This is a genomic window from Bradyrhizobium sp. USDA 372 (assembly GCF_053629095.1).
The window spans coordinates 1,739,442-1,964,262 of sequence record NZ_JBRJHR010000001.1 but is presented as its reverse complement, the minus strand read 5'-3'; the positions used below and the strand labels follow the sequence as shown (position 1 = coordinate 1,964,262).

Annotated in this window: 217 protein-coding genes and 4 pseudogenes (1 of these 221 running past the window's edge); 109 read left to right on the top strand and 112 right to left on the bottom strand. The window is 63.8% G+C overall.

The annotated features are described in order from the left end of the window. Positions 1–95, bottom strand: the 5' end (the start) of a protein-coding gene (hutC, locus tag AB7M16_RS09585) for a histidine utilization repressor (RefSeq protein WP_212255242.1). Its footprint begins 631 nt before the window's first position; the window shows 95 of its 726 coding nt (coding positions 1–95); its start codon is at positions 93–95; its stop codon lies beyond the left edge, outside the window. Further along, positions 92–1,450 carry a formimidoylglutamate deiminase gene (locus tag AB7M16_RS09580; RefSeq protein WP_453943747.1) on the bottom strand — a complete coding sequence of 453 codons (1,359 nt, stop codon included), beginning with the start codon at positions 1,448–1,450 and terminating at the stop codon, positions 92–94. The genes hutC and AB7M16_RS09580 overlap by 4 nt, the downstream gene beginning before the upstream one ends. 87 nt (positions 1,451–1,537) lie before the next feature. Here AB7M16_RS09580 and hutI point away from each other — a divergent pair, with 87 nt between their 5' ends. From hutI to hutU, 3 genes are read left to right on the top strand one after another with little or no spacing between them, the layout of a single operon-like run. Then, the gene (gene hutI, locus AB7M16_RS09575) at positions 1,538–2,752 is read left to right on the top strand and encodes an imidazolonepropionase (protein ID WP_453943746.1); all 1,215 of its coding nucleotides are present in this window, start codon (positions 1,538–1,540) and stop codon (positions 2,750–2,752) included. Further along, the gene (gene hutH, locus AB7M16_RS09570) at positions 2,749–4,308 is read left to right on the top strand and encodes a histidine ammonia-lyase (RefSeq protein WP_453943745.1); all 1,560 of its coding nucleotides are present in this window, start codon (positions 2,749–2,751) and stop codon (positions 4,306–4,308) included. The genes hutI and hutH overlap by 4 nt, the downstream gene beginning before the upstream one ends. Before the next feature lie 10 nt (positions 4,309–4,318). Next, a complete protein-coding gene (gene hutU, locus AB7M16_RS09565; RefSeq protein WP_453943744.1) occupies positions 4,319–5,989 on the top strand; it encodes a urocanate hydratase in 1,671 nt (556 codons plus the stop codon). An 8-nt stretch (positions 5,990–5,997) separates the two neighbouring features. Here the strand turns inward: hutU and AB7M16_RS09560 are convergent, their stop codons facing one another. The 4 genes from AB7M16_RS09560 to AB7M16_RS09545 all read right to left on the bottom strand — a co-directional run bounded on the left by AB7M16_RS09560 (position 5,998) and on the right by AB7M16_RS09545 (position 10,275). Next, positions 5,998–8,007, bottom strand: coding sequence for a putative bifunctional diguanylate cyclase/phosphodiesterase (locus AB7M16_RS09560; protein WP_453943743.1), 2,010 nt, complete (start codon positions 8,005–8,007; stop codon positions 5,998–6,000). Between the two features lie 276 nt (positions 8,008–8,283). Beyond that, positions 8,284–8,556, bottom strand: a complete 273-nt coding sequence (locus AB7M16_RS09555) for a TonB-dependent receptor plug domain-containing protein (protein WP_439402941.1) — start codon at positions 8,554–8,556, stop codon at positions 8,284–8,286. A 63-nt stretch (positions 8,557–8,619) separates the two neighbouring features. After that, the gene (locus tag AB7M16_RS09550; protein ID WP_453943742.1) at positions 8,620–9,750 is read right to left on the bottom strand and encodes a hypothetical protein; all 1,131 of its coding nucleotides are present in this window, start codon (positions 9,748–9,750) and stop codon (positions 8,620–8,622) included. Positions 9,751–9,987: 237 nt separating this feature from the next. Beyond that, positions 9,988–10,275, bottom strand: a complete 288-nt coding sequence (locus tag AB7M16_RS09545; RefSeq protein WP_453943741.1) for a hypothetical protein — start codon at positions 10,273–10,275, stop codon at positions 9,988–9,990. Positions 10,276–10,433: 158 nt separating this feature from the next. Between AB7M16_RS09545 and AB7M16_RS09540 the strand changes: the two genes are divergently transcribed. Beyond that, on the top strand, positions 10,434–11,243 hold the full coding sequence (locus AB7M16_RS09540) for a substrate-binding domain-containing protein (RefSeq protein WP_453943740.1): 810 nt from the start codon (positions 10,434–10,436) through the stop codon (positions 11,241–11,243). Here the strand turns inward: AB7M16_RS09540 and AB7M16_RS09535 are convergent. Then, positions 11,217–11,915 (bottom strand): ABC transporter permease, encoded by a 699-nt coding sequence (locus AB7M16_RS09535; RefSeq protein ID WP_453943739.1) that lies wholly within the window; start codon positions 11,913–11,915, stop codon positions 11,217–11,219. The genes AB7M16_RS09540 and AB7M16_RS09535 overlap by 27 nt on opposite strands. A gap of 315 nt (positions 11,916–12,230) precedes the next feature. Between AB7M16_RS09535 and AB7M16_RS09530 the strand changes: the two genes are divergently transcribed. The 4 genes from AB7M16_RS09530 (at position 12,231) to AB7M16_RS09515 (ending at position 16,443) form a co-directional block, all read left to right on the top strand. Continuing rightward, positions 12,231–13,082, top strand: coding sequence for a 3-hydroxybutyryl-CoA dehydrogenase (locus AB7M16_RS09530; protein WP_212255255.1), 852 nt, complete (start codon positions 12,231–12,233; stop codon positions 13,080–13,082). A 138-nt stretch (positions 13,083–13,220) separates the two neighbouring features. After that, entirely contained in the window at positions 13,221–13,685 is a 465-nt protein-coding gene (locus AB7M16_RS09525; protein ID WP_172785590.1) for a group III truncated hemoglobin, read from the top strand. Positions 13,686–13,930: 245 nt separating this feature from the next. Beyond that, entirely contained in the window at positions 13,931–14,584 is a 654-nt protein-coding gene (locus tag AB7M16_RS09520) for a QcrA and Rieske domain-containing protein (RefSeq protein WP_172785589.1), read from the top strand. Positions 14,585–14,703: 119 nt separating this feature from the next. After that, positions 14,704–16,443 carry a methanol/ethanol family PQQ-dependent dehydrogenase gene (locus AB7M16_RS09515; protein ID WP_453943738.1) on the top strand — a complete coding sequence of 580 codons (1,740 nt, stop codon included), beginning with the start codon at positions 14,704–14,706 and terminating at the stop codon, positions 16,441–16,443. A 297-nt stretch (positions 16,444–16,740) separates the two neighbouring features. On the opposite strand, the gene AB7M16_RS09510 is transcribed toward AB7M16_RS09515, so the two are convergent. The 7 genes from AB7M16_RS09510 to xoxF5 form a co-directional block, all read right to left on the bottom strand. Beyond that, complete coding sequence (locus AB7M16_RS09510) at positions 16,741–16,998, bottom strand: hypothetical protein (RefSeq protein ID WP_172785588.1); 258 nt, start codon at positions 16,996–16,998, stop codon at positions 16,741–16,743. A 56-nt stretch (positions 16,999–17,054) separates the two neighbouring features. Next, positions 17,055–19,367, bottom strand: coding sequence for a molybdopterin cofactor-binding domain-containing protein (locus AB7M16_RS09505; RefSeq protein ID WP_453943737.1), 2,313 nt, complete (start codon positions 19,365–19,367; stop codon positions 17,055–17,057). Position 19,368: 1 nt separating this feature from the next. Continuing rightward, on the bottom strand, positions 19,369–19,821 hold the full coding sequence (locus AB7M16_RS09500; RefSeq protein WP_025037743.1) for a (2Fe-2S)-binding protein: 453 nt from the start codon (positions 19,819–19,821) through the stop codon (positions 19,369–19,371). Positions 19,822–20,438: 617 nt separating this feature from the next. Continuing rightward, positions 20,439–21,002 (bottom strand): S-(hydroxymethyl)glutathione synthase, encoded by a 564-nt coding sequence (gfa, locus tag AB7M16_RS09495; protein WP_212255259.1) that lies wholly within the window; start codon positions 21,000–21,002, stop codon positions 20,439–20,441. A 31-nt stretch (positions 21,003–21,033) separates the two neighbouring features. Continuing rightward, positions 21,034–22,143, bottom strand: coding sequence for an S-(hydroxymethyl)glutathione dehydrogenase/class III alcohol dehydrogenase (locus tag AB7M16_RS09490; RefSeq protein WP_027574628.1), 1,110 nt, complete (start codon positions 22,141–22,143; stop codon positions 21,034–21,036). Positions 22,144–22,203: 60 nt separating this feature from the next. Beyond that, on the bottom strand, positions 22,204–22,725 hold the full coding sequence (locus AB7M16_RS09485; RefSeq protein WP_172785585.1) for a c-type cytochrome, methanol metabolism-related: 522 nt from the start codon (positions 22,723–22,725) through the stop codon (positions 22,204–22,206). An 80-nt stretch (positions 22,726–22,805) separates the two neighbouring features. After that, on the bottom strand, positions 22,806–24,611 hold the full coding sequence (gene xoxF5 / locus AB7M16_RS09480) for a lanthanide-dependent methanol dehydrogenase XoxF5 (protein ID WP_212255260.1): 1,806 nt from the start codon (positions 24,609–24,611) through the stop codon (positions 22,806–22,808). Positions 24,612–25,124: 513 nt separating this feature from the next. Here xoxF5 and AB7M16_RS09475 point away from each other — a divergent pair. Further along, complete coding sequence (locus tag AB7M16_RS09475; protein ID WP_453943736.1) at positions 25,125–26,093, top strand: helix-turn-helix domain-containing protein; 969 nt, start codon at positions 25,125–25,127, stop codon at positions 26,091–26,093. 50 nt (positions 26,094–26,143) lie between these two features. Here the strand turns inward: AB7M16_RS09475 and AB7M16_RS09470 are convergent, their stop codons facing one another. From AB7M16_RS09470 to AB7M16_RS09445, 6 genes are all read right to left on the bottom strand, one after another. Continuing rightward, on the bottom strand, positions 26,144–26,569 hold the full coding sequence (locus tag AB7M16_RS09470; protein WP_212255262.1) for a hypothetical protein: 426 nt from the start codon (positions 26,567–26,569) through the stop codon (positions 26,144–26,146). Between the two features lie 124 nt (positions 26,570–26,693). After that, on the bottom strand, positions 26,694–27,683 hold the full coding sequence (locus AB7M16_RS09465; protein ID WP_453943735.1) for a Bug family tripartite tricarboxylate transporter substrate binding protein: 990 nt from the start codon (positions 27,681–27,683) through the stop codon (positions 26,694–26,696). A gap of 111 nt (positions 27,684–27,794) precedes the next feature. After that, the gene (locus AB7M16_RS09460) at positions 27,795–28,814 is read right to left on the bottom strand and encodes an FUSC family protein (RefSeq protein WP_453943734.1); all 1,020 of its coding nucleotides are present in this window, start codon (positions 28,812–28,814) and stop codon (positions 27,795–27,797) included. 252 nt (positions 28,815–29,066) lie between these two features. Beyond that, on the bottom strand, positions 29,067–29,996 hold the full coding sequence (locus AB7M16_RS09455; RefSeq protein ID WP_212255268.1) for a substrate-binding periplasmic protein: 930 nt from the start codon (positions 29,994–29,996) through the stop codon (positions 29,067–29,069). Next, the gene (locus AB7M16_RS09450) at positions 29,993–30,349 is read right to left on the bottom strand and encodes a c-type cytochrome (protein WP_453943733.1); all 357 of its coding nucleotides are present in this window, start codon (positions 30,347–30,349) and stop codon (positions 29,993–29,995) included. The genes AB7M16_RS09455 and AB7M16_RS09450 overlap by 4 nt, the downstream gene beginning before the upstream one ends. 10 nt (positions 30,350–30,359) lie before the next feature. Further along, on the bottom strand, positions 30,360–32,024 hold the full coding sequence (locus AB7M16_RS09445; protein ID WP_453943732.1) for a methanol/ethanol family PQQ-dependent dehydrogenase: 1,665 nt from the start codon (positions 32,022–32,024) through the stop codon (positions 30,360–30,362). Between the two features lie 288 nt (positions 32,025–32,312). On the opposite strand from AB7M16_RS09445, the gene AB7M16_RS09440 reads away from it, so the two are divergent. The 5 genes from AB7M16_RS09440 (at position 32,313) to AB7M16_RS09420 (ending at position 35,004) form a co-directional block, all read left to right on the top strand. Beyond that, positions 32,313–32,705, top strand: coding sequence for an EF-hand domain-containing protein (locus AB7M16_RS09440; protein WP_172785576.1), 393 nt, complete (start codon positions 32,313–32,315; stop codon positions 32,703–32,705). Positions 32,706–32,846: 141 nt separating this feature from the next. Continuing rightward, the gene (locus AB7M16_RS09435; protein ID WP_246570752.1) at positions 32,847–33,176 is read left to right on the top strand and encodes a hypothetical protein; all 330 of its coding nucleotides are present in this window, start codon (positions 32,847–32,849) and stop codon (positions 33,174–33,176) included. A gap of 218 nt (positions 33,177–33,394) precedes the next feature. Further along, positions 33,395–33,475, top strand: coding sequence for a pyrroloquinoline quinone precursor peptide PqqA (pqqA, locus tag AB7M16_RS09430; protein ID WP_008562446.1), 81 nt, complete (start codon positions 33,395–33,397; stop codon positions 33,473–33,475). A gap of 228 nt (positions 33,476–33,703) precedes the next feature. After that, positions 33,704–34,573 (top strand): hypothetical protein, encoded by an 870-nt coding sequence (locus tag AB7M16_RS09425; RefSeq protein WP_439402949.1) that lies wholly within the window; start codon positions 33,704–33,706, stop codon positions 34,571–34,573. A gap of 221 nt (positions 34,574–34,794) precedes the next feature. Continuing rightward, positions 34,795–35,004, top strand: coding sequence for a hypothetical protein (locus tag AB7M16_RS09420; protein WP_172785573.1), 210 nt, complete (start codon positions 34,795–34,797; stop codon positions 35,002–35,004). A 22-nt stretch (positions 35,005–35,026) separates the two neighbouring features. Here the strand turns inward: AB7M16_RS09420 and AB7M16_RS09415 are convergent, their stop codons facing one another. The 5 genes from AB7M16_RS09415 to AB7M16_RS09395 are packed head-to-tail and all read right to left on the bottom strand — an operon-like array spanning position 35,027 to position 38,689. After that, positions 35,027–35,374, bottom strand: a complete 348-nt coding sequence (locus tag AB7M16_RS09415; RefSeq protein WP_172785572.1) for a hypothetical protein — start codon at positions 35,372–35,374, stop codon at positions 35,027–35,029. A gap of 25 nt (positions 35,375–35,399) precedes the next feature. Then, entirely contained in the window at positions 35,400–36,209 is an 810-nt protein-coding gene (locus AB7M16_RS09410) for a pentapeptide repeat-containing protein (protein ID WP_453943731.1), read from the bottom strand. 48 nt (positions 36,210–36,257) lie between these two features. Next, positions 36,258–36,986 carry an ABC transporter ATP-binding protein gene (locus tag AB7M16_RS09405; RefSeq protein WP_172785570.1) on the bottom strand — a complete coding sequence of 243 codons (729 nt, stop codon included), beginning with the start codon at positions 36,984–36,986 and terminating at the stop codon, positions 36,258–36,260. Beyond that, positions 36,976–37,713, bottom strand: a complete 738-nt coding sequence (locus AB7M16_RS09400) for an ABC transporter permease (protein WP_172785569.1) — start codon at positions 37,711–37,713, stop codon at positions 36,976–36,978. Before AB7M16_RS09400 ends, AB7M16_RS09405 begins: the two co-directional genes overlap by 11 nt. Position 37,714: 1 nt before the next feature. Further along, complete coding sequence (locus AB7M16_RS09395; protein ID WP_453947146.1) at positions 37,715–38,689, bottom strand: ABC transporter substrate-binding protein; 975 nt, start codon at positions 38,687–38,689, stop codon at positions 37,715–37,717. 87 nt (positions 38,690–38,776) lie between these two features. Between AB7M16_RS09395 and AB7M16_RS09390 the strand changes: the two genes are divergently transcribed. Continuing rightward, the gene (locus AB7M16_RS09390; protein ID WP_453943730.1) at positions 38,777–39,136 is read left to right on the top strand and encodes a hypothetical protein; all 360 of its coding nucleotides are present in this window, start codon (positions 38,777–38,779) and stop codon (positions 39,134–39,136) included. Positions 39,137–39,261: 125 nt separating this feature from the next. On the opposite strand, the gene AB7M16_RS09385 is transcribed toward AB7M16_RS09390, so the two are convergent. Both AB7M16_RS09385 and AB7M16_RS09380 read right to left on the bottom strand, forming a co-directional pair. After that, positions 39,262–40,080 (bottom strand): quinoprotein dehydrogenase-associated SoxYZ-like carrier, encoded by an 819-nt coding sequence (locus AB7M16_RS09385; protein WP_453943729.1) that lies wholly within the window; start codon positions 40,078–40,080, stop codon positions 39,262–39,264. 53 nt (positions 40,081–40,133) lie between these two features. Next, positions 40,134–41,057, bottom strand: a complete 924-nt coding sequence (locus tag AB7M16_RS09380; protein ID WP_212255277.1) for a quinoprotein relay system zinc metallohydrolase 2 — start codon at positions 41,055–41,057, stop codon at positions 40,134–40,136. A 126-nt stretch (positions 41,058–41,183) separates the two neighbouring features. Here AB7M16_RS09380 and AB7M16_RS09375 point away from each other — a divergent pair, with 126 nt between their 5' ends. Continuing rightward, entirely contained in the window at positions 41,184–42,068 is an 885-nt protein-coding gene (locus tag AB7M16_RS09375) for a substrate-binding domain-containing protein (RefSeq protein WP_453943728.1), read from the top strand. Continuing rightward, positions 42,065–42,622, top strand: a complete 558-nt coding sequence (locus AB7M16_RS09370) for a PQQ-dependent catabolism-associated CXXCW motif protein (protein ID WP_172785564.1) — start codon at positions 42,065–42,067, stop codon at positions 42,620–42,622. The genes AB7M16_RS09375 and AB7M16_RS09370 overlap by 4 nt, the downstream gene beginning before the upstream one ends. A 53-nt stretch (positions 42,623–42,675) precedes the next feature. Here the strand turns inward: AB7M16_RS09370 and AB7M16_RS09365 are convergent, their stop codons facing one another. The 6 genes from AB7M16_RS09365 to AB7M16_RS09340 all read right to left on the bottom strand — a co-directional run bounded on the left by AB7M16_RS09365 (position 42,676) and on the right by AB7M16_RS09340 (position 47,535). Next, a complete protein-coding gene (locus AB7M16_RS09365; RefSeq protein ID WP_172785563.1) occupies positions 42,676–42,981 on the bottom strand; it encodes a copper-binding protein in 306 nt (101 codons plus the stop codon). A 136-nt stretch (positions 42,982–43,117) separates the two neighbouring features. Beyond that, a complete protein-coding gene (locus AB7M16_RS09360) occupies positions 43,118–43,732 on the bottom strand; it encodes a hypothetical protein (protein WP_172785562.1) in 615 nt (204 codons plus the stop codon). After that, complete coding sequence (locus AB7M16_RS09355; RefSeq protein WP_172785561.1) at positions 43,729–44,577, bottom strand: ABC transporter permease; 849 nt, start codon at positions 44,575–44,577, stop codon at positions 43,729–43,731. Before AB7M16_RS09355 ends, AB7M16_RS09360 begins: the two co-directional genes overlap by 4 nt. Continuing rightward, entirely contained in the window at positions 44,574–45,380 is an 807-nt protein-coding gene (locus tag AB7M16_RS09350; protein WP_439402956.1) for an ATP-binding cassette domain-containing protein, read from the bottom strand. The genes AB7M16_RS09355 and AB7M16_RS09350 overlap by 4 nt, the downstream gene beginning before the upstream one ends. Further along, on the bottom strand, positions 45,377–46,345 hold the full coding sequence (locus AB7M16_RS09345) for a YVTN family beta-propeller repeat protein (protein WP_453947145.1): 969 nt from the start codon (positions 46,343–46,345) through the stop codon (positions 45,377–45,379). Before AB7M16_RS09345 ends, AB7M16_RS09350 begins: the two co-directional genes overlap by 4 nt. 8 nt (positions 46,346–46,353) lie before the next feature. After that, entirely contained in the window at positions 46,354–47,535 is a 1,182-nt protein-coding gene (locus tag AB7M16_RS09340; protein WP_453943727.1) for an ABC transporter substrate-binding protein, read from the bottom strand. Between the two features lie 60 nt (positions 47,536–47,595). Here AB7M16_RS09340 and AB7M16_RS09335 point away from each other — a divergent pair, with 60 nt between their 5' ends. Beyond that, positions 47,596–48,165, top strand: coding sequence for a DUF3280 domain-containing protein (locus tag AB7M16_RS09335; RefSeq protein WP_453943726.1), 570 nt, complete (start codon positions 47,596–47,598; stop codon positions 48,163–48,165). Between the two features lie 51 nt (positions 48,166–48,216). Here AB7M16_RS09335 and fghA read toward each other — a convergent pair whose 3' ends face one another. Together fghA and AB7M16_RS09325 are read right to left on the bottom strand one after the other, a co-directional pair. Next, positions 48,217–49,062 carry an S-formylglutathione hydrolase gene (gene fghA, locus AB7M16_RS09330; protein WP_172785557.1) on the bottom strand — a complete coding sequence of 282 codons (846 nt, stop codon included), beginning with the start codon at positions 49,060–49,062 and terminating at the stop codon, positions 48,217–48,219. 69 nt (positions 49,063–49,131) lie between these two features. Then, positions 49,132–49,752 carry a response regulator gene (locus AB7M16_RS09325; protein ID WP_036007891.1) on the bottom strand — a complete coding sequence of 207 codons (621 nt, stop codon included), beginning with the start codon at positions 49,750–49,752 and terminating at the stop codon, positions 49,132–49,134. Positions 49,753–49,955: 203 nt separating this feature from the next. Between AB7M16_RS09325 and AB7M16_RS09320 the strand changes: the two genes are divergently transcribed. After that, entirely contained in the window at positions 49,956–51,308 is a 1,353-nt protein-coding gene (locus AB7M16_RS09320; protein ID WP_453943725.1) for a histidine kinase, read from the top strand. A gap of 164 nt (positions 51,309–51,472) precedes the next feature. Continuing rightward, positions 51,473–53,944, top strand: a complete 2,472-nt coding sequence (locus AB7M16_RS09315) for a TonB-dependent receptor (protein ID WP_453943724.1) — start codon at positions 51,473–51,475, stop codon at positions 53,942–53,944. A 66-nt stretch (positions 53,945–54,010) separates the two neighbouring features. On the opposite strand, the gene AB7M16_RS09310 is transcribed toward AB7M16_RS09315, so the two are convergent. The 7 genes from AB7M16_RS09310 to AB7M16_RS09280 all read right to left on the bottom strand — a co-directional run bounded on the left by AB7M16_RS09310 (position 54,011) and on the right by AB7M16_RS09280 (position 61,640). Then, positions 54,011–55,036 carry an ABC transporter permease gene (locus AB7M16_RS09310; RefSeq protein ID WP_453943723.1) on the bottom strand — a complete coding sequence of 342 codons (1,026 nt, stop codon included), beginning with the start codon at positions 55,034–55,036 and terminating at the stop codon, positions 54,011–54,013. Next, the gene (locus AB7M16_RS09305; RefSeq protein ID WP_453943722.1) at positions 55,033–56,550 is read right to left on the bottom strand and encodes a sugar ABC transporter ATP-binding protein; all 1,518 of its coding nucleotides are present in this window, start codon (positions 56,548–56,550) and stop codon (positions 55,033–55,035) included. Before AB7M16_RS09305 ends, AB7M16_RS09310 begins: the two co-directional genes overlap by 4 nt. A gap of 33 nt (positions 56,551–56,583) precedes the next feature. After that, complete coding sequence (locus tag AB7M16_RS09300) at positions 56,584–57,537, bottom strand: sugar-binding protein (protein ID WP_172785552.1); 954 nt, start codon at positions 57,535–57,537, stop codon at positions 56,584–56,586. 449 nt (positions 57,538–57,986) lie between these two features. After that, positions 57,987–58,898: an MBL fold metallo-hydrolase gene (locus tag AB7M16_RS09295; RefSeq protein WP_453943721.1), complete on the bottom strand. Its 912-nt coding sequence runs from the start codon at positions 58,896–58,898 to the stop codon at positions 57,987–57,989. A gap of 83 nt (positions 58,899–58,981) precedes the next feature. Then, positions 58,982–60,187 (bottom strand): NAD(P)/FAD-dependent oxidoreductase, encoded by a 1,206-nt coding sequence (locus AB7M16_RS09290; RefSeq protein WP_453943720.1) that lies wholly within the window; start codon positions 60,185–60,187, stop codon positions 58,982–58,984. Positions 60,188–60,310: 123 nt separating this feature from the next. Continuing rightward, on the bottom strand, positions 60,311–60,583 hold the full coding sequence (locus tag AB7M16_RS09285; protein WP_260380152.1) for a hypothetical protein: 273 nt from the start codon (positions 60,581–60,583) through the stop codon (positions 60,311–60,313). A 97-nt stretch (positions 60,584–60,680) separates the two neighbouring features. Next, the gene (locus AB7M16_RS09280; RefSeq protein WP_453943719.1) at positions 60,681–61,640 is read right to left on the bottom strand and encodes a helix-turn-helix domain-containing protein; all 960 of its coding nucleotides are present in this window, start codon (positions 61,638–61,640) and stop codon (positions 60,681–60,683) included. Between the two features lie 305 nt (positions 61,641–61,945). Between AB7M16_RS09280 and AB7M16_RS09275 the strand changes: the two genes are divergently transcribed. The 3 genes from AB7M16_RS09275 to AB7M16_RS09265 all read left to right on the top strand — a co-directional run bounded on the left by AB7M16_RS09275 (position 61,946) and on the right by AB7M16_RS09265 (position 66,451). Further along, positions 61,946–62,113 carry a hypothetical protein gene (locus AB7M16_RS09275; RefSeq protein WP_172785547.1) on the top strand — a complete coding sequence of 56 codons (168 nt, stop codon included), beginning with the start codon at positions 61,946–61,948 and terminating at the stop codon, positions 62,111–62,113. Between the two features lie 61 nt (positions 62,114–62,174). After that, on the top strand, positions 62,175–62,582 hold the full coding sequence (locus AB7M16_RS09270) for a hypothetical protein (protein ID WP_453943718.1): 408 nt from the start codon (positions 62,175–62,177) through the stop codon (positions 62,580–62,582). Positions 62,583–63,019: 437 nt separating this feature from the next. Then, complete coding sequence (locus tag AB7M16_RS09265; RefSeq protein WP_453943717.1) at positions 63,020–66,451, top strand: patatin-like protein; 3,432 nt, start codon at positions 63,020–63,022, stop codon at positions 66,449–66,451. Between the two features lie 73 nt (positions 66,452–66,524). On the opposite strand, the gene AB7M16_RS09260 is transcribed toward AB7M16_RS09265, so the two are convergent. Further along, a complete protein-coding gene (locus AB7M16_RS09260) occupies positions 66,525–67,205 on the bottom strand; it encodes a GntR family transcriptional regulator (RefSeq protein ID WP_246570757.1) in 681 nt (226 codons plus the stop codon). 135 nt (positions 67,206–67,340) lie between these two features. Between AB7M16_RS09260 and AB7M16_RS09255 the strand changes: the two genes are divergently transcribed. The 4 genes from AB7M16_RS09255 to AB7M16_RS09240 all read left to right on the top strand — a co-directional run bounded on the left by AB7M16_RS09255 (position 67,341) and on the right by AB7M16_RS09240 (position 71,758). Beyond that, positions 67,341–68,240 (top strand): VOC family protein, encoded by a 900-nt coding sequence (locus tag AB7M16_RS09255; RefSeq protein WP_453943716.1) that lies wholly within the window; start codon positions 67,341–67,343, stop codon positions 68,238–68,240. Continuing rightward, positions 68,237–69,853, top strand: coding sequence for a bifunctional 3-(3-hydroxy-phenyl)propionate/3-hydroxycinnamic acid hydroxylase (locus AB7M16_RS09250; RefSeq protein ID WP_453943715.1), 1,617 nt, complete (start codon positions 68,237–68,239; stop codon positions 69,851–69,853). Before AB7M16_RS09255 ends, AB7M16_RS09250 begins: the two co-directional genes overlap by 4 nt. Then, entirely contained in the window at positions 69,850–70,695 is an 846-nt protein-coding gene (locus AB7M16_RS09245) for a fumarylacetoacetate hydrolase family protein (RefSeq protein ID WP_453943714.1), read from the top strand. Before AB7M16_RS09250 ends, AB7M16_RS09245 begins: the two co-directional genes overlap by 4 nt. Before the next feature lie 85 nt (positions 70,696–70,780). Then, positions 70,781–71,758 (top strand): Bug family tripartite tricarboxylate transporter substrate binding protein, encoded by a 978-nt coding sequence (locus tag AB7M16_RS09240; protein WP_453943713.1) that lies wholly within the window; start codon positions 70,781–70,783, stop codon positions 71,756–71,758. Positions 71,759–71,927: 169 nt separating this feature from the next. On the opposite strand, the gene AB7M16_RS09235 is transcribed toward AB7M16_RS09240, so the two are convergent. After that, positions 71,928–72,500: a YybH family protein gene (locus AB7M16_RS09235; protein ID WP_453943712.1), complete on the bottom strand. Its 573-nt coding sequence runs from the start codon at positions 72,498–72,500 to the stop codon at positions 71,928–71,930. 82 nt (positions 72,501–72,582) lie between these two features. On the opposite strand from AB7M16_RS09235, the gene AB7M16_RS09230 reads away from it, so the two are divergent. The 4 genes from AB7M16_RS09230 (at position 72,583) to AB7M16_RS09215 (ending at position 77,187) form a co-directional block, all read left to right on the top strand. Then, on the top strand, positions 72,583–73,536 hold the full coding sequence (locus AB7M16_RS09230; protein ID WP_453943711.1) for a LysR family transcriptional regulator: 954 nt from the start codon (positions 72,583–72,585) through the stop codon (positions 73,534–73,536). 75 nt (positions 73,537–73,611) lie between these two features. After that, positions 73,612–75,075: a GH1 family beta-glucosidase gene (locus AB7M16_RS09225; RefSeq protein ID WP_453943710.1), complete on the top strand. Its 1,464-nt coding sequence runs from the start codon at positions 73,612–73,614 to the stop codon at positions 75,073–75,075. A 232-nt stretch (positions 75,076–75,307) separates the two neighbouring features. Further along, on the top strand, positions 75,308–76,540 hold the full coding sequence (locus AB7M16_RS09220; RefSeq protein WP_260380141.1) for an acetyl-CoA C-acetyltransferase: 1,233 nt from the start codon (positions 75,308–75,310) through the stop codon (positions 76,538–76,540). A gap of 344 nt (positions 76,541–76,884) precedes the next feature. Then, positions 76,885–77,187, top strand: a complete 303-nt coding sequence (locus AB7M16_RS09215; RefSeq protein ID WP_018320691.1) for an HU family DNA-binding protein — start codon at positions 76,885–76,887, stop codon at positions 77,185–77,187. Positions 77,188–77,257: 70 nt separating this feature from the next. Here the strand turns inward: AB7M16_RS09215 and AB7M16_RS09210 are convergent, their stop codons facing one another. The 5 genes from AB7M16_RS09210 to AB7M16_RS09190 form a co-directional block, all read right to left on the bottom strand. Next, the gene (locus AB7M16_RS09210; protein ID WP_274162039.1) at positions 77,258–77,422 is read right to left on the bottom strand and encodes a hypothetical protein; all 165 of its coding nucleotides are present in this window, start codon (positions 77,420–77,422) and stop codon (positions 77,258–77,260) included. Next, the gene (lon, locus tag AB7M16_RS09205) at positions 77,419–79,797 is read right to left on the bottom strand and encodes an endopeptidase La (protein WP_172785534.1); all 2,379 of its coding nucleotides are present in this window, start codon (positions 79,795–79,797) and stop codon (positions 77,419–77,421) included. Before lon ends, AB7M16_RS09210 begins: the two co-directional genes overlap by 4 nt. An 8-nt stretch (positions 79,798–79,805) precedes the next feature. Then, positions 79,806–80,189 carry an Hsp20/alpha crystallin family protein gene (locus tag AB7M16_RS09200; protein WP_024342525.1) on the bottom strand — a complete coding sequence of 128 codons (384 nt, stop codon included), beginning with the start codon at positions 80,187–80,189 and terminating at the stop codon, positions 79,806–79,808. 155 nt (positions 80,190–80,344) lie between these two features. Continuing rightward, a complete protein-coding gene (locus AB7M16_RS09195; RefSeq protein WP_453943709.1) occupies positions 80,345–80,911 on the bottom strand; it encodes a YciE/YciF ferroxidase family protein in 567 nt (188 codons plus the stop codon). A 98-nt stretch (positions 80,912–81,009) separates the two neighbouring features. Further along, the gene (locus AB7M16_RS09190; protein ID WP_246570760.1) at positions 81,010–81,195 is read right to left on the bottom strand and encodes a hypothetical protein; all 186 of its coding nucleotides are present in this window, start codon (positions 81,193–81,195) and stop codon (positions 81,010–81,012) included. Positions 81,196–81,324: 129 nt separating this feature from the next. Between AB7M16_RS09190 and AB7M16_RS09185 the strand changes: the two are divergent. The 3 genes and pseudogenes from AB7M16_RS09185 to AB7M16_RS09175 form a co-directional block, all read left to right on the top strand. After that, positions 81,325–81,414: pseudogene (locus AB7M16_RS09185) on the top strand (MarC family protein); the annotation flags it as partial. 107 nt (positions 81,415–81,521) lie between these two features. After that, positions 81,522–82,175: an L-fuculose-phosphate aldolase gene (locus tag AB7M16_RS09180; protein WP_453943708.1), complete on the top strand. Its 654-nt coding sequence runs from the start codon at positions 81,522–81,524 to the stop codon at positions 82,173–82,175. Between the two features lie 15 nt (positions 82,176–82,190). Further along, positions 82,191–83,978: a chloride channel protein gene (locus AB7M16_RS09175; protein WP_453943707.1), complete on the top strand. Its 1,788-nt coding sequence runs from the start codon at positions 82,191–82,193 to the stop codon at positions 83,976–83,978. Positions 83,979–83,984: 6 nt separating this feature from the next. On the opposite strand, the gene AB7M16_RS09170 is transcribed toward AB7M16_RS09175, so the two are convergent. Further along, complete coding sequence (locus AB7M16_RS09170; protein WP_172785529.1) at positions 83,985–84,236, bottom strand: DUF2798 domain-containing protein; 252 nt, start codon at positions 84,234–84,236, stop codon at positions 83,985–83,987. A 289-nt stretch (positions 84,237–84,525) separates the two neighbouring features. On the opposite strand from AB7M16_RS09170, the gene AB7M16_RS09165 reads away from it, so the two are divergent. The 5 genes from AB7M16_RS09165 to uraD all read left to right on the top strand — a co-directional run bounded on the left by AB7M16_RS09165 (position 84,526) and on the right by uraD (position 88,759). After that, entirely contained in the window at positions 84,526–84,927 is a 402-nt protein-coding gene (locus AB7M16_RS09165; RefSeq protein WP_172785528.1) for a hypothetical protein, read from the top strand. A 1,225-nt stretch (positions 84,928–86,152) separates the two neighbouring features. Continuing rightward, entirely contained in the window at positions 86,153–86,428 is a 276-nt protein-coding gene (locus AB7M16_RS09160; RefSeq protein WP_439366482.1) for a hypothetical protein, read from the top strand. Between the two features lie 89 nt (positions 86,429–86,517). Next, a complete protein-coding gene (locus tag AB7M16_RS09155) occupies positions 86,518–86,931 on the top strand; it encodes a DUF3830 family protein (RefSeq protein ID WP_036045261.1) in 414 nt (137 codons plus the stop codon). Next, positions 86,932–87,867, top strand: coding sequence for an allantoinase PuuE (gene puuE, locus AB7M16_RS09150; RefSeq protein ID WP_260380135.1), 936 nt, complete (start codon positions 86,932–86,934; stop codon positions 87,865–87,867). Positions 87,868–87,871: 4 nt separating this feature from the next. After that, entirely contained in the window at positions 87,872–88,759 is an 888-nt protein-coding gene (uraD, locus tag AB7M16_RS09145) for a 2-oxo-4-hydroxy-4-carboxy-5-ureidoimidazoline decarboxylase (protein WP_439366483.1), read from the top strand. Positions 88,760–88,941: 182 nt separating this feature from the next. On the opposite strand, the gene AB7M16_RS09140 is transcribed toward uraD, so the two are convergent. Next, a complete protein-coding gene (locus tag AB7M16_RS09140) occupies positions 88,942–91,683 on the bottom strand; it encodes a molybdopterin-dependent oxidoreductase (protein WP_453943706.1) in 2,742 nt (913 codons plus the stop codon). Beyond that, on the bottom strand, positions 91,680–92,507 hold the full coding sequence (locus AB7M16_RS09135; protein WP_453943705.1) for an FAD binding domain-containing protein: 828 nt from the start codon (positions 92,505–92,507) through the stop codon (positions 91,680–91,682). The genes AB7M16_RS09140 and AB7M16_RS09135 overlap by 4 nt, the downstream gene beginning before the upstream one ends. Before the next feature lie 147 nt (positions 92,508–92,654). Here AB7M16_RS09135 and AB7M16_RS09130 point away from each other — a divergent pair, with 147 nt between their 5' ends. Further along, the gene (locus AB7M16_RS09130) at positions 92,655–94,004 is read left to right on the top strand and encodes an 8-oxoguanine deaminase (protein WP_453943704.1); all 1,350 of its coding nucleotides are present in this window, start codon (positions 92,655–92,657) and stop codon (positions 94,002–94,004) included. A gap of 109 nt (positions 94,005–94,113) precedes the next feature. Here AB7M16_RS09130 and AB7M16_RS09125 read toward each other — a convergent pair whose 3' ends face one another. From AB7M16_RS09125 to AB7M16_RS09110, 4 genes are all read right to left on the bottom strand, one after another. Next, positions 94,114–95,190, bottom strand: a complete 1,077-nt coding sequence (locus AB7M16_RS09125) for a BMP family ABC transporter substrate-binding protein (protein WP_172785522.1) — start codon at positions 95,188–95,190, stop codon at positions 94,114–94,116. 76 nt (positions 95,191–95,266) lie between these two features. Continuing rightward, positions 95,267–96,184 carry an ABC transporter permease gene (locus AB7M16_RS09120; protein WP_212255317.1) on the bottom strand — a complete coding sequence of 306 codons (918 nt, stop codon included), beginning with the start codon at positions 96,182–96,184 and terminating at the stop codon, positions 95,267–95,269. Then, complete coding sequence (locus tag AB7M16_RS09115; protein ID WP_453943703.1) at positions 96,171–97,262, bottom strand: ABC transporter permease; 1,092 nt, start codon at positions 97,260–97,262, stop codon at positions 96,171–96,173. Before AB7M16_RS09115 ends, AB7M16_RS09120 begins: the two co-directional genes overlap by 14 nt. After that, positions 97,246–98,817 (bottom strand): ABC transporter ATP-binding protein, encoded by a 1,572-nt coding sequence (locus AB7M16_RS09110; RefSeq protein ID WP_453943702.1) that lies wholly within the window; start codon positions 98,815–98,817, stop codon positions 97,246–97,248. Before AB7M16_RS09110 ends, AB7M16_RS09115 begins: the two co-directional genes overlap by 17 nt. Before the next feature lie 569 nt (positions 98,818–99,386). On the opposite strand from AB7M16_RS09110, the pseudogene AB7M16_RS09105 reads away from it, so the two are divergent. Beyond that, positions 99,387–100,491 (top strand): annotated as a pseudogene (locus AB7M16_RS09105) (hypothetical protein). A 38-nt stretch (positions 100,492–100,529) separates the two neighbouring features. On the opposite strand, the gene AB7M16_RS09100 reads toward AB7M16_RS09105, so the two are convergent. Genes AB7M16_RS09100 through AB7M16_RS09075 form a run of 6 tightly spaced genes read right to left on the bottom strand, consistent with a single transcriptional unit; the run spans position 100,530 to position 106,445 of the window. After that, a complete protein-coding gene (locus tag AB7M16_RS09100; RefSeq protein ID WP_453943701.1) occupies positions 100,530–101,054 on the bottom strand; it encodes a nucleoside deaminase in 525 nt (174 codons plus the stop codon). A gap of 11 nt (positions 101,055–101,065) precedes the next feature. Further along, positions 101,066–102,598: an ABC transporter ATP-binding protein gene (locus AB7M16_RS09095; RefSeq protein ID WP_453943700.1), complete on the bottom strand. Its 1,533-nt coding sequence runs from the start codon at positions 102,596–102,598 to the stop codon at positions 101,066–101,068. Beyond that, positions 102,595–103,278: a biuret amidohydrolase gene (biuH, locus tag AB7M16_RS09090; protein WP_063688390.1), complete on the bottom strand. Its 684-nt coding sequence runs from the start codon at positions 103,276–103,278 to the stop codon at positions 102,595–102,597. The genes AB7M16_RS09095 and biuH overlap by 4 nt, the downstream gene beginning before the upstream one ends. A gap of 17 nt (positions 103,279–103,295) precedes the next feature. Then, positions 103,296–104,222 (bottom strand): ABC transporter permease, encoded by a 927-nt coding sequence (locus tag AB7M16_RS09085; protein ID WP_025037674.1) that lies wholly within the window; start codon positions 104,220–104,222, stop codon positions 103,296–103,298. 1 nt (position 104,223) lies between these two features. Next, complete coding sequence (locus AB7M16_RS09080; protein ID WP_439366488.1) at positions 104,224–105,336, bottom strand: ABC transporter permease subunit; 1,113 nt, start codon at positions 105,334–105,336, stop codon at positions 104,224–104,226. Continuing rightward, positions 105,333–106,445 (bottom strand): BMP family ABC transporter substrate-binding protein, encoded by a 1,113-nt coding sequence (locus tag AB7M16_RS09075; protein ID WP_453943699.1) that lies wholly within the window; start codon positions 106,443–106,445, stop codon positions 105,333–105,335. The genes AB7M16_RS09080 and AB7M16_RS09075 overlap by 4 nt, the downstream gene beginning before the upstream one ends. A 398-nt stretch (positions 106,446–106,843) precedes the next feature. Here AB7M16_RS09075 and AB7M16_RS09070 point away from each other — a divergent pair, with 398 nt between their 5' ends. Both AB7M16_RS09070 and AB7M16_RS09065 read left to right on the top strand, forming a co-directional pair. Further along, positions 106,844–108,100, top strand: a complete 1,257-nt coding sequence (locus tag AB7M16_RS09070; protein ID WP_453947144.1) for an allantoate amidohydrolase — start codon at positions 106,844–106,846, stop codon at positions 108,098–108,100. A 107-nt stretch (positions 108,101–108,207) separates the two neighbouring features. Further along, complete coding sequence (locus tag AB7M16_RS09065; protein ID WP_453943698.1) at positions 108,208–109,581, top strand: hypothetical protein; 1,374 nt, start codon at positions 108,208–108,210, stop codon at positions 109,579–109,581. 12 nt (positions 109,582–109,593) lie between these two features. Here AB7M16_RS09065 and AB7M16_RS09060 read toward each other — a convergent pair whose 3' ends face one another. Next, positions 109,594–110,913: a dicarboxylate/amino acid:cation symporter gene (locus tag AB7M16_RS09060; RefSeq protein ID WP_453943697.1), complete on the bottom strand. Its 1,320-nt coding sequence runs from the start codon at positions 110,911–110,913 to the stop codon at positions 109,594–109,596. Between the two features lie 84 nt (positions 110,914–110,997). Next, positions 110,998–112,011 carry a formamidase gene (locus AB7M16_RS09055; protein WP_453943696.1) on the bottom strand — a complete coding sequence of 338 codons (1,014 nt, stop codon included), beginning with the start codon at positions 112,009–112,011 and terminating at the stop codon, positions 110,998–111,000. A 220-nt stretch (positions 112,012–112,231) separates the two neighbouring features. Here AB7M16_RS09055 and AB7M16_RS09050 point away from each other — a divergent pair, with 220 nt between their 5' ends. From AB7M16_RS09050 to AB7M16_RS09040, 3 genes are read left to right on the top strand one after another with little or no spacing between them, the layout of a single operon-like run. After that, complete coding sequence (locus AB7M16_RS09050; protein WP_453943695.1) at positions 112,232–112,894, top strand: TetR/AcrR family transcriptional regulator; 663 nt, start codon at positions 112,232–112,234, stop codon at positions 112,892–112,894. Positions 112,895–112,906: 12 nt separating this feature from the next. Beyond that, complete coding sequence (locus AB7M16_RS09045) at positions 112,907–114,772, top strand: adenine deaminase (protein ID WP_453943694.1); 1,866 nt, start codon at positions 112,907–112,909, stop codon at positions 114,770–114,772. A gap of 13 nt (positions 114,773–114,785) precedes the next feature. Continuing rightward, positions 114,786–116,168: an NCS2 family permease gene (locus AB7M16_RS09040; protein ID WP_453943693.1), complete on the top strand. Its 1,383-nt coding sequence runs from the start codon at positions 114,786–114,788 to the stop codon at positions 116,166–116,168. Between the two features lie 8 nt (positions 116,169–116,176). Here AB7M16_RS09040 and AB7M16_RS09035 read toward each other — a convergent pair whose 3' ends face one another. Continuing rightward, entirely contained in the window at positions 116,177–116,398 is a 222-nt protein-coding gene (locus tag AB7M16_RS09035; protein ID WP_172785506.1) for a hypothetical protein, read from the bottom strand. 350 nt (positions 116,399–116,748) lie between these two features. Between AB7M16_RS09035 and AB7M16_RS09030 the strand changes: the two genes are divergently transcribed. Then, positions 116,749–116,925 carry a hypothetical protein gene (locus tag AB7M16_RS09030; RefSeq protein WP_172785505.1) on the top strand — a complete coding sequence of 59 codons (177 nt, stop codon included), beginning with the start codon at positions 116,749–116,751 and terminating at the stop codon, positions 116,923–116,925. 19 nt (positions 116,926–116,944) lie between these two features. Here the strand turns inward: AB7M16_RS09030 and AB7M16_RS09025 are convergent, their stop codons facing one another. From AB7M16_RS09025 to AB7M16_RS09015, 3 genes are all read right to left on the bottom strand, one after another. Next, positions 116,945–118,321, bottom strand: coding sequence for a vWA domain-containing protein (locus tag AB7M16_RS09025; protein WP_212255337.1), 1,377 nt, complete (start codon positions 118,319–118,321; stop codon positions 116,945–116,947). A gap of 5 nt (positions 118,322–118,326) precedes the next feature. Further along, positions 118,327–119,274 (bottom strand): AAA family ATPase, encoded by a 948-nt coding sequence (locus AB7M16_RS09020; RefSeq protein WP_036007771.1) that lies wholly within the window; start codon positions 119,272–119,274, stop codon positions 118,327–118,329. Between the two features lie 147 nt (positions 119,275–119,421). Further along, positions 119,422–119,622 carry a hypothetical protein gene (locus tag AB7M16_RS09015; protein WP_027545881.1) on the bottom strand — a complete coding sequence of 67 codons (201 nt, stop codon included), beginning with the start codon at positions 119,620–119,622 and terminating at the stop codon, positions 119,422–119,424. A 224-nt stretch (positions 119,623–119,846) separates the two neighbouring features. Between AB7M16_RS09015 and AB7M16_RS09010 the strand changes: the two genes are divergently transcribed. Next, positions 119,847–120,821 carry a quinone oxidoreductase family protein gene (locus AB7M16_RS09010; RefSeq protein ID WP_453943692.1) on the top strand — a complete coding sequence of 325 codons (975 nt, stop codon included), beginning with the start codon at positions 119,847–119,849 and terminating at the stop codon, positions 120,819–120,821. A 35-nt stretch (positions 120,822–120,856) separates the two neighbouring features. On the opposite strand, the gene AB7M16_RS09005 is transcribed toward AB7M16_RS09010, so the two are convergent. Together AB7M16_RS09005 and AB7M16_RS09000 are read right to left on the bottom strand one after the other, a co-directional pair. Next, positions 120,857–121,132, bottom strand: coding sequence for a hypothetical protein (locus tag AB7M16_RS09005; RefSeq protein ID WP_172785501.1), 276 nt, complete (start codon positions 121,130–121,132; stop codon positions 120,857–120,859). A 104-nt stretch (positions 121,133–121,236) separates the two neighbouring features. Then, positions 121,237–121,845, bottom strand: a complete 609-nt coding sequence (locus AB7M16_RS09000; RefSeq protein WP_036045323.1) for a S24 family peptidase — start codon at positions 121,843–121,845, stop codon at positions 121,237–121,239. A gap of 153 nt (positions 121,846–121,998) precedes the next feature. On the opposite strand from AB7M16_RS09000, the gene AB7M16_RS08995 reads away from it, so the two are divergent. Both AB7M16_RS08995 and AB7M16_RS08990 read left to right on the top strand, forming a co-directional pair. Continuing rightward, positions 121,999–122,535 carry a GcrA family cell cycle regulator gene (locus AB7M16_RS08995; protein ID WP_439366494.1) on the top strand — a complete coding sequence of 179 codons (537 nt, stop codon included), beginning with the start codon at positions 121,999–122,001 and terminating at the stop codon, positions 122,533–122,535. Between the two features lie 47 nt (positions 122,536–122,582). Continuing rightward, positions 122,583–123,158, top strand: coding sequence for a hypothetical protein (locus tag AB7M16_RS08990; RefSeq protein WP_036007689.1), 576 nt, complete (start codon positions 122,583–122,585; stop codon positions 123,156–123,158). 44 nt (positions 123,159–123,202) lie between these two features. Here AB7M16_RS08990 and AB7M16_RS08985 read toward each other — a convergent pair whose 3' ends face one another. Continuing rightward, complete coding sequence (locus tag AB7M16_RS08985) at positions 123,203–123,559, bottom strand: hypothetical protein (protein ID WP_172785498.1); 357 nt, start codon at positions 123,557–123,559, stop codon at positions 123,203–123,205. Between the two features lie 570 nt (positions 123,560–124,129). Between AB7M16_RS08985 and AB7M16_RS08980 the strand changes: the two genes are divergently transcribed. Both AB7M16_RS08980 and AB7M16_RS08975 read left to right on the top strand, forming a co-directional pair. Further along, on the top strand, positions 124,130–124,315 hold the full coding sequence (locus tag AB7M16_RS08980; RefSeq protein ID WP_025037658.1) for a hypothetical protein: 186 nt from the start codon (positions 124,130–124,132) through the stop codon (positions 124,313–124,315). A gap of 145 nt (positions 124,316–124,460) precedes the next feature. Then, a complete protein-coding gene (locus tag AB7M16_RS08975; protein ID WP_036007681.1) occupies positions 124,461–124,802 on the top strand; it encodes a phasin in 342 nt (113 codons plus the stop codon). A 258-nt stretch (positions 124,803–125,060) separates the two neighbouring features. Here the strand turns inward: AB7M16_RS08975 and AB7M16_RS08970 are convergent, their stop codons facing one another. From AB7M16_RS08970 to AB7M16_RS08955, 4 genes are all read right to left on the bottom strand, one after another. Continuing rightward, complete coding sequence (locus AB7M16_RS08970; protein WP_260380118.1) at positions 125,061–125,378, bottom strand: c-type cytochrome; 318 nt, start codon at positions 125,376–125,378, stop codon at positions 125,061–125,063. Positions 125,379–125,415: 37 nt separating this feature from the next. Continuing rightward, on the bottom strand, positions 125,416–125,607 hold the full coding sequence (locus AB7M16_RS08965; protein ID WP_260380117.1) for a hypothetical protein: 192 nt from the start codon (positions 125,605–125,607) through the stop codon (positions 125,416–125,418). A gap of 74 nt (positions 125,608–125,681) precedes the next feature. Further along, entirely contained in the window at positions 125,682–126,512 is an 831-nt protein-coding gene (locus tag AB7M16_RS08960; protein ID WP_212255348.1) for an alpha/beta fold hydrolase, read from the bottom strand. Between the two features lie 153 nt (positions 126,513–126,665). Next, the gene (locus AB7M16_RS08955) at positions 126,666–128,462 is read right to left on the bottom strand and encodes a ShlB/FhaC/HecB family hemolysin secretion/activation protein (protein ID WP_453943691.1); all 1,797 of its coding nucleotides are present in this window, start codon (positions 128,460–128,462) and stop codon (positions 126,666–126,668) included. Positions 128,463–128,594: 132 nt separating this feature from the next. On the opposite strand from AB7M16_RS08955, the gene AB7M16_RS08950 reads away from it, so the two are divergent. Then, positions 128,595–129,806, top strand: a complete 1,212-nt coding sequence (locus tag AB7M16_RS08950; protein WP_453943690.1) for a FecR family protein — start codon at positions 128,595–128,597, stop codon at positions 129,804–129,806. Positions 129,807–129,866: 60 nt separating this feature from the next. Further along, on the top strand, positions 129,867–132,608 hold the full coding sequence (locus AB7M16_RS08945) for an EAL domain-containing protein (protein ID WP_453943689.1): 2,742 nt from the start codon (positions 129,867–129,869) through the stop codon (positions 132,606–132,608). A gap of 117 nt (positions 132,609–132,725) precedes the next feature. Here AB7M16_RS08945 and AB7M16_RS08940 read toward each other — a convergent pair whose 3' ends face one another. The 3 genes from AB7M16_RS08940 to AB7M16_RS08930 form a co-directional block, all read right to left on the bottom strand. Further along, positions 132,726–134,036 (bottom strand): HlyD family type I secretion periplasmic adaptor subunit, encoded by a 1,311-nt coding sequence (locus AB7M16_RS08940; protein ID WP_172785491.1) that lies wholly within the window; start codon positions 134,034–134,036, stop codon positions 132,726–132,728. After that, a complete protein-coding gene (locus tag AB7M16_RS08935; protein WP_453943688.1) occupies positions 134,033–135,949 on the bottom strand; it encodes a type I secretion system permease/ATPase in 1,917 nt (638 codons plus the stop codon). Before AB7M16_RS08935 ends, AB7M16_RS08940 begins: the two co-directional genes overlap by 4 nt. Before the next feature lie 72 nt (positions 135,950–136,021). Continuing rightward, positions 136,022–139,555, bottom strand: a complete 3,534-nt coding sequence (locus tag AB7M16_RS08930) for a DUF5801 repeats-in-toxin domain-containing protein (protein WP_453943687.1) — start codon at positions 139,553–139,555, stop codon at positions 136,022–136,024. Positions 139,556–140,157: 602 nt separating this feature from the next. Between AB7M16_RS08930 and AB7M16_RS08925 the strand changes: the two are divergent. After that, positions 140,158–140,704 (top strand): annotated as a pseudogene (locus tag AB7M16_RS08925) (EAL domain-containing protein); the annotation flags it as partial. Between the two features lie 330 nt (positions 140,705–141,034). Here the strand turns inward: AB7M16_RS08925 and AB7M16_RS08920 are convergent. Continuing rightward, positions 141,035–141,274 carry a DUF1127 domain-containing protein gene (locus AB7M16_RS08920; protein ID WP_212255362.1) on the bottom strand — a complete coding sequence of 80 codons (240 nt, stop codon included), beginning with the start codon at positions 141,272–141,274 and terminating at the stop codon, positions 141,035–141,037. Positions 141,275–141,419: 145 nt separating this feature from the next. Between AB7M16_RS08920 and AB7M16_RS08915 the strand changes: the two genes are divergently transcribed. After that, positions 141,420–142,985 (top strand): winged helix-turn-helix domain-containing tetratricopeptide repeat protein, encoded by a 1,566-nt coding sequence (locus AB7M16_RS08915; RefSeq protein WP_453943686.1) that lies wholly within the window; start codon positions 141,420–141,422, stop codon positions 142,983–142,985. Between the two features lie 226 nt (positions 142,986–143,211). On the opposite strand, the gene AB7M16_RS08910 is transcribed toward AB7M16_RS08915, so the two are convergent. Then, entirely contained in the window at positions 143,212–143,388 is a 177-nt protein-coding gene (locus AB7M16_RS08910; protein WP_453943685.1) for a hypothetical protein, read from the bottom strand. Positions 143,389–144,502: 1,114 nt separating this feature from the next. Here AB7M16_RS08910 and AB7M16_RS08905 point away from each other — a divergent pair. Continuing rightward, positions 144,503–144,682: a hypothetical protein gene (locus tag AB7M16_RS08905; RefSeq protein WP_453943684.1), complete on the top strand. Its 180-nt coding sequence runs from the start codon at positions 144,503–144,505 to the stop codon at positions 144,680–144,682. Positions 144,683–146,735: 2,053 nt separating this feature from the next. On the opposite strand, the gene AB7M16_RS08900 is transcribed toward AB7M16_RS08905, so the two are convergent. Beyond that, positions 146,736–147,332, bottom strand: coding sequence for a phasin family protein (locus AB7M16_RS08900; protein ID WP_212255365.1), 597 nt, complete (start codon positions 147,330–147,332; stop codon positions 146,736–146,738). Positions 147,333–147,408: 76 nt separating this feature from the next. Here AB7M16_RS08900 and AB7M16_RS08895 point away from each other — a divergent pair, with 76 nt between their 5' ends. After that, complete coding sequence (locus tag AB7M16_RS08895; RefSeq protein ID WP_453943683.1) at positions 147,409–148,506, top strand: alpha/beta fold hydrolase; 1,098 nt, start codon at positions 147,409–147,411, stop codon at positions 148,504–148,506. 673 nt (positions 148,507–149,179) lie between these two features. Here AB7M16_RS08895 and AB7M16_RS08890 read toward each other — a convergent pair. Beyond that, positions 149,180–150,067, bottom strand: a complete 888-nt coding sequence (locus AB7M16_RS08890) for a helix-turn-helix domain-containing protein (protein ID WP_172785482.1) — start codon at positions 150,065–150,067, stop codon at positions 149,180–149,182. A 363-nt stretch (positions 150,068–150,430) separates the two neighbouring features. On the opposite strand from AB7M16_RS08890, the gene AB7M16_RS08885 reads away from it, so the two are divergent. Next, complete coding sequence (locus AB7M16_RS08885; RefSeq protein WP_212255371.1) at positions 150,431–152,104, top strand: flavin-containing monooxygenase; 1,674 nt, start codon at positions 150,431–150,433, stop codon at positions 152,102–152,104. 19 nt (positions 152,105–152,123) lie between these two features. After that, positions 152,124–153,317 carry a serine hydrolase domain-containing protein gene (locus tag AB7M16_RS08880; protein ID WP_453943682.1) on the top strand — a complete coding sequence of 398 codons (1,194 nt, stop codon included), beginning with the start codon at positions 152,124–152,126 and terminating at the stop codon, positions 153,315–153,317. Positions 153,318–153,507: 190 nt separating this feature from the next. On the opposite strand, the gene AB7M16_RS08875 is transcribed toward AB7M16_RS08880, so the two are convergent. Next, positions 153,508–154,578, bottom strand: a complete 1,071-nt coding sequence (locus AB7M16_RS08875) for a hypothetical protein (protein WP_453943681.1) — start codon at positions 154,576–154,578, stop codon at positions 153,508–153,510. 314 nt (positions 154,579–154,892) lie between these two features. Between AB7M16_RS08875 and AB7M16_RS08870 the strand changes: the two genes are divergently transcribed. From AB7M16_RS08870 to AB7M16_RS08860, 3 genes are all read left to right on the top strand, one after another. Further along, entirely contained in the window at positions 154,893–155,396 is a 504-nt protein-coding gene (locus AB7M16_RS08870) for a methyltransferase family protein (protein ID WP_453943680.1), read from the top strand. Between the two features lie 399 nt (positions 155,397–155,795). Continuing rightward, complete coding sequence (locus AB7M16_RS08865; protein ID WP_453943679.1) at positions 155,796–156,458, top strand: phytochelatin synthase family protein; 663 nt, start codon at positions 155,796–155,798, stop codon at positions 156,456–156,458. A 375-nt stretch (positions 156,459–156,833) separates the two neighbouring features. Next, complete coding sequence (locus AB7M16_RS08860) at positions 156,834–158,144, top strand: adenylate/guanylate cyclase domain-containing protein (RefSeq protein ID WP_453943678.1); 1,311 nt, start codon at positions 156,834–156,836, stop codon at positions 158,142–158,144. Positions 158,145–158,586: 442 nt separating this feature from the next. On the opposite strand, the gene AB7M16_RS08855 is transcribed toward AB7M16_RS08860, so the two are convergent. Further along, positions 158,587–158,847 (bottom strand): hypothetical protein, encoded by a 261-nt coding sequence (locus AB7M16_RS08855; RefSeq protein ID WP_172785475.1) that lies wholly within the window; start codon positions 158,845–158,847, stop codon positions 158,587–158,589. A gap of 262 nt (positions 158,848–159,109) precedes the next feature. Here AB7M16_RS08855 and rocF point away from each other — a divergent pair, with 262 nt between their 5' ends. From rocF to AB7M16_RS08825, 6 genes are all read left to right on the top strand, one after another. After that, positions 159,110–160,087, top strand: a complete 978-nt coding sequence (gene rocF, locus AB7M16_RS08850) for an arginase (protein WP_172785474.1) — start codon at positions 159,110–159,112, stop codon at positions 160,085–160,087. 123 nt (positions 160,088–160,210) lie between these two features. Next, positions 160,211–160,630: a hypothetical protein gene (locus AB7M16_RS08845; RefSeq protein WP_212255383.1), complete on the top strand. Its 420-nt coding sequence runs from the start codon at positions 160,211–160,213 to the stop codon at positions 160,628–160,630. Beyond that, complete coding sequence (locus AB7M16_RS08840) at positions 160,627–160,851, top strand: hypothetical protein (RefSeq protein WP_453943677.1); 225 nt, start codon at positions 160,627–160,629, stop codon at positions 160,849–160,851. The genes AB7M16_RS08845 and AB7M16_RS08840 overlap by 4 nt, the downstream gene beginning before the upstream one ends. Beyond that, positions 160,830–161,039 (top strand): hypothetical protein, encoded by a 210-nt coding sequence (locus tag AB7M16_RS08835; protein ID WP_260380102.1) that lies wholly within the window; start codon positions 160,830–160,832, stop codon positions 161,037–161,039. The genes AB7M16_RS08840 and AB7M16_RS08835 overlap by 22 nt, the downstream gene beginning before the upstream one ends. 226 nt (positions 161,040–161,265) lie before the next feature. Further along, on the top strand, positions 161,266–161,775 hold the full coding sequence (locus AB7M16_RS08830) for a PRC-barrel domain-containing protein (RefSeq protein ID WP_172785471.1): 510 nt from the start codon (positions 161,266–161,268) through the stop codon (positions 161,773–161,775). A gap of 168 nt (positions 161,776–161,943) precedes the next feature. Then, positions 161,944–162,222, top strand: coding sequence for a hypothetical protein (locus tag AB7M16_RS08825; RefSeq protein ID WP_453943676.1), 279 nt, complete (start codon positions 161,944–161,946; stop codon positions 162,220–162,222). Positions 162,223–162,335: 113 nt separating this feature from the next. Here the strand turns inward: AB7M16_RS08825 and AB7M16_RS08820 are convergent, their stop codons facing one another. The 6 genes from AB7M16_RS08820 to AB7M16_RS08795 form a co-directional block, all read right to left on the bottom strand. After that, entirely contained in the window at positions 162,336–163,550 is a 1,215-nt protein-coding gene (locus tag AB7M16_RS08820) for a mandelate racemase/muconate lactonizing enzyme family protein (RefSeq protein ID WP_453943675.1), read from the bottom strand. Between the two features lie 141 nt (positions 163,551–163,691). Further along, entirely contained in the window at positions 163,692–164,978 is a 1,287-nt protein-coding gene (locus tag AB7M16_RS08815; protein ID WP_453943674.1) for an NRAMP family divalent metal transporter, read from the bottom strand. 146 nt (positions 164,979–165,124) lie between these two features. Then, the gene (locus AB7M16_RS08810) at positions 165,125–165,310 is read right to left on the bottom strand and encodes a hypothetical protein (RefSeq protein ID WP_025037635.1); all 186 of its coding nucleotides are present in this window, start codon (positions 165,308–165,310) and stop codon (positions 165,125–165,127) included. Between the two features lie 149 nt (positions 165,311–165,459). Beyond that, positions 165,460–166,086, bottom strand: a complete 627-nt coding sequence (locus AB7M16_RS08805) for a hypothetical protein (protein ID WP_260380100.1) — start codon at positions 166,084–166,086, stop codon at positions 165,460–165,462. 24 nt (positions 166,087–166,110) lie between these two features. After that, positions 166,111–166,431 carry a hypothetical protein gene (locus AB7M16_RS08800; protein WP_172785466.1) on the bottom strand — a complete coding sequence of 107 codons (321 nt, stop codon included), beginning with the start codon at positions 166,429–166,431 and terminating at the stop codon, positions 166,111–166,113. Between the two features lie 140 nt (positions 166,432–166,571). After that, complete coding sequence (locus AB7M16_RS08795; RefSeq protein ID WP_260380099.1) at positions 166,572–166,859, bottom strand: hypothetical protein; 288 nt, start codon at positions 166,857–166,859, stop codon at positions 166,572–166,574. Positions 166,860–166,898: 39 nt separating this feature from the next. On the opposite strand from AB7M16_RS08795, the gene AB7M16_RS08790 reads away from it, so the two are divergent. Both AB7M16_RS08790 and AB7M16_RS08785 read left to right on the top strand, forming a co-directional pair. Then, positions 166,899–167,126: a hypothetical protein gene (locus AB7M16_RS08790; RefSeq protein ID WP_172785464.1), complete on the top strand. Its 228-nt coding sequence runs from the start codon at positions 166,899–166,901 to the stop codon at positions 167,124–167,126. Positions 167,127–167,404: 278 nt separating this feature from the next. After that, positions 167,405–167,596: a Myb-like DNA-binding domain-containing protein gene (locus tag AB7M16_RS08785; protein WP_172785463.1), complete on the top strand. Its 192-nt coding sequence runs from the start codon at positions 167,405–167,407 to the stop codon at positions 167,594–167,596. Between the two features lie 85 nt (positions 167,597–167,681). On the opposite strand, the gene AB7M16_RS08780 is transcribed toward AB7M16_RS08785, so the two are convergent. After that, entirely contained in the window at positions 167,682–167,942 is a 261-nt protein-coding gene (locus AB7M16_RS08780) for a DUF3551 domain-containing protein (protein ID WP_453943673.1), read from the bottom strand. 226 nt (positions 167,943–168,168) lie between these two features. On the opposite strand from AB7M16_RS08780, the gene AB7M16_RS08775 reads away from it, so the two are divergent. The 5 genes from AB7M16_RS08775 (at position 168,169) to AB7M16_RS08755 (ending at position 170,290) form a co-directional block, all read left to right on the top strand. Then, complete coding sequence (locus tag AB7M16_RS08775; protein WP_453943672.1) at positions 168,169–168,525, top strand: Ig-like domain-containing protein; 357 nt, start codon at positions 168,169–168,171, stop codon at positions 168,523–168,525. Between the two features lie 187 nt (positions 168,526–168,712). After that, positions 168,713–168,904 carry a CsbD family protein gene (locus AB7M16_RS08770; RefSeq protein ID WP_172785461.1) on the top strand — a complete coding sequence of 64 codons (192 nt, stop codon included), beginning with the start codon at positions 168,713–168,715 and terminating at the stop codon, positions 168,902–168,904. A 132-nt stretch (positions 168,905–169,036) separates the two neighbouring features. Further along, entirely contained in the window at positions 169,037–169,312 is a 276-nt protein-coding gene (locus AB7M16_RS08765; RefSeq protein WP_172785460.1) for a hypothetical protein, read from the top strand. Between the two features lie 332 nt (positions 169,313–169,644). Further along, on the top strand, positions 169,645–169,893 hold the full coding sequence (locus tag AB7M16_RS08760) for a hypothetical protein (RefSeq protein WP_172785459.1): 249 nt from the start codon (positions 169,645–169,647) through the stop codon (positions 169,891–169,893). A gap of 127 nt (positions 169,894–170,020) precedes the next feature. Next, the gene (locus AB7M16_RS08755; protein ID WP_260380096.1) at positions 170,021–170,290 is read left to right on the top strand and encodes a DUF6894 family protein; all 270 of its coding nucleotides are present in this window, start codon (positions 170,021–170,023) and stop codon (positions 170,288–170,290) included. Here the strand turns inward: AB7M16_RS08755 and AB7M16_RS08750 are convergent. Continuing rightward, positions 170,284–170,508, bottom strand: a complete 225-nt coding sequence (locus AB7M16_RS08750) for a hypothetical protein (RefSeq protein WP_172785458.1) — start codon at positions 170,506–170,508, stop codon at positions 170,284–170,286. The two genes, AB7M16_RS08755 and AB7M16_RS08750, sit on opposite strands and share 7 nt — an antisense overlap. Then, entirely contained in the window at positions 170,505–170,705 is a 201-nt protein-coding gene (locus AB7M16_RS08745; protein WP_172785457.1) for a hypothetical protein, read from the bottom strand. The genes AB7M16_RS08750 and AB7M16_RS08745 overlap by 4 nt, the downstream gene beginning before the upstream one ends. Positions 170,706–171,035: 330 nt before the next feature. Between AB7M16_RS08745 and AB7M16_RS08740 the strand changes: the two genes are divergently transcribed. Beyond that, positions 171,036–171,209: a hypothetical protein gene (locus tag AB7M16_RS08740; RefSeq protein ID WP_453943671.1), complete on the top strand. Its 174-nt coding sequence runs from the start codon at positions 171,036–171,038 to the stop codon at positions 171,207–171,209. On the opposite strand, the gene AB7M16_RS08735 is transcribed toward AB7M16_RS08740, so the two are convergent. Further along, a complete protein-coding gene (locus AB7M16_RS08735) occupies positions 171,187–171,363 on the bottom strand; it encodes a hypothetical protein (RefSeq protein WP_212255397.1) in 177 nt (58 codons plus the stop codon). The two genes, AB7M16_RS08740 and AB7M16_RS08735, sit on opposite strands and share 23 nt — an antisense overlap. A 370-nt stretch (positions 171,364–171,733) precedes the next feature. Between AB7M16_RS08735 and AB7M16_RS08730 the strand changes: the two genes are divergently transcribed. From AB7M16_RS08730 to AB7M16_RS08700, 7 genes are all read left to right on the top strand, one after another. After that, complete coding sequence (locus tag AB7M16_RS08730) at positions 171,734–172,510, top strand: DUF4261 domain-containing protein (protein WP_260380092.1); 777 nt, start codon at positions 171,734–171,736, stop codon at positions 172,508–172,510. Between the two features lie 300 nt (positions 172,511–172,810). Further along, positions 172,811–173,053: an imm11 family protein gene (locus tag AB7M16_RS08725; RefSeq protein ID WP_453947143.1), complete on the top strand. Its 243-nt coding sequence runs from the start codon at positions 172,811–172,813 to the stop codon at positions 173,051–173,053. Beyond that, the gene (locus tag AB7M16_RS08720) at positions 173,034–173,351 is read left to right on the top strand and encodes an imm11 family protein (protein ID WP_453943670.1); all 318 of its coding nucleotides are present in this window, start codon (positions 173,034–173,036) and stop codon (positions 173,349–173,351) included. The genes AB7M16_RS08725 and AB7M16_RS08720 overlap by 20 nt, the downstream gene beginning before the upstream one ends. Positions 173,352–173,366: 15 nt before the next feature. Beyond that, positions 173,367–174,089 (top strand): imm11 family protein, encoded by a 723-nt coding sequence (locus AB7M16_RS08715; RefSeq protein WP_453943669.1) that lies wholly within the window; start codon positions 173,367–173,369, stop codon positions 174,087–174,089. A 150-nt stretch (positions 174,090–174,239) separates the two neighbouring features. Further along, on the top strand, positions 174,240–175,025 hold the full coding sequence (locus AB7M16_RS08710; RefSeq protein ID WP_212255403.1) for a DUF4261 domain-containing protein: 786 nt from the start codon (positions 174,240–174,242) through the stop codon (positions 175,023–175,025). 201 nt (positions 175,026–175,226) lie between these two features. Continuing rightward, positions 175,227–175,883, top strand: coding sequence for an imm11 family protein (locus tag AB7M16_RS08705; RefSeq protein ID WP_453943668.1), 657 nt, complete (start codon positions 175,227–175,229; stop codon positions 175,881–175,883). A gap of 325 nt (positions 175,884–176,208) precedes the next feature. Further along, on the top strand, positions 176,209–177,822 hold the full coding sequence (locus AB7M16_RS08700) for an AHH domain-containing protein (RefSeq protein ID WP_453943667.1): 1,614 nt from the start codon (positions 176,209–176,211) through the stop codon (positions 177,820–177,822). A 129-nt stretch (positions 177,823–177,951) separates the two neighbouring features. On the opposite strand, the gene AB7M16_RS08695 is transcribed toward AB7M16_RS08700, so the two are convergent. From AB7M16_RS08695 to AB7M16_RS08685, 3 genes are read right to left on the bottom strand one after another with little or no spacing between them, the layout of a single operon-like run. Then, positions 177,952–179,472: an FAD-dependent monooxygenase gene (locus tag AB7M16_RS08695; RefSeq protein WP_453943666.1), complete on the bottom strand. Its 1,521-nt coding sequence runs from the start codon at positions 179,470–179,472 to the stop codon at positions 177,952–177,954. A gap of 46 nt (positions 179,473–179,518) precedes the next feature. Next, positions 179,519–179,668 carry a hypothetical protein gene (locus AB7M16_RS08690; protein WP_172785449.1) on the bottom strand — a complete coding sequence of 50 codons (150 nt, stop codon included), beginning with the start codon at positions 179,666–179,668 and terminating at the stop codon, positions 179,519–179,521. After that, the gene (locus AB7M16_RS08685; RefSeq protein ID WP_246708808.1) at positions 179,665–180,021 is read right to left on the bottom strand and encodes a hypothetical protein; all 357 of its coding nucleotides are present in this window, start codon (positions 180,019–180,021) and stop codon (positions 179,665–179,667) included. Before AB7M16_RS08685 ends, AB7M16_RS08690 begins: the two co-directional genes overlap by 4 nt. A gap of 498 nt (positions 180,022–180,519) precedes the next feature. Between AB7M16_RS08685 and AB7M16_RS08680 the strand changes: the two genes are divergently transcribed. Further along, positions 180,520–180,858 carry a hypothetical protein gene (locus tag AB7M16_RS08680; protein ID WP_210268281.1) on the top strand — a complete coding sequence of 113 codons (339 nt, stop codon included), beginning with the start codon at positions 180,520–180,522 and terminating at the stop codon, positions 180,856–180,858. A gap of 99 nt (positions 180,859–180,957) precedes the next feature. Here AB7M16_RS08680 and AB7M16_RS08675 read toward each other — a convergent pair whose 3' ends face one another. Then, complete coding sequence (locus AB7M16_RS08675) at positions 180,958–181,884, bottom strand: hypothetical protein (RefSeq protein WP_453943665.1); 927 nt, start codon at positions 181,882–181,884, stop codon at positions 180,958–180,960. 516 nt (positions 181,885–182,400) lie between these two features. Between AB7M16_RS08675 and AB7M16_RS08670 the strand changes: the two are divergent. The 5 genes and pseudogenes from AB7M16_RS08670 to AB7M16_RS08650 form a co-directional block, all read left to right on the top strand. After that, positions 182,401–183,021, top strand: a pseudogene (locus AB7M16_RS08670) (PBSX family phage terminase large subunit); the annotation flags it as partial. A gap of 406 nt (positions 183,022–183,427) precedes the next feature. Next, positions 183,428–183,856: a GNAT family N-acetyltransferase gene (locus tag AB7M16_RS08665; protein ID WP_212255412.1), complete on the top strand. Its 429-nt coding sequence runs from the start codon at positions 183,428–183,430 to the stop codon at positions 183,854–183,856. Positions 183,857–184,070: 214 nt separating this feature from the next. Next, complete coding sequence (locus AB7M16_RS08660; RefSeq protein ID WP_453943664.1) at positions 184,071–185,339, top strand: CaiB/BaiF CoA transferase family protein; 1,269 nt, start codon at positions 184,071–184,073, stop codon at positions 185,337–185,339. A gap of 65 nt (positions 185,340–185,404) precedes the next feature. Then, positions 185,405–186,634: an acyl-CoA dehydrogenase family protein gene (locus AB7M16_RS08655; RefSeq protein WP_439366525.1), complete on the top strand. Its 1,230-nt coding sequence runs from the start codon at positions 185,405–185,407 to the stop codon at positions 186,632–186,634. A 9-nt stretch (positions 186,635–186,643) separates the two neighbouring features. Continuing rightward, positions 186,644–187,204 (top strand): flavin reductase family protein, encoded by a 561-nt coding sequence (locus AB7M16_RS08650; protein ID WP_453943663.1) that lies wholly within the window; start codon positions 186,644–186,646, stop codon positions 187,202–187,204. Between the two features lie 6 nt (positions 187,205–187,210). On the opposite strand, the gene AB7M16_RS08645 is transcribed toward AB7M16_RS08650, so the two are convergent. After that, complete coding sequence (locus tag AB7M16_RS08645) at positions 187,211–188,128, bottom strand: NAD(P)-dependent oxidoreductase (RefSeq protein ID WP_453943662.1); 918 nt, start codon at positions 188,126–188,128, stop codon at positions 187,211–187,213. Between the two features lie 163 nt (positions 188,129–188,291). Between AB7M16_RS08645 and AB7M16_RS08640 the strand changes: the two genes are divergently transcribed. The 6 genes from AB7M16_RS08640 (at position 188,292) to AB7M16_RS08615 (ending at position 194,610) form a co-directional block, all read left to right on the top strand. Then, positions 188,292–189,275, top strand: coding sequence for an ABC transporter substrate-binding protein (locus AB7M16_RS08640; protein ID WP_453943661.1), 984 nt, complete (start codon positions 188,292–188,294; stop codon positions 189,273–189,275). A gap of 75 nt (positions 189,276–189,350) precedes the next feature. After that, on the top strand, positions 189,351–191,045 hold the full coding sequence (ilvD, locus tag AB7M16_RS08635) for a dihydroxy-acid dehydratase (RefSeq protein ID WP_453943660.1): 1,695 nt from the start codon (positions 189,351–189,353) through the stop codon (positions 191,043–191,045). 94 nt (positions 191,046–191,139) lie between these two features. Next, on the top strand, positions 191,140–191,985 hold the full coding sequence (locus tag AB7M16_RS08630; protein ID WP_453943659.1) for an ABC transporter ATP-binding protein: 846 nt from the start codon (positions 191,140–191,142) through the stop codon (positions 191,983–191,985). Further along, positions 191,982–192,767 carry an ABC transporter permease gene (locus AB7M16_RS08625; RefSeq protein WP_212255419.1) on the top strand — a complete coding sequence of 262 codons (786 nt, stop codon included), beginning with the start codon at positions 191,982–191,984 and terminating at the stop codon, positions 192,765–192,767. The genes AB7M16_RS08630 and AB7M16_RS08625 overlap by 4 nt, the downstream gene beginning before the upstream one ends. After that, positions 192,767–193,531 carry an ABC transporter permease subunit gene (locus AB7M16_RS08620; protein ID WP_433996057.1) on the top strand — a complete coding sequence of 255 codons (765 nt, stop codon included), beginning with the start codon at positions 192,767–192,769 and terminating at the stop codon, positions 193,529–193,531. The genes AB7M16_RS08625 and AB7M16_RS08620 overlap by 1 nt, the downstream gene beginning before the upstream one ends. 32 nt (positions 193,532–193,563) lie before the next feature. Further along, positions 193,564–194,610 carry a peptidase M29 gene (locus AB7M16_RS08615; protein WP_453943658.1) on the top strand — a complete coding sequence of 349 codons (1,047 nt, stop codon included), beginning with the start codon at positions 193,564–193,566 and terminating at the stop codon, positions 194,608–194,610. Here AB7M16_RS08615 and AB7M16_RS08610 read toward each other — a convergent pair. Genes AB7M16_RS08610 through AB7M16_RS08590 form a run of 5 tightly spaced genes read right to left on the bottom strand, consistent with a single transcriptional unit; the run spans position 194,607 to position 200,343 of the window. Beyond that, complete coding sequence (locus tag AB7M16_RS08610; protein ID WP_453943657.1) at positions 194,607–195,599, bottom strand: 3-hydroxybutyryl-CoA dehydrogenase; 993 nt, start codon at positions 195,597–195,599, stop codon at positions 194,607–194,609. The genes AB7M16_RS08615 and AB7M16_RS08610 overlap by 4 nt on opposite strands. Positions 195,600–195,602: 3 nt before the next feature. Further along, positions 195,603–196,691 carry an NAD/NADP octopine/nopaline dehydrogenase family protein gene (locus tag AB7M16_RS08605; RefSeq protein WP_453943656.1) on the bottom strand — a complete coding sequence of 363 codons (1,089 nt, stop codon included), beginning with the start codon at positions 196,689–196,691 and terminating at the stop codon, positions 195,603–195,605. Then, positions 196,688–198,223, bottom strand: a complete 1,536-nt coding sequence (locus tag AB7M16_RS08600; RefSeq protein ID WP_453943655.1) for a class I adenylate-forming enzyme family protein — start codon at positions 198,221–198,223, stop codon at positions 196,688–196,690. Before AB7M16_RS08600 ends, AB7M16_RS08605 begins: the two co-directional genes overlap by 4 nt. 2 nt (positions 198,224–198,225) lie before the next feature. Beyond that, the gene (locus tag AB7M16_RS08595; protein WP_453943654.1) at positions 198,226–199,515 is read right to left on the bottom strand and encodes an acyl-CoA dehydrogenase family protein; all 1,290 of its coding nucleotides are present in this window, start codon (positions 199,513–199,515) and stop codon (positions 198,226–198,228) included. 12 nt (positions 199,516–199,527) lie between these two features. Next, positions 199,528–200,343 carry an alpha/beta fold hydrolase gene (locus AB7M16_RS08590; RefSeq protein ID WP_453947141.1) on the bottom strand — a complete coding sequence of 272 codons (816 nt, stop codon included), beginning with the start codon at positions 200,341–200,343 and terminating at the stop codon, positions 199,528–199,530. Between the two features lie 193 nt (positions 200,344–200,536). Here AB7M16_RS08590 and AB7M16_RS08585 point away from each other — a divergent pair, with 193 nt between their 5' ends. From AB7M16_RS08585 to AB7M16_RS08570, 4 genes are all read left to right on the top strand, one after another. After that, the gene (locus AB7M16_RS08585) at positions 200,537–201,298 is read left to right on the top strand and encodes an SDR family NAD(P)-dependent oxidoreductase (protein ID WP_453943653.1); all 762 of its coding nucleotides are present in this window, start codon (positions 200,537–200,539) and stop codon (positions 201,296–201,298) included. A 42-nt stretch (positions 201,299–201,340) separates the two neighbouring features. Then, positions 201,341–202,177 carry an enoyl-CoA hydratase family protein gene (locus AB7M16_RS08580; RefSeq protein WP_453943652.1) on the top strand — a complete coding sequence of 279 codons (837 nt, stop codon included), beginning with the start codon at positions 201,341–201,343 and terminating at the stop codon, positions 202,175–202,177. A 102-nt stretch (positions 202,178–202,279) separates the two neighbouring features. Next, on the top strand, positions 202,280–204,631 hold the full coding sequence (locus AB7M16_RS08575; RefSeq protein ID WP_212255433.1) for a bifunctional salicylyl-CoA 5-hydroxylase/oxidoreductase: 2,352 nt from the start codon (positions 202,280–202,282) through the stop codon (positions 204,629–204,631). Positions 204,632–204,683: 52 nt separating this feature from the next. After that, the gene (locus AB7M16_RS08570) at positions 204,684–205,934 is read left to right on the top strand and encodes a flavin-dependent oxidoreductase (RefSeq protein WP_172785429.1); all 1,251 of its coding nucleotides are present in this window, start codon (positions 204,684–204,686) and stop codon (positions 205,932–205,934) included. Between the two features lie 9 nt (positions 205,935–205,943). Here the strand turns inward: AB7M16_RS08570 and AB7M16_RS08565 are convergent, their stop codons facing one another. Both AB7M16_RS08565 and AB7M16_RS08560 read right to left on the bottom strand, forming a co-directional pair. Continuing rightward, on the bottom strand, positions 205,944–206,399 hold the full coding sequence (locus AB7M16_RS08565; RefSeq protein WP_018643141.1) for a cupin domain-containing protein: 456 nt from the start codon (positions 206,397–206,399) through the stop codon (positions 205,944–205,946). Positions 206,400–206,504: 105 nt separating this feature from the next. After that, on the bottom strand, positions 206,505–207,680 hold the full coding sequence (locus tag AB7M16_RS08560; RefSeq protein WP_172785428.1) for an ABC transporter substrate-binding protein: 1,176 nt from the start codon (positions 207,678–207,680) through the stop codon (positions 206,505–206,507). A 251-nt stretch (positions 207,681–207,931) separates the two neighbouring features. On the opposite strand from AB7M16_RS08560, the gene AB7M16_RS08555 reads away from it, so the two are divergent. The 3 genes from AB7M16_RS08555 (at position 207,932) to AB7M16_RS08545 (ending at position 210,769) form a co-directional block, all read left to right on the top strand. Next, positions 207,932–208,450: a MarR family winged helix-turn-helix transcriptional regulator gene (locus AB7M16_RS08555; protein WP_172785427.1), complete on the top strand. Its 519-nt coding sequence runs from the start codon at positions 207,932–207,934 to the stop codon at positions 208,448–208,450. 147 nt (positions 208,451–208,597) lie between these two features. Then, complete coding sequence (locus AB7M16_RS08550; RefSeq protein WP_453943651.1) at positions 208,598–210,289, top strand: benzoate-CoA ligase family protein; 1,692 nt, start codon at positions 208,598–208,600, stop codon at positions 210,287–210,289. A 21-nt stretch (positions 210,290–210,310) separates the two neighbouring features. Beyond that, positions 210,311–210,769, top strand: a complete 459-nt coding sequence (locus AB7M16_RS08545; protein ID WP_373569536.1) for a RidA family protein — start codon at positions 210,311–210,313, stop codon at positions 210,767–210,769. Between the two features lie 26 nt (positions 210,770–210,795). Here AB7M16_RS08545 and AB7M16_RS08540 read toward each other — a convergent pair whose 3' ends face one another. Continuing rightward, positions 210,796–211,524: a CBS domain-containing protein gene (locus tag AB7M16_RS08540; protein WP_172785424.1), complete on the bottom strand. Its 729-nt coding sequence runs from the start codon at positions 211,522–211,524 to the stop codon at positions 210,796–210,798. A 205-nt stretch (positions 211,525–211,729) separates the two neighbouring features. Here AB7M16_RS08540 and AB7M16_RS08535 point away from each other — a divergent pair, with 205 nt between their 5' ends. After that, a complete protein-coding gene (locus AB7M16_RS08535) occupies positions 211,730–213,556 on the top strand; it encodes a PHA/PHB synthase family protein (protein ID WP_453943650.1) in 1,827 nt (608 codons plus the stop codon). On the opposite strand, the gene AB7M16_RS08530 is transcribed toward AB7M16_RS08535, so the two are convergent. From AB7M16_RS08530 to AB7M16_RS08520, 3 genes are read right to left on the bottom strand one after another with little or no spacing between them, the layout of a single operon-like run. Further along, a complete protein-coding gene (locus AB7M16_RS08530) occupies positions 213,553–214,536 on the bottom strand; it encodes a CHAD domain-containing protein (RefSeq protein WP_453943649.1) in 984 nt (327 codons plus the stop codon). The two genes, AB7M16_RS08535 and AB7M16_RS08530, sit on opposite strands and share 4 nt — an antisense overlap. After that, a complete protein-coding gene (locus AB7M16_RS08525) occupies positions 214,536–216,077 on the bottom strand; it encodes a bifunctional aminoglycoside phosphotransferase/ATP-binding protein (protein ID WP_453947139.1) in 1,542 nt (513 codons plus the stop codon). Before AB7M16_RS08525 ends, AB7M16_RS08530 begins: the two co-directional genes overlap by 1 nt. A gap of 23 nt (positions 216,078–216,100) precedes the next feature. Beyond that, positions 216,101–217,084: a zinc-dependent alcohol dehydrogenase family protein gene (locus AB7M16_RS08520; protein ID WP_453943648.1), complete on the bottom strand. Its 984-nt coding sequence runs from the start codon at positions 217,082–217,084 to the stop codon at positions 216,101–216,103. A 178-nt stretch (positions 217,085–217,262) separates the two neighbouring features. Between AB7M16_RS08520 and AB7M16_RS08515 the strand changes: the two genes are divergently transcribed. Together AB7M16_RS08515 and AB7M16_RS08510 are read left to right on the top strand one after the other, a co-directional pair. Next, entirely contained in the window at positions 217,263–218,096 is an 834-nt protein-coding gene (locus AB7M16_RS08515; RefSeq protein WP_172785420.1) for a universal stress protein, read from the top strand. Positions 218,097–218,159: 63 nt separating this feature from the next. Further along, positions 218,160–220,853, top strand: a complete 2,694-nt coding sequence (locus AB7M16_RS08510; protein WP_453943647.1) for a bifunctional acetate--CoA ligase family protein/GNAT family N-acetyltransferase — start codon at positions 218,160–218,162, stop codon at positions 220,851–220,853. Positions 220,854–220,862: 9 nt separating this feature from the next. On the opposite strand, the gene AB7M16_RS08505 is transcribed toward AB7M16_RS08510, so the two are convergent. Next, positions 220,863–221,351: a phage holin family protein gene (locus tag AB7M16_RS08505; protein WP_172785418.1), complete on the bottom strand. Its 489-nt coding sequence runs from the start codon at positions 221,349–221,351 to the stop codon at positions 220,863–220,865. Continuing rightward, entirely contained in the window at positions 221,352–221,627 is a 276-nt protein-coding gene (locus tag AB7M16_RS08500) for a hypothetical protein (RefSeq protein WP_453943646.1), read from the bottom strand. Positions 221,628–221,803: 176 nt separating this feature from the next. Between AB7M16_RS08500 and AB7M16_RS08495 the strand changes: the two genes are divergently transcribed. From AB7M16_RS08495 to AB7M16_RS08485, 3 genes are read left to right on the top strand one after another with little or no spacing between them, the layout of a single operon-like run. Beyond that, on the top strand, positions 221,804–222,940 hold the full coding sequence (locus tag AB7M16_RS08495; RefSeq protein WP_453943645.1) for an ABC transporter permease: 1,137 nt from the start codon (positions 221,804–221,806) through the stop codon (positions 222,938–222,940). A 2-nt stretch (positions 222,941–222,942) separates the two neighbouring features. Beyond that, entirely contained in the window at positions 222,943–223,710 is a 768-nt protein-coding gene (locus AB7M16_RS08490; protein WP_172785415.1) for an ABC transporter ATP-binding protein, read from the top strand. Between the two features lie 3 nt (positions 223,711–223,713). Beyond that, complete coding sequence (locus AB7M16_RS08485) at positions 223,714–224,817, top strand: ABC-type transport auxiliary lipoprotein family protein (protein WP_439366539.1); 1,104 nt, start codon at positions 223,714–223,716, stop codon at positions 224,815–224,817. The last annotated feature ends 4 nt before the right edge of the window (positions 224,818–224,821 follow it).

Here is a 224,821-nt window from a genome sequence, read left to right as displayed (position 1 = left end):
CCGGGCGGCCACTCGCCGGTCAGAATGCGCTTCTCGATGTCGGCGCGGATACGCTTGTAGAGCGTCGGCTTGTCGGCATCGGTGACGAGGCTCATGCGACGAGCCTCCGGATCGATGCGTTGAAGCGTTCGCGTGCGGCTTGGCGCAATCCATGCTGACCGCCCTCGACCACCTTGCGGCCGCCGGCCCAGACGCAATCGATGGCGGCGCCGCCGGCGGCGAAGATCCAGCCGTCGATGACGGCATCGTGCGCGCGTCCTGCCAACGAAGGATGCGCCGCGTCGAGCGTGACGATGTCGGCGCGTGCACCGGGTGTGAGGCCGACCGTCGGCTGCGCCAGCGCCCGCGCGCCGCCGGCGAGCGCTCTGTCGAACAGCGAGCGTCCTGTGGAATGACCTGCGCCGCCGGAGAGCACGTTTCGCTGGCGGTGCTTGAGCCGCTGGCCGTATTCGAGCTGGCGCAATTCGTCGGCTGCGCCAATCAACACGTTGGAATCGGTACCGACGCCGAAAAGGCCGCCGGCGGCGACAAACTCCCGCGCCGAAAAAATGCCGTCGCCGAGGCTCGCTTCCGTGATGGGACAGAGGCCCGCCACCGCACCGGTCCTGGCGAACGTCGTCACTTCCTCATCGGTCATGTGGGTCGCGTGAATGAGACACCAGCGCCGATCGAGCGGGGCGTGCTCCAGCAGCCATTGCACCGGACGCCGGCCCGACCAGGCCAGGCAATCCTCGACCTCCTTCACCTGCTCGGCCGCATGAATGTGCACCGGTCCGCCGTTCGCGAGCGGAATGATCGCCGCAAGCTCGTCCGGCGCCACAGCGCGCAAACTGTGCGGGGCGATGCCGATATTGGCGCCCGGCAGTGCGCTGATCACCTTGCGCGAGGCAGCCATCAATGCGGCGAACTGATCGACCGAGCAGATGAAACGGCGCTGGCCGGCATGCGGCGCTGCGCCTCCAAAGGAGCCATGCGCATAGAAACTCGGCAGCAGCGTCAGCGCAATGCCGGAGGCTTCGGCCGCCTGGGCAATGCGCGCGGCCATCTCGGCAGGGTCGGCGTAGGGCGAGCCGTCGCGGTCGTGGTGCAGATAGTGGAATTCGCCGACGTGGGTAAAACCCTGCTCGAGCATTTCGACATAAAGCAGCGTCGCAACGGTCGCGACGTCGTCGGGCGTCATCGCCAGCGCGAAGCGATACATCGTCTCGCGCCAGGTCCAGAAGGTGTCGGTGCTGTCGCCGCGCAGTTCCGCGAGCCCGGCCATGCCGCGCTGGAAGGCGTGGCTGTGCAGGCTTGCAAGTCCCGGAAGCGCGATGGCGTGGCGCTCGTCGCCGGCGGCCGGCGCCACGCCCGGTGTCACCGCCGCGATCGCGCCGGCGGTGACGACCACCTGCACGTCATTGGCCCAGCCCGAAGGCAGGAGCGCGGAAGCGAAATGCAGTCGGGTCATGATTTACACGCCGGCTGGACAGAACCGCCTTACGATTATATGTCTAGACATATAAGTCAAGCATCCCTAGGGCGAATGGATACCCGCATGGCAGCGCGCTTCGACCGGATCTGGCATAATGCCCGCCTCGCGACGATGCGGGCCGACCGTCCCGATCTCGGCGAGATCGAGCATGGTGTCATCGCCGCACGCGGCGGCCACATCGCCTATGCGGGCGCGACAGCGGACTTTCCCGTCGATGCGGACGCGATCGAGCGGATCGATTGCGAGGGGCGCTGGATCACGCCCGGTCTCGTCGATTGCCATACCCATCTGGTCTATGGCGGCAACCGCGCGCATGAATTCGAGCTGCGCCTGAAGGGGGCGAGCTACGAGGAGATCGCGCGCGCCGGCGGCGGCATCGTCTCGACCGTGGCAGCAACGCGCAAGGCCAGTGAAGCCGAGCTCGTTGCAGGCGCGCTGCCGCGGCTCGCCGCGCTGATCGATGAGGGCGCGACCACGGTCGAGATCAAGTCCGGCTACGGCCTCGATACCGAAACCGAAATGCGACAGCTTGCGGCGGCGCGCAGCCTCGGCCGCGCGCGGCCGGTGACGATCCGCACGTCGTTCCTGGGCGCGCATGCGCTGCCGGTCGAGGCCGCTGGCGACAAGGATGGTTACATCGACCGCGTCTGCAAGGAGATGCTGCCGGCGGTCGCAAAAGCGGGCCTCGCCGACGCCGTCGACGCCTTCATGGAGGGCATCGCATTCTCCGCCGAGCAGACCGCGCGAGTGTTCGAAACGGCGAGGGGACTTGGACTGCCGGTTAAGCTCCATGCCGACCAGCTCTCGAATCTCGGCGGCGCTGCGCTTGCCGCGAGATTCTCGGCGCTCTCGGCCGATCATCTCGAGCACACCGATGAGGCCGGTGCCGTCGCAATGGCGAGCGCCGGCACGGTGGCGGTGCTGCTGCCCGGCGCGTTCTACTTCATTCGCGAGACGCAGAAGCCCCCGGTCGAGACGTTCCGCAAGCATGGCGTTCCCATGGCGCTGGCGACCGACTGCAATCCCGGCAGCTCGCCGCTGACCTCGCTGCTGCTCGCGATGAACATGGGGGCGACCCTGTTCCGGATGAACGTGGCCGAGTGCCTCGCCGGCGTCACCCGTGAAGGCGCGCGGGCACTCGGTCTCCTGAATGAGACCGGCACGCTGGAAGCCGGCAAATGGTGCGACCTTGCGATCTGGGAGATCGAGCGGCCCGCCGAGCTGGTGTACCGCATCGGCTTCAATCCGCTGCACAAGCGGGTATGGAGGGGGCAGTGACGGAGCAGGAAACAGCGATCGTCGTCAAGCCGGGAACAGTGAGCCTCGACGATCTCGCGCGCGTGCTCGAAGGCGCCCCCGTCGTGCTCAATCCTTCGTTCTGGCCGCGTGTCGAGGCGGCTGCGCAAATCGTTACGCGAGCTGCGCAGGCGGACGTCCCCGTCTACGGCATCAACACCGGTTTTGGAAAGCTGGCCTCCAAGCGCATTCCGCCGGACCAGACCGCGCAGCTCCAGCGCAACCTCATCGTCTCGCATTGCTGCGGCGTCGGCCCGGCAACGCCGGAGCCGATCGTGCGGTTGATGATGGCGTTGAAGATCGTCTCGCTCGGGCGTGGCGCCTCCGGCGTGCGCCGCGCGGTGATCGAGCAGTTGCAGGACATGCTGGCCCGTGGCGTCTGTCCGCTGGTGCCGCAGCAGGGCTCGGTCGGCGCCTCCGGCGATCTGGCACCGCTCGCGCACATGACGGCCGTGATGATCGGCGAGGGGCAGGCGATCGTTGACGGGAAGACCGTATCCGGCGCCGACGCCCTCGAGGTCGCCGGCCTCACGCCGCTGATTCTCGGGCCGAAGGAAGGCCTCGCGCTGATCAACGGCACGCAATTCTCGACCGCCTACGCCCTATCGGGTGTGCTGCGTGCATATCGCCTCGCCCGCGCCGCACTCGTGACCGGCGCGCTGTCGGTGGATGCGGCGATGGCTTCGACGGCACCGTTCCGCCCCGAAATCCAGGCGCTGCGCGGCCATGCCGGCCAGATCGCCGCGGCCGCGACGTTGACCGCGCTGCTGGATGGCAGCGACATCCGCCTCTCTCACCTCGAAGGCGACGAGCGTGTGCAGGACCCCTATTGCCTGCGCTGCCAGCCACAGGTCGCAGGCGCAGCCCTCGATCTGATCACGCAGGCGGCGCGCACGCTGATCGTCGAGGCCAACGCGGTCACCGACAACCCGCTGGTGCTGGTCGAGACCGGGGAGATCGTCTCCGGCGGCAATTTCCACGCCGAGCCGGTGGCCTTTGCCGCCGATGCACTCGCGCTGGCGCTGTCTGAAATCGGCGCGATCAGCGAGCGGCGCATCGCGACGCTGGTCGATCCCGCGCTCAATTTCGGCCTGCCGCCGTTCCTCACCCCCGATCCCGGCCTCAATTCCGGCTTCATGATCGCCGAGGTGACGGCGGCCGCGCTCTATGCCGAGAACAAGCAGCGTGCGCTCGCCTGCTCGATCGATTCGACGCCGACCAGTGCCAACCAGGAGGACCATGTCTCGATGGCTGCGCATGCCGCGCGGCGCCTGTCCGACATGGCCGACAATCTCGCCGCCATTCTCGGCATCGAGCTTCTGGTCGCCGCCCAAGGCATCACGCTGCGCGCGCCACATGCGACCAGCGCGCCGCTGGTCGCCGTCATTGCCGCGTTGCGTGAGCAGGTGCCTGCGCTCGCTGCCGATCGCTACATGGCCGGCGATCTCGCCAAGGCCGCTGCATTGATCGAAGCCGATGCGCTTCCAGCTGCCGCGGTCGCCCAGCTTCGTTCCGATCCGTTTCCGAGACTCGTCTGAAGAGGTCCACATGAACCGCCGACTGGACAATGACCGCACCATCCGCGCTCCCCGCGGCAGCGACATCAGCGCCAAGAGCTGGCTCACGGAAGCGCCGTTGCGCATGCTGATGAACAATCTCGACCCAGACGTTGCGGAGCGCCCGAGCGAGCTCGTCGTCTATGGTGGCATCGGCCGCGCCGCCCGCGACTGGGAGAGTTTTGACCGGATCGTTGCGGCCTTGCGCAAGCTGGAAGCCGACCAGACGCTGCTGGTCCAGTCTGGCAAGCCGGTTGGTGTGTTCCGGACCCATGCCGACGTGCCGCGCGTGCTGATCGCGAACTCCAACATCGTGCCGCATTGGGCCACGCTCGATCATTTCAACGAGCTCGATCGCCAGGGTCTTATGATGTACGGCCAGATGACGGCGGGCTCCTGGATCTATATCGGCAGCCAGGGCATCGTGCAGGGCACCTATGAAACCTTCGTCGAGGTCGGCCGTCGCCATTATGGCGGCAGCCTCGCCGGCAAATGGATTCTCACCGCCGGCTTGGGAGGCATGGGCGGTGCGCAGCCGCTGGCCGCGACCATGGCCGGCGCTTCGATGCTTGCGGTCGAATGCCAGCCGAGCCGCATCGAGATGCGCTTGCGGACCGGCTATCTCGACCGGCAGGCCGCAACGCTCGACGAAGCGCTCGCGATCATGGCGGACGCTACGAAGACGAAGAAGGCGGTCTCGGTCGGCCTGCTCGGCAACGCCGCGGAGATCTTCCCCGAACTGGTCCGCCGCGGCGTCAAGCCTGATATCGTCACCGACCAGACCAGCGCCCATGATCCGATCAACGGCTACTTGCCGAAGGGCTGGACGCTCGCTGAGTGGGAAGCCAAGCGTGCGTCCGATCCGAAGACGGTGGAGCGCGCCTCCAAGACGTCGATGGTCGAGCATGTCCAGGCCATGCTGGACTTCCATGCCCAGGGCATTCCGACGCTCGACTACGGTAACAATATCCGCCAGATGGCGCAGGACATGGGCCTGAAGAACGCGTTCGATTTCCCCGGCTTCGTGCCCGCCTATATCCGTCCCCTGTTCTGCCGCGGTATCGGGCCCTTCCGCTGGGCCGCGCTGTCGGGCGATCCCGAGGACATCTTCAAGACCGACGCCAAGGTCAAGGAGCTGATGCCCGACGATAAGCATCTGCACAATTGGCTCGATATGGCCAAGGCGCGCATCAAGTTCCAGGGCCTGCCGGCGCGGATCTGCTGGGTCGGCCTCGGCGATCGCCATCGCCTCGGCCTTGCCTTCAACGAGATGGTGGCGCGCGGCGAATTGAAAGCGCCGATCGTGATCGGTCGCGATCATCTCGACAGCGGCTCGGTGGCAAGCCCCAACCGCGAGACCGAGGCGATGAAGGACGGATCGGATGCGGTGTCCGATTGGCCGCTGCTCAATGCGCTGCTCAATTGCGCGAGCGGGGCGACCTGGGTGTCGCTGCATCATGGCGGCGGCGTCGGCATCGGCTATTCGCAGCATGCCGGCATGGTGATCGTCGCCGACGGCACGCCCGAGGCGGCGAAGCGGATCGAGCGCGTGCTGTGGAACGATCCCGCCAGCGGCGTCATGCGTCATGCCGATGCCGGCTACGACATCGCGATCGACTGCGCCCGCGACAAGGGGCTCGATCTGCCGAGCCTGGCGAGGTAGACGGAGGCTCAGGCCACGACCTTGGCGCCGGTGCCGTCGAGGCGCCGGCTCTCCTTCGCCAGATGGTCGCCAATCGCATCGGCCGGCATGGGCTTTGCGAAATAATAGCCCTGGATGAAGTCACACCCCAGGCGGCGCAGGGTGTCGAGCTGAGCACGGGTCTCGACGCCCTCGACGACGCAGGCGATCTCCATGTCGTCGCAGAGGCCGGTGAGCGATTTGATGATCTTGTGGCTGACCGGATTCTCGTTGATGTCGGAAACGAAGCTGCGGTCGACCTTGATCTTGTCGAGCGGCAGCCGGTGCACGTGGCTCAACGACGAATAGCCGGTGCCGAAATCGTCCAGCGAAATGCCGCAGCCCATTGCCTTCAGCGTTGCGATCGATTGCTGCGCGCGGACGAAGTCGAAGGTGACGGCGGTTTCGGTGATCTCGAAATCGATCCGCTGTGGCGGCAGCCCGCTCTTCTCGATGATGGCGATCAGCGGCAAGATGCCCTCCGCCGCGCAGACGTCGTGTGCAGAGAGGTTGAACGAGAGGCGGATGTGATCGGGCCACGTCCTGGCGACGGCGAGTGCGCGCACCAGCAGCGCTTGCGTCAGCGGCCGGATCAGACCGATGCGCTCGGCAGCCGGAATGAAATCGGCCGGAGAGACCAGGCCGAGGCGGGCGCTGCGCCAGCGCGCCAGCACCTCGAAGCCGGCGGTGTGCTCGCTCATGGCATCGACGATCGGCTGGAACACCAGGTCCATCTCGGTGGCGAAATCAGCGGTGCGCAGCAGGTTCTCGATGACCCCGCGACTGCGGATCTCGGCCTCGAGCTCGCTCGAGAAGATCACGGTGCGGCCGCGCAGATGGCGCTTGGCATGGTAGAGCGAATAATCGGCGCATTCATACAGTGCTTCCGCGGTCGTGGCCGATTGCGGAAACAACGCAAAGCCGATCGAGCAGGACAGCCCCGTATGAGCGGTATCGAGCTGATAGGGAAGCTTGACCTGGTCGCCGATGCGCTGGCCGAGCCGTAGCAGATCCGCATCATTGGGGTCGCCGCACACGACGAGGCCGAACTCGTCACCGCCGAGTCGGGCGAATTCGACCCGGTGCGGACCAAAACCCTCGCAGACCTCGCGGATGCGCCGGCCGGCCTCGATCAGGACGCGGTCGCCGACTGAGTGGCCGTAATTGTCGTTGATCGGCTTGAAGCCGTCGAGATCGATGATGCCGACTGCGACCCGGACTTTCCTGCGTTCGGCATCGGTGAAGGCGCTCGACAGCTCGGCGAAGAAGCGGCGGCGGTTCGGTAGCTCGGTGAGTGAATCGAGATTGGCAAGGCGGAAGTTCTCGTCAGAGAGCGCCTGCGTCGCCGCCTGTTGCGCGAGCAGCGACTTGCGGCTGGCGACGAGATCGGCGAAGTCGCGATAGTAGATGAACAACACCGTCACCATCGCGCCGGAAACCAGGAGGTTGTTGACCGCGATCGCCTTCAGCGTCGGTTCGCCCGTGGCGAAGAAGAACAGCACATAGGGCACGTCGACGATCAGCGTCACGATCAGCGCCGCCGAGCGCAGATGCATCAGCGAGAAGATGCAGCCGATCACGGTGACCGCCATGTAGAACGCGACCTGGCTCTTGGCGAAGGGATCGCCGTAGGGGTACAGCGCGAAGGACCAGGCGGTGAAGCCGGCGCCGATCGGCAGGGTCAGCCAGTTGGTGGCGCGCAGATTGCGCAGGATGTCGGCATCGCTGCGCACGAGCCGGCGCTGGCGTAGCCACCAGAAGGTCCGTAAGCCTGCGAGCACCGTCAGCACGGCCGGGACGATCATCGTCAGCCAGTCCGGCGCCACGTTCACATAGGTGTAGGCGACCGCAATCGTGTTGCTGATGAGGATGAAGTAGAGCAGCGGGATCTGCTTGGAGAAGGCGTCGAACTGCGCGCGCGTCAGATCTGGATTGTCGGCGGGAACGCGAAACAATCGCTTCGCGGCGGCAAAATGAGATTTCAGATCGGCAATAGGCATTGAAATACGAGCCCCAGATCCCTGAAAACGGGGGCAATCTTGCACGGCACGGGTAAAGGGCCCGTTAGATCGACGCTAGCCGGGCTCGGCCAGCACTGGTTGCGCGCTGCCCCAGGATTTTCCGGTCGCGTGCATTGGTGAGGTCCCGTTAAGGATAGCCGGCGGCAAGGGGCGTGCGTCTCAGGCACAAGTCGTCCGAAATCGCCGCAGCTACGCCCTGCTCGCCATGGGTGTCAGCGAGTGCTCGTGCGGGCGACCGAGAGCGGTGCAAGCGGCCTAGCGTCCGATCGTCACACCTGCGGTCGAGCGCATGGCGTCCCGCAGGCTGGTCGCCCTCTTGTCGTCGAGAACCTGCCGCGTCAGCACGGTGGTCTGGCCAGGCGTGTCGAGGATCGACTCGCCGCGCGAGGAGGAGAGCCGATCGGCCTTGTAGGGAGCGGCCGGATCGGTGGCGGGCCCAGTCATGTGATGCGGCCGCTTGCCCGCGGCGAGCGCCGGCTGCGAGACAGCAAGCGCGATCACGACGAAGAGCAATGGTCTTGCGCGCATCTGGGATCTCCCATGTCGGGACATCAGCCTAGCACATTCTCGTGGTGGTCGCAGACGAAAGGATCAGGCGAGAACGGCCTGGCGCTCGCGCGCCGCTTCGCGGATCCGCTCGATGCTCCGCGGCTCGGCGAGCCGCGTGAAGCTCCGATGGCCCGCCTGCACGGGGGCCTCGACGATGACGCCCTCACAGACGATCTGTCCGCCGAGCATCCTGAATTCCAGCTTGTCGTAGCGCGGCATTGTCTCGCCGGCCGCCGGCGGCAGCAGCCCGACGCTTCCCTGGATGTTCAGCGCGGCCTCGCCGGTGCCGTGAAGCTGCGGATTCCACATCCTGATTCCGCTCTCGGCCCAGCGCTGCCGGATCAGCGCGGCGCGGTCGGCGGGCTCTACGGCTCGCGCGCGAACTTTCGGTGCGCTGCGGATCTCTGGCGAAGGAGACGTGAGAGCCGGAGCTGGTTCGGCTTCCGCGACGTCGCTGGATGACTCGTTGGCTACCGCCGCAATGGCCGTGGCGAGCGGAACATCATTTGCGGGCGTCGGCGCGATTGCGACAACGGGCGCCGGATCGATCTCGGCGCTGGCTTCAGAGACAACAGCCGCCACGTTCTCGACGTCGACCGGGATTGCTTCGGCGGCATCGGGTACGAGATCGAGGGATACGTCGGGCGAGGGGGCAGCCTCGATGATGAGGGCAGGGAGATCGGCCGAAGCGGTCGCGACGTCTGCTGATGAAGCCACAATCTCTTCTGCGGTGGCAGAGTCGATCTCAGCAGAGATTCCAGCAGGCGATGCATCATCGTCCACGACGGCGAGATCGGAGGCTGCAACTGGCTCGTTCTCCGCACCGGCCGATGCAGCCAACGCCTCTTCGTTCGCTGGCGGCGCCGCAGGCGCCTCGATTGCCGTTGCCAACTCTGAAGATGAGTCGCCGATGCAGATATCGTCGGACGGAATCGCCGCGACGACCGACACAGCCGCATCGTTCTCCGCGACCGGAGCGGTGGCGGCGAGATCAGCCTCGTCGCGCATGGGATCAGCGCTGATCTCGGCGATGGACGCTGGAGCCGTGCCGGCAACGCCTTCGGCGATGGCAGATGAAGCCTCTGCAGTCGGCGCGACGTCGAGGTTGCCGCTGTGCGGCACAGGCCGGAGTCGGGAAAACGCCCAGTTCACCGCTGGAATGCGGCGCAGCAACGATATCAGTCTCGAAAGCACTGGGAGTTGTCCAAGAGGTGCTCGGCGTGAGGCAATCGCTGATTCGTCAGCAATGTGAAAACCTGCCCCGGCCGTCACACCCGTGTCAACGTAGGCAGGACCAATTGCAGAACATCCGCGCATCCACTCTGCGGGGCGAATGCCGCTCCGCAGAGTGGAGTGCCGTTCGCGATTGCTTCAATTGACTCGCATCCCCAGAGATATTGGATCCTCAGGTCACTTGCCGGAGCCGGTGCCGCCGGTACCCGCACTGCCGCCGGCCTGGCTGCTCATGTTGTTGGGGTCGCTGCCGCCGGCCGAAGGCGACTGCGCGCCCTTGCCGTCGCTGGCCTCGTTCTGCATGTTCGATGAACGTCCTGTCGTCATTCCCTTGGTTGCCGGGCCTCGCGATGAGGGGCCGACATCGCCCTGACCGGATGCGCCGGGTGCGGGTTGTGTCTGCGCCAAAGCGCCACCTGTCGCCAGCGCCATCATGCATGCGGATGCCAGGATGATCTTCTTCATCGGATTCTCCGTGCCTTGCATCCCGGTCAACTCGTATGCGCTGACCGCGTTCCTGCCGAGGCGCGGCAGCCTTTGCTCTCGTTGCGGTCCAAGTCGGGGTTCCCGTCGTCGTCGCGAGCCGCTATTCAGAACCGTCATTGTCTGGTCGGGGACGGCGCATGAGGAAGCTTGCCACCATCGGAGCGGTTCTGCTCTGGTCCACCATCGCATCCGCACAGGATCGCACCATCACCGTGGCGTCGACCACCTCGACGGAACAGTCGGGGCTGTTCGGCCATCTGCTGCCGCTGTTCGCGAAGGCCGAAGGCATCGGCGTGAAGGTCGTCGCCGTCGGCACCGGCCAGGCTCTGGATATCGGGCGGCGCGGCGATGCCGACGTGGTGTTCGTCCACGACAGGCCCGCCGAGGACAAGTTCATGTCCGAAGGGCAGGGCGTGAAGCGCTTCGACGTCATGTACAACGACTTCGTCATCGTCGGCCCCAAGAGCGATCCAGCGCAGATCTCGGGCAGCAAGGACGTGGTCGAGGCGCTGCGCAGGATTGCGACCGCGAAAGCGCCGTTCATCTCGCGCGGCGACAAGTCCGGCACGCATGCGGCCGAGCTGAGGCTATGGAAGGAGGCGGGCGTCGACCTCAGTGCCGGCAAGGACACTTGGTATCGGGAGATCGGCCAGGGCATGGGCCCGGCGCTGAACATGGCCTCGTCGTGGAACGCCTACCTCCTGTCGGACCGCGGCACCTGGCTGTCGTTCAAAAACCGCGGCGAACTCGCCATCCTGACCGAGGGGGACAAGCGGCTCTTCAACCAGTACGGCGTCATGCTGGTGAATCCTGAAAAGCATCCGAACGTGAAGGCGAGGGAGGGACAGGCCTTCATCGACTGGCTGATTTCGCCGCAAGGGCAGGAAGCGATCGCCGGGTACAAGGTCGGCGGCGAGCAGCTATTTTTCCCCAACGCGCCCCACTAGGACGAAGGCTATGGTCGACACCGCGACGCTGAGTGCGAGCAGGATCAGCCCGAGCCCGAGCGCGAGCGGCAGGTCGCCTTTGCTGGTTTCCAGTGCGATCGCCGTCGTCATCGTGCGGGTGAAGCCGCGGATATTGCCGCCGACGATGATGATGGCGCCGACTTCCGCGATGGCGCGCCCGAACGCGGCGAGAAAGGCCGTCAGCAGCGAGGTCCGGCCGAGCGCGAACAGCAGGGCCATGCTGCGCAGCGCGGACAGTCCGTCGATCCGCGCCAGGTCGCCATACTCCGCCCACAACAGGCTTGCCGGCCGGTGCACCAGCGCCACCACGATGGGCGTCGCCAGCAGCGTCTGCGCGATCACCATGGCGGCTGGCGTGAACAGCAAGCCCGCCGCCCCGAACGGGCCGGACCGCGACAGCAGGAGATAGAGGGCGAGCCCGACCACGACCGGTGGAAGGCCGAGCAGCGCATTGGTCAGAATGACGATGACCTGGCGGCTCCGGAAGCGGGTGATCGCAAGCAGGGCTCCAAAGGGGGCGCCGATCAGAAGTGCGAGGATGCTGGCGGTCAGGCTGACCCTTACGGACAAGGCGACGATGCCCAATAGCTCGGTGTCGGCCTCGCCGATCAGCGCAAAGGCGGCACCGATGGATCGTGCGAAATCGTTCATCCGTCTCGGGCCAAGCTCCTGTTCCGCGGCAGCCCCGCGCCGCCGTTCTCGCTGCTGCCGCTGCCATAATCAAGGCCCCAAGGGTGGGCAGCCCACCGGAGCCGTTGGAGCAAGGCTCAGGATGACCGGAAAACGCGGCCCGGGACCCACAATCGAGGCAACTGGCCGCCCCCGCGGGCGGCTTTATTCCGGCCTCGGATGCGCTAAGGAACAGGATCGGGTCGCGCCAGCCGAACGGCGGTGCTAGACCCTGATGCAGGAACAATGGGGCCGGGCTGCAACTGGCTCGCCCGCAAGGATGAAGGATGTGACGCAATGATCCAGACCGTTGGCATCATCGGGGCAGGGACCATGGGGAACGGCATCGCGCAGGTCTGCGCCGCCGCGGGCCTGTCGGTCGTGATGGTCGATATTTCCGACGCGGCGGTGAGCCGCGGCCTGTCGACCGTCGGCGGAAGCCTCGAGCGGCTGGTCAAGAAAGAGAAGATGTCGGCGGCCGACCGCGAGGCGACGCTCAAGCGCATCACCGGCACCACCGACCGGGCGAAGCTGTCGGATTGCGACCTCGTCATCGAGGCCGCTACCGAGAACGAGGAGCTCAAGGTCAAGATCCTGAAGGATCTCTGCGCCACGCTGTCGCCGCGCACGCTGGTCGCAACCAACACCTCTTCGATCTCGATCACGAAGCTCGCGGCGGCGACCGACCGTCCCGACCGCTTCATCGGCATGCACTTCTTCAACCCGGTGCCGGTGATGGCGCTGCTCGAACTCATCCGTGGGCTGCAGACCTCGGACGACACTCATGCGAAGGCGCTGGATTTCGCCAAGCGCGTCGGCAAGGTGGCGATCACGGCCAAAAACAGCCCGGGCTTCGCCGTCAACCGCATCCTGTGTCCGATGATCAACGAGGCGATCTTCGCGCTGCAGGAGGGCATCGCGACGGCGGAGGAAATCGACGCCGGCATGAAGCTCGGCTGCAACCATCCGATCGGGCCGCTCGCACTTGCCGATCTCGTCGGGCTCGACACCATGCTTTCGGTGATGGAGGTCTTTTACAAGGGCTTCAACGATCCTAAATATCGGCCAGCCCCGCTGCTGAAGGAGATGGTCGATGCCGGCCATCTCGGCCGCAAGACCGGGCAGGGCTTTTACACCTATACCGCCTGATGAAGGCATTGGCGGCGGGCACCTAGCGTCCGCCGCCAGATCCCCGCAATTTGCGCTGCGACAAAGACGCCGCGCGCAATTGGCCCGACAATGTCGAACGGGCAGCCTGCGGGAACAACGGAACGGATAACAAAGGACATGTCGGATCGACTGAAGGCCGAGCGGGAAGCTGCGGCCGCGCGGCGGAACCTGTTGACCCAGGATGCGATCGAGCGCACCGGGATCACCGAGGAGATGATCGCAGAACTCGTCACCCGCTTCTACGGACGCGTGCGTGAGGACACGCTGCTCGGGCCCGTCTTCGCCGTCGTGCAGAACTGGGACGAGCATCTCGCCAAGCTCAGGGATTTCTGGTCGTCAGTCGTGTTGATGAGTGGCCGCTATCATGGCTCGCCGATGCGGGCACACCTGCCGCTGAGCCTGGCCGGAGGCCATTTCGATCGCTGGCTCGAGCTGTTCGAGCAGACCGCGCGCGAGGTCTGCCCGCCGGCGGCGGCTGCGCTGTTCATCGACAAGGCGCGTCGTATCGCCGACAGTTTTGAAATGGCGTCGGCAACACTTGCGGGCCGCATCGCTTCGCCGCGTCACGTGCTCAGGTCGTGAATACAAAATGCCTGCCTGAGAAAGGTGCAGCTCGCGTTGCGTGATGGCGCGCCGCACCAATTCCCGCAGCATCGATCTGATCTGCAAAATCATCATGCCGTTCGCGCAATGCGATGTAGAATTCGCGAAAACGCGCTGGAACGCATTTAGTCTTGCTCAATCAACGCGAGCAAAGCCACATTGATGCACTGCGGCGCCAAGTCTTCGCCTTGTTTTCGGCAGAGTTCCAGTGCCTGCTAACGGGCATGGCTCGCGCATCGGTCGATACTAATTCACAATCCTCAGAGAGTGCTGCGGAACCCGACGTCGATGCGGGTGCCGAGCAGACGCGGCGATCCATGCTGCTCGGTGCGCTCGCGACGACAGCGTGCCTCGGCTGTTCCACCCAGGCCCGCGCAGGTGAGGATCCGCCCGGCTCGGATGAGCGGCCGCAGAAAGGCGACCTGCTCGTCTTCTCCGAAGGTGACCAGGAGGGAAAGCTCATCACCGCGGCCGATCTCAAGGCCGGCGGACCGCCGGTCCATGCCTGGCCGAAGGACCCCACCTCAGCGGTGGTGCGCAGCGCCTCACGGCTCAACGAGATCCTGATCATCAAGCTTGATCCCGCCGACCTCGACGAGAAGACCCGCGCGCGGGCCGTCGACGGCATCATCGCCTATTCGGCGATCTGCTCGCATGCGGGCTGTCCCGTCACTGCCTGGGTGAAGAGCGATGTCGGCGACAAGGAGGTGTTCAAGTGCATGTGCCACAACTCCGAATTCGATCCCCGCGCGGGCGCGCAGGTCGTGTTCGGGCCGGCACCGCGGCGGCTTGCAGCGCTGCCGCTGGCGCTGGCTGACGGTTCGCTCAGCGTCGCCGGCAATTTCATGGGAAAGGTAGGTGGCACACAGCCAGGATGATGGACGGTTGCGGGCTGGGCCCGCGTCACGAACGGCCGCCTCCGCCGACGCGGCGGACGACGGGACGAAACACAAGAATTCACAACAAGAATTCAAGCGGATGAAAAAGGGGAACGTCCATGAAACTCTCCATAACCAGGAAGCAATTCTACCTGTCCGGCTTCGTCGCCTTCACCTGCCTCGTTTCGACCGCCGCGCTGGCTGGCCCGATCGAGAATTATTCGCCCGTCACTTCGCAGCGGCTCGAAAATCCGGAGCCAGGCAATTGGATGCTCTACCGGCGCACCTATGACGGGCAGGGCTTTAGCCCGCTCGACCAGATCAATACCTCCAACGTGAAGAACCTCACACCGGTCTGGACCTTCGCCACCGGCGTGGTCGAAGGCCATCAGGCACCGCCGATCGTCAACAATGGCGCGATGTTCGTGACGACCCCGATGGGGCAGGTGATCGCGCTGAATGCGAAGACCGGCGACGAATACTGGCGCTACAAGCGGCAGCTTCCTGACGATCTGTTCCAGCTGCATCCGACCAACCGCGGCGTCGGCCTCTGGGAGGACAAGCTCTACCTCGCCACCACGGACGACCACGTGGTCGCGCTCGATGCCAAAACCGGCAAGGTGCTGTGGGACACGAAGGTGCAGGACTACAGGAAGGGCCAGTACCTGACCCTGATGCCATTGATCGTTGACGGTAAGGTCATCGTCGGCGGCTCCGGCGGCGAGTTCGGCGTGCGTGGCTATATCGTGGCTTATGATGCCAAGGACGGCAAGGAGCTGTGGCGGACCTATACCATCCCCGGTGAAGGCGAGCCCGGTCACGACACCTGGCAAGGCGACGACTGGAAGAACGGCGGTGGGTCGGCCTGGATGACAGGCAATTACGACAAAGAGACCAAGACGATCTATTGGGGTGTCGGCAACGCCGCGCCGTGGCCGGGCGACTCGCATCCCGGCGACAATCTCTACACGTCATCAGTGCTCGCGCTCGATCCCAACACCGGGAAGATCAAGACCTATCACCAGTATCACCAGAACGATTCCTGGGATTGGGACGAGGTCGAAGCACCGATGCTGATCGACCTGCAACGCGATGGCCGCAACATCAAGAGCCTGGTCCATCCGGGACGCGACGCGATCTTCTGGGTGCTCGAGCGCACGCCGACCAAGATCAATTACGTCGCCGGCTGGCCGTTCGTCTTCACCGACGTCTGGAAGGGCATCGAACCCGAGACCGGCAAGCCGATCGTCGACCCCGCGCACAAGCCGGTCATGGGCAAGCGCGTGGAGTTCTGCCCGTCGCTGTGGGGCGGCAAGGACTGGCCATCGGCGGCTTACAGCCAGAAGACCGGCCTCGTCTACGTGCCCGCCAACGAGAATTTCTGCGGCGGCTTTACCGGCGAGAAAGTACCGCTCAAGCCGGGCGAGCTCTGGCTCGGCACCAAGCCGGAAGATATCGGCCTGAAGACGAAGCCGGGTGCGGATCATTTTGGCGAGCTCCAGGCCTGGGATCCCGCAACCGGCAAGAAGGTCTGGCAGCACAACTTCCCAAAGTCGCAACTGTTCGGATCGGTCACGGCGACCGCGGGCGATCTCGTCTTCGTCGGAGGGACCAACGACCGCTATTTCCGCGCCTTCCACGCCAAGACGGGCGAACTGTTGTGGGAGCAGAAGACCAACTCCGGCATCGTCGGCATGCCGGTGTCCTACGAGATCGACGGCACGCAATACATCGCGATCCAGTCGGGATGGGGCGTCGACGCGCAGCGCATCCAGGATGCGCTCGTGACCAACAACATCGGCATCGAAGCCAACGTGCCGCAGGGCGGCGTCATCTGGGTCTTCGCGCTGAAGAAATAGCTCCGCGGGCGGATCGACAGAAGCGGAGCAGCAGGGGGGTGGCGAATGCGGCGGACGGCAACGTCCGCCGCATTTTGTGTGGTTCTTCCTTCTCCCCCTGTGGGAGAAGGTGGCGCGAAGCGCCGGATGAGGGGTTCTATCCGCGCGCCTTCATCGGGAGATTGACGCGCAGAGGCAGACCCCTCACCCAAGTGAGTGCGCATCGACCAGCGTCGCTGCCCTCTCCCACATCCGCCTTCGCCAAGGCTTCGGTGGACAAAACCGGAGAGGGCGCATCAATGCGCAGGCGCTAAACCACTACTTTCCCTCGCGCTCGACCTTGTCCTTTTCCTTCTGGTTCATCTCGCGAATCTTGGGATCGGGGTTGTGCTGCCCGGTGGTCTGGGTAGTGGAGGCGGGCGGGGCGTTGGCGTTGGGCAGCGAATTCTGGTCGGGCCCGGTGGGCCGCGTGGCCGTGGTCGGCGGCGTCGTGCTGCTCTGAGCGAATGCGCCCGCGGCAGTCAAAAGAAAGGCGCCCGACAGCGAGACTGCGAGCGCCTTTGAGATGTTGGTCATCGATCTGCTCCTGTCAGATCGATGCAAACGGCGCGAGGCCGCTTCTGTTCCGCGGCTTACGCCTCCAATTGCTTGCCGATCGGAAGCGAGCGGATGCGTTTTCCCGTCGCCGCGAAGATGGCGTTGATCAGGGCCGGCGCGAACGGGGGAACGCCGGGCTCGCCGACGCCGCTCGGCGGCGTGTCGGGTCCGGGCGGCACGATGTAGACGTTGGTCACCACAGGCGAGTCGTCCATCCTGACGACCTGGAAGTCGTCAAAATTCTTCTGCTGCACCTTGCCGTCCTTGAAGGTGATCTCGCCGTATTTGGCAAGGCTCAGCCCCATGATCGCCGCGCCCTCGATCTGCGAAGCGATGCGCTCGGGGTTGACGTAGGTGCCGCAATCGATCGCTGTGTCGACCCGCGGCACCGTCAGCTTGCCCTTGTCGTCGACGGCCACCTCGACGATGGTCGCGATGTAGCTGACGAAGCTGCGGTGCACGGCGATGCCGAGACCGTGGCCCTTCGGCACCTTTCGGCCCCATTCACCCTTCTCGGCGACCAGTTCGACCACCTTGCGCAGGCGCGCGGTATCGATCGGGTAGCTGTCCTGGGGTTCGCCGTAATTCCAGAGGTCCTTCACGTTGGGCTTGACGATGCGAGGCGAGCCGATCAGCTCGAGCAGCATGTCCTTCTGGTCGCGCCCTGTTGCCTGCGCGATCTCGCCAACCATCGACTGGACGGCGAAGGCGCGCGGGATGTTCGAGACCGAGCGGAACCAGCCGATGCGGGTGAACGCCGCGGCTTCCGGGTTCTCACAAGAGATGTTCGCGATCTCGAACGGCATATCGACCAGGCCCATGCCGATCTCGAACGGCGCCTGATGCACCGTGCCGGCGGCAAAGGTCGAGGCGATGCTGGGAGCCACGCTGCGATGGCGCCAGGCGATCACCTTGCCGCTCTTGTCGAGGCCGGCCTCGATCCGTTCGACCGAGACGGTGTGCAGGAAGCCGTTGTGGATGTCGTCCTCCCGCGTCCACTGCACCTTCACCGGCGCGCCGAGCTCTTTCGAGAGCAGCGCGGCTTCGAGCGCAAAGTCGCATTTCGACTTGCGTCCGAACCCGCCGCCGAGCAGGGTCACGTTGACGGTGACGTTGGCCTCGGGAATGTCGAGCGTCTTGGCGACGTCCTCGCGGGTGCCGCCGGGGCTTTGCACCGGCGCCCAGATCTCCGCCTTGTCGCCCTTGACGTCCGCGACCGCCACCGGCGGCTCCATGGAGACATGGGCGAGATGCGGGAGGTAGTACTCGCCGACGATCACCTTGTCGGCGCTCTTCAAGGCAGCGTCCGCATCGCCCTCCTTGCGCAGCACGAGGCCGGGTTTGCGCGAGGCTTCTTCGAGCTCCTTGCGGTAGGCGACCGAGTCGTATTTGCCGTTGGGGCCGTCGTCCCAGACCAGCTTCAAGGCGTCGCGGCCCTTGATCGCCGCGCCGGTGTTGCGCGCGATCACCGCGACGCCCCCGAGCGGCTGGAACTTCGACGGCCATGGCCAGCCGCGAACCTGCATCACCTTCTCGACGCCGGGGATCTTCAAGGCCTCTTCCGGCTCGAACTTGACCAGCTTGCCGCCGGTCACCGGCGGGCGGGCGATCACGGCATATTTCATGCCCGGCAGCCGCACGTCGGCTCCATAGCGCGCCTTGCCGGTGGTGATGTCATGGAGATCGACGATGCCGATCTGGCCTTTGCCGAGATAGCGGAAGTTCTTGGGGTCCTTCAGCTTGAGGCCCTCGATGCTCGGCACCGATTCCTTTGCGGCGTCGGCAGCGAGCTCGCCGAAGCCGAGCTTGCGCCCGCTGGCGCTGTGCACGACCTCGTGGTTGACCGCCTTGACCTCGGTCGCCGGCACGCCCCAGCGCTTGGCTGCGGCCTGCTCCAGCATGGTGCGGGCGGAGGCGCCGATCTGGCGCATCGGAATCAGATAATGCCGCGTGCTGCGCGAGCCGTCGGTGTCCTGGTTGCCGAATTTGACCTCGTCGCCATGGGCCTGCTGCACCTTGACCCTGGACCAGTCGGCTTCCATCTCCTCGGCCACGATCAGCGGCAGGCTGGTGCGCACGCCGGTGCCCATTTCCGAACGGTGCCCGACGATGGTGACGATGCCATCCGGGCCTACCGAAACGAAAACGCGCGGATCGACCACGACGCCATGCGGCATCTTGCCGGCGCCGGTCTCATAAGCGAGCGCCTGGCGCGACATCACGGGGGCGGCGAGCACGAAGCCGCCGGTGACGCCGAGCCCCTTCAGGATGCTTCGGCGCGTGACCTTCTCGACCTTGATGTGCTTTTCGAAGCCGCGCAGCTTGCCGGGATTGTCGATGAAGTTCATGTCACACCCCCGTCGATGCGAGATGGACGGCGTTCTCGATGCGCTGGTAACAGCCGCAGCGGCAGATGTTGCCGGCCATCCCTTCGCGGATCTGGTCGTGCGAGGGTTTCGGGTTATCCATCAGGAGGGCCGCAGCCTGCATGATCTGGCCGGCCTGGCAGAAGCCGCATTGGGGCACGTTGAGCTGGCGCCACGCCTTCTGCACCGGGTGATCGCCATTCGGATGCAGACCCTCGATCGTGGTGACCTCGCGTCCGGCGACATCGTTGACGGACGTGATGCAGGCGCGCACCGCTTGCTTGTCGACGATGACCGTGCAGGCGCCGCACAGCGCCTGGCCGCAGCCGTATTTGGTGCCGGTCAGTCCGGCCTCGTCACGCAGGAACCAGAGTAGCGGGAGATCCGGGTCGCCGTCCCAGCTCTGTTCCTGGCCGTTGATCTTCACCTTGATCATGATCGTGCCTCGCTCTTCATAAGCATGCCAAATTCAAAATTCCGCCGCCGGTCGGCGACGGTTCGTGCGTCGTCTCGCCACGTCCCGCCGTGGTCCCGCGCGGGCAAATCCCGGAGGGAGGCAGGAACGCGGATGGCGATGTCTGGATGTGCTCGATACCTCCCGTTTTCTTCTTGATTGATTGTCTTCGCGCGGCATCGTGACGGCGCGACCCTAGCAGAGATCGCTCCGACCCGGCGTTCACAGCCGGGTGTTTTCACCGGGAAAAGATTGCATCGACGGTTTGTCAAAAGCAGGGCGCGTCATCCCGCCGCCTGCTCATCGAATGGGCGCAACCAAAAAAGCTTCGTCCGCCAGCAAGACCGAACGGACGAAGCAGTAGGCCTCAGTCGAGGGAGGGAGAACGCAGGACACCGCGAACTTCAAGCAGGAAGTGGACGGTCCTGCGCAGTCATTCAGAGACCAGGACTGAGGAGCCGATGGCCCTTACTCACGCGTGGTGCAGAAGCGGCGGCATTGCGCCGCGGGTCCGGTGCGGCTCGCTGGCGGCGACGGGCGCCAGCGAGCCGCAGATGGTGTGGCCGAGGTCTGGCGGCTGGCCAGCTCGGGCAGCCCTCTCAGGCGGCCTTGGCCTTCGCCACATGGGTCGCGATCGCATCCATCAGGGCCGGCGACAGGCAGTCATAGGGCTCGAGGCCGATCTCCTTCAGCCGCGAACGGATGCCGGCCATCTGCTCGGGCTTCACGCCCGATTCGATCACGGAGGAGACGAAGGCGGCGAATTGCGGCGCCTGCGAGCCCTGCTCCTGGAACAGTTCGGGATGGATGAAATCGAGGCCGTAGAACGGATGGTTCTTGTTCTCGATCCGGCCGTACATGTGCGTGCCGCAGGCCCTGCAGGCGTAGCGCTGGATCACCGCCGAGGGATCGACGATCTGGAGCTTGTCGCCGTTCTCGAGCACGGTGACGTTCTGGCGCGGCACCACGGCGACGACGGAGAAGGTCGCGCCCTGCGGCTTCCAGCACTTGGTGCAGCCGCAGGCATGGTTGTGGGCGACGTCGCCCTTGACGCTGACCTTCACCGGGTGGTCGCTGCATTTGCAGACCAGCGTGCCGCCGGCGAAGCTGCCGCTGCCTTGCTTGATGCCGTTGTCGATCGAGGGATGGAGTGCAACAGTCATGGTCGATCCTCCTTGGTGTGACGTTTTCGAGCTAGAACACGACGACTGAACGGATGGATTTGCCCTCGTGCATGAGGTCAAAGCCCTTGTTGATCTCCTCGAGCTTGAGCACGTGGGTGATCATCGGATCGATCTGGATCTTTCCGTTCATGTACCAGTCGACGATCTTCGGCACGTCGGTGCGCCCGCGGGCGCCGCCGAAGGCCGTGCCGCGCCAGTTGCGGCCGGTGACGAGCTGGAACGGGCGGGTGGCGATCTCCTTGCCGGCTTCGGCGACGCCGATGATGATCGAGGTGCCCCAGCCGCGATGGCAGGCTTCCAGCGCCTGGCGCATCACGGTGGTGTTGCCGGTGCAGTCGAAAGTGTAGTCGGCGCCGCCGTCGGTGAGGCCGACGAGGTGCTGAACGATGTCGCCGGTGATCTTCTTCGGGTTGACGAAGTCGGTCATGCCGAACCTGCGACCCCATTCCTCCTTGGAATCGTTGATGTCGACGCCGATGATCTTGTCGGCGCCGGCCATCTTGGCGCCCTGGATGACGTTGAGGCCGATGCCGCCGAGGCCGAACACGACCACGTTGGAGCCCGGCGTGACCTTGGCGGTATTGACGACGGCGCCGACGCCGGTGGTGACGCCGCAACCGATGTAGCAGCTCTTGTCGAACGGCGCGTCCTCGCGGATCTTGGCAACGGCGATCTCGGGCAGCACGGTGAAGTTCGAGAAGGTCGAGCAGCCCATATAGTGGTAGATCGGCTTGCCCTTGTAGGAGAAGCGGCTGGTGCCGTCGGGCATCACGCCCTTGCCCTGCGTCGCGCGGATCGCGGTGCAGAGATTGGTCTTCTGGCTGAGGCAGCTTTTGCACTGCCGGCATTCCGGCGTGTAGAGCGGGATGACGTGATCGCCCGGTTTCACCGAGGTCACGCCCGGGCCGATCTCGCGGATGATGCCGGCCCCCTCATGTCCCAGGATCGACGGGAAGATTCCCTCGCTGTCGAAGCCGTCGAGCGTGTAGGCGTCGGTATGGCAGATGCCCGTCGCCTTGATCTCGACCAGGACTTCGCCGGCCTTCGGGCCTTCCAGATCGACCTCGACGATCTCGAGCGGCTTCTTGGCTTCGAAAGCAACGGCGGCACGTGTCTTCATCGGTAGCTCCTCAAATTCGCATCAGACGCCAAGAAGTAGTCTTGGCAGCCTTCGTAACGTTCATTTCTTGCCCATGCAGGCGTCTTCAGCCTTGGTGTAGGCCTCCGTCTTCTCCTCCTTTTTCGAAGGACGCTGCCGGCCCCAGGCTTCGGTGGAGCGCGCGCGGAGATAGACATAGAGGTCGTCCATGTAGCAGGCGACGTTCGGGTTGTCGCCGAACGCCGGCATGACGTTCTCCTGCGCGGTCGAGATGTTCTTGCGGCCAGAGGCGACCACGCCGAGGAAGTCGCCGTAGCTCATCGACTTGACGGAATCCTTCAGCGCCGGCGCGTAGGTCGATCCCATGCCGTCGGGGCCGTGGCACACGTGACAGTCCGAGTGATAGCGGCGGTATCCGGAATAGGTGAACCAGTCCACGGTGCCGTCGGCCGAAATCTTGTAGGTGGGATTGCCCTCCTTATCGAGCCACTTTCCGTCGTCTTCCTTCTTCACGGCAGCCGGATCGCCCGGACCGTCCGCGACCGCAATTCCTCCGGACGCAACCAAGATCGTCGCAGCAATGACAAAGCAGATTTTACGCAAGAGTTTTTCCCTCGGCCGGCATTCGGTGGAGACGAGCCGGCGCGTGGAGCGATCCACGCGCCGGAGCGATGCTGACGGATTTAGTTCGGCAGCGAGAACACGGTCAGCGTACCGCCGAGCGCCGTGTAGTTGCTGAGGGCCGCGTAGCCGCCGACGGCACCGAGGCCTGCGGTCGGATCGGTCAGGCCTGCCGCCAGACCGATGCCGGCCCAGCCACCCACGCCGGAGAGCACGGCAACGTACTGCTTGCCGTTGTTCTCATAGGTGGTGACGTTGCCGATGATGCCGGAGGGAGTCTTGAACTTGTAGAGCTCCTTGCCGGACTTGGCATCAACTGCCTTCAGGTAGCCTTCGAGCGTACCGTAGAACACCACGCCGCCGGCGGTTGCCAGCGCACCCGACCAGACCGAGAACTGCTCCTTGTTCGACCAGACGATCTTGCCGGTCTTGCCGTCCCAGGCGATGAAGTTGCCCATGTGGCTTTCACCCTGCGGCGGATACATCGAGAGCGTCGCACCCACATAGGGCTGGCCCGCGGTGTAGCTCACCTTGAACGGCTCGTAGTCCATGCAGACGTGGTTGGTCGGAACGTAGAACAGCTGCGTGTCCGGCGAGTAGGCTGCCGGCTGCTCGTCCTTGGTACCGAGCGCGGCCGGGCAGATGCCCTTCACGTTGACGTCCTCGCCGGCCTTGTCGGTCGAGGCCGCGTCGAGCACCTTCGGCCGGCCGTAGGTCGGCGAGTTCTTGTCCATGTCGACGCCGGAGGTCCAGTTCACCTTCGGATCGTATTTTTCGGCGACCAGCAGCTCGCCGTTCTCGCGATCCATCGTGTAGGCGAGGCCGTTGCGGTCGAAATGGGTCAGGAGCTTGCGCGGCTGGCCGTTGATCTGCTGATCCGTGAGGATCATCTCGTTGACGCCGTCATAGTCCCACTCGTCGTGGGGCGTCATCTGGTAGACCCACTTGGCCATGCCGGAGTCCGCATCGCGCGCGAAGATGGTCATCGACCATTTGTTGTCGCCCGGACGCTGCTTCGGATTCCAGGTCGAGGGATTGCCCGAGCCGTAATAGACCATGTTCAAAGCGGGATCGTAGGAGATCCAGCCCCAGGTGCAGCCGCCGCCGATCTTCCACTGATCGCCCTGCCAGGTCTTCAGGCTGGAGTCGGCTCCGACCGGCTTGCCGAGCGCGGTGGTCTTGGCCGGATCGAACTTGATCTGGTCATCCGGGCCTTCGGAATAGGCGCGCCAGACCTGCTTGCCACTCTTGAGGTCGTATGCGGTGACGTGGCACTGCACGCCGAACTCGCCGCCGGAGATGCCGACCAGGACCTTGTCCTTGACGACCAGCGCGGCCGACGTGCCGGTCTCGCCCTTCGCAGGATTGCCGTTGGTCGCCGACCAGGCCACCTGGCCGGTCTTGGCGTCGAGTGCGACGAGGTTGGTGTCGGCCTGATGCAGGATGATCTTGCCGTCGCCGTAGGACAGGCCGCGGTTGACGGTGTCGCAGCACATCACGGGGATGACGTTGGGATCCTGCTTCGGCTCGTACTTCCAGATGATCTTGTTCTCGTTGGAAAGGTCAATGGCGTAGACCTTGTTCGGGAATGGCGTGTGGACGTACATGACGTTGCCGATGATCAGCGGGCCGCCTTCATGGCCGCGCAGCACGCCGGTCGAGAACGTCCAGGCGACCTGAAGCTTGCCGACGTTCTGAGCGTTGATCTGGTTCAGCTTGGAATAGCGGGTGTTCGCATAGTCGCCCGCCGGCATCACCCAGTCCTTGGGATTCTGCGACATCTTGATCAGCTCGTCATTGGCTGAGGCGCTGCCGACGGCGAGAGCCGCCGCGGAGCCGAGATAGGTCGCCAGTAGCACCTTGCGCATAGGTTATTCCTCCGTTGGTCTCGTTTATTGTTTCCGAAGCATTGCTCAATCACCGGGCTTCTCGTCCGGCGTCTGCTCGTGCAGGGCGGTCACGTTGGGACCAGAAACGATGCTGTGCTGTTTCCTCCTCCTGATGAGAGCCACGGGTCCACGTGCAGGAGCGGCCCGTTCTTGTTGTTCCTGCCGCAATCCCTAACGGCTTCGCCATCGGGAAACTTGCCCAAGAGAGAAGGCGGTTTGCTCGACAGCGCACGGAGGTGAAGATTTTGATTTTGCAGTAGCGAATTCAGCGGCTTCGGTGCGTCCTTGAGACCGCCTCCGCGCTCAGGTTCCCCTTGACGGCGCTGCAACTAAGGCGGAGGATTAAGTTTCAAGAGTGGCAATGGAACGATGGCGCTCGTTGCAAGAGACCGCTCAAATGCGAGGTAAACGTCACGCAATCACGGCTGAGGGCTCCGGCAGCGCTGGTTGCGATTCGCGCCGAATCTCCGGATCAAATCAGTGGCTGGATTAATGTCCGACACCATTCACACGCTCTCGACGACCGGAATGACGCCGAAGCGGCAGATCCAGAGCTGGATCGACGGGCTCACGAGCCTGTGCGGGCATTTCGACGTCGATCCGCTGGAGGCGTCCTCGCTCGAAGGTCGCATCGATTACACCACGGTCTCGCGCCTGAAGCTCTGCCAGATCGAGGTCAGTCAGCATCGCATCGCGCACACGCTGGCGCGCGCCAAGGCCAATGAACACCCGTACATAAAAATCCACTTCCAGACCTACGGCGTGTCTTATTTCGAACAAGAAGGCCGGCACATCGAGATCAACCCCGGCGATATCATCGCCTATGACGTCTCCTGTCCGCATTCGATCATCAGTCCCGCCTTTACCCGTCATGACGTGGTGATCGTGCCGAAGGCGCTGCTGCGCGACCGCGGATTCCCGTCGCAGCGAATGCCGGCCTGCAAATTGACCGCGAAGACGGGGACCGGGCGGATCGCTCACGATTTCGTCCATGCCGCCTTCGACGAGGCGGCAAAGCTGTCGGCCAACAGCGCGGTCGGCGTCGCCGATTCGCTGATCGACCTGTTGCTGCTGCCGCTGCGCGAGGCCGACACGATGTTCGATCGTGTCGGGCCCGAAGCGATGTATGTGCGCGCGCAGTTCTTCATCCGCGAACACTTGCGCGACCCGGATTTGTGCATCGACCAGATCTCGGCCGAGCTCGGTTGCTCCAAGCGCTATCTGCACATGCTGTTCTCCGAGCGCGGCACCACGGTGAGCGACTACATCTGGCAGGCGCGGCTGCAGAACTGCCGCCAGGAGCTCGAGGCCCACGCCGGCAAGACCATCACCGACGTCGCCTTCTCCTGGGGGTTCTCCAGCTCATCGCATTTCAGCCGGGTGTTCCGAAAATACTTCGGCGTGGTGCCGTCCTCGATCCACAAGGCCCAGCAGGCCGCGGCGAGCTCGGGCGAGCATTAGACGTTCTCAAGCGAATGCTCCACGCGAACGCTCGCATGGTGTCGCGCCTGTCAGGCCGGCATGGCGACATAGGGAATGCCGGCCACGAGCGCGACCAGCAGCACCGCGTTCCCCAGCATTCCGCTCCAATGCAGCCGGCGTAACCGACGCGCGGCCTCGGCGTCACCGGCGTCCCGCGCGCTGAGCTGGTCGTCGAACCGTTGCATGAACCAGGGGCGGCCCCAGATCGCCAGGGCCGTGATCATGCCGACGCCGAAGGCGGCAAGCAGGCGGCCGTCGAGCAGCAGCGCCACCGTTCCAATGGCGCCGGCGACGCGCATCACCAGAAAATGGGCGTTGAACATTCCGCGCAGCAGCTGAGCGACGGGTTGAATATCGAGCCTCACCAGCAGGAAAGCGGGCGATGCCAGCGTGAAATAGCCCATCGGAAACAGCAGGATGATCATAACGGCGACGGCGACTGCATCCGGTGTCATGCGATCGACCTTCCTTGTCCGCAGAGGCGCACAATCATAGCGGGAAAATGCGCCTCCGACACTAGGCTTTGGTCGGACTCCGGTCGGGGAGGGAGCAGCCGGCGTGCTGGCCATGTCTCCAAGTTCAGGCCGGCTCGAGGCCGAGCGCCTGCGCGCTCTCGATCCAGATCGGCAGCTCGCGCTGGTACAGCGCGTTTGTTTCCTTGAATCCGATCGCGGGTTCGAGCACGAAGGTCGCGAGAACCTCCTTCACCTTCGGATCGTTGTTGGCGGCGACGCAGAGCTCGGCGATGCGATCGACCACCGGCTGCGGCGTCGCCTTGGGCACAACCCAGCCGGTGAACCCGCTCACGGTGAAGAATTTCGACGTCGCGCCCTGTTCCGGCAGCGTCTTGACGTTCGGGATCGCGTCGACCTTCTTCGAATGCACGGCGAACACCGTGCCGCGGTCGCTTTGCAGCACCGACTGCGCGGCCGTGTAGCTGCCCATCGCGGCATCGAGGGTGCCTTCCAGCATTCCCGTCCACATCGGCGCCTCGCCGCGGTAGTGCACCGGCTCGATGTTGAGGCCGTATTGCTTGTTGAGCTCGTTGATCGTCATGTGCGGGGCCGAGCCCGCGCTGTAGGTGCCGAAGTTCACCTTGCCGCTCTTGCGCGCGAAGGCGACGAAATCCTCCAGCGTCTTGACCCCGGTCTTGGGGTTCGCGACCAGCAACAGGCCCGCGCCCGGAATGACGCTGACGAGTGTCAGATCCTTGTCCATGTCGTAGCCGGGATTCTTCATCACCACCCGGTTCATGATGTAGGTGGTCGAAATCGAGCACAGGATGGTGTGGCCGTCGGGTTCGGCGCGGGCGACCTCCGCCGTGCCGATCGCGCCGGCGGCGCCGGGCTTGTTCTCGATGACGACGGTCTTGCCGACCTGCTTGGAGATGAACTCGCCATAGGCGCGCGCGAGCAGGTCGGTCTGGCCGCCGGCCGGATAGCTGCAAATCATGCGAATTTGCCGCGCCGGCCAGCTGCCTTGCGCGGAGGCGCTACGCGAAACGAAAGGCATAGCGAATGCGCTGGTGCCGGCGGCGATGAAGTGGCGGCGATCGAGCTTGGCGGACATGATTCTCTCCCGGATTTTTGCCGAACCTACTGCATCAGGCCGTCGCTGCCATGCGCCGCAGGCGAGACAGATTGGCGCATTCGATTGGCTTGCGCGGTGCCTATTCGCTGATCACCCGGAGGCTCGCGCCTTCCGTATCAGCCGCGGCCAAACGATCTCCGTCAGGGCTACTGCGATAAGACCGAACGTGCCGCCGATCAGCACGTTGACAATGCGCTCCTCGGCGATCCCGCTGGCGCCGCCGGCAAAGGACGCCGCCAGCGCGATGAAGAAGCAGCGCAGGCCGAAGCCGACGACATAGCGGGAGAACGAGATCAGCGTGAGGGTGGCTGCGAGAACCGCCACTGCGTAGCCGATGCGGCTTTGCGGCAGGGCAAGGCCTGCGACAAAGCCCAGCGGTACGCCGAGAAAAGCGCCGATCGCGCGCTGCTTCAGCTTGTCGGTGGAAGCGGCGAGATCGCCGACGACGACGCTTGCAGCCGACCACATCACCCATTGCCCCTGCGCGAGGTCGAGGATCTCGACCAGCGCTGCTGATGCGAACACCGCCATGGCGGTCGCGAGCGCGGGCAGAAACCACTCGGCGGCGGCTGGCCCGAACGAAGCCGCCCCGGTGCCGCCGCGCCGCCGCTGGTCAGAGATCTGGATGGCACAGACCAGCGCCAGCGCGACCGGAGAGGAGACGATGATGACGCCGGCGTGGCGTAGCGCCTCGGACGGACTGAGACCTTCCCGCACCTCGCAGGCGAGATAGACGGCGGGGATGAACACCCAATTGCCGAGTGTGCGGAAATGCTCGCCATGGCGCGTCCCCGCCACCGCAAGGAAGCCGGCGAGCGCCGTCAGCGCTACGAAGAGCGGCTTGATCGGAGCGGCCAGAAACAGCGCGGCAAAGGTGACGAGAATGGCTAGGTAGTGCCACACAACGATTTTTGGCGCCAGACGCAGCCGCAGCGCCGGAATGAGCAACGAAACCGCGACCAGTCCGAGATTGAGCAACGCCGTTTCGCGCGCGATGAAATAGGCGGCGACGATCGGGCCGACGACGATCAGCGCGCGCAAGAGCTCGCGGGTCTTGATCTCGCGGGCGAGGAGGTCGCGCAGGTTGCTGGCGATGGCCGGGGAATTCACGGGGCACCGATGGCGAATGAAATGCGAGCATCATACGGTTCGGGCCGCCACTAGGCGAGTCGATGCCGTCGGACTCCCGCAAGAGGTACGCTGCCGCTACTCCACACTCCGTCATTGCGAGCGCAGCGAAGCAATCCAGAATCTTTCCGTGGAGGGACTCTGGATTGCTTCGCTGCGCTCGCAACGACGGTGTTGATGTAGCTATGCATGCTCCAAAACTGAGGATGCAGCCGGGCACGAAAGCCCTTACCGTCACCGCTGGATGATCTTCGTCCAGACATCGCCGAGGATGGCGGGCTCGCGCGGCGGCAGATAGGTGAGGCCGGCCTGCTTGCCGAATTCCGCGATCCTGCCCGAAGCCGTGAGCTCCGTCAGCGCCTTGTTGACGGCCTCGATCAGCGCGCCGTCGCTGGCGAGCCCGACATAGCCGCGATTGGCGCCGATCGGGTAATAGTAGCCGGACGCCGTGATCGCCGTGTCCGGGTGTGCGGCGCGATGCGCGTCGAAGCGGGCAAGATCGATCAGCGTCGCGTCATGGTCGCCGCGCTCGAGGGCGCCGAGGAGATCGTCGCGGCCGGGGACGAGGTGGGTGATATTGTCGATCAGGCGCCCCTTGTCGAAGGTCATCAGGATCGCGTCGCCGAGCGACCCGCTTTCGATGACGAGACGAAGGCCGGCGAGATCGCCGATGTCGCCGACCTTGCGCCGCTGCGCCTTCGGCCCCAGCACCACCGTCATCGGCGAATAGATGTAGGGCTGGCTCGGCGCGAGCACGCCGAGCGGGACGCGACGCCGCCGATCGTCGCGCGTGGCTCCGGCGAAATCCGGCAAGCGCGCCGTCTTCATGCCGGGTGCGACGAGCGAATCCTGCGTCAGCGCGTAGCCGCCGACGAGCGAGCAGCGCCCGTCCGAGAGCAGCGCGTTGGCCTCGAGCGGCGGGCTCGAATCCTCGTCGAGCTTGCTCTCGAACCACTGGATCTTCAGCGGGCGTCCCAGCCGCTCGGCGATCGCCTGCGCCAGCAGCACGTCGAAGCCGGCATCCGGCTTGCCGCGGTGATGCACCGAGAGCGGCGGCCGGTCCTCGTCGAGACAGACCTTCAGGGGATCGTCGGCCGCCAGAGCGGCCGACGCCATCGTGGACAGAAAGGCTGCCACGCTCCAGGCAACACGCCGGCTCCTCATGGCTTTCTCCGGCTGGAGACGAAGGCCCAGAGGTTGCCGATCTCGTCGTCGCTGAGAATGTCGCCCCAGGGCGGCATCTTGTTGTTCTTGCCGTTCTTCACGGTGGTGACGAAGCGCGTCTTGTCGTCTGGGATGGCGCGCAGGTCCGGCGTGATGGTGCCGGAGTTCATCAGGTTGGGGCCGTGGCAGTGCGAGCATTTCTCGGCATAGGTCGACTTGCCGTGGTCGATCTGCGCCTGCAAGGGATTGCCGGTTGCGTCATCCGCGGCGATGACGGTCGCCGCAAGCGCGACCGTCATCGCCGCGACGGTGGCGATCGTCGCCACCGTCTTGTGTGATACGTCGATCAGCATCGTGCCGTGGTTACTGCTTGACCGCAAAGACCCACAGCGAGCCGCCGGGCGGCACGTTGGCAAGCCGCTCGTCGCCGGAGAACAACGAGTAGACGCCGCCATAACCGCTGGTCACCGCGACGTATTGCACGCCGTCCTGTTGCCAGGTCACCGGCTGTCCCTCGATGCCGGACCCGGTCTGGAACTGCCAGAGCTTCTTGCCGGTGTCGGCGTCGAAGGCCTCGAACTCGCCGGTCAGCTGACCCGAGAACACGACGCCCCCGGCCGTCGACAGCACGCCCGAGAAGCGCGGAATGTCGCTCGGCGCCTCCCACTTGGCCTTGCCGGTCATGGGGTCGATGGCCTTGAGGTAGCCGCGCGGACCATCGTCGAACTGCCAGGGATCGGACAGGTCCATGCCGAGATACCATTCACCCTGCTTGAAGGTGACGGGCTCCGCCTTGTACTTGCCGCCGAAATTGAGCGTGTTGGCATAGGCGAGGCCGGTCTGCGGATTGAACGACATCGGCTCCCAATTCTTGCCGCCGAGGATCGACGGATAGACCGTGACCTTCTTGCCCTCGCGCGCGTCCTTGGAAACGTCGGTCTCGATCGGACGTCCGGTCTTCATGTCGATGCCGGTCGCCCAATTCACCTTCACGTAAGGATTGGCGGCGAGCAGCTTCCCGTTGGTGCGGTCGAGCACGTAGAAGAAGCCGTTGCGGTTGGCATTCATCAGCGCCTTGGTCGGCTTGCCCTCGACATTCACGTCGGCGAGCACCATCTCGGCCACGGCGTCGTAGTCGAACGGGTTGTTCGGCGAGAATTGGTAATGCCACTTGATCTTGCCGGTCTTGGGATCCATCGCCAGCACGGAGCAGGTGTAGAGATTGTCGCCCGGGCGCACCGCCGAGTTGAACGGGCCGGGATTGCCGATGCCCCAATACACCGTGTTCAGCTCGGCGTCATAAGAACCCGTGATCCAGGTCGAGCCGCCGCCGAGCTTCCAGGTGTCGCCCTTCCAGGTATCGCCGCCGGGCTCGTCCGGCGAGGGGATCGAGTGGGTCCGCCAGAGGTGCTTGCCCGTTGCCGGATCCCAGCCGTCGATGAAGCCCCTTGTGCCGAATTCGGCCCCGGAGATGCCGGTGATGACGACGCCGTCGGCAACGAGCGGGGCCACCGTCATCGAATAGCCTTCCTTGATGTCGGCCGCCTTCTGCCGCCACAGCTCCTTGCCGTTCTTGGCGTCGAGCGCGATCACGTGGGCGTCGAGCGTGGTGCGGAACACCTTGCCGTCGAAGAGCGCGGCGCCGCGGTTGATGATGCCGCAGCAGACGATGCGCGGGGTCTCGGCGGGGTACTCGACCTTGGTCCTCCAGATCTGCTTGCCGGTCTTGGCATCGACCGCCATCGTCGCGTTGTGCGAGGTCACGTAGATCACGCCCTGGTACACCAGCGGCTGCGATTCCTCGCTGCGGTCGTCGTTGAATGAATAGTTCCAGACCGGGACGAGGTTCTTGACGGTGTCCTTGTTGATCTGCTTCAGCGACGAGAAGCGCTGCAGATTGTAGCCCATCCCGTAATTGAGAACGTTCGATGTGTCGGTCGCACCCTTGACGAGCTGCTCGGTGGTTTGTGCATTTGCACAGGTTGACGCAAGCATGACGAGGCCCGCGGCCATCGCAAAGCGTTTCATCCGTTCCTCCCAATATGCGCGCCTTTTGACGCTGCGACTGCAACACTCCGTCGGAAACCAAAACGCGTCAATACGAAAGTCGTACGTGGCCTGCCGATATCGTTGGCGGTCACCTGACGGAAACCTGACAAAGACAACTCGAACTTGTGCGCAGACGCTGAGAAATTCCGCGACGCGAAGGTTGTGGCGCGCGCAAGTTGCAGGTCGGGACTTGAACCGAGGTCGGCTTGTGGATTTATGTCGGCTCTGCCCCCATCGATCCGGGGGCTCTAGGTCAGGGAGGTCTCGATGATTTCGGCTCGCTCAATTGCCCTTGCACTTGTGATTGCACTGTCCGCCGGTCCGGCTTGGTCGGCCTCCGCCAATGCGGTCAAGATGTTCGACACCGACAATGACGGCACGCTTGATCTTCCCGAGGTGAAGAAGGCCGCCGCCGCCACGTTCGCAAAGCTCGATCCCGATCACGACGGCACGCTCGATGCACGCGAATTGCGTGGACGGTTGAGCGCGAAAGAACTCGCCGCCGCCGATCCGGACCGCGACGGGACCCTCACCCTCGACGAATATTTGTCGGTGGTCGAGCAGCGCTTCAATGCAGCGAACCCCGACAAGGACGGAACGCTGGACGCGAAGGAGCTGAACTCGCGCGCCGGTCGTGCGCTCGTGCGATTGCTCCGGTGAACGCCGCGATGGAACGGACATGACGGGCGCAATGTTTGCGACCATTCCGGTCTGACGCTCGGGAACATCGGGCTGCTCGGCCTGTTTCTCCGGATGTCCTGCCGTCGCCGGGGCTGCGCGGCGGGAGAAGAGGAGATGCAGATGAACACGAAGCGTTCCATTCTTGCTGCCTGCGCAATCCTGACGCTGAGCGCCGGGATTGCGGTCGCCGGCCCGTGCAACACCGGCAGTGCCAGCACTGACAAGGATGCGGGTTCTGGTCCGGTCACCGTGGGCTCCGCACAATCGCACACGTCCGGCTCGGCGAGCGATACCAGCCAGCATCCGCCGACCAGCACGATGAATCGTGCCAGCGGTGAATCGCCGGCATCGTCAGAGGATGCTCAGCGGCAAATGCAGAGCGAGCCGACGGCGGCTCAGCGCGCCGCAGGCGCCAAGCCGAATGCGGAAATGGCCGACAAGGGCTGCTGACGACACCCTTGTCGATTCGACGCGCGGTGCGTTGCACAAGGCAGTGTCTCGCTGGTCGTGCTTGACCAAGAGGGAACTTGCTTTGTCCGAGAGAGAAATGTGGCCGCGAAGAATCGGCACAGACGCGCTCGGCAGACGAATCGAGGCTTGAACTGCCCTTGAGGCAGCCCTAGGTTTTTCGCCGCGCGATGTCGCGCTCAATACCTTGGGAGACCCGAATGGCTTGGAAAGCTCCGAAGATCGTGGAAGTGCCGGTCGGCATGGAAATCAACATGTACGCCTGCGCTTCGCGCAAGTAAGACCGACGACCTGCTGCGGCTTCGATGGCGAACGCCGTCGTCGCCGTGGCAGTGTCGGATCACCGCCTCGCCGTGCTCTGTGCTTTGCGGATCGACACCAAAGCCGCATGTGCAGGAGCTTCAATTCTCTTCCGCAAAATCTCGACCATGCTCCGCGGCAGTGTGTTACGCTGGTGCTCGGTCAGCGCTGCTGCCGCATCAGAGCGGAGCGCGCCTTTGGGGCACGGCATGGGCGGCAGAGCCTGCAAGTTCTGGTTGGTGATCGCGTGCGCGATCGTGCTGGCGCCGGCACGCACCAGCGCCGAGGAAGGCTTTGATACCGAGCACATCTTCGGCTTCATGATCGGCACCGATGTCGGCAATGTCGGCGAGCGCGAATTCCAGAGCCAGACGACGGGGCGCTTCGGCAAAGGCGGGGTGGCCTATCGCGCCCTCGCGCAGGAGCTCGAGATCGAGGTGGTGCCGCTGCCGAATTTTCGTATCGAAGTCGGCGGCACCGCCAGCTTGCACGACATCACCGGCGTCCCTGATATCGACGATCGCCGCCAGTTCAACTTCCAGGGCGTCTCGCTCGACCTGCGCTATCGCCTGCTCAACCGCGAGCGTGCGCCATTCGGCCTCACGATTGCGGCCGAGCTCCACGGCGACCGCATCGACGAGACCAGCGGCGCGAAAGGGCGGATGTACGGCACCGAATTCACGCTCGCTTTCGACCGCGAACTGATCCCGAACTTCGCCATCGGCGCCCTCAACCTGATCTACCAGCCGGAATGGGCGCGGTTCGAGATTGGAGGGGCTTCCGAGAAGAGCTCGACGATCGGCGCCGCGTTCGCCGGCCTGGTGCGGGTGCGGCCCAATGTGCTGCTCGGCGGCGAGATGCGCTACTTCCGGCAATATGAGGGCATCGGCCTCGGCGAGTTCTCGGGCCAGGCCCTGTTTGTCGGCCCCACCGCCTATTTCCAGCTCTCCGAGCGCTCCCGGCTCACCATGAGCTGGAGCATGCAGGCCTGGGGGCGCCCAGCCGGCTCAGGCGGCAATCTCGATCTCGTCAATTTCGAGCGGCATCAGGCGCGATTGGTGTTCGGCGTGAACTTCTAGCGCGGAAGGTCGTCATGCCCGGGCTCGTCCCGCCTGCGCGCCGAAGCCGCTTCGGCGAGGCGAAGGCCCGGGCATCGACGTTCTTTGTTCCACGAGGCAAGGCGTGGATGGCCGGGACAAGCCCGGCCATGATGAGGCTTCGGCGCTTTGAAACTTCCCCCTCCTTGGGGCGTAGCTCCATGTGCTAATCTCTGCATCGCCCGTTGCGAGAGGATCCCGGCATGAACCCGATTGACCTGGTGGTGACTGTGTGTGCGGTGCTCTCGCCTGCGACCTGCGAAGAGCAACATCTGGTGTTCAACTATTCCGGGTCGCCCCGCCAATGCGTCATGGCCGCGCCGCCCTATATCGCGCAATGGATCGGCGAGCATCCGAAATGGCAGGCCGTGCGGTGGCGCTGCGAATATCCGCACCCGAACGACAAGGCGTGAGCTGCAAGAATCGATTCAAGCGCTACTTGCTGCAGTCCTTCAAATCCTTGTCGGCAATCGAGAACACCGCGTCGGCCTTGATCTCGATGTCGCGGACGATGCACTGCCGTGCATTGGGATAGCTGACCTTGGCGTCGTAGCGGCCGGGCTCGATGCCGGTGATGCGCAGCCGCTCGTCGTGGTCGACCTCCTTATCCTTGTCGTTCAGGCACTGGTTCGGACCCCAGTCGGTCCTGCCAGCGGGCGAGAGCTGGAAGCCGGAGATCGTCTCCGTCGTGAGATTCCAGAGCCTTATGCCCTTGCTCTTGGTCTGCGCGGCGGCTTCGCCGGCAAGCGTCAACAACGCGATCAAAGCAAGAACCCCACGCATCAGCCAGTCCTCCCAAAGGGCGCCGTCATTCCCTGATCAGGCGCTCGCGGTTCTTTGCCTTGTCGAAATTCTTGGCGCGGTCAAGGCCGTTCGGTGCGATCAGCTTCGCCGAGACGAGGTCGGCGCCGTCGAAATCGGCGTCGATGACGATGGCGCCGGTCAGATCGGCTCCGCCGAGTTGGGCGTTTTTCAGTGATGCGCCGCTCAGATCGGCGCTCCTGAGGACTGCGAATTCGAAGTCGACGCGCGACAAATCGGCGTTGCGCGCGTTCAGCCGTTCCAGGTTGGCGGATCTCAGCACCGCGCGCATCAGCCCCATCGACTGGTTGCGCATATCGGCGCCAAGATGCGCGTCCGCGATCGAGGCGCCGACCAGGCTTGCGCCGGTGAGGTCGGCAGCGATGCGCGCTCCTGACAGGTTCGCGCCGTCGAGACGCGCGCGGGCCATTTGCGAGGCGAACAGATTGGCGCCCTTCAGGCTTGCGCCGGTAAGATCCGCATCCAGCAGCCACGCCTGATCGAGGATCGCACCGTCCAGCCTGGCGTCTCGAAGTATTGTCTTGTTGAGCCGCGCGGCGCGGAGAACCGTGTTGGACAGGTCCAGCCCCGAGAGATCGAGACCCGACAGGCGCTTGCCAGTGAAATCGGCAGGCTGCTTTGGGCTCGCTTTGGCCAACATGGCCTCGACCTCCGGCCTCGTCATTTCAGCCGAGACCATCGCGGGGGAGGTGAGGTCGACGCCACGCATCATGTCCTGCGCGCCCGCCGTCATCGCAACCAGTGCGAGGCTAAGCGCTGCAAGACCAAGCGTTGCGAAGGCGACTGTCCGTGTCATCATCAGCTCCGCCGCCGGCCTAATCTAGCACGTCCGCCAGGCGAGCGGCTATGAGGCATCTCGCTCAGTGCGGTCGCCTTGAGTTCGTTGGGCGAGGCTGGCCTTGATCGCCGCAATCTCGGCCTCGCCGCGTGTGCCGCGCGGGATGCCGATAGGCACCTCGGCCACGATCCGCGCCGGTCGCGGCGACAGGAAGAACAGCCGGTCGCCCAGGCGCACTGCATCGTCCAGGCTGTGTGTCACCAAAAGCGTCATCACTGGCCGACTCGCGACGAGCGTTGCAATCTCATCGCGCAGGCGTCCGGCGAGAGCGTCATCGAGCGATGCCAGCGGTTCGTCGAGCACGAGAATATCCGGCTCGACGGCAAAGGCGCGGGCGAGCGCCACGCGCCTGGCCAAACCCAACGAGAGTTCACCGGGATAATGGTTGCGATGCGCTTCCAGCTCTAGGATTTTGAACAGCTCGGCGAGCTTGGCATCGGCGACACCGGGTGCAGCCAGCCGTACATTCTGCTCGACCGAGCGCCACGGCAACAGGCGCGGCTCCTGGAACACCATGCCGATCCGCGCCTGCGGCGGTCGCGCGACGTGGCCTGCAAAGTCGTGGTCCAGTCCGAGGATGATGCGCAGCATCGTGCTCTTGCCGCAGCCGGACGGGCCGATCAGCACGCCGACCTCACCGGATTGCAGCGCGAATTTGACCGGTGCCAGCACCTCGTGCGTTCCGCCCGCGGCACTCCGGAAGGTCTTGCCCGTGATGTCGACCTCAAGCCGCACGGGGCCGCCACCTGTTTGCGCGGGCTTCGAACGGCTGCACCAGCAAGGTTTCGATGACGAGTACGACGGCGGCGAATGTCAGGGAATAGGCCAGCAGCCGCGGCGTGTCGAACAGCTGGAAGGCGACGCCGATCTCGAAGCCGACGCCGTTGGGCCGTCCCAGCAGCTCGGCGACCAGCACGATCTTCCACACCAGCGACAGGCCGGAGCGGGCAGAGGCCGCGATATAGGGCGCAAGCTGCGGCAGCACGACGTGGCGGAAGGCGCGCCAGCGCGGCATCGCGAACACGCTCGCCATCTCGTCGAGCGAACGGTCGAGTGCGCGCGTGCCCTCGCGCAAGGTGACGATGGCGGTCGGCAGCTTGTTGATGGCGATCGCCGCGATCGCGGCGGCCTCGGTGAGGCCAGCCCAGATATAGGCCAGCACGATCACGACCAATGCGGGCAGGTTGAGCAGCAGGATCAGCCAGGGATCGCCGAGCCGGTCGGCGAGCTTGACCCGGCCCATCAAATAGCCGATCGCGCTGCCGAGCGACATTGCCAGCGTGAAGGCGAGCGCGACGCGCGCCAGCGTGGCGCCGAGATGCAGGAACAACGCGCCGCTCGATGCTTCCGCTATCATCACCTGAAGCACCGCCGGCGGGGAGGGCAGCTTTGCGCCGCCGACGAGGAGCGCGGCAATCCACCAGATCGCGAGGAACAGGGCGAACGAGAGCAGGCGCAGCACCTCAGTCTCCGGGGACCGCGTGATAGAAGGTGCCGGGGTCGAGCTCGGCTGCGGGGCCGACGAGCTCGCGTCCGCCGATCTCGGCCAGCACGCGGTACAGCACGCGCGCGTCCGTTTCCTCATCATCGATGCTCCGGCGCGGAATGCCGTCGCGGTAGCGGTCGCGGTAGGTCTTGAGCAGGGCAGGATCGGTCGTGCCGGTGAGCGGCGCGACCTTGTCCCAGGCCGCATCCGAGGTCACCAGCAGCTCCTTGGCCTTGCGGGTCATCGCGATGAAGCGCGCGACTGCCTCCTTATGGCTTGCGGCCCAGCTCTCGTCGAAGACATAGCCGACCGCGGCGACCGCGCCTTTGGCACCCAGCTTCGGCAAGATCTCCTCGATGCCGGCGAGGCGGCGAAAACCCTTGGCTTCGAGCTGGGCGCAGAAATTCCAGAAGTTGAGGCTCGCATCCATCTCGCCGTCCAGCGACTTGGCGGCGATCAAGGGCGGGGCGCCATAGACGATCGTTGCGTCCGACTTCAGGTCGATGCCGTCCTGCTTCATCCGCGCCTGCAGCAGCAGCCAGCTCTTGTCGATCGCCCCGCCGGCGACCGCGAGCTTGCGGCCCTTGAGGTCGGCAAGCGTCTTGATCGGCGAATTGGCCGGCACCATCACGGCGCCGAGCGCACTGGAATAGGGATAGAAGGCGAGCTTGGCACCGAGCGCGCGCTCGCGTGACACCCACAGCCAGTCCGACAGGATGATGTCGGCGCTGCCGGCGCGCATCGCGATCTTGCCGGCCTCGGTGCTCGCGAGCTCGGTGACCTCCAGCGACAGGCCGGCCTCCTTGTCGAGGCCGGCGCTGCGGATCGCGGCCAGCTCCCACGAGAATGTTCCGGTCTTCTGCACCGCAAGGCGGATCGTGTCCGCGGCGCCGGCCGGTGCGGCTAGCGTCAGCGCCGTTGCGAGCGCCAATATTCGTGCCAAAACTCTCATCACCTTGTGAGCCGTTTCCTCTGACAGAGTGCTTTTCAGCACAATACGCATAGCATAGCTTGGCTCGCAACCAGCGGGAGGACGCGCATGAATCTGGCCGGACGGCTACGACCGATTGTCGCCGCATTGACGGCGCTCGCTGCGAGCCTATGCGCGGCAGGCGCCGAAGAGGCCAATGATTATCCCACCGCGGCGCGCGCCGAATATGTCTATGGCTGCATGAAGGCCAATGGCGAGACGCGGTCCGCGATCGAGCAATGTTCCTGCTCGATCGACGTGGTCGCCTCGATCATCCCCTACGAGCGCTATGTTACCGCCGAGACCGCGCTCAGCATGTCGCAAGTGCGCGGCAATCTCGGCGTGCAGTTTCGCACCTCGGAGCAGGCCAATTCGGCGGTGAATGACCTGAGGCGCGCGCAAGCGGAAGCCGAGGTGAGGTGTTTTTGATCCCAGCACCGTCATTCCGGGACGATGCGAAGCATCGAACTACGGTGCGCAATTGCGCACCTGAGAATCTCGAGATTCCGGGTTCGGTCCTGCGGACCGCCCCGGAATGACAGCGAGAAACGCAGCTATGTCCCCGGCTTTTCCACGTCCCATTCATTGCGGAATACGTGCCCGTCCGTGTCCTTCGCTTCCGCGCGGAAACGCTTGGCGCCGTTGGAGACATAGGTGAAGCGCAGGTTGGGATCTTCCGAGATCGAGATGCCGCCTTCCATCGACAGCACGGGGCTGTCGTCCTGCGTCAGCTTGAGCTGGTTGATGAAGAAGGCGGGGATATAGAGCTGCGTGATCTGGTCCATCTGCAATCCGGAATTGTTGGGATGGCCGATCATGATCTGCGCTTCGCGCAACCGGCTGGCCGGACCGTCCTCACGGGCGAATTGCCGGTAGCGCATCTGGCCGAGCCGGTTCTTGGCTTCCTCCACGTCCTTTGCTGCCGGGGCCGAGCAGCCGCCGGAGGCCTTCACATAGACTTTCGAGACGTAGAGCTGGCCGTCGCTGAGCTCGGCCACGGCGTGCACGTCGGTGTAATTGTTGACGCGCACGCGGGTCGAGATTTCCGTGACATTGGCGTCCGGGCCGAGCTCGAACTTCGCGGCCATCGGTGCGGGGTTGCGGTCGATCACCAGCGTGATCGAACGGATGCGGCGGCTATCTGCGGGCGACAGCTTGCTGCGCAGCGTCACCGGTACGATCGCGGCATCCTCGGCGCGATAGGGCATCTCGATGCCGATGACGGCGCTGCCGTCGTTCATTGGCCGGTTGCTGAAGATGTCCTGCACCAGGCCCGGCCAGGGATCGTAGGCCACTTCCGCTTGCGTCGGCACGGCGAAGGCGATGCCGAGGAGCAGGGCGATCAGGGGCAGGCGGCGTGTGCATCCCGTCATGGTCATGCTCCTTGGATCAAGCGAAGCTGATCTCTGCCAGCGTAGCGCGCCCGCTACTCCCATTCAATTTCCGAAAATGCTGCAGTTGCGTTGCGGGCGTTGTAGTCCTCGAACAGCTGCCAGTGCGGCCGCTCTTCCGTGGCCGCCTTGTCCGCAGCGGCGCGGATCGGCGCGCCCTTCTTGTTCAGGGCGCGGACGTCGGACAGCAGCGTTGACAGGTAACGCCGTTGATCGCTCAGCGCCGCAGGCCAGTCGCTCACGGGGCCGTGACCGGGAACAACGCGCAGCGCCGGGATCGTCTCCAACTCCTTCAGCGTAGCGAGCCAGCCGCGAATGCTGCCGTCCATCACCGGAATGTGGCGGAGAAAGACGAGATCGCCAGCAAGCAGGGTCTTGGTGGTCTCGTCGAACACCGTCAGATCGTTGTCGCTGTGCCCGGCCGGCCATGCCCTCAGGGTCAAGCGGCGCGATCCGAGATCGAGCGTCAGCGTGTCCGTCACGAGCAGGGTCGGTGGCACGATCTTCACGGGATCGATCAACTCGGCGCCCATGATCCGTCTGAAATTGTCGAGATAGAACGGTCCGCGGCTCGCCAGCGCCTGCGGCAGCTTGCTGTGGCCGACGAAGCTGGCTCCCTCCGCCACGAAGGCAGCATTGCCGAAGACGTGGTCGGGATGGCCATGGGTGTTGATGACATAGCGGATCGGCTTCTGCGTGCGCGCGCGCACCGCCGCCAGCAGCGCCTCGCCTTCGCGCAGGCTGCCGCCGGTGTCGATCACGGCCACCGCGTCATCTCCCACGATGAAGCCGACATTGGCGATGTCGCCCTCATTCTCGCGGCTCATCAGCGCGATGGTCCCGGAGTGTAGGAAGATTCCCGGCGCGACTTCGCTCACAGGCAATTCGGCCGCTCCGGCGCGTGCTAGCGTCGCTACTACCAGGGACAAGGCTGCGATCACGAGAGCGATGCGAGACACTTTTCCGCCTCAGTTCAAAGGATCGGCCTCATTGCACTGCAACAAAGCAAAGCCAGCAAAAGTTGGCACACGTGGCGCGTCATGCGTTGCATGGATAACATTCAAACAAAACGAGGAGGAAGCGCGATGACGCAGGCCGGACGACATCGTCGCTGGTGGTTTTCACTCTGCATCGTGATCGCATCCTGTGCGTTCGGCGATATCGCCATTGCGCAGACCAACGAGACCGGCGATCTCTCATTCGAGCTGGTCGACCCGAAGGTGCTGCGCGTCTGCGCCGACCCGCGCAACCTGCCTTTCTCCAACGAGAAGGGCGAGGGGTTCGAGAACAAGCTCGCCGAGTTCCTGGCGGACAAGCTGCAGAAGAAGCTCGACTACGTCTTCTTTCCGCAAGCGACCGGTTTCGTGCGAATGACGCTGGGCGCACATCGCTGCGACGTCATCATGGGCTTCCCGCAGGGCGACGACCTCGTGCAGGGCACCAATCCCTATTACCGCACGACCTATGCGCTGGTCGCGAAGACCGGCAGCGGGCTCGAGGACGTCGATACGCTGGAGGACACACGCCTGAAGGGCAAGCATATCGGCATCGTCGCCGGCACGCCGCCGGCGACGAATATGGCGTTGGCGGGCCTGATGGGCGACGCCAAACCCTATCCGCTGATGATCGACACGCGCTTCGACAATTCGGCGCAGGCGATGATCGAGGACCTCACTGCCGGCAAGATCGACGCCGGCGTGCTCTGGGGACCGATGGCCGGCTATTATGCGAAGAAGGCCGGCTCCTCGCTGCACGTCACGCCGCTGGTGAAGGAGACCACCGGGCCGAAGCTGGTCTATCGCATCGGCATGGGCGTGCGTCCCGCCGACCAGAACTGGAAGCGGCAGCTCAACCGGGTCATCCAGGAGAACCAGGGCGAGATCAACAAGATCCTGCTCGATTTCGGCGTGCCGCTGCTGGACGAGAGCAATCGGCCGCTCGGCGCGGAGACTGCCAAGAAGGCGCCATGAGCCGGCCGCTTGCTGCGGCGTTCGTCGTTGCCCTGCTCGTGGTCCCGGCGTTGGCGCAGCAGCAGGAGCCGTTCGAGCCCGAGGGCTATCGCACCGACAATTATCGCGCGCCGGTGCCGGCGACGCTCGCTGGCGCGCGCGTGCTCACGACCGGAGAGGCGGAGGCGATCTGGCGCGCGAGCAGCGGCGCTTTCGTCGATGTGATGCCGCGCCCGCCGAAGCCGAAGAACCTGCCTGCGGGCACGGTGTGGCGTGATGCGCCGCGCAGGAACATTCCGGGCAGCCTCTGGCTGCCGGACACCGGCTACGGCAATCTGCCGCGCGCCATGGACGATTATCTCCAGCGTGGCCTTGTGCGCGCCTCGCGCGGCGACAAGGCCGCGCTGCTGGTGATCTATTGCCTCGCCGATTGCTGGATGTCCTGGAACGCAGCCAGGCGCGCATTGGCTTACGGCTATTCCAACATCGCCTGGTATCCCGACGGCACCGACGGCTGGGAGGGAGCAAAACTTCCGACCGAGGAAGCGCAGCCGGAACCGCGCCCGGACCAGTAACGGTTGGGCGAAGTGCTCTGCCTGTCCCTGCAAGCGGGAGACGAAAGACGGTGTTACGGCTTCTGCTTCTGCAACTTCGTCAACGTGCCCGTACCGTTGGTCTCGGTCGCAGAATAGCTCACCCTGTCGCCGGCATGGACGGCGTCCAGCATCGCGGCATCCTTGGCCTTGTACTCCTGCAGCGCGCCGGCGCTGCCGGTGCTGGCGCCGACCGTGCCCTTCTGCGTCTGCTGGATCGAGATCGTGCCGTTGAGCCGATCGATCCGCGTGATCATCCCGGTCATGTCGTCAGCGAAGGCGCTGGTTGCGAGCATGCCGAGGACCGCGGCGCCCGCGAACATGAATCTTGTGGTTCCCATCGAGGCCTCCCGACGTCTGGAGTTCACTTCGACAAGCCATCATAAATCGATTTGGTTCCGGCAGATAGCGCGGCGAAAGGTTAACGTTGCTGAGGCGATTGCGGGAACTTTCCGTGAGCCGTCAGCCCAACTGACGCTATTCCATTTCCTGCTGGATCACGCGTCCGAGCGCGAACAGGCGCTGGTCGATCGAGGTTGGAACCTCGCAGACGAAGCGCACCACCTTGTGGCGGTCCTCGAAGATCCGGGTCTTCCAGATCAACTCGTTGCTGAGCGCCTCGACCTTCGCCTCGTCACGCGGTGTGGCCCCTTGCAGGGCCTGGAGCTGAATCGTCTCTTCGCGGATCTTGTCGGCGGCATCGCGCTGCTTGCGGCTGACGCGTTCGAGCCCGTTCATGACCTGGGAGCGCTGGGCGTTGAGCGTGTCGAACAGGCCGGCGAACAGCAGCCTGGCGTTCGCACTCTTGTCGGCGGCGGAACCTGCGAGAAACTCCTTCACCAGCTTTTCCGCCTCATCCAGCGGCGTCTTGCGCGCCGCCAGCTTTGCGACGAGCGCGCTGATCCTGGCGTCGTCCTTCCATCTGTTCTGGACGTCGTCGAGCGGCGGACCGGCCCACACGGCAGCCAGCGAGATCTCCGGCACCTTGGCCTGGGTGCACGGCCAGTCCGGATAGCGGGGATCGGCGGCGTGCGCCGCCGTGCTCGCAACAGCGAGCACCAGGACAGCACTGGCGAGAACTCGAACAATCATCCTTCGCCTCCCGCAGGCCCGCGTCGCGCCAGCCCGCGCGAGGGATCATAGGCCAGGATCGCGCCGATCATGAAGACGATTGTGCAGGTCGCGACCACCGCCAGCGAGATCCAGTTGACCTGGCCATACAGCGCGAAGCGGATCAGCTCAACCGCATGGGTGAACGGATTGGCCTCGCACAGATAGTAGAGATAGGGGCTGCCCTCCTGCACCCGCCAGAGCGGGTAGAGCGCGGAGGAGGCGAAGAACATCGGGAAGATCACGAAGTTCATGACACCGGCGAAGTTCTCCAGCTGCTTGATGCCCGACGAGATCAGCATGCCGAGCGAGCCCAGCATCAGCCCCGACAGGATCAGCGCCGGCAGCACGGTGAGATAGCCCTGGGGCGGCGGGGTGATGTCCCAGAGCCAGGCGATCAGCAGGAACGCATAGACCTGGAGCAACGATACCGCGGTGCCCGCGAGCAGCTTGCAGAACAACAGGAACCCACGCGGCAGCGGGCTCACCAGGAGCGTTCGCATGTTGCCCATCTCGCGGTCATAGACCATCGACAGCGAGGACTGCATGCCGTTGAAGAGCTGGATCATCGCCATCAGCCCCGGCGCGATATAGACCTCGTAGAGGATGTAGGTCTCGTAGGGCGGGATGATGGAGATGCCGAGCACCTGGCGGAAGCCGGCGGCAAAGATGAACAGCCACACCAGGGGACGCACCAGTGCCGAGACGAAGCGCTCGCGCTGATGCAGGAAGCGCAGCCCCTCGCGCCAGACGATGCCAGTGAGGCAGGTCATGTACTCGGAGAGCGAAAATCCCCGCGGCGCCTCGCGCGTTGTGATGCTGCTCATGCGCCGCCTCCAGGCATGGTTTGCGCGCCGGTCAGGCGCATGAAGGCGGTGTTGACGTCCTGCGCACCGGCCTCCGCGACGACGCGGCTCATCGGCCCCTGCGCCAGCACCTTTCCCTGGTGCAGCACCACGAGATCGTCGCTGGGCATGATCTCGTCGAACAGGTGCGTGGCCCAGAGCACGCCGATGCCCTGCTCGGTCACGAGCTGGCGGACATGGCTGATGATGTCGGCGCGAGCCTTGACGTCGAGGCCGACGGTCGGCTCGTCGAGCAGCAAGAGGCGCGGCCGATGCAGCAGCGCCCGCGCGATCTCCAGCCGCCGCATCTGTCCGCCCGAGAGGTCGCGCACCTTGCTCGCGGCGCGATCGGCAAGGCCGATGCGCCCGAGCAGCTCGGCGCTGCGCGCCGAGGCGTCGCGGCGGCCGATGCCATGCAGCGCGGCGTGATAGAGCAGGTTCTGCGTCAGCGACAGGTCGAGATCGAGCGTGCGCGGCTGGAACACGACCCCGAGCAGCCGCAGCGCCTCGCCGGGGCTCTTGCTGACGTCGTGCCCGAAAATGCCGACGCGGCCGGACTGGATGCCGAACAGGCGCGTGATCAGCGAGAACAGCGTGCTTTTGCCGGCGCCGTTGAGTCCCAGCAGCGCCGTGAAGCTCGCGGGCTGCACATTGAAGGACACGTCCGTCAAGGCGCGCCGCGGACCATAGGCATGGCTGACGCCCTCGATCGACAACGCCGGCACCGTGGCCGCTCCCGGTCTCGGCGTCTGCTGCGGTTCGGCGATCGGGGCAGGGCTGGTCATGGCGCGATCGCAATGCCCCAGGGCAGTTCGCCCACCTGAATGGTCTTGATCACTTTTTGCGCGGCAACGTCGATGACGGAGACATCGTTCGACACGCCGTTGGTGGTGAGCAAATATTTCTCGTCCGGCGTGAACGCCATGTGCCAGACCCGCTGCCCGACCAGGAGATATTTCGTCACCTTGCGCGAGGCGACGTCGACCACGGCGATGCGGTTGGCGGGGCCGAGCGCGACGAAGGCGGTCTTGTCGTCCTTGGTCATGCCGATCCCGACCGGCTGGATCGCCTCCTTCCGCAGGCCCGGGATCTCGAACGTGACCTTGCCGATCACCTCGTGCTTTTTGGGGTCGATGATCGAGACGGTGCCGCCGATCTCCGAGGACACCCAGACCTCCGAAGAATCGTGCTTGTACTCGGCAAAGCGCGGCCGCGCGTCGACCAGCACGTTGGCGACGATCTGGCGCGACGACGTTTCGATGAAATGCGCCATGTTGGTCGTCTCGGACGTGTTGATCAGCGTCTTGCCGTCCGGGCTGATGGTCATGCCCTCGGGCTCGACGCCGACCTGGATATCGCCGAGCCGGGTGCGCTTCTCGAGGTCGATCACCGTCACCGTGTTGTCGTTCTCGTTGGCGACATAGAGGATCTTGCCGGCCGCATCCTGCGCGAACAGCTCGGGGTCGGGTCCGGAGGGCAGGCTGTCCACCACGCTTTGCGTCTTGGTGTCGATCACCTGGATGGTGTCGTCGTCACCGACCGCGACCATCACGAACTTGCCGTCGCGGGTGAAATCGATGCCGCGCGGACGCTGGCCGACCTTGATGGTCTTGGTCACGGTCCAGCTGTCGGTATCGATCACCGAGACCGTGTTGCTCTTCTCGTTCGAGACATAGGCGATGAAAGCATGCGCGGGCAATGCGACGAGCGCCAGCCCGGACAGAAGCCCCACACGCCACATGCGCAACATCTGCGTCCTCATTTCAGCTTGCATTTGCTCTCCGGGCGATCGTAGCCGAGCGTGTCGAGCTCGGAGACCTGGTGCAGGAATCCTTCCTGCGGCGACACCGATACCACCATGCGGCCGTCGACCAGGAGGATCGGCTGGCGCAGCTGCCAATTCCAGTCGCGCAAGGTCAGCCGCGTGCCCTTGAAGGCGGCGACGGAGAAATCCGGGCCCTTGATGAAATCGGTGACCTTCTTGACCTCGCCGGAATTGGTGCGCGAGGTGGCTTCGCCGATCATGCGCACCGCGGTCCAGGCCTGCATGTCGAGCGCGGTCATCCGCCGCGAATTCAGCTTGATGAAGCGGTTCTGCATCTGGATCGCGCCCCATTGGTCCTGCGATGCGTCCCAGCTGCGCGGCACGAGGCCGGCCGAGCCGGCGACCGGACGCGGATCCCAGGTGCGATAGGGCAGATAGGCGCCGAACACCTCACTCTCGTCGGCGGCGACCAGCACGTCATAGGCCGGCGCCTGTTGCGTGAAGACAGGAATCTGGCGCTGGATCTGCGTCACGCCGCTATCGGTGCGCCGCGCGCCGCCCTTGTCCTCGAAGGTCCGCTCCTGCACGATCTTGGCACCGAACCGCGCCGCGGTTCGCCGGAGCGCATCGGCGAACAGCCTGTCCTCGTCGTGCGAGCCGACCACCAGCAGCCAGCGCGACCACTTCTTCCACACCAGATATTGGCCGAGTGCGTCCGCCAGCATCGCGCGCGTCGGCGCGGTGTGGATGACGTTGGCGCGGCAATCGGCCTCGCGCAGCCGCTCGTCGATCGCGCCGGCGTTGAACAGCAGCGTGCCGCGGTCGCGCAGGGCGTCCGCGGCCTTCAGAAGCGCATCGGCGGGGAGGTCGGCGATGATGAAGCCGTTCTTCTCGGCGAGCGCGGTCGCAGCCTGCGCCACGTCCTCGCCTTCCCTGATGCGGCGCTCCTCCAGCGTGAAGCGCTGGCCGGTGAATTTCCCGGTGGTGTTGTTGTCCTCGATGGCAAGGCGCGCGCCGGCGACGCCGTCATTCTCGGCGGGCTGCTCGACCAGCGACAGCGTCGATCGGGTGCCGGCGATTCCGAGATAGCCGACGCCGACCGTGACGGGATCGGCCGCAAGCGCGCTCGTCGCCGCAAGACCAAAGCCGATCAGGCCGGCCAACCATCGGGTCATGTTTCCTCCAGACGATCTCCCCGGCTTGACCGCCGGTGAAGAATTGTCTCTGCTTCAAGCATGACCAAATTGTCAGGCCATGCAACCCCGCATTTCGTCCCCGCGCGCGCACGGCCGGGAATCACGATCATGCGAGCATTGTTGGCGATCGCGGCTTTGCTGTTGACGGGCGCGGCCGCGCTCGCCGACCCGCCGAAACTCGCGGTGTTCGATTTCGAGCTGATCGACACCAGCCTGCCGGGCGAGTTCTACGGCTCCAAGCCGGAAGAGGCGCGGCTCCTGCGCATCAGCGAGCAGCTGCGCAAGGAATTGGCAGAGTCGGGCAAGTTCCAGGTGCTCGACATCGCGCCGGTACGGGAGGCTGCCCGTCACGCCAACCTGCAGGCCTGCGGCGGCTGCGACCTCAAGCTCGCCGGGCAGCTCGGTGCCGATTTGGAGATCACCGGGCTCGTGCAAAAGGTCTCGAACCTGATCATCAATCTCAACGTCTATCTGCGCGACGTGAAGACCGGCAACATGATCACCGCCGCCAGCGCCGACATGCGCGGCAACACGGATGAATCCTGGTCGCGCACCATGAGCTACCTCATCCGCAACCGCCTGCTGGCGCCGAATTACGGTAAGCCATGAGGTCTTCGCCTCTCCCCGTAAGAACGGGGAGAGGGGGAGGAGAGAGCAAGATCACGCCGTCAATCTTGCCGCATGCCAGTGCAGGTGATCGCTCATGAAGGTCGAGATGAAATAATAGCTGTGGTCGTAGCCCGCCTGGCGCCGCAGCGTCAGCGGGATGCCGGCCTTGGCGCAGGCGGCCTCGAGCAGCTCCGGCTTGAGCTGCTCCTTCAGGAAATTGTCGGCCTCGCCGACATCGACCAGGAAGCCGGAGAACTTGGCGCCGTCCTCGATCAGCGCCACCGTGTCGTGGTTGCGCCAGGAATCCTTGTTCGGCCCGAGATAGCCGGACAGCGCCTTGATGCCCCAAGGCACGAGCGAGGGCGCCACGATCGGGGCAAACGCGCTGGCTGCGCGAAAGCGGTGCGGGTTGCGTAGCGCCACCGTCAACGCGCCGTGGCCGCCCATCGAGTGCCCCATCACTGATTGCCGCCTGGCATCGACCGGGAAGTTCTCCGCCACGAGCTTCGGCAGCTCGTCCGTGACGTAGCTCCACATGCGATAGTTGCGCGCGAACGGCTCTTGCGTGGCGTCCACATAGAAGCCGGCCCCGAGGCCGAAATCATAGGCGTTGTTGGCATCGCCTGGCACGTCGGGCCCGCGCGGTGAGGTGTCGGGCGCGACGAAGATCAGGCCGAGCTCGGCGCAAGCCTTGCGGAATTCGCCCTTCTCGGTGACGTTGGCATGCGTGCAGGTGAGCCCGGACAGGTACCAGACCACGGGCAGTTTGGCGCCGTCCGCATGTGGCGGGATATAGACCGAGAACACCATGTCGGTTCCGGTCGCCTGGCTGGCGTGGCGATAGACGCCCTGCACGCCGCCATGGGATTTGTTGGTCGAGACAGTCTGAATCGTCATGCCGAAAGACTCCGTGGCATCTCACCACATCAAGATTGCAACGCTTGTGTGACCGAATTTGTGGCGTCGTCAGGCGACGCCGCTGTCGATCGCCAGCCGCACCAGTTCGACCGAGGTCTTCACCCCGAGCTTCTGGCGCATGATGGACGAGGTATTGGCGACCGTCTTGTAGGACGATTGCACCAGCCAGGCGATCTCGGACAGGCTCTTGCCGGCGCTGAGCAGCCGCAGGATCTCCATCTCGCGCGCGTTCAGCTTCGACAGCGGGTTTTGCGCCAGCGTCGGCCCCGCAAAGGCGATGCTGCGCGCGATCGCGGTCGGAAGGTAGGTGCCGCCGCTTCCGACGGCGCGGATCGCCTCGACGAGGTCGTCGGGGTCGCCGGTCTTGGAGACGTAGCCCTTGGCACCGCACTCGATCGCGCGCGCGGCGAAGGCGGGGTCGTCATTCATGCTGAACATGATGATGCGGGCCTCGGGAGCACGCTCGAGGATGCGGCGCGCGAGCTCGAATCCGGAGACGGTCGGCAGATTGATGTCGATGATGCAGAGGTCGGGACGTTCGACGATGAAGACGCACTCGCCGTCCTCGGCGTCGGCGGCCTCCAAAATCTCGATCTCGCCTTCGTCGGCCAGCACGGCACGGCAGCCGGAGGCGACGATGGGATGATCGTCGACGATCAGAATGCGCATGGGCGTTCCTCGCGACAGCCACGTCCCCTGGAGCTTGCCTGTTCTGCGCCGCATGAGGTGATCAGACAAGACGCGCGTCTCGTGTCGCCTCATGCACCCCGGCCGGGATTGCTGTACGCTTCCGATTAGATATCGGGCGGTTCGGCTCTGTCAACGTCATCGGACAGGCGCGGCCAACCCTTCGCGAGGCACGAGCGAGACCAATGTGGCAAAATCTTTCCTTGCGCGGGCGCATCAATCTCTTGCTGGCGTTGCTGCTGGCACTGGGGCTCGCGGTCAATATCGGCCGCCAGGTCGCCGAGGCCGGCCCGCGCGTGCAGGCCGAGGACCAGAGCGTAATCCGCCTCGCGCGCGAATTCATCGAGATGATCGTTGCGGATCTCAACGAGGCGCCCGATCCGGATGCCAGGCTGAACCAGATCGCCCGCGATCTCAGCCGCCTGCGCCATGTCAGCATCGCGCTGCACGATTCCGGTGGGAACCCGCTGACGCCGCCCCGGCTTGGCGCCGATGGCGACGTGCGCGGCCCGCCGGCCTGGTTCGTCAGCCTGGTTCATCCCGAGCAGACCGCGGTCAGCGTGCCGGTCTCGATCCGCGGCAAGCCCGGCTCGCTGGTGATCACCTCGCACCCCGACGACGAGATCGCCGAGATCTGGGACGGCATCGTGACCCAGCTCGAGGTCGGCTCGGTGGTCGCGCTCGCGCTGTTTTTCCTGATGATGAAGGTGGTCGGCCGTGCCCTGGCACCGCTGCAGTCGCTGGCGGAGGCCATGGGCAAGCTCGAAAGCGGACATTACGAGGCCCGTGTCGCGCCGGGCGGCGCGCCGGAGCTTGCCGCGATCTGCACCAGGCTCAACCATCTTGCCGCGACACTCGGTGAAGCGGTCGAGGAGAAGCGGCGCCTTGCCGAGCGTGCCGTGTCGCTGCAGGACATCGAGCGCAAGGAGATCGCGCGCGAGCTGCACGACGAGTTCGGGCCCTATCTGTTCTCGCTGCGCGCGCATGCGAGCGCGCTGGCGAAGCAGGCGGACGGACGTGAGCCGAGTGCGGATGCCGTGCGCAAACATGGCAGCGCCATGCTGGAGCAGATCAATGCGCTTCAGCAGTTCAACCGCCGCGTATTGGAGCGCCTTCGGCCCGTGGGCCTTGCCGAGCTCGGCCTGCGCCAGGCGCTGGAATCCCTGTCGCGGCTGTGGCGGGAGTCGCGTCCCGACGTCGCGATCGAGACGTCGATCTCGCCGGCGCTGGGCGCAACCGGCGAGACCGCCGATCTCACCATCTACCGCATCGTGCAGGAGGCGCTCACCAATGTGTTCCGCCACGCCGGCGCGACCTCGGTCAGCGTCGTCATCGAGCCGGTGGAGCAGGCCGGCGGCCGCGGCTGCGCCCGAGTGCGGGTCAGCGACAACGGCCGCGGCATGGAGCCGGGCCAGAAGCTCGGCTTCGGCCTCGTCGGCATGCGCGAGCGGATCCTGGCGCTCGGCGGCACGCTCAATGTCGTCTCCGGTGACGGCGGCGTGACCGTGGAAGCGCTGGTACCGACAGCGGTAACGTGATCGCACCCGAAGCGACCGGGAAAAATTCCCGATTTGGTCGGGAAAATGGGCGCGGATTGGACCCGACCTTTTGTGGCTGGCGCCCGCATTGCGGCCGAATAAACTCGTCTCGACCAATCGGCGGAAAATCAAGACAGTCGGTGGTCACGGATGGGAAGGCGGGGATGGGCTGGGTTGTTTGGTTCAAGCGTGGTTTGCTGACGGCCTCGGTGTCGACCGGGTTTATATCGGGCTTGATCTTTGCGAGCCCTGCCGGGGCCGCGCCGGACGAGGAGACCAACGTCCAGAACCTGCCGCCGGTTGAGGTCTCCGCACCACCTCCGGCGACGCGGCGCGCGGCGCCGTCGCGACCGGTTGCGCGCGTCGGGGCGCCGTCGTCCGCCGCGCCGAGGACACGGATCTACGTCTATCCGACCTCGCCGGGCATCGGCCGCGGTCTCGACGTCGACAAGGTCCCGTCGGCGATCAATGCCGTCGATGCCAACCAGATCAGGCGCACGGGCTCGCTGAACGTCACGGACGCGCTGCGCGACAACATCGCCGGCGTCAACATTAGCGAAGTCACCGGCAATCCGTTCCAGCCGGATGTCGAATTCCGCGGCTTTGTCGCATCGCCCGTGACCGGCACGCCGCAAGGTCTGGCGGTGTATCAGAACGGCGTCCGCATCAACGAGGCATTCTCGGATGCCGTCAATTGGGACCTGATCCCCACCGCCGCGATCAGGTCGGTGACGCTGGTGACCAACAACCCGGCCTTCGGTCTCAATGCGCTCGGCGGCGCGATCAACCTGCAAATGAAGGACGGCTTCACCTATCAGGGCGCCGAGCTCGACCTCATGGGCGGATCGTTCGGCCGCGTCCAGGGCTCGGCGCAATGGGGCAAGCAGGTCGACCAGAACTATGCCGTCTATGCCGCGCTCGAAGGCCTGCGCGACAACGGCTTCCGCAATTTCTCCCAATCGACGGTGCGGCGCTTCTACGGCGATGTCGGTTACAAAGCCGGCAACAGCGAATTCCACGCCAACATGGGCGTCGCCAAGAACGATTTCGGGGCCAGCGCCACTGTCCCGGCCGAGCTGCTCGACAAATATTGGGGCGCGACCTACACCACGCCGCAGACCACCTCCAATCGCGTCGGCTATCTCAACCTGACCGGCAAGGTCGAGGCGACGCCGACCTGGACGTTCGAAGGCACCGCTCACGTGCGCAGGTACGAGCAGAAGGTGGTCGACGGCAACCCGACCGACGTGCAGGAGTGCGGTGCGGATCCGGCGCTGCTGTGCTTCGGCGATGACACCACCGCGGCGAACGGCGCGGGTGGCGCGCAACTCGCCAATCCCTTCGCGCCGGGAACCATCCTCGGCGAGATCGACCGCGGCTCGATCCGTTCGACCACCCTCGGCGTGTCGGGGCAGGCGACCAACAGCGATCAGCTGTTCGGCCACGACAACCGCTTCGTGATCGGCGCCACCTACGACGCCAGCGTCACGCGCTACAACGCCACCGCCGAGATCGGCTCGATCGGAGAGAACTACGTCGTCAGCGGCAGCGGCGTTTTCCTGGGCCCGACTCCCACGGCAAACCCGGTCGCCGGCCCCGTCTCGCTGCGGACTGTCAACCAATACAACGGCCTCTATGCGATGGACACGTTCAACGTCACGGATGCTTTCGCCATCACGGGCGGCGGTCGCTTCAACGTGGCGCGGATCTCGCTGGAGGACCAGCTCGGCACCGCGCTCAACGGCGATCACACCTACACCCGCTTCAACCCGATCATCGGCGGCACCTACAAGATCACGCCCGAGCTGACCGCCTATGCCGGCTATTCCGAGGCCAACCGCGTGCCGACACCGCTCGAGCTCGGCTGCGCCGATCCCGCCAGGCCCTGCCTGCTCGCGGCGTTTCTGGTCGCGGATCCGCCGTTGAAGCAGGTCGTCTCCAAGACCGTGGAAGCCGGTTTTCGCGGTACCAAGGAGCTGAACATCGGCACGCTCGGATGGAAGGTCGGCGGCTTCCGTGCCACCAATTATGACGATATCGTAGCGGTGCCTGTCGTCGGGCGGACCGGCTTCGGCTATTTCTCCAATGTCGGCCGCACCCGGCGGCAGGGGCTCGAAGCCGAAGTCAGCATCAAGTCGCCCACGCTGCAGGTCCAGGCGAGCTATGCGTTCGTCGATGCGCGCTTCCTTGATCCGCTCGAGCTCGGCTCGGAGAGCCCGTTCAGAGACCCTGCCACCGACACCATCCAGGTCAGGCCCGGCAACCAGATCCCCGCGATCCCGCGCCACCGCGTCAAGGTTGGTGTCGACTACGCCGTGACCGACGTCTGGAAGGTCGGCGGCAACGCGCTGTTCGTCTCCAGCCAATATCTCGTCGGCGACGAGTCGAACCAGTTCGCGAAGCTGCCGTCCTACACGGTGTTCAATCTCAACACCTCCTACCAGGTGACGAAGAACATCCAGCTCTATGGCCGTGTCGACAACATCTTCGACAAGCGCTACGCGACCTACGGACAATTCTTCGATACCGGGGCCTTGCCCAACTTCACCAACGGCGGCAATGCCTTCACCGACCCGCGCTCGCTCAGCCCGGCGCGGCCGCGCGCGTTCTATGCGGGGATGCGGGTGACGTTCTAGATATTTTGGAACGTCCTCTCTTGGATGGCCGTCTATGTCGACGACAGGCCGGCGAGACCCTCGCCTTCACTCCACCTTCACTCGCTCGAGCGGCGCCGCAGCGACGCTCGCCTGCTCCCGGCCTTTGGCCACTCCCACGCGTTGGCGTCGTTGCACGAGATACTGATCTCCGAGCACGCCGATCAGGATCACCGTTCCCATCACCGCGAAATTGAGCGAGCTCGGAATGCCCAGCAGGTTGACCAGATTCTGCAGCACCTGGAGCAGCACGGTGCCGAGCACCACGCCGATGATCGAGCCTTCGCCGCCGCGCAAGGAGCAGCCGCCGAGCACTGCGGCGGCGATGGCGTAGAGCTCGTAGAACGAGCCGTGCACGGCGGGGGAAATCGAACGAGTATACATCGCGATCAGGATTGCCGAAAACGCTGTCAGCCCGCCACAGATGACATAGGCCGAGACGATCACGCGGTTGGTGCGAATGCCGGAATAGCGTGCCGCTTCCTCGTTCTTGCCGACGGCAAAGAGATAGCGGCCGAACACCGAGCGGTGAAGCACCACCCAGGCGATCACGGCCACCACGGCGAGCGCCACCACGCTGTGCGGCAGCGGAAAGCCGAGCACGTTGGTGCGGCCGGCGGCCAGCCATTCCAGCGTCGGAAAGCTCGCGCCGAAGCCGAAGCCAGCCGTCGCGTCCTCGGTGTAATAGCGCGCCGCGCCGCGATAGATCAGGAGGCCGCACAGCGTGACAACGAAAGGCTGGATCCGCATCCGGGTCGTCAGCGTGCCATGGACGAGGCCGATCACGAGCCCGGCCGCGACGATCATCGCGAGGGCTACGACCCAGTTGACGTCGTGATTGACGATGAGGTCGATGAACAGGACGCCCAGCAGTGCGATCACCGAACCGACCGACAGCTCGATCCCGCCGATGATGATGATGAAGGCTTCCGCGATGGAGAAGATGCCGAACAGCCCGATCTGGTTGGCGGTGTTGGAGAGATTGCCCACGAACAGGAATCTCGGATTGATCAGGGCGACGACGGTCCCGACCACCAGAATCAGAACGAGAAGGCTCAGGTCTTTCTTGCTCAAGGTCCCTCCGCCGCGATTGTGTGGCCAACGGCAAGCTGCAGCACATTGTGCTCACTGAACTGGCTGCGATCAAGGAAGCCCGAGATCGCGCCCTCATGCATGACCGCGAGCCGGTCGCTGACCCCGATCACCTCCTCCATGTCGCTGGAGATCATCAGGATCGCCACGCCGGCATCAGTCAGGCGGCGCAGCATGCCGTAGATCTCCTGCTTGGCTCCGACATCGACCCCGCGCGTCGGCTCGTCGACAATCAGCACCTTCGGCTGCATCGAGAGCCATTTGGCGAGCACGACCTTTTGCTGGTTGCCGCCCGACAAAGAGCCGACGACGGTCTTGACATCGGGCGCGCGGATCTTGAGGCGCTCGCGCTGACGCACCGCATTCTCGTTCTCGCGCGCGCTATCCACCAGCCAGAAGCGCATATAGGAGGCCAGATCCGGCAGCGAGATGTTTTCCGTGATCGAGACGTCGAGCAGCAGGCCCGCGCCCTTGCGGTCCTCCGGAACAAGATAGATGCCTTGCTCGATGGCGGCCCGTGGGCTTGCGATCCGGATCGGCTCGCCATCGAGTCGTATCGCGCCGCCGCGCAATCGGTCGATGCCGAAGAGGGCGCGCGCGAGCTCCGTGCGGCCGGACCCGACGAGACCGGCAAGTCCGAGGATCTCGCCGCGGCGGACCGACAGGCTCACGGCGCGGCCGGGATAGGTGTCGGTGACCGCATCGACGATATCGAGCACGCTGTCGCCGGGCGGCGCGGCCGGCGGAACGTAGAGCGATTTCAGGTCGCGGCCGATCATCAGGCGAATCATCGCCGCCGGAGAGAGTTCCGCACGTGTCAGTGCGCCGACCATGCGCCCGTCGCGCAGCACGACCGCGCGGTCGGCGCACTGCATCACCTCGTTGAGCCGATGTGTGATGAAGATGACGCTGACTCCGTGGGCTTTCAGGCTGGCCACGGTCCGCATCAGGCGGTCCGTCTCGGCGAGCGTCAGGCTCGAGGTCGGCTCGTCCATGATGACGAGACGAGCATCGAGCGAAAGCGCCTTCATGATCTCGACGAGCTGGCGCTGCGCCAGCGACAGTTCGGCGAGCGGCGCATCGGCCGCGAAATCGCAGCCGAGCCGCTCCAGCAGCGGCGCGACATCGGCATGCATCCGTTTGCGGTCGATCAGCCGCAAGGGCCCGCCGTGCACGGGCTCGCGGCCGATGAAGACGTTGCCGGCGACGTCGAGATTGTCGAAGAGGTTCAGTTCCTGATGGACGAAGGCGATGCCCGCCTTGATCGCGTCCGCCACGGTGAGCGAGCCTCGCGCGACGCCGTCGACAAGGATGACGCCGCCGCTCGGCTCCACGACCCCGCCGAGCACGCGCATCAGCGTCGACTTGCCGGCGCCGTTCTCGCCGATCAGCGCAACGACCTCGCCGGGCGACACCTGGAGACCGACGTGGTCGAGGGCGACCACGCCTGGATAGCTCTTGCTGATGTCGACCAGCTCGAGGAACGGTTCTGGCATGGTAGGCTGCGCGGCGGGCAGCGCGGATATCTCCTACTTTTTCAGCATCTGCTTCATCGAGGCCATGAACTCGTCGACATTCGCCTTTTCGATGACCTTGCCGGGCACGATGATGATGCCGTTGGCCGGAATGCCGGACTTGTTGCCGCCGATGTAGTTCGCCATCAGCTTCATGCCCTGATAGCCCCACTCGAACGGCTGCTGCACCACCGTGCCGACGATGCTGCCTTCCTTGACGCCGCCGAGCGTGATCGGATCCTCGTCAAAGCCGATGATCTTGATCTTGTCGAGCTTGCCGGCCTCCTTGAGCACCTCGTAGATCCGCGGCGTATTGTAGGAGTAGAAGCCGACGAGGCAGCTCACATCGGGCATGGCCGCGAGGATGTCCTCGACATTGCGCTTGGCGCGGGTCTGGTCGATCTCGTCGCCGCGAACGTCGACGAGCTCGACCTTCGAGCCCTTGATCGTCTCCTTCACGCCCTCGATGCGCTCGCGCGCATTGTCGGCGCCGGGCAGGCCGACGAAGCCGACGCATTTGCCGCCGTTCGGCAGCGCCTTGACCATCAGCTTTCCTGCCTCCTTGCCGAGGTCGGTGTTGGAAGAGCCGATATAGGCCACGCGCTTGGATTGCGGCGCGTCGCTGTCGGTGGTGAACAGCACCGTCTGGGACGCAACCTTGTTGAGGTGCTCGGTCTGGTTCTTCGGATCGACCGCGCTGACCATGATGCCGGCGGCACCGGCGGCGACGAGGTCGTCCATCACGCGCTGCTGCACGGCGGCCGCAGCCTGTTCCGGATATTTGAACTGGAGCTCGTAGTTGGGCAACTCGCCCTGCGCCTTCTTCATCCCGGCCTCGGCGATCTTCCAGAAGTCGGATGCGCCATTGACGACGAAGGCCAGAACCTTCTTGTCCGCCGCATCGGCCGAGCCGAACCCCGCTGCAATCGCGAAGGCAATAGACGCACCTGCAACCAAGAGACGCTGCATATCATCCTCCCCTAAGGCGGTCGGCCGTTTTCGATGGCCAACTCTGCTTGAGCCCAGATTGGGCGCATGCCTCACCCCCGGCGGCGCGGCAATCGGCCGCCACCCGCATCGTTGCGGCAGAGGCGGGTCACCGACCCGGCCGGCGAGGTGAAATGAGGCACGTACCTCAAGCTAGCAGAAGCCCGCGGGGCGCGCAATTGGAAGCAACGGTCCGGACGCCAACCTCGGCGCTGAGGTGATGTCGTGCCTCACGAGATGAGGCGGCATGCGCTCGCCAATGGCTCACCACATGCAAAATCAGACTGCGTTATCAAGTAAGGTCCGCGCTCGGTCGGCCCGGCACGGCCAAGGGCATTCGACGCTGGGACGCGGGTGACGTTCTGAGTTGCAGCAGGCGCTGACGCCTCCTCCTCCCAAAGGAGGAGAAGGAAGCGCAGCGTCCACTCGGCTCAGTAGTCCCAGAACACCGGCACCCAGCGGAAGGCGTCGCCATCCGCCGCGACCCGTCCGACCGACGGGAACGGCAGGTGCGTGGCCACCAGCATCTCGCCAGTCTTGGCAAGCTCCCGCAGAAGACGGGTACGCACGCGCGCAGCCTCCTCGGGATCGTGTTCGAAACCGTTGTGCCAGTCGGGCTGGTCGAACCCGACGGCGAACACGGCGTCGCCGGCAAACGTCAGCGCCTCGCCGCCGGACGCGATGCGAACCACGCTGTGCCCGGGAGTGTGACCGCCGGTGCGCCGTGCGACGACGCCCGGCGCAACCTCGTGCGCCTCATCGAACGGCCTGAGCTGACTGCCATAGGCTTTCACGAACTGCTTGGCGGTCGCCCGCAGCGCATCGGGGAAGCCCTGAGGCATGTTGGTGTGAGAGAAATCAGGTGCTTCCCAGAACTTGACCTCCGCCGCCGCGACGTGGATCCGCAGGTCCGGGCGCAGCCGCTGCTTCACACCGTCGACGAGCAGCCCGCCGATGTGGTCCATGTGCATGTGGGTGAGCACCAGATCGGTCACGGAGGAAAGATCGATGCCGGCAGCCTCCAGTCGCTTGATCAACTGCCCGGCCCGCGGCAAGTGCAAGTTCGGGTCGGAGCCAAGGCCGGCGTCAATGAGAATGGTCTTGCCGCCGCTTCGCACCATGACCGCATTCAGTGCCCAGTCGAAAGCGTCGGGCGGCAGGAACATGTCACGCAGCCAGGCGGCCCGATCGGCCGGGGCGGCGTTGTGCGCCAACATGGTGGTCGGCAGCGGCAGAACGCCGTCGCTGACCACGAGCACGTCGATCTCACCGATCTTGAGCGCGTAGCGCGACGGCACGAGCTCTTCGGGTTTCGCGGCGTATGAGGTGTTGTGGAGGTTCATGTTGTTCTCCTGTTTCATGCTGCTGGCTGATCTTGTTGATCAGGCCGCGCAGCCAGGGAGCGCGGCCGTCATGGTGTCGTGCGTTAGAGGCTGGTCACGCGTTCCGGATCGGCCGATGCGAGCGCGGCGGCGCGTTCGGCCTTCGGCGGATAAATCCAGACGGTGTTGATCTCCCGCTTCGTCTTCTTGGCGACGTCGCCGACCATCTCGACCTTGCGCTCCCAGCCGCGCGTGAACAGTGCGCCGGCTTCGCCGAGATCGAGACAGGTGACGTAGGCCCTCTGGTGGTACGGCCTGGTCGGAACGCCGAGCAGCTCGGCGGCGGCATTGTTGCCGGCAAAGGCGCCCATCCGCGTGGCGTGCTGGCACGACATCAGCGCGTAATTGCCCTCGTCGTCGCAGGCGGCACGGGCCGCATCGCCGGTTGCGAAGACGCCCTCGACGCCTGGCACCCGCAAACAGGGGTCGACCAGCAACCGGCCGAAATTGTCGCGCTCGGCGGGAATCTGGCTCGTCAAAGGGGCCGCACGAATCCCCGCCGCCCAGATCACGGTCTCGGTTTCGATGTGTTCACCGTTGGACAAGGTCACGCCGGACGCATCGAGCGAGGCCACCCCGGCGCCGAGGCGGGTTTCCACGCCGAGCTTCTGGAGTGCGCTCTCGATGACCGGCCGCGGACCTTCGCCCATGTCGGGTGCAATCGCGCTGTTGCGCTCGACGATGATGACGCGGGTCTTTGCATCCGGTCCGAGGACGGCGCGAAGCCGCGCCGGCATTTCGGTGGCCGCCTCGATGCCGGTGAAGCCGCCGCCGGCGACGACGACCGTGTCGCGTCCGTTCACGGCCGGCCGCTTGGCGAGGCCATGAAGATGCCTGTCGAGCGCAATCGCATCGTCGAGCGAATCGACGCTGAAGCCGTGCTCGGCGAGGCCCGGAATGTTCGGGCGGAACAGCCGGCTGCCGGTGGCGACCACGAGGCGATCGTAAGTGAGCATCTTCTTGGTGCCCTTCGCCGTGGCGATCCTCACTATGCGGGATTGGGTTTCCACCGTGTCGACGCTGCCCTGAACATAGGTGACGTCGATCGCCTTGAGCACATCGAGCAGCGGTGCCGTCAAGGTTTCGGGATGTTGTTCGTATAGCCGCGGGCGGACGACCAGCGTCGGCTCGGGCCCGACCAGCGCGATTTCGAGTTCGTCGGGCGAGACTCCCTGGATGTCACGCAGGCGGGCAGCGGATAGAGCGGCATACATGCCGGCGAAGCCGGCGCCGATGATGACTAGTCGCATTGGTGGTCTCCTCTGGTTGATCTTCCTGGACACGACGGCGCGTTGCCGCCGCGGCTACGGGTTCGCGGCAGGCTCTGTTGCGGTCAGCAACGGCGCCAAGGGTTGAAGCGGACTTGCGCGCGCTTAATGGAAGGGGCAGCTGGACGACTGCGAGCTCCGCGGCCAGCCCTGACGAAAGACGATGGAGGGCGGCTTGCGGCCCCAGTCCTGATGGAGAAGGCGGGGCCCGTCCCCGGTCACGACAGACAGCGCCGGATGAGCGCGTTGTATGTCGGCCTCGTCACCGGCGGCTGAAGTGAAGCGGACAGTCAGCGAAAGGCCGTACACGATTGCGGTCGCCAGACCCTTGCGTGATGAAGTGGTTGCCAGCCGCTGGACGACATCTTTCCAGATCATCATCTGTCTCCGTCGTGGGATTGGACATGATGATGGTCTAACCGATCGGGTGTGCCGCTGCCCCAGCGCGATTGCTGTCGCTATCGAGCGATTGCTGCTAGCGCATGCGCCTGCGCCAATCGCTCGGCGTCTCGCCGGTCAGCTTCCTGAACGCCGCCGCGAACGCCGTCTGCGAGGAATAGCCGAGCGCGGCAGCGATCGAGACGATCGGCTCGTCGCTCTCCCGCAGCTTGTGCATGGCCTGCTCGAGCCGGTGTTGGCGCAGCCAGGCATGGGGCGAGAGCCCGGTGCTCTCCTTGAAGGCGCGGCAGAAGTGGAAGCGCGAGAGGCCGGCATCGGATGCCAGCGCATCGAGCGAGACGTCCGCATCGCCGTCCGAGCGCAACCGTTCGACCGCGCGGAGCAGGACCTTCGGCGCCAGCCCGCCCATGGCCGGTTGGAACGTGGCCCGCGTGCCCGTGTGCGCCGCCAGGACGCGGGTGGCGAGAAGATCCGTCACCTGATGCCGGAACAGCGAATCCAGGACCCCGTTGCCTTCGAGTGCATCCGCTGCGCTCAACAGCAGTCTCGATGTGATGGGGTCAGGGTGCGCCGTCCGCTCCAGCAGGTCGGTCGCCCCTGCGATTCCGGCTTCGCCGGCGACGCGCTTCAGTGTCGCATTCGGAAGGTAGAGCTGAACGACATCGACCGGCTTCGGAATGTCCCATCGGGAGCTCGATCCTTCCGGAATGATGATCACGACTCCGGGGCGAAACGTCCCGATCGAAACCGATTTTCCCGTCCGGCGCTCCATGCGCTGTATCACGCCGTTATACGCCATGATCACGTGGTGGCTCATGGGCTCGACGACGTCGTGCAATGGGTCGTGATTCCAGTGCGCGATGCCGGCGCCGGAGGCGTCCAAGGCCATGCGGGTCGGTTCGGTCCTGAGCACCCGCGCCATCTCCGATCCGGCGGCGCGCCGCTCGGAAATCGCGACATCGGCGGGGTGTGCGCCAGGGACGGGTGGCCGGCCATTGGGCGAGGGATTGTGCCTGGATGCGGTGCTCCCGGTCATTGCGTGGCTCCTTCCGATCGCCTGCTGCCTGAGATCAGGGGCCCGTACTTGTACGGGTTGGCGCGGGTTCTATGCGGGGCCGAGGCACCGGGTCTTGCCCGAAACGGTTGTGCTTTGCCTGATCCTGCTCCAGCCGAGCGCGGTTTCAAAGGCACGCTGGATGACGGCGGGCGATCGTTGCAGGCCCGCGGGCGAAGGTCGGCGGCGCGGGCCTCTTAACCGGTCAGAAACCATAGCAAATGATCTGAAAACTTTAACGAAACTGCTTGATCGTCTGTGCGTCGATGTGTCGGAGGGCCCGTCCGATGACAGAGCACCAGTTGAGAGAGCAGGAATTTTTGATCGCGCGATACCGGCATCTGGAGCGCGAGGTGACCGACCCGCTTGCCGTGCATCTGCTTCACAGCATCATCGAGGAGCTCGAGGCCGAGCTGCGCAAGGAAAGACCGGATTGGCACGGGCCCGGTCATTAACCGTTTGTTGGCGCTAATGGTGCCAATTGTCGGCGTGGGAATACCAGGGGAGGCTGCTCCCATGTTGAAGGACGGCACCTACGCGGCTTGGTACAAGACGCCGATCGACCAGGGTACCGGGATCGTCCATGTCGCAGACGGCCAGATCTGGGGCCGTGACAGCCTGATGACCTATCACGGCACCTGCCAGATCGATGGAGATCGCTTCACCGCTATCGTGTCGACGAGGCGCCATACCGACGGTCGCGCCACCGTGTTCGGCAACGATGACGAGCTGACGCTGACGATCGAAGGAAGCTGCCCTGGCAGGATCGCGACCTACACCGCGACGGCACCTCAGGCGCCGGGCATGATCCTCCACGGAACGCTCATCCGCACGGAACAACAGCCGCCCGCACCTGAAGCACCAGGGCAGATGCCGGCATTCAATCCCGACAAGCTGCCGAAATTGCCGAAGCGCTTGCGCTGAACGAGGGGCCGCCGCGCCGGTCCGCATTGTACGTGCTGCTTCTTCGGCCCAGCCATGACGATCGTGAACTCCGATCCGGCACCGCCGCGTGCCAACGGTCGGGCAAATTGTCTCAGGCAGGTTCAGCGGAAATTGTCGCAATCAGGCCTGGATAGGCTTGTATCAATGGTTGCCGATAGATCATAATACAGCCGTTGCGATGGGTGGCAGGTTCGTACGAGGACCAAGCCACGCCGGTTCGATTTTGCGTCCATATGTTTCGATCGTGATTTCGAGGGCATGACCTCGATGGTGTGCGTGCAGGAGCCCGGCGCAATTTCAGTGGCGTCGTGGCAAGGGCACAATGAGCTGCTGACCGATTAGCGGGAACGTTGCGAGCCGCCATGGGTGGCCTCGCTTCGACGAATTGCGTGAAGATTTTTTGAACGAGGCGGGCGATGGAAGTTGCTGCGGCTTGTCACCCCAGGGTGGGGGATAATCTCTATTCGCGGGAGATCCGCTTCGGCATCGTGATGTATGGTGGCGTTTCGCTCGCGATCTACATCAACGGAGTTACGAATGAGCTCTACGAGATGGCGTGCGCGACGCCGAAGGAGCATGACGACCTGAATCTTCGCGGGACGCGCGAGGTCTACCGAAAGGCGTCATGGCTGTTGCGCGACGAGAACTTGCGCGCCCGCTATCTCGAGCATCTGAACATCGGCGGGCGTGACCCGTTCGCCGACATGGCCACTCTGCCGACTGGGCAACGCACACGCTTCGTGGTGGATTCGCTCGCGGGCACCTCCGCTGGCGGCATCAACGGCATTTTCCTCGCAAAAGCTCTCGTCAGCGGACAGAAGTTCGCTCCATTGAAGACGTTGTGGATCGAGGAGGGCGATATCAATCGTCTGCTCAACGACAACGCCTCCTACGAGGGGCTGGAGTTCGCCAAGACCGGTTCTGCGCCGCAGTCGCTCCTGAACAGCGATCGGATGTACGTCAAGCTTCTCGATGCCTTCGAGAAAATGGAGAAGGAGAGAGAGGGGAGGGTCGCGCCGACGGCTAGGGGCGAGTCTCAACTGGTCGACGAACTGGATCTGTACGTCACGACGACGGACATTCGAGGCGCAGTCGTGCCGTTGCGGCTGTTCGACAAGGTCGTCTATGAGCAGCGCTACAAGCAGGTCTATCACTTCCAATATGCCGCCGGGGGCGAGAACCATTTCACCGAAAGTTTCGCCCCGTTCCTTGCGTTTGCGGCGCGTTGCACGTCATCCTTCCCATTCGCATTCGAACCGATGTCCGTATCCGACGCGCAGCGCTTGTGCGACGCGCGCCAGACCGTCGGGAGCGTGAATTTCGACGCCTGGAAGCCGTTCTTCACGGGGCTGTCGATCGCGGACCTGGACGGTGACGGTTGGCGCAAGCGCGCGTTCGGCGACGGAGGCTATCTCGACAACAAGCCGTTCAGCTACGTCGTCGATGCGCTGTCATGGCGACTCGGCAGCCTACCGATGGAACGCAAGCTGATCTATGTCGAGCCGACCCCCGCTCATCCCGAGACCGAGCAGGGAAGCGCGAGCCAAAAACCCGATGCGCTCGCCAATGCGCTCTCGGCCATGCTGACAATCCCGCAGGATGAGACGATCCGCGAGGACATCGAAGCGGTGTTGGCGCGCAACAGGCGCATCGAGCGGGTCGAGCGGATTGTGCGTCAGGTCGAAGTCGACATCGAAGCGCGCAACGATGACCCCTTCGCGCGCATCGTGCTCGACGGGGACGGCAAGGTGCCTGCCTGGCGGTCGCGCGACATGCGCCATATGGTCGATTATTACGGCGTCGCGTTTCTGCCATACCGTCATCTCCGGCTGATGACCGTCACGGACGATATCGCCGATCGATTGGCCGTCTGGTGGGGCATCGACCGCCGCTCCGACCAATTTTACGCGTTGCGCGCGTTGGCGCGAGCCTGGCGCGAGGAGAATTTCTACGAATACGAGAAAGACGCCAAGGGTCGTACCGAGTCGGTCAACGCCTTTCTGGACGATTACGACGTCAAGTATCGGCTCAGGCGCACCGGGTTTATCCTGCGCAAGGTGCATCAGCTTCGAAGTCTTTTCATCAAGCCGGAGCTGCCTGGCGCCGGGAACGCCTGGTCGGATGCTGAAACACATCTCATGGAACGGTGGGACAGGCACGTGTCCCATCGGCGAATGGACACGCTGGCGCTCCTCGCTGCGTTGAACAGCCTCGCCGGCGGGCTCGGAGAAGCCATCGCCCAGCTCCGTTGCGTGACCTGGCAGTTGAAGCCCCCGGAGAACGGGTGCAGGTCGGCATGTCATGAAGAATTGATCCAGACCCTTCGTGTGATTCTTGGCCAGAAGCCGGATCCCAAATTGAAGGCGTTGACGACCAAGTCCGGTACGCCCGTGCCGCTTCCGAGCGACCTGCCGCCTCCGAGTCCGCTGCGGACGCTTCAGGAGAACGTCTTCGCCAACGCCAAGATGCTCTTCCAATATACGAGGGCCGTCGAGACGCAGCTTCAGGTCGCGCTCGAGGGCGACATTCGCGCGTTGAAAGACGGTTACGCGCCGGTGATCGGCATGGCGCCGCGCGGCCAGATGCCGCTTCCCCAGGCCCTGCTTGGAAACCCGGAGCTTCATGCCTGCGAGGAGAGCGACGAAGGCGGCCCCAAGGTCCGCGTCGCGGTCGCCAAGGTGGCCTTGCCAGAGGACGTCGATGCGCTCAACACCCCGGAGGGGACGGCGCTCCGCGAATTCCTGGCCGAATATTTCATGAGGTTCGACGAGTACGATCAGGCGAGCTTCCCGCTCTACTACGATACAGGTACCGGCGAGCCTTCGACCGTCGAGATCGTTCGGGTCAGCCCGGAGGATGCCACCAGCCTGATCGACGAACGCAATGGCCTGCGACACAAGCTCGCCGGCGTTGCCGTGCTCCACTTCGGCGCCTTTCTCGACGAGCAGTGGCGGCGCAACGACATCATGTGGGGCCGGCTGGACGGTTGCGAGCGGATACTGGCAACCCTGTTTCCTGCCGCCGAGGACAAGGTGATCAGAGACGCTCTCCTCAAGGAGGCGCAATGTACGATCATACGCGAGGAGATGAAGCCGGATAGTTACGACCAATTGGTTGACGGCTTCACAAAGGCGCTGGCGGAGCAGAAGAATGAAACGCTCGAAGGCGCCTTCGATGCCTTATGGCAAAAACTGGCGCTGACCGCGGGCGGTCAGCGCCGCACGCAGATCGCTCAGGCGCTGAAAGAGGTGCTGGGCGACCAGGGCATGCTCAACTATGTGCGCGAGTACTACAGCGTCAACCGCAGGCCCAGCACCGAGGTCGCGCTGCGGACCGGCTCACGCGCCTTGACCATTACCGGACAGATCCTCGAGCAGGCGGAACAGCACCGTCGGGGACAGCGAAGCTGGATGATGTGGGTCACAAGGGCCGGTCGCGCGGTTCAGACCCTGCTCACGATCTCGACGCCGGGCAGCCTTGGTCGAGCCGTGTTCTGCTACTGGCTCGGGCTGCTGTACGTTGTGGAATTCCTGTTCTTCGGCATTACCGCGTTGATCGGGGCGTCGGGTGCTCGCAATGTCAGCCTGATTGCTTTGGCGATCACGGCGGCCGTTCACCTGTCGATCACGATGCTGGGAGACTTCATCGCTCGGCAGGAAAAGTGGGCCAGGTGGGTGCGGTTGATCAAGGGAGGCACCCTCGGACTTGCCGTCATGGCCGGCCTGCTCATCTTCTTCGGCGTGATGGCGTTTGCCAATGGCGGTTTCGCCGGAATCAATTGTCCGGACGGACATAACGTGTTCGGCTCAGCCTTCGATCTGTTCTGTAGACCGAAGACCGGTTCATGATCCTGATGCACGCCGCGTGATCCGTTGCCGAAGCGCTCGCGCTGAACGAGGGAGCCATGTCCCTGATGCGAAGCTACGCCAGCAATCCGTCGAGATCGGAATAGATGACGTCGGCCGTACGCTGATAGTGCTGCTGAAGCAGATGCACGGCCCGCTCACTGTCCCTGCCGAGAACCGCCTGAAGGATATCGGTGTGCTCGGCACCGACCTTGCGTGCCGGATAGGCCTTCGCAATCGACATCATGCGATACCGATAGAGCCGGTCGGCGAGTTGCTCGCAGAAGCCGAGCAGCGGCCGTGAGCCGCAAAGACCGATCAGCGTCGTGTGGAAGGCACGGTGCACCTTCTCCCAATCCGGATTGTCCTCGAACGTGTCGTGCTTGAGCGAGCGCGCCGTACGATCAAGCCTGTGATGCGCAACCAGCAGAGCCTCTTCCCAGGTCTGGGTCGCATTCTGCATGGACTCGCGGAGCGCCAGGCCTTCCACCCAGCATCGCGTCTTGGTCAGCTCCTGCAACTCCTCCTTGCTGACCTCCTTCACGTAGAAGCCGCGTTGCTCCATGCCGACGACGAACTCTTCGCTGGTCAGGCGGTTGAGCGCCTCGCGCAGCGGGGTCTGCCCGACATTGTACTGCTCCATCAGGAAGCGCGACTGGAGTTTGCGACCGGGCTCGAGCCGCGTCGTCAGGATGTCGGCCTTGAGGCGTGCGTAGATCGTGGTGGCCAGCGTGGCCGGTTGGCCGTCAGTGCTCATGGGCATCCCATCAGAATCTCCAGCACTTATGTACATTAGCACGGCTCGCGCCAATTATTTATAAATTTTTGCTTTACCTGGAACTTTATACATATTAAGGAGGGAGACGTTCGCGTTCCTTGGTAAGGAAGCCCAATGTCCGCCTTTCCGGTAACGGCCCTGCGCAGCGTCGAAATCACGACGCCGCAGCTTGCCGGCTCGGTCGAGTTCTACAGCAAGGTCTGGGGCCTCGACGTCGCGGCGGAAGCGGGCGACACGGTGTACCTTGCCGCGACGGGCAGCGACTTCCACGTCCTCGAGCTCACGCCGGGCGAGACGACGTCACTCCGCAAGATCAGCTTCCGCACCCGCTCGCACGACGATCTGCACCACTTGTTCGGGCGTGCGCGGCAGGCCGGCTGTGAGATGATCAGCTCACCCGCGCCGTCGCCTGCGCCGTCAGGCGGGACAAGTTTCGTGGTTCGCGAAGCGCAGGGATGCGTCATCGAGTTCGTTCATGGCGACCGTACCAAGCCGGCGCGCGTGATCGCGGATCGCCCCGAGCGGCTGGCGCATGTCAACATCAACAGCGCCGGCATTGAAAAGCTTTCGGCCTTCTACCAGGAGACCTTGGGATTCCGGCTGTCGGATCGATCCAAGCTGATGGCGTTCCTGTGCTGCAACAGCGATCACCACGCGGTCGTGCTTGCGGAGGCTCCTCGCAACGGCCTCAATCACGTGGCTTTCCTCATGCCTGATCTCGAGTCCGTCATGCGTGCCTCCGGCCGCATGATCGATCATGGCTATCCGATCGGCTGGGGCGTTGGCCGCCACGGTCCGGGCGACAACGTGTTCGCCTATTTCGTCGATCCGGCTGGTAGCGTCATTGAATACACGGCCGAAGTCTTGCAGATCGACGACAGCTACGTCGCGAAGGGGCCGAGCGATTGGGTCTGGCCTCCGGGACGAACCGATCAATGGGGCATCGCTCCGCCCAAGTCTGACGCCTGCAAAACGGCGCAGATCGCCGTTCCCTTCGCGACGGCGCGCACATGACGGATACGGCCGGCGCCATCGACTACGACGTGCTCGTCGTCGGCTTCGGGCCGACCGGCGCCGTTGCCGCAGGCCTGCTCGGCGGCCTTGGTCATCGCACGCTGGTCATTGACCGGCTGACCGATGTGTATGACAAGCCGCGCGCGATCGCGCTCGATCACGAGATTTTCCGTCACTTCGACAATATGGGCCTCACTGATGCGATCTCGCCCCATATCGAGCCTTTCACCGCATCGGAGCATTTTGGCGTCGACGGCCAGCTGATCCGGCGAATCGACATGGTCGCAAAGCCCTATCCGCTTGGCTACACGCCGAGCATGGTGTTCAGCCAGCCCGCGGTCGAGGCCGAACTGCGCTGCCACGCGACCAGTTTTTCCAACGTGCGGGTAGAGCTCGGGGTCGAGCTGCTCGGTCTCGTGCAAACGCCCGATCGCGTCGAAGCATGCCTGAAGAACAGCGATGGACAGCACCGCTCCGTGACGGCGCACTACGTAGTCGGCTGCGACGGCGCATCGAGCACCGTGCGTCAGATCGCAGATCTCGCGCTTGAGGACCTCATCTTCGATGAACCCTGGCTGGTGGTCGACATCCGCGTGAACGAAGACGCGCTTGCCCGACTGCCGCAATGTTCCGCGCAGTTCTGCTATCCGGCGCGCCCTGTGAGCTTCCTGATCGGCCCGAAGAAGCACCGCCGCTGGGAGATCATGCTGCTGCCAGGCGAAGACGCGCGGCAGATGGAGCGGCCCGACAATGTCTGGAAGCTGCTCGCGCCATGGCTCACGCCGCATGACGGAGAATTGTGGCGGGCCGCCTCCTATCGTTTCCACGCCCTCGTCGCCGCCGAGTGGCGCAACGGCAGGATCCTGATCGCCGGCGATGCTGCGCATCAGCAGCCTCCCTTCATCGGCCAGGGTATGTGCCAGGGCCTGCGCGACGCCACGAACCTGGTCTGGAAGCTGGATCATGTGCTCAAGGGCGTCTCCTCCGACAGTCTGCTCGACAGCTACACGGTCGAACGCAAGCAGCACGTCATCGAGCTGACCGGCAAGATCAAGGCGATCGGCCAGTCGATCTGCGAACGCGATGCGGCAGCGGCCCGGCGGCGGGATGCGCAAATCCTCGCCGACGGCGGCGGCAAGCCGCTGCTGCTGACGCGGCAGGAAATCATTCCGCCGCTCCGCGCGGGATGCCTGTCACAGCACGAGATGCCCGCACGTGGCACTCTGTTTCCGCAGCCGCGCATCGCGAGCGGCCCTACCGCTCGCTTGCTGGACGATGTGACCGGGACCGGCTGGCGCGTGTTGATCGACGGCCGCAGCGATGATGCCGCTTCCATGCTCTCGCTCTGTGCCACGCGCCCGGACGTATCGGCAGCGGCAGTCGCGCCTGCCGGCGCGGGTCTGCCAAATGCGCTTGAAGAGACCGAGGGCGTGCTCGCGAACTGGTTCGACCGCCACGGTGTCGTCGCTGCGATCGTGCGACCAGACCATTACGTTTTCGGAACCGTGCGCAATGCCTCCGAGCTAGGCGATCTCCTGCGCGAGATCGAGTTGCGTCGTCGCGACGTCCGAGCAAGACAAGATTCCCGATCTGACATGGAGAGAATACCGTGAAGCTTGCCACCGTGGCGATCGACGGCCGCACCACCTGGGGCATTGTCGAAGGCGAAACCTTTTTCGATGTCGGCGCTGCACTCAAAGCGCGCTATGCCGATCTCAAGGCCGCTATCGGCGCCGACTTCGCCGGCGTTGCGGACGCAAAGACCTCCGTCGCCGGCGTTCCGATCTCAACGGTCACCTGGCTGCCGGTCGTCCCGAACCCGGACAAGATCCTGTGCGTGGGCCTGAACTACGAGACCCACCGCAAGGAGACCGGCCGCGCTGAGGTCGATCACCCCACCATTTTCTCGCGCTATGCCAACAGCCAGACCGGACATTTGCAGCCCATCGTGCGGCCGCGCGTCTCGACTGATCTCGATTTCGAAGGCGAACTCGCGGTCATCATCGGCAAGGCGGGACGTTACATCTCCCGCGCGGATGCCATGGATCATGTCGCGGGATACTCCTGCTACAATGACGGCAGCATCCGCGATTTCCAGCGTCACACCCATCAATTCACGCCGGGCAAGAATTTTCCGGATACCGGCGCGTTCGGGCCCTGGATGATGACGCCGGACGAGCTCGGCCCGCTCGGAGAGCTCAAGCTCCAGACCCGCCTCAACGGGCAAGTCATGCAGGAAGCGCTGATCAAGCAGATGATCTTCGATATCCCGCGTCAGATCGAATACTGCTCCACGTTTACGCGCCTCGAGCCCGGGGATGTCATCGTCAGCGGAACGCCGGGGGGTGTCGGTGCGCGGCGCGAGCCGCCGCTCTGGATGAAGCCTGGCGATGTCGTCGAGATCGAGGTCGAACGCCTCGGCGTGCTCAGGAATGTCGTCACAGACGAAACCTGATCGAGCGATTGCTGCCGCCGACGGCTGCGGCGTGCGAACGACCAAAAATGGCCCGCAAAGCGGGATCTCCAGGGAGGAACGCCCCATGTCCGGATTATCCCGTCGTCTGCTGCTCGCCGGCGTTGCGCTTTGCTGCTCTCTTCCGGCCTTCGCGCAGTCGTGGCCGCAGCGGCCCGTGACCGTCGTCGTGCCTCAGCCGGCGGGCAACAGCCCCGACGTGATGTGTCGCCTCATCACCGAAAAACTCTCGCGGACCTTCGGGCAGCAGTTCGTCGTCGAGAATCGTCCGGGTGCCGCAAACCTTGTCGGCACACAGGCGGTCGCCCGTGCGGCTCCGGATGGCTACACGTTCCTGTTCGCCACATCGGCGGCGCTCGTCACCAATCCCTACACGTTCAAGAAGCTCCCCTATGATCCCGTGAAAGACTTCATCCCGGTCGCGATGGTGGCCAAAAGCAACCACGTCCTTCTCGTCAATCCCGAGGTGAAGGCCAATACGCTGCCGGAATTGATCAAGCTGGAAAAATCGGCACCGGGTTCGCTAAGCCTCGCCGTCGACGGTGCGCGCAACCTCTCGGGCCTGATCGCTCAAGCCATCAACAAGAGCGCCGGGACCGGTTTTGTCCTCATCCCCTACAACACGACCACGAATGCGGTGCAGGACGCCATTTCAGGACGTATCCAGGTGACGATCCAGTCGGCATCGATCGCCGAGGCCTTCATCAAGGCGGGTACGCTGCGACCTGTTGCCGTTGCAGGTTCCAAACGGATCGACTCCCTGCCGGACGTTCCCGCGATTGCGGAGATGCTGCAAAGCGTCGATCTCCAGGGCTGGTTCATGTTCATGGCCCCGGCCGATACTCCCGCTGACATCGTCGCGAAACTGAGCGCCGAGATTGCGCGCGCCCTGGAATCGTCCGATGTGCGCGAGCGCGCGCCGACCCTCGGCTTCGATGTCCGTGTCGGCGATGCCGTGACGGCGGCAGGCGCCAAGCGCTTCCTCGACGACCAGCTCGTCTCGTCCGGCAAGATCATCCAGGGGCTCGGCATCGAGCCTGAATAGCGCCTGGGAGCAGGGGCGCTCTTCGGCATATTTGCATCGTCTGCCCCACTGCTTCTCAAATTCCCCGGACCCGTCATTGTACGGGCTGCAACAACCATCGCGGGGGCAGCATCACATGTCGGACAAGATCTCGCGTCAGCGCCGAATCCAGCTCATCTGCGGCGCTTCGTCATTCTTCCTCTGGCCAGCCCCGGGCGAGTATCGCCGCCTGTTTCAAGGTGATGCTTCGGACCAGCGGATCCGCATGACGGTGCACGAGTTGCCAATCCGTGCCGTCCCTGCGATAGACTTCGGTCACGCGCAGCGACCAGTCTTGGGCCGGCAACCCGCCCACCTCGGCGCGCTGGCGCTCGACCATGACGAGAACGACGAGCGCGTCCGATGCATAGGTCTGCAAAATCTCGAGTTCCGTTTTGCCTTCCCTGAAGTATCGCGATAGCGCAGCAAGGCGCTCGGGGCTGGCGTCAAATCCACGGCTTGCCGGGCCGCCGAAGGGCTGCATCAGCGTGAAATCCGGCGCAATGCCAACAAGCCTGGACCAGCGATCCATGTCGCCCCGCATGAAGGCGGCATTTTTCTGCCGAGCGCGCTCGACGAGAGCCGTTACCGCCTCGTTCTGAGCCGCCGCATCGGCCGACAGCTGAACGGACAGTGGAATTGCAGCAGTAGCGGCCATCATCGAGCGCCGCGACATCTGCTGAGAATCTGGGCGTTTGTTCGCTCCGGGCGGTCTCCTGGTCATTTCACAGCTCCTGGTCGAATGACGTGCGAGCTCATCCATGGAGCCTTGATCCCGATGAATCCACCGATATGATTTCAGCAACATGCTGAACCAAATTGATTTATCCAGGATCGACCTCAATCTCCTCGTGCTCTTCCGCGTGGTTTTGGAAGAGCGCCATGTGGCGCGCGCAGCCGCTCGGCTGAGCCTGACACCGTCGGCCGTCAGCCATGCGCTCGGCCGGCTCCGGCTTCTGCTGAACGATCCGCTGTTTCTGCGGACCCCGAAGGGCGTCGTTCCAACGGCACGGGCCTTGGAGCTAGGGGAGCCGGTGGCTGAGATCATCGCGCGCGTCGAACAGCTGTTCGGCTCGGCTACGCCGTTCGACCCCGAAAAGAGCAGCCGCAGGTTCACCATTGGCGCACCCGATGCGGTGCTGGTCTCGGCTACCGGTCCGCTGTTGCGATCGATCGCAGCTGCCGCGCCGCACATAGACATCGGGTTGATCCACCTGATGCCCGCGCCGCGCGACGGCGCGATCGGAGAGCCTTGGCAGCAATGCCTCGACATGCTGGAAAGACGCGAGCTGGACGTCGCAATGTTGCCGCTGCCTTCGGTATCACCGCGGTTCGAGGCGCGCAGCCTCTACGAGGAGGAGTTTGTGCTGGCCATGCGCAAGGGACATCGCTTGTCAAAAGCGCCAACCCATGCGGCCTTCGCGCAATCGCAACATCTGCTGGTCTCTCTCAGCGGTGAACCGCGCGGTTTCATCGACGACATGTTGGCCAAGCGCGGCCTCCAACGCCGCATCGCCTTGACGGTCCCGAATTTCATGATGGCGCTTGCCCAACTTTCCGGGTCTGACCTGATCGCAGCCTTGCCGCGCCGACTGGTGGAGCACCACGCGCGCCGTTTCGGCTTGGTGTTCGTCGAGCTGCCTTTCGCGCGCAAACCGGACACGATCCGGGCCATCGCAACCAAGGCGGCGATGAGAGACGCCGGCATTGAGTGGCTGATGCAGGTCTTGGTCGGTTCAATCGGAGCAAGTCGACGCTAGAATCCACCCGCTTCTCAAATCGCCCGGAACTGTTCATTGTGCCGGCCCGAAATGAAGAGAAGTGGAGCAGCATCGATGATGGAAAGGGTCTCGCGCCGCCGGTTTGCCACGCTGGCGGGATTGTCCGCAGCCGGGATTGCGAGTCCCCTTGAGGCGGTCGAGGCCAAGCTGAGACGGCCGCCGCGCAATGCAGGCGGCTTTCCTGCGGGCTTTCTCTGGGGTACGGCGACCTCGTCCTATCAGGTCGAGGGCGCGGTCGAGGAGGATGGGCGAGGGGCCTCGATCTGGGACAAGTTCGTCCGCATCCCCGGCAAGATCGAGGACGGCACCACCGGCGACCGCGCCAACGAGCACTATCACCGCTACAAGGAGGACATCGCCCTCATCAAGGAGCTCGGCTGCAAGGCCTATCGCTTCTCGGTGGCCTGGCCGCGGCTGTTTCCCGACGGCGACGGCAAGCCCAATCCGAAAGGGCTCGACTTCTACCATCGTCTGGTCGACGAGCTCCTGAAGAACGGCATCGAGCCGTGGCTGACCCTTTATCATTGGGATCTGCCGCAATCGCTCGAGGACCGTTTCGGCGGCTGGCGTTCGACCGAGACCTGCAAGATCTTCGGCGACTACGCGGCCTATGTCGCCGCGCACCTCACCGACCGGGTCAGGAACGTGTTCACGCTGAACGAGAGCGGGCGCTTCGTCTATTTCGGTTACGGCATCGGCATCGACGCGCCGGGCTTGAAGCTGCCGCAAGCCGACGTCAACCAGATCAGGCACAACAGCGCGCTGGCGCACGGGCTCGCGGTGCAGGCGGTGCGCGCCCATGGCCGCCGCGGCACCAGGGTGGGGCCGGCCGAGAACATCGATGCCTGCGCGCCTGCGTTCGACACGCCGGAAAACGTGCGCGCCGCCGAGATCGCGCTGCGCGAGATGAACGCCGGTTATCTCAACGTCATCATGACGGGGCGCTATACCGACGCCTTCCTGAAATACGCCGGATCCAACGCGCCGAAATACACCGATGCGGAGCTCAAGATCATCTCTTCGCCGGTCGACTTTCTCGGCCTGAACATCTATGCACCGCAGAACTACGTGGTGGCGTCCGACCAGGGCGCGGGCTTCAAGCCGCTGCCGATCCCGAAATCGTTCCCGCACATGAATTCGGACTGGCTGCGCGTCGGGCCCGAGACGATCTACTGGGTGCCGAAGCTGGCGGCGAAGATCTGGAAGACGGATGCGATCTATATCAGCGAGAACGGCACCTCCGGCGACGATGTGGTGTCGCCCGACGGCAAGATCTACGACACCGACCGCATCATGTATTTGCGCAACTATCTCGCCCAGCTCCAGCGCGCCACCGACGAAGGCGTGCCGGTGCGCGGCTATTTCCTCTGGAGCCTGATGGACAATTTCGAGTGGGTGTATGGCCTCAACAAGCGTTTCGGGCTGTACCACGTCAATTTCGACACCCAGGTCCGCACGGCAAAACTCAGCGCCAGCTTCTACCGCAACGTGATCGCGAAGAACGCGGCGGGGGCGTAGCTCTTCTCCCTCTCCCCGTTCTTACGGGAGAGGGCAGGGGTGAGGGGCTCTCTCCACGAGTCCATCTGTCACCGTCCTTGCTGAAGCTCCCCCTCACCCGGATTTTCCGCTGCGCGTAAAATCCGGCCTCTCCCCGCACGCGGGGAGAGGCGAAGAAGGCGCCGTGCATTGACTCCACTCTCCCGCTTATTCAAAACCGTCTTCAACACCCATAAACAAGAGGACGACGCCAATGGCTGACGCGCTGATCATCGATGCCTGCCGGACCCCGCGGGGCATCGGCAAGGCCGGCAAGGGAGCCCTGTCGGGCATTCATCCGCAGCAGCTCGGGGCAACCGTGCTGCGCGCGCTCGCCGACCGCACCGGCATCGACACTGCCGATGTCGACGACATCGTCTGGGGCTGCAGCGCGCAGGTGGCAACGCAGAGCGGCGATCTCGGCCGCATGTCGGCACTCGATGCCGGCTACGACGTGCGTGCCAGCGCGGTGACGCTCGACCGCTTCTGCGGTTCCGGCATCACCAGCGTCAACATGGCGGCATCCTCGATCATGGCCGGTGCCGAGGATCTCGTCATCGCCGGCGGCTGCGAGATGATGTCGATGGAGGGACGCCGCGGCGGCGGCCCGATGATGATGGACGGCGGCAATCTGCGCCTGCGGGCACGGCATCCGCAGTCGCATCAGGGCGTCTGCGCCGATGCGATCGCGACGCTGGAAGGCATCACCCGAAGGGACGTCGACGCGCTCGGGCTGGAGAGCCAGAAGCGAGCCGCGCATGCGATCGCGAACGGCCACTTCAAGAAGAGCCTCGTGCCGGTCCACCGCGAGGACGGCAGCCTGGCGCTGGACCACGAAGAATACCCGCGGCCGCAGACCACGATGGAAGGCCTCAGCAGCCTGAAGCCGGCATTTCCGGCGATCGCGGACTACGCGCTCGACGACAAGGGCACGACCTATCGCGGCCTGATCCTGCAAAAGTACCCTGATCTCGACATCGACTTCGTGCATCACGCTGGCAACTCCTCGGGCGTCGTCGACGGCGCCGCTGCGATCCTGCTGGCCTCGCCCGCTTACGCCAAGGCCCATGGCCTCAAAGCCCGGGCCCGCGTGGTCGCGATGGCCAACATGGGGGACTCGCCGACCCTGATGCTGAACGCACCGGGACCGGCAACGCGCAAGGTGCTGGCCAGGGCCGGCCTCACCATCGACGACATCGACCTGTTCGAGATCAACGAGGCCTTCGCCGTGGTGGCGGAAAAATATATCCGCGACCTCAAGCTCGACCGGGCCAAGGTCAACGTCAACGGCGGCTCGATCGCGCTTGGCCATCCGATCGGCGCCACCGGGTCGATCCTGATCGGCACTGTGCTGGACGAGCTCGAACGGCGCGACCTCAAGCGCGGTCTCGTCACCATGTGCGCCGCCGGCGGCATGGCGCCGGCCATCATCATCGAGCGCGTCTAGCCAGTCGCCCCTCACTTTCTCCCCGTTTTTACGGGGAGGAAGACCGGCGACCTGCGATCCGACCCTTATTTTTCAGGGTGAAACATGCGCCTGCTTTCACAAAGAGGCCGGTCGTCGCTTGTCGAAAGCGGCGAATCAGTTCTAGCAAGATGTCGTGCGGGCCTTTGAAACAAGGCAAAAACCGCTGCCCGAGGCTTCCTCCGCTCCGGAAGGTGCTAAAAAGCAGGGTTTTTTGTCACAGCAGGCCAGAAAAGCCCGTAATTTCGCGACAAAACTGTGCAGAAGGCTATAGGCCTTCAACGGTTGGTCTAATATGCAACCGGCAACGAATCAGAGGAGACACGATGCCAACCCAGATGTCCAAATCGCAGTTGATCGAAAAGATTGCGACCGCCACCGAGCTTTCCAAGCGTGACGTCAAGAACGTCATGGAGACGTTGACCGACGTCGGCCACAAGGAGCTCAAGAAGAACGGCCTGTTCCTGGTGCCGGGCTTCGCCAAGTTCGTGGTCATCAAGAAGCCCGCGACCAAGGCGCGCAAGGGCACCAACCCGTTCACGGGTGAAGAGATGATGTTCAAGGCCAAGCCGGCCCGGAAGATCGTCCGCGCCCGCCCGGTCAAGGCCGCCAAGGACGCCGTGGGCTAACAACGCAAAGGCCCCCTCGAACGAGGGGGCCTTTTGTCTGGGGCTGCCGCGAGGGCCTGAGACGGAGGGCTCAACCCTTGCGGCGCTTCACCCGGACCGTAACAGGCTGAAGCCGCGGCTCGGATCCTGCGAGCGTATCGCGAATCCGGTCGATCGCCCGATCGAGCAATTGGCGCAGCCGCTGCGTCTTCCGCGATCGCTTCGCTCTTTCCAGCAGTTTCTTCATCGCCTTCACTCCGCCGCTTCTTTGGCTTCAGCCGGCTCGAGCGCCGCGGCGATGGCTTCGTCGACGCGCTCCAGCCAGATAAATTCGAGGTTGTCCCGCGCGCTCTTCGGGATGTCGTCGTAATCCCGCTTGTTGCGCGCCGGCAGCATCACCCGCTTCAGGCCGGCAGCCGCCGCCGCCACCACCTTCTCCTTGATGCCGCCGACCGGCAGCACCAGGCCGCGCAGCGAGATCTCGCCCGTCATCGCGGTGTCGCTCCTCACCGTCCGGTTGGTGAGCAGGGACGTCAGCGCCGTGAACATCGCAACGCCCGCGCTCGGCCCGTCCTTCGGGGTTGCCCCCGCCGGGACGTGAACGTGGATGTCGCTCTTCTCGAACGCCTGCGGATCGATGCCGAGCTGGGAGGCCCGGCTCTTCACCAGCGTCAGCGCAGCCTGCACGCTCTCGCGCATGACGTCGCCGAGCTGGCCGGTCAGGATCAGCCCGCCCTTGCCGGGCACGCGCGTGGCCTCGATGAACAGGATGTCACCGCCGACCGGCGTCCAGGCGAGGCCAGTGGCAACGCCCGGAACGCTGGTGCGCAGTGCGATCTCGCCCTCGAAGCGCGGCTGGCCGAGCACGGTGGCGATGTCGTTTGCCGTCACCACGACCTTCGTGGCCGTGCCTTCGGCGACCTGCACCGCGGCATGGCGGAACACCTTGCCGATTTCGCGCTCGAGGTTACGCACGCCGGCTTCACGGGTGTAGCCCTTGACGATCAGCTTCAAGGCCTCCGGCTCGATCTCGGCCTGCTCGGCCGAGAGGCCATTGGCCTCGAGCTGCCGCCGCACCAGATAGCGCCGCGCGATCTCCAGCTTCTCGTCCTCGGTATAGCCGGCGAGGCTGATCAGCTCCATGCGGTCCAGCAGCGGACCCGGGATCTGGTCCAGCATGTTGGCGGTCGCGATGAACACCACGCGCGACAGGTCGAAGGGCACGCCCAGATAGTTGTCCCGGAACGTCCCGTTCTGCTCGGGGTCGAGAACCTCCAGCATGGCGGCGGAAGGATCGCCCTGGACGCCGCGGCCCATCTTGTCGATCTCGTCAAGCATCATGACACAGTTGCGCGCACCCGCCTTCTTGATGCCCTGGATGATGTTGCCGGGCAGCGCACCGATATAGGTGCGGCGGTGACCGCGGATCTCGGCCTCGTCATGCACGCCGCCCAGGCTGACGCGCACGAACGGGCGATCCATCGCGCGCGCGATGGACTGGCCGAGTGAGGTCTTGCCGACGCCGGGCGGGCCGACGAAGCAGAGGATCGGGGCCTTACCCTGCGGGGCGAGCTTGCGCACCGCCAGATATTCGATGATCCGGCTCTTGATCTTTTCCAGGCCGAAATGGTCGGCATCCAGGATGGCTCGCGCCTGCTTGATGTCGATCGGCTTCTCCGCGGGCAGCGCCCAGGGCAGCTCGATCAGCCAGTCGAGGTAAGTGCGGACCATGCCGGCTTCGCCGGCAGCCTCCGGCATGCGCTCGTAGCGGCGCAGCTCCTTCCTGGCATGCGCCTCCGCTTCCGGCGGCATGTTGGCCTTGGCGATCGCAGCCGTCAGCTCGGTGACTTCGGCGGCCTTGCCGTCGCCTTCGCCGAGCTGGCGCTGGATCGTCGCCATCTGCTCGCGCAGGATCGCCTCGCGCTGCCGCTCGTCGAAGGAGGCCTTGGTCTGCTGGCCGATCTCGTTGGAAATGCGCAGCACCTCCAGCCGCTCGGCCAGGTGCTTCGACACCTTGTCGATGCGGAGCGCGAGGTCGATGGTCTCCAGCACCTCCTGCTTGTCCTGCGGCTTGATGTCCATGAACGAGGTCGCCAGGTCCGCCAGCGCGCCGGGCGCGCTGGTGCCCTGGAACATCGCGGCGAGCTCGGGCGGCGCCTGCGGCAGCAGCTCGATCGCCTCGATGGCCTGGCGCTGCAGGTTCAGCGCGCGGGCCTCGATCTCGGGCGAGGTCGTGGTCGGCTCGGGGATCTGCTGGAAGCGCGCGGCAGGGAACGGCGTCCCCGGCAGGAAGTCGAGGATGCGCGCGCGCTGCACGCCCTGGCAGACGATGTGGTGGGTGCCGTCGGGCGCGGTGATGTAGCGCACGATGTTGGCGATGGTCGCGACCCTATAGAGGTCGTCCGGCCCGGGGTCGTTGGTCTCGGGGCTGCGCTGCAGGACGATGCCGATCGGCCGCTGCTCGCGCAGCGCCTGCTGCGCGGCGGCAATCGACTTCGCCCGGCCGATCGTGATCGGCGCGATGGCGCCGGGAAACAGCACCATCTCGCGCACGGGGACGATGATCAGCGCGTCGTCGGGGATCTTCACGTCGTTATTGGTCTGTTCGTTGTTCATCTGTTCGGTGGCCATGATCGACCTCAGGATTTCGCGAGGCGCAGTGCGACGCAGCCGTCCATCACGAAGCGGCTGATGGCGTAGCGGCCGAGGGGAAGCGCGATGCGGCGCTCGAAGCGGCCCTGCGGCAGCTCGAGCCGATGGATGCGGGCGTTGCGAAGCTCCGGCGGGAGCGTGCGCTGACCCGAGATGACGAGAACGCCGTCATGGATGACGGTCTCGACATTGTCCGGATTGACGCCGGGAAGTGCGACAAGGATCAGGAGCTCACGCTCGGTTTCGAGCACGTCGATCGGCGGTTCCCAGCAGGCTTCCTGGCGGCCGAACTGCTGGCGCAGCCGATCGGCGCGGGTCAGCGAGTCCAGGGCTTCGGACAGCATCCAGTCGAGGGGATTTTTGGGTTGCATGATGCGGGCTCGGGGCTGGGAAAGCCTGCATATGGGGCTGGTTCCAAGGAAATCCAGTGCGGTGGCGCGCACGTGCCATGCGCCGCAGTGCGATCAAGGCAAGCGAACGCCGCGGCATGCGGCCGCGACGTTCCGTTCATTGGCAGGGCGCGCGGTCAGGCCGCTGCGCGGTACTCTTCTTCCGCTTCGAGGTTGATCACGGAGGTGGCGAGCTCGCTCAGCGTCCGATCGGTCGCTTCTTCCTCGTCCAGCGTCTCCTGGAGCAGCCTTGCTGCGTCCTGCATGCCGAGCTCCTCGGCCCAGGTGCGCAGCGTGCCGTAGCGGGAGATCTCGTAGTGCTCGACCGACTGCGCTGCCGCGAGCAGTCCGGCATCGAGCGCTGGCGCGCCCTTGAACTCCTTCATGATCTCGGCGCCCTCGTCGGCAATGCCGTTGATGGCTTCGCAGGGCTTGCCGCGTGCCGGCTTGCCCAGCATCTTGAAGATCTGGTCGAGCCGTTTGACCTGGCCCTGGGTCTCGCGCAAATGCTTGTTGAAGGCGGCCGCAAGCTCCTTGGAATTCGCGGCCTTGGCCATCTTGGGCAGGGTCTTGATGATCTTGTTCTCGGCGAAATAGATGTCCTTCAGCGTCTCCAGAAACAGGTCGCTGAGCATCTTCGGCGCCGGACGCGGCCGGCGCGCCGCGGTCTTCTTTGTCGTGCGTTTCTTCGCTCGTTTAGCCATACGTCCTCCTCATGAGGCGACACGGGAAGGCCTCGCCTTCCTCAATCCTCGGCCGATCAAAGCCGTCGGAGAACGAAAGTTCCAAACTGCAACCGCGCTCAGGTCGGGCGTTTGAAAGGGTCTTCCTGACGCTGGCGCTCTTCCGTTGCGCGATCAAGGCGTGCGCGCTCGCTGCGGCGCAAGTTGCCGGCCTTCATCACCCCGTAGACGAGGACCGCGCCGAGCACGAACGCGCCGATGAACCAGAGCCAAAGCATCTGGGCCGAGGCGTGGCCCAAGAGCATGCTAACTCCACTGTCGCTCATGATGGGTCTCCACAATTGTCCATTGCTGTCACGCTGAGCTAAGTCGGCGGCCGAAGCCTCGTTCCATGCGGCCGCGGCCCGCGGCGTCAGACCAGGTCGGCCAGCGGTTGCGGAAATGCCGTGCTCTCGCGCGTCCTTGGCATGAGGCCCGCCGCCTATTCCGTGCAGTTCGTCATCAACGGGGTCGCGGCGGTCCGGACAGTTTGCCCTAGGGCTTGGCGGCAGGATCCGGGACGCTTTCGCTTGCACTGTCACGTTGCTTTGACGTACTTCCGGTCCAACAAGCCCTTCGACAGGAAAGCGACATGTCGCTGACAGCGGACGAACTCGCCAAGAGACGGGCCATTATCGAGGCCTGCCGGCGCATGAACGCGCTCGGCATCAACCAGGGCACATCGGGCAATATCAGCGTCCGGCATGCGGACGGGCTCCTGGTCACGCCGACCAGCGTGCCCTATGAGGCCATGAGTCCGGACCAGATCGTCTTCATGGCCATGGACGGCTCGCACGCGCCCGGCCAGAAGCCGTCGAGCGAATGGCGCTTTCATCGCGACATCCTGAAGTCGCGGCCCGACGTCAACGCCGTCGTGCACGCCCACCCGACCTATTGCACCATCCTGGCGATCATGGGCATGGAGATCCCGCCCGTGCATTACATGATCGCGGCGGCGGGCGGCGACAGCATCCGCTGCGCGCCCTACGCGACGTTCGGAACGGCGGAGCTGTCCGAGCATGCGGTGCGGGCGCTGGAGGGCCGGCTGGCCTGCCTGCTCGACCATCACGGCATGATCGCGATCGGCAAGTCCTTGGACAAGGCGATGTGGCTGGCGGTCGAGGTCGAGACGTTGGCGCGGCAATATCACGGCTGTCTGCAGATCGGACAACCGCCGCTGCTTCCGAGCGAGGAGATTGAGCGGGTCCGCCAGCGCATGGCCGGTTACGGCCTGTCGGAAGGGTAGGAGGCGGGCCAGACGATGTTGGTGCGGATCAGGCATCTCGTCGATCGCAAGAAGACGAACCGCACCATGGTTCGGCTGCGTGCGCTGTTGCGCAGCAACGAGTTCTATTTGATCCCGCTCGCGCTCGTGATCGGCACGCTCGCGGGCGCCGTCGTGACGCTGATGGCCCACATCGCCCAGATCGCGCATGTCGTGATCTACGGCATTCCCGTTGATGTCCACCTGTCGGCCCACGCGAGCGTCAGTCCGTGGGCGGCATTGATCGCGCCTGCACTCGGCGGGCTCGCGCTCGGCATCATGGAGTGGTCGCGACGGCGCATGAAGATCTCTAACGCCGTCGATCCGATCGAGGCCAACGCGCTGCGCGGCGGCAATCTGTCGATGCGCGACAGCGTGGTTGTGTCGAGCCAGACCCTGATCTCGAACGGCTGCGGCGCCTCGGTCGGCCTCGAGGCCGGCTATACCCAGATCGGCTCCGGCATCGCCTCGCTGCTCGGCAAGTTCTTCAATCTCCGTCGCACCGATCTGCGCCTGATGGTCGGTTGCGGGGCGGCGGCAGCGATCGCGGCGGCGTTCGGCGCGCCGATCACCGGCGCCTTCTATGCCTGCGAGCTGATCGTCGGCGTCTATTCGGTCGGCAGCGCTGCGCCGATCCTGGCGGCCTCGCTGGCGGGCGCCCTGACCGCGCAATGGCTCGGCGGCGCGCCCTATTCACTGGAAATACCCAAGGTCAGCGCCGTCGGCGTCGAGCAGTATCTCGCCTTGATCGGGCTCGCCCTCATCACCAGCGGCGTCGGCATCGCCGTGATGCGCTCCTCGCCGGTGTTCGAGCGGCTGTTCGCCTGGATGCCGGTCTGGCTGCGTCCCGTGATCGGCGGCCTCATCGTCGGCGGATTCGCCATCATCACGCCGCAGGTTCTCGCGGCCGGCCATGGCGCCATGGTGCTCGATCTCTTCCACGATATGACGATCGGCCTGATCGCGCTGATCATCGCCTTGAAGGTGACGGCCTGCCTGATCTCGCTCGCCTCGGGCTTTCGCGGCGGCCTGTTCTTCGCCTCGCTGTTCGTCGGCAGCCTGATCGGAAAGTTCTTCGCCGAGCTGTTGGAGCTGATCAGTCCGCATTTCGTGATCGACCCCCTGGTGGCGATGCTGACCGGCATGGCGACGCTCGGCGTCGCCATCGTCGGCGGCCCGCTCACGATGTCGTTCCTGGTGCTCGAGATGACACGCAATGTCGACGTCACCGCCGTGGTGCTGGCCGGCTGCATCGTCACCTCGATCTGCGTCCGCTTCATGTTCGGCCATTCCTTCTCGACCTGGCGCCTGCATCTGCGCGGCGAGACCATCCGCAGCGCCAACGACGTCGGCTGGCTGCGCAACCTCACGGTCGAGCGCCTGATGCGCTCGGACGTCGGCAAGGTGCCCTCGACCACGACGATCGCCGCCGCGCGCCGCGAGTTCGCGCTCGGCTCGCGGCCGGGAATCGTCATCGTCAACAATGCGGACGAATATATCGGCCTCGTCCTGCTGCCCGATTTGTTCTCCAGCGACCTCGACACCATCGCCGACGACATCCAGGTGATCGAGCTCGCCCGCCTGATCGACATCGTGCTGATCCCGGAAATGAACGTGAAGTCGGCGATGGCGGTGTTCGACGAAGCCGAGGCGGAGATGCTGGCGGTGGTCGATTCCACCGACAGCCGCAAGGTGGTCGGTTTCCTCACCGAGAACTTCGCCCGCCGCCGCTATGTCGAGGAGATCGACAAGGCGACGAGGGGCGTGCTGGGGGCGCTGTCGTAGGCGCGGCTACCGGCCGGGTGGGGTTGCCACGAGCCAGGCAACGATCCGGCGGACCAGCGGCAGCACCAGGAGCAGCGTCGGGAAGGCGACGAGCCAGGACAGTCCCCAGGCGCCCGGCCAGGTCGCCAGGAACGCCGGCGTTGCCCCCAGGCTCCGCAGCGTCGAAATGACCGACACCACGGCCGTCATGAGGATGGACAGCACGAATGGCATCACGATCGGCGCATAGCGCGCCGGCAGTTTGCGAACCACGATCATCTGGTTTCTCTTGGAGAAGGACGCGTCAGTCACGTTGAACCCGAAAATGGCATCGATCCCGACGGCGTCGGTTGATGCGTTGGTTCACGTGAAACGCTTACGGCGACCGAAAAACGGCGCGGCTGTTCATTATCCGCTCAGGTTGGAGGGTTCAAGCTGGATCTGATCGTTCGGTTTACAATCGTTCAAACCGTGGCAGATCGCCGCGATCATGAAACCATTTCAGTGGTTTGCGGATTATAGATCGTTTGCTTATGTTTCTTTGGGCGAGAAGAGAGGGAATACGAAAATGAGTATTGGACCCGTGATTTCCGCTGCCGGCCGCAACACGATCGTGGTCGCGCTTGCGAGCCTCGCCCTGATTGCGGCTTCCGCATCCCCGTCCGCAGCGGCTTCGGCCGGGACACCGGCCGCCAAGGCGGCCGTGGCCGGTCAGGCTGCCTCCGACGTCACCGATTTCAGCGCGCACCGGCGGCGTTACTATCGACGCGGGCCGAATGCCGCGGGTCTCGCCTTCATGGGCATGGCCGCAGGTCTGATCGGAGGCGCAATCGCCGAGAGCCGCCGCCAGGAATACTATGAAAACCGCTATTATTATGGTTATGGCCCGCGTCCCTACTACGGCGGTCCCGGCTATTACGGCGGCGGTCCTTACTACTACGATCCGGGCTATCGTTACGCACCATACTGAGCGGTCGGCGGCAGCACAGGTCTTTCGGCCGGACACGGCGCGTCCAAGCTAAATCCCGCTTCCGTAGCGCGGATGGAGCGAAAGCGTAATCCGGGTCCGCTCGCCCGGCATCTTGCATTGTCCCGGATTACGCTGGCGCTCCATCCGGGCCACGAGACCCGGGTGTGTCGCCGGGCTGTCAACCCACCCGCGCGAAAACATTCCGCTTTACCGAAATTCGGAAATATCGTATGTTTCGCCTATCCTGGCTCATCCAAGAGGGGCGATCTTGTGGTCGTCATTGTCGCGAGCCGGGCTTGCGGTGGGCGCGGCAGCGTCGGCACGAGAGGTGCGGGCAGGGCGGGTAGTCCCTGTGAGTCCGTAACCGCGTGCGGACGACGGCGCTGCTAGGCTTCGTCTCGTCTGTAAGTTTCCAGCTTTGTCGACAGGGCTCGGGAATACTGCGGCGAAATGGCGGGCCGTGCGTACGGCAAAACCGTGTGGTCCTGGCCGTCGTTGCTACGGTCAAGCTTCTGCGGAGGTGCGAGCGAGCCCAACCGGGCGGACTGCATCATGCAATTCGCGGGGCGAGGGAGGCCAGAAGGAATTCGGCTCCCGGGAGAGCGCGGCATAAGCCGTCCGACCATCGCGCAGGGAAGGCCGAGTGTTTGGCTACACCTGTATGCTGCTGTGCGGTTCTTTTGCGCTACCTTTCGCGCAGCGGACCGCGGGTGCCAGTCGGCACCCGGTCTTCCCTGCGCCCTCTTGGCTAGAGAGGGTCGAGCAATCAAGCAAGGCTCGGGCGAATAAGCCGCGAGGACGCGAAGGCGTGTCTGCAAGCAAGATGCGAGCCGAAAGAGCAATGCAGTTGCCTCATACTCCGTCATTGCGAGCGCAGCGAAACAATCCAGAATCCCTCCGTGGAAAGACTCTGGATTGCTTCGTGCGCTCGCAATGACGAGGAGGAGAGTGTGCCACCACACTTCGCTCTCGTGCCCCGGACGCCATCAGCGCGTTTACGCGCGTCTTCGACGCGCTATGGCAGCGTCCCTTCGACGATGCGCCGCAGAGCCGGGGCCCACGTCGCGGCATCGTGCTGTATCGCTCCGGGTCCCGGCTCTGCGCTGCCACGCTCAAAGCGTTGCAGCTTGTCCGGGACACGTTCGTGAGCACGATTGCCGCCTCACATATGGACTCAGCCTGCGCAATCCGGTTCAATGGGACATTGAGCTTCCAGGCGACAACGATGTCGAAATATCTGCTGGTCCTTCTCTTGGTTGCCGCGCCGGCGGCGGCGCAGATCAAGCCCACGCCGAAGAGCGCGGCGGCGCGTCCCGACCCCTGCGCACCAATCGGGCGGACCGCGGACGGCAAGCTGGTCTATTCCATGAAATGCGAGAACCTGCCGGCGCCGCCCGCACCGCCGCCGCAGGCGGAACTGAAGGAGGCGCCGGCCGCGGCCGAGCCGGAGCCGGAGGTCAGGCGGAGCGGCATATTCGGCTGGTCCTACGACCGCAGGTGATGTGGCTTCGCCCCTTGCGCGAAGCCCGATGGAGTGCTCTTTGCTGAAAGTTCCCGCGGGGCGCATCGCCCCCGATCCAGAGAGATGAGATGAGCAAACTCGTTATCCGCGCCGGCGATTTCACCTTCGATGCCCGTTTCGAGGAGCAAGCGGCGCCCAAGACCGTCGCCGCTTTCCGCAAGGCGCTGCCGTTCGAAAGCCACATCATCCATGTGCGCTGGAGCGGCGAGGGCGTGTGGATGCCGCTCGGCGACCTCGACTTCGGCGTCGGCTACGAGAACCACACCAGCTATCCGGCGCCCGGCCAGATCATCCTCTATCCCGGCGGCATCAGCGAGACCGAGATCCTGCTGGCCTATGGCGGCGTGCATTTCGCGAGCAAGATGGGCCAGCTCGCCGGCAACCATTTCATCACGCTGACCTCGGGCCTGGAGAATCTGGCGACGCTGGGCAAGAGCGTGCTGTGGAAGGGCGCGCTGCCGATCCGCTTCGAGGAAGTCTGAGTGACTGAGCCCCGCTACCCGCGCGATCTCCGCGGTTACGGCCGCAACCCGCCGCATCCGCAATGGCCTGGTGACGCGCGGGTCGCGGTGCAGTTCGTCGTCAATTTCGAAGAGGGCGGCGAGAACAACATCCTGCACGGCGATCGCGCCTCGGAAGCCTTCCTGTCCGACGTGCTCGGCGCGCAGCCCTGGCCCGGCCAGCGCCACGCCAACATCGAATCCATGTTCGAATATGGCTCGCGCGCCGGCTTCTGGCGGCTGTGGCGGATGTTCAACGAGCGGAAGTGGCCGACCACGGTGTTCGGTGTCGCCACCGCGCTGAAGCGCAATCCCGAGATTGTCGCTGCGATGAAGGAGGCGGGCTGGGATATCGCCAGCCACAGCCTGAAATGGATCGAGCACAAGGACATGACCGAGGCGCAGGAACGCGCCGAGATCGCCGAGTCCATCCGCGTCCATACCGAGGCGACGGGCTCGCGTCCGCTCGGCTGGTACACCGGGCGCTCCTCGATCAACACCAATCGTCTGTTGATGGAGGAGGGCGGCTTCCTCTATCTCTGCGACTCCTATGCCGACGATCTGCCCTATTGGGTCAAGGGCACGGGCGGCAAGCAGCTCATCATTCCCTATACGCTGGATGCCAACGACATGCGGTTCATCAACCCGCAGGGCTTTGCCGAGGGCGAGCAGTTCTTCACCTATCTGAAGGACGCCTTCGACGTGCTCTACGCGGAAGGTGAGACCGCGCCGAAGATGATGTCGGTCGGCCTGCATTGCCGCCTCGCCGGCCGGCCCGGCCGCGCAGCGGGCCTGATCCGCTTTCTCGACTATATCGGCAAGCACGAGCGCGTCTGGGTGCCGACGCGGCTGCAGATCGCGCAGCACTGGCACGACAAGCACGCCCACCTTGCCGCCGACGCATTCGAGATCGGGTGAGATGATGTCGCAGATTTCGCTCGGCGATCTCAACGCTGCAAGCACGGCCGACTTCGTCGCGGTGCTCGCCAACGTCGTCGAATATTCGCCGTGGATCGCCGAGCAGCTCGCGGCAAAGCGGCCGTTCGCCGGCATCAATGAGCTGCACGGCGCGCTGATGGCGGCAATCCAGAGTGCCGAGCCCGACGTGCAGCTGGCATTGATCCGGGCGCATCCCGATCTCGCCAACAAGACCCAGCGCGCCGCCGGCCTCACCGCGGAATCGACCGACGAGCAGAACAGCGCCGGCCTCGACCGGCTGTCGGATGCCGAATATTCCGCGTTCGAGCGGGCCAACAATGCCTATCGCGACAAGTTCGGCTTCCCCTATATCGTCTGCGTGCGCCGTCACACCAAGGATTCCGTGCTGCGCGACTTCGAGGCCCGGCTGCTCAACATCGCCAAGACCGAGATAAGGCGTGCGATCGAGGAGATCGGCCGCATCTCCGCGCTGCGGCTCGACCAGCTCGTCGTCGCCGATGACAGGCTGAAGGTGCACGGCCGGCTCTCGACCCATGTGCTGGACAACCAGATCGGCAAGCCCGCGCCGGGCATTCCGATTGAGCTCGTGGAGCTCGCGAGCCTTGGCGAGAACCGCGTCATCGCGCGCACGGTGACCAATGCCGACGGCCGCACCGACGGGCCGCTGATCGGCGGCCGTCCGCTGCCGATCGGCCGCTACGAGCTGCGCTTCAGCGTTGCCAAATATTATGCCGCGCGCAACGTGCCGCTGTCCGACCCGCCGTTCCTCGACGAGATCCCGCTGCACTTTGCGATCAGCGAGCCGGAAAGCCATTACCACGTGCCGCTGCTGGTCACGCCCTGGAGCTACTCGACCTATCGCGGCAGCTAAATGCGAGCGCTCTCTTCACCTCGCCCCGCTTGCGGGGAGAGGTCGGATTGCATCGAAGATGCAATCCGGGTGAGGGGGACTCTCCGCGAGTCCAACTGTCACCGTCCTCGCCGAGACTCCCCCTCACCCCAACCCTCTCCCCGCAAGCGGGGCGAGGGAGCATGGCGCCACCATGGTCGCTGCTATCGAGTCCGGTCGAAGCCCCCAAACTTGTCGAGCAGCCCCGGAAACAGCCGGTCCGGCTTGAAGGGTGGTGCAGTAAAGCGAATGCCGGTGGCATCCGCAATCGCGTTGCCGAGCGCGGCGGCGACCGGATTGTACGGGCTCTCGCTCATCGATTTCGCGCCGAGCGGTCCGATCGTGTCGGACGTGTCGGCGAAGAACACTTCCGTGCGGGGCACGTCGGCGAATGAGGGCAGGTGGTAGTCGCGGAATTTCGGATTGATGACGCGGCCGTTCGCGTCGATCACCATCTCCTCGTAGAGCGCAGCGCCGAGCGCCTGCGCCACGCCGCCTTCGACCTGACCGCGGCACTGCATGGGATTGGCGACCACGCCCGCGTCCGCGGCGTGCACGCTCCTGAGAATCCGGAGCTCGCCGGTGCCCTTGTTCACCGCGACGCGAAAGCCCTGCACGTTGAACCCGACCGATCGCGGCGTGCCGCCGGACGTGCCGCTGCCTGCGAACGGCCGTCCGCGCTCGCGGGCGAGCTTCGCCAGCTCCGCAAAAGGCATGCGGCGGACGCCGCTGACGACAGCGTCCGCATCGAGCGCGCAAGTCTCCACATCGCACAGCCAGGCGCCGGCGGCTGCCGCCTTCAACTCGCTCGCAAGCTGCACGGCTGCCGCATGCGTCGCCTTGCCCGCAACGAAGGTGCCGGCGCTGCCATACGCGCCGGTGTCGTGGCCGCCATGGGCGGTGTCGGACTGGCGCAGATGGATCCTCTCGACCGTGGTCGCCAGCGTGGTCGCCGCGATCTGGCGATGCACGGTGCTGGTGCCGTTGCCGAACTCGGCCGTGCCGACGGTGAGGTCGAAGCCGCCGTCGTCGTTGAGCGCGATCGCAGCATCGGCGAAGTGGCCGGCCGGCGGCACGGTGTCGATCATGGTCAGCGCGATGCCATCGCCGATCAGCCAATCCGGCGACAGCTCCGGCTGCGGGCCATCGGCCTGCATCGCGCGCTCGGCGAGGTCGAGGCACTGGTCGAGCCCATAGGAGCCGTAGAGCACGTCGTGATATTCGGACGGCGGCGGCGACAGCATGGGATCGCCGGGCCTCACGATATTGCGCCGCCGCATCTCGTAAGGGTTGATGCCAAGTTGCCTCGCCAGTTCGTCGATCGCCGCTTCCACCGCGATCAACGCCTGCGGCAGGCCATAGCCCCGAAACGCCCCTGCCGGCACGGTGTTGGTGTAGACGGCGACGCCGTCGACCCGCTTGTTCGGGCAATTGTAGACGGCGATGGACTCGGCCAGCGCGTGGAACATCACCGGACCGGCATGATTGCCGTAGGCGCCGGTGTTGGAGAGCACGTCGAGCTGGAGCGCGGTGAGCTTGCCGTCGCTATCGGCGCCGGCTTTGACGTGGATCCGCATCGGATGCCGCGTCGAGGTCGCGATGAACTGCTCCTCGCGTGTCAGCTCCAGCTTGACCGGCCGCCCCGTCCTCAGCGCGGCGAGCGCCAGGATGTCCTCGACGAACATCTCCTGCTTGCCGCCGAACCCGCCGCCGACGCGTTCGCAGAACACGCGGACCTTGTCCATGGGGAGCTGGAAGATGTCCGACAGCGCACGCCGGGTCAGGAACGGCACCTGCGTCGAGGTGCGGACATTGAGCACGCCGGAATCATCGAGCCAGGCGAGGCCGCCATGGGTCTCGAGCGCAGCGTGCTGCACACGGTGACTGTGGAAAGTGGCCTCATAGGTAGCGGCAGATGTCGCAAGCGCCGATGCGACGTCGCCGAACTCGCCATGAGTCTCCGCGACCAGGTTGCGCTCGGCATCGGCAACGCGGTTCGCGCTGGTGCGGCCGGGATGAATGACCGGCGCGCCCGGTGCCATCGCCTGCTCGGGATCGATCAGCGCCGGCAGGATGTCGTAACTGACTTTCAGCCTGCGGCACGCCGCCTCGGCGGCGGCTTCGGTCTCGGCGACGACGGCGGCAACCTTCTGGCCGATGAAACGGACGACGTCGTCGAGGACGCGGGTATCCTCCGGGTCCATCCAGTCCTTCTCGTGCCGCGCTGTCGACATCAGGACGGACGGCGCATCCTCATGCGTCAGCACGGCGTGCACGCCGGGGATGCTCAGAGCGTCCGACTTGTCGATCGCGACGATCCTGGCGTGGGCGTGCGGCGATCGCAGCAGCTTGATGTGGAGCAGGCCGTCGATTGCGGTGTCGAAGGTGTAGCGTGCCGTGCCGCGGACCACGTCGGGGCCTGCGGGGGCCGGCAGGCTGCGGCCGAAGGCGGCGCCGGCCTCGACGCTCGCCTCGACATTGGATTTGCCGAGGATCGCATCCTCGATCGAGCGATAGCCGGTGCAGCGGCAGATGTTGCCCTTCAGCGCAGCGCCGAGGTCGGTGCGCTGCGCCTGGTTCAGCGAGGCGCAGGTCAGGATCATGCCGGCGGTGCAGAAGCCGCATTGGAAGCCCTGCGCATCGAGGAAGGCCTGCTGCATCGGATGCGTGCCATGATCGCCGCCAAGGCCTTCGATCGTAGTCACGGTGCGGCCCTCGGCCCGGAACGCCGGGATCAGGCAGCTGTGCACGGGCTCGCCGTCGAGCAGCACGGTGCAGGCGCCGCAGTCGCCGGCATCGCAGCCCTTCTTCACGCCGAAATGACCAAGCTCCCGCAGGAACGTGCGCAGGCACTGGCCGGCGCGCGGCTCCTGAGAAAATGCCTTGCCGTTGACCTCAAGGCTCATGCGGGTGTCGCTCCCAGCAGCTCGCCGCGAATTTCCTCGGCAAGACGCAGCGTCATGTGCTTGCGCCAAAGTGGCGTGCCATGGATGTCCGTGTGGTACAGATCGTCTGTAATCTCTTGCATGAGCGCGGCGCGCAGCGCGCTCGAGTCCGGGGCTTTGCGGAAGCGCAGCTGGATCGGCCGCACCGTCGACGCGGTGATTGTGAGCGTCAGCGTGTCGTCGGCTTCGAGGCTGCCGATCAAGAGCGCTGCCGAGCGGCCGACCGGCGCCAGCGAGATCTGGCGGAATGCTGTGCGGCGCTTCAGTGCGGGAAGCGGGACGTCGATCTGCCGGAGAAGGTCGCCTGGCGTCAGGCGATTGCGCTGGTTGCCGGTGACGAATTCGGCGACGGGAAGCCTCTGTTCACCGCCGCCGGCCGTCCAAATGGTGCAGACGCCGTCGAGCGCCGAGGCGAGCGAGATCATCGGTCCCGCCGGCAGCGACATGCAGAGATTGCCGCCGACGGTCGCGGTCTTCCAGATCTTGAACGAGGCAAGGAAGGCCCGGCAGCATTGGTTGATCAGCGGCGCCGCGAGCCAATCGGACGGGCAGGCGAGTCCATCGAGCTCTGCGATGGTGCAGGTGGCCGCGATCGAGAGGTGGCTCTCGGTGATCGTCAGCGCCGGCCATTTCAGATCGGTGAGATCGATCAGTCGTGTCAGATGCGTTTGCGGCTCCGAGAACAGCCAGGTGCCGCCTGCGAGCCAAGCATCACCTGCCGTCCAAACGGGCAGCTGCGCACGCGTTTGCGGATGGGCGACGGCTGTGATGGTATTCAAGTCCATGGCTGCGCCAACGCGTCCCAAGGGTGAGTGGTCCGAGAGAAGTGTTGCAAGACGGGAGCCAAGTGGCAACAGCAAGTCGCAGCAAGGACGCAAGTCGTCCTCCGCCTTGCGGCTCCGCTGTCAGCTTGTGTGAGGAGAACCAGGATCATGATTGAGGCAAGTTCGACCTGGATCAGGGATCCGCTGGCCATCCTCGCCGACGGGGCCGAGCGCGGCATTGTCGTCAAGGACGGCCGGATCGTGGAGCTCGTGCCGGCGGGCGGTGTGCCGGCAAGTGCGGATGTCGCAGTGTTCGACGCGGCCGAGCACGTCGTGCTGCCGGGCTTGATCAACACGCATCATCATTTCTACCAGACGCTGACGCGGGCGCTGCCGGCCGCGATGGACCGCGAGCTGTTCCCCTGGCTCCAGGCGCTCTATCCGGTGTGGGCGAGGCTGACGCCCGAAGCGCTCGAGCTCGGCGTCACCGTGGCGATGTCCGAGCTTTTGCTCTCCGGCTGCACCACCACGACGGACCACCACTACGTCTTCCCGGCGGGACTCGAGGAATCCGTCGATATCGAGGTGGCGGTGGCGAAGCGCCTCGGCGCGCGCGTGCTGCTCACGCGCGGCTCGATGAACCTGTCGCAGCGCGACGGCGGCCTGCCGCCGGACAGCGTCGTGCAGGACGAGGACACCATTCTCGCCGACAGCGCCCGCGTGGTTGCCAAGCATCACCAGCGCGGCGCGGACGCGATGGTGCAGATCGCGCTCGCGCCATGCTCGCCGTTCTCGGTGACGACGTCGCTGATGCGCGCCACGGCCGATCTCGCCGACAAGCTCGACGTGCGCCTGCACACCCATCTCGCCGAGACCGAGGACGAGAACAGATTCTGCCAGGAGATGTATGGCTGCCGTCCGCTCGACTATCTCGAGCAATGCGGCTGGCTCAATGCGCGGACCTGGCTCGCCCATGGAATCTTCTTCAATCCGGACGAGATGAGACGGCTCGGCAAGGCCGGCACGACCGTCAGCCATTGTGCGTGCAGCAACCAGCTGCTCGCGTCCGGCTGTTGCCCGGTGTGCGACATGGAAGAAGCCGGCGTCGGGATCGGCATTGGTGTCGACGGCTCGGCCTCGAACGACGGATCGAACCTGATGCAGGAGGTCCGGGCCGCGTTCCTGCTGCAACGGGCGCGCTATGGCGTCACGAAGGTCAGCCACAAGGATGCGCTGCGCTGGGCCACCAAGGGCTCGGCGGCGTGTGTCGGCCGGCCGGAACTTGGCGAGATCGCCGTCGGCAAGGCCGCCGATCTTGCGCTGTTCAGGCTCGACGAGCTGCGCTTCTCCGGCCACGGCGATCCACTGGCCGCGCTCGTGCTGTGCGGGGCGCATCGCGCCGACCGGGTGATGGTGGCTGGAAAATGGGCGGTGATCGACGGTGCGATCCCGGGCCTCGATGTCGCCGACCTCATCCGACGCCACAGTTCCGCGGCGCAGGCTATGCAGGCGGGATAGTCGGGGCGAAATAAAAAGAGGGGGCAGCCACAAGTGCCGGGTGCTTCTGGCCACCCCCTCCGAACCTCCTCCGGGAGGAGCAGGTGATTTAGCCAATGCAAGAAGCGTGCTACTTGCCCGGCAGCTTGTCGTCGATGCCCTTCACGTAGAAATTCATGCCGAGGATCTGGCCGTCATCCAGGTGATCGCCGCCCTTGCACTCGACCGGCTTGCCGTCCTGCCCAACGATCGGGCATTTGAACGGATGCAGCTTGCCAGCGGTGATCGCGGCCTGGGCATCCTCAGCCATTTTTTTCACATCGTCAGGCATGTTGGTGTAGGGCGCCATCGCGAACATGTGGCTGTCGAGGCCGCCCCAGGTGTCCTCGGACTTCCAGGTGCCGGCGAGCTCGGCCTTGACGCGCTCGATGTAATAGGGGCCCCAGGTGTCGAGGATCGAGGTCAGCTGGGTCTTGGGCCCGAACTTGATCATCTCGGAATCCTGCCCGAAGGCCAGCTTGCCGCGCTCGCTGGCGATCTGCATGGCCGCGGGCGAATCCGTGTGCTGCATGATCACGTCGGCGCCCTGGTCGATCAGCGCCTTGGCGGCGTCGGCCTCCTTGCCCGGGTCGAACCAGGTGTTGGCCCAGATGATCTTGACCTTGATGTTCGGATTGATGGTCTGCGCCGCCAGGATCGTCGCATTGATGCCGGAGACGACCTCCGGAATCGGGAACGAGCCGATATAGCCGAGCACGCCCGACTTCGACATCTTGGCCGCGATCAGGCCTTGAATGTAGCGGCCCTGATACCATTTCGCCGAATAGGTCGACATGTTCGGGTTGCGCTTGTAGCCGGTGGCGTGCTCGAAATGCACGTTCGGATATTTCTTGGCGACCTTCAGCGTCGGATCCATGTAGCCGAACGATGTGGTGAAGATCAGCTTGTTGCCGGCGCGGACGAGCTGCTCGATCGCTCGCTCGGAGTCCGGTCCTTCGGGCACGTTCTCGAGATAGGTGGTCTCGATCTTGTCGCCCAATTCTTTCACCAGCGCCTGGCGACCGAGGTCGTGCTGATAGGTCCAGCCGAGGTCTCCGATCGGACCGAGATAAATGAAGCCGACTTTCAGCTTGTCGGCGGCGGAGGCCGCACTGACACTCCCGGCGAGCAAGAGCCCGGCAGCCAGTGCAAGAAGTGATTTCCTCATCATCAATCTCCAAACATCGGGGGAAGCCACAATCCGCCGCATGCGCGCCCCTTCGCGCACACTGCGGAAACGAAATCTAGCGGTCGGGCACGAACACCGTGCCGAGCGCGGCCGGTGCGGTCGAGCCGCCCGTGCGCGCGCGGGAGAGCAGGACCAGCACGATGACGGTCGCAAGGTAAGGCAGCGCCGACATGAATTGCGAGGGAATGCCGACGCCCCAACCTTGCGCGTGCAGCTGCAGGATCGTCACCGCGCCGAACAGATAGGCGCCGACGACGAGCCGGCCCGGCCGCCAGGACGAGAACACCACCAGCGCCAATGCGATCCAGCCGCGCCCCGCGGTCATACCTGGAATGAAGAACGGCGTATAGGCGAGCGGCAGATAGGCGCCCGCAAGACCCGCGCAGGCGCCGCCGAACATCACCGCGAAGGTGCGGATGCGCAGTACGGGATAGCCGAGCGCATGCGCGGAAACGTGATTGTCGCCGCAGGCGCGCAAGATCAGTCCCGCCCGGGTGCGGTACAGGAACCACCACACGCCGACGATCAGCGCGATCGAGAAATAGACGAAGCCGTCCTCGCCGAACAGCACGCGGCCGATCAGCGGAATATCGGTCAGGACAGGGATATGGAGGTGCACGGCCGGCGTGATGCGCTCGCCGACGAAGCCGGCGCCGATCAGGCCCGAGAGCCCGACGCCGAGGATGGTCAGCGCGAGGCCGGTTGCGACCTGGTTGACGGCGAGCCCGAGCGCCATCAGCGCGAACACGAGCGACATCAGCGTGCCCGCGACGATGCCGAACAGCGCGCCGATAAAGGTTGATCCGGTCAGCCACGCGCCGGCAAAGCCACAGGCCGCGCCGACGATCATCATGCCCTCGACGCCGAGATTGAGCACGCCGGAACGCTCGACCACGAGCTCGCCCGTCGCCGCAATCAACAGCGGCGTCGACGCGGCGAGCACCGCCAGGATGATGGCCTCAACCAGCACCACGGGCCACCTGTCGGTTCGGGAACACCAGCTTGAAGCGGTAGAGAATGAGGGAGTCGCAGGCGAGCACGTAGAACAGCAGAATGCCCTGAAAGACCTTGGTGACGTCCAGCGGAATCTTCATCGCGATCTGCGCCTGCTCGCCGCCGATAAAGGTCAACGCGAGGAAGAGGCCTGCAATTAATATTCCAAGCGGGTTCAACCGGCCGAGGAAGGCGACGATGATCGCGGTAAAGCCGTAGCCGGGCGAGATGCCGGGCTGGAGATGCCCGACCGGCCCCGCCACCTCGATGATGCCGGCAAGCCCGGCCAGCGCCCCGGAGACGGCGAAGGTCAGGATGATCAGCTGGTTGGCGTTGAAGCCGCCGAACCGCGCTGCACGCGGCGCGGCGCCGACCACGCGGATCTCGAAACCCTTGATGGTGCGCCCGAGCAGGATCGCGGCTGCCGCGACGACGAGCAGGGCGATGATCGAGCCGACATGGAGCCGGCCGCCCTCGATCAGCAACGGCACCGTCGCCACCGGATCGAACTCGGCCGTGGTCGGGAAATTGAAGCCGTGCGGATCCCGCCAGGGACCGCGCACGAGATAGTCGAGGAAAAGGTCGGCGACATAGACCAGCATCAGGCTGGTCAGGATTTCGCTGGCGCCGAACTTCACCCTGCAGATCGCAGGGATCAGCGCATAGACCGCGCCCGCGGCGGCGGCGAGGACGAGCATGGCCGGCAGCACCCAGGCGCCGGCGTCAGTGCCTTGCGTCTTCACCGCGATCCAGCTTCCCGCGACTGCGCCGATCAGGAATTGCCCTTCGGCGCCGATGTTCCAGGCGTTGGCGAGATAGCACAGCGACAGGCCGATCGCGATCATCACCAGGGGCGTTGCCTTCACCGCGATCTCCTGGAGCGAATAGCCGTCGGTCAGGGGCGCAATGAAATAGGCGTGCAGGGCAAGCAGCGGATTCTTGCCGAGGATCGCGAACAGGATGACCATGGTGACGATCGTAAGGCCAATCGCGATCAGGGGAGACACCAGCGCGATCGTATTGGAGCGCTCGGCACGCTTCTCAAGCACCAGCTGCATGCGCGACCTCCTTCGGCTCCAGGCTGCTGCCGCCCATCAGAAGGCCCAGCTTCTCGCGGCTTGCTTCGCCTGCCGAGAGCGGAGCCGACAGCTTGCCGTGGAACATCACGGCGATGCGGTCGGCGATCTCGGCGAGCTCGTCGAGATCCTGGCTGGTCACGAGCACCGCGGCGCCTGCGGTGGCGAGATCAAGCAGTGCCTGACGGATGACGGCGGCAGCGCCGGCGTCGACGCCCCAGGTCGGCTGGCTCACCACCAGCACCGCGGGGTTGCGCAGGATCTCGCGTCCCACGATGAACTTCTGCAGATTGCCGCCGGACAGGCTCGCGGCCTCGGGATCGCGCTTGGCCTTGCGGACGTCGAAGGTTTCGGTCGCGCGGTCGACCGTTCTCAGCGTGGCCGCCGTATCGATGAAGCCGCGATGGACCATGCCGCTGGCGGCATGGCCGGTGAGCAGCGCATTCTCCGACAGTCTCATCCGCGGAGCCGTGCCGTGGCCGAGCCGCTCCTCGGGAACGAAAGCTGCGCCCAGCTTTCGCCGTTGGGTGATCGAAAGATGACCGGCGGCGATGCCTTCGATCACCACCGTTCCGGGGTCCTTCGAGAGGCGCTCGCCGGACAGCGCCGCGAACAATTCGTCCTGGCCGTTGCCGGCGACGCCGGCGATGCCGAGGATCTCGCCGCCCTTTAGCTCGAATGAGATGTGCTCGAGCCGCACGCCATGCGCCTCGGCGGGGGCGAGCGAGAGATCGTTGACGACGAGCCGCGGCACGGTGGTCTTGCGGCCGGATGCGGCCTTCACTTCCTTGACCTCGCCGCCGACCATCATCCGCGCAAGTGAGGCGGCGGTTTCGAGCCGAGGATTGCAGGTCTCGACCTTCCTGCCGCCGCGCAGGATCGTGGCGGTGTCGCAGAGCCGTTTCACCTCCTCCAGCTTGTGGCTAATATAGAGGATGGCGCGGCCTTCGGCCTTGAGGCGCTCCAACACGATGAAGAGCTGGTCGGCTTCCTGCGGCGTCAGCACCGCGGTGGGCTCGTCCAGGATCAGGAATTTCGGATCCTGCATCAAGGCGCGGACGATCTCGATGCGCTGACGCTCGCCGACGGAGAGTTGCCACACCTCGCGCCTGGGATCGAGCGGCAGACCGTAAGTCTTGGACACCTGTTCCAGCCGGGCCGACATGTCCTTGAAGGATTCCTTGCCGTCGAGGCCGAGCGCAACGTTCTCGGCCACCGTGAGATTGTCGAACAGCGAGAAGTGCTGGAACACCATGCCGATGCCGCGGCTGCGCGCTTCGGACGGACCGGACAGCACGATTCGCTCGCCCTGCCAGTGAATCTCGCCGGCGCTGGGCTGGATCAGTCCGTAGGTCGCCTTGACCAGCGTCGACTTGCCGGCGCCGTTCTCGCCCAGCAGGGCGTGGATTTCCCTCGGCCAGATGTCGATATCGATGCAATCGTTGGCAAGGAAATCCCCGTAACGCTTGGTGAGGCCGATGGTCCTCAGGAGCGGGGATTTGCCGGAATGCTGGCCGTTGGGCGTCGGATCTAACATTCGCTGATGCGCTTGCATGGGTGAAGTGCCTCAATACTGGGCCAGTTTGGACCGCGGTGTAAGATGTGAAAAAGCATCATCCCTTGCTCAACGCTTCGGCAGGCCCTCGGGCCAGCGCTCGTCGTCGACTCCGGGCGATCAATTCCCGCAAACGGCACCTGGACGGCGGGGCGATCGCGTCCGCGAGTCGGTCCTCTGTTGCAAATTTGTGACGGTTCAAGGTAAATCGGAACCCGCTGTGCAGACCTGACGCCATGTTGAGCAATGGACGCGTCGGTCGCCCATCGCGAGGAGTGCAGCGACGGCAACAGCTGCGTCGATGCGGCACTGCGTTCGGGCTCAATCAGAAAATCCGAATAAAAACAATCGGGAATGTTCGGCAGCGATGCCTCTCTCGTTGCGTGTTCGCTCCACGTCGGGGCGCTGCGATTCTTCCGTCACTCGTCGCGTGCTGCTGCAACATGCGGCACGCCATGTGAAAAGTTGAGGCTTCTCGGTCCGGGAGATCGGCGCAAATGTCGCACCCAGGGGCGCGCATTTTTGCTTGCCCAAACGAGGGGGTATTCAGGATGTCGTTTCGTTATACGGCAGTGGCAGCAGCGGCGCTGTCACTTGCTACGCTGGCCATCGGTGGCCTGGCTCAGGGCGCGGACCTGCCGGTCAAGGCGGCCAAGAAGGCTCCAGACCTTCCGTTCTTCCTGGTGATCGATAACCGCGTCACGTTCTCATACATCTTCAACGCTGCGCAACCGGGCGCGTGGTCATTCCGGCCAGATGGGTCGATCGACAGCAAGACCACCAAGCAGGTCTATTCGTTCACCCATTTCGACCTCTGGGCGTACGGCACCAACTTCTTCACCATCTCCCTGTTCAAGTCGGATCACAATGATCCGGCGGGGCCGTGCACCAATGCGGGGACAATCTTCGGTGCGCCGGCGACGTGCGCGGGTGCGACCGAAATCTACGGCCTGTTCCGCTCGACCTTCGGCTGGAACGAACTCTTCAACACCAAGGCCTTCAGCGCGGGCCCGCTGCACAACATTTCGTTCGAAGTCGGCATGGATGCCAATACCGAGAACCGGTATTTCGGCGCTGCCAAGCGCGACGTCGTCGGCCGGTCTGCAGTTCGCATTCGACCTGCCCTACAAGGGGTACGTCAATGTCGCGCCGCTGGTCTATTGGGAGTTCGCCAACCACAATTCCTTCAGCCAGTGCGGGCTGTTCGGTCCGGGCGTTCCCGGCGTCACCTGTCTTGCGGACGGCAACACGTCGTTCAAGCCAACCTGGGCCGTCGAGGTCAATTACTACATGGACCTCGGCTTCCTGCCGCCGAACATGCAGTATTTCTCGATCAGCGGCCGCGCCGGCTGGTACGGCAAGAAGGGCACGGACACCGAGCCGCTTCCCTACAGCCCGGCGAACGGCGTCTACAACACCGCGGTGGAGTTGAATTCGGAGCCCATCCGTCTGACCTTCGATGCGTCGAAGGCGGCCTGGGGCGACAAGTACTCGCACTTCGTGGACGTCTGGGTGGCTTACCGCTACTGGCAGAACAAGTTTGGTCTCGATCACAACCTCGCGGTCGGCTGTACCACGCTCGTCGGTGGCGCGAGGGTGAGCACCGGAGCGTGCACCGAGTCCTCGCTCTACTCCGGTATCACCGTGAAGTTCTGATCGCCAGATGCTCTGCAGGTGAAGACGGTGGCGCCGCGTCAAACCTCCGCGGCGTCATCTTCTTTGGCGATGTGCTGCGACTTCGCCCAAACGCCGTCGTGCAGCGCTTCGGCTTCGGCTTCGAGCAGCGGCCCGACGACCTCAGTCGGCCGCTGGCCGCTTGCAAAGACCTCGCGGCATGGCAGGTTGAGGGTCGGATTCTCCGGATGGTTGCCGGTGATGCCGCGAAGGCGATGCTCGCTGAGGCCATAGACGACCCGGCCGATGCCGGCCCAGTAGATCGCGCCCGCACACATCGCGCAGGGTTCGGCTGAGGAATAGAGCGTGGCTTTCGCCAGCACCTCGCGATCGAGCGTGCGGCAGGCCTGGGTGGCTGCGAGGCGTTCGGCGTGCGCGGTGGCGTCGCGATCCGGCATGTAGCCGTTCTCGGTCTCGATCAGCACCTTGCCGTCGGCATCGACGACGATGCAGCCGAACGGGTGGTTGCCATGGGTGAGGGAACGACGGGCGACCGCGAAGGACAGGCGCAGGAAGTGCTCGTCGCGCCCTGATGCGTCGTCCATCGATCCTCCGTTCAGTGCCCTGCCATGTGCCGGCCGACCACGGTGAGATCGGCTTCGCTGGTCCGTGCTTCATACACGAATTCGCCGTGGAACATCACCACCAGCCTATCCGACAGTTCGAGCAGCTCGTCGAGGTCCTCGCTGACGAGCAGGACGGCGGCGCCGCGGTTGCGCGCCGCCATGATCTCGGCGTGGATCTGCGCCACCGCCGCGAAATCGAGGCCGAAGCAGGGGTTGGCGGCGATCAGCACCTCGACGTCGCCGCCTAGCTCGCGGGCCAGCACAGCGCGCTGCACGTTGCCGCCGGACAGTGCCGAGATCGGCGTGTCAGGCGTGCGGGTCTTGATCTTGTATTGCCCGATCTTCTTCCTGGCGTCGCTCCGGAAGGCTCCGCGATTGAGCCACCAGCCGCCGCTGGCAAAGGGTGCGCGGTCGAATTCGCGGAAGGCGATGTTGTCGGCGACGCTCATGCCGCCGACGCAGGCATTCTTCAGCGGCTCCTCGGGCAGGAGAGACATCCTGTGGCGCCGCATCTCCTCGCGGCTTGCGTGATAGGGATCGCCGGCGACGCGAATATCGCCGCTCTCGGCCTCGCGCTGGCCGGCCAGAACCTCGACGAGCTGGCGCTGGCCGTTACCGGAAACGCCGGCGATGCCGACGATCTCCCCGGCGCGAACCGTGAGCGAGACATCGTGCACGGCAACGGCGCCAGCATCGTCCAGGGCGCGGAGCTTTTGCAGCTCCAGCCTGGCCTGACCGGCTTCGCCGGTGCGCGGCGGCTGCACCGTCAGCTCCTCGGCGCCGATCATGGTGCGTGCCATCTCATCCGGCGTCAGCTCGGAAACCTTGCCGGCTCCAGCGAGCTTGCCGCGGCGCAGGATGGTGACTTCGTCGGCGAAGGCCATGACCTCGCGGAACTTGTGCGTGATCATCAGGATGGTCAGCTCGCCCTTCACGACCATGTCGCGGAGCATGCCGAGCACCTCGTCCGCTTCCGCCGGGGTCAGCACCGAGGTCGGCTCGTCCAGGATCAGGAAGCGGCGCTTCAGATAAAGCTGCTTGAGGATCTCGCACTTCTGCCGTTCGCCGGCAGAGATGTCCGAAACTTTCGCGGCAAGCGGCACCTTGAAAGGCATCCGAGCAAGGAATGCCTCCAGCTCTTTCATCTCGTTCGGCCAGTTCACCACGGCCGGCACGTCGTCGCGCGCCAGCACGAGGTTTTCGGCAACCGTCATCGCGGGCACCAGCGTAAAATGCTGATAGACCATGCCGAGGCCGAGGGCATGGGCATCCTTCGGGTTGGCGATCGCCTGCTCGCGGCCGCCGACGAGAATGTCGCCTTCGGTCGCGTGGTAGTAGCCCATGATGCATTTGACGAGGGTGGATTTGCCGGCGCCATTCTCGCCGAGCAGAGCATGGAACGAGCCGGGCCGCACCTTCAGCTCGACATTGTCCAGCGCCAGGAAGTCGCCGAAGCGCATGGTCATGGCGATGGCATCGACGCCGAAGGCGCCCGAGGGCGGAGGCGTTTCGCCGATGATCACGAAATCGCTCCGATGAAGGCATCAGAGGTCGAGACCGCGCCGAACACGCCGCCCTGCATCTTGATCATCTTCAGCGCGTGGTCGTGGTTGCTCTTGTCGGTCGCGCCGCAACAATCGTGCAGCAGGACGCATTCGAAGCCGCGGTCGTTGGCCTCGCGCATGGTGGTGTGGACGCAGACGTCGGTCGTGATCCCGGTCAGCACGATGTTCTCGATGCCGCGGACGCGCAGGATCAGCTCCAGATCGGTGGCGCAGAACGAGCCCTTGCCGGGCTTGTCGATGATCGGCTCGCCGGGCAGTGGCGCCAGCTCCTCGATGATGTCCCAGCCGGGCTCGCCGCGCACCAGGATGCGGCCGCACGGGCCGGGATCGCCGATGCCGGCGCCGATCTGGCGCGAGCGCCAGCGCTTGTTGGCGGGCAGGTCGGAGAGATCGGGGCGGTGGCCCTCGCGGGTATGGATGATGTGGAAGCCTTGGCTGCGCATCGCCGCGAGCAGCCGCTTGATCGGCTCGATCGGCGCCCGCGTCAGCGAGAGGTCATAGCCCATCTTGTCGACATAGCCGCCGACGCCGCAGAAATCGGTCTGCATGTCGATGATGATCAGTGCCGTATTCTCCGGGCGGAGATCACCATTGTAGGGCCAGGCATAGGGCTCGGACTTGATGTAGCGCTCGGGCATGGACGACCTCGTGCGTGTTACCGTGTGATCGAGAGTTCGGCGGGCGCGCCGGTCAGCGTCCGCTTCGGCGAGCAGGTGATGATCATGATCGCCAGCGTCAGGATGTAGGGCGCAGCATTGAAGAGGTGATAGCCGGAGGTGACCCCGACCGATTGCAGCGCCGGACCCAGCGCCGCGGCGCCGCCGAAGGCGAGCGAGGCCCACAGGCAGAGCAGGGGATCCCAGCGCGCGAAGATCACGAGCGCCACGGCGGTGATGCCCTGGCCCGAGGAAAGGCCCTCGTTCCAGCTTCCGGGATAGAACAGCGACAGGAACGAGCCGCCGATGCCGGCGAGGAAACCGCCGACCATGGTGGCGCGCAGGCGGATCAGCAGCACGGAATGGCCCATCGCGCGTGCGGCATCCGAGCTCTCGCCGGCGGTGCGGATGAGCAAGCCCCAGCGCGTGGTGCGGAAGGCCCAATAAAGGATTGGCGCCAGCACCACGCCGATCAGGAACAGCACGTTGATGCGTAGCGCGGCGCGGACTTGCGGGATGTCGCTCCACCAGCCGAAGTCGATGGCGGGCAGCCGCGGCGCTGTCGGCTCGATCAGCGGCTTACCGAGATAGAAGGCAAGGCCGGTGCCGAACAGCATCAAGGCAATACCCACGGCAACATCGTTGACGCGCGGCAGCGAGCAGATGCCGGCATGCAGCGCACCCAGTAGCGCGCCGGTGATGCCGGCGGCCAGCACGCCGAGCCACGGAGAGCCGGTGAGATAGGAGATGCCATAGGCGCTCATCGCGCCCATCACCAGCGTGCCTTCGAGGCCGAGATTGATACGGCCGGAGCGCTCGGTGATGCATTCGCCCAGGCTCACGAACAGGAATGGGGTGGAGACGCGAATGGCGCCGCCAAGCACGGCGAGCGGGACTGTCCAGAGGCCGATCGATCCGTCTGCCATCTCAGGATTTTCCCTTCAGAAATCCGATGCGGCCGTAGAGCGCATCGCTGGCGAGCACGAAAACGAAGATGATGCCCTGCAGCACCAGCACGGACGCATCGGGTAGCCCCAAGCGGCGTTGCAGCAGGCCGCCACTGGCGCTGATGCCGCCGAGCAGGATCGCGACGGGGATGATGGCGAGCGGATTTTGCCGCGCCAGGAAGGCAACGAGGATGCCGGTGAAGCCGTAGCCGGCCGCGAGGTTGGCGTTGGTGCGTCCCTGCACGGCGGCGACCTCGACCATGCCGGCAAGGCCAGCCGCGCCACCGGCAAGGAAGCAGACGGTCAGGATCAGCTTGTCGACGCCGAGGCCGACGATCTTCGCAGCACGGATGTTGCCGCCAGCCACGCGCGCGGCGAAGCCGAACACGGTGTGATAGATCAGGATGTAAGAGGCGATCGCGGCGATCACGCCGAACACAAGGCCCCAATGCACGTCGGTGCCGGGAATGGAGCCGATCATGTTGGCGGCGCCGATCTCGCGGGTGGATGGCTTGTTGAGGCTGGCGGGATCGCGCATCAGCCCTTCGACCAGATGGTTGAGGATCGCGAGCGCGATGTAGACGAGCAGCAGGCTCGAGATGGTCTCGTTGACGCCGCGATACTGCCGCAAGCCGCCTGAGAGCATGATCCACAGTCCGCCGCCGATCACGCCGGCGCAGACCATGGCGATCTGGACGACGAACGGCGGCATGCCCTGAAGCGCGAGTGCGGCGCTGGTTGCCGACAACGCGCCGATCAGCAGCGCGCCTTCGCCACCGATGATGACCATGCCGAGCTGCGCCGGCAGCGCGGTACAGAGCGCGGTGAGGATGAGGGGCGCTGCGCGCGTCAGCGTGTTCTGCCAGGAGAACCAGGTGCCGAACGCGCCGTAATACATGTAGAAATAGAGATCTAACGGGTTCTTGCCGAACATCGCGACGAAGATGCCGAACACCGCGAGCGCGCCGACGAGCGCCGCGCCCGGGATCAGGACATATTCGATCGTGCCGCCGTGGCGTTGGAGGAAACCGGGATCGGCGGCCGGGGCGACTGTCCCGACCGCGTCCGTGGAATCCGCCGCTTCCGTGGTCACGAAGTGGCTCCGAGCACGCCCTCGACGAGGTAGTCCATCTTCTCCAGCTCAGGATCCTTCTGGCCGCGGTCGGTACCGGCGGGGATCACCGTCTTGCCCTTGTTGTCGACCAGCCCACCCTTGAAGATGCCGTAGCCTTCTGCCGACAGGAATTTTGCCTTGGCCTCGTCGGCCGCCTTGCGCGCTTCGGCCGAGACCGCTTCGCCATAGGGCGAGGTCTTGACGATCTCTTCCTTCAGGCCGCCGCGGTAGAAATTCGGGATGCCTTCGCCGGAGGCGATCATCTTGACGAACTTCGGATAGAGCGCTTCCCAGTTCCACTCCGCGCCGGTGAGATAGGCCTTGGGTGCCAGCGCCGACTGGTTGGTGTGATAGCCGCAGACGAAGGCGCCGCGCCGCGCGGCATTCTCGACCATGGTCTTGGGGCCATCGACGTGGCAGGTGAGCACGTCGACGCCCTGATCGATCAAGCTGTTGGTGGCTTCGGCTTCCTTGACCGGCATCGACCAGTCGCCGGTGAAAATCACCTGGGTGGTGGCCTTTGGATTGACGGACTTGGCGCCAAGCGTGAAGGCGTTGATGTTGCGCAGCACTTGAGGGATCGGCTTGGCCGCGACGAAGCCGAGCTTGCCGCTCTTCGACGTCAGGCCGGCGACGATGCCCGAGATGTACTGGGCCTCGTCGATATAGCCGAAATAGCTGCCGGCATTCTTGGGGTCCTTGTCGCTCCAGAGGCCGCCGCAATGCTCGAAGCGGAGCTTCGGGTACTTGTTGGCCATCTTGATCATGTGCGGATTGTAGTACCCGAACGAGGTCGGGAAGAGCAGGGTGGCGCCGTCGAGATTGATCATGGACTCGATCGTCTTCTCGACCGCGTCGGTCTCCGGCACCTTTTCCTCCTCGACCACCTTGAGGCCGGGAATCTTCTTCAGCGCCGCCGCACCCTGCGCGTGGGCCTGATTGTAGCCGTAGTCGTCGCGCGAGCCGACATAGATGAAGCCGATGGTGGTCTCGGCCGCGAAGGCCGGGCGGAGGCCCGCAGCCGCGCCGAGGGTGAGGGCCGCGCCGCCCTGCAACAAATGACGTCGTGAAATCCTGCCATAATCCATTGCTCGCTCCCCTTGGCGGATTGTCCCGCCTTGATCTCGCGGCTGCGCCGGCTTGGCGGAGCCGGGACCAGATGTCGCAAGCTTCGTGCCAGAGGCTATGAAGAGAGCAATTCGTTATAAGTACTTGAAAACAAATGCTAGATAAGGAGAGCGTCGAACTTGGCGAGGAAAGGTGCAGATTAATTTATGGGCAATATCTAAATATTGTATGCAGTGGAGTTAAGCAGTCCGAACCAGCTCGCGCATGTGTATGACCGCCGTTGGACGGTCGGCCGGCAAGGCGCATTCATGCTAACCACGCGCTGACTGGGACGGCGCCGGTGATGTTCGCTGGCACCGAACTTGTATCGATTGCCGCCAGGACCGCCGTGTCCTCAGAAGATGGAAAGCTCGCCGAGATGGGCGCTGGTACCGTTTACGATGCATCGCTCGGCAATGAGATCGCTCGCCGGATCAACGAGCTCGGCGCGATCTCGGAAGACCCCGAAAAACTCACCCGCATCTTTCTCAGCAAGGAGCTGCGCAAGGCCGCTGACCTCATCATGGGTTGGATGCGCGAGGCCGGTATGAGCGCGCATCTGGACGCGATCGGCAATGTCTGCGGACGGTACGAAGGCGAGCGGCCGGGCGCGCCCTGCCTGATGCTCGGCTCACATTACGACACCGTGCGCGATGCCGGCAAATGGGATGGACCGCTGGGTGTGATCACGGCGATCTCTTGCGTCGCCGATCTCAACCGCCGCGGCAAGCGCCTGCCGTTTGCGATCGAGGTGATCGGTTTTGCCGACGAGGAGGGAGTGCGGTTTGCCTCGACCTTGCTCGGCAGCCGTGCGGTGGCCGGCACTTTCGATGAGAGCGTGCTGAATACGCGCGACAGCAATGGCGTGTCGATGCGCGAGGCCCTCGTTCAGTTCGGCCTCGATGCCGACCATATCGGCGCGGCCGCGCGGACGCGGCGCGAGCTGCTTGCCTATCTCGAATTGCACATCGAGCAGGGGCCGGTGCTGGAAGCGCAGAACCTGCCCGTCGGCGTCGTGACCGCGATTGCCGGCGCCACACGCCTTGCGGCGCGGCTCACCGGCATGGCCGGGCATGCCGGCACCGTGCCGATGGCGCTGCGCCGCGACGCGCTCGCCGGCGCGGCCGAATGCGTCGGTGCGATCGAGCAATTCTGCCGCACCGACGAGGGCGGCCTCGTCGGCACCGTCGGCTACATCCAGGCGAGGCCCGGCGCGACCAACGTCATTCCGGGCGAAGTATCCTTCACCATCGACATGCGCGCGCCGACCGATATGCACCGCAAGCGCGCGGTGGCCGATGTCGTCCGCCAGATCGAGGCGATCGCCAAGCGGAGGCAATTGGGACTCCAACTTGACGTGACCCACGAGAACCGCACCGCGCCCTGCGCGCCCTGGCTCAAGCAGCGGATCGCGCTGGCGATCGAAGCCGAAGGCTTCTCCGTGTTCGAGCTGCCGAGCGGGGCAGGGCACGACGGCATGGCGATGATCGACATCGCGGACGTCGGCATGATCTTCGTCCGCTGCCGCGGTGGTATCAGCCATCATCCGGACGAGCATGTCGAGCTTGCCGATGCCGACGCCGGCGCGCGTGTGCTGCTCAGGGTGATCGAGAATTTCAGGCCGCGTACGGCTTAGGCAAGCGTCACGAACCCGCAAGTCACCGGGTAGAGATACGAATCAGTCATGTTTAGAATGGTGGCCATCATCGCGAGGCTCACGAGACAATCAGCCGATTGACGGACATGAACAGCGACATCTCTTTTCCATCACATCGTGAGAACCGGTTCTACCAAGGGATGGCTGCGACCTTCGTCGCCAACGCCCTTCAGGCGGTCAATTTTCTCGGTGATCGATTTCTGAGACAATCGCCCCATTCGTTGTCGGCCATCGAGGACCTCTATCGGCACTCGATGGACAGTGCCTTTTCCGTGACCGAGGCCTTCCTGGTCACGGGCGCGCCGCACGCATCGGCCTATTACCCCCGCGACTTCGCCTGGTTCTATCCTGACGTGCTCGATCCCGAGACGATCATGGACTCGCAGGACGCGGTGCGACGGGTCCGTCTGCTCGAAAAGAGCGTTCGCCTGCTGCTGGAGGCAGTTCGCGCCGACGTCGTGACGACGACCATCGTTCCGGCCGGGCGCGGCCGGTATCTCGGCGTGAACTATTTCTCCCGGCCCTCGGATACGCTGCTCGGCATTCTCGCCGGTCTGCAGCAGATGCTCTCTGCCGAGCAGAGGGCGTCATCCTACCTGGCGATGTCGCAATGCGCGCATGCCGGCCGCTTGCTGCTGGCCGAATATGGCGGAGACCTGAAGCGCGCGATGCTGAAGCTTGCGAGCGAGCTGGAGGCATTCGACGCTGACGGCACCAGATATTTGCTGTGCGACTCCACCGGCCCGCGCTCCGCGGCGACGGATACCCGCGCCGAGCGCCGGCGTTTCGTCACCAATGCCTGCGTCTACACGACCTTCGTGTGGGGCGTGCAGCTCGGAATCGTCGGCGAGAACGAGTTGAAGCGGCTGCTCGGGCGCGACCTCGCGCAGTACAAGAGGGACCTGCTCCGCCTGTTCGGGAAGGACGGCTATATCAGGCATTCCCTGGACGGCCCGGCGAGCTCACCGGCATCGTCGGTCGCATTGGATTTCGTCAGCGTGCATCGCGGCTTCTGGAATATGAGCGAGGCGAGCGAGCGCGCGCTGTTCGCGGCCACGGCGGATCTGATCATCGCCGAACCGCGGTTTCGCATTCCCAGCACATTCCACTTCCTGGTGTCGGCGGATAATCCGCGCAACAAGATCATCCACAAGATAGCGGCGCCCGCCTATCAGGGGCGCTCCTCCTGGCCGACATTCAATGTCGAGTTTGCGGATCGTATGCTCGACTTTGATGAGGCCTCAGGGAGTGCGATCTACCGGGCCTGCGCGCAAGGAATCCTGAAGGACATTCGCACCGCGACCGAGGTCCACGGCGGCTATCAGGAGCTGATCTCGGAGCAGGGTCTGAAGTATCGCACCTGGGCCTATAAGGGCGCCGTGGCCCACTCGTGGTTTCCGCGCTTCCTGTCGGTTTGGAGGAGGGCGTACGGCACGCCACTCCTCCAGTGGAATGACTGATCCCGCGAACCGCTATCCCGCGGTCACGTCGACCACCTCGCCGCCCTCCAGCACCTTGGCTGCCTTGCTGCGGTCGAGATCGCCTTCCCAGGCCGCGACCACGACGGTTGCGACGCAGTTGCCGACGAGGTTGCCGAGCGCGCGGGCCATGCCGATGAACCAGTCGACCGACAGCACCAGCACGAGGCCGATCGCGGGGATGCTCGGCACCGCGTTCAAGGTCGCGGCGAGGATGACGATCGCCGAGCCCGGCACGCCATGTGCGCCCTTCGACGTGATCAAGGACACGCCGAGCACCAGCAGCAGGTCGCCGAACGACAACGGCGTGTTGGTGGCCTGCGCAATGAAGACGACGGCGAGTGTGAGGTAGATCGAGAAGGCGTCGAGGTTGAAGGAATAGCCGGTCGGAATGACGAGACCGACGACGGAATCCTTCACGCCCATGCGCTCCAGCTTCTTCATGATCTGGGGCAGCACCGCGTCCGAGGATGCCGTCGCCAGCACGATGGTCAGCTCCTCGCGCAGGTAGGCGAGGAACTTGAGGATGTTGATGCCGGCGAGCGCCATCACGCCGCCGAGCACACCGAGCACGAAGATGCCGACCGAGGCGTAGAACAGCATCACCAGCGACACGAGCTGCTTCAGCGAGCCGACGCCATATTTGCCGACCGTGTAGGCGACCGCGCCGAGCACGCCGAGCGGCGCAACCCGCACAATGAGCCCCATGACGCGGAACAGCACGGTGGAGGCTGCGTCGATCATGGAGGTGACGAGCGCGCCCTTCTCGCCGCCGACGAGCGCCAGACCGATGCCGAACAGCACCGCGAAGAACAGCACCTGAAGCACGTCGTTACGCGACAGCGCATCGAAGGAGGTGGTCGGAATCACGTTCATCAGGAAGGCACCGATGCCGCCGCCGGAGAGCTTGTGGGCGTTGTCGGCATAAGTGTTGAGCGCCTTGGCATCCAGCGTCGAGGGATCGATGTTCATGCCGTGGCCGGGACCGAAGATGTAGGCGAGCAAGAGGCCGACCACGAGGGCCACCGTCGTCATGATCTCGAAATAGATCAACGCCTTGACGCCGACTCGGCCGACCTTCTTGAGATCGCCGGCGCCGGCAATGCCATGCACGACGACGCAGAACACGATCGGTGCCACGATCATCGAGATCAGCTTCAGGAAGGCATCGCTGAGGATCTTGAGGCTGATGGCGAAGTTCGGAACGGCCATCCCCAGGATGACGCCAAGCACCAGCGCAGCCAAGACCTGGACGAACAGCGAGGTGTAGAGCGGCTTCGGCTCGGCGGCGGGTGCCGCGGCGATGGTCGACATGGTGCACTCCCTTTGACACGTCCTGGACGTCAGAGAGGAGCAACAACCGTGCCAGAATGTCGCGGTTACGCCCGAGAAACCGGGTTATTCCGCCGCCTTCGCAGTCTTGCCGAACATCCGCGTCGGGCCCGGGAAGCCGCACGAGGTGCCGTCGGTGACCTTGACTTGGTCTTCCCACGGCAGTCGGAAGGTGCCGGCGACCATGTCCTGCATGAAGGTGTAGGGGCAGTCCATCGCGCCGCCCTTCACCGCGACATAGCCGCGGTGCCAGAGCTGGTAGATGTTGTTTTCGACGCCCCAGTTGATGCGCGCCTCGCGTACGAGGTCCGGCCGCACCTCTGCGGTGATGATCTCGTCGGCGCGGCCGGTCGTGCCGTGCGCCAGCACGGTGCCGTCGAAATTGACAATCATGCCTTCGCCCATGGAATCGAACGAGCCGTCCGAGCCGCACATGCAGACATTCGCGGTGACCATCAGGTTCTGAAACGAATTGGCCTGGTTGGTGAAGCGCCAGGCGTCGCGGATCGGCGCGGTGTAGCCGGCGGTGCGGATCATGATCTCCGCGCCCTTGTAGGCGCATTCCCGTGCCATCTCCGGGAACATGCCATCATGGCAGATGATCAGCGCGATCTTCGCGCCCTTCGGTCCCTCGATCACGGGAATGCCGATATCGCCGGGCTCCCATGGCTCGACCGGAATCCAGGGATGAAGCTTTCGGTAGTAGAGCTTGATCTCGCCGTGGTCGTCGATGATCAGGCCCGAGTTGTAGGGATTGCCATGCGGGTTGAACTCCATGATGGAGAAGCAGCCCCAGATCCTGTTGTCGACACAGGCCTGCTTGAAGGCCGCGACCTCCGGTCCGTCAAGCCGACACATGATCTCCGGATTGGTGTCCATCGAGAGGCCGTGCAGCGAGTATTCGGGGAAGACCACCAGATCCATGGTGGAGAGATTGCGGCGGGCCTTGCCGACCATCCAGGCGATGCGCTCGGTCTGACTGGCGAGATCGGCGCGGGTGACGACGTTCGGTAGCTGCAACTGAACCAGCCCAATCACGACGCCCTCAGGCGATTTGTTCAGTCCGCCAAGCCCGTTCATGATCAGCTCCCTTGCTACCCGCGCGGCGCCGTTGCGCGCAGTTCTCGGCGGAGCAAATCCGATTTTGGCGATGCGCAAAAGTCCATTTTTCAGGCGGCAGTGACCGTCGTGCTGACGCGGGGTACCAGTTCCCCCGAGCCGGCGGGCGCCTATTCTTGCAGCGCCACGTGCCTCAAGTCTCGGCTTGACCCGCAAAATCGACCGGTGTCAGACTTATGACATGAGTACAGCAGAGCGACATACCGTCAGCATTCGTGACGAATATGCCGAGATGACGCGGCAGCGCATCGTTGCCGCCTTTGTCGCGACGCTCGAGGACGAAGAGGCCGACGACATCTCCATGGCCGCGGTGGCCAAGCGTGCGAAGGTGGCCGAGCGAACCATCTATCGGCACTTCAAGACCCGCGCGGAGCTGTTCGCCGCGGCCGGCGAGTGGATCGAGAACAACGTCTTCAGCTACATTCCCTTCACCTCGCCCGACGAGCTTCCCGAGATCTTCCGCAAGCTGTGCAAGCGGTTCGACCGTCATCCGCATCTGGCGCGCGCCATTGCGATAACGCGGGTGGGGCGCCGGGTGCGTGCAGGCTTCAGACGGCACCTAATTGACCAGCATCGCAAGGCGATGGCGCCGCTCGTGCGCCATCTCCCCGCCAAGGACGTCCGCCAGGCCGAAGCGCTCGCGTCCTACCTCAACAACGTGCTGGCCTGGAACGCGATGCGCGAGGATTTTGGCATGACGAGCTCCGAGATCGCCGACGCGATCGAATGGGCGCTCACGATCCTTTTGAAGGATGTGCGTCAGCGCGATGCCGCTGCTGCGCGCGCCGGCAAGGGGCGCAAACCACCGCGGAAGCGGACCGCGGCTGCGAAAGCACCGGCATAGAGTGAGGCAGCCATGAACGCGATACCCGACGATCTCCTGATCAATGCGCCTGACGAGGTGCGCATTCGCCAGGACCTGGTGCTGACGGCGCTCGGTCGTCGCCCGGCCGATCGTTCGTTGCGGGTCGGCAAATTGCTCGACGTGCACAGCCGCACGTGGAGCGAGGACCAGGAGATCGTCTTCAAGGGCCGGCGGATCGCGTGGGTGGGCCCGGCCGGCAGTTATCCCGGCGAGGTCCGCGAGCGTATGCATCGGCCGGATCTTGCAGCTGTGCCCGGCTTCGGTGAGGTGCACAAGCATATCGAAAGCTCGCATCTGACGCCCGAATGGGAAGCGGCGCTGGTGCTTCCGCACGGCAATACCTGGACCTGCGAGGCGAGCCACGAATTCTCCAACGTCAACGGTGCGCGCAATCTCGAATTCTGGTTCGAGGCACGCCGTCGCGGCTCGCCGCTGAAGATCTTTCCGCAACCCGGCTCGGCTGTGCCGCCGACCGCATATGAGTGGGGCGGCGGCTGGTATGGCCGCGACGAACAGGCGCGCTTCATGAGCGAAAGCCTGATGGTCACCGGCCTCGACGAGGTCATGGACTGGCCGGCGGTGTGGAATCCCGACAACCCATCCTACAAGCGGCTCTGGGGCATGATCGAGGCGACTTTCGCTGCGCGCGGCGTCGTCGAGGGCCACGCGTCGGGCCTGCGGGATCTGCCGTCCATCAACGCCTTTGCCGCGGCCGGGCTCGCGTCCGACCACGAGGTGCAGACGCCCGAGGAAACCTGGGACAAGCTCACGCGCGGTCTCTTTGTCGAGCTGCGCGTCTACGCCATGGACGAGATCGTCAAATGGTTGCTCGCGAAGGGTTTGCAGGACTGGTCGCAGGTTGCGTTCACCACCGATGACCGCAGTGCCAGCCACACGCTCGAACTCGGCGCGAGCGATCATAATGCGCGGGTCGCGATCGAGGCCGGCCTTGCGCCGGAAATCGCGATCCAGTGTCTCACCATCAATCCGGCACGGCACATGCGTCTCACGCCGTTCGTCGGCAGTCTAGCGCCGGGGCGCTTCGGCGATGTCGTGCTGCTGTCCGATGTTGCCAAGCTTACGATCGCCGAAGTGTGGGCCGACGGCGCGCAGGTGTCCGAGGGCATGCGCTATCTCGGCCAAGTGCCCAAGATCGAATGGCCGCAATGGGCGACCAAGACCGTCAATATCAGGCGCACGATCAACCCTGAGGATTTCGAGCTGCGGGCTGAGTCAGGGCGGGCCACGATGAAAGCGGCGGTGATCCGCCCCTTCCATTGGCATCCTGAGTTCTACACGCTCGACCTGCCGGTGCGCGACGGGGCGGTGCAGCGCGACGAGAGCGAGGCCATCACAAAATTTGCCATCGTCGACCGGTTCTCCGGCGACGGGCGCATCGCAAAGATGTTCTGGCGCGGCTGTGGCCCGCGTACGCCGGAGACGGCGCTCGCCTGCTCGGTGGCGCACGACAAGCACAATCTCTGGGTGGTCGGCTCGTCCGACGCGGCGATGGCAAAGGCGGTGAACGCGCTGGTCGAACTTCAAGGCGGATGGGCGCTGGTGCGCGAAGGCGAGCTCGTCGCCACCGTGCGGTTCGAGGTCGGCGGGCTGATGAGCTGCCGCTCGGCGCAAGCGCTCGATGCCGAGATGCAGGCGCTCTACGCAGAAGGGCGCAAGGTCGACTGGATGTACGAGCCGACATTCCGGCCGCGCTGGTATCCGGGATTCCCGGAACGGCTGATGTTTGCAACGCTGACCTGCGCGCCCTGGAACTGGGTGCTGGTAGCGCCGTGCGAGCAGGCACCGCTCGGTTTCATCAACGTGCAGACCGGCGAAGCACACCCGGTGGTCTGGTAGGGGGAGGACAGGGATGAACGAGATGACGAAGCCGCAAGCCGCCTCCGCGCAGCCGGCAGCCGCGAAGCTGCTCGATCGCGTCTTTCGCCTCTCCGAGCGCGGCACGAGCGTCGGGCGCGAGATGATGGCCGGAGCCACCACGTTTGCGGCAATGGCCTATATCATCGCCGTCAACCCCGCGATCATGTCCAACGCCGGAATGGATCGTGCCGATCTCGTCAGCGCCACGGCGCTGGCGGCGATCTTCGGCTCGGTGCTGATGGGGTTGTGGGCCAATCTGCCGCTCGCCGTAGCGCCGGCGATGGGTTCGAACGTCATCTTCACCTATGTCATCGTCAAACAGATGGGCATGCCCTGGCAGGGCGCGCTTGCCATGGTCGCCTTCACCGGCGTGCTATTCCTGATCCTCAGCCTGTCGAAACTGCGGGAGAAGGTCGCGAAGGATGTGCCCGAAGCGCTGAAGATCGGCATCCAGGCGGCGGTCGGGACCCTCATCGTCTTCATTGCGCTGCGAGGCGCGGGATTCGTCGTCCAGAATCCGTCGACCTACATCGCCATGGGATCGTTGCGCAGCCCGCCGGTGCTGCTGACGTTGTTCGGACTCCTGCTCACGCCGGTACTGGTGGCGCGCCGAGTGCCGGCGGCGCTGATCCTGTCGATTGTGTTGCTGACCGCGATCGGCTTCTTCGTTCCAGGCGCCAACGGCAAGATGGTGACGTCGATGCCATCGGCCATCCTGTCGTGGCCGCGCTGGCCTACCAGCACCTTCATGGCCCTCGATATCGGGTATCTCTTCAGCCATTTCGTTGTGGCGCTGCCGCTGCTGTTCTATTTCCTGTGCGCCGAATTCTTTTCGACGCTGGGCACGCTGATCGGCGTGACGGGCGCTGCCAATCTACGGAAGCCCGATGGCTCGATCCCGAACGCCACGGCAGCCTTCGCGACCGACGCGACGGCTTCGATCGTGGGGCCGCTGCTCGGGACGTCAGTCGTCACGGCTTATATCGAATCCATCACCGGTGTGCAGGCCGGCGGTCGCACCGGCCTGACCTCGCTGACCGTTGCGGGATTCTTCTTTCTCGCGCTGTTCTTCTGGCCAATCTTCGTCATCATTCCGCCGCAAGCGACCGCGCCGGCGCTGGTGCTTGTCGGCGTGCTGATGATGCAGGGGCTTGCCCGCATCGACATGACGGATCTCGTCAATGCGGTTCCGATCGTGCTGACGTTGCTGGTGACCGTGCTGACCAACAATCTCATCAACGGAATGGCCCTGGGTACGTTGAGCTACATCGCGCTGGAAGTGTCCGTCGGTCGGCGGTCGCAGATTCCGGCGATGGTGTGGGGGCTTGGCGCCGTGTTCGTCGCTTACGCCATCGTGATCGCACAGATCTTTTGACGTGTGCGTCAGGCCGCGAGGTCCAGCAACCTGCAAGATCCGCGCACCAAAGCCTTTCGCCCGGCCGGTGTCATTGCAGGGACACCGTCATCGACAAAGACAAGGCCGAGTTCGACCAGGCTCTTGACGACATAAGCCTTCGCAAGGCGACCATTCGACACCGGATTGCGAAGCGCCTTCAGTGCTTCCCACTGGTCGGTTGAAAGATCGAACTCGAAATCGTTGCTCATGTTGCCTCAGGCGATCGTCCGGTTCGCGTGCCTCTGTTAGCGGCGCCGCATGAAGACCGTGCGACGACAATAAGTCGGGAATTCGGTCAGCTGTTTAGAACGTCTCTTCACAAATTGCGGCACTTCGTTGCATCACAAAAGTTAAGATCGTTTGCGCACGAATATCGCACGAGCTCCGATCACTAATTGATGATCCGCACTTGATGCTGCGATGCGAGCTCCCGCAGTGCACGGGAAGTATCGTTGTCCCATTCTGCGTCGCGATATGCACAGAAATCATGAGACGCGAGGTTCAGGAGTCTGTTAGGTTGATTTGCGGGCAGTGACTTCACGCGGCAGGAGTGGAGTGCATGAACAGGCTGGTTGAGATACGCAGTCAGGAATTCTTGTGCCGCGAGCGCGCAGCGCTCGATTCGAAGCGCCGGCTGTTCTGGCTGGCGCAGGCAGAAGAATGGGAGCAGCGCGCGCTCGCCGAAATCGCGTATCACTTTCGGGAGTGCAATCAGGCCGAGCTGAACGCCGCCTGACGCTCGCGGCTGCTATTACTTACTGATAAGTCGCCACAATGTCGGACACGGCGCGCTCGAGCTGTTGCGCGGTCGCGCATTGGCGCACGACGCTGCAAAAGGTTGCGTAGCGCGGCATCTCGGAATCGCCAAAGCCCCAGGCGAGCCGACCCTCGGGATTGAGCCAGACCAGCCGCTTCGAGCGCTCGGAGATCCGGCGCAGAATGTCGGCGCGTGGGTCGAGATTGTTGCTGCGGGCATCGCCGAGCACGATCACCGTGGTCTGCGGCGTCAGCGTGCTCATGAACTCCTTCTCGAAATCGACCAGCGAGGAGCCGTAATCTGACGAGCCGAAACCGACTTTGGACATGATCTCGGACATCGCTTCCTCCGGCGACTTCGTCTCCAGGATCTCGCTGACCTCGATCAGGTGCGAAGAGAAGGCGAACGAGCGGACATCGTCGACCACCTCGTGCAGCGAATGGATCAGCAGCAGGAAGAAGTCGGAGACTTGCGCAACGGAGCCCGAGACGTCGCACAGCGCGACGATCTTCGGCCGGTCGCGATGCTTGCGCTTCCACGCCGTGAGGAACGGCACGCCGCCCCAGGCTGCGTTGCGACGGAGCGTGCGACGGACGTCGAGATGGCCACGGCGCTGGCGCTTGCGCGGCTTGGAGTAGCGCTCGCGAAGCCGGCGCGCGATCTGGCGGATGAGAGCGCGCATCTCGGCGACCTGGCGCCGCTCGATGCGGGCGAGCGGTGCGTTGCGCAGGATCTCGTTGCGGAGGTTTTCGGCCTCCTCCCGGGCATAGAGTGCAAGCCCCTGAGAGACCGTATCGCGCACGGCTTCACGTAAAGCATCGAGCGCGGCGCGCAGACGCTCGGCCAGGGCCGGGTTGGTCGCGGTCAGCTGGTCGAGATCGTCGCGCAGGCGCTGGAGGCCCATGGCGTCGAGGATGCGGCTGGAGAATATGCCGCGCTGGGTGGAGTAGCGAATGTCGGATAGGGAGGCCGCGCCAGCTGCGCTGGCGATCGCGGCCGCGATGGCATTGCGATCCTGCGACAGCAGCATCTGAGCGAGCGAGCCCGGTTCCTGCTGCGACGAACCGCCGCCGGCATCGCTGGCCGCGCCGGAAGAGGGCGCTTGATCCTTATCCTGCGAGGCATCCTGATCGGCGCTCTCGGGCTGATCCTGTCGCGGCTCCGGCTGGCTGAAGAACAGGTCAAAGCAGTCGCCGAGCGCGAGCTTCTCGTCCTGCGACTTGGCGAGCGTCAGCAGCAGTGCGTCGCGCAGGATGGTCCGGTCGGAAAAGCCGACCTGCGAGACGGCGCGCATCGCATCGATGCTTTCGGCAGGCGAGACGTGGACGCCGGCGCCGCGCGCCGCCCGAAAGAAGCGATGGAGATTTTCGCGCATCGGCGTCAACCGAAGACGTTGGACCGGGCCGCCTTGGCAATGAAGGTCGTCACCTGCGGCGTCGCGGCCTCGATGTCGGCTTCGTATTTCAGGAGCACGTTGAGCGTGTCCTTGACGATCTCGGTATCGAGTTCGGAAGCCTGGAGCAGCACCAGCACGCGCGCCCAGTCGATGGTCTCGCTGACCGACGGCAGCTTCTTCAGATCCAGCGAGCGGATCTCGTGGATGAAGCCGACCATCTGGCGGCGCAGCGTTTGCGAGATGCCGGGCACGCGGCTTTCGACGATGCGCTCCTCGAGCCGTTGCTCGGGGAAGCCGATATGCAGATGCAGGCAGCGTCGCTTCAGCGCATCGCCCAGGTCGCGTTCGCTGTTGGAGGTGAGGATCACCGTCGGCGGCGTGATCGCCGAGACGGTTCCGAGCTCGGGGATCGTGACCTGGAAATCGGAGAGAATCTCCAGCAGCAGCGATTCGAATTCAGCGTCCGACTTATCGATCTCGTCGATCAGGAGCACGCAGCCGCCCGGCTGCTCAAGCGCCTGGAGCAGCGGCCGCGGCTCGACGAACTCCTTGGAGAAGAACACGTCGCCGAAATCGTGAAGCTGGTCGAGCGCGGCATGCAGCGTCTGCGCGCCGCCGAGGACTTCGCCGAGCTTGTCCTTGAGGATCTGCGTGTAAAGAAGCTGCTTGGCGTATTTCCACTCGTAGAGCGCCTTGGCCTCGTCGAGGCCCTCATAGCATTGCAGGCGGATCATCTTCATGCCGCGCCAGGCGGCGATCGCCTTGGCAAGCTCGGTTTTGCCGACGCCCGCGGGGCCTTCGACCAGGATCGGCTTCTCGATCTGCTGCGACAAATAGACGGCGGTCGCGATCTGCCGGCTCGCGATATAGCCCTGCGCGGCGAGGCCGCTCTCCACTGCCTCGATCGAGGTCGAGGCCTTCTGATCAGCCACGAATGGCGCTCCCAAAGGTCTTGCTTGGGGCTTGTTCTGCCTGCGTTCCCGGCAAAGAACAAGCCTCGTTTGGGAGACATCAGACCCGCGCGAACGGCGATTTTTCCGTTTAGCGCAAATAGTTTGAGCGGTTCGCCGGCGACGCGATCAGTGTCGCAGCAACTCCGGCTTGCGGATCGTCTGTCTGACCTCGGCGCCGCAATCGGCGCATTCATAGACGAAGTCGATCTTGGCAAGGCTCCAATGCGGCTCGACCTCGCGCACATACATCGGCAGGAACCCCATACAGGTAGGGCAATTCACTGGCGCGATTTCGACGTCCTGATGATGCTGAACGTAAGCTGGCATCTCGGCTCTCCTTCGCAGGCGACCATCAAACCCCGCACAAAGGCTACCGCCGGTTGCCCCGGAGCCCTCATCAACTCTTTCGAACGGAGGCGGAACGGCGGGCGTTTGTCGGTCGCTGTGACATTCTTGTTACGGCTTCTATACTGTAACGGGCGGACCAAATGCCTATTTCACAGGCCGATCCGGTATTCGGACCTTCACCTCAACGATAAGGGAGCAAGCCCATGACGCATGCCATTCGCTTTCACAAGACCGGTGGTCCGGAAGTCCTGGTCTGGGAGGAGGTCAGCGTCGGCAAACCTGGGCCCGGCGAGGCGCGTATCCGCCACACCGCCGTCGGCCTCAATTTCGTCGACATCTATAACCGTTCCGGCCTTTATCCGGCGCCACTGCCGAGCGGACTCGGCAGCGAGGCGGCCGGCGTCGTCGAGGAGGTTGGGCCCGGCGTCACCGATCTGAAGCCGGGCGATCGCGTAGCCTATGGCGCTTCGCCGCTCGGGGCCTATTCGGAGGCACGGCTGATCCCCGCCGACCGGCTGTTGAAATTGCCCGACGGCGTCGACGACAGGACCGCGGCGGCGATGATGCTAAAGGGGCTCACGACGCAGTACCTGATCCGCCAGACCTATCGGGTGAAGGCTGGCGATACCATCCTACTCCACGCCGCGGCTGGCGGTGTCGGCCTGATCTTGAGCCAGTGGGCCAAGCATCTCGGTGCGACCGTGATCGGCACCGTCAGCAACGACGAGAAGGCGAAGCTCGCCAAGGCGCATGGCTGCGACCACGTGATCATCTATACAAGGGAAGATTTCGTGAAGCGGGTCGACGAGATCACCGGCGGCAAGAAAGTGCCGGTGGTTTACGATTCCGTCGGCAAGGATACGTTCCTGAAATCGCTGGATTGCCTCGCGCCGCTCGGCGTCGCCGCGCTGTTCGGCCAGTCCTCCGGCGCAGTGGAGCCGCTCAATCTCGGCCTGCTCGCCCAGAAGGGCTCTCTCTACGTTACGCGTCCGACGCTGTTCACCTATGCCGCCAAGCGCGAAAATCTGGTGGCGATGGCGGGCGAGCTGTTCGACGTCGTCAAGTCCGGCGCGGTCAAGATCGAGGTGCACCAGACCTATCCGCTGAAGGACGCCGCCAAGGCGCATGCCGATCTTGCAGCACGCAAGACCACGGGATCGACCGTTCTCCTGGTGTAGCGCCGGACTGAGGTGGCGCGGGCTTCAAGCCTGCGTCACGTCGGCTCGTGCTTGCGCAGGTCACGGACGTGATCGAGGCGGATTGCCTGGATGTCGAAATCCTCGGGCTCGACCTGTGGGAGGGCCGCCTCGGCCAGGATGGCCTCGGTGACATCCTCGACCGAGTTCTCCACAATCTCGTGGATGAATGAGACGTTCCGATACTCGCCCGAGGCGAGGCGGGAGATGACCTCTCGCCTGGTGATTTCCGGATCGACGACCGCCTCGCGGCCTCGCCGCCCATAATCGATCATCACGACGAAATATTGCATGAAACGATCCTGCCGCGCCCCGATGGCCGGGATGCGGCAGATTATTTCTGAAAATCGGAACTATGTCAATGGCGATTTCTATAAATCAGAAATCGCCGGTCCTCTCATTTGCCCTTCTTGCGCGGGCGCGCCGATTTCGCACGCAGCCGCTCAAGCTGCCCCTTGGGCATGGACAGGCAGATTTCCCCGACCCAGTCGAGCTTGACGCCGACGATCGGCTTGGCATTGAAGCTCGTGAGGTTGACCACGGAGGGGGATTTGCCCCGCTCGATGGTCTTCAGGTAGCGCTCGCCGGTCTTGAGTCGGACCACCGCCTCTTCGCCGTAGAAGCTCGACAACGGATGGCGCTGGTCCTTGTAGACGACGATCACGTCGCCGCTTTCGTATTTGGGCAGCATCGAATCGCCCACGATCTCGAATGCGATCGTCTCTTCCATGATCGGGAACGGCAATGCGACGTCGCCGAGCCCTTCCGGCGGAACCTGTTCGTAGTCCGGCTCGATCACCGCGCCGGCTCCGACCCGGCCCATGATCGGCGCGAGATTGAGCTCGAGATATTCCATGATAGGAATGATCTCCGAGGCCTTCACCAGGCGCTCGCCGCCGAGAATCTCCGAGACCGCGCCGGGTCGCACGCCCATCGCCGCAGCCAGGCCGCCCTTGCTCTTGCCCGTCTTCTCCAGGCCCCGCTCGATCATTGCTACGTCCAACATGGTGATTCCCTCGATTGCGCAACGTTGCCTCTTGTAATCCGAAATTCGGAATTGATGCAATTATGAATATCAGAAATATGGCTTGACTCTGCATTCGGAATAACGGAATGTGTGTCTCGCCTCGCGGGTGGAGGCGCATCACAGGACAGCAGCATGGAACCGGGCCATTGGCCGTCGGAGCACTCCGACGCGCTTCGCGACTATTTTCTCAAAGGGATTTCTTATGCGGAGATCGGAAGACAGATAAACGCAAGGTTTGGAACGGCTTATACGCGCAGCGCGGTGGTCGGCCGCGCCAAGCGGCTCGGGCTCATCGTGCCGCAATGGATGACGAGCCCGGCGCTCGCGCCGCCCTTGCCGGGTGAACCCGGCCTGCTTTCGCCGCGCGGGGTGGCGTGGCCGAGCCTCAATCTGCCGCCGAAGTCCGCCATGAAGCCTGCGGCGCGGGTGAAGTTGCGGTGTGTCGGCATCCAACCGCGCCTGATCCAATTGGTCGAGCTCGAGCCGGCCCACTGCCGATATCCCTATGGCGGCGACAAGGACGGTGAGGAGATCACCTTCTGTGGCCATGCGCGCCAGCCGGGCTCCAGCTATTGCGCGCCGCATGCCCGCCTGGCGCGCCGTTCCGAGGCTGCGTCGGCTGCCCGTGCCGCAGGCCCCGTCGTGCTGAAGCTGGTCTCGGCGCTCTGACGGTGCCGCCCTCCGTTCAACCCCTCAGTCTTGCAAGGAATATCCGAGTGGCTCGTGCCCGACGCAACAAGTCCTATAAATTGGCGCAGATCTATGACCGGCGGTCGCGGGAGGTGCCGTTCAACGCCGAGATCGCGGAGGTGGAGGTCGACAATCCGCTCGCGCTCGATTCCGGCGAGAAGATCCTGGCGATCCGGTCGGTCCGCGGCGATCCGCTCGGCCGACTGCACGCGCACCACCAGATCGACGAGGCGCAATACCGCGGCGGGCGCGCCTTCCAGAACGATTGGGAGCGGGCCGAGCGGGGCCCGCAGGCGGTGGATACGACGCGCGAATATGTCGATGGCACCGGCACGCGCGAGCCCGTCACCGAGAGCCAGCGTCAGGCGGTGCTGCGGCTCAACCGGATCGAGCGAGAGCTCGGCACCGACGGCGCCGCGCTGGTGCACGACGTGCTGGTGCTGGGTCTGACCATGGATCAGGTTGGGCAGCGTCGTGCCGTCCGGACGCAACGCTGGAACGATTACTTCGCGCGGCGTTTTCGCGAATGTTTGGACCGGCTGGCGCTGATCTACGGCTTTGCGACGGAGACGGGAACGGCGCGCGGGGGCCGGCGTGGATGATTGCAAGGCGCCGGCGGTTCGGCCGCCGGCGTCCCGCCTGTTGCCTACGGATGAGGGACGATCTGGTAGGGCGTGGTGTAGGGCTCGACGCGCAGCGAGGCATTGGCCAGCAGCCCGATCTTGGCTGTCGGCGCCTGCTGTAATTCGCCGTTGGGCCCACGATGCACGTTGTATTGCCAGACGGTGAGATCGCCCTTCTGTGCCAGCGCGTGTGCAACGGCGCTCGCATCGTTGCCGCCGAGCGCCTGAAGCTCCTCCGCCGACAATCCGACGACGATTTCGTCCTTGATGGTGATGATCTTGAACAGGTTCATCTTGGTCTCCTGCGCCCATGCGCCTTGTGTCGAGAGGGTGAGCAGAGCGACTGCGGCGCCCTTGATGAGATCGCAGCGAGAAAGCATGCCGTCGTCCTTTTGGTGCTGACGCGCGCCCAAATCGAAGAGTTTTCAGCCATGGCGCCCGTATCTGCGTGGCCGTGCCGCAACGGCTTGGTCGCTCGCGCCTGGACGGCGGTTCACGGTGGGTCGGCCGCAAGATCGACTTTCATGCGCTTAACGCAACCGCCGGGACCGGATTCAACAAATGCGTGTATTCTGCCGAAGAATCGCCAATTCGTGCGCGCCAAGGTGCATTCACATCGGAAACACGACGAAACGCTGTGCCTGATTGACGGTCACGAGTTGCTGTGTGCGTGACTGATGCCGCTTCTTGACGCAGGTGGGTGACGGCGATCGATATTCCTGTTATCCGGAATCGCCGTAGCGCGCTGCAGACCAAGCATCGCTATACCCACGGTTGGGCTTGCCGGAAGGGTTGTTACTTGGCATAGTTGCAACCGCGTTGTTGAGGCCGTCGTTTGGTGCGGTTCAGCGTGCAACCCGACCGGTCCCCTCGGCCGAACATTCGTCGCGAGGGGTCTGTCGTGGCGTCTCGAGCGGATCACGAAGGCCGATGCTTGTCATAGGTGCGAGATGAAAAACCTCAATTTCGCGGCTGAGCTGCATCTCAAGCTCGGTGTGCCTGCAAGCAGCACTGTCGAAAGTCTGCGCCTGCTCCGCGCCTTTCTGAAGCTCGCGCCGCGGCAGCGCTTCGAAGTGATCAAGCTGGTCGAAGATCTCGCCACCGAAGAAGCTCTACCCGAGCACCCTTTATCCTAAAGTCCGGCTGCGCGCCGGTCCCAGGCCGTTTCCCGCCCCTTTCCTGCCAGAGCAGGGCTCCCGGACGTCGTTCCTCGGAAGGCTGGCGGCTGGATGGCGGTCAGGCAAATGTGGTATTCAGACGGAAAAAGGGAGGAGTGCGACTATGATCGAACCGAAAATCGAAGTTCCGGCCGAACTGCGTGACTTGGCCGAGAAGACGATCGACCAGGCGGAAAAGGCCTTCGGCATGTTCTTTGAAGCGGCGACCAAATCGATGTCGTCCGTTCCGGGCGCGGGGACGGAGGTGTCCAAGCAGGCGCTGGCCTTCACGGAGCAGAACATGAAGTCGGCCTTCGAGCATGCGCGCAAGCTGGTGCATGCCACCGACCTCCAGGAGGCGATGCGGATCCAATCCGATTTCCTGCGCAGTCAGTTCACCAGCGCCGGAGATCACATGCGTCAGATGACCGGCAGTCTCATGCAACCCGGCAAGGGCAAATCCTGACTTTCGGTGTGTGTACACGTGCCCACAAATTGATCTTGTGTGGCGTGAATATCCGCGCTTCGATACTGGTGCAGGTCCATGACGGGCCACCGAATGTTCTCATTCGCCGTCCGTCATCCTTTCTGCTGATCCCTGCCGGTTCACCGGCAGGGATTTGCATTTGTAGCCCTTCGTGTAGCTTGGCATGTGCTGAGGAGTGATTTTGGGAAAAGCGCTGCACGGCTTGTGCGAGCCCGGCGTTCCGGCCCGATCATGCATCTAGCGCAGCGATGCGATGTAGGCCGCGATATCGCCGGCTTCAGTCCGGCTCAGGGGAAAATTCGGCATCTTCGGGTGCGGGTCGAGCAGGAAGAACGCGAGCCTTTCCGCACTGAAGTCCGGCTTGCGCGCAACCGATGCAAAGGAGGGGACGTCGGCGCTCGCCTGGGTCTGTCCGTTCGCCACGACGTGGCAGCTCGCGCACCAGCGCTTGGCGAGGTCGGCACCGTGATCGGCATCAGCGCCGAGAGCGGACGACGTGCCGACGCCGGAGACCAGGCCAAGCAGCAGGAAAACTCGTCTCACATGCCGGAGCATCGGGCAATCTTTCTGCATTCGCTTGCGGCCGCCGCGCTCATCCGCAGCAGGATCCTGGAAACTGCGAGAGATCAATGCGGGCGGCGATCGACCGCAGCAACCTGCGGGTCGAACGATAAAGATGCCGCATGAAGGCCGGCATTCTTGCCGCGGGCAGGCCAAGACCATTCGAAACAAGGCTCTTCGAAACAAGGCCCTTCGCATCAAGACTTTCGGTATAGTGCGACACGTGTCTCTCCGACGCCATGAGGCTTTCTACCGTGCCGTCTTGGAGCCGCCTTGATCTGCCGCAAAGCGGACCCGCTAATAGTCAGCCGGATTCATGATCATCGGGCTCTTCGTATCCGCCGGCGCGAGCGCGCTGCTGGTGCTGTCACGCAGGAAGCGGTCGAGCGTCTCCTGGATCTTCTCCTTGACCGAGTTGGGACCGCGGTCGCTCATCTCCGTGTGCTGTGCGCCGGTGTGGATGATATCGATGCCGCGCGCCTTGGCCTCTTCCGGCGTCGGAAGCACGCCGGGGTCCGTCACGAAGTGCGGGTCCTTCGAGCGGAACGACAGGATCTTCATGTGGTCGCTGACCACGAAGGGCACCCGCAGATTATCCAGCGTGATCACCTTCGACACCAGTTCGGGGTGCTGATGAGCGACGTACATCGAGACATCGCCGCCGTTGGAGTGGCCGACGAGGGTGATGTGGTCGTATTCGACGTTCTCCTGCTGTTTCTTCAATTCGCCCAGCACGAAGAGAATGTTGGCTTCGGCGCGGATGTAGACCTCGCGCCGGCCGACATATTGCTGACCGACCTGGGTCATCAGCGGGGGATCGCTCGGCAGGTCCTGCTGGATGCTGGCAACCAGATAGCCTCGGGCGGCGAGCGCATTGGCAAGGAAGGAATATTCGGTCGCCTTGACGGTGTTGCCATTGCTGATGACGGCGAGGGGGAGCTTCCAGAGGCCGAGATTGGCCTTGGTCTCATGGTCGCGTCGCACGGCGATCTCGACCGCGACCGGCCGCTGGCGCGAGGCGTCGAAGAGGGCCAAGGTCTCGTGGCGGATCGCGAACCGGCTGACGACGAAATACTGCCCGATGCCAAGGACGCAGAGAAACGCCAGGGCGGCAAACACCTTCTTCATGGTCTGTCTCAAATCACCTTTGCCTGAACATGGTCATCGGGAACCCCCGGTCGAGCGATCGTGAGCAAGGTTAGAGGATTAAATTTAGGCAAGTCTGCGGGCAAGACCGGGAAAAGCCGGCAAGCCGGGGCGATCGCCCGAAGAACGGGGTGGCTAGAGACAGCCAGCCTTGCCGCGCTCGGGGCAGAGCCGGAGTGCGCTCGACAGCGTGAAAACGAAGCGTGGGCTGCGACGCTCGTTGTCCGGCGCCCGGTAGCTCAGGGGGACGGCCACGCCGAAATCGGCCTGGAGGTCGTCCGGCAGGAAGAAGCGCACACCGGCTCCGGCCGATGTCAGCGACAGCCCGTCGCTCAGGCGATAACCGTGGTTCCAGACGGCGCCGGCATCGCCAAAGGCATAGAGCTGATAGCCGGTCCAGTAGCGGAAATTGAGCTTCTGGTCGAAGCGCAGCTCGAGCGAGCCGGCCAGGCCGTTGTCGCCGCTGATCTCGGCTGCGCCATAGCCGCGGCCGAAGGCAGCGCCGCCGAGATAGAATTGCTGCGAGGTGAACAGTGGACGCGACGCCGTCTGGCTCGCCGCAGCGAGCTTGAGCGACCAGGCATCGTTGAGTGTCTGGTAGCGCGTGAACCAGAGATTCAGCACCGAGAAGTTCGACGATGCGCCATCGCGTGACAACAGATCGTCGTCGAAATGCGAGGCGCCAAAAATGTCGAGGCCCTGGCGGAAGGTCAGCGTCGCCAGATTGGTGCCGCCAAGGGGATCCTGCAGCCGGTAGTCGGCCGTCAGGCTCGCGGTCCTGATGTGGTCGTTGTACCAGGGGCCGTAAATGTCGTGCTCGGACACATTGCTGAAGGTGCCTGCCACAGTAAGCGTCAGCCCCGAGGATTGCGACATGAAGGGCACGGTGCTTGCCCGCACCTCGAAAGCTTCTGTTGTGGTGATGTCGCTGTCGAGCCGGCGCATATCGCCGGGCTGTACAGCGCTGTACAGGACGGAAGCGCCGAGGCGGATACCGTCGACGCCGACCGGCGCATCGTACGACAGGCGTGCGAAGCCGAGCTGGCGCGGATCGTTGGCAATAGTCGACAGGTTGATCGCCAGAGTATCGCCGGGCGTGAGGTAGGAGTTGAACGCGCCGGTGGCGTAGGTTTGCCAGGGACCAACCGACGAGGATCCGAGATTGTCGAGGCCGAACGAGGAGAAGACGTGCCAGGTCTTCAAGGAGACGGTCAGGCGGAAGCGGCCCGTCGTACCGCCGATCTCCTCGAGCGCAGTGTCGGTGATCCGGACGCCGGGCCTGCCATTGATCAGAAAGAGCTGGCGTTCGAGCGTTGCCAGCCGCGACGGTTGTTCGGCCAGAACCGGCGCCAGCATCGGCCTGACGCCGAACTGCTCGGCACCGTCGCCTTTCAGCTCGGCCTGCACAATGGCGCCTTCGAGCACTTGAATCCGGACTCGGCCGTGCGCGATGTCCTGCGGTGGCACGATGGCCCGGCTGAGATGGAAGCCGGCTGCGCGGTAGAGGTCGCTGATGGCGCCTGCGATCGTGACCAAGTCCGCCTGCGAGACCTTCCGGCCGAGATAAGGCTGGTAGATCGCGGCGATGCGATCGGGGGAAATGGCATGGGCGCCGCTGACGCTGACGCCGCGCAGCACGAATTGCGGCTTGGTATCGCCGCCGATGATGGGCTGTCCGACGCTCGGCAATCGGACCGGCGGCCGGCCGAGCGATTCCTGCTCGGTCTGGTTATCAAAATATTTCTCGGGCTGGCGTGGATCGAAACCCGGCTGGTTCGCCTGTTGCGCGAGTGCCGTTGGAGTTGTCGCGAAAATTGCTGCCAGCGAAACCAATGCGGTAAGGAGATGCCGTCTCTCACCGCGCGCAGCGATCCTATCTCCGTAGTTCAACGGAGGATCTGCGACGGGGCGGTAAGGTCTCGTTAGAGGCATGATTTTTCTTAGTTTTTTATGGTCAACGATTGGTTAATTCGGCCGCGCGGCTGGCCGCTTTCCGATAATCCTATCTTGAGTGATTTCGGATACCCCTCAGGCCTGGCTTGAAACGCGGGGCTGAGGATCATCATGTTCGGCAAGGTTGGAATGCGGCGGGCCCTGGCGGCGGCGGTGATCCTGGGAACGGCCTCCGGTGCATTCGCGGCGGACGACGGTGTGTGGTCCGTCAGCAAGTCCTCGGGCGAGGTCTGGCTTGCAACGAACGGCGCTCAGCAGGTGTCGTTGACCCCGGAAGGAACGCTGAAACCTGGCGACACCATTCGCACCGGCCGCAACGGGCGCGTACTCCTCGTCCGCGGCGAGGAAACGATCCTGATCTCTCCCAATTCGGTGGTGGGCTTGCCGGCCGAGAAGAAGGACGGCCTGTCGACCACCATCGTCCAGCAGGCAGGTTCGATCCTGCTCGAGGTCGAGAAGCGCAACGTCAAGCATTTCGAGGTCGAGACCCCCTATCTCGCCGCCGTGGTCAAGGGCACCCAGTTCAGCGTCAGGGTCGGTGCCGGCAGCACCAAGGTCGGCGTGCTCCGCGGCCAGGTCGAAGTCTCCGATTTCAAGACGGGGCAGATTGCACAAGTGATGCCCGGACAAGCGGCCACCGTCTTCGAGCACGGCAAGCCCGGTCTCAGCCTGAGCGGTGCGGGCACGTTCAATCCGATCGAGCAGGGCAAGCCCCGCGCGCCCACGATCGAGCGAGTCCCAGTGCCGAAATCGGGCCTGTCGGCGCCGCGCCATGCTGCCAATGGCCATGCCATCCATGCGCTCGGTCCGATCGACAAGGGCAACAAGACGGCCGGTGCGCCGAAGCCGTCGCACCAGGCGGCTGCTGGTCACGCCGCCAAGGCCGGCGTCGTGCGGATCTCGAGCTCGCTCGGTGAGGTCAAGCTGAACTTCCACAAGGTCACGCGCGGGCTTGCCCACGGCGCCGTGGCACCCGGCCAGGTGCGCAACGCGAATGCCAGCGCGAGCAGCGAGACGGTCTGGAGCGACAACAAGACCAGCGCGATCGCCCCCAACAGCGCGAATGAGACTGCCGCAACGCCTGGCGCTGGCAGCTCGTCGAACCCGGGCGCTGCGATAGCTGCAGCGGCAGCCAATAACGGAAACGGCGGTGGCAACGGCAACGGCGGGAACGGCAATTCCGGCAACGGCAATAATGGCAATGGCGGTAACGGCAACAACGGCAATAACGGCGCCACCGGCAACGGCTGGCACAACAGCGGTAACAGCGGTTTGAACGGCGGCGGTTCCGGCAGCAATGGCCACGGTCGCAACCGGCATTAAGGCGGTCTGCTAGGGGAAGAGGGGCGCGCCTGCAGGCAAGCGGGTGCGCGGGAGGATCGGGTGAAACGCTATCGGCCGCATATTCTCGTCGTGATCGCGCTTGCCGTGGTGCTGTCCACGGGCTGGCACGGTGCGCTTCGCAATGCGCTCACCGACCTTCGATTCAAGTGGCAAGCGCGTGCGGCCAGCGGCGACATCGTCGTGGTCGGCATCGATGCGCCATCCATCGACCAGATCGGGGTTTGGCCCTGGCCGCGGCACCTCCATGCTGAGCTGCTGCAAAGGCTGGAAGCGGCGGGAGCGCAGGATGTTGCGTTCGATGTCGATTTCAGCACGCCGTCGGACCCGGCCTCGGACGAGGCCTTTGCCAAGGCGTTGCGGGACGCCGGCGGCTCGACGATCCTGCCATCCTTCAAGCAGCCGACGCCGAAAGGCGGCCCGGCCCACGTCAACCGGCCGCTGAAGTCGTTCAGCAACCAGTCGTGGCCGGCCCTCGTCAATGTCGCGATCGAATCCGACGGGCTGGTTCGCCGCTATCCGTTCGGCGAGAAGCTCGGCGACGCGTTCATGCCTTCGATGGCCGTCGTGCTGGCGGGACAGGACGCCAATCGGCGGCCGCCCTTCCTGGTCGATTTCAGTATTCGTGCGGCTTCAATTCCAACCGTCTCCTATGTCGACGTGCTGCGCGGCGATCGCGCCACGCTCGATCGGCTGAAAGGCAAGAAGGTCATCATTGGCGCCACGGCGCTCGAGCTCGGCGACCGCTTCAGCGTTCCGAACGGCAGAATCGTCTCGGGGCCGGTCCTCCAGGCACTCGCCGCTGAATCGATTCTTCAGAACCGGACGCTGCGCTGGACCTCCGATATCGGCATGGTGCTCGGGCTGGGCGCGATCTGCCTGCTGATGATGTATTCGTGGCGCCGCGTCGCACCGGGACTTCGCGTCGCAATCCTGATCGCAGCCGGGGCGGCGGTCGAACTGGCCGCTCTCCTCGTGCAGGCAACATGGCCCCTGGTCATCGATACGTCGCTGTTCCACATCGCGATCGTCGCTTACCTGACGGCAATTGCGCTCGACGAAATCGACTTCCGCAGCCTGCTCGGACGCATCGCCGAGAGCCGCTTTCATCGCATCGCGATGTCGCTCGGCGACGGGCTGGTCTGCACCGACGAGGATCACCGGATCACGGTCTGGAATCCCGGCGCCAGCGCGATCTTCGGCTACATGCCGGCCGAGATCATCGGTCGCCCGTTCGAAACGCTGTGCGCTCCGCCGGCGGACGGACGTGCAAGGCCGTCCATGCACGACGCCGCGCGCGAGGCGCTCCTGGTTCCGGGCGGCGCCGTCGTCGTCGAGTTCGAAGGCCGGCGCAAGAACGGGGAAATCTTCCCGGTCGAGGCGAGCTTCTCGGGCTGGCAGGGAACGGACGGCTTTCAATACGGAGCGATCCTGCGCGATATTTCGGTCCGCAAGCGTGAAGCCGAACGGATTCGATATCTCGCCGAGCATGATGCGCTGACGGGGCTGGCCAACCGGAACATGCTGCATGTTGGCCTCACCGATCTGATCGCCGCGGCGGAGCGGCGGTCTTCCGGCGTCGCGTTGCTCGTGCTCGGGCTCGACGGCTTCCAGGAGATCAACAACATGCTCGGGCACTCCGCTGGCGATCTCGTGCTGCGCGCGGTCGCCGAGCGGCTCCGGAGCGAAGTCGACGGCAAGGCGATCATCGCCCGGCTCAGCGGCGACGAATTTGCCATCGCGATCGACTGCACTGACTTTGGCGAGCCGGTCTCGGCGTTCGCCGAGCGGATCGCGCGCGCGTTCGAAACCCCGCTCGCAGCTGGCGACCGGCAGCACCGCATCAGGATCAGCGTCGGCGTCGCCGTTTATCCCGAGGGCGGGCAAAAGGCCGACGATCTCCTGAGCAATGGCCATCTTGCGCTGAGCCGCGCGAAGACGACGCGGCGCGGAAGCCATGTGGTGTTCGAAGCCGCGATCCGGCAGGAGCTCGAGAACCGGCTGACGCTGGAGCGCGAGCTGGCGCTTGCAGCCGATCGCTGCGAATTCGAGCTGTTCTACCAGCCGCAGGTTTGCCTGATCGACGGCAGCCTGGTCGGAGCCGAAGCGCTGATCCGCTGGCGGCATCCGGTGCGCGGCTACGTCTCGCCAGCCGAATTCATGCCTGTCGTCAACACCTCGGCGCTGTCGGAGCGGATCGCGAACTGGGTGATGGAGACGGCCTGCCGTCAGGCGCGGGCCTGGGAATTGGCCGGCAACGATGTGCGTGTTGCGATCAACCTCTCACCCTCGCAGCTTCAGTCCGGCGATCTCGCGCATTCGGTCGCAGCGCTGCTCGACGAGACGGGGCTGACGCCATCGCTGCTCGAGATCGAAGTCACCGAAGACATTCTGCTGCATGACGAACAGCGCGTGCTTGAAACGTTCAAGCGAATTCAGGAGCTCGGCGTCCGGATCCTGTTCGATGATTTCGGCACCGGTTATGCGAGCCTGAGCTATCTCAAGAAGTTTCCGCTCGACGGCCTCAAGATCGACCGGTCGTTCGTCTTCGGTCTTCTTTCGAATTCCGACGACGCCGCCATCGTCGGCTCGACCATCGGCCTCAGCAAGCAGCTCGGTCTCACGGTCGTGGCCGAAGGCATCGAGAACCGCGCAACGGCCGACCTCCTGGTCAGCATGGGATGCGAGGAAGGGCAGGGCTATTTCTTCGGCCGTCCGATGCCGGCCGAGGCCTTCGAGAAGCAGTTCCTGGCCGCGGAGTTCGCCACCGTCAGCGCAGCCTGAGCGGGCTGCTCTCGCAACGACTGAATCAGTGAACGTCGCCCCGCGCAACTGAATCCGGTGACAGCCGCCGTTAACAAGAGATCGCGCTCACGTAGGGGAGGAGACCGAAGTCGCAGCTTAGCGTTCGCGCCAGGCGCGCATCAACTGATCGGAAAGGGGCTTGACGAGGTACGACATCACCGTACGCTGGCCGGTCTGAATGAAGGCTTCGACCGGCATGCCGGCGATCAGCTTCAGGTCGCCCAGGCGAGCGATCTCCGTCTCCGGAACGACGATGCGAGCCACATAATAGCTCGTCGTGCTCTTTTGGTCGACCGCCACGTCAGCGGACACCTGGCTCACTTCGCCGTTGAGTTGGGGTGTGGTGCGCTGGTTGAAGGCTGTAAAGCGCAACAGCACCGGCTGGCCGACCGACAGACGATCGATCTCATGCGGCGGAATCCGCACCTCCACGACGAGCGCGTCGTGCGTGGGGACGATGAGCATGATCTGCTCGCCAGCGCTGATGACGCCGCCGATGGTGTGCAGCGCCAACTGATGCACTGTGCCGTCCTGCGGCGCGCGAATATCGATGCGTTTGAGCTGGTCCTCGGCCGCCACTCGTTTCTCTACCAGTTCCGAGGTCTTGGCCCGGATCTCGGCGAGATCCTTTCCGACTTCGGTGCGCAGATCCTGGTCGATCTGCATGATTTGCAGCGTGGTCTCGGTGATCCGCCCTCTGGCTTCGGCGATTGCCGCGACCAGAGCGCCACGTTCGCCATGCAGGCGCACCGCGTCGCGCTCTAGCGTTGTCAGGCGCGTGATCTGGACCAGATTCTTTCGCCACAGTTCGCGCACGCCCAGAAGCTCCTGATCGATGAAGGTTGTTTCGCGGTCTTTCGCTTGTATCTGTTCTTCGAGCCCGCGGATTTGCTCGCGGAGCTGGCCGATGCGTTCGTTGAGCTGCGCCTTCTTGCCGGCGCGCGCGGCGCGGCGCAACTCGAACAGCTTGCGCTCTCCGACGATCAGTCGATCGACGTCCGGATCGGCGGCACGCTCAATGAGGTCCGCGGGAAAGTCGAGCCGGTCCTGCCCATCGCGCTCAGCTTCGAGCCGCGCCCGGCGCGCCGCCTGTTCGTCGAGACTCTTCATAACGATCAGGAGGTTGGCCCGAGTCACCGTCTCGTCGAGGCGCACGATCACATCGCCGGCTTTCACTCTGGCCCCCTCACGGACGTTGAGTTCACCGACCACACCGCCGCTCGGGTGCTGCACTTTCTTGGTGTAGCTATCGACCACCAACGTGCCGGAACCAATGACGGCGCCGGCCAATTCCGTGGTCGTCGCCCACCCCCCGACGCCGCCGGCGAGAACGATGACGACGACGAGGCCAGCGCGCAGGTGTTGACGGATGGCTCGCGGAACCACGTTCACCGGCTCGCGGCTCATGAGCTTACTCCCTCAGTCACGATCTTGAGCGGCACTGCCGGACGCGGCGGCGTCATCTTGGCCAGCAGCGCGTCCTTCGGTCCGAACGCCTGCACACGCCCCTCGGCCATCACGATTAGTTGGTCTACGGCGGCCAGCGCGCTGGTGCGATGCGCGATGATGATGACGATGCCGCCGCGTTCGCGCACCCCGAGCATGGCTCGCGTCAGGGCCTGGTCCCCCTCGGCGTCGAGATTGGAGTTGGGCTCGTCGAGCACCACCAGGAAAGGATCGCGGTAGAGTGCACGGGCGAGCGCGATGCGCTGCCGCTGTCCGGCCGAGAGCGCCGAGCCGCCTTCGCCGATCGGCGTGTCGTAGCCGTCCGGCAGTCGCAGCACCATGTCGTGCACGCCGGCGGCGCAGGCCGCGGCGATCATCGCCTCCGCGTCGGGGACCGGCTCGAAGCGATTGATGTTCTGCGCCACCGTGCCGGCGAACAGCTCGACGTCCTGCGGGAGATAACCGATGTGGCGACCAAGGGCTTCCGAACTCCATTGCTCGAGCGCGGCGCCATCCAGCCGTACCTTTCCGCGCGCCGCCCGCCACACGCCGACGATGGCGCGCACCAGCGACGACTTACCCGATGCGCTCTGGCCGACGATGCCCAGCCCCTGTCCCGGGCCCAGTGCGAAGGAGGCTTCATGGACCACGACGTTCTGTTCGCCCGGAGGCGTCACGGAGACAGCCTCGAGGGCCAGCGCTTTGCACGGTGGCGGCAACGGCGTCCTCTCCTCCTCGACCGGGAGCTGCGCCCAGTGCTGCTGCAGACGCCTCCAACCTTGTCGGGCCGAGATCAGGCTCTTCCAGTGGGCGATGGCAAGCTCAACCGGAGCGAGTGCGCGCGAGGTCAGAATGGCGCCGGCGATGATGATTCCAGCGGTGGCCTCTTGAATGATAACGAGGTAGCCGCCGACGCCGAGCACCGCCGATTGCAGCACCATGCGCAGCACCTTGGATGCGGAGCCGAAGCCACCAGCGATGTCTGCGGCGCGACGCTGGGCGAACATGTAGCTGTCATTGACGCTCGCCCAGCGCGCGGCAAGGCGCCCGCGCATGCCCATGGCCTGCAATACTTCGGCGTTCCGGCGGCTCGCCTCGGCGAGTGCGTTGCGTTGCGCGATCTGGCCCGCGATTTCCTTCGTGCGCGCACGCGTCAAGCGATCGGTAAGAAGCGTCAGGCAAACCAGCATCACCGAGCCGATCGATGCCGTGAGCCCGAGCAGCGGATGAAACAGGAAGCAGATCGTGAGGTAGAACGGAATCCACGGCAGGTCGAACAGCGCGGTGGGGCCGAGCCCGGAGAGATAGCTGCGCACCTGGTCGAGGTCGCGCACCGGCTGCAGCCCGTCGCCGCTCGCGCGCGCACGCAGCGGCCATCGCGCGACGATGTCGTAGGCGCGCGCCGAAAATGCGCGGTCGAGCCACTCGCCGACGCGGACAAGGATGCGCCCGCGCAGAATGTCGAGGAATGCCTGGAACACATAGAGGGCGCCGACGAGCGCGGCGAGACCGATCAGCGTCGGCACGCTGCGACTCGGCACCACGCGGTCGTAGACTTCGAGCATGAAGAACGAGCCGGTCAAATAAAGCACGTTCAGCATGGCGGTGATCAGGCCGAGCCCGACCAGCACGCTGCGACAGGCCTGCAGCGGCGAGGACACGGGATGCGCGTGAGGAGGCACGTTCTCTCGCGCCGCCGCCGCCGCGCGCCGCCGCTTCCAGACCAGCCTGATCAAAATGAAGGCCGCCGCGGCGAACAGGCCGACGCGCATGGTGAGGCTCGCCAGCTCCTCCGGATATCCGAGAACCTGGCCACACCAGGCGGCGGCGGGCCGGGAGAGTTGGCCGCACCAGGCAGTGACACTATCCGGCATCGGATCTACTCCAGGCCCGTGCAACAGGTGCCGGCTGCGCGCCATAGCGGCGTGCAGCCGGCGGCTTGTGGTTCAGACGTTGATGACGTTGTCGTGGTTTCCATCGATCTTGACGGAGAAGCTGCTGGAAGCCGTATCCCCGTCGGCATCGGCGATCTGAACGGTGAAGTCGAGCTTCTCGTCGGGCGCCGGCTGCGACTGGATCAGGCTGAACCCGCCGATATCGAAAGTGTTGTTGTCGTTGCCGTCGATGCCGTCATGGGCGCTGATGTTTTCAATCAGCACGCGGTTGTGGGTTCCATCCGTGGTCCATTGCACCTTGTCGCCGGTGCTGAGGCCCGTGATGATCAAGTTGCCGTCGTCGTCGACCGTCGCGACGGGAGTATATGTCGTATTGCCTGACTTGACGACGAAGTTGGTAAGTGTGGCCGACGTGATGTCGACGTGCGTGTCATTGGTGAGCCCGTCGACGAACCCCGTCCCCGGCTCGTAGGTAGTGCTGTAGGCCGTGATCTTGACGGTGACGGGTCCGACGCCCGGGTTCGTCTGGTTCACGGTAAAGGACGCCGATGTCGCATTGAACAGGGCCTGGAAGTTGATGTTGGCTTCGACATCGGCCTCGTTCTGGTCCAGATTGGGCACGAGGAAGTTCGTGTTCGTGCCCGTCACGTAGGTGATGTACGCGCCTTCAGTGGGGTAATTGGCGTTGTCATTGAGCTGGTTCCCGTTCACGCCGAACGAGGTGGTGCTGCCGGCCTGGCTGATATTGAGGACGTCCTTGGTCGTGATGTTGCCGCCCTGGGACTGGTTCAGCGGATTCTCCCCGATCACCACGATCTGAGACGAGGTCGGATTGCCGAAGGTCATGAAGAGATTGCTACCGGAGGGCGCTCCGGCAAAGCTGAAGCTGATCTCCGCAGGCGGAGGATTCTGCAGGACATCGAAGGTGTAGTTGCCGCCGGACACGGTCAGCTTGAAGAAGTCGATGTCGCCTGCGTTGTGTGTACCGCTGCCATCGACGTCCTTGTAGTAGGTTGCGACCGTATTGTTGCTCGAGAGGTCCCGGAGCAGCGTTGTCTGCGAGACCGTGCCATCCAGAATCGTCAGGCTCGCCGGCGAGCTCGTGATGCTGTACGTCGCAGGATCATCCACTCCGACCAAAGCGCTGAGCGTCTTGGTTACGCTGGCGCCGGCAGCAAAGTCCACCTGCCCATCGGCGATGGGGCCGATGCTCGGCCCGTCGTCCTGGAACTGCACGGCATCGCCGATGCCGGTCGAGCTCGTTGCCGTGTCGCCGTCGCCGTCGGTGACCGTCACCACTGCCAGCAGAGCGCCGTCGGTGATGTTAATCGCCTCATCGTAGCTGGCACCTCCCGTCGGGTGTTTGAGCGAGGCGAATTGCGCCACGCTGACGACACCGGTCGAGCTGTTGATTGCCACTGCGAAGGCCGCCTGACCGGATTGACTACCGATGCGGCCGACCACCAGGTCGCCTTCCTTGAACAGGAAGATGCTCGTGCCGCCGGTCGTGTCGAGCCCGGAATCCACCCCTGCGGAGGACACCGCCAGCGAGAACGCCGTCGTCGCGCCCTCGTTATCAGCACCCGCAGAGCTGCCGGTCGCGGTCACGATCGGGGTGGCTTCCTGCGCGTAGCCGGGGCTGAGATCGGTGCTTTTATTGGCGACGCCAGCGAACAAGGCGACAACACCTGCCGCGGTTGTGTCGTCGGCATCCGCGTCGACCCCCGCAGTCTCGTCATGCGCTACCGTCGCCGTGCCCTGCGCGATTCCCGCCGTCGGCCCGTCGTCCTGGAACTGCACGGCATCGCCGATGCCGGTCGAGCTCGTGGCCTTATCGCCGTCGCCGTCGGTCACCGTCACGACCGCCAGCAGCGCACCGTCGGTGATCGACACCGAATCATCGGGATTGGTGGTGCCCGGATGCTTCAGCGAGGCGTACTGCGCCACGCTGATGACGCCGCTCGTGCCGTTGATCGCCACCGCGAAGGCCGCCGCCCCGGCTGCACTGCCGATGCGGCCAACCACCAGGTCGCCTTCCTTGAACAGGAAGATGCTGGTGCCGTTGGTGGTGTCGAGGCCGGAATCCACCCCCGCGGCGGACACCGCCAGCGAGAATGCCGTCGTCCCGCCGAACGAGTCAGTGCCATACGAACTTCCGGTCGCGCTCACGACAGCCGTCGAATTCTGCGCGTATCCGGTCGGGCTGAGGTCGCTGCTGACGTTCGTTAGGCCCGCAAACAGCGCCGCCACCGCCGCCGCGGTGGTATCGTTGGCATCCGCGTCGACACCCGCAGTCTCGTCATGCGCCACCTTCGCCGTGCCCTGCACGATCGCCGCCGTCGGGCCGTCATCCTCGAAGTGGATGGCCGTGCCGACCACGGCGCTCGCGGCGTTGGAGCTGACAAGGCTGAAGCCGCCGATATCGAAGGTGTTGTTGTCGTTGTCTTGATCGGTATCCGCGTTACTGATGTTTTCGATCAGGACGCGGTTATGGGTTGCGCTCGTCGTCCACTGCACCGTGTCGCCGCTGCTCAGGCCGGTGACCGTCAGTGTTCCGTCGGCGTTTACGGTAGCGACCGGAGTATATTGCGTATTGCCTGATTTCTTGACCACGTTGATGAAGGAGGCCGATGTGATCGCGATCTGCGTGTCGTTGCTGAGCCCGTCGACGAAATTCACCCCCGGCTCGGCGGCGGTGCTGAAGGCCGTGATCTTGACGGTGACGGGGCCGATGCCTGGATTGGTCTGGTTGACGGTGAAGGAGCCGCCGGTCGCGTTGAAGACGTTCTGGAAGGCGATGTTGGCTTCGACGTCGGCCTCGTTCTGATCGAGGTTCGGCACCAGGAAGTTCGTGTTCGTGCCCGTGACATAGGTGATGTACGCCCCCTCACCAGCGTTGATCTGGTTGCCGTTGACGCCGAACGAGGTGGTGCTGCCGGCCTGGCTGATATTGAGCACGTCCTTGGTCGTGATGTTCCCGCCCTCGGATTGATTGAGCGGGTTCTTGCCAATCACCACGATCTGGGTGGAATTCGGATCACCGAAGGTCATGAAGAGGTTGCTGCCGGACGGCGCGCCGGCGAAGCCGAAATTGATCTGCTCGCTGACCGCGACCTTGAGATGGCTGCCGAGGTCGAGGGAGTCATCGGGGTTGGTGCCATCCAGATGCTCCAGCGCCTCGTATTGAACGCTCCAGATCTTGGCGCCGGTCGCGGTCTGCTCGAGATAGACCGCGAAGACGATGGCACCAGCTTCCGTCTTGCCGACCACGATGTTGTCGTTCGTGGGGTCGGCCCAAAGGAAGACCTCCTCGCCGTCATTGGTGAAGAGACCGCTCGTGTCACCGTCGAGCGCGCCGCCAGTCGAATCGGTGAAGGCGAGGTTGCCGATCGCGCCCGTGACGCCGCTGATGGTGATAACGTCGCCGCTGCTGACCGCATGGTTGATCTCCGCGGCCGGAGCGCCCAGTGCCGTCAGCCGGCTTGAAAACGCGCTTGGGAGCGTCGTGTTGGTGTCGTCGTTCTGCAGGCCAGCGGTTTCGTCGAGGGTAACGGTTGTGCCGGTAAGAGTGACTGAAAGTGCCATGAGAAACCTCCTACAAAAAACTAGTGGTAGGCTCGCACATCAGAAATTCCTGCGTCCTTCGGCGTATCGCGAGTTTCGTCAACGCCGGCATCATCGGCGGCAAGCCGATCACAGGCTCCTTCTCTTTCATCTTCATCGAAGAATTTCCCGCCGCCCGGGAGGTGCGTCACAGACGCAACAAAACCATCTCGTCGCTCTCAGTCGAGAGATCGGAGCCACAACACGGTCGGATGCGCGCGCCGCTCGGGCGGCGATCACACCCTATCGTTTGGATATTTCCTGACGGAAGCGCAGGGCTCAAACATGACCGCCCTTTCCAGCAATTGAGATGCTACTTTGAAACTCTCTCAATCAACGAGGGCCTACGCCGTTCAACACCTTGGCGGGCCCGCAATTCACGTCGTATCGAGCATGCCAATGCTCGACGAACGCAACACATTAAAATCGTCATTAACTTTTGTAAATAGCGTCATTAATTTTCAAATATATATCTAAATAGATAGCGATCGTCGCAACAGCCAAGGCGGCACATCTCGCGCGCTGTGATGGTTTCTTGCAGCTCTAACAAAAGCGGCGCGGACGCAATGCGAAACGATCAACTAGTCGCGATCAACCTGTCACCCTCGCAGCTTCAGTCCGGTGATCTCGCTCATTCGGTCGCAGCACTGCTCGAAACGACGGGGCTGACGCCGTCGCTGCTCGAGATCGAAGTCACCGAAGACATCCTGCTGCATGACGAACGCCGCGTGCTTGAAACGTTCGAGAGAATTGCTCGGCGTCCGGATCCTGTTCGATGATTTCGGCACCGGTTATGCGAGCCTGAGCTATCTCAAGAAGTTTCCGCTCGACGGCCTCAAGATCGACCGGTCGTTCGTCTTCGGTCTCCTTTCGAATTCCGACGACGCCGCCATCGTCGGCTCGACCATCGGCCTCAGCAAGCAGCTCGGTCTCACGGTCGTGGCCGAAGGCATCGAGAACCGCGCAACGGCCGACCTCCTGGTCAGCATGGGATGCGAGGAAGGGCAGGGTTATTTCTTCGGTCGTCCGATGCCGGCCGAGGCATTCGAGAAGCAGTTCCTGGAACCCCTCCTTTGGACCAACGTACCGCTGTCTCGCGTTTGCTTTCGCTCATCTCGGACGCGACGTTGAGGCGCGTGAGGCGGCTGCCCATGTGCTTGAGTTTGATCCCGGCTTTACAGTATCTGCGATGATCGCGCGGGGCGGGACGTCGAACTTGAAGTTGTTGCTTGAGGGCCTTCGGAAAGCGGGGTTGCCAGAGTAAGCCCGGGTGCCGAATGACCGCCAGTGGCCCGAATGCGAAGTGGCGGCACGGCCTGCCGGCGTCTGCTCAGCGGAGCATACCGGACCAGATTTGCTCAGCCCGAGCTCTCTCAGTCTGACCCGTATCGGAGGTCAGCATCTGCGCCATGACGCCTTCTGGTTGTGACCAATCCGACCTTCCTTCGTTACCATCGGCATTCATTCACCGGATAGGATGCCTCGCGGATCGCAATCTCGGTGCGAGGCGACGTAGTCGATTTCGCCGCGCGTAATACCGATATCCATAAGCTCCCTGTCACTAAAGTCGCACAAGTTGGCCAGTAATCTCCGGCGTTTGCGCCACTCCTGAAATGCATTCCAGTATGCTTCGAGAGGACTGTAGACCTGCCGCCTTGCTGTTGCCGGTCCCAGCTCGGTGGTCCCGTGGATCGTGCTCATTGAGGGTGTCCTGTCTAGACTGCTCACTAGGACGGAAGTTGCCGCAAGAGGTGCCGGCGCGCTTAACTGGTGGCTTACATTTCTCTTACCGGCGGCTTATTCTTCATGCGCTAATACAGAGGCGGCCCCGAGAAGGAATGGCAGCTTGCGCTATCTTTTCGAGGAATACGCATTCGACACCGACCGGCGCGAGCTGCAGCGGGGCACTGATGCGGTGTCGATCGCACCGCAGGTTTTTGACCTGCTCGATTACCTGATCCGCAACAGGGAGCGGGTTGTAAGCAAGGACGACCTCGTCAACGCCATTTGGAATGGTCGCAGCGTATCTGACGCGGCGTTGACGACCCGCCTGAATGCCGCGCGAAGCGCGATCGGCGATTCCGGTGAGGCACAGCGCCTGATCAAGACGTTACCGCGCAAGGGTTTTCGTTTCATCGGCACGGTCCGCGAGGTGAACCAGCTTTCCGGCGCGGCGGCGATCTTGAGCCGCGATATTGAATTCACGGAAGCCCCCCTTCCACTACCCGACAAGCCCTCGATTGCTGTGCTGCCGTTCGAGAACATGAGCGGTGATGCCGAGCAGGAGTATTTTGCCGACGGAATAGTGGAGGAGATCATCACGGCGCTTTCGCGGTTCAAGTCCCTGTTCGTTATCGCCCGAAATTCAAGTTTCACCTTCAAGGGCCGAGCTGTAGACATCAAGGAGGTCGGGCGCAGGCTCGGTGTGCGCTATGTGCTTGAAGGGTCTGTGCGCAAGGCCGCAGGAAAAGTTCGCATCGCAGGACAATTGATCGATGCAGCCACAGGGGCTCATGTCTGGGCGGACAGATACGAACGTGACCTGACAGACGTCTTCGTTCTCCAAGATGAAATCACGCTAGCGGTTGTCTCCGCCATTCAGCCGAAGCTGCTCCAAACGGAGATCGCAATGGCGACGCGGCGGCGACCGGAGAATCTCACCGCCTATGATTTTTACCTCCGGGCCGTGGGCGAGTTCCGTTCGATGACCCGCGAAAGCTTTGCCGAGGCGATAAGGCTGGCTCATCGCGCCTTGGAGCTCGACCCTCGGCTCGGTCTGGCTGCCGGCCTGGCAGGTAACTGTCACGCGCTCAACGTCGTCTTCGGCTTTGCTGTCGATCCTCAATTCGAGCGCCGAGAGGCACTTCGACTTGCTCGCCTCGCATTGAGCATCGACGACGGTGATGCAGACACGTTAGCATCCGCCAGCTTTATCTCGGCAATCATGATCGGCGCTGGGCAAACCGAGATCGAAATGGCGAACCGTGCGGTCGCTCTTAACCCGAATGCATTTCAAGCCTTGGTCTGCAGAGGTCACGTCTACAGGATTGCGGGGTTACCCGAGGAAGCAATCCTCAGCTTTGAACATGCCGTCCGCATGAGCCCATTAGATCCGGTGCTGCACGCGGTGATGGCCGGGATAGGGATGGCCTTGATTGAGCTTGGTCGCTTTGAGGAGGCCGTCGAAGCAGGAAAGAAGGCCGAGCGTCAGAACGCCTCCTATTCATCAACTTACCGCTGCCTCGCGTCCGCATACGCCCATCTCGGACGGGATGCGGAGTCACGCGAAGCGGCGGCACGTCTGCTTGAGCTCGACGCCGCCTTTAACATATCAGGGTGGATAGCCCGGGGCGGGCAATCGAACGCGAAGCTGCTGATCGAGGGGCTCCGGAAAGCGGGGTTACCCGAATAGCAGTCCTATTTTGGCGAGATGATGCACTAGCGGCCCTGCAAGCGCCGCGCATGAGTCGGGTTTTGGCCCTTTGCGGCCGTGCTCGCGCGTTTCGGCGGCGTCCGCTCCTAGCGGCTAAACGGACCTAGCCTTTTCCCTACGCGGGTCTCCACCACCTTTCGAACCGCGGCCTCGGAGGTGCCGAAGGACGGTTCGGCGGTGAGGTTCATGTCGCAGTGACGGGCACCTAGGCTGCGAGATCGAACGTCGCAATCAAAGCACGGACCTCGCCCGCCAATTGGCGATAGTGCTCGCTCGCTCGCAAATAAAAGCCCCGATTGCTCTCATTTGCCCTCTGGGCAATCAATTCGCATTCAGCAGCAAGGCTCTCATACCGCTCTAACTTGGCTTGAAAATCCCTCATCCGAGCCATCCAACTAGTTACAAACAAGGGGGCCGACGTTATTCGCGGATTTGTGGTGCGGCAAGAGGATTGGACCATGCTGCATTGCAAATTCGAATGCTATGCCCGCCGCTCAGAACGGTCGGCGCGCCGGTGAGGCCGGACGGCATCATTCTGCCGCGTGCATGCCTTGCTCCGTCGGCTCATAACGAAACCCGCGCTTCACGAGCCAGCCACCCTCGACCATTCGCCGTGCCAAGGGCATGGCGCACACGGGCTGATTGCCGCCGGGGGTGATAAAGACCGTCAATGCGCTCGACGAGAAGGGCGTAAACGCGCGCGAGCCGCAAGGGCTCGACCATTCCGGGGAGTAGAACGACCGGGTCGTCCTTCATGCCTCAGGCAAGTGGCTGGATGGGCAGTCGTTCCCGAACTCCTCGTTTAACGGCTCTGCCTATCTCGGCCCGCCACTAAAGGCGCACGGGAGCATCGCCTCAAATCGGCGAACGTTAGTGCAACACACGAGCGGCTTCTGCCAGCCGGACCTTCTCTCGTAAATCCTCGAGTTCCTGAAGCATTTTCAGGAGATCCGGCAGGACGGTTGCCCGCTTCAAAATTCGAGTCGTTTGTCCCATCGCTATTCGCCTCCATGGCTCGCAACGGCGAGCCACATCAAGGCGCACACACGCAAATTTTCCCCTGCAGGCGGAATTGCATTTTTAACAAATTTGCTGAGCGGCGTCGGCGCGGTGGCATTCACTGGGCGTGGTGCGTGCGGCGAGAGATTTTGCAAGGCTCCAGAATCGGTCGCCTATCCTGAGGGAAGAACGGTTTATGGCCCATTGCTTCCATTAGCGCCTCGCGGCGAGTTGTCCGGGGTCGGGGCAAAGCGGAAGCACCCCACCGCGGGCCAATCCGCGCTGTTGACCCGAAGCGGACATGCTGTTGCAATCTTCGAACTCTCTTTCGGCGGACAAAGACTGCGCGGCTCGTCTGAGGTCAGCTCTAAGCCAGTATACGCACTTGCAACTGGAACAATGTCCAAGCGATCTGATTGAAGTGTGTTATGGCTTGGCTGGGATTGGCACGGAGTATTCCTGGCGAAGCGTGGTGATAGTCAGGGAAGGTGCTTCACATGGATGACGAACGAAAAGCTGGGAAACGGGCCGCTGAAGGCTTGCGCGAGGCGACTTCTAAGGAAGAAGCGAAAAACGAGAGCAAGACGGGACACGATCTAGCTAAGGGCGCTGATCGCTTCGAAGAACGCTCTAAAAGCTCCGATGGAAGAAGCGCAAAAGAGAAACAAAAAGGGTGAATGCACCACAGCAGACCAAGCGCTGCGTTTCGATGGACCTCCCATGCGAGCCACCGGGACCGATGGTTGGCTGTGGTGATCAACTGTTAGCCCAGCTGGCTTTGGGCAAGGCTCTCTAAGGTCCGCGTCGCCTTCTGGCTCGTTGCCGATCTGCGCTTGAAGAGCAGAAAGATCTGCTTGCAGGAGATGAGTCCGATCAAGGTGAAGCAGCCCGCCACGACCGTGCTCGACACGAAAACCTCGCTTGCACCAGCAAGCGCCGCACTCGCGCCCCTATGTGGACAGCGATACCGCCGACATCATCACCAATCATTTCGCGACAGGGGGCCTAGTAAACGCACTGTCGGACCCAGTAGCCACCGCTGACCCGTATCCACTGGCATGGACTCGGCGGGGGCTCTTTGATGATCGGCCACCCGTGAATATCGATGTTTGTTGGCGCGGTGATGCCGCGCCAAAAGACGGCATTTGCTTCGGAGGAATGGAAGACCAAAGCTCCGGCGAAGCAGGTAGCGGCTACACGGCACAGCAGGAAACGGCTCATTTGTCTGATCCCGGCGAGACGTTGGACCCTTGCCGATGCTACGCGAGCCGCAGGGTTTCATCCACACCCACGGCGACCAGTCTGCCGCTCCGGGGGCGCTCCCAACGTAGAATTACGGGCTGTTGGCGCTACGTTGCGTTGCGAAGTGCACGCTTGTGAGACCAGGCGCTTCGCTTTCGAATTCGGGTCCTTCGAAACAGTTCGTTAGCTTTCATGTGGCTTGCTGGGAGCGTGCCGATTACCGCCGATCGCGGCACATTGGAATGGGAATGCCGGCCCCGGCTGTTTCTCCCAACCTGCGGCTGGGGCCGTTTTGAACTTTTCGCTGCATCGTTCAACCCGGTCCACAACTATGTTTAGAGGCATTGCTATCGCGCTATTTGGGATGAGCATGCTTTCGCAGCTCGATCGCGCGCTCTTCTACGGCCGCAATACTGACGCCGCGCTGAGGCTGATACGGGACGTTGGCCAAGGTTTTGGGCTGTAGGTCCGCCCGCTGCCCTCAAGATCGCTCGGGGGACTACTTCTTCAACAGCAGTCCCAACGTTCGCGCCATGCGCCTCACCGATCCGGCGTGGCGGCCGAGTTCGGCGGCTATCTTTGACGCGCCAACTCCCTGTCGGGCCAGCGTGATCAACCGTTGGACCTCCTGCTCGGCCCATTGTTTTGGCTTCGGAGTTTTCATGATGCGGCGCTCGATCCGCACCAGTTAACCAGCGAGCGAAATTGCCGACACTTGGGAAATTTACGGGTGGACTTCCTGCCTGAGGCCGCCCCTCGCTTTTAAACGGCAGTTTCGATGCTTGTCGGCTATTGCCCGTAAACCGGGCGTAGGGCTGCGCTTGCCACGACCGCAGCTTGTGACCCCCCAGCTGCCTTTCGCTGCTACAGACTCTCGACGGCGATAGCCCCGTATGAGGCAATGAGCCTGACGTATTGAAAGCCGATTTTTGGCTATGGTAGATTGCCAGTTTATCCCGATTGCTTTGATCCGTCTTAGTAGTGTTTTTTGTACTGTGGAGGACATTTATGCGAAGCTCTCGCGCAATGCTTTATCGGCAACAACTTGGCGAACTCGCCTCTCAGCTCTCAGAACTGGAAGATCTTCGAAGTCTGGTCGAAGATGCAGAGCGCGTCGCCCGAGGTGCGCCTGCATTGCGCTCTAGACGCCATGCTTCGCACCGCCTCCGAGGTCGTGATCGCGGCGCCCTGTCTGTCCGCCTCCGCTGCTACACGCCACCAGGCAGAAATGCAGGTCTCAGGGTCCCTCAGAACGACAACTTAATCGATTGGATGTTGCTTGAGCCATTTCCCGACGGATGGTGGGCTTCCCCCTAAAGCTCTTCAACGGCTGCCAGTAAATCAAGTTTTCTCGTCTGCTTGTGGGCCCTAGTGTGGCCGTGCCGCCTTGCTTTGAGCAAGCGGCGAAGCCGGAATCTTCGCGGGCGGGACAGGCATAGGCGCGGCTGAGAGTCCGCCGCGCCGGTGCCATGATTGTACCAGCCGCGCCTAGGCTGCCTGCCGCATGCGTTCGATGCTCCGAGTTATATGATTTCCGGCATCGTCCGCCACCTTCAGAGACAAGTCCGCCATCCGGCGGCTGGTATCCAACGCACTCCTGATCGTGTCGCGCATCAGATCGGTTTGCACAGCGGCCAAATCGTGAGGAGTGCGGCAGTTCCAGAGTTCATTCGTGCGGTCCATGGTCCTCTCGATCTGCTGTCGAACGAAATCGAAGTACTCACGCGATGCACCATTCATTCCTTTGGCGACTGCAGTCGTAGAGTATATGATTGCTTCGGCGTTGCGGACCGAGCGTTCCGCTGCCTGCTGCGCCTCATTGCCGGTCAAACCGAACGTGCGACCCAGCTGATCAGTCGAGCGACCCATCATGGCCGCAGCCATGTCGAGTCCGAAGCGCCAAGCGTTTTGCAACATCTCGGTATTTTGCCGCAAGAGATGGCCGCTGGCTTGCGCCACCTCCTCCCCCGCCTCGGCGGTGGCCAAGCCGATCCGCCTGGTCTGCTCGGCGGTCCTCTCGCCGGCGCGGCGGATTGTGTCTTCAGGGCTTTGGGTGGGTTTTTCCTCTGGGCGTGGATTGGCCATTTCGTTGCTCCATCGTTCTTGTTGGTGAGGTCGGATCGCTATGCGCTTCGTCACATGCGATCCTTAGCGAGCAAACGTGAGCAATTCTGCGCCGTTCCGGACCGAGCGATCTTTTAATCAATCCTCCGCGATTGCGCGCAGGAACGAGCACTTCAACTTCCAATTATTCCTTGGTTTGGCTCGTCTGCTCGCGCTGCGGATCAGACTTCTCTTGGTCCTATCTCAAGGCTCAGTCATGACCACCGCTGAAACCGTACTGCTCATCGTTATCTTGTTGTTGGCGCTTCTTGTCATCGGCAACATCGGCTTCTCCAAACTGGCCGAGCGAAGAAATCCGCCTATCGGCAAGTTTCTCGAGTGCGACGGCGTGGTACTCCACTATATCGATCGGGGCGATCCCGCGGCTCCTTGTGTCGTGCTGCTTCATGGCAACGGATCCATGATCCAGGACTTCATGATCGGTGGGCTGGTCGATCTTCTTGCCCGCAGCAATCGCGTGGTGTGCTTCGACCGTCCGGGCTTTGGCTATAGTCAGCGGCCGCGGCTTCGACTATGGAGCGCAACGGCTCAAGCAGCTCTGCTGGTGAAGGGGCTCGAGCAACTCGGGATCCGCGATCCTGTGGTGCTGGGCCATTCTTGGGGCGCCTTGGTCGCTATCGCTCTCGGCATGCGGAAGGATTATCCGATCCGGGGTCTTGTGCTTGCGTCCGGCTACTACTTCCCGACCATCCGATTGGATGTGTGGTTGATGTCAGGTCCGGCCATACCGGTCTTGGGCGACTTGGTCAGCTACACTGTCGCGCCGATCATCTCGTGGGCCATGTTGCCGGGAGCCTTCCGCAAGATTTTCGCGCCCCGGTCCGTCCCGTCGACATTCAAGAACGAATTTCCAGCGTCTCTCGTTCTCAGGCCCACACAATTGAGAGCGGCTGCGGAGGAAAGCGCACTCCTCATTCCAACTGCAACACAGTTCCAAGCCCACTATTCGACCATGAGTCCCCGCGTGAAAATCTTCCATGGAGCAGAGGACCAGGTGATCGAACAGAAACAAGCTCGAGATTTACATCAGGCGCTGCCTCGGTCCGATCTTCACCTGGTTCCGAATGCCGGACATATGGTCACGCACGCAGACCCCGTTGCCATTGCGGAAGCCGTCAATTCAATGACGAGATAGGAGGAGGGAGGGGTTGTCTAGCCGGCCTATCCTCCGGCTCAACAGCCTGTCTGAGCTCTCTTGGATCCTCAGAGTCATCGAACAACGTATCCGACACGGTGGCCATCCCAGGCATTCTCGAGCTGTGGCTCGATTAAATGTTAATATATAATCAGCTACTTTAAATAAATTAAATGCTGGACGAGATTTAAATTTGGATTAGAATGAGAACCGCTTGGCGCCGGATGAACGCGTCAAGGACCTCCTAGAAGCGGCCCCCATCATCCCGCCCTGCCAGCCCTGTTCCAGGGATGCAAGGGCCGCTTCTAGGGCAAAATGTGAGCCAGATCATGCACTTGTCACTAGGTGATTTGTTTCTCATCTCCGCAGGAACCGGTACGCTCCTACTGATTGAGCTCGGAGTATTGATCATCGTGGGTGTGATCTGAGCCAATGGAGAAGAGCGTAGGGACGTTCTGAGGGCCAGCTCCATATCACGTCTCCTTGTAAGCGTGTTCGGCCTCGATCGCGCGGAGCAGGGCGGCAAGGCTGGGATATTCCAAGCCATTGCGGACGTAGCGGTCGCGAGGAGATCTTCGCCGGGGGCGAGCAGCTTCGCGCAAGTTCCGCTTTCGTGAAGCATCAGCCAGCCTTACTCGACCGCATAGGCAATGCCAGCGAGAGAGAAAGCGGCCTAGCCGATGTATTGCCTGCGATATTCCGCCGGCGTCATGTTCATCTGCCGGCGGAAGATTCGATTGAGGTGACTCTGATCTGAAAATCCGCTCAGCAGCGCGATCTCTTTCAACGCCAGGCGATCCTTGCGCAGATACTGGCACGCGCGTTCCACCTTGCGGCTCAAGACAAAGGCGTGTGGCCGCATTCCATAATGCACATGGAATTTGCGTGCGAACTGAACGGGCGAGCAGTTGCAGATATTGGCCAATTCCTCGAGCGTAATGTTTCTCGAGATGTTTTGTTCGATATAGTCCTCGATCAGTCTTGCATGGGCAGGCCTGAAACGCCCCTGTGAACAGGGCAATTTGAACTGCACCGAGGCATATCTTCGCAGGACGTGCACGCTGGCCTGAAGCGCCAGCGCATCGTAGCAGAGCCGGCCACCGGGGCCCCCCGCCGCAACCTCCTGCACCATCTGATCACCAATCCAGGTCAGGATTGGGTCTTCGACCTTGAGCAAGTCGTGGAGTTCGACGTGTTGCGCATCGCGATCGAACGCCTCGCTTGCAGTCTTCGCCATAAACGCCGGTGAAATGTAGAAATGACTGACCTCGATATCCTGGCTCCATCGCCAGTTCGAACCTTCTGCGCGTGTGAGCAGCGTCGTGATGCCGCGGCCGACGTGATCCTGCTTCCAGGCCCCGGTAACCCTGCGGTTCATCGCTGTCGCGCCCTCGCGGTAGAGGACGATCAGATAGTTCTCGGACGGGGGCACCCAGATGTCAGACGGTGCATAGCGGAACACCCGTAGCCGAAAATCGGCCTTTCCCACCGCGGAGCTGTCCAACATCAGTTCGCCAGGAGCGTAGCGCGGCAGCTCCTCGACCGTGATGAATTGGCCCATCGCGCAAGCCTCCCTCCCTGGATTCTGGGAAGCGTTAGCCGCTTTTTTCTCTCATTGGCCGGATGGCAACCGCGCAGCATAAGCTGGTTTTGTCATTTGCCAAGCGAGTTGCACCAGGAACTGCGGCCCTCGCGGCGCGGCGCCACCCACGTCGTTCAAAGGATTGTCGGTTTCGTTCAAGCCGCGAGCGTCAGCACGCTCGTAGGCTGTCTCGCGTTTCAGGCATGAGCGGAGAGAGCGGCGCAAACGGGTGAAACCGCCCCTTCGATCTGTCGAAACGGAGAATGATGCGATGCACCACCACCCGACCACGCGACGGGTGGGCAAGGCCGTGCGCACTCAGAAAACATCAAGGAGGGAAATATGGCGGAAGACGCGACCAAGTCCAACGGAGGCAACGGCGCGCATGTGACGGCGCGCTTCGATGCGGTGGTGATCGGAGCCGGCGTCGCCGGACTCTATGCGCTCTACCGTCTGCGCGAGCAGGGGTTGAAGGTGATGGCGATTGACGCAGCCCCCGGCGTCGGCGGCACCTGGTATTGGAATCGCTATCCCGGCGCGCGCTTCGATTCGGAAGCCTATATTTATCAGTATCTCTTCTCCGAGGAGCTCTACAAGGGATGGAGCTGGAGCGAGAAATTCCCGGGCCAGCCGGAAATCGAACGTTGGCTGAACTACGTCGCCGACCGTCTGGATCTCCGCAAGGACATCCAGTTCAGTACCACGGTCAATAGCGCGCATTTCAACGAGGCAACCCACCGCTGGCTGGTCACGACCGAGAAGGGTGACGTGATCGACACCCAGTTCCTGGTTACCTGCTGCGGCATGCTCTCGGCCCCACACGTGTCCTTTCCAGGTCAAGAGACATTCAAGGGGCAGTTGTTTCACACGGCGCGCTGGCCGAAGCAGCCGGTCGACCTCGCAGGCAAGCGTGTCGGCGTCATTGGTAACGGCGCGACCGGCATTCAGGTCATACAGACAATCGCCGGCGAGGTCGGCCATCTCAAAGTGTTCATCCGCACCCCGCAATACATCATCCCGATGAAGAATCCGAAATACGGCGCGGCCGATGTCGAGGCCTATAAGTCGAAGTTCACGTCGTTCACCGAGCGCCTGCCGCACACCTTTACCGGGTTCGAATACGACTTCGAGCACACCTGGGCAGGTCTCACCCCGGAGCGTCGCCGAGAAGTACTCCAGGCTTGCTGGGATGACGGCTCCCTGAAGCTATGGATATCGTCCTTCGCCGAGCTGTTTTTTGACCCCGAGGTCAACGCCGAGATCTCCGAATTCGTGCGCGAGAAGATGCGCGAGCGGCTCAAGGATTCGAAGCTGTGCGAAGCCCTAATTCCGACCGATTATGGCTTCGGGACGCACCGTGTGCCGCTGGAGCAAAAATTTCTCGAAGCCTTCCATCGTCCGAATGTCGAGATCGTCGGCGTCAAATCCAATCCGATCGAACGTGTGACGCCTGCGGGCATCCAGACGGCCGACGGAACGATCCACGAGCTCGACATCATCATTCTGGCAACCGGATTCGACGCCGGAACCGGTGCGTTGACGCGCATCGATATCAGGGGTCGGGGGGGCCGTTCGCTGAAGGAAGACTGGAGCAGGGACATCCGCACGACGATGGGTCTGCAGGTTCACGGCTACCCGAATCTCTTCACCACCGCCGTGCCGCTCGCGCCTTCGGCGGCGCTCTGCAACATGACGACATGCCTGCAGCAGCAGGTCGAATGGATCGACGGTTGCATCAGGTACATGCGCAGCAAGAGCCTTGACGTCGTCGAGCCGACGAAGGACGCCGAGGACAGCTGGGTGGCGCATCACGATGAGATCGCCAATGCGACGCTGATCGCCAAGACCAATTCCTGGTACTTGGGCTCGAATGTCGAAGGCAAGCCGCGCCGCGTTCTGTCCTATTGCGGCGGTGTCGGCAGTTATCGCCAGAAATGCGACGAGGTCGCCGCGAATGGCTACCAAGGCTTTGCGATGCAGAGTCCTCGCGAAGCCGCCACGGAGAACGTCATTTAGGTACAGAGGGGAGGAGACCATGAACACGAATTTCACTGCAGCGGCTGACGCCGTTCTCAACGATGTCGTTACATCCACTCCGCGCGTGCCCGGTGTCGTCGCGATGGTGACGAACCGCCATCGCAACATCTACGAAGGCGCGGCCGGCAAGCGCCGTCTCGACCGACCGGCCGAGATGACAACCGACAGCATCTTCGCCATCTTTTCCACGACCAAGGCAATCACCGCCACGGCGGTCCTGCAGCTCGTCGAAGAGGGCAAGCTCGATCTCGACACGCCCGCCAAGCGCTACGCGCCCGAGATCGGCAAGCTCCAGGTCATCGAGGGTTTTGATGCCCAGGGCGAGCCGATCCTGCGTGCGCCCAAACGCGACATCACCACGCGCATGCTGATGGTCCATACCGCAGGTCTCAGCTACGACTTCATTAACCATACCTATAACCGTCTGGCCCAGGAAAAGGGTCAGCCAAGCGTCATCACCGCTTCCAAGGCCTGCCTGATGACTCCGCTGCTTTTCGATCCCGGCGAACGGTGGGAATACGGAACCAATCTTGACTGGTGCGGTCAGATCGTCGAGGCCATCAGGGGGGGCCGGCTCGGCGAGGTATTCCAGACTCGGATTTTCGAGCCGCTACGCATGAAGGAGACGACGTTCGAGCTGACCGATGCGATGCGCCAGAGGCTCGCCGGGATCCATGCGCGAGGCGCCGACGGGTCGCTCACACCGATGGATTTCGAACTGCCTGCCAAGCCCGAAGTGCACATGGGTGGCCACGGCCTTTACAGCACGATCGGCGACTACATGCGTTTCATCCGCATGTGGCTGAATGACGGCGTGGGCGAGCACGGCCGGGTGTTGAAAGCGGAGACCGTCCGCATGGCGGAAAAGAACCAACTGGGTGACAAGAAGGTAACGCCGATCACGGGCGTCATCCCGTCGCTGTGCAATGATGCCGAGTTCTTCCCCGGCCAGTCCAAGTCTTGGGCGCTGAGCTTCATGGTCAATGATGAAGAAGCTCCCACTGGCCGTCCTGCCGGCGCGCTCGGTTGGGCTGGCCTTGCCAACCTGTTTTACTGGATCGATCGCCAGAACGGCTTTGGCGGGTTCTGGGCTACACAGATTCTTCCCTTCGGCGATCCGGCGTCGTTTATCGGCTACATGAATTTCGAGACGGCATTTTACCAGAGCCTGAAACAGCGAATGGTAAGTTAGCGACTGGCCTGATCTCCTTCGCACGCGGCCACAGCGGCCGCGTGCGATTGCTCCGCATTTGGCCCGTGGCTGACTTCCCCTCTTAGGCTCGCACCGTCCGCTTCCGAGGGCTGAGCGGAAGCCATCGCCGGAGCCGCCGAGGGCAGCCTTTGACCCAATTCGGAGCTGGACGGGCGCCACTGCGGTTCAACTACGGCAGTCCTTGTGTCGCCGTAAAGGGATTGAACCCGCGTTCTGCAAGAGCAGCCCACGAAGCAGCGCCAAGATGTGGCAATCGGAAATAGAGTCGTGGCTTGGCCGGATCGGTATCCAGCATGAACCCGGTCGGTAGCGCTCGGACACTTGTGGCATAGAACCCGCCATCCGGCGACCTCTGGGATTCGATGACAGCGACCAACGATTTCGCCTCCGCAGTCCTGCCGAGCAATTTCAGCAAGAGAGCCATTTGGCTTGTCCCTTCGGTCCACACACCATCTCGGTCTTCACCGTAAGAAAAGCCCTCGTCGACTCTCATTCGCTGTTCGGCGGTCGTAATGGCCGACGCAAATTTCCTGGCCGCTCCGGGGAGCGCCGTTAACGGCCAGACTTGAGCATCAAGGGCCAAAATCGGATTGCGCGTGACGCCGTCTTCGGCGGTGCCTGCGGCGAAACAGCCGCATGCCGGATCCCACATCGTATCCACGAAGCGCTCAGCAGCTGTTGCCATGTCACGCCAGCGCGAATCGCCTGTACGGGTTGCAAGAAGGCCAAACGCGGCGGCGAGGTCGGTATTGTGTTCAGTCGATTTCCATGTCCGCAACTCGGGCGTCGGTTCGTGCCCAAACGTACCGCCCGTGAAACCGCCAGTCCCGCGTTTGTCGGCCCATTGCGCGACCCAGGTCCCAAGCCGTGCTGCACCGTCGCGGAATCGAGAGCCGGTGTTCACATCATCAATCGACAGCAACGCCAACATGGCCCATGCGATGTTACCGTTATCGCTGCCGACCTGATATCGATCCTCCAACCACTTGTTCTGCGTGTTGTCCCACCACCCCGGAAGTTTGACAGGGCCATTCGCCACCACACCCGCGGCGTAAGCGTTCCGGAGCCGTCCATCATGCCAGGTCCGGTCATTGTCGATGGCCCGGAGAATCGCCGCGCCGATCCGACGTGCTTTGTCTTGCTCACCGCACCCGACCAATGCGATGGCGGCCACCGCATTGTCATAGAGGTATGCGGCGCCATGCAGAGGCCCCGAGTTCACGGTCGGATAGCTGGGCAAGAACAACGGCCCTGGCGGTGCCTTATCGATGAGACCAGCGAGGTACCCGCATGTAGACGCTTCTGGTGTTGCCAGAGCCCGTCGTGGAGTGGCGACCACAATGATTATGAAAGTCGTTAGGATGAATACCAAGGAAGTTATTCGGGCCACTTGTCGTTCTCCGGGTGGCGGCTGATCTTATACCCATCGGCGATGTCTGGAAGTGGCCCCGCGGCTGACTTCAGTCCGGAGCGCGGGGATGTCCGCTTCATTGCGTTCAATGCTCGTAGAAGGTGATTTGCTAAGCTATTCTTGTCGGGTTGTGGGAGCACGCAATGTCGAAAGCAATTGCCGTCTTGGGCTCCGCTCTGTTCTTCGTCATTGCGCCGTTGGTGCTGGCAGGCTTCGTCCCTTGGTGGGTCACGCAGTGGGAATTTCGGCCAGCTTTTTTCGGCGTCGATCTAACCCGCATGCTCGGCGGTATATTGATCATCGTCGGAGTGCCCGGACTCGTGGATTCATTTGCCCGTTTTGCGCTGGAAGGGCTGGGGACGCCCGCCCCGATCGCGCCGACACAAACGCTCGTAGTGACTGGCCTTTATCGCTACGTGCGAAATCCGATCTACATCGCGGTCGTCGCAGTCATTTTTGGTCAGGCCCTTTTGTTTGGTGATTGGCGACTCCTCTGGTACGGCGCGCTACTCTGGCTTTTTTTTCATGTCTTTGTGGTGATTTACGAAGAACCGACGCTCGAGCGAACATTTGGCACGGAGTACGAGAGCTTTCGGGCTAATGTGCCACGCTGGATTCCGCGATTGACGCCATGGCGAGCCGCATAAAAGGATCGCTGCAAGCGGCTCGATTCCGGCTGCAACAAACAGTACGAGACGGCGAAGCGTAGCAAGCGCGCCTAGCGGCCTCGCCCGGAGGGCCCACTACCTTAGCCGCCGGGGTCGAAAATAGCACATGGGCCGGGAAACTGCTCCGCACGCCGTGTCTTTCCGATCCGAAGGAAGACGGGCCGTCTGCGCCTGCGCATTGTGAGGACCGAATTTGGCCCGCTGGAGACCGTCCGCCGGCGCTCAACACGTCCCTCCACCAGAACTAACCGGAAGTCACTGCTGACGCGTCGCGACGCGCTGGACCCTCAACGGACATTTATGGGGTCTGTTCCCACCAATATGCTTAAGGATATAATCTGGCCAGCCTCCAGTCGGACTGCTGCTAGGTTCAGACCCATGAAGCGGTGGCGCTCAGTCAGCATTATCGGCATGGTTGTTACTGCGGGCCTGCTGGGTGCCGGGGCCCTTGTTGGTGGCCAGTCACGAGTGCCGACAGAAGCCATAGCGTCCTCGGTAACACGTACACCGGAGCTTATGGAACGCGCGTGGCACCTGCCAGTGGCAGCTACATTCCACAGGAACGTTAACTGGCAGTCAAATAGCTCTCGTTGCGGACCTGCAGCTGTTGCGAATGCGTATAGGTCGCTCGGCGAGGCGGCAAGCACGGAGGGCAAGGTGTTGGCTGGCACCGGGCGGTGCTGGACAGGCTTATGCATCCTGGGTCTCACGCTTGACGAGCTCGCCGAGGTCGCGGGGACCAATACGAGCCGCAAAGTCACTGTCTTGCGTGATCTCAGCGAGGACCAGTTTCTGGAGCATCTGCGTCGCTCCAACGATCCAGGCCGACGCTACATCGTGAATTTCAATCGCGCGCAAATTTTTGGTGCTGGTGTTGGACATCATTCGCCCATTGGCGGCTATCTGGAAGCCGACGATCTAGTTTTCGTGCTCGATGTCAATTCCAGCTACCAGCCATGGCTAGTCGAGCGAAAACGGCTGTTCGCAGCTGTAAATACGTACGATGGCGATAAGAAGCGCGGGCTGCTGCTGATCGAGTAATTGCAAATCTCTGCGGTCTGTCACGTATAGCCCTGAGCTGAAGACGGCGAGCGAGGCGGTGGAGGTGCCCAAGCGGTCGAATAACAAGGCTGCGAGCTGCTGCCTTGCGATGGGTTTGCTCGTGGCCCGTTTGAGACATGTCGAGCGGCGGCGGACGTGTCCGTTCACCGGGGTCGACCGGAAGTCATCGCGGCAAGGCTAAGCCGACGCGAAGGACCCAAAGGAGACTTCCCAACGGCTTCGGCAGAGGTGCGCCGCGGACCCTCAGCGAACATGAGCAGCCTGGGCCATCGCCACACGGCCATCTCGCCGCTCGATTGCACTGCGTGGCCATTTAGCCGTAAGCTACCCGGTGACCCAGACTGGCGGGAAGCCATGGTTGTCGAGACGCGCTATGTGACCAGCGGCGAGGTCTTCGTCGCGTATCAAATATCCGGACAGGACGGTCCGGATCTGCTCATGACACCGGGCTTTGTATCGCATCTGGAGCTGTCATGGGAGAATCCCAACGCCGCGCGCTTCCTTAACGACCTCGGCTCGTTCTCGCGACTGATCCGATTCGACAAACGCGGCACAGGTCTCAGCGATCGTGGCGTCGGTGTCCCGCATCTCGATGAAAGGATCGACGATATCCGCGCCGTCCTCGACGCCGCGGGTTCCAAGAGAGCCTACCTGTTCGGTGTCTCGGAGGGCGGGCCGATGTCGATCCTGTTCGCGGCGACCTACCCTGAACGGGTCGCCGGTCTCATCCTGTTCGGCACGTATGCGCGCACGGTCGGTGCCTCCGTTCCATTTGACGATTTTGTGGGGCTGGAGCGCGATATCCGGTCCAACTGGGGTACCGGCAAGAGTCTGCCAAGTTTCTCCCCATCGGCAGCCGCAATTCCCGGAAGCATGGAGCGCTTCGCCAAGTTCGAGCGCTCGGCGGCCAGCCCGTCTGATGTGATCAACCTGATGCGTATGAACCGCGAGATCGACGTAACGGCAATCCTGCCGTCGATCCGTGTTCCTACGCTTGTAATGCACCGGTGCGACGACGTACGCATTCGTGCACTCGCCGGCCGCGAGCTTGGAGAGAGAATTCCTCGGGCGCGCTACATCGAACTCCCGGGTAGCGATCACCTCGCTTGGTCAGGAGATCAGGATCGGCTTGTCGAGGAGATCAGACAATTCATGGGGGTTTTCGCTACTGCGGTCGAGGTTGATCGCGTCCTCTCGACTGTGCTGTTCACCGACATCGTCGATTCGACAAGGAGAGCTTCGTTAGTGGGCGACAGGCAGTGGCGTTCAACTCTGGAGGCGCATCATGCAGCGGTACGTTCGGAACTGGAGCGGCACCGCGGACGCGAAGTTAAGACTACGGGCGACGGATTTCTGGCCCTGTTCGACGGCCCGGCGCGCGCTGTCCGCTGCGCCCAGAGCATCGTCAGCGCGGTGCGGCCGCTCGATCTCGAAGTACGGGCCGGCGTTCATACCGGTGAAATTGAGTTGATGGGCGACGATGTGAGCGGCATTGCTGTGCACATCGCAGCCCGGGTAGCTCAGCATGCGAAAGCGAGCGAAGTTCTGGCCTCGAGCACAGTAAGAGACTTAGTCGCGGGTGCTGGCCTCAAGTTCATCGATCAGGGACCGGCCGAGCTCAAGGGGCTTGCCGAGCCGATCCGCGTATTTGCAGCTGTAACCTGAATCAGTTTCTGGGGTTCTGGGGCGCCGCTTGCGCCTTAAAAAAGTTGAGACGCTATCACTCCAATGTCCGCTTCTGGCCCCTTAGCCGAACAAGGCCAGGGCATTATGGTGTCCGCTATCGCTGGTAGACCGGACGCGGGCCGTACGCACTTCGACCACCGGTTGTGACCCCACATCGCATTAGGCTGTTCGCGTAGGCAGGCTAATAGTGTGGCCCTGCCGCCTTGCCTTGGGCATGTGGCTTGGCGACGTCGCGAATGCAATTCGCGAACGCTGGCGCGACCGGGCTCAGCATTCGACCCTTCAAGGTGAAGACCGCCGTTGGCAGGTGCCACCGCGGCAATGCGACGAATAGTGCCTTCGGCAGATCGGCTCCGGCCCGAACCGCAGCGCCGAGCCAGTCCTGATGGAGGACGCTTGCAAAGGGGCGGTCGCAGAAAAGCTACCGCCGGCGCGCGACCGCGACGCCAAACAGGAAAGCGACGAACAGGCTCGCAAGCGGTGCTTCGCGCGTGATCGCGGCGACTGTCGCGAGTGCCCCGCCGGGCTTGCGCGATTCCTCGACTGCGGAGGTCAGGCGGTCGACCGCTGCGTGCAGGCCTCCGGCGACTTCACCGATGGTGCGGGAGACGTCCGCGGCCGTATCGATGGCACGCTCGGCCATGCCGGGCTGGGACGTGGATTGCGGTATCTCCGTGCTCAAGGGCGCGACCTCCAGGCGTGTTGATGGAAGCCGGCACCTTTGGCTATCCGCGCGAGCGCTCGTTCTGAACAGCGGGTCTTGATGACCTTTGGCTATCCGCGACAGGCGCCGTGATTGACGGCGGGTGCCGGCCTTGGATGGGCAATTCAGCGCAGGGAATTTTGTTCCTGACGATATGCCGGCGGCTCGCGAGCTCCCCGGGAAACGACGGGTGCGAATCTCTGTTAGGCTGGGTCAACCTTGCTGATGTCAGGAGGCAGCCGTGACCGACCGGACCATGACGGATCGAGCCCGGCGCATCGCCTTGCTCGGTGCTCCCATCGACATGGGGGCTTCGCAACGCGGCACCTTGATGGGGCCCGCGGCGCTGCGCACCGCCGGCCTTGCGACATTGCTGGAAAGCCTTGATTTCGAGGTCGTTGATTATGGCGATCTGTCGGTAGCCGAAGTCCTGGACCTCACCGACAGGCCGCCCGAAATGGCCAATCACTACCGCGAAATCCAGCGCTGGACCCGCGTCCTGAGCCGCAGAGGCTATGAGATCGCGACAAGTGGTGCGCTGCCGATCTTTCTCGGCGGCGATCACACGCTGTCGATGGGGTCGGTCAATGCCATGGCGCGTCATTGGCAGGAGCAGGGCCGCGAACTCTTCGTGCTCTGGCTCGACGCCCATGCCGACTACAACACGCCGGAGACGACGATCACCGCGAACATGCACGGCATGTCAGCCGCGTTCCTGTGCGGCGAGCCGGGCCTTGACGGCCTGCTCGGCGACGATCCGCGCGCTTCGATTCTCCCGGACAAACTCGATCTGTTCGGCGCGCGTTCGATCGACAAGCTCGAAAAGGAGCTGATGCGCTCGCGCCGGATCAGGATCGTCGACATGCGCCAGATCGACGAGTTCGGCGTCGCCGTCCTGATCCGCCGCGTCATCGAGCGCGTCAAGGCGAGCAATGGCGTGCTGCATGTCAGCTTCGATGTGGATTTCCTCGATCCCTGCGTGGCGCCGGGCGTCGGCACCACCGTGCCGGGTGGTGCCACCTATCGCGAGGCGCACCTGATCATGGAACTGCTGCACGATTCCGGCGTGGTCGGATCGGTCGACATCGTCGAGCTCAATCCGTTCCTGGACGAGCGCGGTCGGACCGCGCGCACCGCGGTCGAGCTGATCGGCAGCCTGTTCGGCCAGCAGATCACCGACCGGCCGACGCCGAGCAATGCCATCGCGCCGGGCGAGTGAAGCGGCGCCTAGGCGACAGCTGACAGCTCGATCCTCATTTCGGGAAAAAGTGGCAATACCTCGGAACCTTGCCGTGATTGGTGGGTTCTCGCAGGCCGCGCGCTGCGGCGCGGAGTGGCCGTCATGCCGATCATTCGATACTTCGTCTTTGTCGGCGGGCTGCTCCTGGCGCTGATCTTCGCGGCGGAGCGCTATCTTCCGGCGCCGCTGGCACGGGCCGATACGCCCGAACCCGCCAAAACGACGATCCGGATCCGATCGGCGACACCTCTTCCGGAGAAGATCGTGTTCGACACTCGACCGCGTGCCGACCTTCCGCAGATCGCGCAGGCCGAGCCGCCGCTCGAAGCGCCGCCGCAGCCGATTCGCGAAGCGATGGCCGCCATGCCTGCAGCACTTCCTGCCAAGACCAAGCAAGAGCCGCCCGCCGGTCGATCCTGGCAGAGCCGCCCGCAGGCCAAGCGCTCGGCAAGGCTATCGAGACGAGCGCCCGGACCGCGGCTGGCTTTCGAGAGGCACGGCCCCTTCTTCGGAGATTGGTGAGCGAAACCGCCCCCTTCGAGAGAAAGGCCCGGACCATTTCGAGCGCGGCCCGCGACGCGCCGAAAGGCAATCTGATCAAGAGGCAATCCGATCAAGTCGCCCTGAATCATCAAATGGTCGAAGACCGGGAAAAAGCGGAAACCTTGGAAGCTGTCCTTGAGTTGGCACGCGACGAGGTTCGGTTTTCCGGAGAGCGGGGATGGTCGACGACATCGCCTTGAAGAACGCCGCGGACATCGCCTGGACAGTGTACCGGGCGCGGCATCCCGAGGTCGCTGCCGACGACACCCGGCGTTGTCTGCTGGAACGCCATCTGCAGAGGAGATGGGAAGAGCACCGAAGCGATACCGAAGAGCTTGCCTGCTTCGGGATAGCCTACCTGCACCGACTTCCCAGGGATGAATGTTGAGGTGCTTGAAGATGCTGGTTGTCCGCCTGGCCCGCGCGAGCACGAGGCCGAGTTGGACCCTGCTCGCGATTTCATTTCTCATCTCAGCAATCATCGTGATGGCTTTGCGCGTCGTGTTCGACGCTTAGAGCTTGCGCCCAGAGTGCCCAGCCGGGAACAAGTGGAATATCCAGACGTTCTTGGGCGGGCATCCATCGGGATGCCGGCTCACTGGAGGAGACGATCGATGAAAACCACTTTTGCCGCAGCTCTGATCGGCAGCGCTTTGATCAGCGGTGCCGCATTGGCGCAATCCGCTCAGCCGGCTGATCAAGCGGCTCCGGCTGCCACCGCGCGGCCGGCCGACAAGATGATGCTGAAGGACAATTGGCGCGCCTCGAAGCTCATGGGCCTGAACGTCTATAACGAGGCCAATGAGAAGCTCGGCGACATCAACGAGCTGCTCGTCGACAAGAGCGGCAAGATCAACGCAGTGGTGATCGGCATCGGCGGCTTCCTGGGGATGGGCGAGCACGATATCGCCGTCTCCATCGACAAGCTGAAGTTCATGGAAGAGCCGGTCCGGACCAGCTCGACCAGCAACTCGCCCGCCTCGCGCGAGACCACGACCGGTGCGGCATCGACGAATGCCACGAGCCGCAACACCAATGATTGGGTACCCGACCATGCGGTCATGAGCGGAAACAAGGAGCAGCTGAAGGCGCTCCCGCAGTTCAAGTATTCGGACTATAACTAAAGACCGATTGCTGATGGATCCGAGGGCCTCCGAATGGAGGCCCTCTTTTGTTGGGCTCTCGCACACCATGAATCTGCCCCTGTGCCGGCTCGGGAACCTGCTCACGGCAGGGGAACCGGAGGGCGCTCGACCGAATTAACCTGCGAGAGGAAAAATGCGGATCCTTCGATGACAAATGCTAGCCTCGCGCATTCCATCTCCAACGCTCTCCGCCATCCCGGCGTGATCGCGCTGATCGTGGCGGGTGTGACGATTGCGGCCATGCTGATCATCGACCACGGGCCGTGGAGCCGGGCCAAGACACAGCCGGCCCATGTCGCGATGTTTGCGACCACGGGCGAAGCGGCACGGGCCGCCGGCGCCATGGTGCTCCCGACCGATCCGAAGTCGCCGATCGAGCCGCAGCGGCCGAAGACCTCTCCGACCGTCAATCCCGTGACGCCCTAACGCGCGATGCGATGAGGCTTGATCGCGCAACGACGGAGGTGCGCTCCCTCTCCCGCTTGCGGGAGAGGGTGCACCGAGACCGTGGCAATCGATTCGACCTAATGCCATTCCGCTCAGCTCTTGCGGCCGTAGTTGAGGAGCCCGCCACTGGTCTTCGGCGGATGGGCACGCAAGGCTTCCTCGTTCGGCTCGGTGCCCCAACCAGGCCGGTTCGGGATGATGAGATGGCCGTTCTCGATCTCCGGCTCGTGCGTGAACAGCTCGCGATCCCAGGATAGACGATCGATGTCGATCTCCATGATGCGCAGGTTCGGCACCGCGGCGCAGAAATGCGCGTTCATCATCGAACAGAGATGGCCGTAGAAATTGTGCGGGGCGACGTTGACCTCGAAGGCTTCGGCCGCCGCGGCGATCTTCATCGACTGCCAGACCCCGTTCCAGGGCGTGTCGATGATCGCGACGTCCATGGCCTGCGCCTGGAAATACGGCAGGAATTCACGCAAGGAGAGCAGCGTCTCGCAGGACGAGATCGGGTGCGGGCTTTGCCGGCGGATATAGCCGAGCGCGTCCGGATTGAAGCTGTCGATCTCGACCCAGAACATGTCGAGGTCGGCAATGGTGCGCAGGATCTTCAGATAGCCTTCGGTCTTGGCGTTGAAGTTGCAGTCGAGCAGGATGTCGACGTCGGGGCCGGCGCCGTCGCGGATCGCTTCCAGGTGCATGTGCAGGTCGCGCAGGATCTTGCGGTCGACGTTGATCTCGGGCGCGAAAGGTGAGCCGAAGCCGGGGCGCCAGCCGGTCGGCTTGCCCTCGTCATAGGAGAAGATGTTGGTCTTGAGCGCGGTGAACTTCTTCTCGCGCACTTCGCGCCCCATGGCATTGACGCCGTCGAGACTTTCGATCGGCGGCTTGTACCAGGACGGGTGATTGATGCGCCAGGTGGCGCAATGCGACCAGTAGACCCTGACACGATCGCGGATCTTGCCGCCGAGCAGCTCATAGCAGGGAACACCGAGGGTTTTCGCCTTGGCATCGAGCAGCGCGTTCTCGATCGCTCCGAGCGCTTGCGCCACCACGCCGCCGGCCGCGGGACGCGTTGCCGCGAACAATTCGGCAAAGATGCGCTCGTGCTGGAAGACGTTCTGCCCGATGACGCGGGCGGAGAGGCGCTGGATCGCGGCGCCGACGCCGGGCGAGCCAAAGCCTTCGTCGAATTCGCTCCAGCCGACGATGCCGTCCTCGGTCGTCAGCTTGACGAAATGATAGTTTCTCCAGCCGGCATCGCAGGCGAGGATTTCGAGGCTTGTTGCTTTTGATGATTTGGTCATGTCGCTCCCTACTCGCCCGGCCGGGCTTCTTTTTTCGGCCCGATCTCAGGCCGGGCCCGGACCGCATTGTTAGGCCAAGCGCGGGGCCGCGGGAAGGGCGCTAGGATGCAACGCGGCAGCGCGTCCGAAGCAGCGCTTGCGTCAGCCAATCACCGACGAGCCGAGCAAAGCGAGAACGGCGAGCGCCATCAGCGCGGTGCCGAGCCAGCCCAGCGCGATCAGCCAGGAGCGGGCCCTGAAGCGGCCCATGAGCGCGCGGCTCGAGACGATCAGCATCATCATCGCCATGATGGGGACGGCGACGATGCCGTTGAGCACCGCACTCCACACCAGCATGTGGATCGAGTCGATGCCGGTGAAGCCGAGGCCGAAGCCGATGAGGGTCGCCGCGGCGATGATGGTGTAGAAGCCGGCCGCTTCGTCCGGCTTGGCCTCCAGCGTGGCGCGCCAGCCGAAGATCTCGGCAACGCCGTAGGCGGCCGAGCCCGCCAGCACCGGAATCGCGAGCAGGCCCGTGCCGATGATCCCGGTCGCAAACAGGGCGAAGGTGAAATCGCCCGCGAGCGGCCGCAGCGCTTCGGCCGCTTCCGTCGCCGAGCCGATATTGGTGACACCGTTGGCGTGCAGGACCGATGCGGTGGTCAGGATGATGAAGAAGGCGATGCCGTTGGAGAGCAGCATGCCGGAGACCGTGTCCATCTTGATGCGGTCGAGCTCGTGACTGCCGCCGCGCTTGAGCTCGCGAAGCGGCTTGTCGCGCTTGCCCTGGTTCATCTCCTCGACCTCCTGCGAGGCCTGCCAGAAGAACAGATAGGGGCTGATGGTGGTGCCGAGCACGGCGACCACCATGAGGAGATAGTCGCTGCTGACGTTCACCTTCGGCCACACCGCGGCGAGCAGCGCCGTGCTCCAGGGAATCTGCACCGTGAAGGCGGTCGCGACATAGGCGAACAGCGCCAGTGTGAGGAATTTCAACACCGGCGAATAGCGGCGATAGGGCAGGAACACCTGCAGCAGGGTCGAGCCCGCCGCGAAGATCAGCGCGTGCTCGTGGTTGAGGCCGCCGATCACGAGCGAGAGCGCCTCGGCCATCGCGGCGATGTCGGCGGCGATGTTGAACGTGTTCGCGGCGACCAGCATCGAGACCAGCGCCAGCACAGCCCAGCGCGGTGCGACCCGCATGACGTTGGCGGCGAGGCCCTTGCCGGTGACGCGGCCGATCTGCGCGCTGACGAGCTGGATCGCGATCATGAACGGTGTGGTCAGAAACGCCGTCCACAACAGACCGTAGCCGAATTGCGCGCCGGCCTGCGAATAGGTGGCAATGCCCGACGGATCGTCGTCGGCAGCTCCGGTGACGAGGCCGGGCCCCAAGCGTTGCAGAAGCGTTGGCGCGGATTTCGTCGGGGTGAGGGCGCTGTCGCTCATGAATGGGCTCGAACGGTGCGGACGTCGTCATAGCAAATGCGAATCAAGGAACATAAGTTCCCGCTGCCGCCGCCGGCGGCTGATTTTCGAAAATGCTAAGTGAGTTTGCTCCGTCGGGCAAAACAGGTCTAGATTGCCATCATCGGCTACTTGATGCTGACGAACATGCCCCAGGCGGCGGCCAGCGCGGCGCCGGTGAAGAGGACCACCGGATTGTTGCAGAACGTGCTGCCATAGCTGCACACGTCCGCACCGAACTGGCCGAGCTCGTGACGGCTCGCGGAATAGAACAGTCCCGACAGCACCAGCAATGCAGCGGCGACGTAGTACATGGGAGATCTCTCCGGCTTGCCCCGTCCAGGCGACATGTCCCAGCATGAGGCGAAGAGATTTCACTTCGCCCAATCCGCTTTGCGGCATTTGAGACAAAGTTAAAAGGCCCCGCATCGCGGGGCCTTTGTCGTGTCGGAGGTTTGCTGCCCTATCGCCGCGAGCCCACGCCGTAGAGTTCGCGCTCGCGGCCGATATCCTCCGGCGACAAGGGCGGGCTGGCGGCGTCGAAGTCGGTCCAGCCGGACTTCTGCCAGGCGGCGCTGCGCTCTTGAAGGTTGACCGATCGCTCGTGCAGGAGCGCATCAAGGCGCGCGCGGTCCTGGTCCGGCACCTTCGCGGACACCAGCGTGCCGCCGCGGCGGACGCCCTCGGCATAACGCGATGCGTCTTCCCTGGAGACGCCGGCCTCGGTCAGCGCGCCGATGATTCCGCCGGTGGCCGCGCCAGCCGCCGCGCCTGCCGCGGTCGAGGCGAGCCATCCGGCCGCGACCACCGGGCCAAGGCCGGGGATGGCCAACAGGCCAAGACCCGCGAGCAGGCCGGCGGCGCCGCCGAGCCCGGCGCCGATGCCGGCACCCGTGCCGGCGCCTTCGGCGCGATCGTCGACGCCGTCGCGGTCACGATCGACCTTGCCGGAGCGTGAGCCGTACCAATTGTCCGAATTGTTGGCGACGAGGCTGATGTTGGAATGCGGCACGCCGGCGCTTTCGAGCCGGGCCACGGCCCGCTCGGCATCGGCGTAATTGTCGTACAGGCGAGAGATGGTGGTCGTCATGTCTGGATCTCCTGAATTCGCGGATTACTTGGCGGGGTTGACGTTGCCCTGGAAGTCGACGCTGACGTCTGTCTTGGTGCCGGCCTTGTCGGCCTTGCCGCGCCAGACGCCGTTGTCGTCCTTCTGCAGGCCGGAGACGTTGGAATATCCCGCGCCCTCGATCCGCGATTTCGCCTGTCCTTCGGTGAAGCTGTTGCGGCCCGCGACCGGTGCGTTGGAGTTGTTCTGGTCGGAGCTGTTGACCGCGTTGTTGCCCGGCCCGCTTTGCGCCGGCTGCGACTGGGCGCCCGCGGGCACCGAACCGAGCAGCAACAAGGTTGCGGCCAGCACTGTCAGACGTTTCATGTTGTTGTCTCCTGCAAGTGATTGTGCCGGCGACAACAGGTGAGATTCGAAATGGTTGCTGTTGTTTTGGAGGAGTTTGCTGCGGCGCTTTGGCCGCGACAATGTCGACCGAGCTGCGGCCGCCGCTCGACCGACGCCTGCTACTTTGAAGATTGCACAGACTCGGCCTGGCCCTTGGTGGGCTCCCACGGCGCCGGAAGGATCACGCGAATGGGACGGGCTTCGGTGGCAGTTTGAACCACCGGTGGAGCCTGATCCTTGACGGGCTCAGCCAGCGCCACGCTGATCAGCGCAGCGAGCACCGCCAGGGAAGTCGTCACGAGCCGCAAGTCGAGCATCGAAGCCTCCTGTTCGCGCACCAACGCAATCAGCCGGAATTGGTTCGGGGAATGACCGGGAACAACTGGCAATTTCTCGGGTTTGTACAACACACGCCTGGATCGACCGGGCTGCTGGAGGAGGACACCGTGAATATCAAAGCAATCATTGCTGCCGCCGTGCTGACGTCAGTTGCGGCTCCCGCGTTTGCGCAAACGTTCTACGTGGTTCAGGACGTCAAGACCAAGAAGTGCACCATCACCGAGTCGAAGCCGACGACCACGGAAACGACGGTCGTCAGCGGCGACACCGTGTACAAGACCAGGTCGGAAGCCGAGACCGGCATGAAGTCCGTCAAGGTCTGCACCTCGAACTGAGGAGGCAAGCGATGCCCGTACTTCTGCTTTGGGCCGTCCCGGCCGTGATCGTTCTCGGCGGCGGCATCTATCTGATCGGCCACATGCACTGAGACGAAGGTCTCACCCGAGCCTTGCGCTCGAAACCAGGCCCGCGCGGAGCGATCCGTCGCGGGCTTAACTTTTGCTAAGTTCACCTCGCAAAGCCCGTGCTATGGCCCGTCCGCCACGGATAGGAACTTGGTCCGCCTCGGCCGATTGTCGTCGCACTTGAATGAACGGGTGAGCCAGCTCCAACCATGCAATCACGCTATCCCTTGCTGAAGAGGTGGACAGCGGACGAGCATGAGCGGCTGAAAGCGCTGGCCGAAGCCGGACGCCGGCCCGACGAGATTGCGGCAGAGCTCAATCGGAGCGAAGCGGCGGTGCGGGTGCGGGCCTGGCAGCACGGCATTGCGCTAGGCACCGGCACTTCGAAGCGCGGCAAATAGCGCGCGCTGGTGCGGACTAGTCAACGCTCGGTCAGAGGGTCGATGTCTGCTTTACCCGCGACGCGGCGGCCTTGCGCTGAACGCTTCATCTCGGCGCGCACCGGCGCCCGCGAGAGTCACATGCTGTCGGGGGCGGTGCCTGCTGCTGGAATCTCACGCGCGGATTGATATCGCAATAGCTGGTCCACCGTCCCGATGCCGAAGCCAGGCACTGCTCCCTCGTCTCGTACATGCATTCGCCGGGGGGGCCAGCATGGCCACCGAAGACGCACCAGGGATAATCGCGGGCGTTTGCTGCTGAAGAAAGCTCCATCAGCAGGACCCCAATAAGCAAAGCGAGTCGCATTTGACCCTCCATCATTTAGAGCCGACGGATTATAGAACATCCCGGAAAGGGGTGGTGCCTCAAAAGGCAATCCGCAGGCCGCCAGCCATCAACCAAGGAAAGTCGCTACTTCCGCCTCTTCAATCGCCTGGTCGTCGCCGGTCGAATGTTGATTCAAGTCAATGGTTATCCCCACCCTTGGAAATCAATGGCCCCGGATGCCGCTTGGTCCTAACAGGAGATGAGCATGCGGATATTCGCTCTCGCTGCTGTGCTGAGCCTGACGCCGGCTATGGCCTTCGCCATCTCCGAGTGCAGGGTCACCGGTAACCCATCCGTGTTCGGCGTGGACATGACGGCCTACTTCGCGGTCAGGTCGGGCGAAACGTGCAATTTCCCGATGCGAATTCCGGGAGCGATGCATAGCTCCGGCGTGTCCCGGAAGCCCGCGCACGGGAAGCTCAGACAAGTCAACGTAACGACGTTCAGGTACACCGCGGCAGCCAATTACAAGGGCACCGATACGTTCGCCATCTATGGTGAAGGAAAGGGTCCATACGGCTCTGGCAAATCGGTCATGACGGTGAATGCGACGATAGAGTAGCAGCCATCGGAGGGGCGTTGTCACTGACGCGCCTCCTCAGGAGGAGGCTCATCGGCGTCAGTGCTGAAACCTGCATCCACGCATTCCGGCCTCGTCCTGAGGAGCCCGCCTCACGCGGGCGTCTCGCAGGAACGACAGCGCACCGATTTCGTTGTGCTCGTCTTCTACACAGGAAAGGATATCGATCATGGACCGTGAACATGTGAAGGGCGCCGCCGACAAGGCAAAAGGCGCGATCAAAGAAGGGGCCGGCAAGCTCACCGGCGACAAGGATCTGGAAGCTGAAGGCAAGTTGGATAAGGCCAAGGGATCCGCCCATAACGTCGCTGGAGATGTGAAGGACGCAGCGCGGGACGCCTCTGACGCCCTCAAGAAATAGGCAGAAAAGGAAAGTCTGAAACTAACCGCCCCAGGGCGGCTTTCCGTTTCTGTCAAGCCCACGGCAAGCGCGAGACCCGTTCAGGTCATTCGCCGGTCGATTGGGGGCGCGTCCGCAACCGGGTGAGGCAGCATGATCATTGCCCTCTATGCTGGTGCGGCCATCATAATGGCTGGCGGAAGCCTCTATTTCGCTTGGCGAGATGTCGGCTTCCGCAAATTCTTGGCAGGCGCGTTCTTCGTATCGTCGGGCATTTTGTTTTATCTCTATCTCGCCGACGTTTCGGTGCCTCTGTTGGGAACAGATTTTGTCGCGAGTCCGCAGGTCAGCGGTGGCCGTTCCATTGTCCATCTCATTCTATTTTTGGTCTGCTTCTATTTTGGCTTCCTCAAGCCGCCGAAGGCCTAAGACAAGCATCAATGTTCGGACTTTGGCGAGACGTGAGAAAGAGAGAAATGGGTTGTGATCGGCGAAAGCGAGAGATCAGCGTTCAATTGTGCACACAAGCCGGCCGAAGGCGCGGTGCAGGGCGCTGACGAAACACGGCTGAAACAATGCTGAAACCAGATCGTCCTGAACTCGGCGCCCGCCGGCTCCGACCAACGTAGCGAAACGGAGAGAACAATCATGATCCAGATCGGTTCGAAGGAAGAAGTCGCGCTGCTGCTGGCGCTGTTCGGCACCCATACCCAGAAGGTAGAGCGGCCGAAGCCGAAATCGCAGCAAAGGTGAGAGACGCCATGCCCGGTTTGGCCGAATGCCAGAGCCTGCTACGGCTCCTGATCGCCAGGGGCGATCCCAAGGCCATCCCGCTTGCCAAGGGCGCCATCGACCAGTTTCTGAACACGGCACCTGTGAGCATGCGCGGGCGCGGCCTGCGCGTGCTGCAGCGCGACGCACTCGACCAGCACGACGCCGCGGTCGGCGTGCAGCGCTCGTTCGCCGAGACGGTGGACGCCTATATCGAGCGCAAGCTCGCGGAGGAGTAGCCGACGCAAGCTGGCCCGGCGCGCGTCTCTGCTGTGTTCCCGGAACCAGTTGATTCCAAGGGAAATTTCGTGCCCTTTAGAAACCTTTGCTCGTCCTCTGCACTATAGCGGGCAGAGGATTACGGTCATGACCCGATATTACTTTGACCTTCGCGACGACAAGGGAATTGCGCTGGACGAGGAGGGCCTGGAGTTGTCCAGCGCGCGCGCAGTTCAGGCCGAGGCCGCCAAGTCGGTTGCCGACCTGGCGCGCGATGCGGTGCTCTCCGCGCCGCTCACCGGCGACCGGCAGGAGATGGCGATCGAGGTGCGCGATGCGAGCGGCCCTGTCATGCAGGTGAAGTTCAACTTCCAGATCGAGGATCTCAGGTCGGGACCGAAGTCACGCGGTCATTGACGGGTCAGCGTCGGCCGGGACGGCTCGTGCAACGGCGGCCGAGACTGCTCGGAGTCCAGCACCGCGATCTTTCGGCCGAGCTGCCAGACCTCGACCTTGCCGAGCCGCGTGAACCGCTGCGCAAAGCTGAGGGCGGAGGAATCCGAGGGAGCTTCGAACGCTTCGGCGGAGCGGAAGACGCCATCCTCGCCGATGAGATAAGCGCGATATTGCATCATGTCGGCGCCCTCAGGCCGGGCGAGCGCAGCCAGGCGTCGATCTGCATGGCGGTTTCGTCCTGCCGCGCCTGGCGCAGCAGCCTGTCGCGGCGGCGGCCGGGCGTCAGCGTGCGGGCTTCCTCGCGGCAGCGCGCGGCTTCGTCCGCGAGTCTTTCGGTCAGGGTTCTGGTCTGTTTGAAACGACGTCTTGTCAGCATGGCGCTGCTCCCTCGTTTGAGGTCGGGCGGGAGCGCAATCGGCGTTCTCATCACCGATCGATGCCACGGGCCTTGCGGTGATGGATCAAGCTTACGCCGCTGGCAGAGGCGAGTCACATCATTTGATATGTTGCGCGGATTAATTTTCGCGAGAAGCTTGAGCATGTTGAGCGGCTTACTCATTATGTGTCCCGCGAGTCCTAAAGTTCAATATTGAACCAAAGCGACCTGTGATAGTTGTGGTGACATCACCGGCCGAGGCTCTGCCCGTAGGCGTCGGTGGCTGAGAGACCGAGCGCGCTCCCGCCTGCAAAGCAAGGGAGCATCGCGATGCCCGTCTATCGGCCGTTGCCTGTCGACCACGACCAGGCCGAACACATGCGCCAGATCGTGCGCGAAAGCCGCGAGCTGTTGAAGCAGCCGCCACCCGATACGTTTCTGGGACGCAGGACGCACGAGCCCTTCGGCCCGGGCACCGACGCTACGCCGAACGAGGAGCGTTGACCGTCAGCGCAATCGCGATCGCCGGCGAGAGGCCTGATTGCAGCGTGCGGGTTTGCGCGGCGTCGTGACAGATGGCTTGTGCAATTGCGCACTCGCGGATCAGGGCGAGGCGAAGCCGCTCGGCTTCGCGGAGGGCGGCATCGGCGCGCGCCAACAGGGGATCGTCGGTTGATCCATGCATGGTGAGGGAACGCGGTGTGTTGACGCTTGTTCCTGGTGGGGCTGCCCGGGTGTGTGGCGAACGTCGCGGCGCCCGTGAGGACGGCGCGCGGTCTTCGTTGATGTTTGCGTGAACCCCTTTTCCGCGAGTGCTATTGCGAACCGCCCTTGCAGTGCGGCGCCAATGCTGGGTCGGCCGCCAGTCCGCTTCAGAGTTTGGGTATAGTTATCTTGCGGAAATCTGGCGCGAGCGAAAAACGTCGATTGACATTGTTCTCTATTTGTTCTAATGAGGCTTTACGTTTCAACCTCTGGGCGAAAAACTAGGTTTTGGGCTCACCGGGATTTTCTGCGGGGGTTAGTTGATGAGTGGCTCGCTTCTTTCTCTGGTCTTGTTGAGCAGGCCGGTGACGCCCGACATGTCAGCAGTCGCCAAAGCCCTTCACCTCCGGCATCCGGAGTTGGCAACAGAGGCGACCAACGGTGAAGAGTCGCAACCGGCTCAAGCGAATTCGCCGCTCATCCGTTGCGGCAACGAGCTCGTTGCGGTCATGTCGATGCCGGCACCCATTCCGCAGGATCCCGGGCTTTGGGCGCGCGCTGCGCGAACCTGGCCGGAAAGCGAGGCTGTGGCAACTGACCATCAGGGCCACATCATCGTCTCGCTGCTCGGAAAAAGTGAGCGGCCGCTGGTCGCCGCCCGCCTTACGACTGCGGTCATCGGTGCGTTGATTGCCACCGTGCCGGAATGTTGCGGCGTGGTGTGGGCGGGGCGGGTAGCGCGGGCTGCCGATCTATGGCTCGAAACGTCGCGGTGGTCGCTCGCACCATATCCGGACTATCCCTTCAGGCTATGGGTTGACATTCTTCCGTTCCGGTCAGGTGCAAAGATCGGAGCGATCACCATGGGATTGTCCGCCTTCGTCGGCCGTGAGATCGAATTCGTGACCGGTAAGCTTGCGCTTCCGGCGTTGTTCGAGAAGGTGGCGGGACTTTCCGTGTATCTGATCGAGCACGGAAACGTGGTGAAGGACGGCGATACAATGGGAGCGAGTGCGAGCGAGCGGATTGCAGTGCGCTACAAGAACTCTGATGTCTTCGGAGATCTGCCGGTATTTTATTGTACGGATGATCCCACGTAAGCGGGCATCGTCAGCAGATTGCGGCGTTGTGTGGAAGCTGTTCGAGGGCGATCGTTGACACGTCGGGCAAAACACTGGCAGAATCGCATCATCGAAAGAGTCCGAACGAAGCTCGCGCGACGCCGCGGGCTTTATTTTTTGAGTGGTTCACCGTGGCCTCGGCCGGGTGTCGTTGCAGGCGCGATGTTCAACGAGGCTCAGTTATGACGGACCAGAACGCGATTCCTGTTGCGAAGCGACCCCGAGCACGCAAGCGCCGCTTCTACGAAATAGGTCCCCAATTTCGCTCTAGGAGGCGGGCTGGGTTATTGGCTTGAAGACGAGAGTGTCCTTCCTCCGCACGGAGTCCGTCGTCTGCCGGCTTCCACCCCGCCGATACCTTACGTCTTCGATAAATCGGTCGGTCAACTGCCATGTGATCTCGAGGTCTGTTTTGCCTGGTGGCTCGTTTCGGACCGGACAAAGGCGCTCTTCGAGAAGCTTGACCCGGAGGCCTTTGTATTCGTGCCGTGCGATGTGCGAAATGACGCGCGGTCACTATGACGGACCGAAATTTTGGCTCTGCGATGTCGTCCGCGTACTCGACGCGCTGGACGAATCGCAATCGCGCCTGCGCATCGGAATCCGGGACGATATCCGCTTTCTCGACCATGGCCAGAAATACTACGAGTTCTTAATCTTCGGAGGCAAACTAGTCTTCAGAGAGCAAGCAATCGGCAATGCTCATATTTTCCCTATGGCATGCCAGAATTCTGCTGTCATATGCGATCAAGAGTTCAAAGATGCCTGCAAGGTCGCGGGCCTCAAGAGAATTTGGTTTCGAGACGTATTGAAAATCTGAGTGTGGCGACAGGCCATGCTGTTGTTCGGAAGACAGAACAGCCGCGATTCTATATCCGTCGAGACCTCGAATAAAAGGCCATGTGTTCCGATGAGCAGCAAGCAGGCAAAGCAGAACAAGCGCTCCTCATTGCGGAAACGCAAATTCTACAGAATGGAGTTCTATCGAACAGGCAACCCAAGTGGTTTCGAGATCACTGATGATGGCCCCTCTCTCCTCGACCCCGGGCACTTGTCAGATTTTGCTGGGCCGACGCCATGCGTCACGTTCAATCCGCGAGGGCGCCGGCCTCTGGATTCTGAGCTCTGGTATGCATTCTGGCTGATCTCTGATCGCGCTAAGACCGTGTTTGAGGCCGTCGACCCAGAGGCGTTTTCCTTCGTCGCCTGCGACGTGCAGGTTTCGAACGGGGTCTGGGATGGGCCGCGCTACTGGTTCTGCGATGTGCGTCGTGTTCTGGACGCATTGGATGAGGAGCAATCGCGGTTGAACATCGGGATTTGCGACGATCCAGGCTCTGTAGATTTCGGCCAGAAAGTCTACGATTTTTGGGGTGACGTCGAGCTCGTGTTCAATGACGAATTGGTTGGCGATGCGCATGTATTTAGAATGGCGTACGCCATAGATTGTGTCATATGTGACGGAGCCCTGAAGGATGCCTGGAGGTCGGCAGGCCTCAGGGGCATGTTGTTCGAAGACGCGTCGGATCTCCCTCTGATCCCGCGCCGAACATCTTAAAGGTGCTCTTTGCCGATTGTTGTTGGGCTCGCTGCGGTGGTGGACGAGTGCAAGATGTTTTTGTTGACATTGTTCCCTGTTTGTTCTATTGAATGTTTCAGCCTGTGAGCGAGGCGCGTGTCTCGCCCGAAGCGCTCGGCGGGGCAGTTCATGAGTAACTCGTTTATTAGTTTTGTCTTGCTGGACCGACCGGTCACGCCCGACATGTCGCTCGTCGCCAAGATCCTTCGCGCGCGACATCCTGATTTGATGACGGAGCCGAACGATCCAGGCGAGCGACAGGTCAAAGCAAGCTCGCCGCTCCTTCGCTGCGGCAACCAGCTTGTTGCCGTCATGCCGATGCCGACCCCGATACCGGACGATGCCGGTCTGTGGGCGCGCGCTGCCACGATATGGCCGGAGGGCAAGGCGGTGGCCGCCCGGCATCGCGGTCACCTGGTCGTCTCGGCGCTGGCAAAGAACGAGAAGCCTCTCGTCGCCGCGCGCATCACCACCGCGGTGGTCGGCGCGTTGATCGCCGCTATGCCGGAATGTTGCGGCGTGGTTTGGGATGGCCGGGTGGCGCGACCGTCCGGCCTTTGGTTGGAAGAGTCGAGCCGCTCCTTTGCACCGTTTCCCAGCTATCCCTTTACACTGTGGGTCGACATTCTTCCCTTCCAGTCGGATCGGAAGATCGGCGCGATCACTGTCGGCTTGTCCACCTTCGCAGGTCGCGAGATCGAGTTCGAGACCGCCAAGCTGACGCTGTCCGAACTGATCGACAAGGTGGCAGGACTTTCCGTGTATCTGATCGAGCATGGAAACGTGGTGAAGGACGGCGACACGATCGGTGCAAGCACAACCGAGCGGATCGCGGTTCAGTATCGGAATTCCCAAGTCTTCAGTAGGGTGCCCGTGTTTTCATGTTCGGATGAGGTCGCAGACTCTTTTCGATGAAACTTTCAGAAATGCAGCCCCCCTTGGTGCGCCCCCCAGCCCATCAATTGACACGTCGGGCAAAACACCGGCAGAATGGCATCATCGAAAGATTTAAGGATCGAGCCCGCGGGATTCCGCGGGCTTTATTGTTGAGCGCCCATCGTCACGAGGAACGAAGACGAAATTCTGCAGGCAGAATGGACGTCGAAATGATGAGCGATGCGAACGGAGAGATCGTCTATGGCTACGCCCTCTGATGGAAGTCGAAAGAGAAAGGCGCCAAGGCTCTATCGCATCAAACTGAATTCCAGGATTAGCAAGCCCCCCGGGTGGGAATTGGAGAATTTTGCCGCCTTGGGCATCGGCCGCGTGCTCCGGCCGCCGAGAGGCAAGCGAGGCTTTCCTTCGCTATCCGAAACGCCAAGGCTGCTGATTGACAAATCGCTTGGGAGGCCGCCGGTCGATTGGGAGATGTTTCACGATTTTTGGCTCGTATCCGATCGAATGAAAAGCGTTCTCGAAGCCGTGGATCGAGAGGGGGTCGCGTTTCTGAAGTGCGAAACGCGGTCGCTGAAGGGAGATGCGCCGGTTTATTGGCTTTGCGATGTCGTGCGCCGACTCGACGTCATTGACGAAGAAAAATCGATCGTCGAAGTCCTGGACGATGGGACAGATTACCGGCGCTACAATGGCACGGCAATTTCCCGCTATGTCTTCCGAGAAGAGGCTATCGGTTCGGCTCATATCTTCCGGCCACGCTTTTTGGAGCAGTGGATTCTTTGTGATCAGGTAATGAAGGGCGCCTGTAAGGCTGCCGGTGTGCGAGGCCTAAGCTTCGGATATGCCTACGGCAACTACGAAGGGCTTGATCCCTAGTTTCCGCACCTTGAGATAGGTAGAGATCTGACTGGCCCGTTCTTGGCTCGTCTGAATCGCTCTTTTGCAGAAGACATTTGCACGACACCCGGGGCGGATGCCCCGGTTGCCCTCGCAGTATGCGAATGCTGCCACCATTACCCTGATGGCCTTGTAGGCGCCCTGCACCGACCGCGATGCCGGCCCGGTGACCGCATCAGTATCTAGCGCGCACGAAGAGGCCGGCCCTCGCTGCTGGCCATCCACCAAAGCATTTCAGATCAGACCAGCCGGCTGCGATCACCAGCAGCTCGAATGCCGGCCTGCGCCAGAAAGTAACCGTCGCATGTTTCAAGATCATCACGTTTTGCCGAAGAAATTTGCAGATCATCCGGTCATCCGGCTCTTGGGAAAACGATTTAACATCGATGGAGTTCGAAATCTGGTGACGTTGCCGTCCAGACAGCCTCTGGCGACGGAGCTTGGTTCGAGCCCGCATACGGGGGGACATCTCGGAACGTACCACGACGGTTTTTTTGAGCGTCTTGAAAATCTCAAGGTGTCTCCAAAGTTCGACCTTGCTGATGCGGGCGATGAGCGCGCGCTGGACGAGATAGCTTCCGAAGTGAACGCGCTTGTAGCCGCTGCCAAGTACGCGGTAGCAAACGGTCATCTGCTCCCCAATACTCCAGAGGGACTAACGACCGAGGAAGGAAATGGTAAGAACCGTGAATGGTTCCAAAACCGCGGGACATACGCGGCGGACCACGCAGAGCAAATCCGGCAGATGCAGGAAACCGTCGACCAGTTGCGCGATGCCGGTCAGCGAGATGCGGCCTTGGCTTTTCCGCTTTTGTCGCCGACGAGTGGTCTCAGCATGGCAGAGAGGAACGAAATATTAAGACGCTCTGGCAAAGGCACCATCTCGCTGCATTTCACGGGCGTCGACCCTATCCCGGATGCGCCGGGGCTCGTCCCCTCTCTGATCGACACTCGCCTGCGAGGCTTATCTCCACCCGATCGTCCCGACCTAAACGAGAACGAGGGATTCACGCCGAGCGATCCACGCTTCAGGAGCGTGCTGCCAGCCTTTCCATCGCTAAGTCCCGAGGAACAACGGCTCGGTGAGTTGCCTCCGACAACGGCCGCGCCATCGGACCCGCTGGTGCTCCTATCCGACCCGCACTCCGGAATGGCGAATCCATATTACGACAATCCATTAGCGGGCGGCACACCTGTGGTGCGCAATGCACTTCCTTGGATGGCCGGAGGGGCCGCCGTCGGCTTGGCGGCTCCCTCTCTCCTCCCCTGGCTGCTCGGCATCGGAGGCATTTTGGCGGTTACGCGCGCTGCCAATGCGCAGGAAGGTTCCGGCGCGACGATGGGGGCTTCTACTCCTCGCGGAGGAGTGTTCTCGACAGGAGCGCCTGCGCACACCACATCGAACAATGGACTGAGCGTTGACAACGCGGCCAGCACCAGGGGCGTTTTGGCATCAACCTTCAGGCCGCAGCTGAGCGGAGCTTCCTCGTTAGATCCCGAGGCGCCCGCTGGCACTCTTGCCGATCGCTTCGGGGAGTGGGTCGCTGCCCCGGCTGGCACCATGCCCGCGAAAGATCCCCCAGCCGTGCCCACATCTACCGCAGCATCAGTCGCGCCCGAAGACGTTCGCCGTCTCGCCCGTGTCAATGAGACGAACGCGGCCAACGTGTTCACATCGGGCAGTGCGCCAGTCCCGTATCTGCCGCCTACCGAATTCGACGAGCGGTTTGGTAGTTGGACCGTCCCGGCCACTCGCGGCCAGCAGCCTCAACCGAGCAAGCCGATCGGCGTGTTTGCGGACGAGCCGAGCTATCTCATTCCTCCACCGATCTTCGGAGTGAACGGCCCTGTCAATCCGCACAATGACAGCGAGGAATGGTTCTCGCGCTGGATACGGCCTTTGCTTCCGCCGGAATGACCTTTGCGGCGGAGCGAGCGTCGTTTGACACGTCGGGCAAAACACTGGCAGAATGGCATCATCGAAGAATTCGGAACAAGCCCGCGGCCTGCCGCGGGCTTGTTTGTTCTGGCGGCGCATGAGACGTTTTTACCCGCCACCCGGCCCGAACCACCGCGTCAGCGCTTCCGCAAGTCCGCAACTGCTCTCGTCGCCCACCCAGGCCACATGGCCATCGGGCCGCACCAGCACCGCGCCCGGCGCGGGGACCGCTCCGATGGCCGGAAGCTGCAAGGGGCCGTCGTAATCGGCATCGACGATCGCAAGGCGATCCGCCCAGGGCGTAATGTCGATGTCGCCCGGCTTGCCGAAATTGAGCAGCACGCCGCGCGCGCCGTGCAGCAGCGTGAACAGCGCGATTGTCTGGCCGTCGACTCTGATGTCGAGATCGGGCATGCGGCGGCCGAGCAGCGCGTGGCCTTCGCCGAGATCGTAAGCAATGTCGAGCCCGCTCATCATCGCGCCAAGGCGCTGTCGCGGCTCGTCCATGGCGAGCAGCTCGGCGATCACCTCGCGCGCGGCCTTGCGGCCGTCGTCGCCGCGGCGGAGCAGGGCGATCTGCGCCACGGTGTTCTTCAGCACGCGCGCGGCCACGGGATGGCGCTCGCTGTGATAGGTGTCGAGCAGGCTCTCGGGCGAGATGCCACCCACTACCTGCGCCAGCTTCCAGCCGAGATTGACCGCGTCCTGCACACCGATGTTGAGGCCCTGGCCGCCGACGGAATGATGAATGTGCGCGGCATCGCCGGCGAGCAGCACGCGGCCCCTGCGATAGGAGGCCGCCTGCCGCGCCGCGTCGGTGAAGCGGGAGATCCAGGCAGGATTGTTGACGCCGAAGTCGGTGCCGTAGACGGCGTTCAGCGCCTTGCTGAGATCGCTTAAAGAGGGCTCGCCGTCGTGCGCGAGATCAGCCTCCGTCAGCACGACCAGCACGCGCCCGCTTCCGGTCTTGCTGAGGCCGTGGAAGCCGAGCGCGTCGTGACGCAGGCCGAATTGGGGCTCTTCGCGCATCTCGACCTCGGCCATGAGGTTGCTGAGCGAAGGTTCAGAGCCGGGGAAGTCGATGCCGGCGCTCTTGCGCACCAGGCTGCGGCCGCCGTCGCAGCCGACGAGATAAAGCGCGCGCAAGCGCTCGCCGCTGGACAGGGTGACCTCGACGCCGGTCGCGTCTTCCGCAAAGCCGGTCACCTCGCGGCTGCGATAGATCGGCACCGCGAGCTCGGCCACCCATTCGGCCAGGAGGCGCTCGATGTGGTTCTGCCGCAGTGCGAGCCCGTAGGGATGGCGGGTGGGGAGATCGCCGATGTCGAGCCTGGTCCAGGCGAAGCCGGCGAGCTGGGTGATCTGCCCTTCGCGCAGGAAGCGACCCGCGATGCCGCGCTGATCGAGGATCTCGATGCTGCGCGCGTGCAGCCCGCCGGCGCGCGTCTCGACGATGTCCTGGCTCGCGCGCCGCTCGACGATGGCGACGTCGATTTGCGCCAGCGCGAGCTCGGCGGCCAGCATCAGGCCGGTCGGGCCGGCGCCGGCGATGATGACCGCATGGCCGGCGGCTGCGCGTTCCGCGCTGGTTCGGTTGCGCGACCGGGACGTCGGAAGCAGGAAAGGCATGTCGTGACCCCTCGACTGGTTGTTCGGGTCGAGGGGTCTTACGCGATCATCGGGGGCTTGAAGCAAGCCCCTTGCGCACCACATATTGAGCTGGGAGGAGGGGCTTTCCGTTTTGCGCGCTGTCGATTGACGCGTCGGGCAAAACACCTTCGTAAATGGCATCATCGAGATGCGCGCCGCTGGTCAGGCGGCTCAATCGTCCTTCGACATATCGCCGGGTTTGGTGGGGAGATCCATGGTGCCGCCCTCGCCATGTGCGAGATCGCGATCGTCGTCCGCCGTCTCGCCGGCGTCTTCGACGATCGCTTGCTGCGTGGCGTGCTCCTTGTCGATGCGCGGCTTTGAGGGCGGACGATTTTGCGCCGTCTTGCTTGGCGATGTGCCGGGTGAGTTCGTCTTGGTGGTCATGGCCGGTCGCTCCTGATTGTCCAACGCGGCTTGCGCGAATTCGTTCGTTTGACACGTCGGGCAAAACACTGGCAGAATGGCATCATCGAAACGAGTTTGAGTTGGCCCGCGCGGGAAGCAATCTGCAGCGGGCATTTTCATTTTCGCTTCGCGTGACGACAATCGCGCGCAACACAGGGTTTGACACGTCGGGCAAAACACCGGCAGAATGACATCATCGAAACGAGTTTGGTTCACCCGCGCGGGACGACATCCGCCGCGGGTTTTTTCGTCTCGGTTTCGAGATCGGACGGCGGCGGCGCATTACGGCCACGCACTCGCTTGGATAACGCGTTAGGGAGCGCCGATCGGCGCGCCGTCGTCCGAACCATTGCTGGCCGTGCACGCGCGAACGTGCCGGCCCGCGGCGCCGGGCGCGGTTAGCCCCGCGCCGCTGCGGTCTCCGGGACCGGAGATAGGGTTCGCGCCCGAAACGATCGCGCCTCATCGCGCGATCTGCCGCGCATATTGTTTTCGAGGAGAGACGATGACCGCCTATCTGATATCGCTGGCCCTCGGGGGTCTCGTTGCCATCGTGCTGTGGGAGACGTTCTCGTGAGCGAAGAGATCGAATGCGAGCTTGAGCGTGTACCCGTCCGCTTGCCCACGCGAGGGAAGACGTCGAGGGCGCGCACGCTGACCGAGATCCGCTCGCTTGCGCGCAGCCACACCAGAACGGCCATCAGGGTACTCGTCGGCATCATGCGCAGCGAGGACGCATCTCCGGCCGCCCGCGTCTCGGCCGCCAATGCGATCCTCGATCGCGGCTGGGGCAAGGTTGCCCAGCCGGTGGAGAGCGGCGAAGACGGCATGCTGGAATTGATCCATCGGATCGAACGCATCATCGTGCATCCGCCGAGTTCGAGTGGCGGTGATGCCGTCACGACGCTCGAGATGACGGAGATCCCGATCTGCAATCGCGCCTCGATTGCCCGTTGACCCGTCGGGCAAAACACTGGCAGAATGGCATCATCGACAGAAGTTGGTGTTGCCCGCGCGGATGCAATCCGGCGCGGGCTTTGCGTTTGATGCCTTCGACTAATTCCTGGTCTGCTTGCCAGCCCGGCGCTGCACGGCATAGGCGCGCTGCACTTGGTCGCTGCAATAGGACAGCTTTCGGCCGTCGCCGGTGAAGTGCCCGTTGTAGATGATCCAGAGGATGACGGTTTTGTCGTCGGTCTTCTTGAACATCAGATTCTCGCGATCCGGGGTGGTGGCCTTGTCTTGCACGCTGAAAGCCTCCGAGCCCGAAGCAGGCTGCATCGTGCACGTCGCTCCGATTCTAACGGTGTCGGGCAGCTGAATTCGTGTGTTTTCGATCTTGCAGATGTTGGAGGCCGTCGTAATCGATTTGCCGGCGAACGCAACGATGGTGTCGTTGAACTTCGCGCAGCGCTCCTCGAAATCGGCGCCTGCCGCTGCGTAGACGCCGTCCCGCGGATGGGCTTCCTTGAGGGCTCGCTCCTGGTCGGCCTTCTGTTTTGCTTCCACCTTGGCTCTCAGTGTGGCCTCGGCGAGCGCGCGCTGTGTCGCCAGAGGGCAGTAGGCCGCACGCCAGGGTGGATCCTTGAGCTTTCCATTCAAGCTCTTCTGAACGGAGATTGTCGCATCATCGATCCGCTTGACGAACATGACTTCGTTGAATTGCCTGTTCTCCCAATTGGGATCGCGAAGGTTGAGGTTCTGCGCCAGATTGTAGTCGTCACAGACCATTCCAACCTTCAGCGAGCCTGGCGCGAGATCGATGACTTTTTTGACTTTGCAGCCCCATTCGTAACCGCTGACCGATTTCTCGCCAAGATCGATGGTAAGATTGCCGCTTTCATCGCAAGACGACTGGAAATTCTTGCCGAGCTCCGCATAGACGCCGGACTTCGGGCGCCATTTGTCGGCGGTCGTCGGAGATGCTTCTTGAGCAACAGCCGACAGATCGGTTGCCGACGTCAGAAGAACGATGATCGCCACGAACGACGCGCCACGTCTTATCTCATCAGGACCCACGAATTGCTCCTGCGCTTGGGATGTCGAGCCGTTCGCCGACATGTTGCAGCTTTGCGTTCAGAATAGTGGAACAGCCACAAGTTGAGCAAGAGGGCTCGATCGTGCGGGGTATCGCGCTTCGGTCTTAAGACTATGCTTCGAAACATTGGAGAGTGGAATGTCTTGGCATGATGCCTTGCGGCGAATGTTACCCCCAATTGCGGGTTTCGAGCCCCACACAACAAGTCCATATAATGCGATACGGGACCGTGGCACTTCACCCCATCAGGGCCCTACAGCGGCGTCAATTCTCCCCGTCCATCCGCTATCGAAGACCATTTCAGGAGGCTCCTTGGACTTTGGCCGCCTTTCTCGGAGCACGACGCCTCTCCCGACTTGACCCGAACCCAACAAGGCCAATCCGACACCTTCGACAACGAAGACTGGTCCGCGATGTGGCGCAGGCGCACTGGCCTGCCCTAGGGCGAGCGAGCGCATCGAGTGTCCATCCTGAAAATTCCGACCGCCAAGATCTTCGAGCCGCTGCTGAAGCCTGCGCGCTACAAGGGTGTCTATGGTGGACGCGGCTCGGGCAAATCGCACTTCTTCGGCGAGCTCCTGGTCGAGACCTGTCAGGCCGAGCGCGGCACGCTCGCGGTCTGCATTCGCGAGGCGCAGCGCACGCTGGCGCAATCGTCGAAGCGCTTGATCGAAGGCAAGATCGCGAGCCTTCGCCTCGGCCATGGCTTCAAGCTGTTCAGCGACAAGATCGAGACGCCCGGGGACGGGCTGATCATCTTCCGCGGACTCCAGGATCACACGGCCGACTCGATCAAATCCCTGGAAGGGTTTCGCATCGCCTGGATCGACGAGGCGCAATCCCTCAGCGCGCGCAGCCTCGCGCTGCTGCGGCCGACGATCCGCGCCAAGGATTCCGAGCTATGGGCGAGCTGGAATCCGCGACGCAAGAGCGATGCAATCGACGATTTTCTGCGTGGGCGACAGCCGGATGGTGCCGTGGTGGTGAAAGCCAATTGGCGCGACAATCCCTGGTTCCCTGATGTGCTCGAGGAGGAGCGATTGCTCGACCAGAAGCTTTATCCGGAGCGCTACGATCACATCTGGGAGGGCGAGTATGCCGGCGCCTTCGCGGGCGCTTATTTTGCCTCGCTGCTCTCGGAAGCGCGCGGGCAGGGTCGGATCGGGAAGGTTGCCGCGGATCCGCTGCTGCCGCTCCGTGCCTTCATCGACATCGGCGGCGCCGGCGCCGCGGCGGATGCCTTCACGATCTGGATCGTGCAATGGGTCGGCAGCGAGATGCGAGCCGATTTTCAGCACCTGCGGCGATGGCGAAAGAGCGTGGAGCAGGCCCAGACCTACACCTTTAAAGCGGTGATCACAGTCATTGCCACCGGTCTCATGGGTGCCGTCTGGCTTGGTGTCAAGGTCGTGCTGGGCAAATGAGCCTTCATGGCGGCGGTGACGTCGCTCCGCGCCCGATCATGATCTGCTGCCCAACGAGTCGCTCATGTACAGAATCCGTATCGTCGATGCGTCCGATGACGACGTTGCCGAGACCCTGGCCGATCTCCATCGGCTCACGTTCTTCGATGCTGCGGCGATGCCCACGTTCGACGTTGGCGCCTGGTGGCTGGCTTATCACCACGAGGACGCCGTTGCCTTCGCCGGGGTTGTTCCCTCGACGCACGTTCGAAACGGCGGCTATTTCTCCAGAGTTGGGGTGTTGCAACGGTATCGGGGACGCGGCCTTCAGCGCAGATTGATGGCTGTAGTCGAAGCCAGGGGGCGGCGTATCGGATGGGACAGCATCGTCTCTGACACAACGGACAACCCGGTATCGGCGAACAACTTCATCCAGGCGGGCTATCGGCTGTTCGAGCCCGAGACCCCTTGGGCCTGGACGCATTCGCTCTATTGGCGGAAGTTTCTGCACTGAGCATTTGCCACCGCACGGAACGCGCCGTTTATCGGTCGAACGGCGAGCGCGTGTCGGGAAGGTCCGAGGACCCGGCAGCCTGGGGCTGCCGGGTCCTTTTTGCGTATTGAAGCGATGCCGGCGTGGCACTTGCGAAGTCGGTGGCGCCGGGCTTTAAGTTTGCTCTTGCAGGAAATTCGGCGGTCATAAGCCGATGTAAGGGAGAGCGCGATCGATGCCCACCAAGCCTCAATTGCCGGTACGTGCCTCGCAAGGGACGGGAGGCCCGACCGCGCTCGATGGTCTATTAGTCGTCGATTTCACACGCGTGGTGGCCGGTCCGGCCTGCACCCAGACGCTCGCCGATTACGGTGCGCACGTCATCAAGATCGAGAATCCCGATGGCGGCGACGACACGCGTGCCTATGAGCACGCGGAGATTGGAGGCGAGAGCGCCGCCTTTCTCAGCCTGAACCGCAGCAAGCGCGGCATCGCACTCGATCTTGCCGTGCCGGAGGCGCGCGAGATCGCGCTGGATCTGATCCGCAAGGCAGATGTGGTCGTGGAGAATTTTTCGAGCGGGGTCATGAAGAAATTCGGGCTCGACTATGAGTCGGTCGCGCCGCTCAACCCGCGGCTGGTCTATTGCTCGATCTCCGCCTACGGACGCAGCGGGCCCTTTGCCTCGCGGCCGGGCTTCGATCCGATCACGCAGGCGGAAAGCGGCTTCATGTCGCTCAACGGATTTGCCGATGGCCCGGCGGTTCGCACCGGCCCGCCCATCGTCGACATGGCGACGGGGATGTCTGCCTGCAATGCTATCCTGCTGGCGCTGCTGGCGCGGGAGCGGCTCGGTCGTGGCCAACGTGTCGAAGTCGCCCTGTTCGATGTCGCGATGGGGATGACCGGATTTTATGGCATGGCCTACCTCATCAACGGCGAAAATCCCGGCCGGTTTGGCAATTCACCGAGCGGGTCTCCCACCGTCGGCGTCTACGAAGCTTCTGACGGACCACTCTACATGGCCTGCGCCAACGATCGGCTCTACCGTCGGCTCGTGGTCGAGGTGCTGAATCGGCCCGATCTCATCACCGATCCGCAGTTTGCGACGCGCAAAGCCCGTTCGGAGAACAAGGAACGCCTGCGGGCAGCCATTGCCGAAGTCTTCGCCAGCGATACGCTCGAAAACTGGATGGCGAAGATGAAGCTGGCCAATATCCCGGTCGGCTATCTCCGGACGGTCGAGGAGGGCTTCAACGCCCCCGAGGCTCGAGAGCGTCATCGCGTGAACCGGATCCCGCACCCGACAGCGGAATGGGTGCCCAACATCGAGCCGCCGATCACAATGAGTTTGACGGGCGCGGTCGATCCCGTCGCGGCACCTCTGTTGGGTCAACATACGATGCAGGTCCTGCAGGATACGCTCGGCTACGACGAGCGTCGGATCGCGGATTTTGCCGAAAAGGGCGCCTTTGGCGCGGTCAAGCCTCCGAAGTCGACTTGAGGCACTGGCTCGGCTTGATTTGGCAAAGGTACCGCCGCATAAATGTGTGAAAGCGAGGGACACGAATGGCGCCTGGCCAGGAGCCGAGCATGACGCAGCCCGCAGGCCTGCAAGCCGGCGGAGAGGTCTATGCGTCAATGATCGCGAAGGCTCGGGCGCTCCTGCCGCAATTGCGTGAGCGAGCGGCGCGGACCGAGGAGCTGCGGCATCTTCCTCCGGAAACCGAAAAGGATCTCCACGACGCTGGCCTGTTCCGGATGCTCCAGCCGGCCCGGATTGGCGGTGCTGAGCTCGACTATGTCGCTCTGGTCGATTGCGCCGAGCTGCTCGGGCAGGCGGATGCGTCGGTCGCCTGGAATCTCGCCAACCTGGCAAGCCATCACTGGATGCTCGGCATGTTCGAGCAAAGGGCGCAGGATCTGGTCTGGGGCCGCAATCCGGATACTTTGATCGCATCCTCGTTCATCTTTCCCGCCGGACGCGCGACGCGGGTCAAAGGCGGATACCAGTTGCACGGTAGCTGGCCATTCTCCTCGGGCGTTGCCTCCTGCGACTGGAATATGCTTGCGAGCGTGGTCTATTCCGACGACGATGCCGACGGCATCGAGTATCGAATCTTTCTGCTACCGAGCGGCGATTACAAGGTGCTGGACACCTGGAACGTCGCCGGACTGCGCGGGACAGGATCTTGCGACGTCGAGGTCAGGGATACCTTCGTGGCTGACCATATGACGGTCGCCGTAGGGGACCTCTCAGGTGGCCCGACGCCGGGAAGCGCGGTCAATCCGAATCCGCTGTATGCGCTGCCGGTCTTCTCACTGTTTCCTTACGTCCTCTCCGGTGTCGCGCTGGGGAATGCACAGGCGTGCCTCGACGATTACACGGAGGTCGCGCGTCATCGCGTTTCGACCTACAACCGCGCCAAGCTGAGCGATTTTCAAAGCACGCAGATCAAGATCGCCGAGGCTTCTGCCAAGATCGACGCCGCGCGCCTGATCATGCGGTCGGCCTGCCTTGATGCCATGGAGGATGCACGGGGCGGCCAAATACCTGACATGGCGACCAAGACCAGATATCGCCGTGACGGATCCTTTTCCGTGAATTTGTGCACGGACGCGGTCTCGATGCTGTTTGCCGCCAGCGGCGCGCGTGGTCTGTTCACGAGCGGCGTGTTACAGCGGCAGTTCCGCGATGCTCACGCGATCAACTCACATCTCGCATTCAACTTCGATGCGGCCGGAACCAACTACGGACGGGTGGCGCTCGGCCTGCCCTCCGAGAATCTCACGCTGTGAGGCCGGCCGATGAATGATCTGCCGAAGCATCCCCGCGCTCCAGATCCCGCCAACGAGTTCGCGAGCGACAGCTCGCAGATCGATCCTCGCGACTTTCGCAACGCGCTCGGAACCTACGCAACAGGCGTGACGATCATCACGGCGGCGGCGCCTGACGGCAAGCCGTACGGGTTGACCTGCAATTCGTTCGCCTCGGTCTCGCTGAATCCGCCGCTGATTCTGTGGAGCCTCGTCGTCTATTCCTCCAGCCTGACCATCTTCCAGAACGCCAGCCATTTCAGCGTCAACGTTCTCGGCGCTTCGCAACAGGCGCTTGCGAACAAATTCGCAAAATCGTCGGACGACAAGTTCACCGGCGTCGACTGGACCCCCGGCCTCGGCAACGCGCCAGTGCTCGCCGAGAGCGTCGCCAACTTTCAATGCCGCTCCGTGAATCGCTATTACGGCGGTGACCACGTGATCTTTCTCGGCGCGGTCGAGGCATACACCTACAATGCGAAGGAGCCGCTGCTCTTTGCGCGAGGGGCATTCGGCCGCTTCATGGCCGACGATAAGAAGAACGTGCCGTAACGCCCCCTAGACAGATTTGCGCTCTGCCGCCGAAAGCTTGTAGATCTCCAGCGCGTCCGCGTCGGCACCTCGCGCGGCCTTCGCCAGCCTGAAAAGCTGTCCGGCAAGCGCGGCCATCGGTACCGGCGTCGATGTCGCCTGTGCAACATCGGCCACCGTATCAAGGTCCTTGAGCATCGTGGCGATGTGGCCGAGCGGCGGGGTGTGAATGCCCTTGACCATCCGCGGCACGAACAGCTGGAGCGGGATGGAATCCGCAAAGCCGCCGGCGAGCGCCTCGGGCAATCGGTTGGCGTCAATTCCGGCGTTCACGGCAAGGCGTGTTGCTTCCGCGAGCACGGCCATTGCGCATCCGACGATCACCTGGTTGCACAGCTTTGTGGTCTGGCCGGCGCCGAGCGGGCCCATGTGCGTGAACCTGCGCGCCATGGCCATCATATAGGGGCGCACCCTCTCGATGTCGCCCGCTTCTCCGCCCGCCATGATGGCGAGCGTGCCTTCCTCGGCGCCCTTCGTGCCCCCGGACACCGGCGCATCGATCCAGCCCGCACCGTTCGCGTCCTTCAATCGCGTTGCGAGGTCGCGCGCCGCGTCCGGATGGATTGACGAGAAGTCGACCACAAGCTTGCCCGCGCCAGGGGCTGCTGCCAGACCTTCGGGCCCGAAGATCACCTCCTCGACCGCCGCCGCATCCGTCACGCACATGAAAACGATATCCGAGCTCGCCAGGAGATCTCGGGGCGTGACCGCACGCTTGGCGCCGGACTCGACGAGCGGCGCCACCTTGCCCTCCGAGCGGTTCCAGACAGCGACCGGATAGCCGGCCTCCAGCAGGCGTCGGGTCATCGGCGTTCCCATGAGTCCCAGGCCGAGATAGCCGAGCTTCTCGATGCCTTGCGGGTTTGCCTTGCTGTCGTCAGCCATAGGTTGCTCCTTCTGTCGCAATGGGACGCCGCCTTACCATACATTGCGCATCGGACGGCAAAACCGCCCAGCTCGCATGGCTTGCCTGATTGTTTGAACCATGAAACATTTGAGGCGGTCGGGTTGGGGGCGCCGGTCGGCGCCGGAGCAGCGGAGTGGCACGATGCGAACCGTTTCGAGGTGGATCCTGGCTTTGGGAGCGGCAGCAGCCGTGAGCGCGGGCGCAAGCCCATCATGGGGGCAGCAGACGATCCGCGTCGGCTGGACCATCCCCGCGGAGGAGTCCAAGTACTGGATGATGCGCAGGCCGGCCGAATTTCCCAATCTCGGCAAGACCTACAACATCGAATGGACCCAATTCCAGGGCACCGCGCCGATGACGCAGGCTTTGGCAGCCGGTGCACTGGACTGCGCGACCCAGGCGCCGCTCTCGCTCTCCAACGGTGTCGTCGGCGGCAATCTCAAGGCTTACATCGTGGCGCAACACGTTTTCGAAATGCCCGGCGGTTTTTCGGTCTATTGGGCCGTCATGGATGACTCGCCGATCAAGACGATCGCGGATCTCAAGGGCAAGACGGTCGGCATTTCCGTGATCGGTGGCGGCACGCAAGGACCGTTCAACCTGCTCTTGAAGCAGAATGGCATCGATCCGGCCAAGGACATCAAGCTGGTCGAGGTCGGCTTTGCCGTCTCCGAGGACGCGCTGCGCCAAGGCCGCGTCGACGCGGTCAACATGAACCAGCCGTTTGCTGCGCGCGCGGAGGCAAAGGGCGGCACAAGGAAGCTGTTCTCGCTCTCCCAGGCCATGCCGAACATCGTGCACATCCTGGAAGCCTGCCGTGCCGATTTCGTCGACAAGAACCCCGAGCTGGTCAAGGCCTATGTTCGAGATATTACCTCGGGCATGAAGAAGGCACTGGCGAACCGCGAGGAGACTCTCAAGGTCGTCAATGAAGTGCTGAAAGCCCCCATCCCGGTGCTCGAGACCTACCTGCTCAAGGACAATGATTTCGGCCGTGATCCGGGCGCGGCGCCGAACTTCCCGGCGATCCAGAAGATGCTGGATATCTATGCAGAGACCGGAATGCTGCCGAAGCTGGATGTTGCACAGTTCAAGCATCCGTCGATCGTCGCGCCGCTGCAATAGAAGCGGGGCGAACTACTGAACGTAACATCGTGGCGTTCCGGATCATCCGGGACGTTGCATGAAGAAGATGCACATATGAAGAAGTTGCGATCACGGGTCACCACGGATGGGCTCGACCGCGCGCCGCATCGTGCATTCATGCGCGCCATGGGGCTCGACGACGCCGCGATTGCGAAGCCGATGGTGGGCATCGTCAGCATGAAGGGTGAGCAGACGCCCTGCAACATGACCCATGACTTCCAGGTAGCTGCAGCCAAGACTGGAATCGAGGAGGCCGGCGGTACACCGCGTGAGTTCTCGACCGTTTCGGTGTCCGACGGCATCAGCATGAATCATGAGGGGATGAAGTTCTCCCTGTTCTCGCGGGAGCTGATCGCCGATTCGATCGAAGCCGTGGTCCATGGGCTGGCCTACGATGCGCTGATCGGATACGGCGGATGCGACAAGACGCTTCCTGGCGTGATGATGGGCATGGTCCGCTGCAACGTGCCCTCAATTTTCATCTATGGCGGCAGCTCGCTGCCGGGCCGCGTAGATGGACGTACGCTGACGGTGCTCGATTCCTATGAGGCGGTCGGCAGCTTCATGACCGGCGAAATCGACGGCGCCACCCTCGAGCGGATCGAGCGCGCGTGTCTGCCCACGATCGGTGCGTGCGCCGGCCAATTCACCGCGAACACCATGGGCATGGTATCGGAGGCGATGGGGCTGACCATTCCCAACGTCTCCATGGTGCCCGGCGTCTATGCCGAGCGCGCGCAGATTTCGCGACGCGCCGGCCGACTGATCATGGAGATGCTGGACCGTGGCGGGCCGCTGCCGCGCGACATCGTGACGCGGAAATCCCTGGAGAACGGAGCGGCGATCGTGGCGGCGACGGGCGGCTCTACCAACGCCGCGCTGCACCTGCCGGCGATCGCGAACGAGGCCGGAATTGCATTCAGCATCGATGATGTGGGTGAGGTCTTTGCCAGGACGCCGTTGATCGGCAATCTGCGCCCCGGAGGTAAGTATACGGCGAAGGATGTCTACGATATCGGCGGCGCTGCGGTCATCATTCGCGAGCTGATCCAGAGCGGTCATATCGATGGCGGCTGCTTGTCCATCACCGGCCGCACACTTGCCGAAGAGTACGGTGCGGCCAACGCGCCCGACGGAGAGGTGGTGTACGCATCTCGCGCACCGATCATGCCTGACGGCGGCGTCGCGGTGCTGAAGGGTAACCTCTGTCCCGATGGGGCGGTGATCAAGGTCGCGGGCTTGAAGAGCCAGTTCTTCGAAGGCGTGGCGCGTGTGTTCGAGGATGAAGAAGCCTGCGTCGCAGCTGTTCGCGACCGCAGCTACAAGGCCGGCGAGGTTCTCGTGATCCGCAATGAGGGGCCGGTCGGCGGACCCGGCATGCGCGAGATGCTCGGCGTCACCGCCCTGATCTACGGGCAAGGCATGGGTGAAAAAGTGGCGCTGATCACCGATGGCCGGTTCTCCGGTGCGACCCGCGGGATGTGCATCGGCTACGTGTCCCCCGAGGCATTTGTTGGCGGTCCGCTGGCGCTCGTCCGGAATGGTGACCGGATCCGGATTGATGCGGCAAATCGGCGGATGGATGTCCTGCTCGAGGAACAGGAGCTCGCCGCGCGGCGAGCCGATTGGAAGCCGCGCCCGCCACGGCACCGTGCAGGTGCGCTGGCAAAATATGCGCGGCTGGTCGGGCAGGCGCCGGGCGGAGCCGTGACGCATGAAGGCCCGGCAGAATGGCCGTGGTTCGAATGACGCACCGCACGGGTGTGAAAATGACAGCCTGTCTGGCAGGCTTCTTGCTAAGCTCGTGCCGCTGAATCCTCGTGCAAGTGGGACGGAAGGCGGGATGACGGTAGTATCTGCGAGATCGAGCGAATGGGTGAGACCGGTGACGCAACAAGACCCGGCTTCCGCAATCATCGAGATCGACCGCGTCTCGCAGGTCTTTCAGACCTCCGCGCGCAAGGATCATGTTGCGCTTTCGGAGATCTCGCTGACGATCGAGGAGGGAGCTTTCGTCTCCATCCTTGGCCCGTCCGGTTGCGGCAAGTCGACACTGCTCTACATCGTCGGCGGCTTCGTCAGTCCGACCAGGGGCGCGGCGAAGATGAAGGGGCAGGCGATTACGGGCCCCGGGCCGGATCGCGGACCGGTGTTCCAGGAATTTGCGCTGTTTCCCTGGAAGACCGTGCTGGGCAACGTGATGTATGGGCCGCGTCAGCAAGGGATTCGCGCCACTGAAGCTGAAGCGCAGAGCCGGGCCTTGATCGAGATGGTCGGCCTCAAGGGCTACGAGAACTTCTATCCCAAGGAGCTCTCGGGCGGCATGAAACAGCGCGTGGCGCTGGCGCGGACGCTTGCCTACCATCCCGAAGTGCTGCTGATGGACGAGCCGTTCGGGGCACTCGACGCTCACACCAGGACGCGCCTGCAGAACGATCTTCTGAACATCTGGGAGCGTGACCGCAAGACGGTGCTGTTCGTCACCCATTCGGTCGACGAAGCCGTCTTCCTCTCGGACAAGGTTGTCATGATGTCGAAATCGCCCGGGCGGATCCGGCAGGTCATCGACATCGACCTGCCGCGGCCGCGCCGCCGCAACGAGCTGTTGCTCGATCCGCGTTACCAGAAGTACGTCGTCGATATCGAGCGCATGTTCGATGAGAGCGACGATGCTGGCGCGCCCGCATGATGTCGCCGGCTGCCATGGTCAAGCGCGCTGCTCCGGTGCTCGCCTGCATCGGATTGCTGGTGGTGTGGCAGGTCGCGTCTCTCGCGCTCAAGAATGACAGCTTTCCCACGGCGATCGAGGCGATGCGGGCGATCCCGAGCATCCTTGGCGATAAGGAATCCCTGATCAACATCCTTGCCTCGCTGCGCCGCATGGCGATCGGGTTCGGCTTGGCCGTGCTTGTCTCGATTCCGCTTGGCCTCTTGATGGGACGCAGCGCTGCGGTCGCGGCCTTCTTCAATCCGCTGCTGATGGTGATTTATCCGGTGCCCAAGGCGGCCTTGATGCCGATCATCATGCTGTGGCTGGGCGTTGGCGACATCACGAAGACGCTGGTGATCTTCCTCGGCGTCAGCCTGCCCGTCATCTATCACAGTTTCGAAGGCGCCAAGGCCGTCGAGGAGAAGATGATGTGGTCGGGCGCAGCGATGGGGCTCTCGCCGGTGCAACGCCTGGTGCGTATCGTGCTGCCGGCGGCGCTGCCGGAAATTCTGACGGGGTGTCGTACGGGATTGGTGCTGGCGCTGATCACGATGATCACCAGCGAGATGATTGCCCGTCAGTCCGGTGCCGGGAACATCCTGTTCAACGCGCTCGACATGGGCCAATACGACACCGTCTTTGCGATGATCATCATCGTGGGGGCGATGGGAATCTGCCTCGACGCGATTTTCGAAAGGGTTCGCGCCAGGCTCGTGCGCTGGTCCGAGCCGCAGTTCGACATGCCGCTGAGTTTCTCATGATGACCCGGTTTCTCTCCCCAAATGTGGCTCTTGGGATCGCCCCGATCGTACTGGTGATCGCGCTGTGGCAAGGCTTGGTGTCCTTCGGCTTCGCGCCGGCAGTTCTGCTGCCGCCGCCAGGCTTCGTCTTCGGCCGGCTGCTTCAGCAACTCGTAACTTCGACGTTCCAGCACGAGATCGCGGCGACTCTGATCAGGCTGTTTGCCGGCTTCGCGATTGCTGTCGTGCTCGGTGTCACCATCGGCATTGCCGCCGCCGCCAATCCGGCGATCAACGCCGTGATTCGGCCGATCGTGCGCGTTCTGGCGCCTTTGCCCAAGGTCGCGCTCTATCCGGCACTGCTGCTGCTGCTCGGATTTGGCCACGGATCGAAGATTACGTTGGTGGCTGCCGATGCTCTTTTCCCGATCCTGCTCTCGACCTATTACGGTGCATCGACCGTCGAGCAGAAGCTGATCTGGTCGGCCATGGCGGCGGGAACGCCGCGCCTTGAAATTCTCTTCAAGGTGGTGCTGCCGGCGGCGATGCCGTCCATCCTGACCGGGTGCCGGATCGGCCTTGTCATTTCCTGCATCGTGGTGTTTCTGGCCGAGATGATCACGTCGACGGACGGATTGGGGCACGCGCTGGTGACTGCGGCCCGCACCTTCCAGGCGGTCGACATGTTCGTGCCGCTGATCACGATCTCGCTGCTGGGCTTGATCCTGAACGGGCTGCTGGGGGTCGTGCGCTCGTACTTGCTCCGGGGCTTCCCCGAAGCGTAACAAACAAGAATCCAGAAGACCGGGAGTGGACCATGCTGGCTGACCGCATCGAAGCAAAATGGATCGACGCGTTTTGCGAGATCTTCGAGCGTTGCGCCGTGAAAGCCGGCGATACCGCCGCGATCCTCTCGGAAACCCAGTCGCGTGCGTTGAACGTGCATCTTGCGGAACTGGCCCTGCTGCGCATGGGGGCGCGTCCGTTTCATGTGGTGATGCCAACTCCGCGTAACCGGAATATCGTCCCGGTACGCTCGACCGGGGCGAGTGAGGCGATCCAGCGGCTTGGCCCGGTCATCACCGCGCTTCAGCAGGCCGGCTTCGTAGTGGATTGCACGATCGAAGGCTTGATGCACGCGGTCGAGACGCCGGAGATCCTCAAAGCCGGCGCGCGGATCCTGGTGATTTCCAACGAGCATCCCGAAGCGCTGGAGCGCATGGTGCCGGATTCCGAGCTCGAAAAGCGTGTTCGTGCCGCGGCCAAGATGCTGCGCGGAACCAAGCGCATGCGCGTCACCTCGAAGGCAGGCACCGCTCTCGACGTCGACATGGTCGGCGCTTCCACGGTCGGTGTGTGGGGCTGGACCGACAAGCCCGGCACGCTGGCGCATTGGCCGGGTGGCATCGTCGTCAGCTTTCCCAAGAGCGGGACCATCAACGGCACGCTGGTGATGGCGCCGGGCGACATCAACCTGACCTTCAAGCGATACCTGACGTCTCCGGTGAAGATGACTCTAAAGGACGATTATGTCGTCGAGCTGGAGGGCGAAGGCACGGATGCCGCGATGATGCGTGCATATCTCGCCGCCTGGGGCGATCGCGAGGCCTATGCCGTCTCGCATGTCGGCTTCGGCATGAATCCCGGTGCGCGCTATGAGGCGCTATCCATGTACGACCAGCGCGACACCAACGGCACCGAAATCCGGGCCGTGTCCGGCAACTTCCTGTTCTCGACCGGCGCGAATGAATTCGCAGGGCGCTACACGGCGGGGCATTTCGATCTGCCGATGATGGGAACGACCATCGAGCTTGACGGCATTGCGGTCGTCCGCGAAGGCGTGCTCCAGGACGTGTTTGGTTAGTTGCGGTCGAGCACCGGGGGGCGCGCCAGGCCGAAGTGCCGGAGCAGGTCGACCATCGCCTGGAGCCGTTTCGCGCGATAGGCGTCGACATCGAGCCCGGAATAATCGAGAAAGCCTGCGCCCGTGCGCAGGCCGATCCGGCCTTCGTGCATGTTGCGTGAAATGACGTCCGGCGCCCGGTAGCGCTCGCTGCCGAGCGCGCCTTCCAGATACCTGCTCGCGTAGTAGAGAATGTCGCCGCCGCCCCAGTCGATGAATTCGAGCAGGCCGAGCACGGCGTAACGGAAGCCGAAGCCGTAGCGGATCGCCTTGTCGATCTCTTCGGCGCTGGCAACGCCCTCTTCGACCATGCGCGCAGCTTCGTTCATCGCCAGCGCCTGGATGCGGGGGACGATGAAGCCCGGTGTGGCGGCACAGACCACCGGCACCTTCCCGATGCCTTCGAGCAGCGTCTTGACCTCGTCGATGACGGCCGGGTCGGTCGCCTTGCCGGGCGAAACCTCGACCAGCGGGATCAGATAGGCCGGGTTGAGCCAATGCACATTGAGAAATCGGCGCGGGTTCACGATCGCGCCGGAGAGATCATCGACGAGGATGGTCGAGGTGGTCGACGCGATGATCGTATCCGGACCGACCTGCCTCGAGGCGGCCGCCAGCACTTCGCGCTTGAGCTCGACGACTTCAGGAACGCCTTCGAAGACCATGCCGGCTTCGGCCAACACTACGCCACTCTCGCTCGCCTGCACCACCGAGACCCGCGCAATCAGCGGATCAACATCTGCCTCGGTCAGCAGCCCCAGCTTTGACAGGCTGGCGAAGATCTTCCTGACTTCGCCGAGTGCGTCCGCCTCGAGCTTGGCAAAGTCCTCCGTGGACCGAGCCTTGATGTCGATCATCGTGACGCTGTGCCCTGCATAGGCGAAGGCAACGGCGATGCCGCGGCCCATGCGGCCAGCGCCGAGACAGGCGATATTGGCGCGATTCGTCATCGATCAGAATCCATTGCGGAGTAGGGTCTGCAATTCAGTCTTGCTGAGATCGCCGAGCCCGAGCGTCTGGAGCGTTCGGCCACCGCGCGCAAAATCTTCGCCGCAGACCGCTCCGCCGATCGAGAGAAATGCTTTGGCTAGCGGCGTATCCACGCCGGCGAGGCCGGCGACAGACACCAGCAAAGACAACCCGAGCCGCAGATCCTCCCGCATGTAGCGGTGCTCGGTCAGCACGATCCGTTCGCGCCAATCGCCGGAATCGGTCAGCCGGTCGTGCGAGCCGCGGCCATACATCCAGATCTCGCCTTCCTTCGCGTAGTGATGAGCGAGCGGAAAATGTGGCGCGCCGTAGCCGAGTGCCTCGCGCACTGCGATGCGTTCGGCGTCGAGCGCGTCGGTCACCCGGCGGATCGCGGCTTGCGTGCCTTCCTTGTGAATGTCCCAGCGCTCGAAATGTTCGATCGGCCCTGCGTTCATTACGATCAATGGCGGATGAATAATCGGGCCTGCGTTCATCAGTGCGCCCGATAGCGCGTCTCCGCACGCCTCGATCGCGTCTGGGAAAGCGCGTCCGATCACTTCGAGCGCGTGGGGCGCCCGGTCAAACGGGAACACGCCGACCGGGAGCCGCTTGGCGCGGATGGTGATTGCGACCTCGAACGGTCCGTGCTTGCGGGTCAGCCACGGAAGCGTGCCCGTTTCGGCAAAGCTGGCCTTGGCGTGGCTGCCGGCATCTCGCGCGGCCTGGGCGAAGATCATCGAGCCGAATGTCGCCGGTGGCAGAAAGATGACCTGGCCGTCGCGCAGATGCGGCGCGAGCCGGCGAGCGATATCTGCTTGCGCGAAGGCAGGAGCCGGGCACAGGATCAACTCCGTGCCGGCGACGGCGGCCGCCATGTCGGTCGTGACCAGCGCGAGTTTCACCTCGTGTCGGCCGTTGTGATCCTTGACCAGGACACGCGAGCCGGCGGCGCGATGCGCCGCGACCTGATCGGCATCGCGGCGCCAGAGCCGCACCTCATGGCCCGACAGCGCAAAATCGCCCGCGGCCGCGAAAGAGCCGTTTCCACCACCCAGAACCGCGATCTTCAAGACGTTTCTCCTTGGGCGCGCGATTGCGTATCAAGCTGCTTCAGAAGGAAATGCTGGACCTTGCCCAGCGCCGTGCGCGGCAGGTCGGTGACGAAGACGATCTCGCGCGGAACCTTGTAGCGTGCGAGCTGCGCCTGAAGATGTGTCTTCAATTCGTCCGCTTCGAGCCGGCAGCCGGGTCTCGCAATGACATAGGCGATCGGCACCTCGTCCCAGCGCGGGTCCGGCCGGCCGATCACGGCGCATTCGCTGACATCGGGGTGTTCGAGCAGGACGCGCTCGATCTCGGCCGGGTAGATGTTTTCTCCGCCCGAAATGATCATGTTCTTCTTCCGGTCGCGGACCCAGAAGTAGCCGTCGGCGTCGCATAGGCCGATATCGCCGGTGCGATACCAGCCGTCGTGCAGCGCCTCGCGCGTCGCGGCCTCGTTGCCCCAATATTCGAAGAATACGTTGGGACCACGCACCGCGATCTCGCCCGGCGTGCCCGCGGGAAGCTCGTTGCCGGCCTGGTCGATCACCTTTGCCTCGCAGCACAGGCCGGCGAGGCCGGTCGATCCCTCGCGCGAAAGATCGCCGCCAAGCCGCGTGTAGACGGCGATCGGGCAGGTTTCGGTCGAGCCATAGACCTGAAGCACTGGGACATCGCGCGCGACGAAGCGCTCGATCAGGTGCGGCGGCACGATGGTCGAGCCCGTAGCGACAGCCCTGAGTGGCGAAAGATCAGCGGTCGCCCAGGCAGGATGCTCGCTCACCGCCTGGAGGATCGCAGGAACCATCACCGTGAGCGTCGGCCGTTCTCCTCCGATGGCCGCAAGCGCGGCGTCCGGCGTGAAGCGCGCATGCACCGTGACCGTCGCGCCCAATTGGAGCGCGGGCGTGGTCTGGATGTTGAGGCCCCCGACGTGGAAGAACGGCAGCACGGTCAGCACGTGATCGTCGGATGTCATGTTGTGCATGTGCTGGCTCATGACGCCGTTCCAGAACAGCGCCTCCTGACGCAGCACCGCGCCCTTTGGCCGTCCCGTCGTGCCTGACGTGTAGACGATGAGCAGCGGGCAGGAGAGGTCGGTGTACGGATTTCGGCTCGTGCCGTCACCGCGGGCCAGCAAGTCTTCGAAGGTCGTGCCGCGGGGCGGCGTGAAATCGAGGCCGACGACGGATGTGCCCACCGCGGTCTGCCCCAGCTCGGCAAGCACTCCAGAAAACGCCTGCTCGAGCACCAGGACCTTGGCGCCGGCATCTCCGAGAATGAACAGCTGCTCGGCGACGGCCAGTCGCCAGTTCAGCGGCACCAGGATCGCGCCGAGCCGCGCACAGGCGTAGAGCAGAACCAGATATTCCGGCCGGTTCAGACTTAGAATCGCGACGCGATCGCCGCGGCCGATGCCGAGCTCCCGCTTCAAGGCGGTCGCGGTCCGTTCGATCCGTGCGGCGAATGCCGCGTAACTCAGCCGCTTGCCTTCGAAGGCGATGGCCGTCTTGTCTGGCGCGAACGCCGCGTTGCGGTCGATCAGGCTACAGAGGTCCACGGTCAGTCGTCCGTTTCACCGGCCTCGTACAGCGCTTCGCGCCCGATCCGGTCGAGGCAGAGCTCGGCGGTCCAGGGCAGCATCAACGAGCCGCAGCGGCTGTCCCGATAGATCCGCTCCAGCGGCAGCGAGCGAAGCATGGCCTGACCGCCGCAGGTGCGGATCGCGAGCGCGGCGAGCTCATTGGCGCCCTCCATTACCGAATATTGCGCGGCATAGGCGCGCAGCACCTGCTCCTTGGTCGGATTGGCGCGCGCCTCGGTCACGGCCTGGAACCAGATTGCCTTGATCTGCTCCAGCTTGATCTGCATCTGCGCCACCGCGATCTGCTTGGTCGCGTACATCCGCCGCTTGACCGGGGGCATGCCCGGGACTTCGCCGCGCAAGTAACGCACGGTGAAGTCGTAGGCGGCTTGGGCCAGGCCCATATAAGTCGGCGACAGCGTCAGGAACATGTGCGGCCAGCGCATCGCCGCCTGGAAATAGACGCCGCGCGGCATCAGCGCTGAATCTTCCGGCACGAACACGTCCTTGAACAGCAGGGTCCGCGAGACCGTGCCGCGCATGCCGAGCGGATCCCAGTCGCCGATGACGGAGACGCCTTCTGATTTGGCTGATATCGCGAGGTAGAGCGTGTTGCGGCGCGAGGCCTTCTCGCTTTGCTCGATCTCGGTGCAAAGCACGCCGTAATAGTCGGCGTGGCCCGAGAGCGAAGCAAAGATCTTCTTTCCGTTGACGATCCAACCGCCCGCGACCGGCCTCGCTTCAGTGCCAAAAGCAACGCCGCCCGCAGCGGCAGCTCCACCTTCGGAGAAGGGTTGCGAATAGATCGCACCATCCTCGACGATGCGCTTGTAGTGGACCGCGCGCCGTCGCTCATGCTCCGCACGGGTTTCCGCATCCATGTCGAGATCGTCGGCGAGGGGACCCGACCACAGGGTCGAGCAGACATGCATGTTCCAGGTCAGCGCGGTGGCGCCGCAATAGCGGCCGATCTCGGCTGCCGCCAGGGCATAGGTCTGGTAGTTGGCGCCGAGGCCGCCGTGCTTCTTGGGCACGGCGATGCCGAGCAGGCCGACGCGATGCAAATCGCGGTAATTTTCCGTCGGGAAGGTCGCCTCGCGATCGTAAGTGGCGGCGCGACCGGCAAACACGGTCTGGCCGATCTCTCTCGCGCGGGTGATGATGCCAGCCTGCTCGTCGTTCAAGCGGAATGCAGCGGGATCGAAGATCGGCGCATCCAGCGCGACCTTGTTGGTCGTCCCGATCGTCTTGCTGACTTGCATGGTCATCGCGCGGTCACCTTACGCTTTGGTCGCGAGAGAGTTCAGGAACCGGCCGAGAGCTTCGTCGAAGGCCTCGGGGCGTTCGAGATTGGCGAGATGGCCGACGCCGGTGAGCTCGACATATTCAGCCCTTGGAATAAAGGTCGCCGTCTTGGCCATCATCGGCGCCGGCGCGTTATTGTCCTTGGAGCCCGACAGCAGCAGTGTCGGGACGGAAATGTCTCCGAGCGTGCTGCGCTGATCGAAGCCGATCAGGGCCAGCATCATGGCGCGATAGCTCGCTTCGGGCACGCTCCCCATGCATTCGCGGGCAACCTCCATCCCGTTCGGATCGGGATCGTCGCCGACAAGCTCCCTCACCAGCGAAGGCGCCAGCGACTTCATCGTCTCCCCGCGATCGAGCGGTCCCAGCCGCGCTGCGATAAACGTTTTCTGCCAGTCGCCGTCCGCCTTGCCGAACGCAGGGCTGGTCTGCGCCAGCACGACTGCGCGTGCCAGTTTGGGGGACTGAGCCAGCCACTTCTGAACGATCATGCCGCCGATGGAATGGCCGACCAGAACAGGCCTGCTGACGCCGAGTTGTTCGATGAATTGCTGCAGCGCCTCCGCCAGGGCAGCGATACTGACGCTCGCAAGCGGCGTCGATCCGCCATAACTGGGCATGTCCCATGCGATCGCGCGGAAGCGCTCGCCGAATGTGGCAAGCTGCCGCCGCCAGGCTCGCGCCGCGCCGCCGATGCCGTGCAGGAAGATCAGCGGTATCGCGCCAGGATCGCCCGCGGCTTCGTAGGCGAAGCGTCCATCCTTTGTTATCATCGGCACAGGCTGTGACACGCGACATCCTTCTGCTGGCACTTCGATGCTAACAGGCCTTTCAGGGATGGGAAGCGATAATTTTATACTTAAAGCAATTTTCGGGCCGTCTCTCATGCGGCGGCATTCGCCGGCTCAGTGCCGCTCTCGTTGCAAAAACTTGAAGGTTAAAATATATCGGAAGCACGATCACGAGATCTGAGGGAGCCAGCGCATGTCCGGATTGCCGCATTCGCCGCACGCGCTGGTCACCGGTGGCGGGCGCGGCATCGGCCGAGCGATCGCTTCCTCTCTCGTCGGCGCCGGTGCGACCGTGACGGTGCTTGGCCGGAACGCGGCGGTTCTCGACGAGGCGGTCAATGCAGGTGCCGCGCACTTTGCGGCTGTCGCTGATGTCGCGAACGAAGCATCACTGAAAGCCGCGATCGCCGGGGCAAGTGCGCGCAAGCCGATCGACATCCTGGTTGCCAATGCGGGCAGCGCTGAATCGGCGCCGTTCGCGAAATCGGACGGCGCGCTCTTCAGCCGGATGATGGATGTCAATTTCATGGGCGTCGTACATGCCGTCCAGGCCGTGCTGCCGGGCATGAAGGATCGTCCCTACGGTCGCATCGTCGCGGTGGCGTCCACGGCCGGCCTCAAGGGCTACGCCTATGTCAGCGCGTATGCGGCGGCCAAGCACGCGGTTGTCGGCCTGGTGCGTTCGCTCGCCCTCGAGATGGCTGATAGCAGCGTCACCGTGAATGCGGTGTGTCCCGGCTTCACGGACACCGATCTGGTCGCCGGCAGTATCGACAATATCATGAAGAAGACCGGCCGAACCCGCGAGCAAGCGATCGCCGAGCTCGCGAAACACAATCCGCAAGGAAGACTCATCACTCCGCAGGAGGTGGCCGACGCGGTGCTCTGGCTCTGCGGCGAGGGCGCCGGTGCGATCACCGGGCAGGCGATCGCCGTTGCCGGCGGTGAAATTTAGCGTGCCTGCACAGGCACGGAACAAGAAAGCCAAGGAGATCCCATGAGCAGACCAGCCAATCCCGTTACGGTTCCGCTTGCGGATTACTCGCCGGAGCACTTCCTGCTCGCTGTGGTTGACGGCGTTGCGACGGTCACGCTCAATCGCCCCGAACGAAAGAATCCGCTGACGTTCGAGAGCTATCGGGAACTGACCGATTTCTTCCGCGCCTGCGCCTTCGACGACGCGGTCAAGTCCATCGTCGTCACGGGTGCCGGCGGCAATTTCTCGTCCGGCGGCGACGTGTTCGAGATCATCGGCCCGCTGGTGAAGATGGACACCAAGGGGCTGACCGCCTTCACGCGTATGACCGGCGATCTCGTCAAGGCGATGCGGGCGTGTCCGCAGCCGATCGTGGCCGCCGTCGAGGGCATCTGCGCCGGCGCCGGGGCGATCATCGCCATGGCATCGGACATGCGCCTTGCGGCGAGCGGGGCGAAGGTGGCGTTCCTGTTCAACAAGGTGGGGCTGGCCGGCTGCGACATGGGCGCTTGCGCCATCCTGCCGCGGATCATCGGGCAGTCCCGCGCCTCCGAGCTGCTCTACACCGGCCGGTTCATGGCCGCGGAAGAGGGCGAGCGCTGGGGCTTCTTCAGCCGCATCGTCACCGCGGAGCAGGTGCTGCCCCAGGCGCAGGTTCTGGCCGGGCAGGTCGCGGAAGGCCCGACCTTCGCCAACACCATGACCAAGCGGATGCTGGCGATGGAATGGGCGATGTCGGTGGAGGAGGCGATCGAGGCGGAGGCCGTCGCCCAAGCGCTGTGCATGACCACCGCGGATTTCGAGCGTGCCTTCGAGGCTTTCGCCAACAAGGTCAAGCCGGTATTCAGGGGCGACTGAGCCGGTCGCAATTATCTGCAGCAAATCCAGCGAGGGGGACTTGCGGGAAATTATTTTAGGCTTAAAATAGTTTTCATGGCCGGGTGAAGTGGCGAGGCTCCCATGAAAGTCGCGATCATCGGTGGCGGACCTGCGGGTCTCTATGCTGCGATCCTGCTCAAGAAGCAGCGTCCCGGCGCGGACATTGCGGTCTATGAGCGCAATCGGGCCGATGACACCTTCGGCTTCGGCGTGGTGTTCTCGGATGCGACGCTCGACAATTTCGAGAAGCACGATCTGCCGAGTTATCGCCGCATCACCCAGGAGTTCGCTTACTGGGATGACATCGCCGTGCACTTCCGCGGCACCGTGCACCGCGTTGGCGGCAACGGCTTCTGCGGCTGCTCGCGGCAGAAGCTGCTTCTGATCCTCCAGGAACGTGCACGCGAGCTGGGTGTCACCTTGCACTTCGAGGTCGATATCGACAACGAAACGCGCTTCGCCGATGCCGATCTCATCCTGCTCGCCGACGGCATCAACAGCCGTTTCCGCGAGAAATACGTCGAGCATTTCCAGCCGGAGGTCGACCTGCGCGCCAACAAGTTCGCCTGGATGGGTTCGACCAGGCCGCTTGATGCCTTCACCTTCATCTTCCAGGAGACGGAGTGGGGGCCGTTCATCGCCCATGCCTATCAGTACGAGGCCGGGCACTCGACCTGGATTTTCGAGACCGACCCTGAAACGTTCGAACGCGCCGGGCTGACGGGTCTCGACGAGGCTCAATCCGCCGCGCGGATGGCCGACATCTTCGGCTGGTTCCTCAATGGGCACAAGCTGCTGACGAACCGCTCGATGTGGCGCAACTTCCCGATGATCCGCAGCAAGCGCTGGGTCAAGGACAACATGGTGCTGCTCGGCGACGCCAAGGCGAGCGCACATTTCTCCATCGGCTCAGGCACCAAGCTCGCGATGGAAGACGCCATCGCGCTGGCCGAAGCCATGGAGAAGGCGCCCAGCATCAAGGCCGCCCTGGAGGTCTATGAGCACGGCCGCCGCGAGGAGGTCGAGAAGACGCAGCATGCCGCCGACGTTTCGCTGGTCTGGTTCGAGCATGTCGACCGCTTCTGGGATTTCGATCCGGTTCAGTTCGCCTTCGGCGTGATGACGCGCTCGAAGGCGATCACCTATGACAATCTCAAGCTCCGCGCGCCGGATTTCGTGGCGGAGGTCGACAAGTCGTTTGCGAGGCAGGTGCGCAGCAGCGGCTTCGATGTCGACACCAACCGGCCGATGGTGCCGCTGTTTCAGCCGTTCCGCCTGCGTGAGATGAAGCTCGCCAACCGCGCCGTGATGTCGCCGATGTGCATGTACTCGGCGAAGGAAGGTGTGCCGACTGATTTCCACCTGGTGCATTACGGCTCGCGCGCGATCGGCGGCGCCGGCCTCATCTTCACCGAGATGACCTGCGTCAGCCGTGAGGCCCGGATCACGCCCGGCTGCACTGGTCTGTGGAACGACGAGCAGGAGGCCGCCTGGCGTCGCATCGTGGATTTCGTCCACGGCAACTCGGCCGCAAAGATCTGCCTGCAACTGGGCCACGCCGGCCGCAAGGGCGCGACCAAATTGATGTGGGACGGCATGGACCGTCCTTTGGAGGAGGGCGGCTGGGAGATCATTTCGGCATCGCCGCTGCCCTATTTCCCCGACAGCCAGGTGCCGCGCGAGCTCGACCGCGCCGGCATGAATGCGGTGAGGGACGCTTTCGTCGCGGCGGCCGAGCGCGGCGAGCGCTGCGGCTTCGACATGCTCGAATTGCACAGCGCCCACGGCTATCTGCTCGCGAGCTTCATCTCCCCTCTGACCAACACCCGGACGGACGAATATGGCGGCTCGCTCGCCAACCGTCTGCGGTTCCCGCTCGAGATCTTCGAGGCTTTACGCGCGGTCTGGCCGTCGCACAAGCCGATGTCGGTGCGCATCTCGGCGACCGATTGGGCGGACGGCGGCATCACCGGCGATGATGCGGTCGCCATCGCACGCGCTTTTGCCGAGGCCGGCGTCGATCTCGTCGACGTCTCGACCGGCCAGACCGTGCGCCATTCGCAGCCGGTCTACGGACGCATGTTCCAAACGCCCTTCTCCGACCAGGTCCGCAACGAGGCGCGGGTCGCCACGATGTGCGTCGGCAACATCACCACGGCGGACCAGGCCAACACCATTCTGGCCGCCGGCCGGGCCGATCTCGTTGCCCTCGGCCGTCCCCATCTCGTCGACCCCTTCTTCACCATGAAGGCGGCGGCCTGGTACGGGGCAAACGACGCCTTCTGTCCCCCGCAATATCTGCCCGGAAAAGATCAGATTTTCCGCAACAGCGTGCGCGACCGGCAGGATCTCGAGGAGCTGAGAATTAAGGCTAAGCCCAAGACCCGGGCCGAGCTCAAGGCGGAGGCGACAAAGCCGCTTGCGGCGGAGTGACTGCCCGTGCGACGTTAACTCAATTGCCTGTGTTTCGAGTGGAGTTAGGGCGATGAAGGCGATTATCGTCGGTGGCGGTATCGGTGGTCTCACCACGGCATTGATGTTCCGCTCGCGCGGCCTGGATTGCGAGATCTTCGAGCAGGCCGACACCATTCGCGAGCTCGGCGTCGGCATCAACACGCTGCCGCATGCCATGCGGGAGTTGGCCGGCCTCGGCCTGTTGCAGAAGCTCGACGACGTCGCTGTTCGCACCGACCAACTCTACTATCTCAATCGCCACGGCCAGGAGGTCTGGCGCGAAGCCCGCGGCATCGACGCCGGCCACGACGTGCCGCAATTCTCGATCCATCGCGGCCGCCTTCAGGCCGTCATCCATCGCGCCGTCGAGGAGCGGTTGGGCCGCGAGGCGATCCACACCGGCTGCCGGCTCGGCGCCTTCACGCAGGACGAGGGCGGCGTCACCGCTTACTTCTTCGATCGCTCCGGCGCCCATGTCCACACCGCGCGAGGCGATATCCTGATCGGTGCCGACGGCATTCACTCGCGCGTCCGCGAGACGCTGTTTCCGAACGAAGGGCCGCCGTGCTGGAATGGCCTCATGCTGTGGCGCGGTGCGCGTGACTGGCCGCTGTTCCTCACCGGCAAATCGATGATCGTGGCCGGCGGTCTCAATGCCAAGGTGGTGATCTATCCGATCGCGGAAGGATCGAGCCCGGCGAGCCGCCTGACCAATTGGGCGGTGCTGGTGAAAGTAGGCGAGGGCAACGCGCCGCCGCCGCGGAAAGAGGACTGGTCGCGGCCGGGCCGCCGCGAAGAGCTGATGCCGCATGTGGCACGCTTCTCGGTGCCTTATATCGACGTGAAGAGCCTGATCTCGGCAACGCCCGAATTCTACGAATATCCGACCTGCGATCGCGATCCCTTGCCATATTGGTCATCGGGCAGGGTCACGCTGCTCGGCGACGCCGCGCATCCGATGTATCCGGTGGGGTCGAACGGCGCCTCGCAGGCCATTCTCGACGCGCGCTGCCTTGCGGATGCGCTGGTGCGCGCCGAACACCCGCGTCAGGCCTTGCTCGAGTACGAGAAGAAGCGCCTGCCGATGACGGCCGAGATCGTCCGCTCCAACCGGCGCGGGGGCCCCGAGGGCGTCATCGACGCCGTCGAGCAGCTCGCGCCCGACGGTTTCGACAATGTCGACAACGTCCTGAGCTATTCCCAGCGCGAGGCCATCGTGCGCGGCTATGCCACCAAGGCGGGCTTCGCCGCGGTGCCGGGTCTTGCGGCGGTGCGCGCCTGACGCGCGCCGCTAGCCGCCGGGCGGCGGCGGAAGGAAGTGGATGTTGAACTCGGCGGCCATCGCCACGACGTCCTCCGGCTTCTGCTCCTTCATGTTGTGAAGACCCCAGAACAGGTCGAACAGCTTGCGGCTCGGCGAGACCCAGAACAGCACCTTGGCGGTCTGCTCCGACTTGTTGAAGATGCCGTGCGGCACGCCCATGCCGAGGCGGATCAGGTCGCCCGCGGTTGCCTGCGCCTCTGAATTGCCCAGCACGAAATCCAGCTTTCCCTCCAGCATGTAGAGATATTCATCCTGGTCGGGATGAATGTGCGGCGGCACGAAGGTGCCCGGCGGCAGCGTCGCGTGCCAGGAGAAGCTGTTCTCGGCGTAGCTCTTCGGCACGTAGGTCTGGCCGAGGATGTTCCAGGAAATGCCCTGGATTCCCTCATTGGCCCGCGTGATGCCGGTGATTTCGCTCTTCATTGCAGTCCTCCCGTAACGCGCTGCGCGGCTCTTGTTAGAGCATGATCATGTTCGGAAAACCGCTGCGCATTTTGCGCTACCGCGGCCCTTCGGGTCCGATCATGCTCAGTTCGTCGCCTTGCAGTCCTTGGCATAGCGGTCGCCGTAATTCTCGAACACCTTCTGCACGATCTCGGTCTGGAACTTGCCGTCCGGACGCTTGGCGACCTTGGTCAGGTAGAAATCCTGGATCGGATAATTGTTGTGGTTGAACTTGAAGGCCCCGCGCAGCGAGGTGAAGTCGGCCTTCTTCAACGCGGCGCCAACGGCGTCCTTGTTGGAAAGGTCGCCCTTCACGGCCTTGACGGCGCTGTCGATCAGCATCGCGGTGTCGTAGGCCTGGGAGGCGTAAGTGCCGGGAACGCTATTGTAGGCGGCCTCGTAGGCGGCAACGAACTTCTTGTTCTGGGGATTGTCGAGGTTGGGTGCCCAGTTCGCGCCGCCGAACATGCCGACCGCCGCATCCTGCTGCGCCGGCAGGGTCGATTCATCGACAGTGAAGGCCGACAGCACTGGAATGGTATCGGCGAGCCCGGCCTGCCGGTACTGCTTGACGAGATTGACGCCGAGGCCGCCCGGCATGAACGTGAACAGTGCATCGGGCTTCTGTGAGGAAATCTTGGAGAGCTCCGGCTGGAAATCCAGCGTGTTCAGCGGCATGTAGGATTCCTCGACGATCTCGCCCTTGTAGTCGAGCTTGAAGCCCGCCACCGAATCCTTGCCGGCCTGATAGTTCGGCACCATCAGGTACATGCGCTTGTAGCCGCGATCCTGCGCGACCTTGCCGAGGATCTCGTGCACCTGATCGTTCTGATAGGACGTCACATAGAAGAACGGGTTGCAGTCCTTGCCGGCGAATGTCGAGGGGCCGGCATTGGGGCTGATTAGGAACGTCTTCGATTCCGTGATGGGCCGGTGGATGGCCTGGAGGATGTTGGAGAAGATCGGCCCGACCACGAAGTCGACCTTCTCGCGCTCCAGAAGGCCCTTCACCTTGGTCACCGCTGCATCCGGCTTCAGCTCGTCGTCGACGACGACGAGCTCGACGTCGCGGCCGCCCATCTTGCTGCCGAGGTCCTTCACGGCGAGCGCGAAGCCGTCGCGAACCTGCTGGCCCAGCGCTGCGGCGGGTCCCGACAGGGTCACGATCACACCGAGCTTGATTTTTTCCTGGGCGAGGGCAGGGGTGGCCACGGTGCCGAGCAGCATCGCGGCTGCGGCCAAGGTCATTTGCGTCTTCATGATCTGTCCCTCGTGACGACTGGCTTGCGCTGCAAGCCACGTACTCCAATCCAAAGCTTATGCCGATGACGGCCGCCGCGGCAAGCCGAGCGCGAGGCGTCGCATCCTGCGGGCAGCGGTGCATGCAAGCGGCGCGCCAATTATTTGAAGCCTAAAGAAATCGGCGTGCGGTCGATTGTTGCAGCTTTGGACTTGCAGCCGGCCCGGATTTATTTGAAGCTCAAAATGTTGGGGAATCCGTGCCGGCGCCAATGCCGGCCGTGAGTGGCTGCATCGACATGCTCGATTCCGAGACCAAGGCCGTCGAAACACCGGAGGACCATGCCGAAGAGCTTCGGCTGTGGCTGCGGCTCTTGACCTGCACGACGCTGATCGAGGGCGAGGTGCGCGGCCGGCTGCGGCAGCGGTTCGACGTCACGCTGCCGCGCTTCGACCTGATGGCGCAGCTCGACAAGGCGCCTGACGGCATGACGCTCTCCGATGTCTCCAAGCGCATGATGGTGTCGAACGGCAATGTGACCGGGCTCGTGGAGCGGTTGGTGGAATCAGGTCATCTCGACCGGCGGACCTCGGAGACCGACCGTCGCGTCCAGGTGATCCGGCTGACCAAGCTCGGGCGTGCCGAGTTCCGCAGGATGGCCGCCGAGCACGAGGCCTGGATCGCCGATCTGTTCGCCGACCTCTCGCCGAAGGACGTGCGCGAACTGATGCGCCTCCTCGCCAAGACCAAGGCGTCCGCGCAGAAATCGGCCGCCCGCCGCCGGCCCTGACCGTGCGGGCGCGACAGGCCGCCCACCCCTTTCCCGCATGAAAAAGCACGGGATGCCTAAAATCCCCTATTGCGCGAAATTGTTTTAAGCCTAAAATGTTTTCCAGATCGTGCTGCCGGGTGCAATCCATGCTGAAAGGAGCGTGCGATGGCCAACGCCGCCAAGATTCAAGTAACGGGCTCGTCTGACGGCAGCGCCGCGACGGCCCATGTCGATACGTTCGCGCGGCAACACCTGCCGCCGCGCGAGCTTTGGCCCGAATTCATCTTCACGCGGCCGGAGCTGCACTATCCACCGCGACTGAACTGCGTCAGCTATTTCCTCGATCGCTGGGTCGAGCAGGGCCAGGGCGATGCCCCTTGCGTCATCAGCCCAGCCGTCAGCTACACCTATCGCGAGCTGCAGGCGCTGGTGAACCGCATCGCCAATGTGCTGGTTGGCAAGCTCGGTCTCATCACCGGCGGGCGCGTGCTGTTGCGCTCGGCCAACAACCCGATGATGGTTGCGACCTATCTCGCTGTGATCAAGGCCGGCGGGATTTGCGTCGCGACGATGCCGCTGTTGCGCGCCAAGGAGCTGTCCTATCCGATTCAGAAGGCGGAGATCACGCTGGCGCTGTGCGACGGAAAGCTCGCCGAGGAAATGGAGAAGGCGAAAGCCGCAGCGCCCGGCCTCAAACACGTGGTCTATTGGGGCAATGGCGCGGCGGATTCGCTCGAAGCGCTGATCGCCGATGCCAGCCCTGACTTCAAGGCCGTCGATACCGCCGCCGACGATATCTGTCTGATCGCATTCACCTCGGGCACGACCGGCGATCCCAAGGGCACCATGCATTTCCACCGCGACATGCTCGCGGTCTGTGACGGTTACGCACGCAACATCCTGCGCGCCGAGCAAAAGGATCGCTTCGTCGGCTCGGCCCCGCTCGCCTTCACCTTCGGCTTCGGCGGCGTGCTGTTTCCGATGCATATCGGCGCCTCCTTTGTCGTGCTGGAGAAGACGACGCCGGACGACATTCTGAATGCGATCGAGCAGTACAAGACCACGGTCTGCTTCACGGCGCCGACCGCATACCGCGCCATGCTCGGCAAGCTCGCGGGCCGCGACATTTCTTCGCTCCGCAAATGCGTCTCCGCGGGCGAGACCCTTCCCAAGCCGACATTCGATGCCTGGCTCAAGGCGACCGGGATTAAGCTGTTGGACGGCATCGGTTCGACCGAGATGCTGCACATCTTCATCAGCGCGACCGAGGACGAGATCCGCCCCGGCGCCACCGGCAAGCCCGTGCCGGGCTATGAAGCCAAGGTCGTCGATGATGAGGGCCGCGATGTGCCGCCGGGAACGATGGGCCGTCTCGCCGTGCGCGGGCCGACCGGCTGCCGCTATCTGGCCGACGAGCGGCAGCGGAAATACGTCCAGAACGGCTGGAACATCACCGGCGACACCTATTTGATGGATAGCGACGGCTATTTCTGGTACCAGTCGCGCTCCGACGACATGATCGTGTCGGCCGGCTACAACATCGCGGGGACTGACGTCGAAGCGGCGCTGCTCACGCATCCGGCGGTCGCCGAATGCGGTGTGGTCGGTGCGCCCGACGAGGCCCGCGGCATGATCGTGAAGGCCTATGTCATTGCCGCGCCCGGCGTGACGCCTGACGCTCAGCTGGTGGCCGAGTTGCAGGAGCATGTCAAACGCGAGATCGCGCCGTACAAATATCCACGCGCCATCGAGTTCGTGGCGCAATTGCCGAAGACTGAGACCGGCAAGCTGAAGCGCTTTGCCCTGCGGCAGCTGGCGCAGGCCGCAGTGACGTCCTCGGGCGTCGCCGCGGAATGAGAGAAGGATAGAGAATTGTCAGTGACGACGCCGAAAAGCCCGCAACTCGCGGTGCTGCCGACCGCAGCCGAGGATGGAACGCGCATCAAGGCGCAGATCCTGCAGCCGTCAGGCTGGCCGCTGCCGAAGGGCTATGCCAACGGCATCGCTGCCGAGGGACGCATCGTCGTCACCGGCGGGGTGATCGGCTGGGACGCGGAGGAGCGTCTTGCGGACGGCTTCGTCGCGCAGGTGCGCCAGACCCTCGACAACATCGCCGCGATCCTGGCCGAGGCCGGTGCCCGGCCCGAGCACCTCGTGCGGCTGACCTGGTACGTCGTCGACATGGACGAGTACCTGGCCAATCTGAAGGAGCTCGGCAAGGTCTACCGCGACGTCTTCGGAGCGCACTATCCGGCGATGGCCCTGGTTCAGGTCGTCCGCCTCGTCGAGAAGGCGGCGCGCGTCGAGATCGAAGCCACCGCCGTCATTCCGAGCTGAATTCTGCCGCGATCAGCTTGCCCTGATCAGCTCGCTTTGGCGAGTTCGTCGTCTTCGGGCGAGTTGAGATAGATGCCGGACAGGGTGTCGACCCAGCACAGATGGTCGTGTACCTTCTTCACGCCCTCGACGTTCTCCGCAGCGACGACCGCGGCCTGACGTGTGCGCTCTTCGGTGATGACGCCGCTGAGATGAACGATCCCGTCACGCACGATGACGTTCAGCCCGAACGGGCACCAATCGTTCCTCTCCATGGTCTCGATGATGCGGCTGCGAATGTGATCGTCATCGGCGGTCGGATCCGGCACGTCGCGGGCCAGCCCCGCCACCGCCTGCAACAGATTGGCGCGGGACACGATCCCGACGACCTTGTCGCCGCGCACGACCGGCAGCCGCTTGACGTTGTTCCGCTCCATGAGATCGACGATCTCCGCGAGCGCGGTGTCCTCCGTGATGGTCACGGGCGAGTCGGTCATCACTTCCGAGACCTTGCGGCCGTGCTCGTGGACGAAGTCGCTGGCGGATTTGCCCGGACCCAGGATGAACCGCAGCCATCGCCCGCGCTTGCGCCCGGTGCCGATTTCGCTGCGGCGGATGAAATCTCCCTCCGACACCACGCCGATCAACTTGCCGGTATCGTCGACTACGGTGAGGCCGCTGACATGTCGCTTCAGCATGATGTTGGCCGCTTCGACGATGCTGGTGTCGGGGGTGACCGAGATGACCGATCGGGTCATGATCTGGTGGGCGCGCATGGACAACTCCGCTGGCATGTCAACTTCAATGCGCAAAGCCTAGTGAATCCGTCGGGGTGTGGTTTGACCCAGGTCAAGCGGACGAAGCTTGCCCTGATTGTCCGATTGTGATCCGCGCAGCGATTTGATGCAGCTCAACGCGCGGCGGCAGCGTCGCCATATCCTGCCGCAGGCCTAGAACGGAAGCCCGCAGGAACAATCAGCCATGAGCGTCGTGAAGATATTTCCACGGGCCGAAGCGCCGCTGCAAGCTCCTGCGGCCAGGCCGGCTGCCGAGATTCCCGAAAGGGTCGCAGGGACACCGGCTGACTGCACTTGCCCGCAAGCAACGGATACCTATCCGCTTGATCGCGCGTTCCATGCCATGCTGGCGCGGTTCACGGGCGGGATCTCGCCCGTGGCCTTGTCGCTCGCCTGGCTCGATTGGGGCGCGCATCTTGCGGCGGCGCCTCAGCATCAGATGGAGCTCTCCCGCAACATCTTCCGCGATTCCGGCCGCCTCCTGAAGGCCGCCGCGCGCGCGACAATTCAGGAGCCGTGGTCCGTCATTCGGCCGCAGGGGCGGGATCGCCGCTTTAAGGACCGGCAATGGGAGGCCGCGCCGTTCAATCTGCTTGCGCAGGCGTTTCTGCTCACCGAACGTTGGTGGCACGATGCCACGACCGGCATACGCGGCGTGTCCCACGCGAACGAAGCCATCGTCGAGTTCTCGATGCGCCAGATGCTCGACATGCTGGCACCGTCGAACTTTGCGGCCACCAATCCGCAGGTTCTGGAAAAAGCGTTCCAGAGCGGCGGCGAGAACTTCGTGTTCGGCTGGCAGAACTGGTGCAGCGACCTGATGCGCCTGCTCTCCGGCTCGAAGCTGGCCGACGAGGATCAGTTCGTCGTCGGCAAGACGGTGGCGGCTTCGCCCGGCAAGGTCGTCTACCGCAACAGCCTGATCGAGCTGATCCAGTACCATCCGACGACTGCGCAGGTGCGGCCGGAGCCGATTCTGATCGTGCCGGCCTGGATCATGAAGTACTACATCCTCGATCTGTCGCCGCAGAATTCCCTGGTCAAATACCTGACCGCTCAGGGCTTCACCGTCTTCGCAATCTCCTGGCGCAATCCGGACGCGAACGATCGGGATGTTGCCTTCGACGACTACCGCAAGCTGGGCGTGATGGCCGCACTGGACATGATCGGCCAGATCGTGCCGGGCCGGAAGATCCATGCACTCGGCTATTGTCTTGGCGGCACGTTGCTGTCGATCGCCGCGGCGGCCATGGGCCGCGACGGCGACAGCCGTCTCGGCACGGTCACGCTTCTCGCCGCGCAAACCGATTTCACCGAGGCCGGCGAATTGACGCTGTTCATTAACGAGAGCCAAGTTGCCTTCCTCGAAGACATGATGTGGCAGCGCGGCTATCTCGACACGACACAGATGGCGGGCGCGTTCCAGCTGCTGCGCTCCAACGAGCTGATCTGGTCGCGGCTCTCGCGTGACTATCTGATGGGCGACGGCTCGCCACCGAGCGACCTGATGGCCTGGAATGCCGACGCCACGCGGCTGCCCTATCGCATGCACTCGGAGTATCTGCGCCAGCTGTTCCTAAACGACGATCTGGCGGAAGGTCGCTATCGGGTCGAATGCAGGAGCGTCTCGCTATCGGACATTCACACGCCCATGTTCGTGGTCGGCACGCTCGCCGATCACGTCGCGCCGTGGCGATCCGTCTACAAGATCCATTATCAGGTCGATGCCGACGTGACGTTCCTGTTGACCAGCGGCGGCCACAATGCCGGCGTCGTCGCGCCGCCGCAGGAGGAGGGCCACTTCTATCAGGTGCTGACCAAGGCTGCTGACGCGCCCTATGTCGGTGCGGACGAATGGCTGAAGCTCGCCCCGCGCGTCGAAGGCTCGTGGTGGCCTGAATGGGCCACTTGGCTGTCAGCGCGCTCCGGTGCGCCCTGCGATCCCCCGCAGATCGGGCTTGGCGGTGCTCTCGGCCTGCCCGATGCGCCGGGAGACTACGTCCACACCTAAGCTTCCGGCTCCGAACTCGGCGCGAGATCCGAAGAGCCGAACGGTTTGGTCTTGTCCAATTTGCGGTAGGCCTCCGAGGCCTTCCGCAACAGCTTCTTTTCCCGCTTGCGATCGAGGAATCGATTGCTGGCCTCGAGGCCGGCGCCATTCAACGATGCCGCCAACGCCTGTCCGCGTGCATCGTCGTTCAATTGTCCGAGCGACCGTTGTGCCTTGCGCAATTGCTTGAGGATGGACTTCTGTTTCGCCGCGCCATCGGCGAACAGATCCGCAAGCGACTCGACCGAATAGGTCATCCGCTTGTTGAGGAGGCGCAGCTTGTGACGTTTCTCGACATCGAGCTTTTTCAGCTTCCGGGCCTTCTTGAGCAGCGTCGTCTCCCACTCGGTCAGCCGCTCCGTCGCGTGGTCGGCGAGGGTGCGGCGGCGCAGCCGGATGGCGTCCTTGCTGCGGCGGGTCGACCAGGGGCCGCTTTCGATCCACATTGAGGTTTGCTCGACCAGGCGGCGACACCGCGCCGATTGCAGCGCGCGCGCCAGCAGCCGGTGACTCTCCGCGCGCTTCTCGTCCCAGCGCTGAAGCTCGGCGACCACGGCGAGCTCGGTGCCACTCTCCGCGACGATCCGCTCGATGGCCACGTCGAGGTCCCGCACCATGCCGAGCTGACCGTTCAGCCATTTCAGTTCGGCCCAGACCTCCGGCCGCAACGCATCGTCGACCATCGGCGAGAAGAAGCGGATGGCAGTCCGCAGATGCGTCAGTGCGATCCGGATCTGGTGCAGCGCATCGGGATCGCCGCGGCAGGTGCCGTCGTGCTGAGCGATCACAGCGTCGAGGTGACGGCGGGCGATGATCCGGAAGGCCGTGTCGCAGGCCATGCCGGGGCTGAGTCGGGCCGGCAGCGCGTTGCGCCGCGTGGCCGGCTTGGCATGCGCGTTTGCCGTCGAGCGCGTGGTGGGTCGCGACTTACTTGCCCGCATCAGTCTGATTGCCTTGTTTGCCCCTCAGCGATGACGTTCCGGCAGTTCTGAAGCGTCTGCTCTTGTGTCCCGGATGCATCGATGATCGCCCAGCCGACATGGCCGATATTATAGTGCTCTTGCAGCGCGGCAACCTCCGGCGTGGCATCCGATGCGTCTTCCCGGCGGTTGCCGATGCGCGCCTGCCGGGTCGCAAGGTCCGCGACCAGGAATAGCCCGTTCAACGCCACGTTGCGCTCGCGCGCCAGCACGGCAATTGCGTCGCGTTCGTCCTCGCGAGCGAAGACGCCGTCGATGATCGCCGAATGGCCCTGCGCCAGCACCCGCCGGGCATGCTGCACCAGCGTGTCGTAGACGCGGGCCGTGACCTCCGGCGTGTAGGCCCAAGGCGGCAGGCGGTGGGTGTCCTCGACCCCGAACATCTGCTTGCGGACGAGATCACTACGCAGCACGACGGCGCCCGGCTCCGGTGCGACGAGCGGCGCGAGCGCGTGCGCCAAGGCGGACTTTCCGGTGCCGGACAGTCCGCCCACCGCAATCAGGCGCGGAGCAGAAGGACGGATCAGCATCCCTGCGAGCTCGAAATAGCGTCGTGCCTGGTCGAGAATGCCGGGACCGTCGGAATGCGTCCGCTTGAGCCGCGCCAAGCTAACCTGGGCGCGGATCGCCGCCCGGATGGACATGAACAGCGGCAGGGTCGAGAGCGCGTCGAGATTGTCGGCCGGCGTCACGGCGAGATAGCGGTTCAGCACCATGTTTGCCGCGCCCGGCTGATGGTGCTGCAACAGGTCCATCAGCGTGAATGCGAGATCGTAGAGCACGTCGACCGTCGCCATCTGCGCATCGAACTCGATCGCATCGAACAGCACGGGACGATCATCGATCATGACGATGTTTGCCAGATGCAGATCGCCATGGCAGCGGCGCACGAAGCCCCGGCGACCGCGCTCTGCGAGCAGGGCGCGAATACGCAGATAGGCCGTGTGCGAGGCCTTGCCGAGTTGCTCGATCTCCTCTGCGCCGAAATGTCCGCCGGCCCGCAGACCATCCGTGTTGCCGTCGATCAGGGCCGGGATGGAGGAGACCCACGCTCTTCCGTCCGCGCGTGTCGCCGCCACGTGCGACGCCGCGATTGCGTCGGCCGCGGCCGCGGCGGCAAGCTTCGCGTCCAGCGGGCCGGCCTTGGCCACATGATCCAGCGTCCTGCTTTCGTCGAAGCGCGACATGTCGACAGCATACTCGATCGGCCGTCCGACGCCGTCGACCTTCACCGATCCATCCGGCTCTTCCGTGATCGCCACGACGCCATGATAGATCTGCGGCGCCAGGGGCCGGTTGATGCGGATCTCCTCCTCGCAGGCCGCCTTGCGCTTCTCGAGCGTCGAATAGTCGAGGAAGGGAAACCGGACGGCGCGCTTGATCTTCAGTGCGCGCTTTGCATCCAGGAACACCGAGGCGGCATGCGTGTCGATGCGCCTCACGCCGGGATGATCGGTCAGCATCCGAAAGATGCGCTCCTGAGCCGCCGTGTCATCCTTCATCGAAGCGGACATGGGAAGCACCATCAGGGCGTCAGCACGGCCGCGCCGAGGATCTGGCCATTCCGCAGCATGGCCAGGACCTCGTTGGCCTGATCGAGCGGAAACGCCGTCGTCTCGGTGCGCACGCCGGCTTGCGGCGCGACCTTGAGAAAATCGAGGCCATCCTGCCGGGTCAAATTGGCGACTGAGACCAACTGCCGCTCCTGCCACAGCAAATCATACGGAAAGCTTGGAATGTCGCTCATGTGGATGCCGGCGCAGACGACGCGACCGCCTTTGCGTACGGCGCGCAACGCCGCCGGGACCAGCTCGCCGGCTGGGGCATAAATGATCGCGGCGTCGAGCGGCTGGTCGGGCATCTGGTCAGATGACCCCGCCCAGACAGCGCCGAGACGGCGTGCAAGACCTTGTGCAGCGGCATCGCCTGCCCGCGTGAATGCATGGACGGAGCGTCCCTGCCAAACCGCGACTTGCGCAATGATGTGGCCGGCGGCGCCGAAGCCATAGAGGCCGAGCCTCTCGGCGGGGCCGGCCAGGACCAGCGAGCGCCAGCCGATCAGCCCCGCGCATAGCAGAGGCGCAATTTCGACGTCGCTGCCGGCCTCGCCGAGCGGAAAAGCGTAACGTGCGTCGGCGATGGTGTGGGTCGCGTAGCCGCCGTCGCGTGTGTAGCCGGTGAACAGCGGCGCGTCACAGAGGTTTTCCATGCCCTCCCGGCAGAAGCGGCATGTTCCGCAGGTGAAGCCGAGCCAGGGAATGCCGACCCGCTCACCAGGCGCATGTGTCGTCACATTCGCACCGATGAGGTCGACCCGGCCGACGATCTCGTGGCCAGGCACGATCGGATAGCGGATGCCGGGCAGCTCGGCGTCGACGAGATGAAGATCGGTCCGGCATACACCGCAGGCGCTGATCTTCACCCGGATCTGACCCTCGCCCGGCAGGGGGTCAGCCCGCTCCTCCATCTGGAGCCGCGCTCGTGGGGCCGGCAACACCATCGCACGCATGTCTGTCTCCGGGGCGAACCGCTCCGATTGAACTATCCATAGAACGACCGAGTGGCCAGTCCTTGACGTCAGTCAACGCCGGTTCGCCCGGTTGATCGGACGGAGTTTCCCCCGGTCTTGACGCGGATCAAGGGTCTCGACGACAGCCGGCCTATGATCGTGGCTCAGGAGAATTCCGATGCCCATCAAGGATGTGTTTCTGCCCCTTGTCGGCCAGCCGCGCGGGCCAGCCCTGGTTGCGATCGAGAAATGCGTCGCTGTGGCCGCCGATCTCGGCGCCAGGATCACCGCGCTCGCACTCGAGGAAGATGTTTTCGAGCGGCCGAAGGTGATGCTGCCTGACGATCGCGCTTCCGCGCAGGCCAGCCTCGAGGCCAGCGACATGCAACAGCTGCTGAATGCCTTCACCAATGCGGCTTCCCGCGCCAACATCCGCGCCCAGAGCCGGTCGGGCAAGGTGCCCGCGGATCAGATCGGAGCGATCCTGGCCGAGCACGCTCGCTTCAGCGACCTCACGCTGGTTCCCGTGAAGCCGCACGACAGTCGAACGGAGGCCATCATCGAAGCGTTGTTGTTCGAATCCGGCCGCCCGCTTCTGCTCTGTCCCGAACATCGCGCCGACGAGCTCCGGCCCGAGTTCGAGAACGTCGTGATTGCCTGGGATCATTCCGCACGGGCCGCGCGTGCGGCGGGAGATGCGTTGCCCATTCTTCAGGCTGCCACCTCGGTTCGTGTGCTGACCGTGGCGGAGGACAAGACTGACGCGGTCCTGCAATCCGGCGCGGCGCTCGTCGACCATTTGCGGGAACACGGCGTCTTTGCCTCGTTCGAAACCACGAAGGGGGGTGGCAGCTCGACCGGCAAAGTACTGGGAAGCTGGGCGAATTCCCATGGCATCGATGCCATCGTGATGGGCGCCTATCATCATTCGCGCCTGAACGAGATCGTGTGGGGAGGTGTGACAAAGACCGTCATTGGCCAGCCACCGTGCTGGGTTATGATCTCGCACTAGGCCTCTTCTTCCAGCCGGATCGTCAATCATCGGAACCGCCGCCGAGGCGGTGCATTTGTTTTCATGTCGACTTATCGTCTGAACAACCTGCTGTCGCCGCGCTCGGTCGCGCTCGTCGGCGCGAGCGCGCGTCCAGCGTCCGTGGGACGCGCGGTCCTGGAGAATGTTGGCAAGGCCGGATTCAAGGGGAGGTTTGGCCTCGTCAATCCGCGCCATGCCGAGATCGGCGGCATCGCGGCGGTGAAGAGCCTGGACAGGCTGGACTTCGTGCCCGAGCTCGTCGTCATCACCGCGCCCGCGGGTGAGATACCAGGCATCGTCGACCAGGCCGGGCGCCGCGGGTCTGCGGGGGCGCTGATCGTCTCGGCGGGTCTCGGCCAGGGACCGGGATCGCTGCACGAGGCGACCAGCGCTGCCGCGCGCAAACACGGAATGCGGCTGATCGGACCGAACTGCCTCGGCATCATGATGCCGGGCGTCAGCCTGAATGCCAGTTTCGCCGCGCACATGCCGCGGGCCGGCAACCTCGCGCTGATCTCGCAATCGGGCGCCATTGCCGCTGGCATGGTGGATTGGGCCGCGCAGCGCGGCGTCGGCTTCTCCGGCATCGTCTCGATCGGCGATCAGATCGACGTCGACATTGCCGATCTGCTCGATCATTTCGCGATGGATCACAAGACCCGCGCGATCCTGCTCTACATCGAGGCGATCAAGGACGCGCGCAAGTTCATGTCGGCGGCGCGCGCGGCCGCACGCGTGAAGCCGGTCGTCGTGGTGAAGTCCGGCCGGATGGCGCAGGGTGCGAAGGCTGCCGCCACGCATACCGGCGCGCTCGCCGGTGCCGACGCCGTCTATGATGCGGCGTTCCGCCGCGCGGGCGTGTTGCGGGTGTCCGATCTGCGCGAGTTGTTCGATTGTGCCGAGACACTCGGCCGCGTCGAATCGCCGACCGGAAAGCGTCTCGCCATCCTGACCAATGGTGGCGGCATCGGGGTCCTTGCGGTCGATCGATTGGTCGAGCTCGGAGGTATTCCGGCAACCATCTCGACCGATACGCGCAGGAAGCTCGATGCGGCGCTGCCGCCGACCTGGTCGGGTGCAAACCCCGTCGACATCGTGGGCGACGCCGACGCCTCGCGCTACGCGGCGGCGCTGGAGGAACTGCTGGCCGACCGCGACAACGACGCAGTTCTCGTCCTCAACGTGCAGACGGCAATCGCATCGGCCGCCGAGATCGCCAAGACCGTGACGGAGCTCGTGGCTAAGTATCGCGAGCAGCACCGCCGATGGGCAAAGCCCGTGCTGGCTGCCTGGGTCGGCGCCGATCAGCACATCGTCCAGGCACTCTCCAGCGCCGGCGTGCCGAACTATCCGACCGAGGACGATGCCGTGCGCGGCTTCATGCATCTGGTCCGGCACCGCGAAGTGGTGGAGGAGCTGAGCCAGGTCCCTCCCGCGATGCCCGATACGTTCGTTCCGGATGCCAGGGGGGCAAGAGAGATCGTCACGGAAGCGATCGCGGACGGCCGCCAGTGGCTCGAGCCTGTCGAGATCAAGCACCTGCTCGAAGCCTACGACATCGCGATGGTGCCGACCTATGCGGCAGCCGATGTCGAGCAGGCGGTGACCTATGCAAAGGACATCTTCGCGCAAGGCGGCACCGTCGTCCTGAAGATCCTGTCGCGGGACATCACCCACAAATCCGACGTCGGCGGCGTCGTGCTCAATCTGACGACCCCGGAGGCCGTGCGTGCGGCGGCCACGGACATTCTTGCGCGAGCCAGAAAGCTGCGGCCCGAGGCCCGCATCGGCGGCGTCATCGTCCAGGCGATGGTCGTCAAGGCAAAGGCGCGTGAGCTGATCCTTGGTCTCGCCGACGATCCGACCTTCGGCACCGTGGTCGTTTTCGGCCGCGGCGGCACGGCGGTGGAGATCATCAACGACAAGGCGCTGGCGCTTCCGCCGCTCGACCTGCAACTGGCTCGCGATCTGATCGACCGCACGCGTGTGTCGCGGCTGCTAAAGGCCTATCGCGACGTGCCGGCGGTCAAGCAGGACGCCGTCGCCATGGTGCTGGTCAAGCTGGCGCAGATGGCGGCCGACATTCCCGAGATCCGCGAATTCGACATCAATCCGTTGCTGGCGGACGAAACCGGCGTGACCGCGGTAGATGCGCGCGTCGCGGTCGGGCCGCCGCAGCGGAAGTTCGCCGGCTCTGGCCCTGCCAATTTCGCCGTTCGCGCCTATCCGTCGCAATGGGAGCGGCGCCTCAAGCTCAAGGACGATTGGCGCATCTTGGTCCGGCCCCTGCGTCCCGAGGACGAGCCGACCATCCACGAATTCCTGCGTCACGTCACGGCGCACGACCTTCGCCTGCGCTTCTTTGCCCCGATGAAGGAGTTCACCCACGAATTCATCGCGCGCCTGACCCAGCTCGACTATGCGCGTGCGATGGCCTTCATCGCGTTCGACGAGGCCACCGGCGAAATGGTCGGCGTGGTCCGGCTCCATTCCGACTCGATCTACGAGACCGGCGAATACGCGATCCTGCTGCGATCCGACCTCAAGGGCAGGGGGCTCGGCTGGGCCCTGATGCAGCTGATCATCGACTACGCGCGGTCGGAGGGCTTAAAGACCATATCGGGCGACGTGCTGCAGGAGAACACCGTGATGCTCGACATGTGCCGGCAGCTCGGCTTCGAGGTCAAGCCGGACCCGGCCGAGCCTGAAATCTGCGACGTCAGGCTGAAGCTCTGAGCGCGTCAGCTACGATTGCGCTTCGGCCGAACTTGCGTCGTTTGGCGTCCTGGCCGTCGTCCGCAGAGTCTTGATGATGACCGCGATCAGCGGCAGCAGCACCGGCACGATGGTGCTGAGCGGATGATGCACCGCGCCTGACACCTGGGCCTGGAGCGCTCGTGCCTCGAGCTGGAGGGCTTCGATGGACGTGTCATGAATTTCGCTGGCGAGCTCGATGTCGCGTCCCGACGGGGCGCGGCCAGCGATCAGGAAGAGAGCGGCCGCGATGACGAAATTGACGGCGCCGAGGATGGCGGCCGCGGCAATCGCGCTCCAGATCTGCACCAGCGCGAAATAGGCGGACAGCTCCAGCATCAGGAGCCCGAACGCGGCGATCAGCGCCGCGAAGGCGCGCAGGCCGAGGCCGATCAGCAAATGGCGCAGCCTGATGTCCGCGATGATCCTGTCGGTGCGCCACAGCACGCGCAGATGTTTGATGACATTCTCGGTATTCACCTAGTGTCTCCTCAGCATGAAGCCGACGACCACGCCCAGCGCGAAAGCGGAGGCGAGCGAGGTGATCGGGCGCTCCGCAACGAGGCCCTGGAACTGCTCCCCCTCTTGTTCGACGGTCTCGCCGAGCTCGGCGAGCGCGGCCCTGATCTGATCGGCGAGCGCTTCGGTGCGAGCTTTCGAGCTCTCGAACATCTCCTCGCCGGCGGTGCTCAACAGGCGCGTGACGTCGACCTTCAGCGCCCGTAATTCCTCGCTCATCCTGTCACTGTCGAACATGGATTGGTGTCCTCATTGCATCCGAGCGAGCCTAAGACCCGCCCGCGCGATCGCGCTTGATTTGCGTCAAGAGGCGGAGCCCGTTCGGGGTCTTGAGACAGGTCAATCCGGCCGCCACACGCCGGCCTAGAAATGCCGGCTGAATGGGGACCAATTGTCCCGACGAGGTGGAAAGCGTGAACCACGAACCGCTGCTGCACGCGACGCCGTCCGGCGACGTGCTGAAATTGCGCCCCGAGGGGCCATGGACCGCCGCGAACGTGGTGACGCTCGAGACGCTGTCGCGGTCGGTCGGGGCCGACGTCGATCGCTCGCGCGTCGTAACGCTGGACATGTCGGGGATCAGCGCGCTCGATACGCTCGGCGCCTGGGTCCTGGAGAAGCTGTCGCGCAGGGCCGCATCGTCAGGCAGGTTGGCCGAGTTCGTCGGCGTCGCCGATCATTTCAGCGGGCTGATGGACGAGGTGCGCCAGGTCAACCGTCGCACGCCGGCTCCAAGCGTCGCGCCCAATCCGGTTCTGGCGAGGTTGGGCGAGCTCGGCAAGTCCACGGTCGGGGCGCGGGAAGACATCACGATCTTCCTTCAGATGCTCGGCGCCTTGTTGATGGCCGTCGTCGGCGTGCTGCGCCGGCCGCGTTCGCTGCGGCTGACCTCCCTGGTGTATCAGCTCTATCGGATCGGCTGGCAGGCGATTCCCATCGTCACGCTCATCACCTTCCTGATCGGCGCCATCATCGCGCAGCAGGGCTTCTTCCACTTCCGCAGATTCGGCGCGGAGTCGTATACGGTCGACATGGTCGGCATCCTGGTGCTGCGCGAGCTCGGCGTGCTGATCGTCGCCATCATGGTCGCCGGCAGGTCAGGCAGCGCCTACACAGCAGAGCTCGGCTCGATGAAGATGCGCGAGGAGATCGACGCACTCTCGACCATGGGGCTCGATCCCATCGACGTCCTGATCCTGCCGCGCGTCGCGGCCCTGGTCATTGCGCTGCCCATCCTGACCTTCATCGGATCGATTGCCGCGCTCTATGGCGGCGGCTTGGTCGCGCAGTTCTATGGCGATATGGGGCCGGCGATCTACATCGCGCGGCTGCACGAGGCCATTTCCGTCGCGCATTTCGAGGTGGGCATCCTGAAGGCGCCGTTCATGGCGCTGGTGATCGGGATCGTGGCCTGCAGCGAGGGATTGCGCGTCAAGGGCAGCGCGGAGTCGCTGGGGCGGCAGACCACGACGTCGGTGGTGAAATCGATCTTCCTGGTGATCGTGCTCGACGGCCTGTTCGCTATCTTCTTTGCCTCGATCGGAATGTGACGATGGAAGAATCGCAAGATCAGTTCGCGATCCGCGTCCGCGATCTCGTGGTCGGCTTCGGTCGTCAGACCGTGCTCGACCATCTGTCGCTCGACGTCCGCCGCGGCGAGATTCTCGGGCTGGTGGGCGCGTCCGGCGGCGGCAAGTCGGTCTTGATGCGGACCATCATCGGCCTCATCCCGCGCCGGAGCGGGACCATCGAGGTCATGGGACAACCCACCGGCGGCCACGGCCGAGGCGCGGCGATGGCCTGGGGCATCCTGTTCCAGCAGGGCGCGCTGTTCTCCTCGCTGACGGTGCGCCAGAACGTCCAGTTTCCCTTGCGCGAAAATCTCGTCCTGTCGCAGGAACTGATGGACGAGATCGCGATCGCCAAGCTCGAAATGGTCGGTCTGCGTGCCGAGGACGCCGACAAATATCCGGCGGAGCTGTCCGGCGGCATGACCAAGCGCGTGGCGCTGGCGCGCGCGCTCGCGCTCGATCCACCGATCCTGTTCCTGGACGAGCCGACCTCGGGCCTCGACCCGATCGCCGCCGGCGAGTTCGACGCGCTGATCAAGACGCTGCAAAAGACCCTGGAGCTCACCGTGTTCATGGTGACCCATGACCTCGCGAGCCTGACCACGGTCTGCGACCGCGTCGCCGCGCTCGCCGACGGCAAGATCGTGGCGATCGGCCCGATGCGCGAATTGCTGCAATCCGAGCATCCCTGGGTGCGCGCCTATTTCCACGGCAAGCGCTCGCAGATGCTGCAACACGAGATGAGATGAGAGATGGAAACCCGCGCTCCCTATGTGCTGATCGGCAGTTTCGTGCTGGCCGCGATCGTCGCGGTGTTCGGCTTCGTCTATTGGCTGAACAACACCGGCGGCATCGGGCCGCGCACGAACTATCACGTGCAATTCCAGGGTCCGGTGCCTGGCCTCCTGGTCGGCGCCGGCGTGCTGTTCAACGGCATTCGGGTCGGGGAGGTCACCCAGCTCGGGCTCGCGCCCGATAACCCGCGCTTCGTCAATGCCACGATCTCGGTTGCAACGGCGACGCCGGTGCGTGCCGACACCAAGGTCGGGCTCGAATTCCAGGGCCTGACCGGCGTTCCCGTGGTGACGTTGGAGGGCGGCGTGATCGTCGCCAGGTCCGGCGAGCTGCCGACCTTGATCGCGGAGGCCGGAGCCGGCCAGAGCATGACGCAAGCGGCGCGGGATGCGCTGCGGCGGGTCGACACGGTGCTTCAGGACAATTCCGGCCCGCTGAAGGACACCATCGCCAATTTCAAGACCTTCTCCGACGGCCTCGCGCGCAACACCGGCAAGATCGACGGCATCCTGGCGGGCCTCGACAAGATGACCGGAGGCGGCACGCCCGCGCAGAAGGTCACCTACGACCTGCGCACGCCGCAGAATCTCGGGCCAGCCGGCAAGACGCTGTCCGCCTCACTGGCAATTCCCGAGCCGACGGCGGTGGCGATGCTGCAGACCCAGCGCATGCTGTTCGCGCCCAGCGGGGACAGGCCGGGCTTTGCGGACTTCCTCTGGGCTGACAGCATTCCGAAGCTGGTGCAGGCACGCCTGATCGACAGTTTCGAGAACTACGACATCGCCCACGCCCCGCTGCGCACGACGGATCTCGGGCCGGCGGATTACCAGCTCCTGATCGACATCCGGCGCTTTCGGATCGCGACGGATGGGGAGGCTCGGGCCGAGATCGGATTGTCGGCGCGGATCGTCGACAAGAACGGCAAGGTGATCGCATCGCGGCTCATCGAGACCAGCGAAAAGCTCGACAAGGTCGATCCGGCCGCTTCAGTCGCCGCCTTCGATGCGGCCTTCGCACGCATCGCGAAGGAGCTGATCGGATGGACCGTGCAGGCGGTGTGAGGCC

Coding starts and splice junctions, on each gene's coding strand:
- AB7M16_RS09580 (WP_453943747.1), bottom strand. CDS start 1,450: ATGACCCGACTGCATTTCGCTTCCGCGCTCCTGCCTTCGGGCTGGGCC.
- hutI (WP_453943746.1), top strand. CDS start 1,538: ATGGCAGCGCGCTTCGACCGGATCTGGCATAATGCCCGCCTCGCGACG.
- hutU (WP_453943744.1), top strand. CDS start 4,319: ATGAACCGCCGACTGGACAATGACCGCACCATCCGCGCTCCCCGCGGC.
- AB7M16_RS09560 (WP_453943743.1), bottom strand. CDS start 8,007: ATGCCTATTGCCGATCTGAAATCTCATTTTGCCGCCGCGAAGCGATTG.
- AB7M16_RS09555 (WP_439402941.1), bottom strand. CDS start 8,556: ATGCGCGCAAGACCATTGCTCTTCGTCGTGATCGCGCTTGCTGTCTCG.
- AB7M16_RS09545 (WP_453943741.1), bottom strand. CDS start 10,275: ATGAAGAAGATCATCCTGGCATCCGCATGCATGATGGCGCTGGCGACA.
- AB7M16_RS09540 (WP_453943740.1), top strand. CDS start 10,434: ATGAGGAAGCTTGCCACCATCGGAGCGGTTCTGCTCTGGTCCACCATC.
- AB7M16_RS09535 (WP_453943739.1), bottom strand. CDS start 11,915: ATGAACGATTTCGCACGATCCATCGGTGCCGCCTTTGCGCTGATCGGC.
- AB7M16_RS09530 (WP_212255255.1), top strand. CDS start 12,231: ATGATCCAGACCGTTGGCATCATCGGGGCAGGGACCATGGGGAACGGC.
- AB7M16_RS09525 (WP_172785590.1), top strand. CDS start 13,221: ATGTCGGATCGACTGAAGGCCGAGCGGGAAGCTGCGGCCGCGCGGCGG.
- AB7M16_RS09520 (WP_172785589.1), top strand. CDS start 13,931: ATGGCTCGCGCATCGGTCGATACTAATTCACAATCCTCAGAGAGTGCT.
- AB7M16_RS09515 (WP_453943738.1), top strand. CDS start 14,704: ATGAAACTCTCCATAACCAGGAAGCAATTCTACCTGTCCGGCTTCGTC.
- AB7M16_RS09510 (WP_172785588.1), bottom strand. CDS start 16,998: ATGACCAACATCTCAAAGGCGCTCGCAGTCTCGCTGTCGGGCGCCTTT.
- AB7M16_RS09505 (WP_453943737.1), bottom strand. CDS start 19,367: ATGAACTTCATCGACAATCCCGGCAAGCTGCGCGGCTTCGAAAAGCAC.
- AB7M16_RS09500 (WP_025037743.1), bottom strand. CDS start 19,821: ATGATCAAGGTGAAGATCAACGGCCAGGAACAGAGCTGGGACGGCGAC.
- gfa (WP_212255259.1), bottom strand. CDS start 21,002: ATGACTGTTGCACTCCATCCCTCGATCGACAACGGCATCAAGCAAGGC.
- AB7M16_RS09490 (WP_027574628.1), bottom strand. CDS start 22,143: ATGAAGACACGTGCCGCCGTTGCTTTCGAAGCCAAGAAGCCGCTCGAG.
- xoxF5 (WP_212255260.1), bottom strand. CDS start 24,611: ATGCGCAAGGTGCTACTGGCGACCTATCTCGGCTCCGCGGCGGCTCTC.
- AB7M16_RS09475 (WP_453943736.1), top strand. CDS start 25,125: ATGTCCGACACCATTCACACGCTCTCGACGACCGGAATGACGCCGAAG.
- AB7M16_RS09470 (WP_212255262.1), bottom strand. CDS start 26,569: ATGACACCGGATGCAGTCGCCGTCGCCGTTATGATCATCCTGCTGTTT.
- AB7M16_RS09465 (WP_453943735.1), bottom strand. CDS start 27,683: ATGTCCGCCAAGCTCGATCGCCGCCACTTCATCGCCGCCGGCACCAGC.
- AB7M16_RS09455 (WP_212255268.1), bottom strand. CDS start 29,996: ATGAGGAGCCGGCGTGTTGCCTGGAGCGTGGCAGCCTTTCTGTCCACG.
- AB7M16_RS09450 (WP_453943733.1), bottom strand. CDS start 30,349: ATGCTGATCGACGTATCACACAAGACGGTGGCGACGATCGCCACCGTC.
- AB7M16_RS09445 (WP_453943732.1), bottom strand. CDS start 32,024: ATGAAACGCTTTGCGATGGCCGCGGGCCTCGTCATGCTTGCGTCAACC.
- AB7M16_RS09440 (WP_172785576.1), top strand. CDS start 32,313: ATGATTTCGGCTCGCTCAATTGCCCTTGCACTTGTGATTGCACTGTCC.
- AB7M16_RS09435 (WP_246570752.1), top strand. CDS start 32,847: ATGAACACGAAGCGTTCCATTCTTGCTGCCTGCGCAATCCTGACGCTG.
- pqqA (WP_008562446.1), top strand. CDS start 33,395: ATGGCTTGGAAAGCTCCGAAGATCGTGGAAGTGCCGGTCGGCATGGAA.
- AB7M16_RS09425 (WP_439402949.1), top strand. CDS start 33,704: ATGGGCGGCAGAGCCTGCAAGTTCTGGTTGGTGATCGCGTGCGCGATC.
- AB7M16_RS09420 (WP_172785573.1), top strand. CDS start 34,795: ATGAACCCGATTGACCTGGTGGTGACTGTGTGTGCGGTGCTCTCGCCT.
- AB7M16_RS09415 (WP_172785572.1), bottom strand. CDS start 35,374: ATGCGTGGGGTTCTTGCTTTGATCGCGTTGTTGACGCTTGCCGGCGAA.
- AB7M16_RS09410 (WP_453943731.1), bottom strand. CDS start 36,209: ATGACACGGACAGTCGCCTTCGCAACGCTTGGTCTTGCAGCGCTTAGC.
- AB7M16_RS09395 (WP_453947146.1), bottom strand. CDS start 38,689: ATGAGAGTTTTGGCACGAATATTGGCGCTCGCAACGGCGCTGACGCTA.
- AB7M16_RS09390 (WP_453943730.1), top strand. CDS start 38,777: ATGAATCTGGCCGGACGGCTACGACCGATTGTCGCCGCATTGACGGCG.
- AB7M16_RS09385 (WP_453943729.1), bottom strand. CDS start 40,080: ATGACGGGATGCACACGCCGCCTGCCCCTGATCGCCCTGCTCCTCGGC.
- AB7M16_RS09375 (WP_453943728.1), top strand. CDS start 41,184: ATGACGCAGGCCGGACGACATCGTCGCTGGTGGTTTTCACTCTGCATC.
- AB7M16_RS09370 (WP_172785564.1), top strand. CDS start 42,065: ATGAGCCGGCCGCTTGCTGCGGCGTTCGTCGTTGCCCTGCTCGTGGTC.
- AB7M16_RS09365 (WP_172785563.1), bottom strand. CDS start 42,981: ATGGGAACCACAAGATTCATGTTCGCGGGCGCCGCGGTCCTCGGCATG.
- AB7M16_RS09360 (WP_172785562.1), bottom strand. CDS start 43,732: ATGATTGTTCGAGTTCTCGCCAGTGCTGTCCTGGTGCTCGCTGTTGCG.
- AB7M16_RS09355 (WP_172785561.1), bottom strand. CDS start 44,577: ATGAGCAGCATCACAACGCGCGAGGCGCCGCGGGGATTTTCGCTCTCC.
- AB7M16_RS09350 (WP_439402956.1), bottom strand. CDS start 45,380: ATGACCAGCCCTGCCCCGATCGCCGAACCGCAGCAGACGCCGAGACCG.
- AB7M16_RS09345 (WP_453947145.1), bottom strand. CDS start 46,345: ATGTTGCGCATGTGGCGTGTGGGGCTTCTGTCCGGGCTGGCGCTCGTC.
- AB7M16_RS09340 (WP_453943727.1), bottom strand. CDS start 47,535: ATGACCCGATGGTTGGCCGGCCTGATCGGCTTTGGTCTTGCGGCGACG.
- AB7M16_RS09335 (WP_453943726.1), top strand. CDS start 47,596: ATGACCAAATTGTCAGGCCATGCAACCCCGCATTTCGTCCCCGCGCGC.
- fghA (WP_172785557.1), bottom strand. CDS start 49,062: ATGACGATTCAGACTGTCTCGACCAACAAATCCCATGGCGGCGTGCAG.
- AB7M16_RS09325 (WP_036007891.1), bottom strand. CDS start 49,752: ATGCGCATTCTGATCGTCGACGATCATCCCATCGTCGCCTCCGGCTGC.
- AB7M16_RS09320 (WP_453943725.1), top strand. CDS start 49,956: ATGTGGCAAAATCTTTCCTTGCGCGGGCGCATCAATCTCTTGCTGGCG.
- AB7M16_RS09315 (WP_453943724.1), top strand. CDS start 51,473: ATGGGCTGGGTTGTTTGGTTCAAGCGTGGTTTGCTGACGGCCTCGGTG.
- AB7M16_RS09305 (WP_453943722.1), bottom strand. CDS start 56,550: ATGCCAGAACCGTTCCTCGAGCTGGTCGACATCAGCAAGAGCTATCCA.
- AB7M16_RS09300 (WP_172785552.1), bottom strand. CDS start 57,537: ATGCAGCGTCTCTTGGTTGCAGGTGCGTCTATTGCCTTCGCGATTGCA.
- AB7M16_RS09295 (WP_453943721.1), bottom strand. CDS start 58,898: ATGAACCTCCACAACACCTCATACGCCGCGAAACCCGAAGAGCTCGTG.
- AB7M16_RS09290 (WP_453943720.1), bottom strand. CDS start 60,187: ATGCGACTAGTCATCATCGGCGCCGGCTTCGCCGGCATGTATGCCGCT.
- AB7M16_RS09285 (WP_260380152.1), bottom strand. CDS start 60,583: ATGATCTGGAAAGATGTCGTCCAGCGGCTGGCAACCACTTCATCACGC.
- AB7M16_RS09280 (WP_453943719.1), bottom strand. CDS start 61,640: ATGACCGGGAGCACCGCATCCAGGCACAATCCCTCGCCCAATGGCCGG.
- AB7M16_RS09275 (WP_172785547.1), top strand. CDS start 61,946: ATGACAGAGCACCAGTTGAGAGAGCAGGAATTTTTGATCGCGCGATAC.
- AB7M16_RS09270 (WP_453943718.1), top strand. CDS start 62,175: ATGTTGAAGGACGGCACCTACGCGGCTTGGTACAAGACGCCGATCGAC.
- AB7M16_RS09265 (WP_453943717.1), top strand. CDS start 63,020: ATGGAAGTTGCTGCGGCTTGTCACCCCAGGGTGGGGGATAATCTCTAT.
- AB7M16_RS09260 (WP_246570757.1), bottom strand. CDS start 67,205: ATGAGCACTGACGGCCAACCGGCCACGCTGGCCACCACGATCTACGCA.
- AB7M16_RS09255 (WP_453943716.1), top strand. CDS start 67,341: ATGTCCGCCTTTCCGGTAACGGCCCTGCGCAGCGTCGAAATCACGACG.
- AB7M16_RS09250 (WP_453943715.1), top strand. CDS start 68,237: ATGACGGATACGGCCGGCGCCATCGACTACGACGTGCTCGTCGTCGGC.
- AB7M16_RS09240 (WP_453943713.1), top strand. CDS start 70,781: ATGTCCGGATTATCCCGTCGTCTGCTGCTCGCCGGCGTTGCGCTTTGC.
- AB7M16_RS09235 (WP_453943712.1), bottom strand. CDS start 72,500: ATGACCAGGAGACCGCCCGGAGCGAACAAACGCCCAGATTCTCAGCAG.
- AB7M16_RS09230 (WP_453943711.1), top strand. CDS start 72,583: ATGCTGAACCAAATTGATTTATCCAGGATCGACCTCAATCTCCTCGTG.
- AB7M16_RS09225 (WP_453943710.1), top strand. CDS start 73,612: ATGATGGAAAGGGTCTCGCGCCGCCGGTTTGCCACGCTGGCGGGATTG.
- AB7M16_RS09220 (WP_260380141.1), top strand. CDS start 75,308: ATGGCTGACGCGCTGATCATCGATGCCTGCCGGACCCCGCGGGGCATC.
- AB7M16_RS09215 (WP_018320691.1), top strand. CDS start 76,885: ATGCCAACCCAGATGTCCAAATCGCAGTTGATCGAAAAGATTGCGACC.
- lon (WP_172785534.1), bottom strand. CDS start 79,797: ATGGCCACCGAACAGATGAACAACGAACAGACCAATAACGACGTGAAG.
- AB7M16_RS09200 (WP_024342525.1), bottom strand. CDS start 80,189: ATGCAACCCAAAAATCCCCTCGACTGGATGCTGTCCGAAGCCCTGGAC.
- AB7M16_RS09195 (WP_453943709.1), bottom strand. CDS start 80,911: ATGGCTAAACGAGCGAAGAAACGCACGACAAAGAAGACCGCGGCGCGC.
- AB7M16_RS09190 (WP_246570760.1), bottom strand. CDS start 81,195: ATGCTCTTGGGCCACGCCTCGGCCCAGATGCTTTGGCTCTGGTTCATC.
- AB7M16_RS09180 (WP_453943708.1), top strand. CDS start 81,522: ATGTCGCTGACAGCGGACGAACTCGCCAAGAGACGGGCCATTATCGAG.
- AB7M16_RS09175 (WP_453943707.1), top strand. CDS start 82,191: ATGTTGGTGCGGATCAGGCATCTCGTCGATCGCAAGAAGACGAACCGC.
- AB7M16_RS09170 (WP_172785529.1), bottom strand. CDS start 84,236: ATGATCGTGGTTCGCAAACTGCCGGCGCGCTATGCGCCGATCGTGATG.
- AB7M16_RS09165 (WP_172785528.1), top strand. CDS start 84,526: ATGAGTATTGGACCCGTGATTTCCGCTGCCGGCCGCAACACGATCGTG.
- AB7M16_RS09160 (WP_439366482.1), top strand. CDS start 86,153: ATGTCGAAATATCTGCTGGTCCTTCTCTTGGTTGCCGCGCCGGCGGCG.
- AB7M16_RS09155 (WP_036045261.1), top strand. CDS start 86,518: ATGAGCAAACTCGTTATCCGCGCCGGCGATTTCACCTTCGATGCCCGT.
- uraD (WP_439366483.1), top strand. CDS start 87,872: ATGTCGCAGATTTCGCTCGGCGATCTCAACGCTGCAAGCACGGCCGAC.
- AB7M16_RS09140 (WP_453943706.1), bottom strand. CDS start 91,683: ATGAGCCTTGAGGTCAACGGCAAGGCATTTTCTCAGGAGCCGCGCGCC.
- AB7M16_RS09135 (WP_453943705.1), bottom strand. CDS start 92,507: ATGGACTTGAATACCATCACAGCCGTCGCCCATCCGCAAACGCGTGCG.
- AB7M16_RS09130 (WP_453943704.1), top strand. CDS start 92,655: ATGATTGAGGCAAGTTCGACCTGGATCAGGGATCCGCTGGCCATCCTC.
- AB7M16_RS09125 (WP_172785522.1), bottom strand. CDS start 95,190: ATGAGGAAATCACTTCTTGCACTGGCTGCCGGGCTCTTGCTCGCCGGG.
- AB7M16_RS09115 (WP_453943703.1), bottom strand. CDS start 97,262: ATGCAGCTGGTGCTTGAGAAGCGTGCCGAGCGCTCCAATACGATCGCG.
- AB7M16_RS09110 (WP_453943702.1), bottom strand. CDS start 98,817: ATGTTAGATCCGACGCCCAACGGCCAGCATTCCGGCAAATCCCCGCTC.
- AB7M16_RS09100 (WP_453943701.1), bottom strand. CDS start 101,054: ATGGACGACGCATCAGGGCGCGACGAGCACTTCCTGCGCCTGTCCTTC.
- biuH (WP_063688390.1), bottom strand. CDS start 103,278: ATGCCCGAGCGCTACATCAAGTCCGAGCCCTATGCCTGGCCCTACAAT.
- AB7M16_RS09085 (WP_025037674.1), bottom strand. CDS start 104,222: ATGGCAGACGGATCGATCGGCCTCTGGACAGTCCCGCTCGCCGTGCTT.
- AB7M16_RS09075 (WP_453943699.1), bottom strand. CDS start 106,445: ATGGATTATGGCAGGATTTCACGACGTCATTTGTTGCAGGGCGGCGCG.
- AB7M16_RS09070 (WP_453947144.1), top strand. CDS start 106,844: ATGGGCGCTGGTACCGTTTACGATGCATCGCTCGGCAATGAGATCGCT.
- AB7M16_RS09065 (WP_453943698.1), top strand. CDS start 108,208: ATGAACAGCGACATCTCTTTTCCATCACATCGTGAGAACCGGTTCTAC.
- AB7M16_RS09060 (WP_453943697.1), bottom strand. CDS start 110,913: ATGTCGACCATCGCCGCGGCACCCGCCGCCGAGCCGAAGCCGCTCTAC.
- AB7M16_RS09055 (WP_453943696.1), bottom strand. CDS start 112,011: ATGAACGGGCTTGGCGGACTGAACAAATCGCCTGAGGGCGTCGTGATT.
- AB7M16_RS09050 (WP_453943695.1), top strand. CDS start 112,232: ATGAGTACAGCAGAGCGACATACCGTCAGCATTCGTGACGAATATGCC.
- AB7M16_RS09045 (WP_453943694.1), top strand. CDS start 112,907: ATGAACGCGATACCCGACGATCTCCTGATCAATGCGCCTGACGAGGTG.
- AB7M16_RS09040 (WP_453943693.1), top strand. CDS start 114,786: ATGAACGAGATGACGAAGCCGCAAGCCGCCTCCGCGCAGCCGGCAGCC.
- AB7M16_RS09035 (WP_172785506.1), bottom strand. CDS start 116,398: ATGAGCAACGATTTCGAGTTCGATCTTTCAACCGACCAGTGGGAAGCA.
- AB7M16_RS09030 (WP_172785505.1), top strand. CDS start 116,749: ATGAACAGGCTGGTTGAGATACGCAGTCAGGAATTCTTGTGCCGCGAG.
- AB7M16_RS09025 (WP_212255337.1), bottom strand. CDS start 118,321: ATGCGCGAAAATCTCCATCGCTTCTTTCGGGCGGCGCGCGGCGCCGGC.
- AB7M16_RS09015 (WP_027545881.1), bottom strand. CDS start 119,622: ATGCCAGCTTACGTTCAGCATCATCAGGACGTCGAAATCGCGCCAGTG.
- AB7M16_RS09010 (WP_453943692.1), top strand. CDS start 119,847: ATGACGCATGCCATTCGCTTTCACAAGACCGGTGGTCCGGAAGTCCTG.
- AB7M16_RS09005 (WP_172785501.1), bottom strand. CDS start 121,132: ATGCAATATTTCGTCGTGATGATCGATTATGGGCGGCGAGGCCGCGAG.
- AB7M16_RS09000 (WP_036045323.1), bottom strand. CDS start 121,845: ATGTTGGACGTAGCAATGATCGAGCGGGGCCTGGAGAAGACGGGCAAG.
- AB7M16_RS08995 (WP_439366494.1), top strand. CDS start 121,999: ATGGAACCGGGCCATTGGCCGTCGGAGCACTCCGACGCGCTTCGCGAC.
- AB7M16_RS08985 (WP_172785498.1), bottom strand. CDS start 123,559: ATGCTTTCTCGCTGCGATCTCATCAAGGGCGCCGCAGTCGCTCTGCTC.
- AB7M16_RS08980 (WP_025037658.1), top strand. CDS start 124,130: ATGAAAAACCTCAATTTCGCGGCTGAGCTGCATCTCAAGCTCGGTGTG.
- AB7M16_RS08975 (WP_036007681.1), top strand. CDS start 124,461: ATGATCGAACCGAAAATCGAAGTTCCGGCCGAACTGCGTGACTTGGCC.
- AB7M16_RS08970 (WP_260380118.1), bottom strand. CDS start 125,378: ATGCTCCGGCATGTGAGACGAGTTTTCCTGCTGCTTGGCCTGGTCTCC.
- AB7M16_RS08960 (WP_212255348.1), bottom strand. CDS start 126,512: ATGAAGAAGGTGTTTGCCGCCCTGGCGTTTCTCTGCGTCCTTGGCATC.
- AB7M16_RS08955 (WP_453943691.1), bottom strand. CDS start 128,462: ATGCCTCTAACGAGACCTTACCGCCCCGTCGCAGATCCTCCGTTGAAC.
- AB7M16_RS08950 (WP_453943690.1), top strand. CDS start 128,595: ATGTTCGGCAAGGTTGGAATGCGGCGGGCCCTGGCGGCGGCGGTGATC.
- AB7M16_RS08940 (WP_172785491.1), bottom strand. CDS start 134,036: ATGAGCCGCGAGCCGGTGAACGTGGTTCCGCGAGCCATCCGTCAACAC.
- AB7M16_RS08935 (WP_453943688.1), bottom strand. CDS start 135,949: ATGCCGGATAGTGTCACTGCCTGGTGCGGCCAACTCTCCCGGCCCGCC.
- AB7M16_RS08930 (WP_453943687.1), bottom strand. CDS start 139,555: ATGGCACTTTCAGTCACTCTTACCGGCACAACCGTTACCCTCGACGAA.
- AB7M16_RS08920 (WP_212255362.1), bottom strand. CDS start 141,274: ATGAGCACGATCCACGGGACCACCGAGCTGGGACCGGCAACAGCAAGG.
- AB7M16_RS08910 (WP_453943685.1), bottom strand. CDS start 143,388: ATGAGGGATTTTCAAGCCAAGTTAGAGCGGTATGAGAGCCTTGCTGCT.
- AB7M16_RS08905 (WP_453943684.1), top strand. CDS start 144,503: ATGGATGACGAACGAAAAGCTGGGAAACGGGCCGCTGAAGGCTTGCGC.
- AB7M16_RS08900 (WP_212255365.1), bottom strand. CDS start 147,332: ATGGCCAATCCACGCCCAGAGGAAAAACCCACCCAAAGCCCTGAAGAC.
- AB7M16_RS08890 (WP_172785482.1), bottom strand. CDS start 150,067: ATGGGCCAATTCATCACGGTCGAGGAGCTGCCGCGCTACGCTCCTGGC.
- AB7M16_RS08885 (WP_212255371.1), top strand. CDS start 150,431: ATGGCGGAAGACGCGACCAAGTCCAACGGAGGCAACGGCGCGCATGTG.
- AB7M16_RS08880 (WP_453943682.1), top strand. CDS start 152,124: ATGAACACGAATTTCACTGCAGCGGCTGACGCCGTTCTCAACGATGTC.
- AB7M16_RS08870 (WP_453943680.1), top strand. CDS start 154,893: ATGTCGAAAGCAATTGCCGTCTTGGGCTCCGCTCTGTTCTTCGTCATT.
- AB7M16_RS08865 (WP_453943679.1), top strand. CDS start 155,796: ATGAAGCGGTGGCGCTCAGTCAGCATTATCGGCATGGTTGTTACTGCG.
- AB7M16_RS08860 (WP_453943678.1), top strand. CDS start 156,834: ATGGTTGTCGAGACGCGCTATGTGACCAGCGGCGAGGTCTTCGTCGCG.
- AB7M16_RS08845 (WP_212255383.1), top strand. CDS start 160,211: ATGCCGATCATTCGATACTTCGTCTTTGTCGGCGGGCTGCTCCTGGCG.
- AB7M16_RS08835 (WP_260380102.1), top strand. CDS start 160,830: ATGGTCGACGACATCGCCTTGAAGAACGCCGCGGACATCGCCTGGACA.
- AB7M16_RS08830 (WP_172785471.1), top strand. CDS start 161,266: ATGAAAACCACTTTTGCCGCAGCTCTGATCGGCAGCGCTTTGATCAGC.
- AB7M16_RS08825 (WP_453943676.1), top strand. CDS start 161,944: ATGACAAATGCTAGCCTCGCGCATTCCATCTCCAACGCTCTCCGCCAT.
- AB7M16_RS08820 (WP_453943675.1), bottom strand. CDS start 163,550: ATGACCAAATCATCAAAAGCAACAAGCCTCGAAATCCTCGCCTGCGAT.
- AB7M16_RS08815 (WP_453943674.1), bottom strand. CDS start 164,978: ATGAGCGACAGCGCCCTCACCCCGACGAAATCCGCGCCAACGCTTCTG.
- AB7M16_RS08810 (WP_025037635.1), bottom strand. CDS start 165,310: ATGTACTACGTCGCCGCTGCATTGCTGGTGCTGTCGGGACTGTTCTAT.
- AB7M16_RS08805 (WP_260380100.1), bottom strand. CDS start 166,086: ATGACGACCACCATCTCTCGCCTGTACGACAATTACGCCGATGCCGAG.
- AB7M16_RS08800 (WP_172785466.1), bottom strand. CDS start 166,431: ATGAAACGTCTGACAGTGCTGGCCGCAACCTTGTTGCTGCTCGGTTCG.
- AB7M16_RS08785 (WP_172785463.1), top strand. CDS start 167,405: ATGCAATCACGCTATCCCTTGCTGAAGAGGTGGACAGCGGACGAGCAT.
- AB7M16_RS08780 (WP_453943673.1), bottom strand. CDS start 167,942: ATGCGACTCGCTTTGCTTATTGGGGTCCTGCTGATGGAGCTTTCTTCA.
- AB7M16_RS08775 (WP_453943672.1), top strand. CDS start 168,169: ATGCGGATATTCGCTCTCGCTGCTGTGCTGAGCCTGACGCCGGCTATG.
- AB7M16_RS08770 (WP_172785461.1), top strand. CDS start 168,713: ATGGACCGTGAACATGTGAAGGGCGCCGCCGACAAGGCAAAAGGCGCG.
- AB7M16_RS08765 (WP_172785460.1), top strand. CDS start 169,037: ATGATCATTGCCCTCTATGCTGGTGCGGCCATCATAATGGCTGGCGGA.
- AB7M16_RS08760 (WP_172785459.1), top strand. CDS start 169,645: ATGCCCGGTTTGGCCGAATGCCAGAGCCTGCTACGGCTCCTGATCGCC.
- AB7M16_RS08755 (WP_260380096.1), top strand. CDS start 170,021: ATGACCCGATATTACTTTGACCTTCGCGACGACAAGGGAATTGCGCTG.
- AB7M16_RS08750 (WP_172785458.1), bottom strand. CDS start 170,508: ATGATGCAATATCGCGCTTATCTCATCGGCGAGGATGGCGTCTTCCGC.
- AB7M16_RS08745 (WP_172785457.1), bottom strand. CDS start 170,705: ATGCTGACAAGACGTCGTTTCAAACAGACCAGAACCCTGACCGAAAGA.
- AB7M16_RS08740 (WP_453943671.1), top strand. CDS start 171,036: ATGCCCGTCTATCGGCCGTTGCCTGTCGACCACGACCAGGCCGAACAC.
- AB7M16_RS08730 (WP_260380092.1), top strand. CDS start 171,734: ATGAGTGGCTCGCTTCTTTCTCTGGTCTTGTTGAGCAGGCCGGTGACG.
- AB7M16_RS08720 (WP_453943670.1), top strand. CDS start 173,034: ATGACGCGCGGTCACTATGACGGACCGAAATTTTGGCTCTGCGATGTC.
- AB7M16_RS08715 (WP_453943669.1), top strand. CDS start 173,367: ATGCTGTTGTTCGGAAGACAGAACAGCCGCGATTCTATATCCGTCGAG.
- AB7M16_RS08710 (WP_212255403.1), top strand. CDS start 174,240: ATGAGTAACTCGTTTATTAGTTTTGTCTTGCTGGACCGACCGGTCACG.
- AB7M16_RS08705 (WP_453943668.1), top strand. CDS start 175,227: ATGCGAACGGAGAGATCGTCTATGGCTACGCCCTCTGATGGAAGTCGA.
- AB7M16_RS08700 (WP_453943667.1), top strand. CDS start 176,209: ATGTTTCAAGATCATCACGTTTTGCCGAAGAAATTTGCAGATCATCCG.
- AB7M16_RS08695 (WP_453943666.1), bottom strand. CDS start 179,472: ATGCCTTTCCTGCTTCCGACGTCCCGGTCGCGCAACCGAACCAGCGCG.
- AB7M16_RS08685 (WP_246708808.1), bottom strand. CDS start 180,021: ATGAAAATGCCCGCTGCAGATTGCTTCCCGCGCGGGCCAACTCAAACT.
- AB7M16_RS08665 (WP_212255412.1), top strand. CDS start 183,428: ATGTACAGAATCCGTATCGTCGATGCGTCCGATGACGACGTTGCCGAG.
- AB7M16_RS08660 (WP_453943664.1), top strand. CDS start 184,071: ATGCCCACCAAGCCTCAATTGCCGGTACGTGCCTCGCAAGGGACGGGA.
- AB7M16_RS08655 (WP_439366525.1), top strand. CDS start 185,405: ATGGCGCCTGGCCAGGAGCCGAGCATGACGCAGCCCGCAGGCCTGCAA.
- AB7M16_RS08650 (WP_453943663.1), top strand. CDS start 186,644: ATGAATGATCTGCCGAAGCATCCCCGCGCTCCAGATCCCGCCAACGAG.
- AB7M16_RS08645 (WP_453943662.1), bottom strand. CDS start 188,128: ATGGCTGACGACAGCAAGGCAAACCCGCAAGGCATCGAGAAGCTCGGC.
- AB7M16_RS08640 (WP_453943661.1), top strand. CDS start 188,292: ATGCGAACCGTTTCGAGGTGGATCCTGGCTTTGGGAGCGGCAGCAGCC.
- ilvD (WP_453943660.1), top strand. CDS start 189,351: ATGAAGAAGTTGCGATCACGGGTCACCACGGATGGGCTCGACCGCGCG.
- AB7M16_RS08630 (WP_453943659.1), top strand. CDS start 191,140: ATGACGGTAGTATCTGCGAGATCGAGCGAATGGGTGAGACCGGTGACG.
- AB7M16_RS08625 (WP_212255419.1), top strand. CDS start 191,982: ATGATGTCGCCGGCTGCCATGGTCAAGCGCGCTGCTCCGGTGCTCGCC.
- AB7M16_RS08620 (WP_433996057.1), top strand. CDS start 192,767: ATGACCCGGTTTCTCTCCCCAAATGTGGCTCTTGGGATCGCCCCGATC.
- AB7M16_RS08615 (WP_453943658.1), top strand. CDS start 193,564: ATGCTGGCTGACCGCATCGAAGCAAAATGGATCGACGCGTTTTGCGAG.
- AB7M16_RS08610 (WP_453943657.1), bottom strand. CDS start 195,599: ATGACGAATCGCGCCAATATCGCCTGTCTCGGCGCTGGCCGCATGGGC.
- AB7M16_RS08595 (WP_453943654.1), bottom strand. CDS start 199,515: ATGACCATGCAAGTCAGCAAGACGATCGGGACGACCAACAAGGTCGCG.
- AB7M16_RS08585 (WP_453943653.1), top strand. CDS start 200,537: ATGTCCGGATTGCCGCATTCGCCGCACGCGCTGGTCACCGGTGGCGGG.
- AB7M16_RS08580 (WP_453943652.1), top strand. CDS start 201,341: ATGAGCAGACCAGCCAATCCCGTTACGGTTCCGCTTGCGGATTACTCG.
- AB7M16_RS08575 (WP_212255433.1), top strand. CDS start 202,280: ATGAAAGTCGCGATCATCGGTGGCGGACCTGCGGGTCTCTATGCTGCG.
- AB7M16_RS08570 (WP_172785429.1), top strand. CDS start 204,684: ATGAAGGCGATTATCGTCGGTGGCGGTATCGGTGGTCTCACCACGGCA.
- AB7M16_RS08565 (WP_018643141.1), bottom strand. CDS start 206,399: ATGAAGAGCGAAATCACCGGCATCACGCGGGCCAATGAGGGAATCCAG.
- AB7M16_RS08560 (WP_172785428.1), bottom strand. CDS start 207,680: ATGAAGACGCAAATGACCTTGGCCGCAGCCGCGATGCTGCTCGGCACC.
- AB7M16_RS08555 (WP_172785427.1), top strand. CDS start 207,932: ATGCCGGCCGTGAGTGGCTGCATCGACATGCTCGATTCCGAGACCAAG.
- AB7M16_RS08550 (WP_453943651.1), top strand. CDS start 208,598: ATGGCCAACGCCGCCAAGATTCAAGTAACGGGCTCGTCTGACGGCAGC.
- AB7M16_RS08540 (WP_172785424.1), bottom strand. CDS start 211,524: ATGCGCGCCCACCAGATCATGACCCGATCGGTCATCTCGGTCACCCCC.
- AB7M16_RS08535 (WP_453943650.1), top strand. CDS start 211,730: ATGAGCGTCGTGAAGATATTTCCACGGGCCGAAGCGCCGCTGCAAGCT.
- AB7M16_RS08530 (WP_453943649.1), bottom strand. CDS start 214,536: ATGCGGGCAAGTAAGTCGCGACCCACCACGCGCTCGACGGCAAACGCG.
- AB7M16_RS08525 (WP_453947139.1), bottom strand. CDS start 216,077: ATGAAGGATGACACGGCGGCTCAGGAGCGCATCTTTCGGATGCTGACC.
- AB7M16_RS08520 (WP_453943648.1), bottom strand. CDS start 217,084: ATGCGTGCGATGGTGTTGCCGGCCCCACGAGCGCGGCTCCAGATGGAG.
- AB7M16_RS08515 (WP_172785420.1), top strand. CDS start 217,263: ATGCCCATCAAGGATGTGTTTCTGCCCCTTGTCGGCCAGCCGCGCGGG.
- AB7M16_RS08510 (WP_453943647.1), top strand. CDS start 218,160: ATGTCGACTTATCGTCTGAACAACCTGCTGTCGCCGCGCTCGGTCGCG.
- AB7M16_RS08500 (WP_453943646.1), bottom strand. CDS start 221,627: ATGTTCGACAGTGACAGGATGAGCGAGGAATTACGGGCGCTGAAGGTC.
- AB7M16_RS08490 (WP_172785415.1), top strand. CDS start 222,943: ATGGAAGAATCGCAAGATCAGTTCGCGATCCGCGTCCGCGATCTCGTG.
- AB7M16_RS08485 (WP_439366539.1), top strand. CDS start 223,714: ATGGAAACCCGCGCTCCCTATGTGCTGATCGGCAGTTTCGTGCTGGCC.